The organism is Stenotrophomonas capsici (assembly GCF_034961085.1).
Taxonomy (GTDB): Bacteria; Pseudomonadota; Gammaproteobacteria; order Xanthomonadales; family Xanthomonadaceae; genus Stenotrophomonas; species Stenotrophomonas capsici.
In genome coordinates this window covers 167436-398121 of sequence record NZ_JAYFUH010000061.1, presented here as the reverse complement: position 1 = coordinate 398121, position 230686 = coordinate 167436, and the positions used below count along the sequence as shown (strand labels likewise).

The window sequence follows — 230686 nt, the reverse complement described above, 5'->3', positions numbered from 1 at the left end:
CTGGCTGGCTCGGCAAAACCCGCAGGCATTGCCGCAGCCGTCCGCGCATCGTGCGACAAATCCAATGGCAATGCCAACTGGCATATCATTCGGGGGTGATCGGCCGCCTACTCATCGCCGTACTGCGCTTGTACAAGCGCTTCATCAGCCCCCTGCTCGGGCCGCGCTGCCGTTTTGTCCCCAGTTGCTCTGAATACGGGATGGAAGCCATCCGCGTACACGGGCCATTGCGTGGCTGCTGGCTGACGCTGCTGCGGCTGGGCCGCTGCCAGCCCTTCCATCCCGGCGGTTTCGACCCGGTACCGGGGCGGCCCGATTCCCCCTCTTGCCGCTGTACAGGAAAACACTGACATGTCCTCCACGCTCATCACCAACGCCCGCATGGTCAACGAAGGCCGCACTTTCGATGGCGACCTGCGCATCGAGAACGGCCGCATCGCGCAGATCGGTACCGGACTGTCCCCGCGTGATGGCGAACAGGTGGTGGACGCCGCCGGACGCTGGCTGCTGCCGGGCATGATCGACGACCAGGTGCATTTCCGCGAACCGGGCCTGACCCACAAGGGTGACATCGCCACCGAATCGGCCGCGGCCGTGGCCGGTGGCCTGACCAGCTTCATGGACATGCCCAACACCAACCCGCCGACGCTGGATTCGACCATCCTCGAAGCCAAGTACGAACTGGCCAAGGGCCGCGCCTGGGCCAACTACGGCTTCTACCACGGCGCCAGCAACGACAACCTCGAGGCCATCCGCGTACTCGACCCGAAGAAGGCGCCGGGCGTGAAGGTATTCATGGGCGCGTCCACCGGCAACATGCTGGTCGACAACCCGGAAACCCTGGACGCGATCTTCCGCGAGTGCCCGACCCCGATCATCACGCACTGCGAAGACACGCCGATGATCGACGCCAACCTGAAGGCGTTCCAAGACAAATACGGCGACGCACTGACCCCGGAGATGCACCCGGATATCCGTTCGCGCGAGGCCTGCATCAAGTCGACCCGGCTGGCGATGTCGCTGGCACGCAAGCACGGCACCCGCCTGCACGTGCTGCACATCTCCACCGCCGATGAGCTGGCGTTGTTCGAGAAGGGCCCGTTGATCCGCGCCGATGGCAGCCGCAAGCAGATCACCGCCGAAACCTGCGTGCACTTCCTGCACTTCGCCCGCCCGGATTACGCCACCAAGGGCAACCTGATCAAGTGCAACCCGGCGATCAAGGACGTGGCCGACCGCGAGGCGATCACCGCCGCGCTGGCCGACGACGTGCTCGACGTGCTCGCCACCGACCACGCCCCGCATACCTGGGAAGAGAAGCAGAAGCCCTACGCCCAGGCGCCGTCCGGCCTGCCGCTGGTGCAGTACGCGCTGGTCGCCGCGCTGGAGCGCGTGCACGAAGGCAAGCTGACCCGCGAGCAGGTGGTGCAGAAGTTCGCCCATGCGCCGGCGCAGCTGTTCGACGTGGAGGAGCGCGGTTTCCTGCGCGAGGGCTACTTCGCCGACCTGGTGCTGGTGGAAGACGTGCCGTTCACCGTCAAGCGTGAGGACGTGCTGTCCAAGTGCGGCTGGTCGCCGTTCGAAGGCACCACCTTCCGCTCGCGCATCGCCTCCACCTGGGTCAATGGCCAACTGGTGTGGGACGGCAGCAAGCTGGTGGGCGCCCCGGCCGGCCAGCGCATGACCTACGACCGCTGATGCGTTCGTCCTTCCTGTTCGGGGCGCTGCTGCTGGCCGCGCCCCTGTTCCCCGCCCCGTCCGTGCAGGCACAGGACGGCATCGGCAAGCTGGTCGACAACCGCGTGGTGTTCCCGGCCAGTGCCTCGCAGGGCGCGATGGTGATTGGCAAGGTGCCTGCGGGCAGCAGCGTGCGCTATGCCGGCCGTGACCTGCGGGTCAGCAGCTACGGCAGCGTGGTGTTCGGCATCGGTCGCGACGAAAAGGGACCGCTGCAGGTGCAGGTGCGGCGCCCGGATGGCAGCAGCGAAACCGCCAGCATCGTGGTGACCCCGCGCGACTGGCCGACCGAACGGGTCAACGGCGTGCCGCCGAAAACAGTGAACCCGCCGCCAGCCATCGCCGAGCGCATTGCCCGCGAGCAGGCACTGGTGACCGAATCACGCCGGCGCGACGACAACCGCACCGACTTCACCCAGACCTTCGCGTGGCCGGTGCAGGGCCGCATCAGTGGCCGCTTCGGCAACGCCCGTGTCTACAACGGGCAACCGGGCAGCGGCCATTCCGGCATGGACATCGCGGTGCCGACCGGCACGCCGGTGAAGGCCCCGGCGGCCGGCATCGTCACCTTCGCCAACCCGGACCTGTACCTGACCGGCGGCACGCTGGTGCTCGACCATGGCTTCGGCATCAGTTCCAACTTCCTGCACCTCTCGCGCATCGACGTGAAGGTCGGCGACCGCATCGAGCAGGGCCAGACCATCGCCGCGGTCGGCGCCACCGGGCGCGCGACCGGGCCGCACCTGCATTGGGGCATGAACTGGTTCGACACCCGGATCGACCCGCTGCTGGTGCTGGAGCGCGCAAGGTAGGCGCCCCTTCAGGCGCGAAGCCGGCGACATCGGCAACCGGGCCTTGCGAATGGCGGAACATCTTCCAGCTTCGCGGCCAAGGCCGCTCCTGCGGTTTGCAGGAGCGCCTTCAGGTGCGAAGCGGGCGACGGCCTTACCCGCGTGCGGCCCACCAGCTGCGCCACAGCAACGCGGCTGGGCTGGGCTGGTACTGCCCGCCCTTCAGCACGGCCTGCAGGCGGGCGCGGGCCAACGACGCGTACAGACGACGCGGGCGCGGGCCGGCCACCCGCGACGGCCATGCGGCCAGCAACTGCCGCTGCCACTGCGCCTCGTCGCCGGCGGCGAGCGGCACCACCGCTGCACCCAGCTCCTGCACCCGGTGCGCCAGGGTCTGGGTCAGCACGGCCTCTCCGGCCGCCTTCGCCGGCGTCTGCTTGAACATCGCCGCCTCCACCGCGGCTACCGCAGCGGCATAGCCCGCCAATCCGGCGCGCGCCTGGGCCCCATCGGCAACGCGCTCGCGCGCGTCGACCAGGCCCGGCAGGGCATCGGCCAGCTGCGCCCACGGCGCACGCACCGGCTCCAGTACGCGACCCAACGGATGCCGCGAGCGCTGGCTGTCCCAACTGCGCAGTTCCTCACCCCACCATGCCAGCTTGGCATCCGATGGTGTGGGGTCACCACTGACGTTGAGCATGTCATCGAACTCCTGCAGCAGCGCGAACCACGCCACCGCGCGTTCGCGCATGCCCTCCTCGACGAAGCGCTCGACGAAGACCCATTCCGGCCACCGCTCACGCCACTTGTCCAGGAAGCTGTCCAGCGCACTGCTCACGTCATTACCTCGATGTTCGTTGGTTCAGGCCGAAGCCCGTCGGGTCAGCGGCCATGCGTCCGCCTGCCAGAGCTGCTGCGGCAGCTCGCAATACTGGTCGGCCAGCCAGGTGGCCGGATCGTCGTGGTCCAGCCGGTAGCCCCACAGCGCGGCCACCGACGGCATGCCCGCCGCGCGCGCGGCGACGATGTCGCGCTCGTCGTCGCCGACGTACACGCAGGCCGCCGCTGCCACCTGGATCTGCTGGGCAGCCACCTGCAGCGGCAACGGGTGCGGCTTGCGTTCGGCCAGCGTGTCGCCGCCGATGAGCACCGCGCAGCGCTGCTCCCAACCCAGCTGGGGCAGGATCTGCCGGGCCAGGTACTCCGGCTTGTTGGTGACGATGCCCCACACGCAACCGGCCTGCTCCAGCGTGCGCAGCAGCGATTCGACGCCGTCGAACACCTGCGCGTGCCGGCCGATCAGTGATTCGTACAGGTCAAGGAATTCCGGCACCAGCGCATGCCGCTCGCTCTCGGCCATGTGCGGGAAAGCCACCGCCAGCATCGCCCGCGACCCCTTGGAAACCACCGGCCGCAGCTGTTCCAGTGCGACCCCGTCCATGTTGCGCGCCTGGCGCATGGCATTGACGGTGGCGACGAAGTCCGGGGCGCTGTCCAGCAAGGTGCCGTCCAGGTCGAACAGCACCGCCGCCGGGAACCGGGGCGCGATCATGCCTGGTCCGGCTTGACCGCGTAGGCCAGGTAGTTGATGTCGGTGCGGCTGCTCAGGCGCGCGCGGTTGCGCCACGGCTCGTAGGCCATGCCGCTGACGTCCTGCAGTTGCAGGTCGGCCTGGCGCAACCAGGCGCCCAGCTCGGCCGGCTTGATGAATTCCTGGTAGTGATGCGTGCCCTTGGGCAGCAGGCGGGCGATGTACTCCGCGCCCACCACCGCCACCGCGAACGCGGCCGGGGTGCGGTTGATGGTGGACAGGAACAGCTTGCCGCCGGGACGCAGCAGGCGCTGGCAGGCGGCGATGATCGCCCCCGGGTCCGGCACGTGCTCCAGCATCTCCATGCAGGTCACCACGTCGAAGCCGCCCGGCTGCTCGGCGGCCAGGTCCTCGGCGGCCTGCACGCGGTAGTCCACCTGCACGCCCGACTCCAGGCCATGCAGGCGCGCCACCTTGACCAGCTCCGGCGCCAGGTCGATCGCGGTCACCTGTGCCCCTTCCTTGGCCAGGGCCTCGCTGAGCAGGCCGCCACCGCAGCCGATGTCCAGCACCTTGGCGCCGCGCAGCGTCGCGCGGTCGGCCACGTACTGCAGGCGCACCGGGTTCAGGGCGTGCAACGGCTTCTGCGGGCCGTCGGCGTCCCACCAGCGGTTGGCCAGCGCGGCGAACTTGTCCAGTTCGGCCTGATCGAAATTGGTGGAGGCGGTAGATGCACTCATTGCGGTGTCCTCATGGGGCCGCCTGCGCGGCCCGGTGGCGCCATCAGGCGCGGATGTTACGGATGCGGTCGCGCCACTGGCGGGCGTTGGCGTTGATCGCCTGCACGTCCATGCCGACCAGCTCGCGCTGGACCAGCTTGGGCTTGCCGGCGATCCACACGTCGCTGACCTGATGACGGCCAACGGCATAGACCAGCTGCGACAGCACGTGGTGCAGCGGCTGGGTTTCCAGCGCCGACAGGTCCACGCAGACCAGGTCGGCCTGCTTGCCGACTTCGATCGAGCCGATCTGCTCGCCGAAGCCCAGCGCGCGTGCGCCGCCCAGGGTGGCCGCACGCAGCGTGGTCGCCGCGTCCAGCGCGGTGGCGTCGTTGGCCACGGCCTTGGCCAGGATGGCCGCGGTGCGGTTCTCGCTGAACATGTCCAGGTCGTTGTTGCTGGCGCAGCCGTCGGTACCGATGGCCAGGTTGACCCCGGCCCGCACCAGCGCGCAGGCCGGGCAGAAACCGGAGGCCAGCTTCAGGTTCGATTCCGGGCAATGCACCACGCTCACGCCGCGCTCGGCACACAGGTGGATCTCGGCGTCGGTGAGCTGGGTCATGTGCACCGCGATCAGGCGCTCGTTGACCAGCCCCAGCCGGTCCAGGCGCGCCAGCGGGCGCTGGCCGTGCAGCTGGATCGAGTCGGTGATCTCCTGCGCGGTCTCGTGCGTGTGCAGGTGCACGCGCACGTCCAGCTGGTCGGACAGCATCCGCACCCGCTCGAAGTTGGCGTCACTGACCGTGTACGGCGCGTGCGGCGCGAAGGCGGTGCCGATCAGCGGGTCGTCGCGCCACTGGTCGTGCAGCTCGGTGGCACGGGCGAAGTACTCATCGTCGGTCCTGGCCCAGGCACTGGGGAAGTCGATGATCACCGAGCCCACCAGCGCGCGGAAGCCATGCTTCTTGTAGACCGCGGCCTGCACGTCGGCGAAGAAGTAGTTCTCGTTGGCGCAGGTGGTGCCGCCACGCAGCATCTCGGCGATCGCCAGGGTGGTGCCGTCGGCGACGAATTCCGGGCCGATCACCGCCGCTTCCACCGGCCAGATGTGCTCGCGCAGCCAGGTCATCAGTGGCAGGTCGTCGGCCACGCCTCGCAGCAGCGTCATCGGGTTGTGGGTGTGCGCGTTGACCAGGCCCGGGATCAGCACCGCGTCCGGACGCGAAACCACCTGCTTCGCGGCAAAACGGGCCCGTGCCTGCGCACGCGGCAGGATCGCCACGATCCGGCCGTCGCTCACCGCGACCGCGTGGTCTTCCAGCACCACCGCGTGCGGCTCGACCGGGACCACATGGCCGGCTTCGATCAGGAGGTCACATTGCTGGGGTTGGGCGTCACTCACGGGGGTCACCATCTGTTGCCATGACAAACCGGCACAGCGGCCGGATGCGAACAGGCGCCGCATCCCCGCCACCGGCAGCGCGAGGCTGTGCGGCAACGGGTGGCGGCGCCTGCATCGTGTTGCTTACTTGACGCGGGCCGAATATTCGCCGGAGCGGGTATCGACGCGGATCACTTCATCCTGGCTGACGAACAGCGGCACGCGGACCACGGCACCGGTTTCCAGGGTGGCCGGCTTGCCGCCGCCGCCGGAGGTGTCACCGCGCACGCCTGGGTCGGTCTCGGTGATCTTCAGCTCGACGAAGTTCGGCGGCTGCACCGCGATCGGCTCACCGTTCCACAGGGTGACCACGCAGGATTCCTCGCCCTTGAGCCACTTTTCGGCGCCGCCCATGCCGGCCTTGGTCGCCTGCACCTGCTCGAAGGTTTCCGGGTCCATGAAGTGCCAGAACTCGCCGTCGCTGTACATGTAGTTCATGTCGGTGTCCACGACGTCGGCCGCATCCAGCGAGTCGGTCGACTTCATGGTGATTTCCTGCGTGCGGCCGTCCTTGATCAGGCGGTACTTCACGCGGGTGAATGCCTGGCCCTTGCCCGGCTTGACGTACTCGGTGTCGATGATGACCGCCGGTTGGTTGTTGACCAGGATCTTCATCCCGTTCTTGACGTCATTCATGCCGTAAGCGGCCATGCAAAAACTCCTGAGGTAGCAAAACCGGCGCGTTCATTGGCCGGCCGGATTAGAATGGAAGGCCCGCCAGCAGGCGGGGTATCTGTTTTTCTGACCGCCAATGATAACCGCAGCCCCCGCCCGCACTCCAGAAAAAGCCGTCCTGCCCCTGCCCGCCGACCGGTGGCAGGCCCACTGGCGGCAGGCCATCCGCGACCCGGCGGAGCTGCTGGCCCTGCTCGGCCTGGGGGCCGAGGACCTGGGCGTTTCAGCGCAGGCGCTGGCGCAGTTCCCGTTGCGGGTGCCGCGCGGTTTCGTGGCCCGGATGCGCCCGGCCGACCCGGCCGACCCGCTGCTGCGGCAGGTGCTGCCCATCGATGCCGAAATGCAGGTGGTGCCCGGGTTCAGTTTCGACGCGGTGGGCGACGGCGATGCCCGCAAGGCCACCGGGGTGATCCAGAAGTACCGTGGCCGTGCCCTGCTGGTGGCCACCGGCAGCTGCGCGATCCACTGCCGTTACTGCTTCCGCCGCCATTTCGACTACGCCGGCGAGAACGCGGCGAAGGGCGGCTGGCAGGAGGCCATCGATGCCATCGCCGCCGATGCCGGCATCGACGAGGTCATCCTCAGCGGCGGTGACCCGCTGTCACTGGCCACCTCCAAGCTGGCCGAGCTGACCGACGCATTGGCCGCGATCCCGCACCTCAAGCGCCTGCGCATCCACAGCCGCCTGCCGGTGGTGCTGCCCGAACGCGTGGACGACAGCCTGGTGCAATGGCTGGCGGCCCTGCCCTGGCCGGTGGCCTTCGTCATCCATGCCAACCATGCCAACGAATTCGATGCCAGCGTGGACACCGCGCTGGCCCGCCTGCGCGGCACCGGCGCCCAGTTGCTGAACCAGGCCGTGCTGCTGCGTGGGATCAACGACGACCTGGACAGCCTGGCGGCGCTGAGCGAGCGCAGTTTCGCCGCCGGCGTGCTGCCCTATTACCTGCACCAGCTCGACCGCGTGCAGGGCGTGGCCCACTTCGAGGTCAGCGACGAACAGGCCCTGGCCCTGCATGCCGGGCTGATGGCGCGGCTGTCCGGGTACCTGGTGCCCAAGCTGGTGCGCGAGATCGCCGGCGACACCAGCAAGCGACCGCTCTGAGCCAGCCGCCGCCGGTCAGTCGGCGGCCAGCGCCTGCGGCCCCGGGCGCAGCATCCGCACCAGCTCGCCGGCTTCCACCGGCCGGCCCAGCCAGTACCCCTGGACCAGGTCGCAGCCGCGCTGGCTGAGCAGTTCGAACTGCGCCTCCTGCTCCACGCCCTCGGCCACCACGGTGATGCCCAGTGCATGCGCCATGGCGATGATCGCCGTGGTCAGCGCCAGGTCGTCCGGGTCGCGTTCCATCTCGGCGACGAAGCTGCGGTCGATCTTGACCCCGTCCACCGGCACCTGGCGCAGGTGGCTCAGGCCCGAGAAGCCGGTGCCGAAGTCGTCCAGCCAGACCTTGACCCCGGCCCGGTGCAGCTTCTCCAGCAGCGACACGGCCAGCATCTCGTCGCCGATCACCGCGGTTTCGGTCAGCTCCAGGTGCAGGCGCGAGGCAGACAGACCCGAGGCATGCAGGCTGTTCTCCACCTCCGACACCAGGTCGCCGTTGCGCAGCTGCCGCGGCGAGACGTTGACCGAGATGAACAACTCCTCGCCCAGGTGGTTGCGCGGCCACTGCGTGGCCTGCTCGCAGGCCAGGCGCAGCACCTTGGGGCCGAGCGCCTGGATCAGGCCGCTCTGTTCGGCCACATCGATGAACACCGACGGCGCGATCGCGCCCAGCGTCGGGTGGTCCCAACGCAGCAGCACCTCCACGCCCGCCAGCACCCGGTCGCGGGTACGGAAGATCGGCTGGTACACCAGCCGCAGCTCGTCCCGGCCCCAGGCGCCGCGCAGTTCCTGCTCCAGGTGCAGGCGCCGCTCGACCGCATGGTCCATCGCCCGGTTGTAGTAGCGGAAGCAGTTCTTGCCGGCCAGCTTGGCCTGGTACATGGCGATGTCGCCGTTCTTCAACAGCGCCGTGGCATCCACCGCATCCTCGGGGAACAGGGTGATGCCGATCGAGCTGCCCAGGAAGATCTCGCGGCGCTGCACCTGCAGCGGACGCCCCAGTTCCAGCACCAGCCGCTCGGCCAGCCGGGTGGCGGTCTCGGCCACGATGCGCTCGCCGCTGTCGATCAGGATGACGAACTCATCTCCACCGAACCGGGCCAACAGGGCATCCTCGCCGCCCTCCTGGTCCACCGCCGCGGCGATGCGCTGGGCGAACTGCAGCAGCGCGTCGTCGCCGGCCTCGTGGCCAAGCGTGTCGTTGACCCGCTTGAACTCGTCGATGTCGATGAACAGCAACGCCAGCCCATGGTTGGCCGACTTGGCCTTGGCCAGCCGGTGGTCCAGCGCCTCGCGGAACGCCAGGCGGTTGGTCAGCCCGGTCAACGCGTCGGTATAGGCCATCTGCCGGACTTCGCGATCATGCCGGGCGATGCTCTGGCTCATCCGGTCGAAGGTGCGCAGCAGCTCACCCACCTCGTCACGCCGCGCGGTGGCCTGCACGTTGATCCGGTAGTCACCACGCTCGATCCGCTGCGCGGCATCGCCCAGCCAGCGGATCGGCTGCACCAGCGTGCGCTGCACGTAGATCATCATCACCACGGCGAAACCGACCAGCAGCGCCATCAGCGCATAGATCCAGCCCATCTGCCGGCTGCGTGCGTCCTCCATGCGCGCGGCCAGCGCCTGCATCGCCATCGCCTCCTGCACGCGCACCGGCGCCAGTTCCATGCCGACCCGCACCCCACCCAGCCGCTGGTCGCCGATATGGATCGGCAAATCCACCTCCAGGATCGACGGCGAGCTTTGCACCAACATCCGGTCGGCCTGCACCGCAGCCTCCGCCAACGGGTCGGACATGGCCTGGCCGTAGCCGGCCACGTCGAACGAGCCGTCGTGGATCAACCGCCCCTCGTGGTCGTGCACCAGCACATAGCTGACCGACTTCTGGCCAGCGGTGTTGCGCACCAGCGTGCCGATCGCCGACAGGTCGGAGTAGTACAACGGGTTGACCAGGGCCTCGGCCAGCGCATTGGCCAGCGCGGTGCCGCGCTCGCGCACGCTCTGGTCGAACACCTGGCTGACCACCTCGCCACTGCTGCGCAGCACTTCCTTCTGCACCGCCGCCTGCCGGGTCAGCATCAGCACCACCAGCAGCAGCACGACCAGCAATGCACCGCCCGCAGCCAGCATGAAGCGCGCGCGCAGGCCAAAACGGGGAGTGTTCATTCGACTTCCATCCTGACCCGTGCCAGGCCGTTGCGCAGCCGGTCCAGGGCGCGCTGACTGTCCGCGTCCACCGGGTGGAACCCGGTGGTGCCGAAAAACTTGGCCAGCGCCGGACCGGCCAACGGGTCGCCACTGGCCTCGAGCAGGACCGCCCGCAGGCGTTCGCGGACTGCCGGCTCCAGGTCGCCCCGCACCATCTCCACCGCGCGCGGGATCGGCTCGCTGCGGTAGATCACCCGCAGGTCCTGGCGGAAGGCCACCGGCATGGCATGGTCGTCGGCCCAGTCAATGCTGCTGAACGCACCTGCATCGACCACCCGCTTGTGCACATAGGTGGAGATGTTCAGCTCCGACCGGGCGAACACGTAGCCCACCGCGTCGGCGGCGGGCGCGTCCTGCGGAGTGAGCAGGATTTCCGGTGGCACGCCGTGCTGCAGCAGCTCCATCGCCGGCACCAGGTAGGCGCTGGTTGAAAGCGTGCTCTGCAGTGCCAGGGTCCGGCCCTTGAGGTCGTCCAGCGTCTGGATGGGGCTGTCGCGGCGCACGAAGAAGACACAGTGGTAGGCGCTCACGCCGTTGCGCTCGGTCAACAGCAGTGGCTGCGCCTGGGCGCGCTGCTGCAGCGCCATGGCCGTCCCAGAGGTCTCGGTGACCCAGTCCACCCGCCCGCGACGCAGGTAGCTGCTCATCTGCTGCGCGTCCCGGGCCATCAGGATGCGTCCTTCGACGATCCCGACCTCGCGCATCCGTGGCACGACGTAGTCCAGCAACGGCTTGAGCTGGTCGTAGTGGGCCTTCGGATCATCACTGATCCGCCCCAGTACCAGCACCGAACGCTCCACCGCGCTTCCTTCCAGCGGCTGCAAGACAGCAGCCACCAGCACGGCTCCCCAAAGCCATCGAAACACACGCAAAACGGCAACTCCCCTGTTGATCCGTCAAGCGTACCGGAAATATTGCAACGTGATGTACTTCTCAGTTACGCCCTTCGGACGCCAAGCGCGCCATCCGCTGCGCGTCGGCCAGGATTCCCCGCAGCAGGCGTACCTCCTGCTCGGACAGATCGGCCTTCATGAACAGGCGGCGCAGCTTGCGCAGGGCCGATTCCGGCGCACGGCCCTTGTGGAAATCGATCGCATCGAGGGTTTCGCCGAACTGCCCGAACAGCCCTTCGAGCTGGGCATGGCTGGCCGGCGCCTCGCCGTAGCCGGGCTCCCTTTCCGGCTGCGCCTGACCTTCCAGCACGGCCATGCGCACCTCGTAGGCCAGCACCTGCACCGCGGCGGCCAGATTCAGCGAGCTGAACTCCGGATTGGAGGGGATGTGCACGGCCAGGTGGCACAGCTGCAGTTCCTCGTTGGTCAGGCCGGTCCGCTCGCGGCCGAACACAAAAGCCACCTCCCCGCCCTCCTCGCTGGCCTTGGCCACGGCGCGCTGCCCGGCCACTTCCGGCAGCAGCTCTTCCAGCTGGACCCGGCGCGAGCGCGCCGTGCAGCCCAGCACCAACCGGCAGTCGGCCACGGCCTCGGCCAGGGTCGCGAACACCGGGGCGTCACCGAGCAGGTCCTCGGCACCGGCCGAGCGGCGCAACGCCACCTCGTCCAATGGCTTTTCCGGGGCCACCAGCACCAGCCGGGCCAGCCCCATCGTCTTCATCGCGCGGGCGGCAGCACCGATGTTCCCAGGGTGCTGGGTACCAACAAGGACGAAACGGATACGGGTGGAAGCAGGCATGGTTTATAAAAAATCAGGAACGGGACAGCTGCGAATGGTAAACTGCGCGGCCGGCCAGTGCGCCGGACCTGCTCTTTTCCCCCGCCAATCCGATCTCTGCCTTCACGGGAGCCTTACGCCATGCAGAAACCCGCCGTCACCGTCATGGTCAAGGCCGCCCGCCTCGCCGGCAACGTCCTGCTCCGCAACATCAACAAGCTCGAAGCGCTCAACGTGGTGCAGAAGGGTCGGATGGATTACGCCAGCGAAGTCGATGGCGATGCGGAAAAGGTGATCATCAAGGAACTCAAGCGCGCCTACCCCAGCTACGGCATCCTCGGTGAAGAGGGCGGCGTGCAGGGCAGCGGCCGCCAGATGTGGGTGATCGACCCGCTCGACGGCACCAGCAACTACCTGCACGGCTTCCCGCATTACTGCGTTTCCATCGCGCTGGTGGAGAACGGCGAGCCGACCGACGCGGTCATCTTCGACCCGCTGCGCAACGAGCTGTTCACCGCCTCCAAGGGGGCCGGCGCCGTGCTCAACGACCGCCGCATCCGCGTCAGCGACCGCAAGGACCTGGGCGGCGCGATGGTCCACACCGGCTTTGCCCCGCGCGAGCGCGCCCGTGCCAGCGCCCAGCTCAAGACCGTCGACGCCCTGCTGGTACAGGCCGAAGACGTGCGTCGCGTGGGTTCGGCGGCACTGGACCTGGCCTACGTGGCCTGCGGCCGCGCCGATGCCTATTTCGAGGCCGGCGTGAAGGCCTGGGACATCGCCGCCGGCGTGCTGCTGGTCCGCGAAGCCGGCGGCAAGGTCTGCAACTACCGCGGCGCCACCCTGGCACGCATGGACGACAAGGGCCCGGAAACCCAGCAGGTGGTCGCCGGCAACATCAAGGTCTGCGAAGCCCTGCAGCAGGTGATCGTCAACACCGGCTATGCCGCCGAGTTCGATCCGAAGTTCTGATCGCCCTGGAGCTGCACACCGCAAACGGCACCCACAAGGGTGCCGTTTCTGTTTGCGCGGCCGGTAAAGCGCGCCAGAGCACTGCCGGGAACGTCGCGCCGAGCAGGGCCCTGCGCTCCCCCTTCCTGCCACGCAGCGTCGGGGTACCGGAACACGCGAGGTTCTGGCTACGATACCGACGTGCCGCCGTGAAACAGGCATCGTTCAAGATCAGGGAGGAGCCATGAAACGATCGTTCATCTGCATCATTGCCAGCCTGGCGGCGCTGAACAGCGCATGTGGGCAGGAACCGGCGGACCCGCCGGCACCCTTTCCCCCGCAGGCCATCCCCATGTGCAAGGAACAGATCGATTCGGCCCGGCGGACCGGCCTGCTCGATCTCCGGCACACCACCGCCCGTGGTGGCACCGTGCTGACCGTGGATACCTGGAACCAGCTCCCGCCCGAGTTCCAGCAACTGCTTGCTCACTGCACCGCCTATATCCTGACCGGCAGCACCGACGCCCCCTCCGGCAAGCTCCTGTTCGTCGATGAGGACACTGACGAGGTGCTCGCGGTGCTGGATGCGAACGGCCTGCGCAATGTGAGGCGCTCGCCCGCCGGGCCATGACCGGTGGCGATGCCGGGCCCGGCCTCGGCGCAACAAGACAGAACGCCCGGCGTTGGCCGGGCGTTCTGCTTCACAATGCTTGTTTCAAATACTCAGGCGACCGTGGATGCCTTCAGCGCGGCGATGCGCTCTTCCAGCGGCGGGTGGCTCATGAACAGCTTCCTGGCGGTGGCACCGGCGATGCCGAAGGCCGCGATCTGCGTCGGCAGCGTGCTCTGGCCATGGTTGAGCTTCAGGCGCTCCAGCGCGGCGATCATCTTCTGGCGGCCAGCCAGCGAGGCACCGCCATGGTCGGCACGGAACTCGCGGTGGCGCGAGAACCACATCGCGATGACCGTCGCGCCCAGGCCAAACACCATCTCCAGCACGAACACGATGATGTAGTAGGCAAAACCACGCCCACCGCCCTCGCGGTTGCCCGACAGCGCGCTGTCGATCACGCCGCCGACCACGCGGGCCAGCACGATCACGAAGGTGTTCAGCACGCCCTGCAGCAGGGCCATGGTGATCATGTCGCCGTTGGCCACGTGCGCGATCTCGTGGCCCAGCACGGCTTCGGCCTCGTCCTCGCTCATGTTGTGCAGCAGGCCGGTGGACACCGCCACCAGCGCGTTGTTGCGGTTGGCGCCGGTGGCGAAGGCGTTGATCTCCGGGGCGTCGTACACCGCCACTTCCGGCATGCCGATGCCCGCGGCCTTGGCCTGGCGGGCCACGGTGTCCAGCAGCCAGCGCTCGGTGGCGTTGCGCGGCTCGGTGATGACCACCGCGCCGGTGCCGCGCTTGGCCATGAACTTGGACAGCAGCAGCGAAATGATGGAACCACCAAAGCCGAAGATCGCGGCCATGACCAGCAGGCCGCTCATCTGCGCCGAGTTCACGCCCAGCAGCGACATCACGATGCTGGCCAGGATCAGCACCGCGAAGTTGGTCATCAGGAACAGCCCGATTCGGGTAAACATGGGAAACAATCCGTGAGGATGAAAAAGTGAGTTAAATCTGCGGGGGCCAACGCTTGAATTCAAGCGTGAATCTGACCGACGATTCAGCTTCGATGTCCTCCATTCCCTACCGCGGGCGCTTCGCCCCTTCCCCGACCGGCCCGCTCCATCTTGGCTCGCTGCTGGCTGCGTTCGGCAGTTGGCTGCTGGCCCGCCATGCGGGGGGTGAATGGCGGGTACGCATCGAGGACGTGGACCCGCCACGCGAGGTCGCCGGCGCCGCTGATGCCCAGCTGGCCACGCTCGCCGCATTCGGCCTGCACGCCGATGGCCCCATCCAGTACCAGAGCCGTCGCCATCGGCTGTACCAGGCCGCCCTCGACCGCCTGCTGGCCGAGGGCAAGGCCTTTGCCTGCCATTGCAGCCGTAGCGACCTGGCCGGCCAGCAGGGCATTCACCGGCATTGCGCGGCCCACCAGCTACGCCCCCACCCGGCCGTCCGGCTGCGGGTAGCCGACGGCAGCCGGGTGATGTTCCAGGATGGCCTGCAGGGGTCATTCACCCAGCAGGTGGACCGGGAGGTCGGTGACTTCGTCCTGCTGCGCGCCGACGGTTGCTGGGCCTACCAGCTGGCGGTGGTGGTGGACGATGCCGAGCAGGGCATCACCGACGTGGTGCGCGGCCTCGACCTGATCGATTCCACCCCGCGCCAGATCCTGCTGCAACGGGCGCTGGGTGTGGCGACCCCGCGCTACCTGCACCTGCCGCTGCTGCTCGATGCCAGTGGCCACAAGCTGTCCAAGTCGCTGGCCGCAAGGCCGGTCGATGCCGCCGACCCGCTGCCCACCCTGCGCTGGCTGTGGTCTGCACTGGGCCAGGCCGATGCTGCACTGGATGCTGCAGGCAGCGTCGGCGAGCTGCTGCAGCATGCCGCCGCCGGGTTCAACCCCGCGCTCCTGCAGAAAGCCTCGTTCATCGTCCCGGAATCGCCCCCGGGCTGACCGCAGTTTCATTAGAATCATCGGCTCCCCGCGCTTTCGCCCTGGAGCACTTGCCCATGACATCCCGCGTCGCACTGGTCACCGGTGGTACCGGCGGCATTGGTACCGCCATCTGCCAACGCCTGGCCGACCAGGGCCATCGAGTCGCCACCAATTTCCGCAACGCCGAGAAGGCGCAACAGTGGCAACGGCAGATGCGCGAGCGGGGCTACGACATCGCCCTGTTCGAGGGCGACGTGGCCGACCCCACCAGCGGCCGGACGCTGGTCGAAGCGGTGGAAGCCAGCCTCGGCCCGGTCGAGATCCTGGTCAACAACGCCGGCATCACCCGCGATACCACCTTCCACCGCATGAGTGCCGAGCAGTGGCACGAGGTGATCAACACCAACCTCAACTCGGTGTTCAACATCACCCGCCCGGTGATCGAGGGCATGCGCAAGCGTGGCTGGGGCCGGGTCATCCAGATCAGTTCGATCAATGGCCTGAAGGGCCAGTACGGGCAGGCCAACTACGCCGCGGCCAAGGCCGGCATGCACGGCTTCACCATTTCCCTGGCGCGCGAGAACGCCGGCTTCGGCATCACCGTCAACACCATTTCGCCCGGCTACGTGGCCACCGACATGGTGATGGCCGTGCCGGAGGAGGTGCGCGCCAAGATCGTGGCCGACATCCCGACCGGACGCCTCGGCAAGCCGGAGGAAATCGCCTATGCGGTGGCCTTCCTGGTCGCCGAGGAAGCGGCCTGGATCACCGGCTCCAACCTGGACGTCAACGGCGGCCACCACATGGGCTGGTAAGCGCGACCGCCATGTTGCGGGACGTGGCGGTTCATGTTGCGCAACAAGAAATCATCCTTCCGCGCCTTGCAACCTGTACTTTTGGCGGTTGCAAGCCCTGTTGCACTGCGCCATGCTGCGCACCTAACCGTGACGAGTGACTGCTTAATGGCTGCGACCCGCATCATCAAGAAGTATCCGAATCGCCGGCTCTACGACACCGAGATCTCCAGCTACATCACCATCGAGGACGTCCGCCAGCTGATCCTCGACGGCGAGGAGTTCGAAGTCCGCGACGCCAAGAGCGGTGAGGACCTGACCCGGTCGGTGCTGTTGCAGATCATTGCCGACAAGGAGCAGGACGGCGAGCCGATGCTGTCCACCCAGCTGCTGAGCCAGCTCATCCGTTTCTACGGCGACTCGCTGCAGGGCTTCATGGGCAACTACCTGGAGCGCAGCATGCAGGTGTTCCTGGACCAGCAGCAGCAGTTCCGCCAGCAGATGGGCAATCTGCTGGGGCAGACGCCGTGGGCGATGATGAACCAGCTCACCGAGCGCAATCTGGAGCTGTGGCAGGAGTTCCAGCGCAACATGGGTGCCGGTTTCGGCCGCCCCTCGGGTACCGGCACCAACAAGCCGGCCGACCCGCCGCCGAGCACCGGCGGCAAGACCCGCACCGGCCGCTGAGCCTTTGCCGGATAAGAAAGGCCGACGCAAGCGTCGGCCTTTTCTGTATCTGGCACACCCGCCGCGCTTACGGGCGGCCCTTGCAGGCCGAGCAGATCCGCTCGACATTGTAGCCCTTGGCACGCAGCTTCTCGACCACGCCGTCACTGCCGAGCAGGTGCAACGCGCCGACCACCACCAGCGTGGTGCCCTGCCCGTCCTGCAGGCGCTGCTGCAGCGGCGCCAGCCAGGCGTCATTGCGATCGACGTTGATGCGCTGGTACAGGCCCGGGTAGGTGCGCTTCATTTCCGACGCCATGTCCCGCCACAGGGTGACGTCGTCACCACGGCGCCACGCATCGTGCAGGCGACGGCTTTGCTGGTCGCCCTTCTCCACCTGCTCCAGCGCCTCGCGCAGCAGCTGGCGCTGCTCATCGGCATTCATGCCGTCGAGCATGCTGATCTGGGAGCTCGCGCTTTCCAGGCCCGCGGCCGGCTTGCCGGCCTTGGCCGCAAGGTTCATCAAATGGCGGTCCAGCCCGGCCTGCGGGTCCAGGCCCTGTCGCGCCATCTGGGTCAGGCTGATGGTCAGGCCGATGAACCACGGCTTGAGGCCTACCAGGCGCTCGACCGGCATGCTGTTGCCCGCGCCCCACGCCTGCAGCCGGCGCCAGGTCTCGGCGTCGAGCTCCTCCTTGAGCTGGCCACCATCACGACGGATCGCGGCCTGCATCATCTGCGTGGCCAGCGCCGGTGACGCCATCTCCTCTGGAGCCAGTTCGAACAACAGGCGGCTGGAGGCAGCGAAGGCCTGGTCCACGTCCGGCGACAAGGGATAGTCATCCGGCTTCAACAGATGGAACGAGCCCAGCAGGTACAGTTCGGCACCCTTGCCGCCACTGACCTTCCACAACAACGGCGTCGGCGGCACATAGGCCGGCGCGGCGGCAGGCGTGGCGGCCGGCCGGGCCGCGTAGGCGACACCGCAGAACAGGCTGAAACCCAGCAACGCGGAGGCCGCGCGCGTCATCCAGTGGCTCATGGTGCGGCCTCCGTCGCCGGCTTGGCGTACGCCTTCTCGCCCGCCTCGACCAGCAGGTCCAGCCGGTTCTCCGGTGGTGGCAGCGGACAGGTGGCGAATGGGGTGAATGCACACGGCGGGTTGTAGGCGCGGTTGAAGTCGACCACCACCTCGCCCTTGGCGTCGGGGGCCTCGGCATCAATGAAGCGGCCGGCCGAGTAACTGCCGCGGCCGTTGGTGCGGTCGGCGAAGATCAGCTGCAAAGGACGCCCCGGTTCACCCAGCGCTTCCAGCCGCCAGGTGCGACCATCGCGCTCGAACTCGACCGCGCCGGCGTTGGGCAGGTCGGTGGTCAGGCCGGTGATGTCGACGATGGGCAACGTCTTGTTGGCGTCATGCGGCACGAAGCGGGCGGTGACACGCCAGGACGGATCCGCCGGCCAGTAGGTCAGCTGACCGAAATGCCGGCGCGCCGGCGCATCGGCATGCTTCAGCCGCAGCGCGTAGCGCGGCCCGCGATGGATCAGGGTCAGCAGGCCCTTGTCGTCGTCGAAGGTGATCGCGGTGGGCTGCTCGGCATCGTCGCTGAGCAGCGGGATGCGTCCGGTGATCGGCGCGCCATTGGCCTTCAGCGAGACGCCCGGCTCGGGGGTGAACCAGAAGGTCTGGCCTTCGCGCTGGAGCAGCCCCATGCGTGGCGGCCCCATCGCCATGCGGATGCCGCTGGTGCTGCCGCTGCCGATGTAATGCGCCTTGAGTTCAAGCCAGTGCAGGCCGACCAGGCTGGTCCAGCCATCCGGGGCGAGCAGCTCGGTGAGGCGGCTTTCGCGCCACAGCTCGTTGTCATGGGCGAAGTTCGCATCCACCGCGACCGGCGGTTTGGCCGCCTCCTGCTTGCCGCACGCGGCCAGCACCATCGCGGCCAGCAGCACGGCACAGCCCCGTAATGTCTTCATCAACGCCCCCGCAGGAACCAGCGATCAATTTCAGCCAGAGAAAAGCGCGCCCAGGTCGGGCGGCCGTGGTTGCATTGCCCCGAGCGCTCGGTGATCTCCATGTCGCGCAGCAGGGCATTCATTTCCGGAATCGTGAGCCGCCGGTTGGCGCGCACCGCGCCGTGGCAGGCCATGGTGGACAGCAGCTCGTCGCGCGCGGTGGCGATGCGCCGGCTCTGCCCATGCTCGCGCAGGTCGCCCAGCACATCGCGCAGCAAGGCTTCCGGCTCGGCGTTGGCCAACAGTGCCGGAATGCTGCGCACGTGCAGCGAACCGGGACCGGAACGGGTGATCTCGAAGCCCAGCGCCGCCAGCGTCGCCGCTTCCTGCTCGGCGGTGTCGGCCTCGCGCTCGCCGACCGCCAGGGTGATCGGCACCAGCAGCGGCTGGGCGTGCAGGCCGATGCCATCGTGTGCGTTCTTCAAGCGTTCGTAGCCGATCCGTTCGTGCGCGGCATGCATGTCCACGACGATCAGGCCTTCGGCGTTCTCGGCCAGGATGTAGATGCCATGCAACTGGGCGATGGCATAACCCAACGGTGGCACGCCACTGTCGCTGGAGGTGGGCGGCAACGCGGGACCGGCGTCGACCGGCGCCTGCACCTGCCCAGCCGGCGGCGCCGAGTACAAGGCCGCGTAGGCGGCCGGCGCTTCGGCCACCGGCAGGCCCAGCGGCGACTGCCGCGCCTGCCAGTTGCCACTGCTGCCGACGCTGCCACCGGGGCGCGACAACACGTAGCCGCCGCCGTAACCGCCACCGCTACTGAGCGGTGCCGCTCCGGCCGGCGCTTCCTGCGCGGCGGTTTGTCCCATCGCCGACGGCTCCAGCCCGGCACGGGTTTCAGCCAACGCGTCCATCAGCGTGCGATAGACGAAGTCGTGGATCAGGCGTGCATCGCGGAAGCGGACTTCATGCTTGGCCGGGTGCACGTTGACGTCCACCCGGGTCGGGTCCAGCTCCAGGAACAACACGTAGGCCGGATGGCGGCCATGGAACAGCACGTCGCCGTACCCCATCTTCACCGCGTGGCTGATGCTGCGGTCGCGCACGGAGCGGCCGTTGACGTACAGGTACTGCTGGTCGGTGCTGGCGCGCGAATACTGCGGCTGCGCGATCCAGCCGTGCAGGCGCAGGCCGGCGGCGCTGTGGTCCACCCGCAGCGCCTGGCGCGCGAAATCCTCGCCCAGCGTTTCGCCCAGGCGTGCATCGGAGTACAGGTCACCGGGCTTGTATCGGCGTGAGGGCTTGCCGTTGTGCGAGACGCGCAACTCGACATCGGGACGGGCCAGCGCCAAGGAGCGCAGCCATTCCTCGATATGCCCCAGCTCGGTGCGCTCGGCCCGCAGGAACTTGCGCCGTGCCGGCACGTTGTAGAACAACTCGCGCACTTCCACCGTGGTGCCCGGCGCATGCGCGCGCGGGGCCACCTCGCCCAGCTTGCCACCTTCGATCTGCAGGGCAGCACCGTGCTCGTCATCGGGGCGGCGCGAGGCCAGCGTGAAGCGGCTGACCGAGGCGATCGACGGCAATGCTTCGCCGCGGAACCCCAGCGTGGCCACCGATTCCAGGTCATCCAGGCTGGCGATCTTGCTGGTGGCATGCCGCGACACCGCCAGCGGCAGCTGTTCGGCGGCGATGCCACCGCCGTTGTCGCGGATGCGGATCAGCCGTACACCGCCTTCTTCAAGGTCGATGTCGACGCGGGTGGCACCGGCGTCCAGTGCGTTCTCCACCAGTTCCTTGACCACCGATGCAGGCCGCTCCACCACCTCGCCCGCGGCGATCTGGTTGATCAGGATCTCGGGCAGCGGACGAATGCTGTTCATGCGGCACCTCCCATCGGTACCGGCAATGACCTACGCAGCGACAAGGAGAAGACGGAGGGAATCAGGAGGACATCATGCATGGGCACGATGATAGCCGAGCCCGGCCGCGTCGCCGTGTCCGGCGACGCCAGCGGCGCGACTTACTTGCTGCCGCCGGCCACGGTACCGGCAGCGGCTTCCATCTCGGCCTGGGCACGGGCCGCGAACAGCGTACCCGGCGGCGGCTGCCGGCTGAAGTAGGTGTGCACGCCGTCGAGCACGGCGCCGGCGATGCGGCGCTGGTAGGCCGGGTCGACCAGCCGGCGCTCTTCGTCCGGGTTGGAGATGAACGCCGTCTCCACCAGCATGGCCGGCATGTCCGAGGTGCGCAGCACCGCGAAGTTGGCCCGTTCCAGATTCGGCTTGTGGTTGTTGCCGATGCGCTTGAGGCCACCGAGCACGTGGCCGGCGGCATCCTCGGAGGCCTTCATGTTGCCGCTCTGGGCCAAGTCCAGCAGGACGTTGGCCAGGGTCCCTTCGGTGCGGCTCAGGCTGACGCCGCCGATCAGGTCGGCCGCGTTTTCCTTGTCCGCCAGCCAGCGGGCACGCTGCGAGGACGCGCCCTTGGTCGAGAGCACGTACACCGACGAGCCGGTCGCCGAACGGTTCTCGGCGGCATCGGCGTGGATCGAGATGAAGATGTCGGCCTTGGCCGCGCGCGCACGCTGGGCACGCATCGGCAGCGGGATGAACACGTCGGTGTCGCGGGTCAGGAACGCGCGCAGGCCCGGGGTGTTGTTGACCTGGCGGGCCAGCTCACGCGCCACGGCCAGCGTCACGTCCTTCTCGCGCTTGCCGGTCGGGCCGATCGCGCCCGGGTCCTGGCCGCCGTGGCCCGGATCGATGGCCACCACCAGATTGCGCATCCCCGGCTGCATGCGGATGCGCGCGGCATCGCTGGGCATGGACGGGCGCGGCGGTTCGGGGACGACGGCAGGCGTCGGTGCCGGCGTGACCGGCGTCGTCGCCTGGGCCACGTTCGGGCCCGTCGCCTGCGGTGCACGCGTCACCGGTGCCTGGGCATTGAGAATGGCCGCCGGTGAGGCCGTCGCCGTGGTCACCGGGGTCGGGGCGCTGGCGACCGGCGCAGGTGCCGGCGGTGGCGTCGCGGCCTGGCGGCTGACTGCTGCGGTCAACGCGGCGGTGGCACGGGCCGCCTCGGCACGTGCCTCGGCGCTGGAAGGCGCGGCCGCGGTAGGCGAAGGCGGAGTCGTCGGCGCGGCGGTTGCCGGTGCGCTCGCCGCAACCGTCACCGGTGCCTCACCCGGCCACTCGATCGACAACTTCGATTCGGCGCCCTGCCCCTGCATCAGCGGCTTGAACGCTGCCACCGATTCGGCCAGGTCGAACACCACGCGGAACGTGCCCGGGGTCGGGCTGCCCGTGCGTACAGCGGTCACCACGCCGGCAGCGGCCGGCAGCCGCAGTCCGCGCACCGCGGAGGAATCAGGGAAATCAATGACCAGCCGGTTCGGGCCAGCCAGGCTCAGGGTCTTGTAGCTGCCACCGCCAGCCAACTGGATCTCGGCGCGGGTGCCGGTGGCACCGGTATGCAGGCTGACCCCGCGGATTTCACCCGCCCACGCGGAGAAGCTCGCGGCCAGACACAGTCCAGCGGCGACGATAGACGATGCGAACAGGCGGTTTCCCGTAGTCATGGGCGGATTCAATCACCGGAATCCCCTAATTGCAACATGTTTTCCCTTAATAATCCGCAACCTGCCCGACTTTCCTATGGTCAGGGGGTAAAAAGGGGCTGCAAGTCGGGGCTTTCACGCAGTCGTAGAAGCCAGTCAGACCCGACATTACTGCGGGCTTGGAGCACCGCCCGACGGCCATTGCCGTCGATGGCCAGCCCGATCACCAGGTCCACCGGCGGCAACCCGCCAGCGCCCCGTTCGGGCCACTCGACCAGCCACAGATCGGCCGCCCCTTCGTCCAGCCCGAGGAAATCGAGTTCGCCGGCACTGCCGATCCGGTACAGATCCAGGTGCCAAGCTTCGCCGTTGGCCAGCGGGTAGCGTTCGATCAGCGTATAGGTGGGGCTGCGGATCGCGCCCTGCACGCCCAGCGCGCGCAGCAGGGCCCGCGCCAACGTGGACTTGCCCGCGCCCAGGTCACCCTGCAGATGGACCACCGCCTGCGACGGACGGGTGCGGGCCAGCTCACGGCCGAGCAGGTCGGTGCTGTCGGCTTCGGGAAGAAACAGTTCGTTCATGCCCGCCATTATGGATTGGCCAACGTCCGAAGATGCGGCAGCAGGTCGCGTGGCAACAGCCCCCGCTCACCCTCGGCCGCCGCTGCATCGCCGGCCAGCCCATGCAGCAGTGCACCGCTGCTGGCGGCATCGAACAGCGCCAGGCCCTGCGCGCACAATGCGGCGATCGCACCGGTCAGCAGGTCGCCCATGCCGCCGACGGCCATGCCGGGGTTGCCGGCGGCAATCACCCGCGGCACCTGCCCGGGCGCCGCCACCACGGTGCCCGCGCCTTTCAGTACGACCACCGCGCCGTAGCGTTCGACCAGGGCCTGTGCGGCGGCAAACCGGTCCCGTTGGATACCGGCCGTGTCGCAGCCCAGCAGGCGCGCGGCCTCGCCGGGGTGCGGGGTGAGGATGGCGTGCGGTACGACGCGCGGCGCGGCCGCCAGCAGGTTGAGCGCGTCGGCATCGATCACCAGCGGCTTGCCTGCATCCACTGCGACCGACCACAACGCCTGTGCCCAATCATCCTGGCCCAGCCCCGGCCCCAGGGCGACCACGCTTGCGCGCGCCAGCAGCGGCGCAAGCGCGGGCGCCGACGTCACGGCATGGACCATCACCTCGGGGCAGCGCGCCAGCAACGGCCCCACGTGCGCTGCCTGCGTGGCCACGCTGACCAGCCCTGCACCACTGCGCAGTGCAGCCTCGGCACTGAGCATCACCGCGCCCCCGCTGCCAAGGTTGCCGCCCACGCACAGCACGTGCCCGGACTCGCCCTTGTGGGTATTGATGCGCCGGCGCGGCAACTGCGAAGCCAGCACGCCACGCGCCCACCGCAGGGCGGCAGGCGGCACCCCTTCGAATGCCACCGCCGGCACGTCCAGATCGGCCAGCAGCCGCTGCCCGGCGCATTCCAGCGCCGCGCCGGTATGCAGGCCACGGTGCGCCACGATGAACTGCAGCACGCGCACCGCGCGCACCGCCGCGCCCGGCACGTCGCCGGACACGGCGTCCACGCCACTGGGAACATCCAGCGCGAACACCGGCACGGGCACTTCGTTGATGGCCTGGATCAGGGCCGCGTCCGCGGCCTGCGGCGCGCGCGGCAGGCCGATGCCGAACAATGCGTCGACGACCAGATCCGCCTGCTGCAGGCAATCGATCGACAGCTCCACCTGCCCGCCCACGGCCAGGTAATCGGTGCAGGCCCGCTGCGCCAGGGCCGTACGCGGCGCGGCGTCCTCCAGGTGCAGCACCCGGACATCGCGCCCCGACTGGCGGGCAAAGCGCGCCAACACGTAGCCGTCGCCGCCGTTGTTGCCCGGCCCGCACACCACCACGATGCGCCGCGCCTGTGGCCAATGCTGCAGCACGCAGTGCCAGCCGGCCTGCCCGGCGCGCTGCATCAGCACGTAGCCATCGCCGCCCAGGGCGGCGGTCGCCTGCGCGTCGATGCGACGGGCGGCGGCGGTATCAAACATCTGCACGGGCTCTGACATGCCACCGATTCTATACTTGCGCCATGTCCGAAGCCGTTTCCACCGCCACCCCGGCGCAGCTGTCGCTGCGCATCCGCCAACTGGCACGAGAAGCAGGCTTCCAGCGTTGCGGTGTCAGTGGCGTGGAGCTGCGTGACGATGAGGCGCACCTGGCCGACTGGCTGGGCAAGGGCCTGTACGGGACGATGGACTGGATGGCCCGCCACGGCACCCTGCGTGCGCGCCCACAGGAACTGCTGCCCGGCACGGTGCGGGTGATCTCGGTCGGGCTGGACTATGGCCACAAGGACGATGCGCAGGCCTGGGCCACCCTTGATGACGCCGACCGCGCCTACGTGGCGCGCTACGCCCTGGGCCGCGATTACCACAAGCTGATGCGCAACCGCCTGCAGAAGCTTGCCGAACGGGTCGCCGCCGAAATCGGCCCCTTCGGCTACCGCGTGTTCGTCGATTCCGCGCCGGTGCTGGAACGTGCCCTGGCGCGCAACGCCGGGCTGGGCTGGATCGGCAAGCACACCTGCCTGATCGACCGCAACGGCGGCTCGTGGTTCTTCATCGGAGAGATCTACGTCGACCTGCCATTGCCGGTGGATGTGCCGGCCACCGCGCACTGCGGCACCTGCACGCGCTGCATCGACGTCTGCCCGACCGCGGCGATCATCGCCCCGCACCGCCTGGATGCGCGGCGCTGCATTTCCTACCTGACCATCGAGCACGACGGCGCCATTCCACTGGAAATGCGCCCGTTGATGGGCAACCGCATCTACGGCTGCGACGACTGCCAACTGGTCTGCCCCTGGAACAAGTTCGCCCGGCGCACCGACGAGCCGGACTTCCGCGCACGCAACAACCTCGACACGGCCACGCTGCCGGAACTGTTCGCCTGGGAAGAGGATGAATTCCTGCGCCGTACCGAGGGCAGCCCGATCCGCCGCAGCGGCCACGAGCGCTGGCTGCGCAACATCGCCGTGGCATTGGGCAATGCCGCGCCCTCGCCCAGTGCGCGGCAGGCATTGGAAACGCGCAGCAACCACGCCTCCGAACTGGTCCGCGAGCACGTGCAGTGGGCGCTGCAGCGCCACCATGACGCCGACCCGCCGGCGGCGTGAGCCCGCCAGCATTCCATGCGACCATGGCCGCCCGCTCCACCGCCGCAACCGCTGAACCATGAACCGCAGTGCCGACGTCCTGACCCCCGCCCAGCTCAACACGCTGGCGCGTGACCTGCTGGAGAGCAGCTTCCCGCTGGTCTGGGTGGAAGGCGAACTGGGCAATGTCAGCCGCCCGTCCTCCGGGCACCTGTACTTCACCCTGAAGGACGCCCGCGCGCAGGTCCGCGCGGCGATGTTCAAGCCCAAGAGCCAGTGGCTCAAGTTCGTGCCACGCGAAGGCATGCGCGTGCTGGTGCGCGGCCGGCTCACCCTGTACGAGGCACGCGGCGACTACCAGTTGATCCTCGACCACATGGAGGAAGCCGGCGAAGGCGCGCTGCGCCGTGCCTACGAGGAGCTGAAGGCACGCCTGGAAGCCGAGGGCCTGTTCGATGCCGGGCGCAAGCGCCCGCTGCCGGCGCACGTGCGCCGCCTGGCGGTGATCACCTCGCCTTCCGGTGCCGCCGTGCGCGACGTGCTGAGCGTGCTTGGCCGGCGTTTCCCGCTGCTTGAAGTGGAACTGCTGCCTTCGCTGGTGCAGGGCGAAACCGCCGCCGCGCAGATCACCTCGCTGTTGCGCCAGGCCGATGCCAGCGGCCGCTACGACGTGATCCTTCTGACCCGCGGCGGCGGTTCACTGGAAGACCTGTGGGCCTTCAACGACGAACGGCTGGCCCGCGCCATCGCCGCCAGCACCACCCCGGTGGTTTCGGCGGTGGGCCATGAGACCGACTTCAGCCTGTCCGATTTCGCCGCCGACCTGCGCGCGCCCACGCCGTCGGTCGCCGCCGAGCTGTTGGTACCCGACCAGCGCGACCTGGCATTGCGTCTGCGCCGGCTCGCGCAGCGGCTGAACCAGTTGCAGGTGCACACCCTGAGCCAGGCCATGCAGCGCGCCGATCGCGCCGCGTTGCGCCTGCAGGCCCAGGGCCCGCAGGCACGGCTGGCGTTGCTGCGGCATCGGCAGGAGGCTGCCTTTGCGCGGCTGCAGTCGCATTGGCGACAGAAGCAGGAGCGTCGCCGGGCACAGTTGGCGCATGCGGCCGCCGTGCTGCGCGGCGCCCAGCCGCAGCGTCGGCTGGCGGCATTGAAGGAACGGCTGGCAGCCCTGGCGCCACGTGCGCAGACCGCCATCAACCGCCAGTTGCAAGCCGATGCACTGCGCCTGCGTGGCATCGCCCGTTCACTGGAGGCGGTGAGCCCATTGGCGACCGTCGCCCGTGGTTACTCGATCCTGACCCGCGCCGACGACGGCGCCCTGGTGCGTTCCAGCGCGCAGGCACAACCCGGTGATCGCCTGCAGGCCCGCCTGGCCGAAGGCACCCTGCAGGTCCGCGTGGAAACCTCCGAGCCGTAGGAGCGCCTTCAGGCGCGAAGCCGGGAATCCTTCCGCCAACGCCGGCTACTGCAATCCCAGAGGCCATCGGCTTCGCGGCCAAGCCCGCTCCTATCGCTGCGGGGCTGCGTCCCAGGCCTGCAGCACGATACTGGTCAACGCCACCGGGTCACGGTCGAAATGGTGCCCACCCGGCCGCTCCACCGTCTGGATGAAAGGCTTGCCGCGCAGGTCGCGGCACAGGCTGTCCTTCTCATCGGTGCCGTAGATGCACTGCAGCGGCATCGCGTGCAGTTGCTCCAGTGCGGGCAGCACGGGCGTCTCGCGCGAACGCCCCCACCCCAGCCAGCCACCTACCCGGACCTCGAACGCGGCCCCATGGGACAGGCCCAGCAACGACATGAAACGCACCGACTGCTGCTGATCGGCCGGTAGCTGCGGGTAAGCGAACGGCAATACATCGGCACCGAACGAGTAACCGATCAACGCGACGTCGTCTGCCCCCCAACGTTGCCGGTAGGTCTGCAGGGCCTGGCCCAGATCGGCACCCAGTTGCTGCTGGCTGCGCTCGGCCCAGAAGTACTTCAGGCTGTTCCAACCCAGCACGGAAATGCCGCGCTGGTTGAGCTCGCGGGCAATGCCCTTGTCCAGGTCACGCCAGCCCCCATCGCCGGAGAGCACCACTGCCAGACGACGGCTGCCGGCGACCGCCATCTCGATCAGGGGAAGCCGCTGCGTGCCGTCCGGGCGCGCCATCGTCTCCAGTGCGCGGGAAACCACCGCCTCGGCCGGCACCGACTCGACCGCGACGGCATCCCCACCGCCCGTGCAGGGCAGGGGTTCCGGAGCGCCCGGTGTCACCAGCACCCCGGCGAACTCGCCCGCCGCGGCACCGGCGGCGGTTGCGCGGGCCAACGCGGCCTCCCTGCCCTGCGCGACCAACAACGGCAGGAAGAACTGCTGCGCCCGTGCCTGCTTGAGCAGCTTCTGGGTCAACAACGCCGCATCGTCGGCCATGTTCCTGCAGGTCGATGGCGCGCCGCCCAGGCGCTGCCGGTACGCCGTCGAATCCACCACCGCCACCCATGCACCACCCTGCGCCAGCGAGGTGAGCAATGGCCGTTCCCGGGCGGACGATTGCGCGCCCTCGGCGAAGTAGATCACCACACCGCGTGGCTCGCCCTGCGGTGCCACCACTTGCACGTCACCGTACCGACCGGCGTTGACCGATGCACGGTGGTTGCTCCGGCTGCATGCACTGGCCATCACCACGCACAGCAGCGCCATCACGACGCGTACGACAAGGCCCTGCATCGGCCACCGCCATCAACCAAAGGGAAAAACACCCCGCATGTGCCGGCGACCCGGTCGCGGGGTGGACCGCCTACCTTGCCGCTTCGGTGCAGAACTGCTGCCGGTACTGCATTGCCTTGGGCATCAGCGCCTGCAGGTTCTGGATGCGGGTGCCGGGGTTGGGGTGCGTCGACGAGAACTCCGGCGGCGACTGGCCACCGCTGTTGGCGCTCATGCGCTCCCACAGCGGCACCGCTTCCTCGGGATTGAAGCAGGCCGCGGCGGCCAGCATCAGGCCCACTTCGTCGGCCTGGGTTTCATGCGAGCGCGCATACGGCAGCAGATAGCCGTAGCCCATGGCCGACATCATCATCTGCTGTTGCTGCGCATCCAGGCCGCCCGCCGCGCCGGCCATCTGCCCGATCTGGGTCAGCTTCTGCTGGGCCATGCGCTGCGCACCATGGCGCAGCAGCGCATGGGCGATTTCGTGACCCATCACGACCGCCACCGCGTCGGCATTCTGCGCCACCGGGATCAGCCCGGTGTACACCGCCATCTTGCCGCCGGGCAGGCAGAACGCATTGGCCTCGTCGGACTGGATGACGTTGACCTCCCAGTCGAAATCACGGGCGAAATGCTGCGGCTCCAGGCCATGCTCGCGGGCCAGCGCGGTCTCGACCACATCCACCTTGGCGATCAGGCGGCGCGCGATTTCCCGCACCTGCTGGGAGATCTGCGAATCGGGGGCCACCGGCCGCTCCTGGGACAGGATCTCCTGGTAGGCCTGCAGGCCCATGGCCTTCTCTTCCTCGGCGTTGAGCGAGCTGTCGATCAGCACCTTCTCGCCGGTGTAGGGATCAACCGAACGGTTGCCGAAGTAATAGCAGCCTCCATAGATGGCGAAACCCAGCAGGATCACCCAGCGCAGGTTGCCGAACAGCCCACCGCCACGACGGCCCTGGCCGCCCGCGCTCTGATTGCCGAAGGGATCTTGTCGCATGGTGGGGTTCCGTCTGGTCCGGGGTGGCCGGAGCCGATGTTAGCGCGCCGGCGTGCATGGGCAAGGTCAAATACCGCGCACCAGGCGGAAGCCGATCCGCGCCGAGGTCACGTCGGAGTCCTGCGACTGCCGCCACGCCGCCCGGGTCTGCTCCGGCGCGTTGGCCCAGTTGCCACCGCGGATCACCCGCTGCCGGCAACCGGGGTTGTACCAGGCCGCGCCGTCGGCCGGGGCGCGCCGGTAGCTGGCATGCCAGCAGTCGGCCACCCATTCGCTGAGGTTGCCGGCCATGTCGTGCAGCCCCCAGGCGTTGGCGTTGTACATGCCAACCGGCGCCGTGCCCCAGAAGCCGTCGCCATACCCGATGAAGGCATTGTTCCAGTGCCGCCCACTGGGCGAGACGTCCAGGCTGCCGGTGAAGTTGCCGGTGTTCGGCGGCGGGATTGCCGCCTTCCCCCACGGATAGCGCCCCTGGTTGCCGGCACGCAGGGCGTACTCGAATTCCGACTCGCTGGGCAGGCGGTAGTAGCGGCCGGTCTGCTCGCTCAGCCATGCCGCGTAGGCCTCGGCATCGCGCACGCTGACATGCATGACCGGACTGTTCGGCGCGGCCCTGACGCCGTTGTAATCCGATTGCCAATCCACGCCACTGCGGCGGATGAAGTTGCCGCTGCGCTCGTCGTAGACCACCGAATGGCCACGCCGGGTCGCACGCGGGCGCGCATGGGTGGCCTCGACGAAGCGACGGAAGTCGGCCACGGTCACTTCGGTGATCGACATGGCGAAGCCCCGCTCGAAGCGCACCTCATGCTGCGGCCGCTCGGCATCACGGCCACCGATCTCCTCCTGGGTCGCGCCCATCAGGAAGGTGCCATGCGGGACCACCACCATCTGCGGCCCGCGCCCACCATCCTGCAGGGCATCGCTGAACACCTGCCGCGGGCGGAAGCTGCCGTAGTGGGTGACCAGCTCGATGCGCGCGCGCAGCAGTTCCACGGTGGCATCGCCGGGCAAGGCGATGCGTTCGGCCTGGGCCAGCTTGTCGCGGGCGTCCTTCAGGCCTTTGGAGGAGGTGAGGTCACGCAGGCCGGCATTGCGCAGGGCATCCAGCTGGGCGGTGCGGATGGCTTCGATGCGGGCCCGCGCATCGATCAGGGTAGGGCCCTCCCCGCGCACGGTGCCAGCCTTGCCCAACCAGCGCTGGGCGGCGGCGAAATCCGAATCCAGCGCCGCCGCCCGCTCGGCACGGCGGATCAGCCCGCTCTCCACGGCCGCCAGTCCCTGCCGGGCGCGGCTGTTGTCCGGATCGGCGGCCAGCACTTCACGGAACGCCGCCTGCGCGCCCCCACCGTCCTCACCGAACTGCCCCTGGCGCAGCGCCTGTTCCCCGGCCCGGTTCAACGCCAGCAGGCGCCGGGCGGTGGCGATGCGTTCCTGCAAGGCCTGCTCGGCCTTGCCTTCCGGTGCCAGGGCGACCGCCACGCTGACCAGCATCGCCGCCTCGGCCAGGGCCAGGCGCTGTCCCTCGGTCTGCGCCATGCGTGCGTTGGCCAGTGCCCGCAGGCGCTGCCGGGCCTTGTCCAGCCCACGCTGCGCGGCACGGTCACCCGGCTTCTGGGCCAGGATGGCCAGGTACAGCGGAATCGCATCGCCGGCCTCACGGAACAGCCGGTCCTCCGCCAGGGCCTTGTCGGCGTCCTTGCGGGCCTGGGCCAATTGTTCCGGCGCCAGCACGACATCGGGCGCCTGCCAGCGCGGCAACGCGGTGTCCTCCACCTGCGGCACCGGGTCCGGCGTGGCGGCCTCGGCATCCCGCTGGCGGGCCGCCGCGCGGGCCTCCAGGCGCTCGACCACCCGCCCGGCCAGCGACTTGCCCTGCCCGTCGGCGGGCGTCGCCGGTGCAGCCGGGGGCGGATCGCCACAGCCGCTCACTGCCAGCGGCAGCAGCAACACCAGGGTCCAGATGTGGCCAAAACTACGCAAAGCGCCTCCAATAGCCTGCCTGCCCCGTCGGGGCCGGCCCGACGTTAGGCTATTCTCGCCTCCCTGAGCAAACCCTGCAGTTAGACGGAACCCACGTGGCTTATTGGATCAAACACCCATCGGAACTGGACGAGCGCCACCAGCGCCGCCCGACCCGGATTGGACTGGACACCGAGTTCATCCGCGAGCGCACCTATTGGCCGCAACTGGCCCTGGTACAGATGGCGGTCGGTGACGAAGTATTGCTGATCGACCCCCTGGTCCCCGGCATGTGCGAAGCACTCAAACCGTGGCTGACCGATACCTCGATCACCAAGATCATGCACAGCGCCAGCGAAGACCTGGTGGCCTTCAAGTGCGCCTGCGACGCCCTGCCGCGCCCGCTGTTCGACACCCAGATCGGTGCCGCGCTGGCCGGCATTGGTGGCGGCATGGGCTACCAGAAGCTGGTGGCCGAGATCACCGGTACCACCCTGCCCAAGGGCGAGACGCGCTCGGACTGGCTCAAGCGCCCGCTCAGCGACGCCCAGCTGGAGTACGCCGCCGACGACGTGGAATACCTGTTCGCCCTGCACGACGCCATCAGCGAGCGCCTGCAGGCCAAGGACCGCATGCAGTGGCTGCTGGATGATGGCGAACGCCTGTTGGCCAGCGTCGAGCGCGACGAAGGCGAGCACTGGCCGCACCTGTCGATGCGCTCCTCGCAGTTCCTCGAGGCCGATGCGCAACGGCGCCTGCTGCGCTTGCTGCGCTGGCGCGACCAGCAGGCACGCCACAGCGACAAGCCGCGCAGCTGGATCCTGGACAACGAGTTGGCCAACCTGCTCGCGCGCACGCCGCCGGCCGACTACGACGCCATGCTCAAGCTGTTCGGCCGCTTTCCCAAGGCACCGCGCAAGCTCGCGCAGCCGCTGTGGCAGGCACTGAGCACCCCGCTGGCCGACGAGGCCGATGCACCGCTCGCCCTGCCCGCCACCGACGGCAACAAGTCCGTGCTGAAGAAGCTGCAGGATGCAGTGAGCAAGCGCACCGCCGAGCTGGAGCTGCCCGAAGGCTTCCTCGCCTCGCGCAAGCATCTGGAAGCCCTGCTGGAGAGCGGCCACTGGCCCAGCGCATTGGCCGGCTGGCGACAGCAGGAACTGGAAGCCCCGCTGCGCGCCCTGTTGCCCGGCAACTGAGCGCGCCGCACGCCACCCGCGACAAGCCCGCCGCAAGGCGGGCTTTTTCTTGCGTGCTGCGTGCACGCCGCGCGATGCGCAGGAAGTGATCGAAGAACATGGACGCCACGTACCCGTGACACTCCAGGCACGACGCTTGCGGGCGCCCCGTGGGCGCACAACGCATGCTGGCAACGCCAGCGCTCGCCCACGTTGGAACGTGGTGCAGAAACGGTGCAGATTCCAGGAACAAAAAAAGGGCTCGCATTGCTGCGAGCCCTTGAAATTCTTGGTGGCCGAGGACGGAATCGAACCGCCGACACGGGGATTTTCAATCCCCTGCTCTACCAACTGAGCTACTCGGCCACTTTGTTCTCGTTGGCGTTGCCGCCGGCGAGGACGCGAATATTACGCATGTGTTTCGGATTCGGCAAGCGCTTTTCACAAAAATTTTCACATCCGCTGAAATCGCCGCGAAATGACCGATCCGGCAAGGTCCGCACGCTTCCTGCAGCCGTCCCATGACACCCGCATCGCCTCCACGCACGGCCCAAACGAAAAGAGCCGCATCTTCCGATGCGGCCCTTCGTAGAATCATTGGTGGAGCGGAGGAGGATCGAACTCCCGACCTTCGCATTGCGAACGCGACGCTCTCCCAGCTGAGCTACCGCCCCACGCGGTGCTCCGGATTCTACGCGCTGCCTGCGCGTTCGCCAAGGGGCCGTCAGCACAGCAGCAAAGCTTCGCCGGTACGCCTGTCGCCCTGCGGGCCACATCACTCCGAGCTCCCAGCAACCCCGTCAAGACCTCCCGTCCACGAAACCCGGTCTGGCAGGCACGGCACTCGGCCCTCCTTGATCCCGACACGAACGATCCGCATCCAATCGCCGCCCGCACCGGCGTCCTACCTTGCCGGTAAGCCAACTTACGGAAGCCGGTTCAATGCGTGTCCAGCTGACAAAGCGCCAAGTCGAGACCTATCAGCCCCGGGAGCGTCCCTATGAAATCCGGGACGCCCAGGTGCGGGGCCTGATCCTGCGCGTGCAGCCATCAGGCCACAAAGCGTGGATCGTCTCGTGGGCGCATGGGAAGCGGCGCACCATCGGGCCGACGACTGCGATCCCGCTTGATCTGGCCCGTGCCCAAGCTACCCACGCCATCGCTGAGTACCTGCAATCGGGTCTGCCACGAATCGGACAGAGCAAACCTCACGCCCCTACCCTGCAAGACTTCATCGATCAGCGGTATCGGGCTTGGGCGACGCTGGAACTCAAGCGTGGCCACATGTACGCCGACCGGCTGGAGCAGGTCTTCGCTGAACATCTGGACGACCCGCTGACCGGCTTCGACGCGGCCTGGGCCGACCAGTGGCTGCAACAGCGCTTGACGACCCCCACCGGCAAGACCCGGTCTCCGCCCACTCGTTCGACTGCGGCACGCGATCTGGCGTGCTTGCGGGCGGCGCTGTCCAAAGCTGTCAGCTGGGGGCTGATCGCTCGCAACCCCTTGCTGGGGATGCGCATAAAAGGCGGGCAGTCCCGCAAGGTCGTTCGATACTTGTCACTGGACGAAGAAACCCGTCTGCGAGCCGTGATGGCTGCTCGGGATCGCCACATGATTGCCGCCCGCGTATCAGGCAACCGTTGGCGCGCGCTGCGGCAAGAAGCCTTGTACCCCGATATCCCAGCCGATACCTATGGCGATCACCTGACGCCGGTCGTGCTGCTGGCGATGAACACCGGCATGCGACGGGGCGAACTGCTTTCGATGACATGGGGTGATGTCGATCTGGAAGCCAAGATGCTCACGATCCGGGCCGAGAACGCCAAATCAGGGCGTCAGCGCCATATCCCGCTAAACGTCGAAGCACTGGACGTGCTGCAACGCTGGTCGATCCGCACTGGCGGTGAACGCATCGGACGGGTGTTCAACGTCAACGACGTAAAAACCGGCTGGACGAAGCTGTTGGCTGATGCCCGCATCGAGCAATTCCGGTTCCACGACCTGCGCCATCACTTTGCGTCGCGACTGATTCGGGCGGGTGTGGACCTGAACACTGTGCGGGAACTGCTGGGCCATGCTGACATCACGATGACGCTGCGGTACGCCCATCTGGCACCCGACACGCTAGCAGCAGCCGTTGCGAAGTTGGCTGCGTGATGCTTGTCCGCAGTGATTACGAACCCTGCTGGCCCGCCAAACGCTCCAACTCCGCTCGCATACGAGCACGTTGCTCCGCAGGCAGCTTGGCAAACGCAAGAATCGCAGCAGCCAGATCGTCGTCCTCAGCGAACAAGAACGCCAACGGAACATCGAGTGCTTGTGCCAGCTCTGCCGCTTTGGTCATGTCCGCTTGGTTGACGCCGCGCTCGTACCGGTTGATGCGCACCGCCCCACGATTCTTGTCGCTGTCCTTATCCACGATACCTCCCAGCGCGCGCTGAGACAGCCCTCGTAGATCGCGAGCTTCTCTCAGACGCTTGGCAAAGATGGCAGGGATTGCTTCGGGCAAGGACACAAGCAGGCAACGGTGACTGAACCTCAAAGAGCATGACCCATATACCTCAGCAGTAGAATACATTACCGTGACGGTATATAGCCTTGCACGGTAAATAGCAGCCCGCAAGGGCCGGCCGTGCAACTGATCTCAACCGCTCCACACCAATCCATAGGGGGACGTATGAAACGCTTGATGTTGTTTTTTGCCATCGCAACGCTTTCGGGGTGTTCCACAAAGCCGGTCGCCTCTGTCGCGTCACAACCGGTACCCGCAGATCGGATCTTTGCCTACCAACCAGCCGGCAACGACCCGATGACCGGCACACTAATAGTCGCCCGGGATGCAGGGGCGATGATGGGCGCGTGTCCCTTCGCTTTCTCGGTCGATGGGAAAGTCACTGCTCATATCCGCAGAGGCGAAAGCGCCACATTAGCGATCCCAGCCGGCAACCGAATCATCAGCGCAGAACCAACCGGCAAGGGCGTGTGCTCGTGGGGGAATGAGGACAAGCAGCGCCGGGAAACGTCGGTAACGATCGAAACTGGCGTTCAAACCAAGGTTCGCGTAGGTGTAACCAACGACGGAATCATTCAGATCACGCCGACGGCCTTCTGATCTGCGCTACCCCTTCGCACCGCCGCTCAGACTGGGCCGGCGGCATCGCCAAAACAAAACACCACATAACAAGCGGGAATATCAATGACCGATACCACCAGCGGCGGAAATCCATATCAGTGCAGCGCATGCGGAGCCGCGATTCCGTCCAGTCGGCAGTCCACCAATTGCCCGAAGTGCTACGCCAAGCTGCCAAAGGAAGTCGTTGCCAAGCTGCAAGGTGAAGCAGCCTCGAATCCGAGCAGGGGCTCAGCCGAAGCATGCATCGGGCTGGGCGTGATTGCGCTATGCGCGGGGTTATACTTCCTGATCAACCCAAGTGCCAACGGCTACAGCAACGTCGCGAACATGCATGCACTTGCGTTGGGACAAACGTTCACCGTTGCGGGCGCCGTGTTGCTGGGCTTTGGTATTCGCCCGCGCTGATCGTTGAACCGTTACGTACAAGGGCGCGTTGGCAGCGATGTCAGCGCGCCTTTTGCGTTATTGGATGATGGGTTTTGATCGGCTGATCACAGCGGGATGCATCCCCAGCATCAGGATGCACACCAGGGCGCTCGTGACGCTCGTAGAGCGCTACCCAGCACCACGTAGATCCACCCCAACCCTGCACTGCACTGCACTGCGTCCCACATGCACGCGGGCGCGCGGGCGCGCTTCAATGCGATGTGTACTTTGCGTTGTTCGAATGCGGACGATCCAGCATTACGTGCGTGTTTTGATCGCGTCGATTGTTATCGCGCATACCCTCGCTTGTCAGTGCACACCAGACTGGCTACGGCGCTCATGGCGCGTCGCCTGACGCATTACAGCTAAGCATGTAGCTGCGCGTTACGTCGCACCCCAGGTGCGCACTGGTGAGCTCTGAGGCGATGCGTTCCCGCAGCGCGCGAACGCGGGTGATCCATGTCCGCGATGGAAGTCCTAGACGGGACACCGGGATCGCTATCCGTTGCAGGCGAAGTGGAGCATCGGGACGGGCAACTCCATACAGGCGTCAGGATTCGTCCAAGGCACGCCTCTGCGCCTGTGATATCTCCCGCTGTTTCTCAAGCGCGGCCTTTGCAGTCTCCTTATGTCGCTTGACGGCGTGGTACTCACCTCGAAAAGTTTTGGCGATCCGCTTTGCTGCAGCCTCCCTCTCGTCGTTCTCATTCACCAGATTTATCTTCGCCACTGCTTTGAGAAGTCGATCCTTCATCGCATCGCCAAGAACCGAACTGGTGACTTGGAAAGCCTTCTTCCAAATCATGGATGCCTCCTTCAGCACAGCCTTCCCTTTCAGCGTCAACGAAAGTTCGAAAGACTGATCATTCCGCGCACGCTCTGCCACCATGCCATTGCGAACTAATCGTGCGATCAGCACTGACATCGACGCTGGCGTGGTTCCAATAGAACGAGCCAGATCACTCCTAATCGGAGGACGCGACAACGGTCGTTGCTTCCGATTGATCGCCTGCAAAGCCAGGTAGCCGGTACTCGACAGCCCTACCTTCCGCAGTCGCGGCTCAAGACCTCTCAGCAGGCGATTGGTCATGATCAATAAAGCCTCGAACTCCGTGCCGTCGCTATTCATCAAATGCATGTCCTCGGCTTTGCCTTGTTGCAATTAAAACAATTCGGTGCAAATAGTCAATGGCAAAGTTCACCTCACCGGAGGCAATCACGCCGACGGGAAACGAGAGAACTAATATGACCATCAATAATGAACGTGCTATCGCACTCTTTGCAGCCGCTAGCAAAAGCACTGCTGAACTGATCACTGCTCAGACCAAGATTGCGACGGCCATCGTCGGTCAGGAGGTGATCGAGAAGGACGAAGAATGCCGCACCACTCGTTCGTTCGAGTACCGCGAATTGTCTGCCTTCGAGGCAACCGCAGAGCTTGGCAACGCCCTCGCTCGCCAGCTCAACGACAAGTCGAGCCGCTACGACTTGCGCGTGTGTGACGAATCGACGCTGCGCGCGCTTTGGGCGCTGCGCCAGATGATCGACAAGACCGGGATTCCTTACCCGATGTATGTCAGTGAAGCAGTCCAGTGGCTGGAGAAGAACGGCAAGAAGCGCATCCGCCCCGCCATGCTGATGACTTCCGAAGTGCTGCTGCATGTCATGGAGCACTACGACGATGAATCTCTGTCTTGGCGCCGTGCTAACGCGCAACTGGATACGGAAGCTGGCGGGGCTGGCAACGACGGATCCATCGAAGACTAAGCAACACCCGTAGTTGGCGTAACGCACGGATTGGGCGCCCTCCGTGTCAAACGCAGTAATACGTCGCAACATCCGACCGGCCACCAGCAGCCAAGCTGCCACGTAACAACAGCCGACACCATCCAATTCAATCGAGAGAATCAGAAACCATGAAAAACAGCATGGCGGGGCTTACTCGTGCCCGAAATTTGGCAGCAGCCAAAAACGCGGGGCCCGACGCTCTGCACATTGAGCAACTCGTACAAGCCCGCGAGCGTCTCACGACAAAGGACTTCAACGAAGATGTCGATCTGGACGATACCACGCTCCTTCGTTATCGCTACATGACGCCATACGAACGGACCGAGGTATTCTATGCCGCATATCGCGTGCACTACCGTCGCCGCTTTCAGAAACGTACTGGGCGGGAGCCGTATAGGAAAGCCGAAAGGATCAGCCAGCTGAGCGCTCGGGACTTCACCAGCATGTGGCGCGCACGCCAGCGCGCCGATGCCATCGGCATGCCGTATGACCAATTCGTCATTGCGCTCTTCGATCATGCTGATACCCATGGCACGGACCATCTGCCTGCGCCTAACCAGCTCTGCGACGACGACAAATTGCCAATGGTCATCAAGAAGTACGATGAACTGAAAGCAGCGGGACGCATTGATCCGTTCGAACACGGATTTGATCCACGCTTTTATGCCGTCAATTACGTCGGCGATTCCCAGCAACGCGCTGCCCTGGACATGATCGAAGCTGAGATCAACGCACTCGGTCCGGCATCGAAGGCCGGTCGGCTGGCCCGTTACATGAATCTGTATGAGGTCGTTTCCGAGGACGAAGCGGAACGCCGGTTTGGGCCTGACTTGGTTGCGATGGCGAAGGATAAGAATGTCGGCTGGACTGCAGCCACCCCGATTCGGCTCGATTCGCCGCAACCGACACCACCCGCATGCTTTGGACTGTACCGCGATGCGTACCCGACCTGCATGCAATGCCCTGCCAAAAGCGCATGTGTCGAACGCGCGGGCTTGGTTGATGCCGAAGTAATGGCTCGGTACGGTGTACTGGATGTTCCGGCGCAGCGCATCCGCGAAGGCAACCGTAAACGCAAGGAGCGCGAGCGTGATCGCAAGCGCACCGGCAAGACTATGACCGATCAAGAGCAAGCGCGGATCCTGCGGGAAGCGGGCGATCCGAAGGCCAAGTCGAAGCGGGAAAAAGCCAAAGAGCGCCGGGATGCCAAGAAGGCAGCGAAGAATTCCGGAGGCAAGAAGCCGTAGCGGCATGCCGGGATGTGGGATGCCCTGGCCCCCCGGGTAAGGGTGTCACGTTTTCCATTTACCTATTACCTATTAGCTTCTAAGAGAATTAAATAAAAAGATGGAAAACGTGACATCCCTCCCAATGCAGCAGGATTGACAGAGCCGACGTCACTTCGGGCCTTCGGCCCTCGTTCCTTGGCTCTGATGCGCGCCCCCTTCGGGGGACGCGCAAGGGTTTTACTCCGGAGGTGTTAGAAGGAAGACCCTCCGGAAACAACCCGCCTGCTAAAAACTCCCCTACGCAGTTCTGGCGCCACCCTGAACCATTCAGATGGAGATGTGGCTGCTTGCGCCTACGGCGCTCGCAGCGCGCTTCTGGTGAGCTTCTAGCGGTATGCAACACACCAACACACGCGGAATATCCCCGCACTTCCTGGATCTGCGTGATTGTTCGCCCAGGTATGAAGTGATCCTGCGGGAACACGTGATACATGCATACTGCCGCGTCCGACGCCATCAAGGTGTTTGCATGCGGCCGCAGCTGCGATTCAGCGATGATCCACCTTGCATGCAAATCCGGCCATCGATGCGGACGCAACCCTTCGCTGTGTTGGCAACTATTGCTTGCGGTGCTCGCGTATGTCTTGAAGGGATCATGCATGGACAGCCGTGGTGCTTCCCGAATGTGGCAATCGATGCATACAAACCACGACACCGGACGAATCCACGACATTGCCAGCCTCGGAATCAATCCCGGCAGGCGGTAGCAAGTCCGCTTTTGCCCATGCAACCCGCAATCCAATCGCATGCTCTGACACTGAAACACGCGATATGTGGGCGGCAGTGGTGTGGCCGATGCCTGCTGTGGCGTGGAATTCGAGCCAGGTATGAAGTGCTGGCATGGGTTTGGCTTTGTACCTGCGGTGAAATTTCCCGCTGTCCAACTCACTGGCGCGACAGCAGCCGTCCCGACTTCCACTGCCGCTACCTTCCGGCGATACTCCGAAGCCAAACGACACCTCGATCAGACTCATGGAAGACCGCATCAGCACCCGCTTCTGGTTTGAGCACTCATCCGGTATCCGCCTGTATCCATATAAGCTGCGCGACAACCGAACTGGCCATTTGGCGTTTCGGGTTGCTGAACCCCGCGCTGGCGCGAATCGCGTAGTCAACCAACTGCAGTTGGACGATGTGGAAGATGTGTACCGGCACGTGATGCAAATGGGCTGGTCGGTGCGAATTCGACCAATAGATCAGAAGTCCGAAATTGTCCGCACTTAAGACACCCCCATCTGCGACTTTATTTAAATGCAGTAGGCTACAACCCCACCTACTACATACCTATAAAATTCAGAGCCAGATCAACCGGATGAAATGATGGCAAATGCGAAGATAGTTCCCGAAAAAATAAACACTCCGATTCAATTAGTGGCCGCTTGGTTTGCAATACTATTTCTATTGGTATCAGCATTCCTTGTTACGGCCATCAATATCGATAAGCCCACTTGGGCACCTGCTTTTCTATTGATATCGTCAGCCATTACAACTCTCTTGGTTCTCGTCTTTGTAGGACTGATGCTGACAATTTTTCGCCCACACCTCCAGGAAGGAAAGGATTATGCGCGCTGGCTTCGAAATAAGAATGCCTACTCCCCCGGACTGATCAATCAATTGCCGACAGCGCCCGTCGCCACTCTGACGGAGGCCATCGCCCCCCATAAGACCGAAGGAGAAAAAACACACAATTTACTGATTAACATAAACGGACATGTCGATGGTTGGCTAGATATCTTTAGGTCTTTGGTTGAAGCAGGTTTTTTTGTGGAGAAGTACACCGATCCGAGTCCGCTGCAAAAAAACGGCATGGAAAAACCCGAGCACCAAGCATGCATCTGGGTCGGGGAGCGGGTAAGTGCGCCTGCCGCCATTAAGGCAATCAAAATTGCTATCAACCACTGGCCTCACCTTAAGTATCTCGAGCTTTCAAATGACGGAGCAGATCCGCCGGATGAAGTGCATGACGAGCTATTCATTGGCGGGGCTACATCAACAGCACTACAGCGCAATCTGCGCCCTTGGACGGTCGATGAGCTATCAAAACTGCCAGAAGATATTAGCCGGCAGCAATTCCATTCAATGATCAGGTCGAGGTACTCATAGTGAACGGAGCCCCCATCTACCAACCGATTCGCCAAATTAGCTTCAATGGTAGGCTTAGGAAAACTCGCTGGAGGTCAGCTTGACTACCTGTTTTGTAATCCAGCCCTTCGATGGTGGGAAGTTCGACAAGCGATTCAACGATTGCCTCAAGCCAGCCATTGTGGAAGCAGGACTCACCCCATATAGGGTGGATGGCGACCCATCTACCGAGGTTCTAATTTCCTCGATTGAAGATGGGATTAGAAATGCCGCCATATGCCTTGCGGAGATAACAGCAGACAACGCCAACGTATGGTACGAGCTTGGATTTGCTTTCGCATTGGGCAAGCCTGTCGTGATGATCTGCGCCAACGACAGACAGAAGTTCCCGTTCGACATCCAACATCGAAGCGTGATCGTGTATCGCACGGAATCAACCAGCGATTTCAACGAACTTCGCAATCGCATCACAGATACGCTGAAGGCGCGATTGTCAAAGACTGAAATGCTCAAGCAAGCAGCCGAAAATGAGTTGATCTCTGAGGTAAGCGGCGTATCGCACCCGGAGATGGTACTCATCGCTGCGATCGCCTCTGAAGCAAGCAAGCCTACGGATGCCACGAGTCTTTGGTCGGTTAAACAGTCAGTGGAACGCCAAGGCATCACTCCTTTGGGCTGCCAATTGGCATTGCGAAGACTCCTCAATCGAGGGTTCGCCGAGATATGCGTAATCGATGGCGAGTACGAGCAACACGATGGGATTCGACTGACCAATCAAGCTTGGGAATGGGTGGATTTTAATGACAGCTTGTTTGTAACCAGCAAGCCAAAGAATAAGCCCGACGCATCGACTGGTTCGCGGACAGCAAATCGCCCTGCATCCACTCCAGATGATTTTACGGACGACGACATTCCGTTCTAGGAAATACCTAAGCAGTAAAGGTTGAAATAAACCAAGGAGGAGCCCTATCTAAGGGGCTCCTCCTTTTTTTTGCACGCGCTCGGAACTAAAAGAAAAATGGGTATAGTCATGCATACGTGAAATCAGGCGAGCAAGGGATGATGACCAAGCTGTCTGTCCATGTACTGACGCCGCCAGCATCCAAAAAGGTCATTGTGCAGGCAGAGTCCAGAGTGCTCCCTAGATTCATATGACATGAAAGAGTACGCCATCATTGCTAAGGATTGCCCGCCGTAATGACTCAATTCGTCTTCTCACGTCGTGATTTGCAGATAAGAATCAAACGCCTGCAGGGCGTTCTCTCTAACGAGCAGATTTTCGGAATAATCAAGAAGCTCAATACACCCAACGAGCAGCGCCTCCCCACGATGTGGGAGCTCGTTGTCCTGGATGCGTTTGCGCAGGTAGCCTCGGTTCGTCATGAGGCTCCTCTTCCGTCGGGGAAGTGCCCTGATCTTCTCGTCGATTACCAGTCAGCAGCGGGGGGGAAGCTTGTGGTCGTCGGCGACGTCCTTGCCGTTTCCGACAGGGGCTTGGACGAAATGAACCCGGTCGACGTGCTTTTTGAGCAAACCCCCGTCATTGCGAGAAAGCATGGCGTCGATCCTGTGAAGCTTGCTTATAGGATCAATGGCGGGCCAACTGGCAAGCGAGGTCAGGTTAAGATCCAGCTTGCCCTTCCGAACAGAGGCCAGATGATTGCGCTATTGCATAGTGAAGTCGTCCCTTGGCTCAAAGCGATCAACTCGAAGCCGCACGAGCACGCCCTATTCAAGCCGTCCAACAAGAAGTGCGATTTCTCAATCACTTACGATCCTGTTCAAACGACAACTATGGGTAGCTATACAAGCTACGATGTCGCACCATCAAAGGAGGTAAATCCGCTCTACAAAGCGCTCAAAGCGAAGACAGGCCAGCTAGAAGGGGCTCATGAGGGCGCATTCAAACTCTTGGTGGCCTGCGATGGTGACTGCGGGCTGTTTCGCAGCAATGTTTCGATGGCATCGATGGGCGGCACCTTCACCGGCCGGCAGGTGGTCGACCATTTCTTGACCAAGCATTCAAGCATTGATGGCGTACTCCTCATTGGCGTTGAGGAGAAGCGCGAGGTCATGTCCATCCATACGACTAGAATGTTGCGCTATGACCTAATCGTGCGTGCCTCTATCGATCCCAGGCGCCTCACATCCCCCCATGCGGAGCTCGATGAACTGGTCAGGCGTGCCTTGATTCATTTTCCCGAGCCACGCCAAGCCCCATACAACGCAGCTCGTCGTTGCCTAGAACAAGAGAACAGCCAAAGAGCCCAAGGTAGATTTCGCTTAGTCAGCAGAGGAGCAGGAAGTATGAGCGTTAGCATTTCTTCTCGGGACCTAATGCAGCTGCTGTCTGGAAATTTGTCACAAGAAGACTTTTGCAGGGCGTATGGGTTCCATAACAAAGACGTCAATCCCTTTGCGCTTGCCCTCTCCCAGGGACGCTTGATCCAACGCGCCTCATTGAGCAAGTTGGATGAAGACGATGACCTGGTGACCTTCGAATTTGGCCAGACTGATCCAGCCATAGCGCCGTTCTTTACACCTATGGACTAGCCGCCTTTGACAATGTCCGCCTTGCAACACGGGTTGTGGCTGATTGGCGGGCGGCTGAGTGACAGGCTCGATGAGCGGAGCAGCTCTCCGGGCAATCTACAGTTTCAGTCCATTTCGTTGAAAAAAAGGCAGCCGGTTGCTCTATAAAGCCATGATTCAACGCGTTTTTTTCAGGCGAGCTTCGCACTTAAGCTCATAATGTGTACACAACCGTTCTAGGCTGCCACATCCCTCCCATCATTCGTCTACCGGCTTACAGGCCATTTATCGCCCCCTGAAAATCGGCTAATTCGTTGTTCCACAAGGCGATCCGCAGGCCATATCTCGCATCTCAGATGCGATGCTCTGAGGCTCAAGCGATCAACGAAACCAGCCCATGCGAATGAGGCTGGTTTCGTTGACATCCGCATTGAATTGCTTCGAACGGTTGAATCAAGATGACCAATTCTAGCCTCAACTATCAACCACCTACGCCTAAAAGCGGTCATGCGACAGGATGAAGCGATGGAACGTTGCGACCTCAGTCCAAACTATTGTCTCTCACCGTCTGTCACTGTGCGTGCTGCAAGATATCTCGTGCAGCAACAAGGACATAACCCGGCTTCGTCCTAAGCGTAGAACGATGCGTAGAGCCGAGGGAATGGACTAAGCCCAAGGTGCCAAGCAAACCGCCGAGTGCAGATCCCGGACCATCGGTGATGAGACACGCAGCACTGACTGCAAGACCTAGTATTCCCGCAGAACTTCGACCGAGGGAAGGTGATCGATTGGTAGCGATTGCCAGCTCAGATTGCACCAGCTCTGCCTGTTCCCGCAGCTCTGCGACGACTTCTCGCCAGCTGGATTCAGACTCATCCCCACTCGCCAGTCCGGACAGCCTACGCGCCATAAATTCACGGAGTTGGGGCAGCGCAGAGCTTGCCGCATCACGCAAATTCAATGTTTGCTCGATTGTGAGATTTGCCACCCAAGGTAGAGTCGCTGTTCTCTCTGCTGCAAAAGCCCTTAGCTCGGGCGAAGTGAAATAGGCGCCATCCGCTGAAAGTAAAGCTGATATTCCGGCTGGAGAATTTGAAAAAACGCTTCCCGATGTCCAAGCTGCACTGCGTGCATCCCAAACCGTCGATCTAACAGCCTCTTGGACGAATCTTGAGCGCATCTCATCATCACTTGCTTGATCTCCAAATTCGCGCGAAAAATGGATGAAGAGTGAGGGGTCATACAGCGCGGAAAGATCTATATGTCCTCCGTCCGCATTGCGCTCAATAATAAGCTGATCGCCAAGCCGAGATACCGCCTGCTCCCCTAGTTCATGAACTCTCCTATTGAACTCGGAGAAACAGGATGCGCAAGCAGGCATGAAGGGGGAGATGAATCGAAATACGCCTGCTTCAATGAGAGGCTGCAGCCGCTTCAATACCGCGACATCAGCGACCAATCCCATCAATTCGGCATTTGTCGGGCGCGATCTAAGGGCATGTATCCGCCCATAGAAGAAATCGTGAGCAGTAACCCTGTCAGACATCAAAGCAATCGTTCTGGCGATTTGATCTGCGTATCGAAGTCGGCACGTGAATGCCTGACACGCTCCCGTTGACGAGAATAGATCAAGACCTCCACTCAGCACCGCTCTGAATTCAGGCTTATTCCGGTCTACGGCCAGTAGCGATTCGAAGCCACCGACATCTGCTTGATCTTTAAGCTCACGAACCATCGCCCTTAGTCTTCGAGCGACCAGTCGAGGGTCCGAGAAATCGAAATCCTCGTTCAAAAGGAGCGCTATGTGGGACGGCAAGCCTGGACCCGGTTCGATCACGCCACTCATTCCTTGATATCCAGTGTGAGCTGAGTGTAGACAATCTAGTCCCACCAGCGCAGCTGTCCTAGCCGCAACTCTATCTCCCCAAGAACACGCATGCAGTTGCGGAAGCCGACAAGGCTGCATAGACGCTGGTTCAACTACCCGACCGCCTTACGCAAAACGCCCGCTGATGAGCGGGCGTTGGTCTAATCATTGATCGGTGAGGTTATTCTGGAGTACGCGCCTCGTCAGCGAACGCGACGCTCTCCCAGCTGAGCTACCGCCCCACGCGGTGCTCCGGATTCTACGCGCTGCCTGCGCGTTCGCCAAGGGGCGCGCCCATGACCACCGCCACCCAATCCGCCCCAAGCCCACCACGCTTGCCTGACGACGCACGCGTCTGTGCTTCAGGGCGCCGCCCGCACCATCGCTCAATGAACACCCAAAACGTGCGACACCACCAAGGCACCGCCATCGCGGTTCGATGAAAATCCGGGCGGCGGCCCGATGGAGGGATCGGGCCGCCGCCCATCGGAGTGACGGGCTACCCAGCAACATCACTCCGGCTGCAGCCTGCCAGCCCGGGAGTGAAGCACATGTCGGCGGCAGCTTACGGCGACAAGTCAGTCGCGCGTCGCGCGCCGGTAGTCCAGTGGCGGGGTGTCCCGCTCCAGCAACGGCAGGTACTGGAACCCGGTACCACGTCGCATATCGAATTCCTCGCGGGCCTTGCGCACGGTCTCCGGTGACTGCAGCAGTTGCACGGCCGCCAGCGCCATCACCTTGGCCGCATTCAATGCGCCCTTGTCACCAATGGACATGCCCGACGCGGCCACTGCCTGCCAGCTATGCGCCGGCGTGCCGGGCACCCAGGTCGCGGTGCTCAACCCGGCCGTGGGAACATTCCAGCTCACGTCACCGACGTCGGTGGAAGCACTGCCAGCCAAGTCGGCGCGGTAGGGCTGCAACTGCTGCGCGGTTTCCAGTGAAGGCTTCTTCTCCAGCGTCTGCTGCAGTTGCAGGGCGAACCGCTGTTCGGCCGCGTCGTAATGGACGCCCCCTACCTGCTGGAGCGCGGCCTGCATCACCTGCCCCAGCGTGTCGTTGGGCAGCAGCGAGAACACGCCGCCGGTCTGCTCGAAACTTACCGTGGTGCCGGTACCCATCGCCGCGCCCGCGGCGGCCTTGCGCAGGCGCGCGATCACATCGCGCACCACCGCCGGATCGGTGTGGCGCACGTAGTAATAGGCTTCGGCAGCGTCCGGCACCACGTTGGGAGCCGCGCCACCGTTGCTGATCACGTAGTGGATGCGCGTGCGGTCCGGCACGTGCTCGCGCATCAGGTTGGCCATGTAGTTGAACGCTTCCACGCCGTCCAGCGCGGAGCGACCACGCTCCGGCGCGATGGCGGCATGCGCGGCAATGCCACTGAAACGGAACTTGCCGCTGATGTTGGCCAAGGTGGTGCCCTGCGCGGCGGAGTTGTCGGCCGACGGGTGCCAATGCAGCACCACATCGACATCATCGAACAGGCCGGCCTTGGTCATGTAGACCTTGCCCGACCCGCCCTCCTCCGCCGGCGTGCCATACAGCCGCACTTCGCCGTCGCGCCCGGTGGCCTCCAGCCACTGCGCGATGGCGCGCGCCGCGCCCACCGACGCCGCACCGAACAGGTTGTGCCCGCAGGCCTGGCCCGCGTCCTGGTCGGCAATGGCGCTGCGCACCGGCTCGGCGGCCTGGGCCATGCCGGGCAAGGCATCCATTTCAGCCAACAGTGCAATCACCGGACCCTTGCCGCGCGTGCCGTAGGACGCCACGAACGCGGTGGGCATGCCGGCGACACCCGCCTTCACCTGGAAACCGGCCTCGCGCAGCTCCTGTTGCAACAATGCCGACGAGGCGGTCTCCAGATACCCCAGCTCCGGCTGCTGCCACAATGCATGCCCCACGTCGGCCTGGCGCTTGGCGTAGGCATCGAGCGTGGCTAGGACATCCGGCGTAACCGCCCACGCCGCAGGTGCGGGCAGCAGGCTGCACAACAGGGCGACACGCAACAGGGAACGCTTCATCGGCAGGCACCGGTGCATCAGTAGAAAGTCACGTTGTCGATCTCGAACCAGACCTTGCTGCCCGGCGCACCACCGGCGGAGAACACCAGTTGCTGCAGGTCGTCCCCTTTCCACTGCGCGATGGGTGCAGTGGCGCGATAGGGTGGCTGGCCCTGCAGGGCACTGAATGGCACCTCGACCGTGCGCCATTGCGATTGGGCCTGCAACGGCGCGATGAAGCGGCGGTTGCCCAGCGCGCGTACTTCCAGCCGCAGCTCCGGCGCCGAACCGCGCAGCTCGAAACGCACCCCCTGGTAGGCGCGCGCATCCACTGGCGCCACCGAACCACGGCTCAATGGCAGGATCGCCGCTGCGAATGCACTGTCCTTGCTAGACAGCTTGGCCTGCGTGGCCAGCGCATTGCCGCCGGTCTCGCGCGCCACCACTTCGGTGACCTGCACGGTGCGGTCGTTGCCGCCATCGGCCTCGTCCACGCGCAGGGTATCCAGCGCGGTACGGCCGTCGGCGCGCTCGAAGTCATCGACCAGTGCCGCCACCGGCTGCGCCGGCAATGCCAACGCCCGGTTGCCAGCCGGCAGAACGGTCCCCTTGCCGTGCACCTGGCGCCCGGCCACGTAGACCTGCTCGGTATTGCGGATGTCGCTGATGCGTTGCCACGGCTGGCCCTTGACCAGCAACAGGTCTGCGCGTTTGCCGACCTCGAGGGTGCCACGATCGGCCACGCCCAGTGCCCGGGCGCTCCGGGCGGTGCCGGCCAGCAGCGCCTCGGCCGGCGTCAGGCCGGCATCCACCAGCAACTCCAGTTCACGCAGCGTGGAGACACCATGTGGCGTGCCGGTCATGCCGGCATCGGTCCCCACCACCACCGGGATGCCGGCGTCATGCAAGGTCTTGACGTTGTGCAGGGCATTGGCGAAGTTCTGCTCGCGCTGGCGCAGCACGTCCGGCTTGGCACCGGTACGGCCGCTGCCATCCACCCGCTCCGGCAGGTACACCGCCAGCGACGGCGCATAGGCGGTGCCATGCGTGCGCATCAGTTCAATCAGTTCCTGGTCGACCGGGCCGTCCTGCACGCTGTGTGCGATCACATCCACGCCGGCGCGTGCGGCGCTCTTGCCGCGCTTGACCATCACCGTATGGGTGAACACCTTCAGGCCGTTCTTGTGCGCCTCGTCGACCAGCGCAGCGAGCGTTTCCTCGTCCATGCTGCTGTTGTCGGCGGCATTGGAGTAGCGCCAGCCATCGGTGAAGGCCTTGATGAAATCTGGCTTGTAAGCGGCCACCGCGCGGACACCGGCGCGCGCGGATTCGGGTGAATTGACCCAGCGCGTGGTGTTCTCGTCGCCCCAGTCGGCACCGTGTCCCAGTGGCGTGCTCATGCGCGCGGCGAACTTCACGTCCGGCGCGGCGATCGAGGACAGCCACTGCCGGCGCGGCGCATACGCCTCCGGCGGTTCGTGGAAATCACTGACCGTGGTCACGCCCGCGGCCATGTACAGGTTGGCCACCTGCGGCAGCTCCGACGGCACCGCGTTCGGCGTCCAGTGCGTATGCAGGTCGAACAGCCCCGGCAACAACGCCTGACCACGCGCATTGACCGTGCGCGCCCCCTTGGGCGCCTGCAGCGCGTCGCCGATGGCGGCAATCCGCCCGTCCTCGACCAGCACGCTGGCCGGATACGCAGCCCGGCCGGTGCCGTCGAACACCATCGCGTCGCGGATCAGCAACGCCTGCGTCTCACTGGCCATGGCCACCACGGTCGCCTGGCCACTGCCCAGCAGCAACGCGGTCGCCAGCGCCAGCAGGCGGGCGCGTCGTTTCTCGTTATGCATGCTCAACCCCATTTCATTGCATGGACCGCGCCATGTGCGGCGCGGCGTCCGGCGAACGCAGGCGGACCTCGTTGCCCTGTTGTTCCACCACCAATCCCAGGCTCAGCGCCACGCTGCGCGCGAAGCCCAGCGGGTCACTGGCCGAGTACAGGCCGACGATGCGGCGGCTGCCCACCAGCGGGTCGTCGATGACGATGCGGGTGTCGCTGTAGCGCAGGAACTGCGCCGCCGCCACCGACAGCGTGTCGCCGTTGAACGACAACATGCCCTCGCGCCAGGCCAGCTGCTGCTGCAGGTCGTCACTGGGCACCGGTTCGATGCGGATCCCATGGCTGCGGTTGGCCAGCGCGCGGTAGTTGGCCACCAGCCGCGTCGGCGCGACCACACCCTGCACGTCGGTGACATCGACGATGCCTTCGCGCACCAGCACCTCCACCCCGCCGCTGCGGCGTTCGGTAAGGCTGACCGCGAAGCTCGTCCCCACCGCGGTCACGTCGGTCTCCTCGGCACGCACCACGAACGGACGCCCGGGGTTCTTGGCCACGTCGAACAACGCTTCGCCCTGCAGCAGGCGGATGTCGCGGCGGGTATCGCTGTAGCTCACCCGCACCTGTGAATCCGAATCCAGCGTGATCGCCGAGCCGTCCTGCAGCGGCACCCGCAGGATTTCGCCCTTGCGCGTGGCGTAGTACTCGGCGCCGTCGTCCTGGCGTTGCACGCCGATGGCCAGCACGCTGACCACCGCGGCCAACCCCACCGCCCAGCGCAGCATCCGCCGCGCCGGCCTGGCCGGCACGTTCGCGGTGAAGGCGCGGTCCATCGCACCGGCCGACAATGCCCGCGCGCGGTCGGTGCGCGCCAGCACCGCCTGTGCCCGCGCATAGGCGCCGAAATGGCGCGCGTCGGCCTCCAGCCAGGCATCAAGGCTGGCCGTCTCCTCCGCCGTCAGCGGCGCGCGGTCTTCCCGCGCCACCCATGCTGCGGCGATGTCATCAATCCCGTTAACGTCTGCGCGCATGCCATGTTTCTCCTGCGGCGGGCTGGTCCGTGCCCGTCTCCGTCCTGTCGCCGTCGCGCTTCATTGCATCCATCAATAGCCGAATGCCTTTGCAGATGTGTTTCTCCACCGTGTTCTCGCTGATCTGCATCCGCTGGGCGATCTCGCGCTGCGAATAGCCTTCCACCCGGCGCAGTACGAACGCCTCGCGGCATTTGGCCGGCAGGCTGTCGATCAACGCGCCGATCCGCGCCAGCTCCTGCCGCGAGGAGGCGGTGCGCTCGGGGCTGGCTTCCTCGGGCAATACCGCCACCCGGTCAATCTCGGCCACCGCTTCGATCGACACCACCTGCGCACGCCGCAGCTGCTGCAGCACCACCGATTGCGCCACCGTGTAGACGTACGCGCGCGGCTGGCGCACGTGCGTCACATCGGCCATCGCCGCCAGGATCGCGTAGGTCTCCTGGATCACGTCGTCCACGTCCTGGCGCACCGACAACCGTCGCTGCAGCCAGTCACGCAGGCCGGGCTCGTGCGGCAGCACGTGCTCGGCCAACCACAAGGCACGCTGTCTTGCCTGCGTTGCGCTCATTGCTTCTCCAGCAGGTCGTCCGGCCACTGCCGGACGCCCGCACCTGCCACGACGGCCTTCATCAGAACGCCTTGCTGACGTTGACGTACCAGTAGCGCGGATACGCCTGGTACACCGCCGAGGAATAGCCGTAGGCATCATCGGACACCGGCGGGCGCTTGTTGGCCAGGTTGTTGGCACCGACCTTCACCGCCAACCCGTTGAGCCAGCCTTCGCGCTCGAACTCGTACTTGACGAAGGCATTGGCCAACGTCTGCGACTTCACCGTCCACGGGGTGCCGTCGGCCAGGGTCAGGCCATTCTCCACGTAGGAACTGGAGTAACGCGCGGTGGCACCCACCGACAGCTGCTGGTAACGCCAGGTCAGCGTGCCGGCCCACTTCCATTCCGGGTTGCCGCCGTTGCCGATCAGGTCGCCACCGCCGGTGATGCGGATCGACGGGTCGACCAGGCCGGTGGCCTTGGCGTCTTCCAGCGCCTGCAACGCCGGCGAACGCTGGCGGTAGAACTCGATCAGGTGGGTGCCGGTGACCGACAGGTCGAAACGACCGATGCGGGTTTCCGGTGAGTTCCAGCTGAAGTTGTAGTCCACGCCACGCAGGGTCTGCGGTTCCAGGTTGACGTACTGGTCGGTGACGTACAGCACCTTGCCCGCGGCAGCCAGGCCGGTACCGGCGAAGCGCGCGATGTCGTCGGCGGTCGGGTCGGCACGCACCACGGCGGCGTTGCTGCCGCCCTGCTGGCGCAGGATGTAGTCCAGGATCAGCGCGTTGCCTTCGCCGAACAGGCCGATGATGCCTTCCTGCTCGTACTTGTAGTAGTCCACCGCGAAGGTGAAGCGGCCGTAGTCCTCCGGGATGAAGCGCGGCTGGAACACGATGCCGGCACTGGTGTTGGTGGAGGTTTCCGGCTTGAGGTCCGGGTTGCCCGAGCGGCGTGCGGTGGTGGAATAGGTGTAGCCGCCGCAGCCGTTGATCGATGCCTGCGCACCGGTGCGCACGTCGGCCTCGCACTGGATGTAGTCGGTGCGGTTGTTCGAACGGCTCACCACCGTGGCATTGATCTGCTCCAGGTTCGGGGCGCGGAAGCCCTTGGCCCAGGAGCCGCGCAGGGTCAGCCCGTCGAACATCTGCCAGCCCAGCGCCAGCTTGGGCTTGGCGACGTTGCCAAAGTCGTTGTAACGCTCGGCGCGGCCGGCAACCTGCAGGTCCAGCGAACGCACCAGCGGCACGTTCATCTCCGGCGAGACCAGCGGCACCGACAGCTCGGCGAACAGGCCGGCCACGGTACGCGAGCCATAGGTGTCCGGGGTCGGGCTGACACCGTACATGTCGCTCGGGTAGGCAACGCCGGTGATCATGTCGGTGAAGGTCACCGAGCCATCGACGCGCGCGTCGCGGTCATCGCGCTGGGTTTCGTGACGGATCTCGAAACCGGCGGCCATGCCGACATCGCCGGCCCAGGTCTTGAACAGGTCCGGGCGCGAGACCTTGAAGTCCCACAGGAACAGCTCGGTCTGGCTCTGCCGCTTGGCCTTGTAGAAGAACTGGTCCAGCTTGTCCCAGTCGTTGCAGCCACCGCAGAACGGGTTGTAGGCCGAGGCGGTCGGGTTGGCCAGCGCCTGCTGGAACAGCGACATGCTCACCGCATCCTGGGTGTCCTTGACCTTGGCCTTGGAGTACAGCGCCGCGCTTTCCCAGTCAAAGCCGTAATGGAAGCCACGCAGGCCGGCCAGCGCGCGCACCTGGGTGTTATTGACCTCGATGCGGGTCGGTCGCTCGAAGCGGTAGCTGGTGATCGTCACCGGCACGCCATCCGGGCCGATGTTCAACCCCTGAAGGCGGTTCGGGTTGAGCGAGCCATCGGGCAGGTACATCGCCCCGAACGGGTTCCAGTAGTTGCTGGCGGCCACGGTCATCGGCAAGGCGGTGATGGTGTTCACGCCGCTCTGCAGGCTGTAGGCACGCGAGTCGTACAGGCCGGCTTCGCTGAAGAACGAAATGCCGTTCTCGAAATCATGCTTGCCGGTGACGAACAGATTCAGCCGGCGCACGTCCGGGGTGATCGACAGCGGGTACTGCGACTGCTGGTTGTCGCGCAGGTTGGCATCGGCGCCGGAGGTCGCCTTGCTGCCGGACTGCACGCACAGCCCGTCGCCGATGGTCGCCGCACAGCCGCTGTTGGCGGTCGGCTGCACGTGGAAGGCACCGGCCGCCGTGGTCAACCAGGTGCCATTGCGCGAGATGCGCGGGCCGCTGGCGGTGAAGTTGCCCCACGGACTGTTGGTGTTGCGGTTGTCCACCCCGGCCAGGCCTTCGAACGGCGTGCCGGCGAAGTCATCGGCCCGGTTGCCGTTCCTGGTCCAGCCCTGGTCCAGCGAGTTCAGGCCGGTGGTGTTGTAGTAGTTGAAGGCGATGGTGATGTTGGAACGCAGGTCCTCGGAGTTCTTGCCCCACATGCCGTTGACGCCGACATCGCTCAGGTTGGTGCCTTCGCCGAAGCCCTTCTGCACGCTGATGGTGCCGCCGTCCATATCGTCGCGCAGCACGTTGTTGACCACGCCGGCCACCGCGTCGGTGCCGTAGATGGCGGCCGCACCGTCCAGCAGCACTTCCACCCGGCGCAGGTTGGACACCGGCACCGCGTTGGCGTTGTAGGTCAGCACCGGCACCAGGTTGCCGTCGGCCTGGCTCATCGGGTGCACCACGGTGCGGCGGCCGTTGATCAGCAGCAGCGTGTTGCCCACGCCCAAGCCGCGCAGGTTGACCGAGGCGATGTCACCACGCGCGTAGTTGGAGCTGTTGCCGCCGTTGGTACCACTGAAGGAGACATCACCCATCTGCGGGATCGAGCGGTACAGGTCGTCACCGGAGACCGCGCCGGTGGCCTCGATCTGTTCGGTCTGCAGCGTGGCCACCGGCAGGATGGCAGCCGACTTGCTGCCCTTGATCTGGCTGCCGACCACGGTGATCTGGTCCAGCGTGTTCACGTTCGCATTGGATTGCGCCGGCTCGGCTTCGGCGGCGACCGGCTCGACCTGGCTCGACTGCGCCATCGACATCGCGCCCAAGCCCCCCAGCGACGCCAGCATCGGCGTGGCCGCGCGCAGGGTGATCGTGCGGCCATCATCGGAGGCCACGGTCAATCCCGTACCGTCGAGCAGGCGGTTCAAGGCCTGCCGGGTATCCATCTGCCCCTTCAGTTCCCCCACCGCGATGCGCCCCTGTTTGCCTGAATGGGCCGGGGCGATGATCTGGATGCCCGCCTGGCGGGCGAATTCGGGCAGTACGTCCTCGATGTTGCCGGCATCGATATCGAATTGCGGTGGCGCGGCGAACGCCGGGGAAGCGGCACACAGCACCGCCAGAGTCAGACCGCCGCGGATTGCGCTGGCCAGCGGCAACAACTTGAATGAACGCATGAATGAACCCCCAGAAAGTGACGCGGAAGACGGCAGCCGTCAGGCCCCTGCATGTGTTGATGCACCAGGAGCCGGGTTCCGCCATCCCCCCGCCGCGATTGTCGCCCGTGTTTGCCACCCCGTGCCCTGCGCACGCTGCCATACGCCGTAGTATCCTTCGGGACATCTTTAGGACTGGAGGACCGCGCGGCATGCGTTTTCGCCCTACATTCGCCCTGATCACCGTGGCCGCGCTGGCGCTTGCCGCCTGCAGCGGCGGCCCGGTCAAGCGCGTTTCCGAACCTGCCGCCAGCATCCAGCAGCTTACCGTCGGCAACGACGGCAACTGGGACGTCGAGCTGCGCCTGCGCAACTACAGCTCCATGCCGATGCGCTTTGACGCGGTGTCGCTGGCGATGAAGGTTGGTGATGAAGCCGCCGGCACGCTCAGCACGCAACCGGGCGTATCGATCGGCCCGGAGTCGGCCGACGTGGTCAAGGTGCGCCTGCAACCGTCTTCGGCGGCACGCATCGTCGTGGCCGATTCGCTGGCCGGCGGTCGCTCCCTGTTCTATGAACTGGAAGGCACCATCAGCGCCACCCCGGAAGAAAAGAAACAGCGCAGCTTCGACGTCAAATCGCGCAACAGCCTCAACCAGGCACCGGGTCTGCCCGGCGTCCTGCGTTGACCCCCACCCGCTTCCTGCATCGTTCGAGACCGTTCTGATGAGCAACTACAAAGCCCCTGTTACCGATCTTCGCTTCGCCCTGCACGACGTGCTCAAGGCCGAATCCCTGTTCGCCGCGATGGGCCTGGAAGACGCCAGCGCCGACGTCATCGACGCCGTGCTGGAGGAGGCCGGCCGCTTCAGCGCCAGCGTGCTGGCCCCGCTCAACGCGGTCGGCGACCAGACCGGCTGCAAGCTGGACAAGGCCACCGGCGAGGTCACCACCGCCCCCGGCTTCAAGGAGGCCTACGCACAGTTCGTCGAGGGCGGCTGGACCGGTCTGACCGCGGCAGCGGAGTTCGGCGGCCAGGGCATGCCGGAGACACTGGGCATGGCATTGAGCGAAATGGTGTCCTCGGCCAACCTGGCGTGGAGCCTGTTCCCGATGCTGTCGCACGGCGCGGTCGAAGCCCTCAAGCATTACGGCGAGGACTGGCAGAAGGAAGCCTTCCTCAAGCCGCTGGTGGCCGGCCACTGGACCGGCACCATGTGCCTGACCGAACCGCACGCCGGCACCGACCTGGGCCTGCTCAAGACCCGCGCCGAGCCCAATGCCGACGGCAGCTACTCGATCACGGGCACCAAGATCTTCATCACCGCCGGCGAGCACGACCTGAGCGAGAACATCGTCCATCTGGTGCTGGCCAAGCTGCCCGACGCCCCTCCGGGCCCGAAGGGTATCTCGCTGTTCGTCACCCCCAAGTACAAGGTCGACCGCGACGGCAACAAGGGCGAGCGCAACGCCCTGCGCTGCGGCGCGCTGGAGCACAAGATGGGCATCCACGGCTCGTCCACCTGCGTGATGAACTTCGACGGCGCCCAGGGCTACCTGGTCGGCCAGCCGCACAAGGGCCTGCAGGCGATGTTCGTGATGATGAACTCCGCCCGCCTCGGCGTCGGCGTGCAGGGCCTGGCGCAGTCCGAGCGCGCCTACCAGGGCGCGCTGGCCTATGCCCGTGAGCGCCTGCAGTCGCGTGCACCCAAGGGCCCGCTGCTGGCCGACAAGCCGGCCGACCCGATCATCGCCCAGCCCGACGTGCGCCGCATGCTGCTCACCACCAAGGCGCTGACTGAAGGTGGCCGCCTGCTCGCCGTGCACGCCTACACCCAGCTCGACGCCGCCCAGAACGGCAGCGACGAGAAGGCGCGTGCCGACGCCGACACGCTGGTCAGCTTCCTCACCCCGATCGTCAAGGCCTGCCTGACCGAGTGGAGCATCGAAGCCACCTACAACGGCCAGCAGGTATTCGGCGGCCACGGCTACATCGCCGAGCACGGCATGGAGCAGTACGCCCGCGACGCCCGCATCACCACGCTGTATGAAGGCACCACCGGCATCCAGGCGCTGGACCTGATCGGCCGCAAGACCGCCGTTTCGCAGGGCGCCGGCCTGAAGCTGTTCCTGGCCGAGGTCGAGCAGTTCATCGCCGACAACGCCAACAACCCGGCCGTGGCCGAATTCCTGCCGGTGCTGGGCGCCAAGGCCAAGGAATGGGGCAAGCTGACCGTCAACGTGCTGCAGCGCGCCGCGGCCAACCCGGAAGAACTGGGCGCGGCCAGCTGGGACTACCTGTTCTACAGCGGCTACGTGGCCCTGGCCTACTGGTGGGCCCGCGCCGTCGCCGCCGCCCAGGTGTCCGGCCATACCGACAGCTTCAAGCAGGCCAAGCTGGAAACCGCGCGTTTCTACTACGCCCGCGTCCTGCCGCGTACCCTGACCCATGCCGCCAGCATGGAAGCCGGCGCCGACCCGTTGATGGCGATGGATTCGGCACGCTTCGGCGACTAAACCCAACGCCCCGACAAACCAAAGCCCCTCTCCCGCAAGCGGGAGAGGGGTTGGGGCGAGGGCCGCTTCTATCGCAGGTTGAAGAAGCACACGCCCCGGAACCGCCCCGTCTTTACACAAACTGTCACGCTTCGTGTATAAGCTGTTTTCCCGATGGAGACAGACACTACACCGCGTAGTCTGATCGATACCGGAGCCGACCTTTCCGCTCCGACAGCCGGGTTTTCACTTCCCCCCTCCTTCCACCGCCTCGGTACCGTGCGATTGCTGTCGCTCGATGCGCACGGACGCGTGCTGGACTGGATCACCTGGCAGGACGCCGCCTGCCTCTACGCCCGCGACGCGGTGGCCTGGACGCTCGGCGACCCCTGCCTGCACGTGCACGGGGCGACCAACCGCGACAGTGGCCAGCGCAGCGGCCTGGACCTGCACCCGATCATCGCCTCGCGCGGCCATGCCCGCTCGCGCGCCATCGACCCGACGCCAAACCTGACCAACCCGGCGCTGTTCGCGCGCGACGCGCACCTGTGCCTGTACTGCGGCCAGCAGTTCAGCCGCCCGCAACTCACCCGCGACCACGTGCTGCCGGTCTCCAAGGGGGGGCTGGACACCTGGGAGAACGTCGTCACCGCCTGCTTCCACTGCAATTCGCGCAAGAGCAACCGCACCCCGCAGCAGGCGAACATGCCGTTGCTGGCCGTGCCCTACCGGCCCAGCTGGATCGAACACCTGATCCTGTCCAACCGCAACATCCTGGCCGACCAGATGGCCTTCCTGAAGGCGCAACTGCCCAAGAAGGCCCTGCAGCGCAGCGCCTGAACCACCCCGGACACCGCATTCGGTATCGACAGTCTGAACAGGTACTTCAGATTGCTGGCAAACCTCGTCATTTCACGCTCACAATTGTTGCGGTTTGCTTGCCCCACCCCCTTTTGGCGGCGAAAATACCGTTTCGATTGAAACGCCACGAAAATGATCGACTCTGCCTCCTATCCGCGCCTGTCGCGCATCCAGACTCCCGATGACCTGCGCAGGTTCGACGAAAGCGAACTGGTCGCGGTCGCCGAAGAACTGCGTGCCTACCTGATCGAGTCGGTAGGCAAGAGCGGGGGTCATTTCGCGGCCGGCCTGGGCGTGATCGAACTGACCGTCGCCCTGCATTACCTGTTCAACACGCCGGTGGACCAGCTGGTGTGGGACGTGGGCCACCAGACCTACCCGCACAAGATCCTCACCGGCCGCCGCGACACCATCCACACGGTCAAGCAGAAGGACGGCGTGGCGCCGTTCCCCAAGCGCGAGGAAAGCGAGTACGACACCTTCGGCGTCGGCCACTCCTCCACCTCCATCTCCGCCGCGCTGGGCATGGCCATCGCGCGCCAGCGCCAGGGCGATACCCGCAAGGCCGTGGCCGTGATCGGAGATGGCGCGATGACCGCCGGCATGGCCTTCGAGGCGCTGGCGCACGCCGGTGGCATGGATGACGAGCCGAACGTGCTGGTCATTCTCAACGACAACAACATGTCCATCTCCGAAGCGGTGGGTGGGCTGACCAAGATGCTCGGCCGCGCCACCGCCAGCCGCACGCTCAACGCGCTGCGCGAAGGGGGCAAGAAGATCCTCGGCGACAAGCGCAACAGCCCGCCGGCGCGCTTCGTCAAGCGCTGGGAGGAGCAGTGGAAGGGCATGTTCGTGCCATCCACCGCCTTCGAGCAGATGGGCTTCCACTACACCGGCCCGATCGACGGCCACGACCTGCCGCTGCTGCTGTCCACCCTGGCCCGCCTGAAGGACGCCAAGGGGCCGCAGCTGCTGCACATCATGACCACCAAGGGCAAGGGCTACGAGCCGGCCGAGGACGACCAGATCGGCTACCACGCCGTCGGCCCGTTCGACCCCAGCAAGGGCCTGCCTGCCAAGGGCGCGCCGAAGAAGCCGACCTACACCGACATCTTCAGCGACTGGCTGTGTGATGCCGCCGCCGCCGAACCGCTGTTGATGGGCATCACCCCGGCGATGCGCGAAGGCTCGGGCCTGGTGCGCTTCAGCAAGGAGTACCCGGAGCGCTACTTCGACGTGGCCATCGCCGAGCAACACGCGGTCACGCTGGCCGCCGGCATGGCGACCCAGGGCGCCAAGCCGGTCGTTGCCATCTACTCCACCTTCCTGCAGCGTGCCTACGACCAGCTGGTCCATGACGTTGCCATCCAGGACCTGGACGTGCTGTTCGCCATTGACCGTGCCGGCGTGGTCGGCCCCGACGGTGCCACGCATGCCGGCAACCTCGACCTGAGCTTCATGCGCTGCGTGCCGAACATGCTGATCATGGCCCCGGGCGACGAAGCCGAATGCCGGCAGATGCTCAGCACCGGCCTGCAGTACAAGGGCCCGGCCGCGGTGCGCTACCCGCGTGGCACCGGCCCCGGCGCCGCCATCGGCAACGACCTGTCGACGCTGGAGATCGGCAAGGCGCAGTTGCGCCACGCCGGCAGCCGCATCGCCCTGCTCGCCTTCGGCGCCACCGTGCCGGCCGCCGAACAGGTCGGCCGCGAGCTGGGCCTGTCCGTGGTCAACATGCGCTTCATCAAGCCGCTGGACAAGGCGATGCTGCTGGAACTGGCCCGCACCCACGACGGCTTCGTCACCATCGAGGACAACGTGGTCGCCGGCGGTGCCGGCTCGGGTGTCTCCGAGCTGCTCAATGCCGAAGCAGTGACGATGCCGATGCTGCACCTGGGCCTGCCCGACGGCTACCAGCACCACGCCAGCCGCGAAGACCTGCTGGCCGAAGCCGGCATTGATGCCAGCGGCATCCGCGCCGCCCTGCTCAAGCGCTGGCCCAAGCTGAAAGACACCGCGGCGCCACTCAGCGCGGCGAGCTGAAAAAAGCCCCGCATCGCGGGGCTTTTCGAGCGGCTTGCGCACGGGCAAACGCCCTTCAGCCGGAATCAGGTCAGCCGCGCCCTGCATTCCCACACCGGGATTTCATCCACGCCGACGAACCGGCTGCGCCGCAGGAAAAAAGCCAGCCGCCCCGCGCAGGCCCGGATGAATTCCCAGCACCCGGCACCGCGGCGCGCCGCCGTCCCACTCAGTCCTTGCCCGCCGGATTGTCCCGCCGGAACAGCTCCCACTCCTCGACCTGGGTGCCGTCCGGCAAATGGCAGATCCCGTACTCGCCGCCTTCGCTGTCCTTCCTGATCTCGACCTTGCCCCCCTTGTCGACGCAATGCACCGAGGCCGGATTGGCCATGCCCACGCGTGGCACCTCCGCCGTACCGCGTGTGCCCTCGCCTGCCGCGCAGGCCGACAGCGCCCCGGCGATGACCAGGATGGCAATGCAATGGATCCCTCGTTTCATGTCAACTCCCCAGAAGGCTGCAGGCCGGACTGCCCGCTCGGCGCAGGCTAGCAAAGCTGGTGTGCACAACGAAAAAAGGCCCGCACCACGTGCGAGCCCTTGATCTTGATTGCAGTAATTGGTCGGGACGGCCGGATTCGAACCGACGACCCTCTGCCCCCCAGGCAGATGCGCTACCAGGCTGCGCTACGCCCCGAACATCTACTGCTTCGCCGTGAGGCGAGCCGGTGATTATACCGGCTTTCACATCGAAAAGTTCAGCGCCGCAGCAATTGCAGCACTTCTTCCAGCTCCATCCGCACCTGCTTGATGATCTGGTTGCTCAGTGCCGATTCTTCCTTGGCACCCTCGCCTTCCAGACGCAGTCGCGCGCCGCCGATGGTGTAGCCCTGTTCGTACAGCAGGCCGCGGATCTGCCGCACCATCAGCACGTCATGGCGCTGGTAGTAACGACGGTTGCCACGGCGCTTGGCCGGCTCAAGGCTGGGGAACTCGGTCTCCCAGTAGCGCAGCACGTGCGGCTTGACGTCGCACAGCTCGCTGACCTCACCAATGGTGAAGTAGCGCTTGGCCGGAATCGGCGGAAGTTCGCGGTTACTGCCCGGATCCAGCATATGCCTCCACCCGCTCCTTGAGCTTCTGGCCCGGACGGAAGGTGACCACCGTACGGGCGGAAATCGGAATTTCCTCGCCGGTCTTGGGGTTGCGGCCCGGGCGCTGGTTCTTGCGCCGCAGGTCGAAGTTACCGAAACCGGACAGCTTTACCTGACGTCCCTGTTCCAACGCATCACGCAACACATCGAAGAACGCGTCGACAAATTCTTTGGCCTCACGCTTGTTCAGACCGACCTCGTCGAACAACCGGTCCGCCATCTCCGCCTTGGTCAATGCCATGCCTGCTCCCTGTATCCCGCCTCAGCCACGGATCTTTGCGCCGTGCCCGTGATCGATCGCCGCCACCACATCGGTGACCACGGCCTCCACGTCACGGTCCGTCAGGGTGCGCGATTTGTCTTGCAGAATCAAGCCCATAGCCAAGCTCTTGAAACCCGGTTCGACGCCCTGCCCGACATACCGGTCAAACAGCACGACATCCCGCAGCAGTTCGCCGCCGGCCTGGCGGATCGTCGCCGCCAAGTCAGTCCAGCTGACCTGTTCAGCCACCAGCACCGCCAGGTCGCGGCGCACCGCCGGGAAGCGCGACAACTCGCCCGAACGCGGCAGGTTGCGCGCGGCCAACGGCGCCAGGTCCAGCTCGAAGCCGATCACGTCGACGTCAATGTCCATCGCCTTGGCCAGGCGCGGGTGCACCTGACCGATCCAACCGATGCACTGGCCGTCGCGCCAGACGTCGGCCGAACGCGCCGGATGGGCGTACGGACGCTGCGAGGCGCGGAACTCCAGCACCGCCCCGGAGGCATGTGCCAGCGACTCCAGGTCGCCCTTCAGGTCATGGAAATCGACCTTGCGCGCCTTCTCGCCCCACTGCAGGGCGGCGGCATCGCCGCACACCGCAGCGGCCACGCGCACGGTTTCCAGCGGTGCGGGCTGGCCGTCGCCCGCCTGCCGGGCGAATACGCGGCCGATCTCGAACAGTCGTACACGCCCCACCTGGCGGGCCACGTTGCGGCCCAGCGTGGCCACCAGGCCCGGCAGCAGCAGCGGGCGCATCACCGCCAGCTCGGCCGACAGCGGGTTGGCCAGCGGCACCAGCCCTTCGTCCTGCCGCCACTGCGACAGCAGCTGCGCATCGACGAAGGCGAAGTTGATGGTTTCCAGCATCTCGCGCGCCACCAGCTGGCGACGCACGCTCAGCTCGTCCAGGCGGGTTTCGCTGGGCATGGCGATGCGCGCGGCGCCTCCGGGCAAGGTGGTCGGGATCGTCTCGTAGCCGTGGATGCGGGCCAGCTCCTCGATCAGGTCCTCCTCGATGGCGATATCGAAGCGGCTGCTCGGGCCGGTCACACGCCAGCCGTCCGCCGCGGCTTCGACCTGCATGCCCAGCGCACGCAGGATGCGCTCGACTTCTGCATCGGCGATCTGGATGCCCAGCACGCGCGGGATGCGCGCACGGCGCAGGCCGATCACGGCCGCCACCGGCAGGTCGGCTTCACGCACGGCCTCGGTGACCGGCGCCGGCGTGCCGCCGGCCAGGTCCAGCACCAGCCGGGTGGCGTATTCGATGGCGGTACGCGGCAACTGCGGGTCCACGCCACGCTCGAAGCGATGGCCGGCATCGGTATGCAGGCCCAGCTTGCGGCCACGGCCCATGATGGCGGCCGGCGCGAAGTGCGCGGCCTCCAGGAACACGTTGGTGGTGTCGTCGGTGACGCGGGTATCGAAGCCGCCCATCAGACCGGCCAGGCCAACCGGACGGTCGGCGTCGGTCACCACCAGGAAGCTGTCATCCAGCGCGGCGTCGCGGCCGTCCAGCAGCTTGATCGACTCACCGGCGCGCGAACGGCGCACGCCGATGCTGCCCTTGAGCGTGTCCAGGTCATAGGCGTGCATCGGCTGGCCCAGCTCCAGCATCACGTACTGGGTGATATCCACCAGCAGCGATACCGGGCGCACGCCACTGCGGCGCAGGCGCTCGGCCATCCACAACGGCGTGGTGGCGCGGGCGTTGACGCCTTCGATCACGCGACCGAGGTAGCGCGGCGCTTCGGCACCGGCGTCGAGTTGGATCGCCAGCTCGCGCGAACCCTGCGCGGCAACGGCATCGGCCGCGAACGGCTTCACTTCACTGCGGGTGGCCGCGGCCACGTCGAAGGCGATGCCGCGCACGCTGAAGCAGTCGGCGCGGTTCGGGGTGAGCTTGATCTCGATGCTGGCGTCCGGCAGGCCGAGGTAATCGACCAGCGACGTACCGACCGGCGCGTCGTCCGGCAACTCCAGCAAGCCGGAGGCGTCGTTATCCAGGCCCAGCTCCTTGGCCGAGCACAGCATGCCGTTGGACTCCACGCCACGCAGCTTGGCCTGCTTGATCTTCAGCTCGCCGATCTGTGCACCCACCATTGCCAGCGGCGCGACCAGGCCCGGGCGCGCGTTCGGCGCACCGCAGACGATCTGCAGCAGCTCGCCCTGCCCCGCATCGACCTTGCACACCTGCAGGCGGTCAGCCTCCGGGTGGCGCACGGCCTCGACGATGCGCGCGACGACCACGTTGTCCAAGCCATCACCCAGCGCCGTGACCTCCTCGACCTCCAGGCCGATGGCGGTCAACACCGCGCTCAGTTCGTCGCGCGAAGCGGTGGTCGGTACGTGGCTGCGCAGCCAGCTTTCGGAGAATTTCATGTTGTCACCCTGATGGGAGGCCGGGCCTCCCGTTGCGGTTTCTTTTGTGCCGGCGCCCAGCGCATTGCGCCCGGGGCGGACCGACGTTCAAGCGTTGCCGGGCATGGCCCGGCACGACGGCCCGTCGCTTACGCGAACTGCTTGAGGAAGCGCACGTCGTTCTCGAAGAACGCGCGCAGATCGTTCACCCCGTAACGCAGCATCGCGAAGCGCTCCACGCCCAGCCCGAAGGCGAAGCCGGTGTAACGCTCCGGATCGATGCCCACGCTGCGCAGCACGTTCGGGTGGACCATGCCGCAGCCCAGCACTTCCAGCCAGCGGGTGCTGCCATCGGGCTGCTGCCAGGCGATGTCCACTTCCGCGCCCGGCTCCACGAACGGGAAATAGCTCGGGCGGAAACGCATCTCGAAGTCGCGCTCGAAGAACGCACGCACGAACTCGGACAGCGTGCCCTTGAGGTCGGCGAAGGTGGAATGCTCGTCCACCAGCAACCCCTCGACCTGGTGGAACATCGGCGAGTGGGTCTGGTCGCTGTCACTGCGGTACACCTTGCCGGCGGCGATCATCCGCAACGGCGGCGCGTGGTCGCCCATGTAGCGCACCTGCACACCGGAGGTATGCGTGCGCAGCAGGCGGCCGTCGCCGAAATAGAAGGTGTCGTGCATAGCACGCGCCGGATGGTGCGGCGGGAAGTTCAGCGCCTCGAAGTTGTGCCAGTCGTCCTCGATCTCCGGGCCTTCGGACAGCTCGTAGCCCAGGCGACCGAAGATCTCGGTGATGCGCTCCAGCGTGCGCGTCACCGGGTGCAGGCCACCGCGCTCGCCATGGCGACCCGGCAGGGTGACGTCGATGTGCTCCGACGCCAGGCGCGCATCCAGGGCAGCATCTTCGAGCAGCACCTTGCGCTCGGCCAGCGCAGTGGACACCGCGTCGCGGGCGACATTGATCGCCTCGCCGGCGGCCTTGCGCGCGTCCGGCGGCAGGGTGCCCAGCTGCTTGAGCTGCGCGGTGATGCTGCCACTCTTGCCCAGCAACGAAACGCGCAGGTTTTCCAGCGTTTCCGGGCTCTGCGCGGCGGCCACGTCGGCCAGCGCCTGGGCGGTCAAGGATTGGATGTCACTCATGGAATCGACGGACCTCGGATCGGTTTGCCTTCAGCGGCCTCGCGCCGGGCCGACCCCGTCGCACCGCAGACCCTCCACCACCCCAACAGCACTGGAAGGCCACAAAAAAGAATGGGGAAGGACTCGCGCCCTTCCCCATGCATTGTCTCACTCAGGCCGCCGTGCGTGAACGCACGATGGCCATGGGAAGAACTTATGCCGCCAGTGCGCCCTTGGCCTTTTCTGCCAGAGCGGCAAAACCGGCTGCGTCGTGCACGGCGATATCGGCCAGGACCTTACGGTCCAGGGTGATGCCAGCCTTCAGCAGGCCGTTCATGAAACGGCTGTAGCTCAGGCCGTTGATGCGGGCAGCCGCATTGATGCGGGTGATCCACAGCGAACGGAAATTGCGCTTCTTCTGCTTACGGCCGATGTAGGCGTACTGCTGTGCCTTGATGACCGCCTGCTTGGCGACGCGGAAAACCTTGCGACGGGCGTTGTAATAGCCCTTGGCGAGATCCAATACTTTCTTGTGGCGGCGGCGCGCCTGCACACCACGCTTAACTCGTGCCATGGTTCAGTTCCTCAGAGGTAGGGCAGCATGCGGTCCAGACGGCCTGCGTCTTCTGCGCGGACGTGGTTCGTCTGACGCAGGTTACGCTTCCGCTTGGTCGCCTTCTTGGTGAGGATGTGGCTACGGTTGGCGTGGCCAGCCTTGTACTTGCCGGAAGCGGTCTTGCGGAAACGCTTGGCCGCCGCCCGGTTGGTCTTGATCTTGGGCATTGCTATGTCCTTGATGGTCTCTTTTCACTGGCTGGGCGGTGGCCGTGGCCACGCTTTCCGTCCTTGCCCTTGCCTGTCTAAAGCCCACACTCCCCAAAGGAGGCAGGCAGGTCCTGTTTTGACGCAAACAACAAACCCGGCGAACCGGGCCGCCCATTATGCCTTTCCTCCCAGCCACTTGCAATCACAGGCAAGCGGAAGCGGATCCTGGCTGAACAGGCACGCCAACGGGGAGATGGTCGAAACCCCTCCCCGTTCAGCAAAGCGAAGGCCCGAAGGCCGCCGGCTTACTTCTTCTTCGGCGCGATCATCATCACCATCTGCCGGCCTTCCAGGCGCGGACGCGATTCGATGACGATGTCTTCGCCCAGATCGGTCTCGATGCGGGTCGCCATCTCGCGACCCAGCTCCTGGTGGCTCATTTCGCGACCACGGAAGCGGATGTTGACCTTGACCTTGTCGCCCTCTTCGAGGAAGCGGCGCATGTTGCGCAGCTTGATCTGGTAGTCGCCCTCGTCCGTGACCGGACGGAACTTCACTTCCTTGATCTCGACCTGCTTGGTCTTCTTCTTGGCCTCATTGGCCTTCTTCTGCATCTCGAACTTGAACTTGCCGAAGTCCATGATCTTGCACACAGGCGGGTCGGCCTGCGGCTGGATTTCGACCAGGTCCAGGCCTTCTTCCTCGGCCATCGACAGCGCTTCGTCGCGCGACAACACGCCAATCATTTCACCGTCACTGCCGATCACGCGGACGCGCGGCACACGGATTTCATGATTACGACGGTTCTGTTTGTTGTCAGGGGTACTGATATTGCAATCTCCGAATGGAATCGAACCGGCCCCGGCGGACGTATCCGCGGGGCCGGGGCTCTTGCTTACTTCAATTCAGCCTGCAGCCGCTCGACGAAGGCTTCCACCGACATCGAACCGAGGTCCTCACCCGAGCGGGTGCGGACAGCCACGGCGCCGTTTTCCTTTTCGCGGTCACCCACGACCAACAGATAGGGCACCCGCTGCAGGGTATGCTCGCGAATCTTATAGCCGATCTTTTCGTTGCGCAAATCGGCGTCAACCCGGAAGCCTTGATTTGCAAGGGTTTTGCGAACCTGCTCGACGTATTCGGCCTGAGCGTCGGTGATATTGGCCACCACCACCTGTACCGGGGCCAGCCAGGTCGGGAAGGCGCCAGCGTGGTGCTCGATCAGGATGCCCAGGAAGCGCTCCATCGAGCCAACGATGGCGCGATGCAGCATGACCGGGTGCTTCTTCTGGCTGTTCTCGTCCACGTACTCGGCGCCGAGGCGGCCGGGCATCATGAAGTCGACCTGCATCGTGCCCAGCTGCCAGGTACGGCCGATGGCGTCCTTCAGGTGGTACTCGATCTTCGGGCCATAGAAGGCACCCTCGCCCGGCAGCTCCTGCCACTCCACGCCACAATGGGTCAGCGCCGAACGCAGCGCGCCTTCGGCCTTGTCCCAGGTCGCGTCATCGCCCAGGCGCGATTCCGGGCGCAGCGCGATCTTGATCTGGATGTCATCGAAGCCGAAGTGCTGGTACACCGCCAGCGCCTGCTGGTGGAACGCGGTCACCTCCGCCTCGATCTGGTTCTCGGTGCAGAAGATATGGCCATCGTCCTGGGTGAAGCCGCGCACGCGCAGGATGCCGTGCAGCGCGCCGGACGGCTCGTTGCGATGGCACGAACCGAACTCGCCGTAGCGGATCGGCAGGTCGCGGTAGCTGTGCAGGCCCTGGTTGAACACCTGCACGTGGCCCGGGCAGTTCATCGGCTTGACCGCGTAAGTGCGCTTCTCCGATTCGGTGAAGAACATGTTGTCCTGGTAGTTGTCCCAGTGGCCGGACTTCTTCCACAGGCTCACGTCCAGGATCTGCGGGCAACGCACTTCACCGTAACCGCTGTCACGGTAGACCTTGCGCATGTACTGCTCGACCACCTGCCAGATCGACCAGCCCTTCGGGTGCCAGAACACCAAGCCCGGGGCCTCTTCCTGCAGGTGGAACAGGTCCTGCTGCTTGCCGATGCGGCGGTGGTCGCGCATCTCGGCTTCCTCGATGCGCTTGATGTACGCCTCGAGCTGCTTCTTGTCGGCCCATGCCGTGCCGTAGATACGCTGCAGCTGCTCGTTCTTGGCATCGCCGCGCCAGTACGCGCCGGAGATGCGCATCAGCTTGAAGGACTTCAGGAAGCGCGTGTTCGGCACGTGCGGGCCACGGCACATGTCCACGTATTCCTGGTGGTAGTACATGCCCATCGCGGTGATGTCCTCGGACATATCCTCGATCAGGCGCAACTTGTAGTCCTCGCCGCGGGCCTTGAAGATCTCCACCACTTCCGCGCGCGGCGTCATCTTCTTGATGACGTCGTAGTCCTGCGCGATCAGCTCGGCCATGCGCTTCTCGATCGCCGCCATGTCGTCCGGCGTGAACGGGCGCTCGTTGTAGATGTCGTAGTAGAAGCCCTCGGCGATGACCGGGCCGATCACCATCTTGGCGTCCGGGTAGAGCTGCTTGACCGCATGACCGACCAGGTGGGCGCAGGAGTGGCGGATGATCTCCACACCCTCCTCGTCCTTGGCAGTGATGATGCGCAGCGAGGCATCGTGGTCGATCACGTCGCTGGCATCGACCTGCACGCCATCCACGGCACCGGCGATGGTGGCCTTGGCCAGGCCGGCACCAATGGATTGGGCCACGTCCATGACGCTGACCGGGTTTTCGAACTGACGGACGCTGCCGTCGGGAAGAGTAATGTTGATCATGGGATTCACCTGGAGTCACGACCCGGCGGACGGGCCTGGAAACAGCCCGACGGGCGGCTTCGATGGGGATTTGCGGGCAATAAAAAAGCGCCACGACGGCGCCTGGAATCAGGGCGGTGGCGGAAGATCAGCGATGGGCAGTGGTAGTGCTCATGTCACACTCTCGGCCGGCGCGTTGGCGCGGGCCACCTGTCAGCCGGGGGAACTGGCCTGATTCTAGCGCAAAACACGCCCGCTGGCCGCCCCTCCCAGCCTCGACAATCCCGAAGACCGGGAAACAAAAAGCCCCGCGTAGCGGGGCTTTTCTTCTACTGGAGCGGGAAACGAGACTCGAACTCGCGACCTCAACCTTGGCAAGGTTGCGCTCTACCAACTGAGCTATTCCCGCATGTTTTTCTACAACGCGTCTCGATTGCTCGGGACGTTGAATGGAGGCCTGGGTCGGAATCGAACCGGCGTACGCGGATTTGCAATCCGCTGCATAACCACTCTGCTACCAGGCCAAACTCTTTACAGGCTGACCAGAAGAACCTTCTGACCATTAAAAAACCCCACCAGGGGTTTTCGGAATTTTGGAGCGGGAAACGAGACTCGAACTCGCGACCTCAACCTTGGCAAGGTTGCGCTCTACCAACTGAGCTATTCCCGCTTGGGATGCCGTGCATTCTACAGACTTCGTAACAATTGCACCAGCTTTTTAACAAATTTCTTCACAGCGGCCGGAGGGCTATCGCACTCCGCAAGGACTCCGGACGGGCTTGCCAGCACCTCCGGAAAACCCCTCACGCACCCCGTCGAAAACAACGTTCTTCTCGACATTGGAGCGGGAAACGAGACTCGAACTCGCGACCTCAACCTTGGCAAGGTTGCGCTCTACCAACTGAGCTATTCCCGCTTGGGAGGCGAAATTCTACATGCATTCGCCTACCTGTCAACCACCTTTTTCCGGGTCTGTTCGCGTGCCACCCGCTCGTCTTCGCGCAGGCTGGGCCAGGCGGCATGCAGGTACTGCACGCCGGAAACCAGCGTCAGCAACGCGGCGATCGCCAGCATCCAATCCCCGATATGGAAAATGGGGGCCCCCATCCAGATCGCGGTGAATGGCGTGTTCGGCGACACCGAATACAGCAGGCACAACAAGGCAATCATCTGCGCGGTGGTCTTGACCTTGCCGATCATCGCCACCCGCACTTTGGCACGCTGGCCAATCTCGGCCATCCACTCGCGCAGCGCAGACACCGCGATCTCCCGGCCGACGATCACCGCCGCCCAGAACGCCATCCACGGCGTGGGATGTCCCTGCACGATCAGGAACAGCGCCACGGCCACCATCAGCTTGTCAGCAACCGGATCCAGGAAGGCGCCGAACGCGGAATGCTGTTCGTAGCGCCGGGCCCACCAGCCATCCAGCCAGTCGGTGATGGCCGCCAGGCCGAAGATCGCCGCCGAGGCGAAATTGGTCCAGGCGTACGGGAGATAGAACACCAGGACCAACACCGGGATCATCAGGATCCGCAGCAGCGTCAGCCAGGTGGGGATGGTCAATTTCATTGAAACGTTACTCCGCTGCCGGGTCAGGCACCGACAGACCATGAAGGTTAGCGTAGATACGCGCGGCCAGGGCGTCGTTGATGCCTTCCACTCGTGCGATCTCGGCCTCACCGGCGGCCTTGAGCCCGGCCATGCCGCCGAAATGCTTGAGCAGGTTGGCGCGACGGCGCGGACCGATGCCGGGGATATCCTCCAGCTTGCTGGTCATGCGCGCCTTTTGCCGCCGTCCGCGATGGCCGGTGATGGCGAAGCGGTGCGCTTCATCGCGCACCTGCTGAATGAACTGCAACGCCGGCGAGGCCGCACCCGGGCGGATCTCGCGCCCGTCCGGCAGCACCAATGCCTCGTGGCCGGCCCGGCGTTCCACGCCCTTCGCCACGCCCACCAGCATCACCCCATCCACGCCGAGGTCGGCCAGGGCGGCCTGCGCCTGCGCCAACTGGCCGGCACCACCATCGATCAGCAGCACGTCGGGCAGCACGCCGCCCTCCTCCACCGCGCGCCGGAAACGGCGATCGATGGCCTGGTGCATGGCGGCGTAGTCGTCACCGGGTTCGATGCCGGTGATGTTGTAGCGCCGGTACTGCGCGCGCACGGGGCCGGCCGCGTCGAACACCACGCACGAGGCCACCGTCGCTTCGCCCATCGTATGGCTGATGTCGAAACACTCCACGCGCTTGACCGGCTCGGCCAGCCCCAGCATGTCCCGCACCGCCTCGCTGCGTGCGTGCTGGGCGCCACGGCTGTCCATCTCCGCGACCAGGGTGATCTGCGCGTTGCGGCTGGCCAGCTCGACGTAGCCGGCACGCTCACCGCGCACATTCCATTTCAATGCCACCTTGCGCTCGGCCGAGGCACTGAGGGCGGCCTCGATCATCTGCGCATCGGGAATCTCACGGTCCAGCAGCACTTCCGGCGGCGGGCCGTGCTCGATGTAGTACTGCGAGACGAATGCCGCCAGCACCTCCTCGGCGCTGTCCTCGCCATTGGTGCGCGGAAAGAACGCGCGTGTCCCCAGGTTGCGGCCATCGCGGAAAGCCAGCAGCATCACGCAGGCACTGGCGCCCTGGGTCGCACAGGCCAGCACGTCCAGGTCCGCCGCACGCCCGTCCACGTACTGGCGGTTCTGCATGCTGCGCAGCGACGCCACCAGGTCACGCAGGCGCGCGGCACGCTCGAACTGCAAGGCATCACTGGCCTGCTGCATGGACTGCACCAGCTCGTCGGCCAACTGGTCGCTCTTGCCCTCCAGGAACATCGCGGCCTGGCGCACCGATTCGTCATAGTCCTGTTGTGGCACCAGTTCCACGCAGGGCGCGCTGCAGCGGCCGATCTGGTACTGCAGGCACGGCCGCGAACGGTTGCGGAACACGCTGTCCTCGCAACTGCGCAGCTTGAACAGCTTGTGCATGAGGTTCAGCGTCTCGCGGACCGCACCCACGCCCGGATAGGGGCCGTAGTAGCGCCCGGGAATCGCCCGTGGGCCACGGTGCAGGGCGATGCGTGGCCACTGCTCGCGCGTCAGCAGCACCTGCGGGTAGGTCTTGTCGTCGCGCAGGGACACGTTGTAGCGCGGCGTCAGCGACTTGATCAGCTGGTTTTCCAGCAGCAGCGCCTCGGCCTCGGTGCGGGTGACGGTGACGTCCATCCGCGCGACCTGCGAGAGCATCATCATGATGCGCGTGCTCTTGGGCGAGCCATTGAAGTAGCTGCCCACGCGCTTGCGCAGCGCGCCGGCCTTGCCGACGTACAGCAGGGTGTCGTCGGCGGCGTACATCCGATACACGCCGGGCGCGGTGCTCAGCGCCGCCGCAAAGGCCTTGCCATCGAACGCCGGGGGGCTTTCCTGCTTCATCCTTCGATCGGCACGTCGCTCAGCTCGCCGCTGAGCGGGTCGAAACGCAGCACCGAATGCGCATCGGTCTCGGCGATCCAGATCGCGCCGGCCGCCAGGCCCAGCGCGCATGGCCCATGCAGGCGCCGTGGCAGGTTGACCGTGGCCAGGTCGCCGCCGCCCAGGCGCAGGGTGCGCAAGGTACCGTTGCCGGAATCGGCGATCCACAGCATTGGCGAGTCCGGGCCCTTGGCGATCGCCATCGGGAACTGCAGGCGGGCGTTCAGGCGCGGGCCGTCGACGTTGCCCGATTCCCAGGGGCCCTGCCCGACCAGGGTCTGCACCAGGTCGTTGCGCAGTTGCACCGAGCGGATCGCCGAGCCCAGCGAATCACACACGTACAGGGTCTGCTGCACCGCCACCACGCTGGTCGGCTGCGCGAACGCGGCCAAGTGACCGCTGCCATCACGCACTTCGACCGGGCCTGCGCCCGAGCGCCAGCGCAGCTCGCGGGTGCCCAGGTCATAACTCCAGATATGGTTGTCGCCGGCCATGGCGATGTGGACCTGGTTGTCGGCAACGGCCACGTCGGCCGGGTGGTTGAGCGGGCTGTCCCATGGCTGCGCCAGCACCCCGGCGCGCGGGTCGCCCACGCGTCCGGTGCCGCACAGGGTGTCGACCTGGCCACTGCTCAGGTTGATCCGACGCAGGGCATGGTTGCCGGTGTCGGCCACGTACAGCACGTCACGCACCAGCGCCAGGCCCTGCGGCCGGTTGAAGGCCGCCTCACCCACGCCGCCGTTGATCAGATCGGCGCTGCCAAGGCCGAACTGGCGCAGCACGCGACCGGCGTGATTGCACTCCAGGATGCGATGGTTGCCGGTATCGGCCACGTACAGGCGCTCTTCGGCGACCGCCAGGCCGGCCGGGAAGCGCAGCGGCAGGCGCGGCTCCGGGTTGATCTCACGAGCGCCGTAGGCCTCGTCGTCCAACGGTTGCGCCACGCCATCACAGAGCGCGTTCAACACGCGTTCCGTGTCGCCGCCGGCACCACCGCCCACCAGACGCTCACGTTCCACGCCGTATGCATCAAGCAGCACCAGCGTCGGCCATGACTGCACGTCGAACGCACGCCAGGCATCCCATTGCGCATCCAGCACGATCGGGGCCGAGATGCCCTGGCGGCGCAGCAGCTTCAACGCCTGCTGTGGCTCACGTTCAAACTCGAAACGCGGCACCTGCACCACCACCAGCTGCAGCCGACCCGGATTGCGCGCCTGCCAGCCGGTCACCTCGGCCAGGCGTTGCATCGACCATATCGACGCGCCGTTGACGAAGGCGAGCGCCACAGGACCACCTCGCAGTTCCTGCAGGGTTGCGGGGGCGGCGTTGAGCCAGATGCCGGTCTTGGGCAGTTCCAGTAGGCGCTTTTCGTTCATGTCGGGATTATGCCGGAGTCGTCTCGCCGCAACAGGCGCTGGACGGTTGCCCGTGCGGCGGCATCGACCAGCGCCCAGCTCTGTTCAAAATCCTCCTGCCCACCGTAATACGGATCGGGCACCACCGTGGCCCCGGCAATACCGGCCCAGGGCAGCCACAGCACCGCGCGTTCACGCGCATGCTCGGGGGCCAGCGCCCGGGCCTCGGCCAGATTGTCATGATCGGCGCAGAGGATGTAGTCGAAATCGAAGAAATCCTCGCGGCGCAGCTGGCGACCACGCAAGCTCGAAATGTCCACGCCGTGACGCCGCGCACAGGCTACCGCGCGTCGATCCGGCGGCTCGCCGGCGTGCCAGCCGGAGGTTCCCGCCGAGTCCACGCTGATCCAGTCCAGTCGCTCCTGCGCGATGCGGGCGCGCAGGGCCCCTTCGCCCATCGGCGAACGGCAGATGTTGCCCAGGCAGACCACCAACAGCTTCAAGGCGCTCCTCGCATCAGGGCATCGGCACGGGCCAGGTCCTCGGCAGTATCGATGCCGGGCGGGAACGGTGCCGGTGACAGCGCTACTGCGATCCGGAAACCGGCCTCCAGCACCCGCAACTGCTCCAGAGATTCGACCTGTTCCAGCATGCCCGGCGGCATCGCCGCGAACTGCTGCAGGAAGCCGGCACGATAGCCATAGATGCCGATATGGCGCAGCCAGCTGCCGGCCGGCAGCTCGTCCCGCGAGCGCGCGAATGCATCCCGATGCCACGGAATCGGTGCCCGGCTGAAATACAACGCGTCGCCGCCGGCAGCCCGCACCAGCTTGACCACGTTCGGATCGAACAGGGTCGGCGCGTCCTCGACCGGGGTGGCCAGCGTCGACATCGGCGCGCCACTGTCGGCCAGCACGCTGGCGACGGCCTGGATACCCACCGCCGGGGCGAACGGCTCGTCGCCCTGCAGGTTGACCACGATCACGTCGTCCGCCCACCCGGCCTGCCGCGCACATTCGGCCAGACGATCAGTGCCGGAGGCGTGGCCGGGATCGGTCATCGCGACATGGATGCCGTCCAGCCCAGCGACGGCATCGGCGATGCGCGCATCGTCGGTTGCCACCCAGACCTCGCGAGCACCGGCATCCAGCGCCCGTCGCGCGACATGCAGCACCATCGGCTCGCCGTGGATCAGCGCCAGCGGCTTGCCGGGCAGACGGGTGGAGGCATAACGGGCCGGGATGGCCACGACGAACTCGGGAACCTGCTTCATTTGAACTCCTTGCATGCGGCGACCAACGCGCCTGCGCGTACACCGTCGGTGCCCTCGGGCACCTGCCCTTCACCCGCGTGCCAGCTTGCCCAGGCGGTCCAGCAACGCCACCCAGAACGCGGCCGGCAGCTCGGCCTGCAGCGGTACCGCATAGTGCCAGCGATTGGCGAAGCGCTGGCACTTCACCGCATCCTTCTCGGTCATCAGCACCGGCAACTCGCTGCCGAAGGACAGGTCACCGGCCTGGTAACGATGGTGGTCGGCGAAGGCATGCGGCACCACACCGATGCCACGCGCACGCAGCATCTGGAAGAACCGCTGCGGATTGGCAATACCGGCCACGGCATGCACGCGCTGGCCGGCGAAGGCCTGCAGCGGCTGGTCTCGTCCACCATTGAGCGGATGGGCGGTATCGATGCGCAGGCGCATGGCCCATTCACCGAAGCCGGAGGCCACCGCCGGCTCCGGCGCATCACTGGCCTGGCCCAGGTTGACCACGCGGAAGTCGCAATCGCGCGCGCGCGCGGCCGATTCGCGCAGGGGCCCGGCCGGCATCATGCGGCCGTTGCCATAGCGGCGCGCCGCGTCGACCACTTCGATCTCGATATCGCGCGCCAACCGGTAGTGCTGCAGGCCGTCATCACAGACAACCACGTCACAACCGGCCTCCAGCAAAGCCTTGGCCGCCGCGACCCGGTCACGGTCCACGCGCACCGGCACGCCGGTCTTCCAGGCAATCAGCACCGGCTCATCGCCACCCAATGCCGGCTCCATGTCCGGGGTGATCCAGCGCGCCGTGCCGGCGTCATCGCGGCCATAGCCGCGGCTGGCCACGCCAGGCTTCCAGCCGGCTTCGCGCAGGCGCGTGACCAGTTCGATGGTCAACGGCGTCTTGCCCGTACCGCCAGCGGTGATGTTGCCGACCACGATCACCGGCACCGGCACCTGCCGACGCCGCAACCAGCCGCGCTGGTACAGCCACCGACGCAGGCCGGAGACCGCGCCATACAAGGGAGCAACCACACGGGCCGCCAGCGGTACCGGAGCGTCGTCGTACCACCAGCCCGGGGTCTGCGGGCCTCGCTTCTCCATCAGTCCTGGCTCTCCCGGAACTGCATGCGGTACAGGTGCTCATACAGCCCACCCAGCGCCAGCAACTGCTGGTGGGTGCCACGCTCCACGATGCGCCCCTGGTCCATCACCAGCACCTGGTCGGCATGCTCGATGGTGGACAGCCGGTGCGCGATCACCAGCGTGGTGCGGTCGGGCATCAGCTTCTGCAAGGCGTCCTGGACCAGTCGCTCGGACTCGTTGTCCAGCGCCGCGGTGGCTTCGTCCAGGATCAGGATCGGGGCATCCTTGAGCATGGCGCGGGCAATGGCCAGACGTTGGCGCTGGCCGCCGGAGAGCTTGCCGCCCTTGGCGCCCACCTGCGCCTGCAGGCCGTCGGGCAACTGCTCGACGAACTCCAAGGCATTGGCACCGGCAACCGCCTCATCCACCTGTTCGGCACTGCGCTTGTGCAGTTCGCCGTAGGCCACGTTCTGCGCGATGCTGCCGTTGAACAGGGTGACCTGCTGGCCGACCAGGGCGATCTGCCGGCGCAGGTCAGCCAGCCGGTAATCCTGCAACGGATGACCATCCAACAGGATCTGGCCGGCCTCGATCTCGTAGAAGCGCGGGATCAGCTTGATCAGCGTGGACTTGCCGCTGCCGGACCGGCCGACGATGGCGGTCACGGTGCCGGGTTTGGCGATGAAACTGATGTCTTCCAGTGCGAGCCTGGCTTGTCCCTCATAACGGGCGCTGACGTGCCGGAACTCCAACTCCCCCTTGGCCCTGCCCAATGGCATCTGTCCGGAGTCCACTTCGTCGGCCGCATCGAGTACAAGGAACAGGCGCTGCGCCGAAGCGATGCCGCGCTGGGTCATGTTCTGCACGTTGGTCAGCTGCTTGAGCGCGGGGATGATGGTCAGCATCGCCATCATCAGCGACACGAAATCGCCAACACTCAAGCGCCCGGCCGAAGCCTCATGGCCGGCAATGAACAGCAGCGCAGCCAAACCGACCGCGCCAATCAGCTGCACCATCCCCGAAGAAATACTGCGCGTGGATTCGACCTTCATTGCCAGGCGCAGGTTGGTATTGGCCAGGCCCTCGTAGCGCTCCATTTCGGTAGGTTGCGCGCCATAGATCTTCACCTCTTGCTGGCTCGACAGCGCCTGGTCGGCGGCCTGCAGCAATTCGGCGCTGCTCTCCTGGATGCGATGGCTGATACGCCGGTAGCGCTTGGCCACCTTGTTCATGACCCAGGCCAACGGGGGAGCAAGCACGAAGATCGCCAGAGTTACCTGCCAGCTGTAGATGAACATCATCACCAGCGCGCCCAGCGCCTGCAGTGACTGCTGGAGCACCACTTTCATGGCGTCGATTGCAGCTTGCGCCACCTGGTCGCTATCGGACCCCAGCCGCACCAGCATGGACGGCACGGGCTCGGCGTCAAAGCGTTGGCCGGGCAACCGCATGTACTTGGACAACACGCGCACACGCAGGTCACGTGCGATGCTCCGCGCCGCCTTGCCCATGCCGATGTCGGTCAGGTAGCCCGCAGCCCCGCGCAACAGGAACAAACCAATGATGGCAAGGGGCATCCATGGATTGATGTTCTCCGGATTCACCAGGTTATTGGTGATCGGGCTCATCAGCCCCAGAAAACCCATGCCGGCAGCGGCTTCGATCAGCATGCCCAGCACGGCCATCAACAGCAGTGTGCGATATGGCTTGGCAAAGCCCAGCAATCGCCTGTAAGTCTTCCACGGGCTCACCAAGGCGCTCACTGCTTCACTTCCGGCGCGGTGGCGATGGCGATGCGGCGGAAGCCCAGCTGGCCCAGTGCGTCCTGCGCGGTCACCACGGCCTGGTACGGCGTGCGCGCGTCGGCGCGCAGCAGCACGGTCTGCTCGCGGTCATCGCCGCCGGCCTGGGCCAGCACCTGCTTGAGCGACTCCACGTCGGTGCGCAGCACTTCCTGGTCGTTGACGAAGTAACGGCCGTCGGCATTGACCAGCACGCTCAGCGAGCGCGGCGGCGCGCTGTTCTTCTGGTCGCTGGCGGTCGGCAGCTGCACCTGCAGCGTCGAACGCGCATCGAACGTGGTGGTGACCACGAAGAAGATGATCAACACCAGGATCACGTCGATCAGGGGAACCAGATCGATATGCGGTTCATCCGAGTGGCGGTTTTCGCGGATGCGCATCGGGGCTCAGGCCTTTGCGGTCGCGGCAGGCTTCTGTGCGGCCACGCCCTTGGCCGCCGCCATCACCGCCGGTCGGCCATCAAGCGAATCCAGCAAGGCGCTGGCTTCCTGCTCCATCTCGATCACGTAGCCGTCGATGCGGCCACGGAAGTAACGGTGGAACATCAATGCCGGGATCGCCACGATCATGCCGGTCGCGGTGCACACCAGCGCCTTGCCGATGCCGCCGGCGAGCTGGTTCACGTCACCCACGCCATGGTCGAGGATGCCCAGGAACATCTGGATCATGCCGACCACCGTGCCGAGCAGGCCCAGCAGCGGACCGGCCGAGGCAATGGTGCCCAGGGCATTGAGGAAGCGGCCCATCCGATGCACCAGGTGACGGCCGGTGTCCTCGATGCGCTCACGGATCTGTTCACGCGGTCGGTTGCGTGCTTCCAGCGCGGCCGCCAACAGGGCACCCAGCGGGGAATTGGCGCGCAGCGAGGCGATGTGCGAGGCGTCGAGCTTGCCGCGCGCGGCCCAGTTGCGGACCTCCTCGCCCAGGCCGGGCGGCAACACTTCGTTACGCCGCAGGCTCCAGAAACGCTCCAGGACTATCGCCAAAGCCAGCACACCCAACAGCAGCAGCGGCAGCATCGGCCAGCCGCCAGCCTTGACCAGTTCCCACACGTTTCAACCCTCCGGCTCGATGGCCGCCTGTTTGCTGGTCGATAGGATAGCAGCCGCCCGCGCCCGCTCCGCGGCATCCCAGCCACGTGAGCGCCAGATCCGCCTTTCACGAAGCTGGATACCCCCTTTCCCCAGCCACACCCGCACCGCGCCACTGCCCGCGGTTTCCAGCAGTTCCGCCCCGCTGCGTTGCCAGCGCTCGCGCACGTCCGCACGTGGATGACCGAACCGGTTGGCGTGCCCGGCCGATACCACGGCCAAGCGCGCGCCGGTGGCGGCAATGAACGCCTGCGTCGACGACCCGCCACTGCCGTGGTGCGGCACCAGCACCACATCGGCCCGCACCGCGCGCGGCGAGCGCCTGACCAGCCCCTGTTCGATCACCGCACCGATGTCGCCGGTCAGCAGGGCCACGCCGTACGGACCGCCAACCCGCAACACACAGCTGGATTCGTTGCGCAGGTAGGGGAAGCCGGCGGCAGGATGCAGGAACTCGAACTGCACCCCGTCCCACCGCCACTGCCGCCCTGCCTCGCAAGCTGCTGCTTCCGCCCCGGGCATGCCCGGCGGCCCCAGCAACGGCACTCCTGGCATCTCCGCCTGCACCGCCGCCGCCCCGCCGGCATGGTCATGATCACCATGGCTGAGCACCAACCGGTCCAGCCGACGCACACCCAATGCACGCAATGCTGGTACCACCACCCGCTCGCCGGCGTCGAAGCCATCGCGCACGGCCGGCCCGGCGTCGTACAGCAGGGCATGCGCACGGCTGCGCACCAGCACCGACAGCCCTTGGCCGACATCCAGCACCACGATCTCGAACTCACCGTCGCCGGGCAGCTCACGCCACGGCAGCAACAGGGGCGACCACAGCAGCAGTGCCAGTCCACGCCCCGGCACGCCGCGCGGCAACAGCATCCAGATTGCCCCCAACAACGCCAGCGGCAGTGCGAACCACGCCGGCTCAGGCAGCCACCACAGCGACAGGCGGCTATCGGCCAGGGTTTCGAACAACGGCCACGACAGATCAAAACACCACGCCGATGCCCGCCACGGCAGCGCGCCGGCCCCGGTCCAGAGCGCCTCGGCCGCCGTTCCCAGCAGTGCCAACGGCACCACGACCAGGCTCCACCACGGGATGGCGACCAGATTGGCCAATGGCCCCGCGGCCGAGGCCTGGCCGAACAGCAGGATGGTCAGCGGCAACAGCCCCAGCGTCGCTACCCATTGCGCCGACAAAAATCCCCGCAGCCAGTGCAGCCGCTCCGGCAGGCATGCGGCCAACAGCGCCACGCCGGCGAAGCTCAGCCAGAATCCGGCCACCAGTACCGACAAGGGATCCACCGACAGCACGGCCAACGCGGCCAGCCCCAGGCTTCCGGTCACACTGACCGGACGACGCCACAGCCGGGCCAGCACGATCACCCCCATCATCAGCACCGTACGTACCGTCGGCAACGCGAAGCCCGCTGCCGCTGCATAGACCAGTGCCACGAGGAAGGCCCCGATGGCCGCCGCCTGCAGCCGCGGCAACCAGCGTCCCAGGCCAGGCAGCAACCACCACAGCCCGGCGACCAGCCATGCGCCGCAGACCGCGACCATGCCGACGTGGAATCCGGAGATCGCGATCAGATGGGTCAGGCCGGTCGCGCGCAGGCGTTGCCAATCCACCTCGCCCAGGCCGCGTGTATCACCCAACGCCAGTGCCTGCACATAGCGCGCGGACCCGGCCCCTACGCTGCCGGCGATACGGTCACTGACCGCCTCACGCCATGCCTGCAACCCCGTGCCCGCGGCCAACCGCCGCGGCGCAGGCAGCACGCGTACCACACCGTTGGCCACCAGCCGCAAGGCCAGCGCATGCCGTTCGGCGTCGAACCCGCCAGGGTTGCTCAAGCCCCGCGGCGCACGCAGCCGGACCTGCAACTGCCACCTCTCCCCCGCCCGCAGCTCCAGCCGCCTCCCCGGCGAGGAAGCGCCGAACGGGTCGTACCACGCCAGCTGGAGACGCTGCCCACGCAGCACGGCCGGCTGGGCAACGTCGTCGTCCACGCGGAAATGGAACCGGGTGCGGCGCACCTCATGCCCGGGCAGGCTGACCACCTCACCACGCAGCAGGAACTCCCGTCCCTCCATGGTGGCGGGCAACTGTGCCTGCAGACCGCTGCCCATCTGCACCCCCATCCAGCCCACGCCGGCCAGCAATGCCCCCGGCCAACGGCGGCACCGCAGGCGCCACCAGCCCAGCAGCCCGACCAGCAGCGCCAGCCAGCCCAAGGGCGATGGCAACAGTGCCGGCGCCCAGGCCACCGCGCAGACCCCCAGCAGGAAGCCCACCGCCACGACCTTGCCCAGGACCGGCACGCTCTCGCGCCCGGACGCCTCTTCGGCCACGTTGTCCATGCCTTCGCCCCGCCACCATCCCAGAGCGCATGCTGTTCCGCGGCCCGATGCATCCCCATCGGTCAAACCGGGCCATCGCGGTCGGGCGAACCCGGGGGCCGCCGTACAGACCCGTCGTCCACTTTCCTGCAGGCAAAAGAAAAGCGGGCACAAGGCCCGCTTTCCTTCAGCGCAACACCGCGACCTTACTCGGCCGGGGTGCCCTCGCCTTCTTCCACGGCCTTCATCGACAGGCGGATACGGCCCTGCTTATCGACTTCCAGCACCTTGACCTTGACCACATCGCCTTCCTTCAGCTTGTCGCCGACCTTCTCGACGCGCTCGCTGGAGATCTGCGACACGTGGACCAGGCCGTCCTTGCCCGGCAGGATCGTGACGAACGCACCGAAGTCCATGATCTTGGCGACCTTGCCTTCGTAGATGCGGCCCGGCTCGACGTCCGAGGTGATCTGCTCGATGCGGGCCTTGGCGGCCTGGGCAGCGGCATTGTTCACCGAAGCGATGGTGATGGTGCCGTCGTCCTGGATGTCGATCTGGGTGCCGGTTTCCTTGGTGATGGCCTGGATGGTCGAGCCACCCTTGCCGATCACTTCGCGGATCTTGTCCGGGTGGATCTTGATGGTCAGCAGGCGCGGCGCGTAGTCCGACAGCTCGGCACGCGGGGCCGTCAGCGCATGGGCCATTTCGCCCAGGATGTGCAGGCGGCCGGCCTTGGCCTGTTCCAGCGCCTTCTTCATGATCTCTTCGGTGATGCCTTCGATCTTGATGTCCATCTGCAGCGCAGAGACACCTTCCGAAGTACCGGCCACCTTGAAGTCCATGTCGCCCAGGTGATCTTCGTCACCCAGGATGTCCGACAGCACGACGAAGTTGTCGCCTTCCTTCACCAGGCCCATGGCGATACCCGCCACCGGAGCCTTCACCGGCACGCCGGCGTCCATCAGGGCCAGCGACGAACCGCAGACCGAGGCCATCGACGAGGAACCGTTGGATTCGGTGATTTCCGACACCACGCGAATGGTGTACGGGAACTCTTCCAGGGTCGGCATCACGGCCAGCACGCCGCGCTTGGCCAAGCGGCCGTGGCCGATCTCGCGGCGCTTCGGCGCGCCGAAACGGCCGCACTCACCCACCGAGTAGGGCGGGAAGTTGTAATGGAACAGGAAGTTTTCCTTGTACTCACCGGCGACGGCGTCGATGACCTGGCCGTCACGGGCGGTGCCCAGCGTGGTGACCACGATGGCCTGGGTCTCGCCGCGGGTGAACAGCGCCGAGCCATGGGTGCGCGGCATCACGCCGGCCTTCACGGTGATCGGGCGCACGGTGTCCAGTGCACGGCCGTCGATGCGGACCTTGGTGGCCAGCACCGAGTCACGCATGGTGTGGTATTCCAGCTCGCCGAATTCCTTCGACAGCTCGGCCGGGTTCCAGCCTTCGGCGGCAACGCGGCCGGCCAGCGACTCGAGCACGTCCTTCTTGATCGCGGCGATGGCGTCGCGGCGCTGCAGCTTGTCGCGCACCTGGAAGGCTTCGCCCAGCTTGCCACCAACGGCTTCCTGCAGCGCGCTGATCAGCGCGGTGTTCTTGGCCGGGGCAACCCAGTCGCTCGGCTTGGTGCCGGCTTCGACGGTCAGCTCGTTGATCGCGTTGATGACCTTCTGCATTTCGCGGTGACCGAAGGTCACGGCGCCCAGCATCACTTCCTCGGACAGCAGCGCGGCTTCGGATTCGACCATCAGCACGGCATTGGCGGTACCCGCGACCACCAGCTCCAACTGCGATTCCTTCAGCTCCGACACGGTCGGGTTGAGGATGTACTGGCCGTCCTTGTAACCGACCTTGGCGGCGCCGATCGGACCCTTGAACGGGGTGCCGGCCAGCGACAGCGCGGCCGAGGCACCGATCAGGGCGGCGATGTCACCATCCACTTCCGGGTTCAGCGACATCACCGTGGCGATGATCTGGACTTCGTTCTTGTAGTCTTCCGGGAACAGCGGGCGGATCGGGCGGTCGATCAGGCGCGAGATCAGCGTTTCCTTCTCGGTCGCACGGCCTTCGCGCTTGAAGAAGCCACCCGGGATACGGCCACCGGCGTAGAACTTTTCCTGGTAGTCGACGGTCAGCGGAAAGAAGTCCTGGCCTTCGCGCGCGCTCTTGGCGGCGACGGCAGTGACCAGCAACACGGTGTCGTCCATCTTGACGATGACGGCGCCGCTTGCCTGACGGGCGATTTCGCCGGTCTCAAGCGTGACGGTGTGTTTGCCGTACTGGAAGGTTTTGGTGATTTTTGCCACGGGGAATCCTTGAAATGCTTCATCAGATGGACCGCTGACGACCCTTGCCGTCATCGGGTGGCCGGGCGGGTCCGGCCGATCTACTGCGATTTTGAAACTGCAAAAACAAAACCGCGGCGCATCGCTGCGCCGCGGCGGGAAGTCTATTAGCGGCGCAGGCCGAGCTTTTCAATCAGCGCCTTGTAGCGCTCGACGTCCTTCTTCTTCAGGTAGTCGAGCAGGCTGCGGCGGCGGTTGACCATCTGCAGCAGGCCACGGCGGCTGTGGTGGTCCTTCTTGTGTTCCTTGAAGTGGCCGGTCAGCAGTTCGATGCGGGCGGTCAGCAGGGCCACCTGGACTTCCGGCGAACCGGTGTCGTTGGTGCCGCGGGCGTTGGCTTCAATAACCTTCTGGGTGTCGATCGACATTTCGTGTTTTCTCTTGGATGCGTGGCCGGCAGGAACGTACTGGACGCACCGCGCAGCTCGCCGATTGATAGAACCCCGGCCGACGGCCGGAGGGTGCCCCTACAAGGGCCGCAAAATTGTAACGACCTCAACCATTTGCCACAAGGCGCGTCAGGGTTCGGCGCCTGTCCCATTCAGAGATTGAACCGGCGCTGCGGCGCCAGACGGCCGTCGGACTCCACCTGCCCCAGTCCTAGCGGAGCACCTTCCGCCCCGAAAACCGCCACCAGCCCGACCGGCCAGGCCGGATTGCGCAGACGCTGCCCCATGCAGAACCGGGCCGCCTGCCCCTCATCCAGATCAACCCGGCCAAAGTGGACCAGCCCGTCCTGGATCGGCAGCAACCATTGCAGCAGCGCCGCCTCGTCGCCGCTCTCGGCCACTTCCCGCAGCGCATCCAGCCCGATCATCCGCGGCGACAGGAACGGCTCCACCCACAGGCGGCGCAGCGCGGTGATGTGCGCCCCGCAGCCCAGCAGTTCGCCCAGATCCCTGGCGATGCTGCGGATATAGGTGCCCGAACCACAGGTCACGCGCAGCGACAGCTGCTCGCTCTCCTGCGCCAGCACCTCGATGGCCTGCACGTGGACCTCCCGCTCCGGGGCCTCGATGGCATCCCCGCGCCGGGCCTTCACATACAACGGCTCCCCGCCCTGCTTGAGCGCGGAATAGATCGGGGCGCGCTGGCGGATATGCCCGGTCAGGGTCGCCAGCGCCGCGTCCAATACCTGTCGGGGGATGGCCGGCACCGGACGCTCACGCAGCACGACGCCGTCGGCATCGTCGGTATCGGTGGTACGCCCCAGCGCGATCTGGGCGTCGTAGGCCTTGGCCGAGCCCAGCAGCAGCCCGGCAATCTTGGTCGCCTCGCCGAAGCACAACGGCAGCAGGCCAGTGGCCAGCGGGTCCAGGCTGCCGGTATGCCCCCCCTTCTCGGCACGGAACAGGCGACGAGCCACCTGCAGCGCGGTGTTGGAGCTCATGCCGGCGGGCTTGTCGAGCAGGACGATGCCATCCAGGCGACGGAATGAAATACGGGGACGCATGCAACACCCTACTCGGGCCGGCACGGCAATGCCGGACGGGAATCAGGAAATCATCGGCGCCGTGCGTGGCGCCGGCCAGATATGACAACAGCCCTTGCGGGCTGCTGCTTCACTCTTCGTCGGAGCTCGACGGCGGATGTTTGTCCGACAGGTCGCGCAGCAGGTTGTCGATGCGCTCGCCGCGGTCCACCGAGTCGTCGTAGTGGAAATGCAGCTCCGGCACGTGCCGCAGCTTCATTGCCCGGGCCAGCGCCATGCGCAGCTCCACCGACAGCTCACGCAGGCCCTTCACCGCCTCGGCCGAGCGTTCCGGCATCAGTGCGGTGACGAACACCTTGGCATGGGCCATGTCGCGGGTGACCTCCACGTCCGAGACGCTGACCGATGGCAGCCCGTGCTCACGCACGGCGGCATGCACCAGCGTGCCCAGATCACGGCGGATCTGTGCGGAAACTCGGTCGGTACGGTGGAAAGTCTTTGGCACGTTTTCTGGCTCGTTTGAATATTGCGTTGATGAAGCAGGACCGGCCCGCCATGGGGCGGACCGGTCCGTGGTGCGATTACAGCGTACGCGGCACTTCGATGCGCTCGAAGCATTCGATCTGGTCGCCGGCCTTCACGTCGTTGTAGGCCTTCACGCCGATACCGCATTCGGTACCGTTGCGAACCTCCTCGACGTTCTCCTTGAAGCGGCGCAGCGATTCCAGTTCGCCCTCGAACACCACCACGCTGTCGCGCAGCACGCGGATCGGCTTGTTCCGCTTGACCACGCCCTCGACCACCATGCAGCCGGCGATCGCGCCCAGCTTCGAGCTGCGGAACACGTCGCGGACCTCGGCGATACCGATGATCTCTTCGCGGATTTCCACGCCGAGCAGACCGGAGGCCACCTGCTTCACCTGGTCGATCACGTCATAGATGATCGAGAAGTAACGCAGGTCCACGCCATTGGATTCAATGATGCGACGGGCCGAAGCATCCGCACGCACGTTGAAGCCGATCACGGTGGCCTTGGAAGCGGCGGCCGAATTGGCGTCCGATTCGGTGATGCCGCCCACGCCGGAGTGGATCACGTTGATGCGGATGTCGTCGTTGGACAGGCCCACCAGCGACTGGCTCAGTGCCTGCACCGAACCCTGGACATCGGCCTTGATCAGCAGGTTCAGCACCTGCTGGCCTTCGCCCTTGCCCAGCTGCGCCATGATGTCTTCCATGCGGCTGCCCGCGGTGGCGACCAGACGCGATTCACGGCGCTTGGTCTCACGCTGCTGGGCGACATCCTTGGCCAGGCGCTCGTCTTCAACGACGACAAAATCATCGCCCGCTTCCGGCACGCCGGACAGACCCAGCACCTGCACCGGGATCGACGGGCCGGCTTCGGCCACCTGGCGACCGGTCTCGTCGAACAGCGCACGCACGCGGCCGTACTGGATGCCGCACACCAGGTAGTCACCCTTCTTGAGCTGACCCTGCTGCACCAGCACCGTCGCGACCGGGCCACGGCCCTTGTCCAGCGAGGACTCGATGACCACGCCCGCCGCGCGGCCTTCGGCCACGGCCTTCAGCTCAAGCAGTTCGGCCTGGATCGAAATCGCGTCCAGCAGGTCATCAATGCCCTGGCCGGTCTTGGCGGAGATTTCCACCATCTGCGTATCGCCACCGAAGTCTTCGGCCACGACCTGCTCGGCGAGCAGTTCGTTCTTGACCCGCATCGGGTCGGCCGAGGACTTGTCCATCTTGTTGATCGCCACCACGATCGGCGCGTTGGCGGCGCGGGCGTGCTGGATGGCTTCCTTGGTCTGCGGCATGACGCCGTCGTCGGCGGCCACGACCACCACCACCACGTCGGTCAGCTGCGCGCCACGGGCACGCATCGAGGTGAACGCGGCATGGCCCGGGGTATCCAGGAAGCTGATCACGCCCTTCGGCGTATCCACGTGGTAGGCGCCGATGTGCTGGGTGATGCCACCGGCTTCGCCATTGGCGACCTTGGTACGGCGGATGTAATCCAGCAGCGAGGTCTTGCCGTGGTCGACGTGGCCCATGATGGTGACCACCGGCGGACGCGGCACGGCGTCGCCCTGGTCGGCATCGGTGATGGCCAGCAGTGCGTCTTCGGCATCGTTGGTGTCCGCGCGCACGGCCTTGTGGCCGAGCTCTTCGGTCACCAGCACGGCGGTGTCGTGGTCGATGGACTGGGTGATGGTGGCCATCACGCCCATCTTGAACAACGCCTTGACCACTTCGCCGCCCTTCAGGGCCAGCTTCTGCGCCAGATCGGCAACGGTCACGGTCTCGCCGATGGCGATCTCGCGCACGACCGGTGCGGTCGGACGCTCGAAGCCATGGCTGCCACCGCCGCCACGCGACTGTTCATTGCCACGACGGCCCTGCGGCGCACGGCTGCCCGGGCGACCACGCGAATTATTGTTGTTGCTGTTGCCGCGACGCGCACGGTCCGATGCCGACAGGTGCAGCTGGCCACCGAAACGGTTGCCGCCATCGTTGTCCGCGCCCTGCGTGCCACGTGCCTTGCCCGGCTTGGCATGCGACGACGGCGCGCGATCCTCGCGGATCGGCGCACGCGGCGCAGCCGGTGCCGCGGCATGACGCGGCGCCTTGGCCACCGGCTCGCTTGCCGCTCCGGTCACCGCCGGCTTTGCAAGCTTGGCCTTGGCCGCTTCTTCGGCGGCGATGCGCTCGGCTTCGATACGCTGGCGCTCGGCGTCCTCGGCCGCCTTCTGGCGGGCGATTTCCTCGTCGCGGGCACGGTCCTTCTCGGCCAGCATGCGCTGCTCGTCGAGATTGCGCTGACGCGATTCCTCGAGCTTGCGCAGGATTTCGGCGCGCTCCTCGTCCGGCGTCATCGCAGGCTTGCCACCTTCCGGCTTGACGTAGGTACGCTTCTGGCGCACCTCGACGTTGACCGTGGTCTTGCTGCGACCGGCATTGACCGTCACTTCCTGGTGCTTGCGACGGGCCAGGGTGATCTTCTTCGGGGCGCCTTCGGCACCCTCGTCGGCGGGCGACTCATCCTTGCCGTGCGAACGGCGGAGGAATCCCAGAAGCTTCACTTTCTCGGTGCTGGTCACGACCTGGTCGGGACCGCTGAACTTCATGCCGGCCTGGGCCAGCTGCTCCAGCAGTTTCTCGACCGGCGTGTTGACCAGTTCGGCGAGCTTGCGGATGGTGGTTTGCTGCGACATTCGGATCCTATGATCTTGTTGGCGCCCCCTCGACACGAACGAAGGCAGCGCGGAGTCTACGCCCTGAGCGGCTCAGGGCACTGTTCATCGCTGGCTCATTCGCCGCGCTCCAGGCGGGCGATCTCCTCGGCGCGGGCGGCGAGGACCAGCGCTGCGGCGCGCTCAAGATCCATACCCTCGATACCGAACTCCAGGATCTCGTCGGCAGCCAGGTCCGACAGATCCTCACTCGTACGCACGCCATGACCGGCCAGTGCGTACGCGGTTGCTTCATCCATGCCCTTCAATGCCAGCAGGTCATCCGCCGGCACGCCGCCTTCGGCGCCCTCTTCCACGGCCAGCGCCTCGTTGAGCAGCGCGTCGCGTGCGCGGGCACGCAGTTCCTCGACGATGTCCTCGTCGAAGCCTTCCACGGCCAGCAGCTCGCCGACCGGCACGTACGCGATTTCTTCCACGGTGCCGAAACCTTCGGACACCAGGATGCCGGCGATTTCCTCGTCCACTTCCAGCTTGTCCATGAACAGCTGGCGGGCGACGGCCTGCTCGGCCTCGGACTTGGCGGTCACCTGGTCCTGGGTCATCACATTCAGCTGCCAACCGGTCAGACGGCTGGCCAGGCGCACGTTCTGGCCGCCCTTGCCGATCGCCTGGGCCAGGCGGTCTTCGGCCACGGCCAGGTCCATCGAGTGCTTCTCTTCATCGACGATGATCGACTGCACTTCGGCAGGCGCCATCGCATTGATGACGAAGTTGGCCGGGTTCTCGTTCCACAGCACGATGTCCACGCGCTCGCCATTGAGCTCGTTGGACACGGCCTGGACGCGCGAACCGCGCATGCCGATGCAGGCGCCGATCGGATCGGTGCGGCTGTCATGGGCCAGCACGGCGATCTTGGCACGGTCGCCCGGGTCGCGGGCACAGGCCTTGATCTCGACCAGGCCCTGGCCGACTTCCGGCACCTCGAGCTTGAACAGCTCGATCATGAATTCCGGGGCAGCGCGGCTGATGAACAGCTGCGGACCACGCGGCTCCGAGCGCACTTCGGCCAGGTAACCGCGCACGCGGTCGCCGGCGCGCAGCACGTCGCGCGGGATGCCCTTGTCCTTCGGGATGAAGGCCTCGGCGTTGCCGCCCAGGTCCACGTAGATGTTGCCACGCTCGGCACGCTTGACCACGCCGGTGACCAGCTCGCCGACGCGATCCTTCCATGCATCGACCACCTGCTGGCGCTCGGCCTCGCGCACGCGCTGCACGATGACCTGCTTGGCGGCCTGGGCGGCGATGCGGCCGAAATCCGGGTTCTCGATCTGCTCTTCGATGTAGTCACCGATCTCGACGCCGTCGGCTTCGTCGATTGCGTCCATCATGCGGATCTGGCGGTCCGGCGATTCCATCACCACGTCGTCGGCGACCACTTCCCAGCGACGGAAGGTCTCGTAGCTACCGTCCTTCTGGTTGATCGACACGCGCGCCAGCACGTCCTGGTCGATGTAACGCTTCTTCGCCGCGGAGGCGAGCGCTGCTTCGATCGCGTCGAAAATCACTTCGCGCGGCACGCCCTTCTCGTTGGCGACTGCGTCAACTACCAGCAAAAGTTCCTTGCTCATCGGCTCACTCCGCGCGCGGCTTTTTGGCCGCCGTTTCGTTATTGGATTTGTTCTTGGCCTTGTCGCCCTTCTTCGGGGCCGGGCCGGTGGGTTTGGTCGGCGCCAGGCCCAGTGCGGCCCAGTCCGGAATGATGCGTGCCTTGTCGATGTTGTCGAACGCGGCCACGAACGGCTTGCCGTCGACGATGAACGTCACGGTGCCCTGCGCGTGGTCCACCGCGGCGATCTCGCCCTGCAGGCGGCGGCGGCTCTCCTGCGGCAGCTTCAGGCCGACCTTGGCGGACTGGCCAAGCTGCTGCTCGAACTGTTCCAGCGTGAACAACGGACGGTCCACGCCCGGCGAGGAGACTTCCAGCGTGTAGTTGCCGCTGATCGGGTCTTCCACGTCCAGTTGCGCCGACACTTCGCGGCTGACCCGCTCGCAGTCGTCGACATTGACCATGCGCTCGGGCTGTTCGGCCAGCGGCACGTCGATGTACAGGCGCAGGGTTGCACCGCCGGGGGCCGGCAGATACTCGGCGCCCAACAAATCGAGCCCCAGCGCTTGCACGGTGGGGCCCAGCAGATTCGCGATTTCAGTAGCCTTGTCGCTCACAGCCTGCCTTGGTTCGGTAAATGGGGGCTGGTACCACCCAGCCGGGATTTTCCGTTGTCCGGAAACAACAAAGGACCCTATTGGGCCCTTTGTCCGGTTGAAATCCGGTGACTGGATTCCGGTTGCAAGAACGGAAGCAAACGTTCTTGCGAGCCCAGACTTTGGCTTCAATCGACATTGTCGCAGAAACCGAAGCTGGTAGCGGGGGCAGGATTTGAACCTGCGACCTTCGGGTTATGAGCCCGACGAGCTGCCAGACTGCTCCACCCCGCAGCAGAAGCGGAATTATGAAGTAACTTGGATCAGATTGCAACCCTTATTTACTTCACTTGTTTCTCCGATCTTCCGGAGAAACCCGAGGAATTGACTCCCCGGCGGAACCACCTTCCGGTGATTCCGGCAGCGCCGCGTCGCGTTGCTGCCGTCAAATCAGGACGTGAATATTACACGATTCACATCTTTGTGTAACTGTTTTTTGAAAATTATTACGACAAATGTGCAAATGCCGTGCGCATCCACTGCAGGATCGGCCCCAGGCCCAGCGGCAGGAACAGCAGCAGGACCGAATTCACGCCCAGCACGATGCCCAGGATGCGGTCGTTGTTGCGCGGCAGCGCCTCGCCCACCGGCTCATCGAAGTACATGACCTTGATGACACGCAGGTAGTAGAAGCAACCGATCACTGCGCAGATCACGCCGACCATGGCCAGCCACAGCAGGTCGCCGTTGATTGCAGCACCCAGCACCGCCAGCTTGGTCCAGAAGCCCAGGAACGGCGGGATACCGGCCAGCGACGCCATGATGCACAGGACCAGACCGGCCATCCACGGGCTACGGGCATTCAGCCCCTTGAAGTCCTCGATGTTCTCGGCCTCGAAGCCGGCACGCGACAGCGCGATGATCGCGCCGAACGAAGCCGTCGACATGATGGCGTAAGCCACCGCGTAGAACATCGCGGCCGAATAGCCCTGCTCGCCGCCACCGGCCACGCCCATCAGCAGGAAGCCGATGTGGGAGACCGTGGAGTAGGCCAGCATGCGCTTGAGGTTGGTCTGCGCGATGGCCATCAGGTTGCCCACGATCAGCGACAGCGCGGCCAGGCCGGCCAGCACATACTGCAGTTCGGTCGACAACGGGCCTACGCCCATTTCCAGCAAACGGTAAGCCATGCCGAACGCGGCCAGCTTCGGTGCCGAGCTGATGAACAGCGCGATCGGCGCCGGAGCACCCTGGTACACGTCCGGCAGCCACATGTGGAACGGCGCGGCGCCCAGCTTGAAGGCAATGCCGGCGACCATGAACACCGCGCCGGTCAGCAACAGCAGGCGCTCGTCGGAATGGGCGATGGCGCCGTGGATGACGTCCAGGTGCAGCGAGCCGGTGGCGCCATAGATCAGCGACATGCCGTACAACAGCAGGCCCGAGGCCAGCGAACCCAGCACGATGTACTTCATGCCGGCTTCGGCGGCGAGCTTGTTCTCGCGGTTGCTGGCAACCAGCGCGTACGAACACAGCGCCAGCAGCTCCAGGCCCAGGTAGACCATCAGCAGGCTACCGGCCGACACCAGGATCATCATGCCGGCGGTGGCGAACAGGATCAGCACCGGGATCTCGCCCTGGTACAGGTTGCGTTCGCGCAGGTAGCTCCAGCCGTAGATCAGGCTCAGGCCACTGACCAGCACCACCACCGTCTTCATGATGTCGGCGGCGTTGTCGCGGATGAACATGCCATGGAACACCTCACCCTGCCCGCCCACGCCACCCAGCAGCAGGCCGAAGGCGACGGCCAGCACGGCCACCGAGATGAAGTGGGTCCAGACCTTGTGCCGGTTGCTGATGAACAGATCGAGGATCAGCAGGGCGAAGGCGCCACCAATCACCACCAGTTCTGGCAGCAACGGCGGGAGGTCGGCGGTGGTCAACGGCAGAAGCGTCGGCGTTGTCATCATCAAATCCTGGAATCAATACTCTCGACGGGCCGCTTACAGCAGCTTGCTCGATGCGATCTGCATCGCCAGCTTGGCGATGGACGGCTCCATCAGGTCGGTCAGCGGCTTGGGATAGAAGCCCAGCACCAGCGTGCCGACGGCGAACACACCCAACACCAGCCATTCACGACCGTTGATGTCCTTCAGTTCGGCCACATGGGCATTGCCCACCTCGCCGAAGAACACGCGCTTGTACAGCCACAGCGAGTACGCGGCGCTGATGATCAGCGTAGTCGCCGCACCCAGTGCCACCAGCGGGTTCCACTGGAAGGACGCCAGCACGATCATGAATTCACCCACGAAGCCGCTGGTACCCGGCAGGCCCGAGTTGGCCATGAAGAACAGCAACGCGAAGGTGGCGAACCACGGCATCACGTTGACCACGCCGCCGTAATCGGCGATGCGGCGGCTATGCATGCGGTCGTACAGCACGCCCACGCAGGAGAACATCGCACCGGACACGAAGCCGTGCGAGATCATCTGCACCATGGCGCCCTGCAGGCCCAGGCGGGCGGCGTCGGCGTTGCCGGCCTCACGCACCAGCCACAGCGCGGTGAACGTGCCGAGGGTGACGAAGCCCATGTGTGCGACCGACGAATAGGCGATCAGCTTCTTCATGTCGTCCTGCACCATCGCGACCAGGCCGACGTAGATCACCGCCACCAGCGACAGCGCGATCACCAGCCAGGCCCACTCGGCGCTGGCGTCCGGCACGATCGGCAGGTTGAAGCGCAGGAAGCCGTAGCCACCGATCTTCAGCGCGATGGCAGCCAGGATCACCGAACCGGCGGTCGGCGCTTCCACGTGCGCATCCGGCAGCCAGGTGTGCACCGGGAACATCGGCACCTTGACCGCGAAGGCGATCAGGAAGGCGAAGAAGATCCACGTCTGTTCCTTGGCCGACAACTGCAGCTGGTACAGGTCGGCCAGCTGGAAGCTGCCGCCCTTCAGGTACAGGTAGATCAGCGCCACCAGCATCAGCACCGAGCCGAGGAAGGTGTACAGGAAGAACTTCATGGCCGCGTAGATGCGACGCGGGCCGCCCCAGACGCCGATGATCAGGAACATCGGGATCAGCATGGCTTCGAAGAACACGTAGAACAGCATCGCGTCGGTGGCGGCGAAGATGCCGACCGTGACGCCCTCCAGGATCAGGAAGGCGGCGACGTACTGGTTCACGCGCTTGTCGACCACGCCCCAGGCGCCGATCAGGGCCAGCACGCCGACCAGGGTGGTCAGCAGCACCAGCGCGATGGCGATGCCATCGACGGCGAGGTTGTAGCCGATACCGAAGGCCGGGATCCACGGATGCTGCTCGACGAACTGCATCACGTCGGCGGCGCCGCGGTCATAGCCGCTGAGCAGGCCGAGGCTCAACAGGAAGGTGAGCAATGCCACCGCCAGCGACGCCCAACGGGCGGTCTGGGCGTTGCGCACGGCGAGGATCAACGCACCGCCGATGATCGGCAGCCAGATGAGAACACTAAGTAGGGGCCAGTTCGACACGTCTTCTATTCCGTACAGGTCAACGCCAGAAATGCATCAGCAGGCCCAGCAGGGCAATCAGGCCGATGATCATCGCGAAGGCGTAGTGGTAGAGGAAACCGGATTGGGTGCGGCGCAGCAGGTTGGCAGCCAGGTCGACCAGACGGGCCGAACCATTCACCACCACACCGTCGACGACCGTGCTGTCCACGGCACGGGCGGCCTTGCCGAGCTGCACACCACCGCCGGCAAAGCCGTCGATCCAGAGCTTGTCGAAGCCGTACTTGTTTTCCAGCACCGAAACCAGCGGTGCCAGGTTCTTGCGCGCCTGACCGGCCAGTTCCGGCTTCCAGACGTAGAACACCCACGCCAGGATGAAGCCCGCAACCGTCAGCCAGAACGCCGGCATCATCATGCCGTGCAGCGCGTAGGCCACCGAGCCGTGCCAGAACTCCTTGCCCACGGCGGCGATGGTGTCGCGTGCCGGGTCGTAGAAATCAACGATGCCGGTGAAGAACGACATGGCCTGGCCCGGCACGCCACCCTCGGCGGCATGACCGTCCCAGCCGGTGCCGAACAGCATCGGGCCAATGGTGAAGAAGCCGATCAGGATGGACGGGATGGCCAGCAGGATCAGTGGCACCGTCACCACCAGCGGCGACTCGTGCGGTTCGTGGGCGCCGTGACCGTGGTGGTCATCGTGGCCATGGCCGTGATGGCCATGGTCATCGTGCGCGTCACGGAAGCGCTCCTTGCCGAAGAAGGTCAGGAACAGCAGGCGGAAGCTGTAGAAGCTGGTGACGATCACGCCACCGAGCACCGCCCAGTAGCCATACGTGGCCACCCAGCTGGACGAATGCTGCGCGTGGTGCGCGGCGGCTTCGATGATGGTGTCCTTGGAGTAGAAGCCCGCGAAGAACGGGGTGCCGACCAGGGCCAGCGTACCGATCCACATGGTGATGTGGGTGATCGGCATGTACTTGCGCAGGCCGCCCATCTTCAGCATGTTCTGCTCGTGGTGCATGCCGATGATCACCGAGCCGGCACCCAGGAACAGCAGCGCCTTGAAGAAGGCGTGGGTCATCAGATGGAACACGGCGCCCGAGTAGGCGGACACGCCCAAGGCAACGGTCATGTAGCCCAGCTGCGACAGCGTCGAGTAGGCAACCACGCGCTTGATGTCGCTCTGCACGATGCCGATCAGGCCGGTGAAGAAGGCCGTGGTCGCACCGATGAACAGGATGAAGTCCAGCGCGGTCTGCGACAGCTCGAACAGCGGCGACATGCGGGTGACCATGAAGATGCCAGCGGTCACCATCGTCGCGGCGTGGATCAGCGCCGAGATCGGGGTCGGGCCTTCCATCGAGTCCGGCAGCCACACATGCAGCGGCACCTGGGCCGACTTGCCCATCGCGCCGATGAACAGGCAGATGCAGATCACGGTGGCGATCGACCACTGGTGGTCACCGATCAGCTGCACCATGGCATGGCCGGTGGCATCGGTACCCAGCACGGTGCCGGCATTGGCGAACACGGTGGCGTAGTCCAGCGTACCGAACGCCCACAGGATGCCGCCGATGCCCAGCAGGAAGCCGAAGTCACCGACGCGATTGACCAGGAAGGCCTTCATGTTGGCGAAGATGGCGCTGGGCTTCTTGAAGTAGAAGCCGATCAGCAGGTACGACACCAGACCCACCGCTTCCCAGCCGAAGAACAGCTGTAGGAAGTTGTTGCTCATCACCAGCGTGAACATCGAGAAGGTGAACAGCGAGATGTAGCTGAAGAAGCGCTGGTAGCCGTCGTCCTCGGACATGTAGCCGATGGAGTAGATGTGCACCAGCAGCGATACGAAGCTCACCACCACCATCATCATGGCGGTCATGCGATCGATCATGAAGCCGACGTGGGCCGCGTACTGGCCGACCTCGAAGAAGGTGTAGATGTTCTGGTTGAACGGCTGCGCCCCACCCCACAGCAGCTGGTACAGCGTGTGTGCGGACAGCACGAAGCTGATCGCCACGCCGAGGATGGTGATGTACTGGGCGCCCTTGCGCCCGACCTGGCGTCCGAAGAGGCCGGCGATGATGCTGCCGAACAGTGGTGCGAGCACCACTGCGATCAACAGACTCTTGGAGAGAGTGATTTCCATCTCGGATCAGCCCTTCAGCGAATCAACTTCGCCCACGTTGATGGTGTGGCGAGTACGGAACAAGGTCACCAGGATCGCGAGGCCGATTGCAGCTTCGGCTGCGGCCACGGTCAGGATGAAGAACACGAACAGCTGGCCGGCGGTATCGCCCAGCTCACGCGAGAAGGCGATGAAGTTGATGTTGACCGACAGCAGCATCAGTTCGATCGACATCAGCAACACGATGATGTTCTTCCGGTTCAGGAAGATGCCGGCGACGGAGATGCAGAACATCACCGCGCCCAGCGCGAGCATATGGCCCAGGGAAATCATGGCTTGGCCTCCTCGCCACCTTCGTTGTTCGCTTGCACCTGCACCACCGGCTTCTCGGCGGCCATCTTGACGATGCGCAGGCGGTCTTTTGCCTTGACCATGGTCTGCTCGGTCGGGTTCTGCGTCTTCAGGCCCTGACGGCGGCGCAGGGTCAGCATCACGGCTGCCACCACGGCGACGGTCAGGATCACTGCGGCGAACTCGAACGGCAGCAGGTATTCGGTGAACAGGCTGCGCGCCAGCCAGGTGATGTTGGAGGTGTCCGCGGCGACCGCGGCGGCGTTGTCCACGGGGAACGGCGCCATGCGGGCCTTGATGCCGATCAGGGTCAGCATCTGCACCAGCATCACCACCGCGACCACCAGGCCCACCGGCAGGTAGCGCACCCAGCCTTCACGCAGGTTGGTGGTATCGATGTCCAGCATCATCACCACGAACAGGAACAACACCATCACCGCACCGACGTACACCAGCACCAGCGTGACGCCCAGGAACTCGGCCCCCACCAGCAGCCACACGCAGGCCACCGAGAAGAAGGTCAGGATCAGGCACAGCACGGCATACACCGGGTTGCGCACGCTGATCACCGACGCGGCCGAAATGCCCGCGATGATCGAGAAGAACCAGAAAGCGATATTTACCCAATCCATCTCGAGACCTCAGCGGAAAGCAGCGTCGGCGGCGCGGCGCTCGGCGATTTCGGTTTCAAGCCGATCGCCGATGGCCAGCAGCTGCGGCTTGGTGATGATGTTTTCGCCACGCTTCTCGAAGTGGTACTCGAGAATGTGGGTCTCGACGATCGAGTCCACCGGGCAGCTTTCCTCGCAGAAGCCGCAGAAGATGCACTTGAACAGATCGATCTCGTAACGCGTGGTGCGGCGGGTGCCGTCCTCGCGCTTGGCCGAGTCGATGGTGATGGCCAGCGCCGGGCACACCGCTTCGCACAGCTTGCAGGCGATGCAGCGCTCTTCACCGTTGGGATAACGGCGCAGGGCGTGCAGGCCGCGGAAGCGCGGCGACTGCGGGAACTTCTCCATCGGGTACAGCACGGTGTACTTGGGCTTGAACGTGTACTTCAACGTCAGCCACAGGCCTCCGAGCAGCTCCAGGAGCAGCAGGCTCTTGAAATAGTGGGTGATCTTATTCATGAATCAAACGCCCTTCTGGATCACGCCGTAGAACACCATCAGTGCCGTCACCGCGATCCAGAAAATGGTCAGCGGGATGAACACCTTCCAACCCAGACGCATGATCTGGTCGTAACGGAAACGCGGGAAGCTGGCACGGAACCAGATGTAGGCGCTGGCGAAGAACAGCACCTTGAGCAGCAGCCACGGCCAGCCACCGTCCCAGATCCAGTTGATCCACGGCGACACATCGCCGCTGACCCAACCCTGCAGCGGGCTCAGCCAGCCACCCAGGAAGAAGATCGAGATCAGGAAGCTGACCAGGATCATGTTGGCGTATTCGGCCAGGAAGAACAGCGCGAACGCACCGCCGGAGTACTCGACCATGTGGCCGGCGACGATTTCCGACTCGCCTTCCACCACGTCGAACGGCGCGCGGTTGGTCTCGGCGACGCCGGACACCCAGTACACGACGAACAGCGGCAGCAGCGGCAGCAGGAACCAGTCGAACAGGCCCGAATTACCCTTCTGCGCCAGCACGATGTCGGTCAGGTTCAGGCTGCCGGCGGCGATCATCACGCCGACCAGCGCGAAGCCCATCGCGATTTCGTAGCTGACCACCTGGGCGGCCGAACGCATCGCACCGAGGAAGGCGTACTTCGAGTTGGACGCCCAACCGGCCAGGATCACGCCGTACACGCCCAGCGAGGTCATCGCCAGCAGGTACAGCAGGCCGACGTTGGCGTTGGACAGCACCAGCTTGTAGTCGAAGGGCACCACCGCCCACGCCGCGAACGACGGCGCCAGCACGATCAGCGGCGCGATGACGTACATCGCCTTGTGCGCGCTGGCCGGAGCGATGATTTCCTTGAACAGCAGCTTGGTGACGTCGGCGAAGGCCTGCAGCAGGCCGCCGAGGCCCACGTACATGGGCCCGTGGCGGACGTGCATCCAGCCGATCAGCTTGCGCTCCCACAACACGTAGAACGCCACCGAGATGATCACCGGCATCGCGATGAGCAGGATCTTCAGCACCGTCCACAGGACGATGCCGATGTCGCCCAGGGCGAGGAACCACTGGTGCAGCGGGTCGACCGCGTTCAACAGCAACTCGTTCATGCAGCCACCACCGTTACACGTGCGGCACCCAGCGGCGCGGTCGCGCCGTGGCCCGATTCAATCCAAACCGTACCGGCGGCGACGCGCGCGTCGACCACCACCGGCAGCGTGGCACGACCGGCATCGTTGCCGACCTTTGCCATCTGGCCCTCGCCCAGCGACAGGCGCGCGGCATCGTCGGCATTGAGCACGATGCGCGGGTCGGTGTTGAGCGGATGCGCCTGCAGTGCCTGGGCACGGCGGACGACGGCATCGGTGCGGTAGATGGCCGGGGTCGAAGCGACCTCCAGGCCCTCGCCCGCCACCTGCGGCTGTGCCGAAGCGGCCACCTTGACCGACACCGGCGCGATGCTCGCGCGCAGGCCGGCCAGATCGGTGAAGCCAAAACCGGCCAATTGCATGTCACCGCCCAGCGCACGCAGCACGCGCCAGCCCTCGCGGGCCTCGCCCTGCAGCTTGCCACCGGCACGGGCGACCTGCTCGCGGCCGTCGAGGTTGGTCAGCGTGCCGTCGACCTCCGGCAGCGCGCCGATCGGCAGGATCAGGTCGGCGACGTCGCGGGTCGAGGCACAGGCATACTGGCTGAAGGACACCACCTTGGCACCGGCCAGCGCCTTGCGGGCGGCGTTGGTGTCGGCGAAGTCCAGGCCCGGCTCGATGCCGTACAGCACGTAGGCCTTGCGTGGCTGCGCCAGCATCGCGTTGACGTCCTTGCCGGCCGGCAGCACGCCGACGCGCGACAGGCCAACGGCATTGGCGCCCTGCGGGATGCGGCACAGCTTGGCGCCGGTGGCGGCGGCGAATGCACTGGCGGCCGAACGGATCGCGGCGGCCTGCGGGTGATTCTCGGCAATCGCACCGACGATGATGACGGTGTTGGCACCGCCCTTCACCGCATCGACCAGCTGTGCGTTGCCCAGCGCCTCGACGAAGCGCGACGGGGCGACGATCTGCTTGCCGGCCAGCTTGAAGGCGAAGTCGAACTCCACCGGGTTGACCGCGAAGATCTGCGCGCCACGCTGGGTCTGCGCCTTGCGCAGGCGGGCATGCAGCAGCGGCAGTTCGTGGCGGATGTTGCTACCCAGCACGACGATGCGGTCGGCGTTCTCGATGTCGGCCAGCGAGGCGCCGAACACTTCGGCTACCGGCGCATCGGAGAAGTCGCGGTTGTTGATGCGGTGGTCGAGGTTGTTCGAACCCAGGCCGGCGGCCAGACGAGCCAGCAGCGCGCCTTCCTCGTTGGAGGTCGACGGATGCACCAGCACGCCGAGGTCGTCGCCACGGTTGGCGTCAAGGATCTCGCGGGCAGCGGCCAGGCCTTCGGCCCAGCTCACTTCCTTCCATTCGCCGTTGACCTTCTGCAGCGGCTTGACCGCACGGTCAGCGGCATACAGGCCCTGGTGCGAGTAACGATCGCGGTCGGACAGCCAGCACTCGTTGACCAGCTCGTTGTCACGCGGCACCGCGCGCAGCACTTCGCCGCGGCGCACGTGCAGGAACAGGTTCGAGCCCATCGCGTCGTGGTAGCCCAGCGACTCGCGCGCGGTCAGCTCCCACGGGCGTGCCTTGAACTGGAACACCTTGTTGGTCAGCGCGCCAACCGGGCACACGTCGATGACGTTGCCGGACAGCTCGGTGGTCAGCGGCTTGCCGTCGTAGGTGCCGATCTGCAGGTTCTCGCCGCGCGACATGCCACCCAGCTCGTAGGTGCCCGCCACTTCGGCGGTGAAGCGCACGCAGCGGGTGCACTGGATGCAGCGGGTCATCTCGGTGGCGACCAGCGGACCCATGTCCTCGTCGGCCACCACGCGCTTGCGCTCGTTGAAGCGGCTGACCGAACGGCCGTAGCCCAGCGAGACGTCCTGCAGCTCGCACTCACCGCCCTGGTCGCAGATCGGGCAGTCCAGCGGGTGGTTGATGAGCAGGAACTCCATCACCGAACGCTGGTACTTGAGTGCCTTCTCGTTGCGGGTCTGGATCTTCATGCCATCCATGACCGGGGTCGCGCACGCCGGCGACGGCTTGGGCGACTTTTCAACGTCGACCAGGCACATGCGGCAGTTGGCGGCGATCGGCAGCTTCTCGTGGTAGCAGAAGCGCGGGATCGGGATGCCGGCCTTGTCGGCGGCCTGGATGATCATCGAACCCTTGGGCACGACCAGTGCCTGGCCATCGATCTCGATCGAGACGTGGTCCGGCGGCACGTTTGGATTTACCGGTTGCGCGCTCATGCGGCAGCAGCCTCCACCTTCTTGCCGTCAACCATCGAATGACCGTTGACGATGTAGTACTCGAATTCGTCCCAGAACTGGCGCAGGAAACCCTGGATCGGCCATGCCGCCGCTTCACCGAACGCGCAGATGGTGTGGCCTTCGATCTGGCCGGCCACCGTCTTGAGCTGGTGCAGGTCGTCCATCGTGGCCTGGCCGGCGACGATGCGCTCCAGCACGCGGTGCATCCAGCCGGTGCCTTCACGGCACGGGGTGCACTGGCCGCACGATTCCTTGTGGAAGAACTGGCTGATGCGGCAGGCGAACTTGACGCAGCACACGCTGTCGTCCAGCACCACGATCGCACCCGAACCCAGGCCGGAGCCCAGCGCACGGATGGTGTCGTAGTCCATCGGCAGGTCCTTGAGCTGCTCGGCGGTCAGCACCGGCATCGAGACACCACCCGGGATCGCCGCCTTCAGCTTGCGGCCCGGGCGCAGGCCACCGGCCATTTCCAGCAGCGTGTCGAACGTGGTGCCCAGCGGCACTTCGAAGTTGCCGCCCTTGGTGACGCAACCGGAGACCGAGAAGCACTTCGGGCCGCCGTTGTTGGTCAGGCTCAGGCCCTTGAACCACTCCGGACCGTTGCGGATGATCGCCGGCACCGAGCCGTAGGTCTCGGTGTTGTTGATCGTCGACGGCTTGCCGTACAGGCCGAAGTTGGCCGGGAACGGCGGCTTGTAGCGCGGCTGGCCCTTCTTGCCTTCCAGCGATTCCATCAGCGCGGTTTCTTCGCCGCAGATATAGGCGCCGGCGCCCAGCGCACCGTAGATGTCGATGTCCACGCCGCTGCCCAGCACGTTCTTGCCCAGCCAGCCATGCTTGTAGGCATCGGCCAGGGCCTGCTCGAAGTGCTCGAACGGCTCGTGGTGGAACTCACCACGCAGGTAGTTGTAGCCCACGGTGGAACCGGTGGCGTAGCAGGCGATGGCCATGCCCTCAACCACCGAGTGCGGGTTGTAGCGCAGGATGTCGCGGTCCTTGCAGGTGCCCGGCTCGGATTCGTCCGAGTTGCAGAGGATGTACTTCTGCACGTCGCCCTTGGGCATGAAGGACCACTTCAGGCCGGTCGGGAAGCCCGCGCCGCCGCGGCCACGCAGGCCGGACTGCTTGACCATCTCGATCACGTCGGCCGGCGGGATCTTCTCTTCGAGGATCTTGCGCAGCGCGGCGTAACCGCCGGTCTTGAGGTAGCTCTCGTACGACCACGGGGTGTCGTAGTGCAGCGTGGTGTAAACCACGTTGTGCGGAAGCGGCGCCGGTCCGACCGGGCCCTTGGATTCGTGGTGTGCCATGCCTTACTCCAGCCCGTCCAGCAGCGCGTCGACCTGGTCCAGCGTCAGGCGCTCATGGTAGTGACCGTTGATGACCATCATCGGCGCGCCCGCGCAGCCGGCCAGGCACTCTTCCTCGCGCTTGAGGTAGACGCGGCCGTCCGGGGTCGATTCACCGTGCTTGATGCCCAGCTTCTTCTCGCAATGGCGGACGATGTCGTCGGCGCCGTTGAGCCAGCAGCTGATGTTGGTGCAGATGGCGACGTTGTTGCGGCCCACCTTCTCGGTCTCGAACATCGAGTAGAAGGTGGCGACCTCGTAGGCCCACACGAACGGCAGGTCCAGGTACTTGGCCACGCCGGCGATCAGCTCGTCGGTCAGCCAGCCCTGGTTCTGCTCCTGCGCGGCGTGCAGGCCCTGCAGCACCGCCGAACGCTTGCGCTCCGGCGGGAACTTGGTCAACCAGTGGTCAATGTGGGCACGCGTCTTGTCACTCAACACGACCATCGGGTCGACGTCGCGTGCTGCCTCGTAATTACCTGTCGCCTTCATCGGCCGACCTCAACGAATACCAAATCCTGAAAAACCGATACCTGCAGCAGGCAAGCCGCGCAGGCACCGGGCGCTGTGTTGTTGCCCGGCATTACCGGTCGACCTCACCAAACACGAGGTCGTAGGTACCAATCATCGCCACCACGTCGGCCAGCATGTGGCCGCGCACGACCGAATCGATCGAGGACAGGTGGGCGAAGCCCGGCGCACGCAGGTGCACGCGGAACGGCTTGTTGGCGCCGTCGGACATCAGGTAGCAGCCAAACTCACCCTTCGGCGCCTCGACCGCGGCGTAGGTCTCGCCGGCCGGCACGCAGTAGCCTTCGCTGAACAGCTTGAAGTGGTGGATCAGCGCTTCCATGTCGTCCTTCATCTCGGCACGGGCCGGCGGGGCGATCTTGAAGTTCTTGACCATGACCGGGCCCGGGTTGGCCTTCAGCCACTGCACGCACTGTTTAATGATGCGGTTGGATTCGCGCATCTCGGCCACGCGGACCAGGTAACGGTCGTAGCAGTCGCCATTGGCGCCCAGCGGGATGTCGAAATCAACCGCGTCGTACTTGGCGTACGGCTGCTTCTTGCGCAGGTCCCAGGCAATGCCCGAACCGCGCAGCATCACACCGGTCATGCCCCATGCCAGCGCATGCTCCGGGCTGACCACGCCGATGCCGACCGTACGCTGCTTCCAGATGCGGTTGTCGGTGAGCAGGGTTTCGTACTCGTCTACGCGCTTGGGGAACTCGTTGGTGAAGTTCTCCAGGAAGTCCAGCAGCGAACCCTCGCGTGATGCGTTCAGGCGCTTGAGGGCGTTGCCCTTGTGCCAGCGCGACTCCTTGTACTTCGGCATCGTGTCCGGCAGGTCACGGTACACACCGCCCGGACGGTAGTAGGCCGCATGCATGCGCGCACCGGAGACCGCCTCGTAGCAGTCCATCAGCTCTTCGCGCTCACGGAAGGCGTACAGCATCACCGCCATCGCGCCCAGATCGAGCGCGTTGGAACCCAGCCACATCAGGTGGTTCAGGATGCGGGTGACTTCGTCGAACAGGGTGCGGATGTACTGCGCACGTTCCGGCGCCTCGATCCCCACCAGGGTCTCGATCGCGCGCACGTAGGCGTGCTCGTTGCACATCATCGAGCAGTAGTCCAGGCGGTCCATGTAGCCGACCGACTGGTTGAACGGCTTGGACTCGGCCAGCTTCTCGGTCGCGCGGTGCAGCAGGCCGATGTGCGGGTCGGCACGGACGATGGTTTCACCGTCCATTTCCAGGATCAGGCGCAGCACGCCATGCGCGGCCGGGTGCTGCGGGCCGAAGTTCATGGTGTAGTTGCGGATCTCCTGCCGGGCTTCGGCGGGATTGCTGGCGAAGGCCTGCGAGGCCTGATGGAACTCACTCACTTGCTTGCCTCCGTCAGCGCGCGCTCGCCTTCCGCGGTCTGGAAGCGGGCGTCATCGCGGATCACGCGCGGCACGCCGACGCGCGGCTCGACCGAAGTCACCGGCTCGTACACCACACGCTTCTTTTCTTCGTCGTAACGCACTTCGACGTTGCCGATCAGCGGGAAATCCTTGCGGAACGGATGGCCCACGAAACCGTAGTCGGTCAGGATGCGGCGCAGGTCCGGGTGACCTTCGAAGATCACGCCGTACAGGTCGAACGCCTCGCGCTCGAACCAGTTCAGGCCCGGCCAGATGTCGGTCAGCGAGGCCACCACCGGCAGTTCTTCACTGGGAGCGAAGCAGCGCAGGCGCAGCAGCTGGTTGTGCTGGTAGGAACGCAGCTGGACGACCACCGCGAAGCGCTGCTTCGGCAGTGCATCCGGGCGGGCGCCTTCGGCGGTTTCGTGGCTGGGGAACTCGCCCCACGCGAAACGGCCGGCGCCCTTGCCTTCCACGCCACGGCTGAAACCGTGCGAGGAGACGTCCGAGGTATCCCACTCGTCGCTGCCGTAGCCGAGGTAATCGACGCCGCACAGGTCGGTGGCATGCTCGAAGCCGAGCTCGTCACGCAGCACCTGGGCCGTTGCATGCCAGTCCGCGGCGGACACCTCCAGCGTCACTTCGCCGCGCGGTTCGACCACGCTGACCTGCGCACCGGCGAAACGTGCGGCAAGTCGGTCGATGATTGAAGGTGCTTGCTGGGCCATGGGGGCTGGCGTGCTCTTGATTTGAAAGGGGGATCGTCAGCGGGAGATGGTCTGGGTGCGCCAGATCTTCTTCTGCAGCTGCAAGATGCCGTAAACCAGCGCCTCGGCGGTCGGCGGGCAACCCGGGACGTACACGTCCACCGGCACCACGCGGTCACAGCCACGCACCACGGCATACGAATAGTGGTAATAGCCGCCGCCATTGGCGCAGCTACCCATCGAGATGACCCACTTCGGGTCGGGCATCTGGTCGTAGACCTTGCGCAGCGCCGGGGCCATCTTGTTGACCAGGGTGCCGGCCACGATCATCACGTCGGACTGGCGCGGCGACGGGCGGAACACCACGCCGTAACGGTCAAGGTCCAGGCGGGCGGCGCCGGCGTGCATCATCTCCACCGCGCAGCAGGCCAGACCGAAGGTCATCGGCCACATCGAGCCGGTACGCGCCCAGTTCAACAGCGCGTCGACGCTGGTGGTCACGTAGCCCTTCTCGAGCAGGGGGTTCTCGCCTTCAGGCCGCAGAATGTCATCAACCCGCCCTTCCGGGACGGGGTTGTTCATCAGGCCGTCGAGAGTCTGAATCACTCCCATTCCAGCGCTCCCTTCTTCCAAACGTAGATAAAGCCGAGGAACAACATGCCCACGAACAGGCCCATGGTCACGAGCGAGCGGGCGCCCAGCTCCATGAAGACCTGGGTCCAAGGCACGATGAAGATGATTTCCAGGTCAAAGACGATGAACTGGATGGCGATCAGGTAGTAACGCACGTCGAACTTCATGCGCGCGTTTTCGAACGCCTCGAAGCCACACTCGTAGGCCGAGAGTTTCTCGTTGTCCGGCGAACGGGGAGCGAGGAACCGACCGATCAACATCAGCGTGACGCCGATGCCGGTGGCGACGATCAGAAACAGCAGAGACGGCAAATATTCGGCCAGCACAGCGATTCTCTCTTGCCTCTGCCCGGGACACCCGAAGGGCGCCAAGGCATGGGGGATTGACGGGACTTGCCACGACGGGAGGCTGCTGCATCCCGTGTACCCGCTTACAAACTATGGTGCCCAAGAGGGGACTCGAACCCCTACGACTCTCGTCGCTACCACCTCAAGGTAGTGCGTCTACCAATTCCGCCACCTGGGCTTACGTCGGCCCTGCTGGTTCAGCAGAGCGCCGCGTATTGTAACCGTCTTCAGTCTTTCTGTGCGCCTTCGGCAGGCTTTTCTTCACTACTGGACGGAATATTTTCTGCCGGGGCTGCTGCCTGCGGCACTTCGCCGGCCGCCGGGGCCTGCGGGATGGACTGCAACTCACCGGCCGGCGCGGCCGGGGTAGCCGCCGGGGCCTCGATCTGGGTCGACATCAGGCCCAGGCCTTCACCGGAGGAGCGGGCGCCATGGCTGGCGTACCAGGCCATGAACAGGCTGATGCCGAAGAACACCACGGCCAGCCACTTGGTCGACTTGGACAGGAAGTTGGACGCGCCACGCGCACCGAACACCGTACCCGAAGCGCCGGCACCAAAACCCGAGCCCGCCGCGGCGCCAGAACCGCGCTGCATCAGGATCAGCGCGATCATCGCGATCGCCACCAGCACATAGACCACATTGAGGATCAACATCAGCATTTGAAATCCGTCCCGGACAATTCACCCGTTAGCGACCGGCTGCTGCCCTCGCGATGGCCAGGAAATCCGCCGCCACCAGCGATGCGCCGCCTACCAGCCCGCCATCAACGTCAGGCTGCGAAAACAGCTCTGCGGCATTGTCGGGCTTGACGCTGCCACCATAGAGCAGCGGCAGCGAATCAGCGATTCTAGCATCGCGCTTGGCCACTTCGCCACGGATGAACGCATGCACGGCCTGCGCCTGCTCCGGCGTGGCGGTCCGGCCGGTGCCGATCGCCCAGACCGGTTCATAGGCCACTACCGCCCTGGCGAAGGCCTCGACCCCGGCCAGATCCAGCACCGGCGCCAGCTGCGCGGCGATGACCTGCTCGGTCTGCGCCGCCTCCCGCTGCTCCAGCGTCTCACCCACGCACAAGACCGGCGTCAGACCCGCGTGGATGGCTGCCACGAACTTGCGTGCCACCAACTCGCTGCTCTCATGGTGGTACTGGCGGCGCTCCGAATGCCCCACCAAGCCATGACTGGCGCCGACATCAATCAGCATGCTGGCCGAAACTTCACCGGTATAGGCACCCTTTTCATTACAGCTGACGTCCTGCGCACCAAATTCCAGCGCCGCACCCTCGAAGTCCTCGACCAGGTCGCCCAGGTACGGCAACGGCGGCAAGATCACCACCTTCACTCCCTCCAGCGGCAGCCCGGCAGCCACCTGCCCCACCAACTCGGTGGCGAATTGACGGCTGCCATGCAGCTTCCAGTTACCGGCAACGATCTTCTGGCGCATTCAGGAGTGACTCCCAGTTCTAAAAAGGTGGGCGAAGGATAGCCGAAATGCAGACATCGGCAGGACAACTGCGGACAAAGCGGGACAACATGCACAAACGCCGCCGGGCCAGGGGCCGCGACGGCGCTTGCGGACGAACCGGAACCGGCAGAGCCGGCACCGGGCGTTACTTCAGCTTGATCTCGCGCAGGCGCTCTTCCAGGAAGCCATGGGCGGTGATCGCCTCCGGGTACCGGCTCGGATTCTCCGGGGTGATGCACGAGGGCAGCACATCGATCAGGAAGTCCGGGTTCGGGTGCAGGAAGAACGGCACCGAGTAGCGCGGCTGGCGGGCCAGGTCGCCCGGGGGGTTGACCACCCGGTGGATGGTCGACGGGTACACGTGGTTGGTCAGGCGCTGCAGCATGTCGCCGATGTTGACCACGATGGTGTCCGCGTCCGAGGTGAACGGCACCCACTCGCCCTCGTGCGACTGCACCTCCAGGCCGGCGGCACTGGCGCCCACCAGCAGGGTGATGAAGTTGATGTCGCCATGTGCACCGGCACGGACATTGGGGATGTCGTCGGTGGTGATCGGCGGGTAATGGATCGGGCGCAGGATCGAGTTGCCGTTGTTGGTCTTGTCGGCGAAGTAGTCCTGCGGCAGACCGATGTGCAACGCCAGCGCCGACAGCACGCGCGAACCCAGGTTGTCGAGCTTCTGGTACAGGCCATAGCCGTACTCACGGAAACCCGGCACCTCGCTCGGCCACAGGTTCGGCGGCATCACGTCGCGGTACCTGGAATCGTCCGGGATCTCGCGACCGACGTGCCAGAACTCCTTCAGGTCGAAGTGCTTGGAGCCCTTGGCCGTTTCCACGCCGAACGGGGTATAGCCGCGGGCACCGCCACCGCCGGCGATGTGGTACTGCTTCTTCACCGCTTCGGGCAGGGCGAAGAAGGCCTTGAACACGTCGTAGGCGGCATCGATCTCGGCCTGCGGGATGCCGTGGTTGCGGATACCCGCGAAGCCCCACTCGCGGTACGCCGCGCCCAGCTCGGCCACGAAGGCCTCACGGTCGGTGTCAAAGCGGGTGATGTCGAGGGTGGGAATACGGGAACTCATTTGAAACTCCAGAAAGGGAAACGGGGCGGCGGCCATTGGAACCGAGCGCCCCGGGACAACACCATGATCCAGCTCAAACCTGTGCGGCAGCCGAACGCACCGCATCGGCCAGGGCCTCCAGCGTGGCGCTCATCAGCCCGGCCTCGTCGGCCTCGACCGTGACACGCACCACCGGCTCGGTGCCGGAGGGACGCAGGAACGCCCTGCCCCGCCCGGCCACGGCCTGCTGCGCGGCAGCCAGTGCCTCTTGTACCGGCGCACTGTTCACCACCTCCCGTGCCCCGGACTCCAGGCGCACGTTGATGGTCTTCTGCGGCACCTGGGCCAGCCCCTGCAGCGCCTGGCGCAGGCTGACACCATCGCGTCCCAGCACTTCCAGCACCTGCAGCGCGCTGACGATGGCATCGCCGGTGGTGGCGCGGTCCAGGCACAGGATGTGGCCGGACGCCTCGCCACCGAGCACGCCATTGCCTTCGACCAGCGCCTGGTGCACGTACCGGTCACCGACATTGGCACGCACGAAGGCAATGCCCAGCTGCTCCAGCGCCTGTTCCAACCCGTAGTTGGTCATCAGCGTGCCGACCACCGGGCCGCGCAGGCGGCCGCTGGCCTGCCAGGCCTTGGCCAGCAGGTACAACAGGCCGTCGCCGTCGACCGCCGCGCCGGTGTCATCAACCATCAGCACGCGATCGCCGTCACCGTCGAAGGCGATGCCCAGGTCGGCACCGACCTCGACCACCTTGCGCGACAGGTTGTCGATGTGGGTGGAGCCGACACCGTCATTGATGTTCACACCGTTGGGCTCGGCACCGATCGCAACCACGTCGGCGCCCAGCTCGCGGAACAGCAGCGGAGCGACGTGGTAGGTGGCGCCGTGGGCGCAATCCAGCACGATCTTCAGGCCACGCAGGTAGAAGTCGCGCGGCACGCTGGCCTTGCAGAATTCGATGTAGCGGCCCACCGCGTCACGGGCGCGCATCGCCTTGCCCAGCTGCTCGGACTCGACCGTACTGAAGGGCTGGTCCATCGCTGCTTCCAGCGCCAGTTCAGTGGCGTCGTCGAGCTTCTCCCCTTCTCCGGAGAAAAACTTGATGCCGTTGTCGTAGTGCGGGTTGTGCGAGGCACTGATGACGATGCCGGCATCAGCGCCCAGCGTGTGCGCCAGGAAGGCCACCGCCGGGGTCGGCATCGGGCCGATCAACTGCACGTTGACGCCGGCCGCGACCAAACCGGCCTCCAGCGCCGATTCGAACATGTAACCGGAGATGCGGGTGTCCTTGCCGATCACCACGGTGGGCTGGCCACCGTTGCGCTCGACCAGCACCCGGCCCAGCGCATTGCCCACGCGCAGCACGAAATCGGCGGAAATGACCCCCTTGCCGACGCGGCCACGGATGCCGTCGGTACCGAAATACTTGCGTGCGCTCATCAGGCCGCTTCGTCCTGGTTCTGGGGCTGGCGCATCATCATGGCCAACAGGTCGGACAGGCGGTCGCGCATTTCACGACGGTCACAGATCTGGTCGATGGCGCCGTGTTCGAGCAGGAACTCGGAACGCTGGAAGCCTTCCGGCAGCTTTTCACGCACGGTCTGCTCGATCACGCGCGGGCCGGCAAAGCCGATCAGCGCCTGCGGCTCGGCGATGTTGATGTCGCCCAGCATCGCGAACGAGGCCGACACGCCACCGGTGGTGGGATGGGTCAGCACCGAGATGTACGGAAGGCCGGCCTCGCGCAGCTTGCCCAGCGCGGCCGAGGTCTTGGCCATCTGCATCAGCGAGAACAGGCCTTCCTGCATGCGCGCGCCGCCGCTGGCGGAGAAGCACACGTAAGGCGCGCCCATCTCCAGCGCGGTTTCAGCCGCCAGCGAGAAGCGCTCGCCGACCACCGAGCCCATCGAACCGCCCATGAAGGCGAAATCGAAGGACGAGGCCACCAGCGGCCGCCCCTTGAGCAGGCCACGCATGGCCACCAGCGCGTCGTACTCGCCGGTGTTCTTCTGGGTGGACTTGATGCGGTCGCTGTACTTCTTCTGGTCCTTGAACTTCAGCACGTCGGTCGGCCCGAGGCGGGCGGCGATCTCGGTGGTGCTGTCGGCGTCGAACAGCGCGGCCAGGCGCGCGCGGGCGCGGATGGCCATGTGATGCCCGCACTTGGGGCAGACCTCGAGATTCTCCTCCAGCTCGGGGCGGTACAGGGCCGCGCCGCAGCTGCTGCACTTTTCCCACAGGCCTTCGGGGACGCTGCGCTTCTTGGAGGGCGTGTTGTCGGTGCGGATGCCGGACGGCATCAACTTGCTGAGCCAACTCATGCGGAATGATGGTTCCATTCAGGGCGGCCCGCAGGCCGCGACAGGGGCGACAGTCTAGCTCACCCCTGCGACCACGGCGTAGCCCGAAACCCTACTGCTGCGTACGTTTGCAGCGCCGGCAAACCCGGCAGGAGCGGCCTCGGCCGCAAAGCCGATATCACCAACCGCCCCCCAGCGGGCCGGCGATTGCGTGTGTTCTGGCGGTATCGGTTTCGCGGCTGAAGCCGCTTCTACGGGCCGCTCAGTGACCCAGCGCGTCGCGCAGCGGGACCAGGAAACGGGTGGCGGCTTCGGCAGCAGCCTCCGGGGTCGACGTCTCAGCCAGTACGGAGACAAGCGCACTACCGACCACCACGCCATCAGCGTCCACCGCCATCGCCGCAGCGCTGGCCGCATCCTTGATGCCGAAGCCGGCGACCACCGGGGCATTGCTGCGTTGGCGCAACAGCCGCAGGCGTTCACTGGCCGCCTGGCTGTCCAGCCGCTCGGAGGCACCGGTGACACCGGCAAAGCTCACGTAGTACAGGTAGCCCTGCGCGGCTTCGCACAGCGTGGTGAGACGCTGCTCGCTACTGGTCGGCGAGGCCAGCAGGATCAGCGCCAGGCCGGCGGCCGTGAAGGCCGCCCGGGTTTCCTCGGCCTCCTCGGGCGGCAGGTCGACCAGCAGCACGCCGTCCACGCCGGCGCTCACCGCTTCCTCGGCAAACCGGGCCGGGCCGCGGATCTCGACCGGGTTGAGGTAGCCCATCAACACCACCGGGGTCTTGCTGTCCTGCTGGCGGAAGGCGGCGACGCTGTCGAACACGTAGCGCAGCGTGGCACCCCGCGCCAACGCGTGCTCGGAGCTGCGCTGGATGGTCGGGCCGTCGGCCATCGGGTCGGAGAACGGCACACCTAGTTCGATCACATCGGCACCGGCGGCCACCAGGGCATGCATCACCGGCACGGTCGCCTCCAGCGACGGATCGCCGGCGGTCACGAACGGGATCAGCGCCTTGCGCCCGGAAGCGCGCAGGCGTGCGAAACATTCATCAATTCGGGTCACGGACATCTCAGGCACATCCTTCAATCAGTTCAACCGCGTCCGGCTGGCCCCAATAGATCGCGGTGACCACGCCATTGAGGGTTTCCAGCCGAATGGCCAGCTTGCTGGCCTTGTCTGTCCAGGTCAGGTAATCGCCATCCGGGGAGTTGTAGGCATGCGGCGAGGTCACCACGCCGGCGGGCAGGCGCTTCTTGGCCTCGGCCACGCGCATGCCCGTCCACAGCCCGAACGGAAGAGCAGGCGCACCGGCCGGCGGCGCATCGAGCGCGACGCTGGGGTCCTGCTCCAGGTCCATCTCGAACCGGGCGATGCGGTCACCCAGCACCATCATCGACATGCTTTCCGGCAGGCTGCCCTGGTCGTAGTACTCGCAATCGCCTTCCATCAGCTCGCGCATGCCAGCCGAAACGAAGGCGCGGTCACCCGGCGCCTTGCCGAACGGCGCACCGATGCGCAGCTCACCAAACCGGGAGAGATCGGCGGGCGCGGCAGCTGCCGGGGTCGGGGTCGGGGTCGGGGCCGGGGTCGGGGTCGGGGCCTGCACTGTAGATGCAGGTGCCGCCGGGGCGGGCGGCACGACCTCCGGTTCGGCCGGCGTGCAGGCGGCCAGCCCGGCCACCACGCACATCAACGCTGCACGCAGCACCGGCACGCTCACAGCACCAGCCCTTCGCGGGCGGCGATGGTATGCACGTCCTTGTCGCCACGTCCGGACAGGTTGCACAGCACCAGCGCGTCCTTGGGCAGCTCGCGCGCCAGCTTGATCGCCTGCGCGACCGCATGGCTGGATTCCAGCGCCGGCAGGATGCCTTCGGTACGGGTCAGGCGATGGAAGGCGGCCAGCGCCTCCTCGTCGGTGATGCCCAGGTACTGTGCACGTCCGGTGTCGGCCAGGAAGGAATGCTCCGGCCCGACGCCCGGGTAATCCAGGCCAGCCGAGATGGAGTGGGTTTCGGTGATCTGGCCGTCGTCATCGCACAGCACATAGGTGCGGTTGCCGTGCAGCACGCCGGGGCGGCCGGCCGAGATCGAGGCGGCATGGCGGCCGGTGGAAATGCCGTCACCGGCGGCCTCGGCACCGTAGATCTTCACCTGTGGGTCATTGAGGAAGGCATGGAACAGGCCGATGGCGTTGGAACCGCCGCCGACGCAGGCGGTGATCGCATCCGGCAGCCGGCCGTAGTCCTCCAGCATCTGCGCGCGCGCCTCGCGGCCGACGATGGCATTGAAGTCGCGCACCATGCGTGGGTACGGGTCCGGGCCGGCGACGGTGCCGATGATGTAGAAGGTGTCACGCACATTGGTCACCCAGTCGCGCATGGCCTCGTTGAGCGCGTCCTTGAGCGTGGCCGAGCCGCTGCTGACCGGCACCACCGTCGCGCCGAGCAGCTTCATGCGGTAGACGTTGATCTTCTGACGCTCGATGTCGGTGGCGCCCATGTAGACCACGCACTCCAGGCCCAGCCGCGCGGCCACCGTGGCCGAGGCCACGCCGTGCTGGCCGGCGCCGGTCTCGGCGATGATGCGGGTCTTGCCCATGCGTGCGGCCAACAGGGCCTGGCCGATGGTGTTGTTGATCTTGTGCGCGCCGGTGTGGTTCAGGTCCTCGCGTTTGAGCAGGATCTGCGCCCCGCCCACGTCCTTGCTCAACCGCTCGGCGTGGTAGATCGGGCTGGGCCGGCCGACGTAATGCTTCAGGTCCTTGTCATAGGCGGCGATGAAGGACGGATCGACCCGCGCCTGGTCGTAAGCCTGCGCCAGCTCCTGCAACGGGCCGACCAGGGTCTCGGCGACAAAGCTGCCGCCATAGCGGCCGAAATGGCCCCGGGCATCGGGAAAAGCGTGGAAATCGTCGATCGGGGCAGCGGTCATGGCAATCAGGCAACGAGGAACAGGCCCGCACTCTAACGCAGCCCTTGTTACATAGAAATCGATTCTTTCTGGGCCATGTGTTAGAAAAACTCACATGAAGGACCCCGCCACCCTGCCCTCGCTCAACGCCCTGCGTGCCTTCGAGGCCGCCGCCCGCCTGCGCAGCGTCAGCCATGCCGCCGCCGAGCTGCACGTCACCCATGGCGCGGTCAGCCGCCAGCTGCGGGCCCTGGAGGAGGAGCTGGGCGTGACCCTGTTCGAGCGTGACGGCCGCGGCATCCGTCCAACCGCCGCCGGTCATCGCCTGCTCGAAGCAACCTCCGGCGCGTTCGCCCAGCTGCGCGATTGCGTGGCGGCCCTGCGCCGGCCGGCACGCAACGCCGCGTTCGTGCTGGGCTGCCCGGGCAGCCTGCTGGCGCGCTGGGTGATCCCGCGCCTGCAGGCACTGCAACGCGACCTGCCCGGGCTGACCCTGCACCTGGCCGCACAGGACGGCGATTTCCCTCCCCGCCTGGAAGGCATGGATGCAGCCCTGCTGCTGGGACAGGCACCGTGGCCGGCCGGCTGGCAGGTGCATCACCTGGCCACCGAACGGATCGGCCCGGTATTCAGCCCTTCACTGATCGGCGCACATGCGCTGGCAAGGCAACCGCTGGAAGCGCTGCTGTCGTACGAGCTGCTGCATACCCGTTCGCGCCCACAGGCCTGGCCGACCTGGGCGGCGCTGAATGCCCTTGACCCCGGGCAACTGCGCTACGGCACCGGATTCGAACACCTGTACTACCAGCTGGAAGCGGCGGTGGCCGGGATCGGCATTGCCATCGCACCCGAGCCGTTGGTGGCCGAGGACCTGGTCAATGGCCGGCTGATCGCCCCGTGGGGCTTCGTCGATACCGAAGGCAGCTGGGCGCTGTGCACGGCTGGCAACGGGGACGATCCGCGGGTGGATGCACTCTCGGCATGGCTGCAACGCCAACTGGCCTGACACCCGTCGCAGGCGCGGCCTTGGCCGCGAAACCGACACCCATCGACCGCTCGCCGGAGCCGCATCCCTAGCCTCCCGGCTGGCACTGGTTTTGCCGACACCCGGATCTGCATTTGCGTCGCGGCCAAGGCCGCTCCTGCCAGTGGGTCAGCCTTGGGTGGGCTGGGCCAGGCGCTGCTGCACGTCCTCGCGCAAACGTGCCAGCTCCACTTCGGCCTGCTGGCGCTGCTGCATGCCTTCGCGATGGATGTTGCGCACCTCCTCCACCGTGGCGATCAGCTGCTCGTGCACATGCCGCAGGGTGGCCACGTCGATCACGGCGCGCTGGTTGGCCTTGGCGGTGTCCACCGAGGTCTGCCGCATCAGGTCGGCATTGCGGCGCATCAGTTCGTTGGTGGCGTCGTCGATGGCATTGGACAGCTCCACCGCGTTCTTCTGTTCCCCCAGCGACAACTGGATCGCGAACTGGCGCTTCCACGACGGGATGGTGATGTCGCGCACGGTGTTGAATTTCTCGATCAGCTGGATCGCATTGGCCTGGATCAGCCGGATCATCGGCAGCGACTGGTCGGCCGCGTGCTGCATCACGGTCAGGTCGCCGACACGCTTGTCGAGCAGGCGCACCGCGTTGTCGATCTCGCCGCGGCGGATCCGCGACTGCGGGTCTTCCAGCCCGACCAGCGACTGCAGCTCCTGCTGCAGCTCGGACAGCCGCTGCTTGCCGGCGGCGATATGGATGCCCAGGCTCTGCCGCTCGTCGCGGACGATGGCATGCATGCGGTCGAACTCGCCGACGCGCTGGCCCATCTGTGCCTGCTGGGTACCGACGTCGCGCATCAACTGCTCGATCTGTTGGTTGGTGTCACTGAACTTCTGCACCAGCTCGCCCTTGGAGGCGCGCATGCGGTCGATCAATCCGCCAATGACCGGCACCTTCGAGCGCTCCTGAAGGCTGTCCAGCTTCAGCGAACGGGCGATGCGCACCACTTCGCCCAGCTTGTCGCCGGAGGCGTCCAGGTCGCGGTTGCGCACGTGGTCCAGCAGTTGGGTGGAGAACGCGGCGCTCTTGCCCGCCGCTTCGCGGCCGAACACGTGCAGGTTGCCCGGGCTGATGTCGTCCAGGGTCCGCACGACCTGCGCGATCTGCGGGCGGTCGGCGTCGCTCAGGCCCAGCGCGACCAGCATGCCGGCATCCACTTCGGTGGAGGGGCCGCTCGGCACCGGGATATTGTCCTGCGTCATCAGCAACTCTCCTTGGGTGTAGATGCGCGGGCCATGCCGCGCCAACCAACATCAGAAACCGGGATTCATTCAACGCAGTCTAGCCTGCATGGCCACCACCTCGTCGAGGATGCGCGCTTGGCTGTCGGCCGCCTGCTGCAGCCGCGCCGGCATCTGCGCGGCCCTGAACGCCAGCGCCTGCTGCCGCCATACCGGCAGCAGCACGTCGCGGATCCGCTGGTAGCGCTCGCTCAGCTCCAGGCCCTGCGCATGCAGCAGGTGCAACTGGTCGGCCTCGATCTGGCGCAACCGGGCCACACCGCGCAGGTGTTGCAGGCGCCGCTGCAGGGCCAATTGCACGGCTTCCTGCGTCGGCGCCGGCATGGCCTCGCCGGCGTCGGCCCACTGCTCGATGGCGGTCACCGCCACGTCCACCCGCGCCGCCTGCCGCTGCTGGGCGACCATGTCCCGCTGCAGGCCGCGCAGCTCGGCATCGGCGCGCAGCAGGCAGATGTCCAACTGCTCGGCCAACTGCTCGGCGCGCTCCTGTGCCTCGACATCGCGCCCCAGCAAACGGCCGATCAGGCCTGCCGAACGCCGCAATGCGGCCACGTCCGTGGCCTGCAATGCCAGTTGGATGTTGGCCATCTCATCGACCAGCCGCTGCGCGGCCGTTGCCCGTTGCGGCGGGCCGATCAGCCGCTCCGCCGCTGCCAGCACCTCGTTGCCGAAGCCGGCCGCCTCCAGCGGATCGTCCACCTGGCGGGACCGGTCCGGGGGCGGCGGCAGGGCGACGAGCGCGGACTCAGGCATCGTCGGGCGACGGCTTGGCCTGGCTGCCCTGCTGGCCCGGCACCACCACGCTGCCACCGTAGAAGTGCCGCATCAGTGCTTCGTCCAGCGCCTTTTCCTCGGGCGTGCGTGCGCGGCGCACGCGCGGGGTCGCCGCCTTGCCGGTACCCTCCTTCGCCAACCACTCCTGCAACTGCGCGGCCAGGCCGGCGAGCGCATCGCCCACCTGTCCCTGCCGCGCCTGCGTGGCCACCAGCGCCTGCAGCAGCGGGGTCAGGTCCGGTGGCTGCGCCGGCGTGACCGCAGGTGCCTCCACCACCGCCGGCGGACGCGCGGCCAGCGCCTGCAGCAGGTCGACGATCCGCGCCCACGGGGCTTCCTCGGCGGCCGCAACCGGGGCAACCACCTGCGGTTCCTCGACCCGCAGCCCCTGCAGGCCGGTGGCGATGTCGGCCAACTGCGCGACCACGCGGGCGCCGGTGTCGGCGTCGTCACCGCCCATCGCCTTGTCGCGCATGAAGTCGCGCTTGATCTGCTCCCAGCGCGCCTGCTGCGCGGCATCGAGCACGCCACGCAGTTCGGCCAGCTTGAGCAGGTTTTCTTCAGAACCACTGGTCAGCAGCTGCGACTCGCCCAGGTAGTGGTCGGACACCAACTGCTGCAGCTCGGCGGCATTCATCACCGGCGAGATCTTTTCGGTCAGCTTGTTCATGTTGCGGTAGCTGCCCTGCAGCTTGAACGGCGGCTCGACGCGGTACTTGTCCGCCTGCGCTGCGCTGGCGATGTATTGCTGGTTGACCCGGTAGACCACCTCGCGCACCTGCATCAGCCGCTCCAGCGTGGCGACGATCTCGTTGATCTCCGCACCGCTGTAGGCATGGCTCAATGCATTGGTGGACACCTCCTTGCCGCTGGCCTTGTCCACCAGCACGTACAGGTCGGCCAAGTCGCGCGTGGCCATCGGTGCCAGCACCTGGCTGGAGGTCAGGCTGTTCTCGATGTAGCTGAGCTTGAAGGCGTCTTCCATGCCACCCAGCACATCGCCGAGGTTGTAGATGTCGGCGCGGTTGGCCAGCATGTCCGGCACCTTGAACACCTCGCCGGACTCGGTGTACGGGTTGCCGGCCATCACCACGCAGAACTTCTTGCCGCGCAGGTCGTAGGTCTTGGTGCGGCCCTTCCACACGCCCTCGATGCGACGGGTGCCGTCGCACAGCGAGATGAACTTCTGCAGGAACTCCGGGTGGGTGTGCTGGATGTCGTCAACATACAGCATCGTGTTGTTGCCCATCTCCAGCGCCAGGTTGAGCTTGAGCAGCTCCTGCCGGGAGGTCGCATCCGGGGCCTGCTCCGGGTCCAGCGAGCGCACCTCGTGGCCCAGCGCCGGGCCATTGATCTTCATGAAGACCAGCCCCAGCCGGTTGGCCACGTATTCCATCAACGTGGTTTTGCCGTAACCCGGCGGGCTGATCATCATCAGCAGGCCCATCAGGTCGCTGCGCTTGTTCTCGCCGACCGTGCCCATCTGCTTGGCCAGGTTGTCGCCGATGATGGGCAGGTAGACGTCGTTGATCAGCTTGTTGCGGACGAACGAACTCAACGGCCGCGCCTGGAACTCGCTCAGGCGCAATGCATCGCGTTCACGCGCACTGATGCGCTGGCGCAGCGCCTGGTAGCGCTCGAAGCCAGGCTGGAACTGGCGCCGGTGCGCCTGCCAGCGCTGCAGGAAATCGTCCACCGACAGCTGCAGGTGCCCCTCGCGCACGCGTGGATGCTCGCCGAGCAGGCCGGCAACATCGGCGATCAGGGTCACCTCGCGGACCTGGCTGCGCAGCGCCCGCTCGCCCAGCAACATCGCCGCCGCTTCGGGCACATAGCCGGCCAGCGCCGCGAACTTCGGCTGGCTGCACATGGCGTTCAACCACTGCACCACCTGCGCCCACTGCAGCGAGAGGCGCTTGGAAAGCCGCTGCAGGCTGCGGTCGAAGGCATCGGCCTGCCCGGCCGCCTGCAGCTGCTCGCGCAAGCCGGCCTGCAACTGCCGTGCATAGCCACTGAAGCCGAAGGTCGGCTCGCCGCTGGCCAGTTCGGCCAGCAGGTAGTCGCCGGCCAAACCGGCGATGGCGGCATCGAACGGCAGCTGGTGTTCGGCCTGGAAAGCATCCAGCGCACTGCTGATTTCCTGACGCAGCGCATCCAGTCCTTCGCGCGCGTTGAACAGGCGGGCGATGGCGAACACGCCGGCGGCACGCTCGGCCCATTGGCTGACATCCTCGCGCTTGCCCTCGCGCGCCCAGAACAACACCGCCAGCGCACGCGGCCCGGCGGCGTGCACCAGCGTGCCGGCGTTCTGGTACAGCGGCAGCAGTGCCTGCAGGATCAGGGTGGCATCGTGGTCGTGGATGCCCTTCTCGTAGCCTTCGCGGTACCGCGGCGCGGCGAAGTCGCGCATACGCTTGCCCAGCGCCTCCGGCTGCGCGGCATCGCGCTGCAGCAGTTCCAGGCTCAGGCCATCGCTGCCGCGCAGGGCCGCATCCAGCACCAGCCCGGCCAGGTACTCGCCGCGGTACAGCGCGGGCGACTCCGAATCCAGCGCCACCGGCCAATAGTCGCGCAGCTCCTCCAGTTCCGGATCAACGATGGACTCGTAGTAATCGGTGCCGGTGAGGTGCACAGCCAGGCCGTCGCCACGCGGCAGGATGGTCAGGTCCAGCGGCTGGGTATTGACGCTGAAACGGTGGCGGCCGAGCCGGATCACGTTGCCGCCACCCTCGAACAGGTCGCTGCGGTCGCGCAATGCCCGCACTGCCTGGTCGCGCACGCCCTTCAGGCGGGCCTCGACATCGTCGGCCTTGACGCTGTCCTTGTACTCGCGCAGCCGGTCGGCCAGCTCGCGCAGCTTCAGGATCAGCGGATCACCGGCAAAGAACGCATTGAGCTCATCGACGCTGGCAAAGCGTTCGGTACGCTTGGCCAACCCATCGAGGATGCGGTTGGCGGCGTCCAGCACCGACTGCGCCTTGCGCTGGCGTGCGTCCAGCAGGGTCTGTTTGTGCGACTCGAAGGTGTCGAGCAGTTCCTCGCGCTTGCTCAGGATGTCGCCCAGGAACTGCTCGTGCTCGCCGAACTGGCTCTCCAGCTCCTCCAGCTGCACCATCAGGCGCGAGAGCTGCTCGTCGGCCCGTTCCGGGTCGGTGGCCAGGCCCAGCGCGCTGGTGATGGCCTGGCTGAACAGCGAGAACTGCGCGCCGAACTGCGCCACGGCTTCGGCCGAGCCCAGCGAACGGCGACGCTGGTCGGCACGCGCACGCGCCTGGTTGAGCTTGGCGTAGATGCCGGAAATCACCTCGACCACCTGGGTGCGCTGCGCGGCATCATCCACCTTCAGGCTGGCCATCAGCTCGGACAGCATGTCCAGCTCGCCGGACATCCCCTGCATCTGCTCGATCTGGTCGGCGAGCTGGCGCGCGGTCTGCGCCTGCTGCGCGGCGCCATCCAATGCCTGCAGGCGTTCGGCGAATGGCTGCAATGCCTTGTCGCTGCCCAGGAACTGGCCGGTCGCCGCGCCCACGCGGTCATGCGCTTCCTGCAACGAGGCATTCATCGCATCGATGGCCGGCACGTCCACGTAGCGGAAGTCGCGCACGGTCAGCAGCCGTCCGCGCAGCTTGCCGATTTCGCCCAGCGCCTCGACGAACTCGCCGATCTTCGACCAGTTCTGCGGCTGCAGCCGGCCGAGCAGCGCCTTGTGATGCCCGGTGACCTCGGCCATTGCCTGCGCCGATTGCTTGCGGATGCTCTCGACCTTCTCGTACTCGTCGAGCATCGACTCGCCGGTCGCGCTGATCTCGCGCAGCAAGGTAGCCGCGCCCTCGCAGTTGGCGTCATCCAGCCAGTGGTGTGCGTCGAACAGGCGCCGCGCGTTGTGGGTCAGCAGCTCATAGCGCGTCAGCGACACCTCGCGGCTGTCGATCTCGCGACCGAGATCGAGCAGGTTGGAGATGCCACGCACCAGCTCGGCGTTGCCGATGCGGGCCATGAAGCTGGTGCCGGCCGGGCGGTGCGCGGCGAACTCGTCGCTACTGAACGGCGTCTGCCAGACCTGCATCGGATGGATGCGGGTCGGCTCCTGGTTCTCGGCGTTGAACAGCACCATGCGGCCATCGCGCAGGAACGCGTAGCCCAGGCCGAACACGGGGTTCTGCAACGCGCGCTGGATGCTGTTGTAGACGAACAGCGCCGACTTGCCGGCCTCGCGTTCGTAGAAGATGTACAGCATGTCCTCGCCGTTGGGCGAGCGGATCGAACGCTTGTAGCGCATGCCCTGCATCGAGGCATCGAAGGCCTTGTGCTCGCCGTTCTGCAGGTAATAGCCGCCCGGGAAGATGATGCCGTGGTCATCGGGCAGCTGTACGCAGGCCTGCACGATGGCGTCGTTGCGCACCACCTTGCCGGTCAACGTGTTGTAGATCAGGCCACGCCAAGTGTCCTCGCGGTAGGGTTGCACCTTGAGCAGGATCAGCGAGCCGACCTGGGCGAAATCGACGGTGGCATCGTCCACCGATTGCGTGCTGTCCTCGACCGGCTCGCTGTACACGCCCTGCCCGGTCTCGGTGTTGTTTTCCACCTTGATGGTCAGGTCGCCACCGGTGGTCTCCACGAAGATGGTGTCCAGGATGTTCAGGTGCGGGAAGCGCCCGGTCACCAGCATGTCGCGACTGGCACGGGTCCACTCGAAGTCGAACGGCGGCGGCAGCGCGATGTCACGTTCGCCGCGCGCATCGATGTAGGTCAGCTCGCCCCCGGGCGCAACCGCCCAGCGGAACACGCGCACGTCGGTGCTGCGTTCGCCGATCTGGAACGCCGCCAGCAGCTTGCCGTCGCGCACGATCAGCTGCAGCAGCCGGGCGTGCTTGTAATAGGCATAGAGCTCGTTGAAATCGTGGACGAAGCCGGGCTGGGCCAGGAAGCTGCTCTTCAGGTCGACCGGGGTGACGTCATAGCCCTCGGCGCCTTCCACCAGCCGGTACAGGCCAAACACGTCCTCGACCCGGGTCTGCGTCTTCAAGCCGATGAATACGTTGTAGCCGAACAGCAGCAGGTCATCGCCGACCTGCACGATGTCGCGGCCGACGCAGTTGTTCTCGGTGCGGATGCGGAAGCGCCCGATCACCTCCATGCGGCTGTCGCCGAACTCCTGCAGGCGCCGCTGGTTCAGCACGTCCACGACCTGGCGCAAACGCGCGCCCTGGTCACTCAGGCGCTTGCGCAGCACCTCGTAGGCACCGCCCTGGGCGACTGCCTGGTCGGCGATGGAGCCGGCGTCGCTGACGGCGGCCTCCTGGTTTGTATCGGCCATCGATTGTTCCCTGCCATGGCAACCGCCCGGCCACCGCGTCGGCGGACCGTGCGCGCCATCATCCACGCAGGCCGCCCGCTGTTGGCGGACGGCCCCGGTTGCGCCCCCGCGCGGCCACGCCGCGCAGGGACGTACTCACTCAGCCGGCATCCGCTTCCGCGGCACCTTCATTGGCGATGCGCTTGGCTGGCTTGCCGCGTGCGCTCATGTCCACGCCAAGGTAACGCTGCATCAGGTCCTGCACGATCGGGCTCTTGTCGGTCAGCCCTTCGATCGACTTGCCCAGCGAGACCGCCTTGACCAGGTTCTCGAACATGCCGCCGTCGCCGCCGACCATGTCGATGTCGGCATTGCGCAGCGCGCTGGCGATGACCTCGGCGTTCTCCTTGGAGATTTCCTTGCCGGCGTCCAGCGTGGCCAGGGCCTGCTTCAGGCTGGTGTCCAGGGTCATGCGGAACTCTTCATGGCCGCGCGCGGTTTCGCCCAGCGAATCGATCGCCTGGAACTTGCGGGTCAGGCCCTCGGCCTCGGCGGTCAGCTTCTTCTCGATGACCGAGGCTTCGGCCAGGCCCAGCGTCTCGGCGGCGGTTGCCTTGGCACGGCCCATCTGCTCTTCGCCGCTCGCACGCGCGGCCAGCTGTTCGGCCAGCACCTTGGCCTCGGCGCTGCCCTGCTTGAAGTTGGCATCGGCCATCGCATCGACCACGCGGGCCTCGGCGATGCCCACCTTCTCGATCGCCAGCGCACCGGCTTCCTTGACCTGCGCATCGGCCAGACCCGGCGCCGCACGTTCGGCACGGATGCCTTCGGCCAAGGCCTTCTTGGCCTCGGCCTGCTTGCCGGCAGCGTCGAACTCGGCCTGCGCCAGCGTGGTGATCTCCACCGCGCGGTGCTTGGCCGCCGCTTCGGCGGCCTCGGCTTCCTTGACCTGCTTGAGCAGGGCTTCCTGCGCCTCTGCCTCGGCCTCGAGGATGGCGACCTGCTTCAGGCGGTCGGCCTCGGACACCTGGCGCACTTCCTTGATGCGTTCTTCTTCCTGCGCCACGGTCTTGTCGATGGAGATGCGTTCGCGGGTGATGTTGGCCACGTCCATCTTGCCCTGCTCGACCACCTTGTCACGCTCCACGCCCTGCAGCTGCACCTCGCGGTCGGTGGTGACCTGCTCCAGCTGGCGTGCACGGGCCACGCGCTCGACCTCGATGGCCACCGCGCGCTGGCGGTTCTGCTCGGCCACTTCCACCTCGCGCAGGCGGTTCTGCTCGCGGATGTCGATCAGCTGCTGCGCCTCGATGCGGGCATTCTCGGACAGCTGGCGCTGCTCCTCCTGCACCTTGAGGGTTTCGGCCTCTTCGCGGGCACGGATGGTATCCACCTCGCGCTTCTGGCGCGCCTCGGCCTCGGCCTGCTGGCGTTCCAGCGCCAAGGTCGCTTCCTTGGCCTCGACGTTCTTCTTGGTGATGGCCAGGCGCTCGTTCTGCGCCAGCTCGTTGGTGATCACGTTCTGCGCGGCGGTCAGCTCGGTGATCTTGCGGATGCCTTCGGCGTCGAGGATGTTGCTCGGGTCCAGCAGCGACTTCGGGGTCTGCTCCAGGTAGTCGATAGCCACGTCTTCCAGCGCATAGCCGTTGAGGTCATTGCCGATCACCGCGATGATCTCGTCGCGGAACTCCTGGCGCTTCTCGAACAGCTGGGTGAAGTCGAACTTCTTGCCCACCGTCTTCAGCGCTTCGGAGAACTTGGCGTTGAACAGCTCGTCCACCGCATGCTTGTCCGAGGCGCGGTCGGCACCGATGGCCTTGGCCACGCGCAGCACGTCGGCCTGGGTCTCGTTGACGCGCAGGTAGAACGCCACGGTGATGTCGGCGCGCATGTTGTCGCGGCAGATCAGGCCTTCCTTGCCGCGGCGGTCCACCTGCAGCGTGATCAGGCTGATGCGCATCAGCTCGGCGCGGTACAGCACCGGGATGATCAGCGCGCCGGTGAAATGCACCTTCGGCGTGGAACTCATGTCATTGACGATCAGGGCGGTGCCCTGGTCGACCTTCTTGTAGAACGCCTTGAACAACCCGGCCAGGCCAAGGAGGAATACCAGCAATATGCCCACGCCGATAATGAACGGGGCCAGCGCAGCTAAACTCATCAGTGCTTCTCCTTGTCGCCTGATACTTGGGGGATGAAAACGTCCAACGCTGGCAGGTCGGCTTCGCCAACCACCAGGTAATGATTGTGTTGCGGGAAATACTGGACCAGGCGCACGCGGTCACCGCGCACGAAACGGCTGCCCGGCTGCGCACGCACCTGCAGGATCAGGCCGGCACCGCCATCGTCGACGCTGGCGTAGCCCTGCTCGGCGGTGACTTCCGGCGAGGAGACCCGCCCGGCCTTGCCGAGGATGGACTCCTGCGGCACCGCGCGCAGCTTCATCAGGAAACGACGGATCGGGCGCAGCACCCATGCCGACACCACGGCGCCCGGGACCAAGGCAGCGATTGCCACTGCCGTGCCCACGCCCCAGCGCAGCAGCGCCGGCAACGGCTGCAGGAAGAACAACTGCACCAGATAGGTGATCGACCAGCCGAAGAATGCCAGCAGCAGGACCACCAGCATGGTCGGCGCCCCGCCAAGGCCCATGCGCGCGAACATGCCCGCAAGCCCGGTCGCGCCGGCGTCACCGGAGTGGAAATCCGCGCCATCGCCACTACCGATGCCCCCGTCGTCGACGATGCCGGTCGCAGCCAGCAGCCAATAGATGACGGCAAAACACAGTACGACGCTGTAAGGCAGCGTCGGATATGACAGCGCTACTTCCAAGAATTCCGCCATGCACCCTTTCCTTGTGGCACCCGGCCGCCGTGCGGACCGCCCTGCACTCCTTACCTGAAGTGATACGCGTGGTTCCCCATCCGCCGGCATCCGTGCTTTCGCCGATTTCCCGATGATAAGGGAATTGCCGTGACGACAACGACCAGGTCCACGGTTTTCATCGGGAATGTGCGTACCGTCGCCGGCATCTGCGGCCATTCAGCCAATTGCAATGACTCAGTCCTGCGCCGGCTGCGCGTCCGCGCGCCGCACTTCCTCGACGAACTGGCGCATCCGGTAGCCGTCCTTCAGGCCGGGCGCCGATTCGATGCCGCTGGACACGTCCACGCCCCACGGCTGGGTCGCGAGCACCGCGTCATGGACATTGTCAGGGGTGATCCCGCCGGCCAACAGGTAGGGACGATGCACGCCGGGCGGGATCCGCGACCAGTCGAAGGCCACCCCGCTGCCGCCGCTGCCGCCCTTGACGTGGCTGTCGAACAGGAAGCCGGCCGCATGCGGGTACAGCTGCTGCAACCCGCGCGCGGTGACCTCGGCATCGCCGCCCATGGCGATCGCCTTCAGGTAGGGCATGTTGAAGCTGCGGCAGAACGTGTCGTCTTCCTCGCCATGGAACTGCAGCAGGGTGGGCCGCACCGCGCGCAGCACCTCACGCACTTCCTCGCGGTTGTTGTTCTGGAACAAGGCGACCACGTCCACCATCGGCGCGATGGCCTGGCGCATCGCCCGCGCCTCGGAAGGCGCCACGCGGCGCGCGCTGGACCGGGCAAAGATGAAGCCGATCGCGTCCACGCCCAATTCGCTGGCCAGGCGGATGTCGCCGGCCCGGGTCATGCCGCAGAACTTGATGCGGGTACGGAACAAGGTACGGCTCACAGCGTCACCTCTGCCGGCAGATGCCAGTGTTCAGGATACAACGGCCCGACGAACACCAAGCCCTGCGCAGGCGCGGTCGGCCCGGCCTGGTTGCGGTCACGCCGCGCCAGCACCTCGCCGATCCAGCCCTCCGGCTTCTCGCCGGCCCCCACCATCAGCAGCGAGCCGACGATGTTGCGCACCATGTGGTGAAGGAACGCATTGGCCTGCACTTCCACCTCGACCACCTCGCCCAGGCGCCGCACCGAGATGGCCTGCAGTTCGCGCCGCGCATGCAGGGCCTCGCACTGGGCGCTGCGGAACGCGCTGAAGTCGTTCTCGCCCAGCAACGCCTGGCCGGCGCGGTGCATGGCATCGGCATCCAGCGCGCGGCGCTCCCAGCTCAGGGTCTGGCGGTACAGCGCCGGCCGCACCTGGCGGTTGAGGATGCGGTAGCGGTAACGGCGCGCCCTTGCCGAGAAGCGGGCATGGAACGCATCCACCACCGGCACGCACCAGCGCACGCAGACCGAGGGCGGCAGCCGCGTGGTCGTGCCCAGCACCCAGCCGCGCGGAGCACGGCTGACCTCGGTATCGAAGTGCACCACCTGGCATTCACCGTGCACGCCGGCATCGGTACGGCCAGCGCAGACCACGCTGATCGGCGCATCGGCCACCGAGGACAACGCGTCCTGCAAGGTGGCCTGCACGCTGGCGCAGCCGCTCTCGCCGAGCTGCTGCCAGCCCTTGAACTCGCTGCCGTCGTATTCCACGCCCAGCGCGTATCGCATGTTTGAACCTCTTGATTGCAGTCGCCGCGGCCGGGCGCGATGGATCAGTCGCTGTCGCGCTCGGACCAGATGGCCAGTTCGTTGCCGCCCGGCTCGATGAACTGGAAACGGCGCCCGCCCGGGAAGGTAAACACCGGCTTGACCACCTTGCCGCCGTGCGCTTCCACCGTGGCCTGCAGCGGCGCCAAGCGCTCGGCATACAGCACCACCAGGGCCGACCCCGCCTCGCTGGTCGACGGCGTGCCGCGGAAGAAGCCGCCCTGCAAGCCGCCGTCATCGAAGGCGGTGTAGTCCGGGCCGTAATCCTCGAACGTCCAGCCGAACACCTGTTCGAAGAAACGGCGGCTGGCGGCCGGGTCGCGCGAGGCGAACTCGACATAGTCGATGCGTTGCTCACGTTTCATGCGGTGTCCTCAGCCCAGTCGGTTCAGCAGTTCAAGTGCTTCAGCGCGCGCCTTGGGGTCGGTGCCGACCGCCACTTCGTTGAGCAGGGTGCGCGCGGTCTCGGCATCGCCCAGGTCCAGGTAGGCGATCGCCAGTTCCAGCCGCTCGCGGCCGGCCGGCGCGGGATTGAGCGGCGCCACCGCGGCCATGTCGCCGGCCAGCCAGCCAGCCTCGTCACGGGCGCTGGGTTCGGGGGCCGCCGGCGTCTCGAGCGCCGGCCGGTCGAACTGGCGCGACGCCTCGAACAGCAGCACCGGCTTGGGCTCGTTGCGCGGCTCCGGCACGACCTCCGCGGGCGCGACCACCGGCGCGGTCGGCTTCAACCAGGCCGGCATCGGCTCGTCATACGGCGAGGGCTCGGCGACCTGGGGGGCTTGGACAACGACCGGGGCCTCGGCAACGTCGTCCCGCCTCGCTTCCTCGAAGGACACCTCGGCCACATCTTCATCATCCAACGGGTCCGCCTCGGCTGGCTCGCCGGCCGCGGTTGCGGCGCCCGCCACCGGCAGCGTGGCCGCCAATGCCTCGACGTCGAACCCGCCGCGCGGGGCCGCCGGCAGCGGCGACGGCTTGCGGCGACGGGCCAACCACCAACCAAGGCCGGCGACCACCACCAGCGCCAGGCCCAACCACAGCCACATCGGCGAGCTGCCGCCCTCACGCTTGGAGGCCTCGGCCAGGCGCTGCTGGGCAGCGGCCAGGTCCGAGTCCTTCATCGCGATCAGCGACTGCTGCTGTGCCTTGAGCTTTTCCAGCTCACCGACGCGCTCACGCAGTTCCTGCAGTTCCGCATCACGGGTGGCAAGGTCTTCCTTGGCCTGACGCAACTGTTCATTTGCCAACATGTCACCCTCACCACCGGCATCGAGCCCGGTCGTCATTCCTGCTGTCTGTTGCCCACCGGCCACGGCAGGCGCGATTTCCAACCGTGCGCCACTGCTGGCCGCGGCGGCGGACGGATTGGCGGACGGTGATGCCGCCGGGGCCGCCGCATCGGCGATGGCCGGCTGCGGGATCGCCGCACGCGCCTGCCGCCATTGCGCGGTCTGTTCCTGGACGATAGCCCGCGCCTGGGCGGCATCGACCCGCGCCAGTTCCTCCTGCGCCGGGGTGCGCAGCACCGCGCCCTGCTTGAGCAGGTTGATGTTGCCGCGGATGAAGGCCTCCGGGTTGGCACGCAGCAGCGCCACCATGGTCTGGTTCATCGACACGCCGTTCTGCCGCGACAGCTCGCCGGCGATCTGCGACAGGGTCTGGCCGCGGCGCACCGGTGCCAGCCCGCCCTGCGCCGGCATCGCCGGAGCGGGCGCCGCTGGACGCGCCGCGACCGGCGCGGGTGCAGGCACGGGAGCGGGTGTCGGGGCCGGCGACGCGACAGGCGCCGGCACGGGGGCTGGGGCTTCCGGCAGCGGTTCGGGCTCACGCGCAATCAGGTTGGACGGCGCGGCGGCCGGGGCCTCGATCACCGGCTCGGAGAGCGCGGTGGCCGTTTCCGGCGCTGCGACCAGGGCCGAATACTCACGGACCAGGCGGCCCTGCCCCCAATCCACTTCGATCAGGAAGCCCACCGACGGCGCGTCCACCGGTGTGGCGCTGGTCACACGAATGACCGAACGGCCTTCACGGTCTTGCGCGAAGGTGAACTGCAGCTCGTTGACCAGCCCCTGTGGCGGCGGCAAGCCCACGCGCTCGAACGTGGCCGGCGACGCCAGCCCGACATGCGCGTTCTCGATCTCGCCCGGATCACTGGAAATGATCGGGATCTCGGCCACCAACGGCTGGCCCGGCTTGGAAAGCACGCGGATGTTGCCCAGTCCCAAGGCCATCGCGGCACTGCTGAACAGCGCCAGGATGAGAACCAGCACGCCTTGTAATGAGCGCATCACGCCCCTGCCCCAAAGTTTCATGGCGGCAAATATAACGGCTGCCCCGCCTTTCGAATACCGCAGCCGTGCACGGGAGTGGAAACGCCGGCCCTCGGGCCGGCGCTTTGGGAGGGGCTCAGCCGCCGTTGGCGACCAGCTCGGCCACCTGCACCGCGTTGAGCGCGGCGCCCTTGCGGATGTTGTCGGCCACAACCCACATGTTCAGGCCACGCGGGTGCGAGAGATCTTCGCGGATACGCCCGACGTAGACCGGGTCGGTGCCGGAGGCATGGGTGACCGGGGTCGGGTAGCCGCCGGCCTTGCGCTCGTCGACGACCTTCACGCCCGGGGCGCTGGCCAGCAGCGCGCGGGCCTGCTCGGTGCTGATCTTCTTCTTGGTCTCGATGTTGACCGCCTCGGAGTGGCCATAGAACACCGGCACGCGGACGGCGGTCGGGTTCACCTGGATGCTGTCGTCGCCGAGGATCTTGCGGGTCTCCCAGACCAGCTTCATTTCCTCCTTGGTGAAGCCGTTGTCCAGGAACTCGTCGATGTGCGGGATCAGGTTGAAGGCGATCTGCACCGGGAACTTGGTCGGCTCGATCTCCTGGAAGCCCAGCAACTGCGCGGTCTGCTTGCCCAGTTCCTCCATGCCGGTCTGGCCGGCACCGGAGACGGACTGGTAGGTGGCCACGTTGATGCGCTCGATGCCGTATTCGCGATGGATCGGCGCCAGCACCGGCATCAGCTGCATGGTCGAGCAGTTCGGGTTGGCGATGATGCCGCGCGGGCGGTTCTTCGCCGCTTCCGGGTTCACCTCGGAGACCACCAGCGGCACGTCGTCGTCGTAGCGGAACGAGGACGAGTTGTCGATGACGACCGCGCCGGCGGCGGCGAACTTCGGCGCATATTCCTTTGAAATGCCGCCACCTGCCGAGAACAGCGCGATCTCCACGCCGGCCGGGTCAAACGTGGCCAGGTCCTGGATGGTGATCTTCTGGCCTTCGAAATCGACCTGCTGGCCGGCCGAACGCTCGGAGGCGAGCAGGCTCAGCGTGCTGATCGGGAAATTGCGCTCGGCCAGGATCGACAACATGGTCTGGCCGACGGCGCCGGTGGCGCCAACAACGGCTACGTGGAAACGACGGGCTTCATTGCTCATGGGGTGCACTCGAAAAAAGGATGGGGGGACACACGTCGAGCCAGGTTCGGGGAACCTCCGGCAGACAGCCTCGGAGGCTCCCTATCGTTTTTTGGTGTCGATGATGCGGGCGTTTCCGCCGGCCAGCAGCTCACCATTGATGGCATTGGCCGGCTGTCCGGCCGCCGGGCCAAGACCCAGCCCGGCCAGCAGGTTGTCCACGGCCACCTGCACCATCGCCCGGCGCGTGGCCAGCGAGGCACTGCCGATATGCGGCGTCAGCACGATGTTGCGCAGCGCCAGCAACTCCGGGCGCACGTTGGGTTCGTTCTCGTAGACGTCCAGGCCGGCCGAGGCGAGCCGGCCGCTGGCCAGCGCGTTGGCCAGCGCCAGCTCATCGACGATGCCACCACGGGCGATGTTCACCAGCGTGGCGCTGGGCTTCATCTTCGCCAGTGCGGCAGCATCGATCAGGTGGTGGTTCTGCGCGGTGTACGGCAGCACCAGCACCAGGTGATCGGCCTGCGCCAGCAGCTCGTCGAAACCGACGTAGCTCGCCCCGACCGCCTGTTCCACGTCCTGCGGCAACCGCGAACGGTTGTGGTACAGCACCTTCATGCCGAAGCCATGATGGCCGCGGCGGGCGATGGCCTGGCCGATGCGGCCCATGCCCAGGATGCCCAGCGTGCTGCCATGCAGGTCGGCGCCGAGCATGGTGGTGAACGACCATTGCCCCCAGTTGCCCTCGCGCAGCCAGCGGTCCGACTCGACGATGCGCCGGGCCGCCGCCATCAGCAGCGAGAAGCCCAGGTCGGCGGTGGTTTCGGTGAGCACGTCCGGCGTGTTAGTGGCGATGATGCCCGCCGCACTCAACGCCGCGATGTCCAGGTTGTTGTAGCCGACACCGACGTTGGCGACGACCTTCAGGTCCGGCGCGTTGGCGATCTCGGCCGCACCGACGCGCTCGTTGAGCGTGATCAGCGCGCCGTCCATGCCGGCCAGGCGGGCACGGATCGACGCACTGTCATGCGCGGTGACCTCCGGCGTGGCGACCACCTCGCAGTACGCGGCCAACTGCGCGACGGTGTCGTCGAACAGCGGCTGCGATACCCAGACGCGGGGCCGTGGTTCAGCCATCGATGCTGCCCGGGATGCGCGGGCTCATCTGGCCGACATCACCGCATTGCGCGCGGTGGCGCAATGCCTGGTCAACCAGCACCAGCGCCAGCATCGCCTCGGCGATGGGGGTGGCGCGGATGCCGACGCAGGGGTCGTGGCGGCCGGTGGTGATCACATCGACCGCATTGCCGGCCGTGTCCACCGTGGCGCCGGGCAGACGCAGGCTGGAGGTGGGCTTGAGCACCATCGAGGCGACGACCTGCTGCCCGGTGGAAATGCCCCCGAGGATGCCGCCGGCATGGTTGGACTGGAAGCCCTCCGGGCTGATCAGGTCACGGTGTTCGGTGCCCTTCTGCGCGGCACTGGCAAAGCCGTCGCCGATCTCCACGCCCTTGACCGCGTTGATGCTCATCAACGCGGCGGCGATGTCACCGTCGAGCTTGCCGTAGATCGGTTCGCCCCAGCCCGGCGGCACGCCGTCGGCGACCACGTTCACGCGCGCACCGACCGAATCACCGGACTTGCGCAGCGCATCCATGTACGCCTCCAGCGCCGGCACCTGGGCGGCGTCAGGCCAGAAGAAGGGGTTTTCCTCGACCACGCTCCAGTCGAAACCGACCGGGGTGATCTCGCCCAGCTGCGACAGGTAGCCACGCACGGTCACCCCGTGGCGCTGCTGCAGCCATTTCTTGGCGATGACGCCGGCGGCCACGCGCATGGTGGTCTCGCGCGCGGAGGAACGGCCGCCACCGCGTGGGTCGCGGATCCCGTACTTCTGCCAGTAGCTGTAATCGGCATGGCCCGGACGGAACTGCTGGGCGATGTTGCTGTAGTCCTTGCTGCGCTGGTCGGTGTTGCGGATCAGCAGCGCGATCGGCGTGCCGGTGGTGCGGCCTTCGTAGACGCCGGACAGGATCTCGACCTCGTCGGCCTCGCGGCGCGCGGAGGTATGGCGGCTCTTGCCGGTGGCGCGGCGCTGCAGGTCGTGGGTGAACTCCTCCGGCGCGATCTCCAGCCCCGGGGGACAACCGTCGATCACGCAGCCAATGGCCGGCCCATGCGATTCGCCGAAGGTGGTGACACGAAAGAGTTGTCCGAAGGTATTCACGTTGCCGATTCTGTCCTGCGCTTGTGCCGTCAATCCCGCACCGGGGAAAACACGGCGAAGGCCCGGGCCCTCGCCGCCTGCGCCCTTACGGGCGCTGTGCCGCCAGTTCGGCGATCCGCGCATGGTGGGCGCGCAGCTCGGCCGCCTCCACCGCGAAGATGCCCATCTGGCCGACCTTGAACTCGATCCAGGAGAAATACACTTCCGGCAGCAGCTTGATCAGGTGCTGCTCGGAGTCGCCCACCTCGCAGATCAGCAGGCCTTCCTCGGTGAGATGGTCCGGCGCATCGCGCAGGATCTTCAGCACCAGGTCCAGGCCATCGTCGCCGGCGCGCAGGGCCAGGTCCGGCTCGTGCGAGTACTCCTGCGGCAACGCATCGGTCTCGTCGTTGGTGACGTACGGCGGGTTGGTGACGATCAGCTCGTATACCCGGCCCTGCAGGCCGTTGAACAGGTCGCTCTTGACCAGTTCGACGTTGTGCGCGAGCAGGCGCTCCTTGTTCTCGAACGCCAGCGACAGCGCGGCGTCGTTGACGTCGCTGCCGTCGACCTGCCAGTTCGGGTAGTAGTGGCCCATGGCGATGGCGATGCAGCCCGAGCCGGTGCACAGGTCCAGCGCGCGGGTGACATCACGGCCGGCCAGCCACGGCTCGAAGCCGTTGAGGATCAGCTCGGCGATCGGCGAGCGCGGCACCAGCGCACGCGCGTCGCTCTTGAAGCTCAGGCCCGCGAACCAGGCCTCGCCGGTCAGGTAGGCCGCCGGCTGGCGCTCGTTGATGCGGCGCTCGAACAGCGCCAGTACGCGCTCGCGCTCGTCCGGCAGCAGCCGCGCCGCGCCGTAGGCCGGGCCGAGGTCCGGTGGCAGGTGCAGGCTGTGCAGCACCAGCTGGGTCGCCTCGTCCAGGGCGTTGTCATAGCTGTGGCCGAAGGTCAGGCCTGCGGCATTGAAACGGCTGGCGCCGTAGCGGATCAGATCGATGATCGTATGGAGTTCGGCAGCCGCCTGGGCAGTCATGGCAATACGGAAATACTTGAAAGGTCTGCGATTATAGGCGCGTGCCCGGTATATTGAGTGCCCAGTTGCAGCCGAAACTTCGGCAATGGCCGCCAGCACCCGCCCGGCGGGGCCTTCCCGGCCCATGGGAACAGGCCTGCAATCCCCTACACTCCCGTGTCCCGCCCGTGGCCCACTCCCGCAGTGGCCACCTCCGAACGGAAGCAACGGCCCATGTTCAACCGCAATATCGGCATCATCCTCGCCATCGCCCTGGCGGCCGGCCTCGGCCTGGTACTGGCACAGAAGGTGTTCGGCCCGTCCAGCAAGGGCACCAACGGCACCAGCTCGATCATCTTCTACGGCACCCCGCGCACCCTGCCGGAATTCGACCTGGCCCAGTCCGACGGCACCCGGTTGATCCCCGGCGAACTGCATGGGCACTGGAGCCTGGTGTTCCTGGGCTTCACCGCCTGCCCGGATGTCTGTCCCACCACCCTGGCCGAGCTGGCCCAGGCCCAGAAGCAGTGGCAGGCCATTCCCGACAGCCTGCGCCCGCGCGTGGTGCTGGTGTCTGTAGACCCGGAACGCGACACCCCGTCCAAGCTGGGCGAATACGCCCATGCCTTCCACAAGGACACCCTGGCCGCGACCGCGGACATCCCGTCGCTGGAGCGTTTCGCCACCGCGCTGGGCATGGTGTTCCAGAAGGTGCCGGGCAAGCATTTCGAGCAAAACCCCAGCGACTACAGCATGGACCACTCCTCCAGCATCGCGGTGCTGGACCCGAAGGGCCGCCTGGCCGGCCTGATCCGCCCCCCGTTCAACCCGCAGGCCATTGCCAGCGACCTGACTAAGCTCACCGAGAACACCGCCCCATGAGTCTGGTAACAACGCTCACCTACGTCCTGCCCCATCGCCTGCTGTCCTCGATGGCGCGCTCGCTGGCCTATTCGCAGAACCCGCGGATCTCGCGCTGGCTGATCGACACGGTGACCGAAAAATTCAACGTCAACCTGGCCGAGGCGGCCAACCCGGACCCACGCAGCTACCCCAGCTTCAATGCGTTCTTCACCCGCGCCCTGAAGCCGGGCGCACGTGCGGCCGCCGCCGACCCGCGCACCCTGACCATGCCGGCCGATGGCCGCATCAGCCAGCTGGGCCCGATCCAGGACGGCCGCATCTTCCAAGCCAAGGGGCAGTCGTTCACCGCCGCCGAGCTGCTCGGCGATGCCGCCGACGCCGTCCCGTTCAACAACGGCCTGTTCGCCACCGTGTACCTATCCCCGCGTGATTACCACCGCGTGCACATGCCCTGGACCGGCACGCTGCGCGAAACCGTGCACGTGCCGGGCCGTCTGTTCAGCGTCGGCACCGACGCGGTGGCCCACGTGCCGCGCCTGTTCGCCCGCAACGAGCGCCTGGTCTGCCATTTCGACACCGATTTCGGCCCGATGGTGCAGGTGATGGTCGGTGCGCTGCTGGTCAGCGGCGTGGAGACGGTATGGAGCGGCGAGGAGATCCCCGCCTACGGCGACCGCATCACCCGCAAGGACTGGCGCGGCAAGGGCATCACCCTGGAACGCTTCGCCGAGATGGCGCGTTTCAACTATGGCTCCACGGTGATCGTGCTGCTGCCGCCGGGCGTGGCCGACTTCGAGCCGTCGTTGAGGGCCGAAAGCCCGGTGCAGCTGGGCCAGGCGCTGGCGACGTTGAAGTAGGCCAGGCGGAGCCTCCCCCTCCCCGACCCAAAAAAAGGGCGCCCTGCGGCGCCCTTGTTCATTGCAGGAACCGGCTCAGCGGTCGCAGCCTTCCAGCTTCAGCCGCTGCCCCGGCTTGATCGCATAGGCCGGCGCGCGCAGGCCATTGGCGCGTGCCAGGGCCGGCACCTCGCACTGGAAGCGGCTGGCGATGCGGCCCAGCGTGTCCCCCCGCGCCACCGTGTAGCTGCGTGCCTGGCGGCGTGCCGGAGTGGCCGGACGCGGTGCGGGGGCGGGCGTGGCGACCGGCGGCGGCACCTGCCCGCCCTGCATGGCCTGCACATCGCCCACCGCCACGCTGCCGGTGAAACTGGTCGCGGTCGGGCGCTTGATCGCCGCATTGACGTCGGCGGTGATCAGGGTGCGCGCCAGATCCGCGCGCGGGCCGCTCACGCAGTAGCGGTTGTACAGGCCGGCAATGCGGGTGGTCGCGTTGATCGTGGTGCCGGCCGGGATCCAGCCATCAGCCTCGTAGCGCGGGTTGAGGTTGCGCAGCGCACGCATGTAGCCATCGCGCGTGCCGGTGCTGCCCAGGCAGATGGTCAGCTCATAGATGGTGGTCGAACGGGCCAGCCGGATCGTCGCCGGCTGGCCGTTGATCTTCGGGAACTCCACGCCGTACTGCTGCGGGTGCAGGAAGATCCAGGCCGCAGCGATCACCATCGGCACGTAGTCCTTGGTTTCGCCCGGAAACTGGTTGTACGCCGAGTCCGTCCAGAAGCTCTGCCCGCCCATGTCGCGGTAGATGCGGGCCGCCCGGCCCTCGCCGCCGTTGTAGGCGGCCAACGCGTATTCGATGTTCCGGTTGAGTCCGCGCATGCGCTCGTTCATGTAGGCCGCGCTGGCCTCGGCGGCGCTGCGCGGGTCAAAGCGCGTGTCAAAGCCGGTGCCATCCGGGCCCAACCCGAAGCGGCGGCCGGTGGCCGGCATGAACTGCATCAGGCCGGCGGCGCCCACCCGCGAGGACGCATGCACACGGCCATTGGACTCCTTGGCCATGATGCCGAACAGCAACGCCTCCGGCAGACCGCCCTTCTCCCACTCCGGCCACATCACGCCGCGCAGGTTCATGTAGTTCTCGTAGCTGGTCAGCAGCGCCGGGCGCATGTCGGTCAACCAGCGGCGGATACCGGCCTGGATCGCCGGGTTGTACTCGACCATGTCGTCGAAGGCATGGCGGTGGTCGTTGAGCAGGGCCGCGGCACGGGCCGCTTCCGGGACATCGGCCCGCAGCGGCGCGACATGATCCGGATCCGCCTCGACCGGCATGCCGGCGTCGTCCTCCTCGTCGGCCGCCGCACCGTCCACCTTCTGCTTGAGCAGGCGCTTGTAGGTGGTCAGCAGGCCACTGACCGTGCAGCCCTTCTGCGCGATGCAGGCGGTGATCACGTCCTCCATGTCCTCCAGCGCCGCATCCGACTCGGCGGTGCCCTTGGGATCGGCGTTGTTCACCAGCACCAGCGCGTCGCTGTAGCGCTTCTCCGCCGCCGCCATGCGGGCCTCGATGGCCTCCACCCTGGCCTTGTCGCGGGCCGACAGCGCATGCGCCGCCGGCACCACCGTCAACAATGAAGCCGCAACCAGCAGCGACCAGGGACGAAGAGAGAACAGGGATACGGACATCAGCAACACTGCGCGCGAAAGGTCAGGCAGGGTAGCCGCCGGACTTGCCCGGGGGCAACAATGACACCGTCCCGATACAGTCGGCCGTTAGAATCCCCCTTCATTCATCTATGAGTGCTTCCATGGACCCGATCCTGCTCGGCAAAGGCGTCACCGACGACATCGCCGTCACCCTGCTCCCGCGTTTTGGCAACCGCCATGGCCTGATCGCAGGGGCGACCGGCACCGGCAAGACGGTGACCCTGATGACCCTGGCCGAGGGCTTCTCGCGCCTGGGCGTGCCGGTGTTCATGGCCGATGTGAAGGGCGACGTGGCCGGCCTGGCCGTCCCCGGGGAGGGCGGCGAGAAGCTGGCCCAGCGCGCCGCCGAGATCGGCGTGGACGGCTACGCCCCGGCGGCCAGCCCGGTGGTGTTCTGGGACCTGTACGGCCAGCAGGGCCACCCGGTCCGCACCACCGTCAGCGAGATGGGCCCCACCCTGCTGGCGCGCATCCTGGAGCTCAACGACACCCAGTCCGGGGTGCTGGACATCGTGTTCAAGCTGGCCGACGACCGCGGCCTGCTGCTGCTCGACCTGGACGACCTGCGTGCCCTGCTCAACCTGGTGGCCGAGGAGCGCAAGGACATCTCCACCGAGTACGGGCTGGTCAGCGCGCAGTCGGTGGCCGCCATCCAGCGCTCGCTGCTGCGGCTGTCGCAGGACGGCGGTGAAGCCATCTTCGGCGAGCCGGCGCTGGAACTGGCCGACATCATGCGCGTGAACCATGACGGCCGCGGGGTGGTCGGCATCCTCGCCGCCGCCCAGCTCATCCTCAAGCCGCGCCTGTACTCGACTTTCCTGCTGTGGCTGCTGTCCGAGCTGTTCGAGCAGCTGCCGGAAGTGGGCGACCTGGACAAGCCCAAACTGGTGTTCATCTTCGACGAGGCGCACCTGCTGTTCGACGACGCGCCGCCGGCGCTGGTGCAGCGCATCGAGCAGGTGGTGCGACTGATCCGCTCCAAGGGCGTGGGCGTGTACTTCTGCTCGCAGTTCCCGGATGACGTGCCGGCCAACATCCTCGGCCAGCTCGGCAACCGCGTGCAGCACGCCCTGCGCGCCTTCACCCCGCGCGACCAGAAAGCGGTCAAGACCGCGGCCGAGACCTTCGTCCCCAACCCCAAGCTCGACGTGGTCGCCACGCTGTCGCAGCTGGGCACCGGCGAAGCCCTGGTCTCCACGCTGCAGGACAAGGGCGTGCCCTCGCCGGTGCAGAAGACCCTGATCGCCCCACCCCGCTGCCGGATGGGCGCGATCACCGAGCCTGAGCGCGCCCAGGTGCGCGCCGGCAGCCCGGTCGGCACCCGCTACGACACGGCGGTCAACCGCGAGTCGGCGGCCGAGCTGCTGGCCAAACGTGCCGAGAAGGCGACCGAGCAGGCGCAGGCACCGAAGGCCCGCACGCGCCAGCAGGACGAGGAACAGGAAGGCGGTTTCGGCCAGAGCATCAAGGACGCCATCTTCGGCACCAAGCGCCGCCAAGGCATGATCGAGACGATGGCCAAGCAGACCACCCGCACCGTCGGCACCAAGCTCGGCAACCAGATCGTGCGCGGCATCCTCGGCAGCATCTTCGGCGGCAAGCGTTGAGTAACGCCGGGTGCCGGCCGTTGCCGGCCCCCGGCCCTGGCCCCCAGAATGTGCGCAGCACCACGGGGGATTCATGGAAGATCGTTCGCATCGCAATTTGTCACGCAGCACGCCCGAGCCGTTCTGGCAGCGGCTGCCGTCCATCACGTTCTACCCGGTGCGCGGCGCGGCGCTGTATGCACTGATCGCGCTGACCCTGTGCACCCTGCTCGGCCTGCTGCCGGGCATCGGCTGGATCCTGGCCATCGTGGTCTGGGTCGGCGTCTACCGTTACGCCTTCGAGATCCTGCGCGAGACCGCCAACGGGCGCCTGGCCGCGCCGGAGAACACGCTGTACTCCAGCGACGGCACCGTGATCCGCCTGCTGGCGATGATGATCCTGATGGGCATCTTCGTGGTCGTGGTGGCAGCCTTCCTGGGCCCCATCATCGGGTTGGCCGCACTGGCCGCGGTGGTGTTCCTGCAACCGGGCTGCGTGATCTCGCTGGCCATGGACGGCAGCCTGCGCGCCGCCCTGAACCCGGCCACGCCGATCACCTTGGCCGTGCGTATCGGCTGGCCCTACCTGGCGGTGTTCCTGCTGCTGTTCGTGATCCAGGCCAGCGCACTGACCGCCGGCAAGTGGCTGCATGCCGTCATGCCCCCGATCATCGGCGACCTGGTGCTGACCTTCTTCAGCATCTGGGGGTTGTTCGCCACCTTCCACCTGCTGGGCTACATGGTCTACCAGTACCACGATGTGCTCGGTTTCGAGCCGGAAGGCGCGCCGCAGCCCCTCTCCCGCAATGCCCCTGACCAGGCGCTGCTGGACGAGGCCGAGCACTTCGTCCGCGACGGCCACCCCGAAGCCGCCATGGATGCACTGCGCGCGGCCGCCCGCAGCCGCGCGGTCGGCTTGCCGGTCCATGAGCTCTACCATCGCCTGCTGCGCCGCAAGGGAGTCTCCGACGCCCTGCGCGAGCACGGCCGCCAGTACATCACCCGCCTGCTGGCCGAAAAGGAGGAGCGCCAGGCGATGCAGGTGCTGCGCGAGCTGCTCGAAACCGATCCGGACTTCGCCCCGGCCGATCCGGAGCAGGCCACCAGCCTGGCCGAGCGCGCCCGCCTGAGCGGCCAACTGCAGCTGCAGCTCGATGCCCAACTGGCCATGCTCAAGGCGTGGCCGCGCGCGCCGCTGGCACCGCAATGGGCGGTGCAGGCCGCACTGCTGCTGGCCGAACGCTACAGCCGCGATGACGAAGCGCGCGCCCTGCTGGAAGACGCGCTGGGCCGCTGCGAAGACCCCGAACAGCGCCGCAAGCTCGAAGCCGCACAACGGGCATTGAGCCCGCACCTGGCGTGAACCGATTCGGCCCCTGACAGGGGCGGGGAGTTCATCCCCGCCTATGGTCTGGCGACCGGGTCACGACGGGCCTCAGTTGTTCTCGAGCAGGAACCGCGCCTTCCCCGCCTGCTCCGAACCGGGGTAACGCCGCGCGATGCCATCGAGCAGGCGGCGCTGCTCCTCCGGCGCGTCCAGCTCACCGTGGCGCAGGGCCAGGCGCAACCACAACTGGGCCTGTTCGCCCTCCGGCAGCCCGGAGGCCTTCAGCAACAGGGCCTCGGCTTCCGCCAACCAGGCCTGCTTGAAGCAACGCGCCAGCACTGCCCGCAACGTCGACGCGGGCGGCATCACCGGCGAGGCCTGCAGCTTTTTGACCAGGTCATGCTGCGCGGCGCGCTCGGCGGGGTCCGTCGCCTCCAGCATCATCGCCTCGCCCAGCCGCGCCAGTGCGGCCGCACCGCGGCCATCGTTGTCGGCGACACGCAAGCGCGCCAACGCCACGTCCAGCCGGTGCGGCTGCTCGGCGGCCAGCGCGGCAAGCAGCCGTTCGGCGGCGGCATTCTCCATCCGCCCCATGTGCAGCAGCGCCTGCTCCCAGCGCGTGTCGGGGGCTGCCGGGGCCTCGTCCTCACGCATGAAGGATTCGCGGGTCTGGTGGGTGAGCACCAGCACGCCGCCCAGTAACGCGCCACAGACCAGGCCACCGGCATGCGCGTCGAAACCGATGCCCGCCCCCTGGTTGGTGAAAAGGTTGAACACCTCCCAGCCCAGCCAGACCGGCAGCAGCCAGATCGCCGGCGCGCGCACGTAATTGAAGAGGATCCCGAACCAGTAGAAGAACCGCACCGGGCGCAGCCCCCACACCACGCAGAATGCCCCCATCACCGCGGCGATCGCGCCCGAGGCCCCCAGCCCGCCGCCGGCCTCGCCCCAACGCCACAGCACGCTCACCGCACTGGAACCCAGCGCGCCCAGCAGGTAGACGGCCAGGAAGCGCCAGCTGCCGATCGCCCCTTCCAGCAGCAAGCCCAAGGCCACCAGCAACACCATGTTGCCGAACAGGTGCAGCGCGTCACCATGCAGGAAGGCCGAGGAGAACATCCGCGGCAGCGACCATTCCGAACTGCGCAGCAGATGGCGCAGGGTGAACACCTGGTCCAGCCGGGACTGGTATTGCTGGTGCAACGGTGCCCATTCGTTGCGCTCTTCTTCCGTCTCGAACAGTTCGCCGTGCTGCAGGGCCTGCTGGAATGCGACGTCAGTCTGCGTCGAGGCGGCCAGATAAACCGACTTGTCATGCGCGGGCAGCGCCTCGAACGCCTGCAACGCTTCGACCTGCCCGGTTTCGATCAGGTGCTTGCGGTAGGCCGGCACCTCGCGGGCGTCGAGGCCAGAGGCCAGGTACCAGGCCTGTGCAGCCTGGACCTTGTCCTCGTCCGGCACCTGCCAACCGAAGTAGATCAACACATTGACCAGCACCAGCAAGGCCGTCACGCAGGGAAACGTGGCCAGGCTCAGTGGCTTGTGCAACGGCAGGATCAACATCGACGGACATTCCCTTGTCTGGACGGCGCAGCTTCAGCGATCCGATAGCCCCGCGCAAGCGCCCGCGGCTACCATGGCGTCCTCCCGCAAAGCATGCATTCCCGCAATGAGCCGTTGGCGCCCACCTGCAGAAAAAAGCACCGCGCTGATCACGCCCCAAGGCCACGCGCGCCTGAAGGCCGAGCTGGACGAACTGTGGCGCCAGCGCCGCCCGGAGGTGGTCAAGGCGCTGGCTGCGGCGGCGGCCGAAGGTGACCGCTCGGAGAACGCCGAATACACCTACCGCAAGAAGCAGCTCGGTGAAATCGACCGGCGCGTGCGTTACCTGAGCAAGCGCCTGGAAGCCCTGCGCGTGGTGGACACCCGCCCCAGCGACCCGGAAGCGGTGTTCTTCGGCGCCACGGTCGAGTTGGAGAACGTCGATTCGGGCGACAGCCATGTCTACCGCATCGTCGGCCCCGACGAGACCGATGCGGCCACCGGCTGGATCAGCATCGATTCACCACTGGCCCGTGCCCTGCTGAAGAAGCGCATCGACGATGAGTTCAGTGTCGAGCTGCCCGGCGGCATCACCCGCTTCGTGCTGGTCGATGTCAGCTACGAGGGCTGACCCGGGCAAGACCCCCATCGCAGAAAGCGGCCAACACGCAACAACGTAGCGACCGTTGCGGGGATTGCATCCCCGCCTACGCGGGTTCGGCCAACGCGGGCGGATAGCGACGCCCCTCACGCAGCGGGCGGAAGTAGTCCGCCTGCGCCAGGAATGCCGCATCCTGGTGCGGATGCCACCCGGGGATACCGGCCAACGGCAACGGGCGCAATTCGGATGCAGCGGCCAAGACCTGCCCGGCGGTGATCGCCGCGGCGACCCGCGCCACGGCAGCGGCGTCCGCTGCACCGTGCACCACCACGCACTTGCCGACCAGCAAGCGTCCCGGCACCAGCATCTGTTCCATCAACGCGTGCCCGATCACGGCGGCCACGGCGATGTCACCCCGTTGCCAGCCCACTGGCGCGAACAGTGCCGGCCAGTCGTGCCGATCCCACGCCAGCAGCAGCGCCGGATCGCGCACGCGCACGATCACGCCGGATTCGTCGAACTGGGTCAGGGCCTGCTGCGCAGGGTTGCGTTCGCTCGCCCCCAGCCGCGCGATATGCAGGCACTGCCGCGCATTGAGCGCATGCTTGATCGCCGGATGGCGCATCCACACCAGCGCGTTGAACAGGTCATGCCAGTTCTCTTCGCGCGTGGCGATGCGCCCCTGCGCAATGCGGGTTTCGTAGTGCAGGCCGTCGGCCAGCAGTGCGGCGTCCTGTGCCACGAAACGGTGATCCGGCGACGCCAGCCGCGCATTGAGCGCTTCGATGGCGGGCCAATCCGCGCCGGTCAGCAGGTCCCGTTGGTCGGCATAACCGTCGAACACGGGATGCCGGAAACACTCGGCATCCACCTGCCCGCGCAACGGGGCAATGAACCGACGCCGGCCCTGGCCGGCGCCTACTTCATTCATCGTTGCGGTCACAGCACCTTGAGATCGAACGGCTTGGCCGCCTGCTCGACCAGTGCATCACCGAACAGGTCGTGCTCGTCGCTGTCGGTGATCTCCACGTTGACGAAGTCACCCACGCGCAGGCGTGCTTCCTCGCCGTTCTGGATATGCACCAAACCATCGATCTCCGGCGCATCGGCCTTGGAGCGCGCCACCGCGATGCCATCCTCGATCACATCGACCAGGCATTGCTGCACGCTGCCGATCTTCGCTTCCAGCTTGGCGGCGGAGATGGCGGCCTGCTTCTCCATGAAGCGGGCCAGGCGCTCCTGCTTTACTTCTTCCGGCACCGGGTCCGGCAGGTCGTTGGCGGTGGCACCGTCCACCGGCGAGTAGGCGAACGCGCCGACGCGGTCGAGCTGGGCCACGTCCAGGAAGTCGAGCAGCTGCTCGAACTCGGCGTCGGTCTCCCCCGGGAAACCGACGATGAAGGTCGAGCGCACGGTGATGTCCGGGCTGATCTCGCGCCAGCGCAGCACCCGCTCCAGGGTCTTGTCGACCGCACCCGGGCGCTTCATCAGCTTGAGGATGCGCGGGCTGGCGTGCTGGAACGGGATATCCAGGTACGGCAGGATCTTCCCTTCGGCCATCAGCGGCACCACGTCGTCCACGTGCGGGTACGGGTAGACGTAATGCAGGCGGGTCCAGGCATCGAGCTCGGACAGGCCTTCGCACAGCGCCTTCATGCGGGTGGCGTATTCCTTGCCGCGCCAGGTGCCCGGCGCGTACTTGCGGTCCACGCCGTAGGCAGAGGTGTCCTGCGACACCACCAACAGCTCGCGCACGCCGCCCTTCACCAGCCTCTCAGCCTCGCGCAGCACTTCATCGACCGGGCGCGACACCAGGTCGCCACGCATCGACGGGATGATGCAGAAGCTGCAACGGTGGTTGCAGCCTTCGGAAATCTTCAGGTAGGCGTAGTGGCGCGGGGTCAGCTTGATGCCGTAGTCCGGCACCAGGTCCACGAACGGATTGTGCTTGGGCGGCAGGGCCGCATGCACGGCGTCCATGACGCTGGTGTAGTCCTGCGGGCCGGATACCGACAGCACGTCCGGGTAATGCTCGCGGATCATCTCCGACTTCTTGCCCAGGCAGCCGGTGACGATGACCTTGCCGTTCTCGTTCATCGCCTCGCCGATGGCATCCAGCGACTCGGCCACGGCCGAATCGATGAAGCCGCAGGTGTTGACCACCACCACGTCGGCCGAATCGTAGGACGGCACGATGTCGTAGCCCTCCACCCGCAACTGGGTGAGGATGCGCTCGGAGTCGACGAGGGCCTTCGGGCAGCCAAGGCTGACGAAGCCGACTTTGGGGTTCAGCTGGGACATGTTCACGGAATTCTGGGGGCCGGGGCCGGAATGACCACAGGGCCGGAAAGCGGGCGATTATACCGGTCACCCACCGCCCTGCCCTGCAACTGGCTTAATGCGCCACGCACACACCAAGGAGCGACGCCAAAGCCCCTCTCCCGTCCGCCCCTTCGGGGCACCTTCTCCCGCTGGCGGGAGAAGGGAGCGCCGCCGCCTGTGCCGTGCATGCATGGCCCCGCTGTGCCGCGCAGCCACCGTCCAGTGCCGCAGAAAGCGAAAGCCCCTCTCCCGCACGCGGGAGAGGGGTTGGGGTGAGGGCCGCTCTCCAGCACCCGTTCCAGAAACCAAAGCCCCCCATCATCCGTCCCTCTGGGGCACCTTCTCCCGCCGGCGGGAGAAGGGAGCACCATCCCCGACTTCCCCCTCAATTGGAGCTTCCCCCATGTCCCAATGGATCACTCTCTCCACCGCCCACGGCCCGGTCCGCGCCTGGCAGGCGCTACCCGCGGGCACTCCGCGCGCCGGCCTGGTCGTCATCCAGGAGATCTTTGGCGCCAACGCGCACATTCGCCACGTCGCCGAACAGTACGCGGCCGAGGGCTACGCGGTGCTCGCCCCGGCCTTCTTCGACCTGCTGGAACCGGGCCTAGAGCTGGCCTATGACGCCGAGGGCGTGAACCGCGGCAAGGAACTGGTGACCGCGCTGGGCGTGGACCGCGCGGTCAGCGTGGTCCAGGCCGCCGCCCAGCAGCTGGAGCGCCACGGCAAGGTCGGCACGGTCGGCTACTGCTGGGGCGGCACCATTGCCATGCTGGCCGCGCAACGGCTGGGCCTGCCCTCGGCCAGTTACTACGGCGCGCGCAACGTGCCATTCCTGGACGGCCCGTTCAAAGCCCCGGCAATCTTCCACTTCGGCGCGCAGGATGCCTCGATCCCGCCGGCCGCCGTTGCAGCGCATCGTGAAAAGCAACCCACATTGCCGGTATATGTGTACCCGGCCGACCACGCCTTCAACCGTGAGGTCGGCATGCACTACCACGCCCCCAGCGCCGAACTGGCGCGCGAACGCACCTTGGCCTTCTTCAGTGAGAACCTGCGATGACCGAAGCTGTGACGTCCGATTTCGAACTTGATTCCCGCCTTGCCACCGACAGCGTGCTGATCGCCGATGGCCCCCTGTCCCAGATCCGGCTGATGAACGACGACCGCTTTCCCTGGGTCGTGCTGGTGCCCCGCGTTGCCGGGGCCAGTGAATGGATCGACCTGGACGGCGCCCAGCAGCGCCTGCTGCTGGCCGAGATCAACCAGATCTCCCAGCACCTGAAGCAGAAGCCCAACGTCAGCAAGATCAACATCGGGGCGCTGGGCAACATCGTGCGCCAGCTGCACGTGCACCTGGTAGGCCGCAACGAGAACGACCCGGCCTGGCCGGGCCCGGTCTGGGGCAGCGGCAAGGCCCAGCGTTTCGATCCGGACGTGCTGGCCGAGCGTGTCGAAATCTGGCGCCAGCGGCTACGATAGGCGCCTCACCACCAACGGACACTGCACTCCGATGCGCTCCAACCTGATCGCCGCCCTGATCCTGATCATCGTCGGCCTGTTCTTCCTGGCCAAGAACCTGGGCTGGATCAACGGCAACATCGGCTCCATGCTCGCCACCTGGTGGCCGGCCATCCTGGTCGCAGTGGGCATCGGCATGCTGTTCGGGCGGGGCAAGTAAGGTCGCCGCACCTGCCGCGGAACCGGCGGAAAACAAAAAGGGCGCGGAATCCGCGCCCTTTTTCGTTGCCGCATGCCGGGCTCAGGTGCGCGGCAAGGTCACGCCGGTCTGGCCTTGGTACTTGCCGCCGCGGTCCTTGTACGAGGTCTCGCAGACATCATCCTTGTCGGCCTGGAAGAACAGCATCTGTGCCACGCCTTCGTTGGCATAGATACGCGCCGGCAGCGGCGTGGTGTTGGAGAACTCCAGCGTCACGTGACCTTCCCACTCCGGCTCCAGCGGCGTGACGTTGACGATGATGCCGCAGCGCGCGTAGGTGCTCTTGCCCAGGCAGACCACCAGGGTGTCGCGCGGGATGCGGAAGTACTCCACCGTGCGTGCCAGCGCGAACGAATTCGGCGGGATGATGCACTCGTCGGCCTCGATGTCGACGAAGCTCTTCGGGTCGAAGTGCTTGGGGTCGACGATGGTGGAGTTGATGTTGGTGAACACCTTGAACTCGCGCGAGCAACGCACGTCGTAGCCATAGCTGGAGGTGCCGTAGCTGACGATGCGGCTGCCATTGACCTGCTTGACCTGCCCGGCTTCATACGGCTCGATCATGCCGTGCTGTTCGGACATGCGGCGGATCCAGCGGTCGCTCTTGATGCTCATTCAATGGTCCTGATTTCGTGGGATCGCGCAGCCTGGTGCGCCGGTCGGGGCACGATTCTAGCGCAGGGGCCTTGTATCGCCGAGCCCGAGCCGGGGCTGCCACGGCTCGGCGGGCAGCGGCCGGACGAGGCCGGCAGCCGGTCAGATCAACGAAGACACGATCGGGATGCTGGCGCGTGGGCGCTTGGCCAGTTCCTCGGCCATGCGCCGGGCCGCGGCCAGGTAGGCCTGGGCCGGTGCGGAATCCGGTGCAGCGGCCACCACCGGCGTACCGACGTCCCCCTGCTCGCGGATGCTGATGTCCAGCGGCAGCGCACCCAGCAGCGGCACGCCGTACTGCTCGGCCATGCGCTGGCCGCCGCCCTCGCCGAACAGATGTTCGGTGTGGCCGCAGTTGCTGCAGGTATGCACGGCCATGTTCTCGACGATGCCGAGCACCGGAACCTCGACCTTCTCGAACATTTTCAATGCCTTGCGCGCATCCAACGTGGCAATGTCCTGCGGCGTGGTGACGATCACCGCACCGGCCACCGGGATCTTCTGCGACAACGTCAGCTGGATGTCACCGGTACCCGGCGGCAGGTCGATCAGCAGGAAGTCCAGGTCGCCCCACAGCGTGTCGTTGAACAACTGGGTCAGCGCCGAGGTGGCCATCGGGCCACGCCAGATCATCGGCGAGTCGGGCTCGATCAGGAAACCGATGGACATCGCTTCCACGCCAAACGCCCGCAACGGCTCGATGGTCTTGTTGTCCGGGCTCTCCGGACGGCCGCTCAGGCCCAGCATCGCCGGCACGCTCGGCCCGTAGATGTCGGCATCGAGCACCCCGACCCGCGCCCCCAGCGCGTGCAGCGCCAAGGCCAGGTTCACCGCGGTCGTGGACTTGCCCACCCCGCCCTTGCCGGACCCGACCGCAATGACGTTGCGGATACGTGAATGGGGAGAGAGCCCCTTTTGAACCTTGTGGGATGAACCCAATGCGATCGAACCGCCCACCACAACCTCAGCCTTTCAGACAGGGCGCAACTATAGCGCCTCGCCCGCATGACATCCCCCACCCGCTTCCGATCAGCACCTGCCTTTCCGCACTACGCGCTGGGTGGCGGTTCTGCTACCTTTTCCGTGTTGTCGTTCCATTCAGCAAGCTTGTGACCCAAGCAATCAACGTGTCCAAAGGATGAGATATGCACGTGGTTTTCGGCCGTACCTTGCTCCTCACTGCTGTTTCACTCGCTGCAGCCAACAGCTACGCAGAGTCTTCCGGGCCGATTGCCATCGAGGACCTGGCGCGGCTGCCCGCACTGCAATCGGTGTCGATGAGTCCTGACGGGAAGCACCTCATCGCCCTGGTGCCTTCACCGAAGAATGCGGAAGAAACCGCATTGGCCACCTGGGACACCAGCGCGCTTTCGTCCGGCCCCAAGGTGGTGACGCCGTCGGGTGATCGCATGAAGTTCATTGCCGCCGGTGCCCTGAAGTCGGACAAGATTCTGGTGATCGGCCGCCAGGAGTGGACCGGGCAGTTGGGCGGTTGCGGTGAAGGCAACGCGTCCGGCGCGACCAAGACCTTTGTCGTGAAGACCTACCTTACCGGTGACGATCAGAAGGAGTTCAACGAGGCCTTCACCGACAACACCCGCAGGCTCGGCGTGAGCGAGCAGACCCAGCGCTGCCTGGAGCTCGCTGGCACGGCATCGCTGGTGAACATGCTGCCGCTGGACCCGGACCGGGTCGTCATCCAGCAGCTCAGCGAGCTGAGCCTGACCTCGAACTACTACCTGTACAACCTCAAGACCAAGGAAACCGAACTGCTCTTCCGCGGCGGTACGCGCGCCTCGCCGGCCCTGTTCGACTCGCGCACCGGCAAGGTGCTGGCGAAGTCCCAGATCGAAGCGGCAGGCAGCGACTATGAGCAGCAGGTACTGATCCTGGACCCGGCCTCGGGCCAGTTCGTCCTGCAGCGCCCGCTGACCACCAAGCTGTCCGACCGGCATACGGTTGAACTGGCGGGCGTGGATGACGCCACCGGCAAGTATTACGTCTTGACCGACCTGTTCTCGGACAAGGTGCAGGCGCATCTGTATGACCCGAAGCAGCAGAAGTTCGACGCCGAGCCGGTTGTGGCCAACCCGGAGTTTTCCATTGCCCGGTTGATCTTCAGCACCCAGGCCAGCAACTTCAACCAGGTGCTGGGCTTCGTGATCGACGGCCCGTCACCGCGGACCGTCTATGTCGACCCGACCCTGAAGGCGATCCAGGACAACCTCAAGCAGGCCTTCCCCAACAAGCAGATCGATATCGCGCGCTACACGGACGACTTCTCGCGCATCCTGTTCAAGACCAGCAGCAACGATGCCCCGTCCAGCCACCATATCCTGCTTGACAGGAAGAACGTGGTGAACCTGGGGAGCGAGCGTCCGTGGGTCGGCGAAGGCCGGACCGGCGAGGAGCGTTGGGTCACCTACACCGCGCGTGACGGCCGCCAGATCCCGGCCATCCTTGATCTTCCTGCAGGCTGGAAGCAGGGGGATCCGGCCGCACCGGCCATCGTCCACCCCCATGGCGGCCCGTGGGCACGGGATTACATGGGCTGGGACGTGTCCGGCTGGGTGCCGCTGCTGACCTCGCGCGGCTATGCCGTGTTGCGCCCGCAGTACCGTGGCTCGGCCGGCCTTGGCCGCGACCTGTGGATCGCGGGCGACCGCGAGTGGGGGCAGAAGATGTCCGATGACAACGATGATGCCGCAGCCTACCTGGTTTCACAGGGCATCGCTGGCAAGGACCGCATCGCCATCTTCGGCTACTCCTACGGTGGTTTTGCCGCCGCGGCCGCAACGGTCCGGCCGAACTCGCCGTTCCAGTGCGCGATCGCGGGCGCGCCGGTCACCGACCTGGGCCGTCTGGGTACGTCCTGGAGCGACAACCGTCTGCAGCGCATTCTGCAGGGCCAGACCGTGAAGGGCATGGACCCGCTGAAGAACGCCGCCAATGCCAACATCCCGGTCATGCTGTTTGTCGGTGACCGCGACGTGCGCACCCCGGCGTTCCACGCCCAAGGCTTCTACGATGCGGTGAAGAACAAGGTGCCGGCCCAGTTCCACCTGATCGCCGACCAGCAGCACAGCATGCCGTGGTACCCGCGGCAGCAGCGGGAAACCCTTGGGCTCATCGAGAACTACCTGAAGAGCGATTGCGGCCCCGGCGGGCTCTGATCCCCGGCTGTATAGAAGTACCCAACCGGGGAGCGAAGGCTCCCCGGTTTTTTTTGATTGCCAGGGACGGGGGATCCCTTGTGGCTGGCCATCGGGGCTGTTGTGGGTACCGCGGAGGAAACCGAGGGACAGCACCGCCGACCACGCCGGTCCTGTAGAGCCGCGACCACCGGGCACCTCATTGCTTCGAATTCATACACGTGAATGAGAGGAAGTGAGATCAGAAAACCGTTGCAAGCGCAACCCCTCCAACCTACATTCGCTTAACCAGCCCATAACGCTGGCGAAACATTTTGCTGAACATTTTTCATCAGGAGAGAGCCGCATGAAGATGTCCGTCCAACGCGGACTGCAACAGTTGCCTTTGGTAATTGCTGTCGTCGCAGCACTGCAAGTCGTTCCGGCCTTTGCCCAGGAGCAGTCCGAAAAGACCGAAACCACCAGCCAAAGCGCAACCTCAAGCGAAAAGGCCAAGGATCTCGATACGATCACCGTCACCGGCTCGCTGATCAAGCGCCCGGAGTATGAAACCACCTCGCCAGTGCAGGTGATCTCGATCGAGAAGGGCTTGGCCGCAGGCCAATTTGATACCGCCAGCTTCCTGCAGACCTCGGCTGCCGCCGCCGGCTCCACCCAGATCAACAACCAGTTCGGCGGCTTCGTCGTCGAAGGTGGTACCGGCGTGCAGACCGTCTCGCTGCGTGGCCTGGGCTCGAACCGCACGCTGGTGCTGCTCGACGGCCAGCGCCCCGGCCCCGCCGGTACGCGCGGCCAGGTCGGCTCGTTCGACCTCAACGTCATCCCGCAGGCCATCCTGCAGCGCATCGAGCTGGTGAAGGATGGTTCGTCCTCCATCTACGGCTCCGACGCGCTGGCCGGCGTGGTGAACCTGGTCACGCGCAAGACCATGGACCGTCCGGAAATGACGTACATGATGAGCGTGCCGCAGCATGGTGGCGGCGAGCAGTTCTCCGCCTCGATCGCCAACGGCTGGAACTTCGACAACGGCAGCATCGTCGCCGGCGTCCAGTGGGACAAGCTCAACGCGCTGACCAACGGCGACCGCGACTACTTCTCCTGCGCACAGGACCGCGTCTGGGGCACCGATGGCAAGCGCATTGACCGCGTGGACCACTCGATCCTGGAAGGCACCCCCCTGGCCGGCTGCAGCGCGGGCAACCTGTACGCCAACACCATCATCAAGCTGTTCGACTCGCGCGTGCGCTACGTGCCGACCAAGGACGGCAGCACCATTGGCCCGTTCCCGGGCTACAAGCCGCGCCCGTACCCGTCCAAGAGCTATGCCAACTCGCCTGAAGCTTCCTATGAGGACGTGCTGAACTACGACTTCCTCAAGAACGGCGAAGTCATCAACGAACGCGAGCGTGCCAGCTTCTACGCGGCAACCGACTTCAGCTTCGACAGCTTCAGCTGGAAGACGCAGTGGTTGTACAACCGCCGTGAGACCAACGCCCACAGCTACCGGCAGTTCTTCCCGATCGTCTACAACGAAAGCGACGACGACTACTACCAGCCGATCATGCCGTTCGTCGATGACCAGAAGGTCAAGGTCGACTACTTCTACGGCGCCACCAAGTTCGACGGCATGTTCAAGGGCACCGACAGCTGGGCCTGGGAAATCAACGGCACCTACAGCCGCTCCAAGGGCAAGTACGGCAACCTTGCAATCGACGCCGCGCGTACCGGCGACCTGGGTGACCCAATGGGCGGCGATACCACCCCGGTGAACTACTTCGACCCCGGCTTCCTCAACGGCGAGCGGATGGGCGAACTGGTCAATGCCATCGGCGTCTGGGCCAACGGCAGCACGATCTACGAACAGTCCACCGTCAACGCGGTGGTCACCGGTGATCTGTTCAGCCTGCCTGCCGGCAATGTCGCCGGTGCATTCGGTGCGGAGTTCCGCCACACCAAGATCGACGACCAGCCCTCCGACCTCTCCAAGCAGGGCCGGATGTGGGGCTACAGCTCGGCCAATGAAACCAAGGGCACCGACAACGTCAAGGAAGCCTTCGCCGAGTTCGACATCCCGCTGCTGAAGGGGCTGCCGGCCGTCGAATCGCTGTCGGTCAACCTGTCCGGCCGCGTGTTCAAGTACGACTCGGTTGCCGATTCGGACAACGTGTGGAAGGCTGGCCTGAACTGGCAGATCATCCCCTCGCTGCGTGTGCGCGGCACCATCGGCACCTCCTACCGTGCCCCGGGCCTGTACGAGCTGTACCTGGGCGACCAGACCGGCTACCAGACGCAGGCACTGATCGACCCCTGCATCCTGTGGGGTGACAGCAACAACCAGTACATCCGTGCCAACTGCGCGGCGGCCGGCATTCCGGACGACTATGCCGGTGGCTCCTCGAGCGCGACCGTGTACGAGAGCGGCGGCAAGGGCAAGCTGAAGCCGGAGACCTCCAAGGCCAAGACGCTGGGCCTGGTGTGGACCCCGACCTTCGCCGACCTGAACGTCGCACTGGACTACTTCGATTACGACGTCCGTGGCGAGATCACCCAGCTCGGCGCTCGCAACATCGTGTACAGCTGCTACGCCTCGCCGGTCTACCCGAACTCGTTCTGCGACCAGATGGAGCGTAATGCGCCGGATGACGCATCCGCCCCGAACTCGATCGTCAACATCTACAGCACCTACGTGAACATCAACCGCGAGCGCACCCGCGGTTACGACCTGCAGGTGAACTACGATCGCGACTTCTCGTTCGGCAAGCTGTCCGTTGACGCACAGGTCACCTACACCATCGAGGACTCGTTCCGTCTGTTCGACTCCGCCGCCAACAGCGGCATCTCGACCGACGAGCAGATCGGCTACATCGGTCGTCCGCAGACCGTGGGTATCGGCAACGTCAGCCTGAAGCGTGGTGACTGGACGTTCAGCTACCAGGGCCAGTACGTGAGCAGCACGTCCAGCAAGGACTACGACCGCACGTTCACCTACTTCGGCTACCAGAACGCGACCCGCGACATCAAGGCCGGCTGGCAGTTCCTGCACCACGCCTCCGTGGCGTATGAACAGGGCGACTGGGGCATCCTGTTCGGTGTCCGCAACCTGTTCGACAAGGCGCCGGACCTGGTCTCCTCGGGCCTGGGTTCCGATGCCGCGGTGTACGGCAACGTGCCGGTCTACGCCTCGCAGTACGACTGGTACGGCCGCACCTTCTTCGCGCGCGTGCAGTACAAGTTCTGATCCCTGCGTTGAAGTGGCAATACGAGGGAGGCGACGTCATGTCGCCTCCCTTTTTCGTTGGCGTGCGGTGCTTCTGCCCGGTCCGGCGGCCCCAGACGGGTCGCCTTCAGATCTCCGCCGCGATCACCTGCGCCGCATTGTGCCCAGGCGCCCCAGTCACGCCGCCGCCCGGGTGCGTGCCCGACCCACATAGGTACAGGCCGGGGATCGCGCCCCGGTAGTTGGCCTGGCCCAGCATCGGGCGGGCGCTGAACAGCTGGTTGAGGCTCAGCGCGCCGTGGAAGATGTCGCCCCCGACCAGGCCGAAGGTCCGCTCCAGGTCGAGCGGGCTCATGATCTGCCGGCCCAGCACCGCGTCGGCGAAGCCCGGCGCCTGCCGGTCGACCGTGGCGATCATCAGGTCGGCCACTTCGTCGCGGTGATCGTCCCAGCTGCGCCCGTCTGGCAGCTGCGGTGCCACATGCTGGCAGAACAGGCTGGCCACATGCTGCCCCGGCGGTGCCAACGAGTCGTCCAACGTGCTGGGAATCAGCATTTCCACCACCGGCTGGCGCGACCATCCATGCTGGCGTGCATCCAGGTAAGCACGGTCCATGTAGTCCAGGCTCGGGGCGATGATGATGCCCGCGGTGAGGTGATCGCCCTGCCCCGGCAACACCGTGAAATCGGGCAGCCGCGACAGCGCCACGTTCATCCGGAACGTGCCCGAGCCACAACGCCAGCCGCGCATGCGTTCGCGCGTGGCGGCCGGCACGTCGGCCGGTTCAAGCAACTGTTCGTAGAGCAGCTTCGGGTTGACGTTGGCCACCACCGCCCTGCCGCGCAGCATTTGCCCAGCGCTGGTCACCACGCCGCAGGCACGGCCCTGCTCGACCAGTACCTTCCGCACCCCGCAGTCGGTCCGGATCTGCACGCCGCCTTCCTGCGCCGCACGCGCCATCGCCTGGGTGATTGCGCCCATGCCGCCGATCGCGTGCCCCCAGGCACCCTTGACGCCATTGCTCTGGCCGAACACGTGGTGCAGCAGCACGTAGGCGCTGCCCGGCGAGTAGGGGCTGGCGTAGTTGCCGACAATGCCGTCGAAGCCGAACAGCGCCTTGATCGGCGCGCTCTCGAACCAGCGGTCTAGGTACTCCGCCGCCGAGATCGTGAACAGGTCCAGCAACTCCTGTTTCAGCCCCGCGTCCAGCCGCTGCAGCTGGCGGCCGAGCTTGCCGGCCTTCCACAGCGCCGGCAGCGCCTGCAGCCAGCCACCCTCGCCCACGTTTGGCGGCGCCTGCAGCGCCTGCGCCCGCAGCACGTCGGCAAACACTTCCAGCCGACGCTCGTAGTCGGGCAGGCGCTCGGCGTCGCGGGCCGAGAACTTCGCCACTTCGGCCTGGGTGCGACCGCCGCCGGCCAGCAGGTACTGGCCATCGGGCAGTGGCAGGAAGTTGTTGATGCGCCGGGGCACCACGCGCAGGCCGTGACGCTCCAGCGCCAGGTCGGCGATCACCTGCGGCTGCAGCAGCGACACCGTATAAGACGCCACCGAGTTGCGGAACCCGGGATGGAACTCCTCGGTCACCGCCGCCCCGCCGACGACTGCCCGCCGTTCCAGCACCAGCACCCGTTTGCCGGCCTTGGCGAGATAGGCTGCGCACACCAGCCCGTTGTGGCCGCCGCCGATCAGGATCGCATCCCACTGCTTGCTTGATGTCTGGCTCATCGCGCCTGTATAGCACCCACCAGCCTCCTGCGGCGCACCGGTGGCTGCGCCCGGCGGGCATGACCTTCGACACCCTTTCGGTGACAGTTTCAGGCGTATCTTCTGGTGTCGGCTCCGCCCCGGAGCCCATTTCGTGCTCTGAAATCGGCCTGGAGGCCTATCCCGTGATCGTTCGCAAACCCCAGATCCTGCTGCTGTCCCTGGCCGTCTCGGCCGCGCTGATCGGCTGCAAGAAAGAAGAGACCCCGGCCGCTCCGGCGGCCGCGCCGGCCGCGGCCGCCGCCACCGAACTGAAGCTGGACGAATCCAAGCTGCCGGCCTACAACGCCTTCACCGCCGCCGACCTGGACACCAGCAAGGACGCCTGCACCGACTTCGGTGGCTACGTGAATGACAAGTGGCTCACCGCCAATGCCATTCCGGGCGACCGCACCAGCTGGGGCGCCTTCACCATCCTGGACGAGCGCTCGGTCGCCGTGCAGCACCAGCTGGCCGAACAGGCCGCCGCGATCAAGGACGCCACCGGCATCGAGAAGATCGTCGGCGACTTCTGGGCCTCGGGCATGGACGAAGCCAAGATCAACGCGCTGGGCATCACCCCCCTGCAGGGTGACCTGACCGCCATCGACGGCCTGCAGGACGGCGCCGCCATCGCCAACTACCTGCGCGGCACCGCCGCCAAGGGCGAGAACTTCCTGTTCGGCTTCGGTCCGGAAGCGGACTTCAAGAACTCGACCATGAACATGGCCTACGCCAGCCAGGGTGGCCTGGGCCTGCCGGACACCACCTACTACACCGACGCCAGCAAGGCCGACAAGCTCAACGCCTACAAGGCCCACGTGGCCAAGGTGCTGGAGCTCAGCGGCGTTGCCGCCGCCGACGCCGCCAAGCAGGCCGAGGAAGTGATCAAGTTCGAGACCCGCCTGGCCCGGGCTTCCAAGTCCAGCGCCGAGCTCTCGCGCAACGTCGAGCTGTACTACAACCCGGTCACCGTGGCCGACGCCGACAAGCTGACCCCGAACTTCAGCTGGACCGAGTTCTTCAAGGCCCAGGGCATCACCGCGCCGGAGAAGTTCTCGCTGGCCATGCCGGCCTTCCACGAGGAAGTGAGCAAGATGCTGGGCGACACCGACCCGGCCGTGTGGCGCGCCTACCTGCGCTTCCACACCGTTGACGGCGCCTCCCCGTACCTGAGCGATGCCTTCGTGCAGGAAAACTACGCCTTCTACGGCCGCGACCTGAACGGCCAGAAGGAAATCAAGCCGCGCTGGAAGCGCGTGCTGGGCACCATCGAGAGCGATGCCGGCGAAGCCTTCGGCCAGATGTACGTCAAGGTCGCCTTCTCGCCGGAAGCCAAGGCCAAGATGGAAGACCTGGTCAAGAACCTGGCCGCGGCCCTGAAGGACCGCATCCAGAACCTGACCTGGATGAGCGACGAAACCAAGGCCAAGGCCATCGCCAAGTGGGAAACCTTCACCCCGAAGATCGGCTACCCGGACAAGTGGCGTGACTGGTCGGGCCTGAGCACCACCCACGACGACTACCTGGGCAACGTGCGCGCCGCCAATGCCTTCAACTACAAGTTCGCGCTGTCCAAGATCGGCCAGCCGGTGGACAAGACCGAGTGGGGCATGACCCCGCAGACCGTCAACGCCTACTACAACCCGCTGCAGAACGAGATCGTGTTCCCGGCCGCCATCCTGCAGCCGCCGTTCTTCGACCCGAACGCCGACGACGCACTGAACTACGGCGGCATCGGCGCGGTGATCGGCCACGAGATGACCCACGGCTACGACGACCAGGGCGCCAAGTTCGGCCCGACCGGCAACTTCGAGGACTGGTGGACCGAGGCCGACTCCAAGGCCTTCGGCGGGCTGACCAGCAAGCTGATCAACCAGTTCAACGAGTACAAGGTGGGCGACCAGAACGTCAACGGCTCGCTGACCCTGGGCGAGAACATCGCCGACCTCGGCGGCCTGGCCACCGCCTACGATGCGCTGCAGAAGGCGTCGGCCGGCAAGGAAGACCCGAAGGTCGATGGCTTCACCCGCGACCAGCGCTTCTTCTTCAACTGGGCCACCGTGTGGCGCACCAAGTACACCCCGGAGAACGCCAAGGTCCGCCTGGCCACCGACCCGCACGCACCGGCGCAGTTCCGCGCGATGGGCGCGCCGTCGAACCTGCCGACCTTCGCCGCCGCATTCCAGTGCAAGGCGGGTTCGCCGATGGTCCGCGCCGGCGACAAGCAGGTGGTGATCTGGTAATCACCGCCCTGCGGTGAGGCAACACCCGAAGGCCCGGCATCGCCGGGCCTTCTTCTTGCCAACGCGCAGGAGCGGCCTTGGCCGCTCCTGCCTCGCTGCTCCCGCCGGGCTGCCAACGTGACCGGCTTCGCGGCCAGGGCCGTTGCTCCGCCTGGATGCGCAACATTGCCCCGGCGGCTTGTTAAACTCCGCGCACTTTGTCCTTGCGTGGATATGCCCCAGATGCCAACCGTTCGCCCGCTTTCCCTCGCCCTGGCCCTGGGCCTGGTGACCGTCCTGTCCTCGACCGATGCCGAGGCCGCACGCAAGAGGTCTTCGGCCCGGGCACCGGCAGTCAGCGCAGCCTGTACCGACTTCTACGAAACCAGCAACGCCGACTGGCTCAAGGCCAACCCGGTGCCGCAGGTTGGCGCCACCACCACGCTGGGGCAGCTGGCCAACAACACCCGCAACCAGCAGCTGCAGCTGCTGGACCGTGCCATGAATGCCCCGCAGGGCAACGTGCAGAAGCTGCTGGGCGACTTCTGGGCCAGCGGCCTGGACGAAGCGGCGGTGGAAGCCGACGGCTCCAAGCCGATCGCGCCGCTGCTGACCCGCATCAATGCGATCCGCAAGGCCAAGGACATCCCGGCCTCGATCGCCGCCCTGCACCAGGTCGGCATCCCGGTGGCCTTCAACTTCGCCCCGGACGTGGACCTGAAGGCACTGGACCGCCACATCGGCTACTTCATGCAGGGCGGCATGGGCCTGCCCGACCCCGCCTTCTACACCCGCACCGACGCCGACACCGTGGCGCTGATGGGCCGCTACCGCGGCTACGTGAAGCAGGTACTGGCGCTGACCGGCACCCCGGCCAACAAGCTCGACGCCGAATCGGCGCTGGTCATCCAGCTGGAAACCGAGCTGGCGCGCAGCGCGCAGTCGGTGGCTGACATCAACAACCCGTTCAACAACTATGCGCCGGTTGCCACCCGCGACCTCAACAGCCGCTACCGCAACCTGCAGCTGGACGCCTTCCTGAAGGCCCAGGGCGTCAACGACGACCTGGTCTCGCTGGCCGATGCGGCGCTGTTCCAGCAGCTCAACGGCATGATCACCCGGCTGCCGGCCGAGCAGTGGAAGGCCTACCTGCGCTGGCGCGTGGGTGATGCGATGGCCCCGTACCTGTCCAAGGCCTACCGCGATGCCGAATTCGAGTTCCGTGGCCGCGTGCTGCGCGGCCTGACCATCGCCCCGGCCCGCAACGAAGCCGTGCTCGATGCCATCAACGTCGCTGCTGGCCCGATGCTCGGCCACGAGTACGCCAATACCTACATCAGCCGCGACGTCCGCCGCCAGGCCGGCGTGATGGTCGACCAGGTCCGCGAAGCGCAGATCGCCGCGGTCAAGCGCAGCACCTGGCTCAGCGCCGAAGCCAAGACCGAGGCCGAAGCCAAGCTGGCGGCGATGAAGATCGAGATCGGCACGCCGCTGCGCGACCTGGACTACACCGTGCAGCCGATGGGCCGTGGCAGCTTCGGCGGCAACATGCTGATCGCCTCGACCTGGCGCCACGCGCAGGAAATGAAGCGCATCGGCAAGGGCAACGCCGACCGTCGCTGGGACGTGCTGCCGCAGCAGCCGGCCATCGCCTATGACATCGCGCAGAACCGCCTGATCGTCACCGCCGCCGCGTTGCAGGGCCCGATCTTCGCCGAGGCTGCCACCCCGGCCGAGAAGTTCGGCGCCTTCGGTGGCCTGGTCGCGCATGAGGTCAGCCGTGCCATCGACGCCAAGGGCGCGATGATCGACGCCAGGGGCGAACTGCGCAGCTGGTGGACGCCGGCCGACAAGAGCGCCTGGACCCTGCTGGGCAACCGCGTCGCCGCCCAGTACGGCGGCTACGCCTTCCCGGGCGTGAAGGACGCCAAGGTCAACGGCGAGCTCACCCGTGACGAGAACCTGGCCGACATCTCCGGCGTGGAAATCGCCTGGGAAGCGTTCAGCACCTCGCCGCAGGGTACGGCGGCATCGGCTGCCGACAAGCAGGCATTCTTCAAGGGCTGGGCCGGCCTGTGGGCGCAGCAGCTGTCGCCGAACGAAGCCGTGCAGCGCCTGGCCTCGGACGTGCGTGCTCCGGGCCGCTGGCGTACCAACGCCCCGCTGTCCAACCTGCCGGCCTTTGGCGCGAGCTTCAGCTGCAAGCCGGGCCAGCCGATGCAGCGCACCGACGCCGAGCAGATCCGCATCTGGCGTTGATGCGGGGGTGAGGGGCACGAAAAAGGCGCGGATTCCGCGCCTTTTTCTTTGCCTGTACGGCGCAGCCATGCTCTGGCCTTGCCCTGCCGAGCATGGCTCGGCACTACCGGCTGCATCACCGGCGGGAGTGGCCCGGCACGGTCACTTCACGCTGCGCAGGTGCGGCCCACGCTTGTTCTTGTTGTTGAACGGCGGCTGCCCGCGCCAGTAGCGGATCAGCAGCCAACCGAACAGCATGCCGCCCAGGTGGGCGAAATGGGCCACGCCCGGCTGCCAGCCGGTGAAGCCCAGAAGCAGTTCAAGGGCACCAAACACGATCACGAAGGTACGCGCCTTCATCGGGATCGGCGGGAACAGCAGCACCACCCGTTGGTTCGGGAACAGCATGCCGAACGCCAACAGCAAACCAAACACGCCACCGGATGCGCCCAACACCGGGCTGAACTCACCGAACAAGGCGGCCACCACGATCTGGCAGATGCCCGCGCCCACCACGCAGACCAGGTAGTAGGTCAGGAAGCGTTTCTCACCCCAGGTCATTTCCAGCGGCGCGCCAAACATGAACAACGCCAGCATGTTGAAGAACACATGCCCGAAGCCGCCGTGCAGGAACCCATAGGTCAGCAACTGCCAGGGCTCGAAGCCCGGCGAATCCATGAACACTTCCTGCGATCCCAGCGGCCACAACATCAGCTGGTTGAAGATGCCGGCGGTCTGCGGCAGCTGCTGCAGCAGGAACAGGGCGACGTTGGCGATCAGCAGCGTCTGGGTGATCTTGGGCAAGCGCGGGAACATGGGGACATCCTGGGAAACTGCCGCCATGATAGCCGCAGCATCAGCCCGGTCCCCAGATCGCCTCGTCCATCGTGCGCGCGGGTTTGCTGCGCTTCACCCGGCCATTCTCGACCACCACGCCCTCGGCGCGCAGGCGCTGACTCTGCTCGCGCCAGCCGCGTGACCCCTCGGGCATGGCGATGCGCCCATCCGAGCGCAGCACGCGGTGCCAGGGCAGGTCCGGGTCGTCATTGCCGCCCAGCAAGCGTGCCACCAACCGGGCCCGGCCCGGCAGGCCGGCCTTGGCCGCGACCTCGCCATAGCCCAGCACCTGGCCGCGCGGGATGTCGCGGATGACCTGCAGGATGCGGCTGTGCCCCGCCGCCGGATCCGGCGGCGTGCTCAGCGCCTCTTCGCCGCGCCGCTGCCCACCAGCAACACGCCCAGCAGCACCAGCACGGTGCCGGCGCTCTGCCACAGGCCCATCGGTTCGTCGAGCAGCCATACACTCAGCACAATGGTGGAAACCGGGCCCAGCATACTCACCTGCGCCGCCAGCGACGAGCCGATCCGCTTGACCCCGATCATGATCGCCAGCACCGGCAACACCGTGCACACGGTGCCGTTGATCAACGACAGGCCGTACACCGGCCGGGCCTGGCTCCACAGGCCACTCCAGGGCTGCAACAACAGGTACTGGCCGATGCACAGCACGCACGCCACCATGCTGGCGTAGGCGGTCAGGCGCACCGCACCGATCCGCGCCACCGCCTGGCCACTACCGAACAGATACACCGCGTAGCTCAAGGCACTGGCAAACACCAGCGCCGAGCCGATCAGGGTGCGTTGGCCCTCCAACTGGATGTCATGCCCGAAGGCCAGCAGCACACCGAGGTAGCTGACCAGCAATGCCGCCACCTGGGTGCGGGTGGGCTTGTGCTTGAGTACCACCAGCGCGATCAACACCACCAGGGTCGGGCTCAGGTACAGGATCAGCCGTTCCAGCGTCGCGCTGATGTACTGCAGGCCAAGGAAGTCCAGGTAGCTGGACAGGTAATAGCCGCTGAAGCCCAACAGCACCACCCGTCCCCTGTCGCCCCAGGACAAGGGTTGCGCGCGCCGGGCCGCCCAGAGGCCCATGGCGATGAAGAACGGGAAGGCGATCAGCATGCGCAGCGCCAGCAGCGTGGTGGCATCGGCACCGTGGCGGTAGGCCAGCTTGACGATCACCGCCTTGCCCGAGGCGGCGATGGCACCCATGCCCGCAAGCAACAGGCCGCTGATCAGCAGGCGGCGGGAACGGGTGGGCAGCGCCGAGGCGCCGGTTGAAGCATTCATGGAGGAAGCGGGAACTGCGGGGGACGCCCATTATGCGGAGCCGGTGATGCAATGCGGGGAAGCTCCCCTCCCCAACCCTCCCCTTCGCTACGCGAAAGGGAGGGGGCAGAAGCAGAAGCAACGGCTACGGCAGGCTGCCGTCCGGCACTGTCCGTTCAACGCATCAACACCACTTCCTCGGCCGAGGTCGGGTGGATCGCCACCGTGTCTTCCATCTGCCGGCGGGTCACACCGGCCTTCAAGGCCACCGCGAAGCCCTGCAGGATCTCGTCGGCGCCTTCGCCGAGCAGGTGGATGCCGACCACCTTCTCGTCCTCGCCGGCGCAGACCATCTTGAACACCGTGCGCACCTCCCCGTCGCCCAGCGACTGCAGCATCGGGCGGAAGCGGCTGTGGTAGGTGGTCACCTTGTCGAAGCGACGGCGCGCCTCCTCCTCGCTCAGGCCCACGGTGCCGAACGGCGGATGCGCGAACACCACGCTGGGCACGTTCTCGTAGTCCAGTCGTGCCTGCGGCTGCCCGCCGTACAGGCGGTCCATCAACCGTCGTGCGGCGGCGATGGCCACCGGCGTCAGGGTCACCTTGCCGGTCACGTCGCCCACCGCCAGCACGCTGGGTACCGAGGTGTTCTGGAAGGCATCCACCACGATGGCGCCCTTGTCATCCAGCACCACGCCCGCCTGCTCCAGGCCCAGCCCCTGCGTATTCGGTGCGCGCCCGGTGGCGAACAGCACGGTGTCGAACAACGCGTGCTCCGGACCGTTCTTCAGTGTCGCGTGAATGCGCCCCTGCTGGCGCTGCAGGGCCTCGATCTGGCAACCGAAATGCAGGCCCACGCCCTGCAGGCGCAGGTTCTCGGCCAATTGGTCGGACAGCTCGGCGTCGAAGTGGCCCAGCAGACGCTGGCCACGCACCAGCAGCGCGACCTCGCTGCCCAGCGCGCGCAGCACGCCGGCCAGTTCCACCGCGATGTAGCCACCGCCGATGATCGCCACCCGGTCCGGTCGCGCATGCAAGGCGAAGAAATCATCCGACACGCCTCCCAGCTCGGCACCCGGCATCGATGGCTTGACCGGATGCGCGCCGGTGGCGATGACGATGTGCCGGGCATGCAGCAGGCTGCCGTCCTCGCATTCCACCGTGTGCGCATCGACTAGGCGACCACGCTGGCCGATACGCACCACGCCGGTCTCGTCCAGGCGTCGCTGGTAGCTGGCGTGGATGTTGGCGATGTAGCGCTGCCGCCGCGCGACCAGCGTTTCCCAGTCCAGCGCCGGCGTGGCCGGCACGTCGAAGCCCAGTTGCGCGGCCAGGGCGAAGCGGTCGGCCAGGTCCGCCGCCAGCCACATCGCCTTCTTGGGCACGCAGCCCACGTTCACGCAGGTGCCGCCCAGCGGCGCGGGTTCAAGCATCGCCACCCTGCCCCCATGGCCGGCGGCGCGGAACGACGCTGCCAGTCCCCCGGAACCACCGCCCAGTACCACCACATCGTATGACGCTGCACTCATTGGAAACGCTCCGTGCGACAAGGCGTGGGATCAATGGAGGGCGTTTGCCCGGTAATCAAGTAGGCCATCAATTGTCCACTTCGGCTGCTCATGCTGATGCCGAGCATGCCATGACCGGCGGCGCACCGATGGCCAGGACACCACCATGGCAGGCGCCCACCCGCCCATCCCCGCGTCAGCCCCGTGCATCACGGCGCATGGGTGGCACTTGCAGGTACGTGGCCGCACGCCACAGCCATTCCACCGGACCAAAGCGGAAGCGTTGCAGCCACCAGCCACTGACCACCACCTGCACCAGGAACAACACCAGCGCGAACAGCAACTGCCATGCCCGCCCCATCTGCTCGAACCTGCCCAGCCCATACCCGTAGAACACCAGCGTGCAGACCAGCGACTGCACGAGGTAGTTGCTCAAGGCCATCCGGCCCGCCGGTGCCAGCCACTGCAGGCGGGCACTCCAGCGCACGCCCCAGGCCAGGTAGCCCAGGCACATCAGCAGGCCGGCCAGCGCGGTCAACACGTAGGCGGTGGCGGTCTGCATGTCGAAGCGTCCCGGCGCGATGTTGGCCAGCAGCCGCACGCTGAGCAGCATCACCAGCAGACCGGCCGGCCATGCCACCCAACGCAGTCGCGCGAACAGGCGCCGGTACTGCTGCGGCTGCGCGATCGCGCCGCTGCGTGCGAACCAGGCGCCGATCAGGAACATGCCCAGCACCTGCGGGCCGACGATCAGCAGCGCACCCAGCGAACTGCGCAGATCCGCCAGCCGCTGCGCCACTGCCTGCAGGTAGGTGCCGTGCCCGTAGGCCTGCCGTTGCGCGGCGATGTCCACCAGCGCGGACGCCGCCTGCCCGGCCTGCGCATCGGCCGGCATCATCGCTATCAGCACGCCCAGCAACAGCATCAACGCCGCCGCGCCCAGGTAGGCCGCCGCACCCAGTGCCGGCAGCCAGTTGCGGGGCGCCTCGCGGAAAGCCAGCAGCACAAAGGACAGCAGCGCGTAGGTGGTCAGGATGTCGCCGGACCACAGCAGCACGGCGTGCAACAGGCCGATGCCCAGCAGGGCCAGGCTGCGGCGCAGGTAGAAGCGGGTGAAGTCGCGCCCGGCCACTTCGGCGCGCTGCGCCATCACCGCGAAGCCGGCACCGAACAGCAACGAGAACAGGGTGAAGAACTTGCCCTGCACGAAGATATAGACGAAGCCATCGGCCCAGCGGTCGACCCCCTGCCAGTGCGGGTCGATGCCGGTGAAGGACAGGTCCAGCGGCCCACTGAAAGCCTCCATGTTCATCAGCAGGATGCCCAGCAGCGCCAGGCCGCGCAGGACGTCCAGGGTGGCGATGCGCTCGCTGGCGGCGATGGGCTGGAAAACAGTGGTGGACAAGGCCCGGGTTCCTCTCGGCAAGGCGCGATTAGAACATGCGACACGACCGGCGCGGACGCCGGTTCCGGCAGCCCCGCGAACGAAAACGGCCCGCGCGGGGCGGGCCGTTGTCTGCAACATCGCCGGTGCGGCGGATCAGTGCTGGTGACCGCCGTCGCCGTGCACGTGGCCGTGCTGCACTTCTTCCTCGCTGGCCTCGCGGACTTCAACGATTTCCACGTCGAAGTGCAGGTCCTTGCCGGCCATCGGGTGGTTCAGGTCGACGTCGACCACGGTCATGCCGACCTTCTCGACGGTGACGGCGCGCGGGCCGAAGTTGGTCTGCAGGATCACCTGCGTGCCCGGCACCAGGCGGGTGTTGCCGAAATGCTTCTTCGGCACGCGCTGGGTCAGGCCCTCGCGGCGCTCGCCGTAGGCATCGGCCGACTTCACGTCCACGCCGAAGCTCTCGCCGGCTTCCTTGTCCATCATCGCCGCTTCCAGGCCCGGGATGATGTTGCCGTGGCCGATCAGGATGGCCAGCGGGTCACGGTCCTTGGAGCTTTCGATCGGCTCCTGGCCGACTTCGGAGACGGTGTAATGGAAACGGACGACGCGGTCTTTTTCGATCTTCATGCCTAACTCTGTCTATATGGCTGCCGGTGGCAGACGGTAGGACGGCTTGTCGGCCGCCGGGTGCGCCGCCATGATGACGGCTGTCCAAGGTGGCGCATTATCCGGGCTCCATGCATATCACGCCAGTTTTCCGCTCCCGTACGTGGCAATTGACCGCCGCGATCCTGGCCACGGCCCTGCTCGCTGCCTGCGGGCACAGCCCGAAGAAGCCGGCCCCGCCGCCGACCAGCAGCCACCACTACCCGCCGGTGACCCCTTCCGACCCGGTCGCGGCCGCCTCGGTGATGATGCGGGCCTTGGGGCTGGTCGGCACGCCCTACCGCTACGGCGGCAACACCCCCGAATCGGGTTTTGACTGCAGCGGGCTGGTCACCTATGTCTACCGGGACATGCTCGCCCTGAACCTGCCGCGCACCTCGCGGGAGCTGGCCGCCATCCAGGGGCCGAAGATCGCCCCGGACCGCCTGGCCTCCGGCGACCTGGTCTTTTTCGGCAACAAGGGCAACGTCTGGCACGTCGGCATCTATGTCGGCGAAGGCCGCTTCGTGCATGCGCCGAGCACCGGCGGCACCGTCCGTCTGGACCAGCTGGACGGCCCCTACTGGCGTGACCATTACACTGGCGCCAAGCGGGTATTGCGGTAAAGCGTGACATCCATCGGTATAAATAACGAATATTTAACGAAATTTGTACCTATCCTCACGCTTGGCAGGGCACTATCCCCCATCGAATTTTTCTGTGACTGCCGCGTGACGACTGAAAACACGTCCCAACCGGAACAGCCCAAGAGCATTCCCACCTCCTTCCGTCGCCTGCTTTGCGGTGCCGCACTGGCCTTGGCCAGCCTGCCGGCCTTCGCACAGAACGCCCCGGCCGACGCCGCCAAGCCGGCACCGGCCCGCGCCGAAGCCCAGCGCAGCAAGGCCGACGCCGCCGCTACCGCCACCCTGGCCGCCCTGCTGCCACACCTGGCCGCCAGCGACACGATTCCGCTGATGGACCGCTCGGCGATGTTCGCCGGTGATCTCAGCCGCCTGATTTCCGCCTACGACGCCTCCAAGGGTGTCGCCGCCGCCACTGACGCGGCGCTGGCCAATGATTCCGATGGCAAGGTGCAGTCGCTGCTGCGCCGTGCGATGACCCTGCTCGGCACCCCGTACCGTTGGGGCGGCACCTCGCCCGACGCCGGCTTCGACTGCAGCGGCCTGGTCGGCTACGTGTTCCGCACCGCGCTGGGCATCGAGCTGCCGCGCGTCTCCCGCGAGATGGCCAGCCAGGCCAACGCCGAACTGATCAACGACCGCGCTGCCCTGGTGGCCGGCGACCTGGTGTTCTTCGGCCGCCGCGGCCGCGTCGACCACGTCGGCATCTACGTCGGTGATGGCCGTTTCCTGCATGCACCGAGCACCGGCAAGGATGTCCGCACCGACACCCTGCTGAGCGGCTACTGGGGCGACAAGTTCATGCAGGCACGTCGCGTGGCGCTGTAAGCGCCCCCGGCCTTGTCCTGCGAAAGCCGCGGCCTCCGGGTCGCGGCTTTTTTCATGCCAGGCGCAGCCGATACCCGCCTGCCAAAACATGAATGGGGAAGCCCGCCAAGCGTGACCCAATTCACGATTGCACCCGTCTGAATCCCGGGTATAAGGTGGCGCCGAATGGAGAGGTGACCAGGCATGGCTGCAGCACCTGACACGGGCAAGCGTTGTGTTATCTGGTTCGGCAATCCGGGGGCGAGAGAAAAGGTGATGCTGGCTGCGGATGGCTGGCAGGTGCGCGCGGTACTCCCTCAACAGCCTGCCGAGATCGGCATGCGTGATGGCGACGTGGTGGTCGGCCTGATCGATTTCCGCACCAGTTCGGACAGCGAGCTGGAGCGCATCGGCAGGCTCACCGCCGAGCATCGTCACATGCCGCTGTTCGCCCTCACCCCGGCCGACGACGGTCACGTGCTGCATCCGCTGCTTTCCAGCTGCCAGCGCCAGTTCCCGCACCCCCCCGACCTGAAGGACCTGCTGCGCCAGCTGCAGCTGGTGGGCGCGGACTCACCTGCTCCGGTGGTCGATGACGTGATGGCCACGCTGCTCGGCGAGAGCGACGTGATGCTGGCCATGCGCGCCACCCTGCGCAAACTCGCGCCGGTCGACCTGCCGGTGCTGATCACCGGTGAAACCGGCACCGGCAAGGAAGTCGCGGCGCACGCGCTGCATCGTCTTTCACCGCGCGGCAGCCGGCCCTTCCAGGCGGTCAACTGCGGCGCGATCCCCTCCACGCTGCTGCAGTCGGAACTGTTCGGCCATGAACGCGGCGCCTTCACCGGCGCCACCAGCCGCCGCCAGGGCCTGTTCGAGACCGCGCATACCGGCACGGTGTTCCTCGATGAAATCGGCGACCTGCCGCTGGATGCGCAGACCAGCCTGCTGCGCGTGCTGCAGGAAGGCACCATCGAACGGGTCGGCAGCAACCAGCCCATCACCGTGGACGTGCGTATCCTGGCCGCCACCCACGTTGACCTGGAACGGGCGGTGGAAGAAGGCCGCTTCCGCCGCGACCTGTATTACCGCCTCAACGTGCTGCGGCTGTCGATGCCGCCGCTGCGCCACCGGCAGGGCGACATCGACCTGCTTTCGCGCCATTTCCTCAACAGTTTCCGCACCCGCCATCGGATCCGGGCGCGCGGTTACACCACCCAGGCGCGGCAGGCGATGGAGCGTTTCGATTGGCCGGGCAATGTGCGCGAGCTGCTCAACCGGGTGCAGCGCGCCGCGATCACCGCCGACGGCGAACTGATCACCAGCGCCGACCTGGAGCTGGCAGGTGACGGAACCCCCGATGCCGCGCGGCTTGGCAATGCACGCAGCCACGCCGAACGCGAGACCCTGCTGTCATGCCTGCAACAGAGCCGGTTCAACGTCAGCGCCTGCGCACGCTTGATGAAGGTCTCGCGGGTGACGGTGTACCGCCTGTGCCGCAAGCACCAGTTGACGCTGGAAACCCTGCGTTGAGCCCGGGCAGGGCGCAGCCGTGCCCCGCTGTCGCCCTGCCGCTGAAGCCCGTGCCGAGCGTGGCTCGGCACTATCGCAGGCCATGATCCCGCTCACAGCATGTACGGCAACTTGAACGACAGGCTGAAGTCCGGTGCGTCCGGCGTCAGGCCCACGCCGAGCATGCTGACGAAGGTCGCCTTGTTGGTCAGCGCGTAGGTCACGCCCAGGTTCAAGGTGCCGGCGTTGGCATCGCTGCCGATCACCTTCACCCATTGGCCGTTCTTGTAGCGGGTGGATGCGCGCGCACTGAGCTTGTCGCTGAAGGAGATGCTCAGGCTGGTGCGCTCGTTGAAGGCGAACGCCACGCCGGCACCGAAGTAGTACGAATCACCCAGCCGGACCTCGCCGGGATTGATCGTGTCCGGGTTGGAGTCCAGGTCGTCGAAGCTGCGCTTGAACGAACGGATGTAGCCGATGTTCGCGAACAGGATCGCCGGATCGGCCGTCTTCACCGCCGACAGGCCGATGTTGGCCTGCCACACGCCATTGCCGGTGGGCTGCCGGCTGGGCACCGCGAAGCGGATGAAATCATCGTCGTCGCGCTCGATGACCTTCCAGTCCAACCCATAGGGCTCGCGTCCGGTCGGGGCGGTCACGCCACCGGTCAACACCGTCTCCGGCCGCCAGCCACGCTCGCCGAACAGCTTGTAGTTGGCGGTGAAGCTGACATCGCCGATGCCGTTGCCGTTGGTTTCCTCCTGCGCGATGCCGGCCGCCGAACCACCCGCGCCGCCCTTCTGGTAGACGGTCTTGCGGGCCAGGTAGGGCACGTCCAGGTTGAGGGTCAGGCGCGGATTGACGCCCCAGCGCGCGGCGAAGTTGTAGGTCGCCGTATCCGATTCCACGTTCTCGATGGCGATGTTGCCCAGGAAGATCGCATCCAGCGCCAGGAACCCATTGAGGGTGAGCTGTTTGCGGTCATAGCGCGCGTAGCTGATGCTGTTTTCCAACGTCAGCCTGCGGTTGAACAACGCCGATTGCTGCTGCTTGACGTCATCCACGCTGCGCCGCGCGGCCTCCTTGGCCTGCTGGGCCTCGGCGGCGGTGCTGGCATAGCCCTCGCCGGTGGGCGCTGTTGCCGCCGCCGGGGGCGCCGGTTCGTCCTGGGCGGCCTGTGCCACGGCAGGCGGCGGTGTCGGCAGGGCCTGGGCGGTCTTGCCGCTCACCCGCGCCTGGATCGCCTGCACCTGCATGTCCAGTTCCCGCAACCTGCGTACTTCCTGCGCGTAGCTGGCCTTGAGTGATTCCAGCTGCGCCGCCAGGGCCCTCACGTCTTCTTCGTCATTGCCGGTACCTGTCTGCTGTGCCGCCACCTTGGGCGAAACCACGGCAAGACTCACCAGCGCCGCCATCGCCAGTCGATTCATTGTCCTGATCCTCGTTGTTGCCTGGAAGGATGCCCGTGCCATGCACGGACCTATTGGCCACCGATCCCGCCCACTCCCCGGTTGAGCGTGATGGCCTGTGCCACGTTCTGGGCCAGGGGCAGGTTGCCTGCCACCGATTGCCGGACCAGATCGATCTGCAGGCGATTGGCCGCCTGCTGCCCGTCGGCCATCAGCTGGATGCTCTGTCCGACACCTCCATTGCGTAGCCACTGCTGCACTGCCCCCTGACCGTCGATACTCAACCGCAACGTGGCCGCATTGCCGTCGAAGCTGGCCACGGCGCTGGCATCGCCCGAGCGCACGGTCGACGCCCCGCTCGCTGCGCCACCATCGCCGCCCGGCACCACGCCGTCGTTGCGTACGTTCAGGTGGATCGCGTTGCTGGCACGGTTGCCGTCCCCGGCCACCTGCACGCTCTGCACCAGCCCGCCGACATTGGCCAGGCCGCTGCCATCGATGCTGCGACCGGCCGAGGCCGGCAGCGGCGCATTGGCCGCGGTGATGTTCACGCTGGGCGTGAAGCTGACCTTCGGCGTGCGGCCCTTGCTGAAATCCATGCCCAGCGTCAGCGCGCCCTGCAGCGACTGCCCCCCGGCCGTCTGCCAGGTGGAGATCATGGTCACGCCGAACCACGCCACCTCGTTGCCGCCGACGGTGTACCGGCCGCGCATCAGGTTCAGCTCCGGATCGGGGATCTCGTGCAATCCCTTGCCGGTGGTGCCCCTGCCCTCTTCGGCCAGCGCCGGCAGCGCGAAACCCAGCGCCAGTGCCAGCAGACCGCATGCATGCATCTTCATCTGGATACTCCTTCAGAACAGGTCGGCATGGGTGAAGCCGAAGTCGACCAGCTCCGCATCGGTAATGGGGCCCCGTCCCTGTCGCGCGGCAAGCGCGCGGGCACTGGGCCGTTCACTGGGTTGCAGCAGCACCGTGTTGCGATCGAAGTCACTCCCGATCACCACGAACACGGCACGGGAGGGCCAGGCACGGACGAACTCGTCCAGCGGTATGGCCCGGTTGCCGAGGATCGGGTCGCCGATCTCGGCCACGTCATCGCGGACCTGCTTGAGCACGACGAAGTGGCGGAAGCCGCGCACGTCCATCAGTACCAGGCCGGGAACCCGCAGGCTCTTGAGCCGCTCCTCGTCGACGCGGTAGCCACGTCCACGCATGCCAAGCGACTCCACGTAACGCTTGATGTCCAGCAGCGAAAACCCACGCTGGCGGACAAGTTCGGGATCAGCCACGCCCATCATCCCTTCGATCACCGTCGCCTCGTCCGTGTTGAGGTGGTAGGCATGCTTGAGGATCGTGGCCAGCGCGGCCGCGCCGCAGCTGTAATCGGTGTGCTGGCGCACCAGGTTGCGGAAGCGCCGTTCGCGCATGCTCTCGACCTGCCCGGTGTACATCGCACCGTTGGGCAACACGCTGCTGAAGGCGACATCGCCTGCCCGCGCCACTCCCGGCACGGTCAGCCACACACACAGCAACACGAGCATCTTGCCGAACATGGGTGCGTGATCTCCTTGCACGTCCGCCAGGTGGGAGCCCCGGTTCCCCGGGGGAGAGAAACAGGGGCTCCCTGGAACACCCGGCCATTGGCGGATGGCCGGGCTTGTTGCTCAGGACAGGGCAATCACCTTTGCAGGCGACCTGTTCGATTACGGGCCTTCGCCACCACCGCCACCGCCGCCGGTGGAGGGCTGGGCAACGGCCAGTGCCAGGCTGTTGGCCTGCAGGTTGCCGGTGCCGGAAGACACGTTCACGCCGATGTTGCCGGAGGCATTGGAGAACGCGCCGCCGGACAGCGAGGCGGTGTTGGTTGCATCCACCGCGATCCAGTCGATGTCGATCACGTGGCCACTGAGGCTGGCGGTCAGGTCAGCCGTGCCCATCTCGGAGAACGACAGGTTGCCCTTCTCGTCGGTATCCCACGCCATGCCACCCACGCCCGGGCGGTTCGGATTGGCGACGGCACCCTGGGTCTGGTTGTCCCAGTCGGTATGGCCGGTCTGGTTGCCACCGGTGTGCGTGTTGCCACTCCAGTTGTCCGGGTAGAAGTTGGTCTTCTGGTAGGAGTTGCCGGTGCCACTGTAGGTACCCGATCCGGTGCCCTTGGTGGTGCCGGTGACCTTGCCGGACATGTTGATGGCGTAGCTGTTCACGACGTAATCGTAGTAGCCATCGTTGGTCACGTCGTTGCCCGAGGACACCTGGTTGGAGCTGATGCTCGAGGTGGCATAGGCACTGGTGGCGACCGAGGCGGCCAACGCGTTCTTCTGCTCGTTGTTGTTGCCCGAGGTGACGTTCACGCCGATGTTGCCGGCCGCACCGGAGAAGGCATTGCCACCGATGCCGGCGTTGTTGGTCACGCCGTAGTTCATCGTGGAGTTGTTCATGCCGCTCTGGTTGACGAAGACTTCGGCGTCGGCCATGCCGAAGCTGAAGGACGCGTCGGCCGCGGACAGCGCTGCGGCGTTGTCCTGGGCGTTGTTGTCGCCGGCGGCGACGTTGAAGCCCAGGTTGCCCGAGGCATTGGAACCGACGTCATCGCCAATGGCGGCATCGTTGGTCAACAGCCCGTTCTCGGCGGTGTTGCCCGAGATCGACTGGCGGTTGTCGATGATCGCGATCGCCGCCGAGTCCAGGTCGATGTTGCCGGTGATGGTCGGGTCGCCGGAGAAGTTCACGTCCGAGCTCAGGCGCATGTCCTTCTCGAGGTTCACGTCGACGCCGTGGTTGTTCTTTTCCTTGCGCTCGTCGGCGGTGATGTTCGAGGTCTTCTGCACCGTCTCGGTGACTTCCTTGTTGCTCACCGAGTTGCTGCGGGAGTCGCGGTAACGCAGCACGGCGGCGGCGTCGAGCTTCAGGTCCACGTCGGTGTCGACGTTGGTATTGATGTTGGTGTTGGTATTGGTGCGCGTCTCGTTCACGTTGTGCTGGTGATCGATGTTGGCGCTCTTGTTCTGGTTGTCCGCCGCATTGGCAGCCGCACTCATCGTGAATGCGGTTACCGCCATGGCGAGTACGGTCCATTTATTCGCTTTCATGGTGCCCCTCTTCAGGTTCTCTGATGCATCGGGTGGATGGAACGATTGCTCACGGGATGGCCTGCACGGAGATGCTCAGGCTGTTCGCCGTTGCATTGCCGGATCCCGCGATCTGATTGAGTTGCAGCACGCCGTCGAATCCGCGCATGGCGGATGCCTCCACGCCCACCCTGCGGGTGGCACGTGGATCGCTGGCGACAGGCTGCTCCCCCGCCGACGCGAGCGCTGCCGAGGACGCCATCGCGTCATCGCTTGCCTCGCGTATGCCCTGTGCGGCCAGCGTCGCGCTCACGGCGTTCAACGCCGTGTTGCCACCACCGCTGGCCTGGTTGATCGATGCGATGCCGCTGGCCCCGGCCAGCGCATTGCCACCGATGGAGGCCGAGGCCTGCAGCGGTGTATTGAAGACGTTGCCGTGCTGTTGCTGGCCGACGCGCATGCCGGCATCGGCGTGGCGGCCACTGGCCATGCTGTGCAGGTTGGCCTGCAGGTTGAGGTCGCCGGCGGCCTGGTTCACCTTGATCGAGCCGTTGCTGCCGGCCAGCGCGTTGCCGTCGATGCGGCTGTCGGCCGACAGGTACGACAACATGCCGTTGTAGCTGTCCGCCTGCGATTGCGCACCGGCCAGCGCTGGCGCTGCCACGCAGGCCAGGCCCAGCAATGCCACGACGGTCGGGTGCAGGCGCTTCATTTGCCACCTGCCGGCTGGCCGAGCGGGAACTGTGCCAACGCGCCGCGCACCTGGTCGCCGATGCCACGGGTTGCACCGCCCACCGCGCCCATCGGGCCGCCGATCGCACGGGACAACTGGCCACCGGAGAGCGGGCCACCGTCACCGGTCACGCGGCCCAACGTGCCGCCGACCACGCCGCCGGTCACGCGCTCCACCGTGGTGTGGCCATGGCCCGCCATCCCGGCATCGGCCAGGCCGGACTGCATGTCCGCGTAGTCGGCATCGCTGAGTTCGTCCATGCCCCCGGCGCCCAGCGCCGAGCCAAGCTCCTTGCGCGGTGACGGGTCGGCGATCAACGCCATGCCCGGCGGCTGCATGCGATACGCCGGCCGCGCCGAGACATCGCGCAGCAACACCATCTCGCCGGGTTGTGCCTTCACGCCCTGGCGTGCGCCCGATGCCTGTGCGACACCACTGGCTGCCAGCAGCAAGGCCATCGCACCCATCAGGGCGATACGTCGATTGGTGGTCGTGCTGTCCATTGCTTCCTCCCTGCCGGGTTTCACGGGAGGAGTGAGCAGCAACCATGCCAACAGGATTTTTACTTCAAATACATGCAGTTACGATGAAAGCGTAACAACGCCTGCTGTATCGCTGTCACACCGGCAGGCCGGGAGCCCGGCCGTAAGAGCCCTCCATTCAGTGGGGCCCGGGCCAGCCAATACGTGCCTTCCGCGGGGTGTATCGGCGGTGTTACAGCCCGCTGTTACAGCCTGCTACACCCCGAACGCGCAAGGCCGGGTTGCCCCGGCCTTGGATGCGGACGAATGCGGTGTCGCGCCCTCAGCTGCGGGGGTCGCCCCCCGCCGTGATGGCGGTCCTCGACCCGTCGTAGACCTGCTGGTCGAGCAGCCCGGTTTCCTTGGCCACGATCACCGGCACCACCATCTGCCCGGTGACGTTGGTCATCGTGCGCATCATGTCCAGGATGCGGTCGATGGCATACAGGTAACCGATGGCCTCCAGCGGCAGGTTGGCCGCGCTCAGCACCACCGTGGCCATGATCACCGCCGTGCCCGGCACGCCGGCGGTGCCGAAGCTGCCCAGCACCGAGGCGATCAGCACGATCAGGTACTGCTCCGGGGTCATCGGCACGCCGGTGTACTGGGTGATGAACACCGCGCACAGCGCCGGGTAGATCGCGCCGCAGCCGTCCATCTTGATGCTGGCGCCCAGCGGCACCGCGAACGAGGCGTAGTCCTTGTTGACGCCCAGGTTGTCGGTGATCGAACGCATCGCCACCGGCATCGCCGCGAAGCTCGAGGAGGCCACGAACGCCACCTGCATGCCCGGCGCGGCACCACGGAAGAACTTCCACGGGTTCAGGCCATGGACCAGCAGCAGGCTGCTGTACACCACCACGATCTGCAGCGCGCAAGCCACGTACAGCGCCAGCACGAAGTTGCCCAGCGGCAGCAGCTTGTCGAACCCGTAGCTGCCGACCAGGCCGGCGATCAGGCCGAAGGTACCCAGCGGGGTCATCTCCAGCACGAAGCGGGTGACCTGGATCATGATCTCGCTCATCTGGCCGACCAGCTTGCGCGCCTCGCTGACCTTCTCGCCCAGCTTGACCATCGCAAAGCCGAGCAGCCCGGCGAAGAAGATCACCGGCAGGATCGAGCCGCGCCCGGCCGCCAGCACGGTCTCACCGGCGGCATTGACCTTGGTGCCGATGCCGGCCAGTGCGTAGAACACGTTGGACGGCACCACGTCCATCAGCACCTTGGTCACCGACGGCACGTCGCGCGGCGTGTAGGTGCCGTCCATGGCCAGCTTCAGGCCGCCGATGCCCGGCTGCATCACCGTACCCACCAGCAGGCCGATGCCCACCGCCAGCGCCGCGGTGATCACGAACCACAGGAAGGTCCGCCCGCTGAGCGCGGCCAGCGATTTCTGCCCGTGCAGCGAGCCGATCGCATTGACCACCGCGAAGAACACCAGCGGCACCGCGATCATCTTGATCAGGGTGACGTACAGCTCGCCCAGCGGACCGAAGAAGGTCTCGGCCGCCGGCCCCATCGCCCACCCCGCCAGCGCGCCGAGCACGAAGCCGCCGACCACGCGTAGCCAGAAGGGGATCCGCAGCCAGGCAGACACCACGTTCATAGAAGGAATCCATCAGAAAATCCAAGCTGGGCACGATAGCGCAAGCCTTGCCACAGCACGATCCCGGCAGGGAAAAGCTGCGTGTCATATGCATGCCTTCCGTGCTTGACCATAATGAACGCCTGACAACATGCCAGCGACACCTTTCCCGATGCACAAAGCCACATTCCTTTCCGCCGCCCTGACCTCCCTGCTGCTGGGCGCCTGCGCCAGCACCGCCCCGCAGTCCAGCACCGCCGCCGCGGTCAGCGTGGACGTGCCGACGGTGGCCCATCCGGCCGGTGAAACCCCGCAATGGTGGTACCGCGATGGCGCGGCCCGCGCCGCCGGCAATGGCGCCATGGCGGGCAAGGCCAAGAATGTGATCCTGTTCCTGGGCGACGGCATGAGCCTGACTACCGTGGCCGCCGCGCGCATCCTGGAAGGCCAGCGCCACGGCAGCTCGGGCGAGGAGAACCTGCTGTCCTGGGAGCGCTTCCCGGCCACGGCGTTCAGCAAGACCTACAACACCGACTCGCAGACGCCCGACTCGGCCGGCACCATGACCGCCATCACCACCGGCGTGAAGACCCACATGGGCGCCATCGGCGTCAGCGCCGGTACCCGCAGCGATTGCAGCGACAGCCTGTCCAAGGGCCTGCTGACCTGGCTGCAGCTTGCCGACAGCGCCGGCCTGGCCACCGGCATCGTCTCCACCGCCCGCCTCACCCATGCCACCCCGGCCGCCACCTACGCGCATTCGCCGGAACGCAACTGGGAGAACGACACCGACCTACCGGAAGCAGCCAAGGCCGCCGGCTGCGTGGACATCGCCCAGCAGCTGCTGTCGACCTCGCGCTACGGCAAGGGCCCGCTGGTCGCGCTGGGCGGCGGCCGCGGCCAGTTCACCACCGTCAACGAGGAAGACCCGGAGTACGCGGACAAGGTCGGCCTGCGCCTGGACGGCCGCAACCTGGTCGCCGAATGGCAGGCCGCCCACCCGCAGGGCGCCTACGTCTGGAATGCCGACCAGCTCAAGGCCGCGGCCAACGCCCCGGCACTGCTGGGCCTGTTCGAGCCGGACCACATGCAGTACGAGCAGGACCGCCCGAAGGACCGCGGCGGTGAGCCCTCGCTGGCCGAGCTGACCCGCGCCGCCATCGCCAACCTGTCCAAGCATCAGGACGGTTATGTGCTGATGGTCGAGGGCGCCCGCATCGACCACGCCAACCACAGCGGCAATGCCGCCCGTGCACTGGGCGACACCATCGCCATGTCCGACGCGGTCAAGGCCGCCGTGGAGGCCACCTCGGCCGACGACACGCTCATCATCGTCACCGCCGACCACTCGCACACGCTGAACTTCGTCGGCTACCCGGCACGCGGCAACCCGATCCTGGGCAAGGTCAAGGACAAGGGCGGCGAAGACGGCGCCGGCAAGCTGGACCTGGCCCGCGACGGCCTGGGCCTGCCCTACACCACGCTCAGCTACGCCAATGGACCGGGCTACACCGGCGCCAGCAACCAGCAGCCGGCCGGCCCGAAGAAGTTCCCGCACGGTCCGAGCAGCTTCGAGCCCGCCGTGGGCCGCCCGGACCTGACCCATGTCGACACCGAGCACCCGGACTACATGCAGGAAGCCCTGGTCCCGGCCAAGGCCGAATCGCACGGTGGCGAGGACGTGGGCATCTGGGCACGTGGCCCGGGCAGCAAGGCGGTGCGCGGCACGATGGAACAGAACACCATCTACCACCTGATCGTGCAGGCCACCCCGCGCCTGCGTGCGCGCCTGTGCGAGCTGGGCACCTGCGATGCGCAGGGCGTGCCGGTGGAACTGCCGCAGCCCAGGCAGTTCGAACGCAAGGCGCCGTGAGCCGCGCGCGACGGTATCGGTTCGGCGCGGTGGCAGCCCTGCTGCCACTGCTCGCGCTGTCCTGCCTGGCGCATGCCGGGGAGGCCTGTTACCGCCGCGACACCGGACATCCCGACGTGCTGCCCGGTTGCAAACAGACCGCACCGGGCACGCTCGTCATCAGCAAGGCCGCACTGGCCGCGCTGCAGTTCGACGAGAACGGGCTGGCCGCCCTGCAGGCCGGCCACCAGTACTACTACGTGCGCCGCAATGGCCGGCACCTGCCGGTCATCACCTACGACAATGGCCCGGACTATTTCCAGGAAGGCCTGACCCGCGCCCGCGTGGACGGCCGCATCGGCTACTACGACACCCAACTGCAGCCGGCCTTCGCCGAACGTTTCGACTGGGGCTTCCCGTTCGAGAACGGCAGCGCCGAGGTCTGCAATGGCTGCCACGAAGGCCCGCCGGACGCCGGCGGCCATACCGGCATCGTCGGTGGCACGCATTTCCGCATCGACCGGCAGGGCGCGCATCTGTCCACCGCGCGTTGAAGCATCGGCGCCCTGCCCCGCATTGCGGCCGCCGCAACCGGCGCCGATACTCGGCACCGCCATGAACCTGCTTTCCCCTGCCCTGCTCGACGCGGCGTCCGTCCATCCGGTGATGGTCGGCTTCAGCGGCGGGCTGGATTCGACTGTGCTGCTGCACCTGCTTGCGCAGGCGCCGGGCCGCGCCGCCGGCAGCGTGCGCGCCGTGCATGTGCACCACGGACTGCAGGCGCAGGCCGACGCCTGGGCCGAACACTGCCACCAGGTATGCGCGGGCTGGGGCATCACCCTGCAGGTCATCCACGTGGCCGTGCGCCGCGATGAAGGCGACGGACTGGAAGCGGCGGCGCGCACCGCGCGCCATGCCGCCTTCCAGGCCTGCCTGCAGGCAGGCGAATGGCTGGCGCTGGCCCACCACCAGGACGACCAGGCCGAAACCTTCCTGCTGCGCGCCCTGCGCGGTTCCGGCGTGGACGGACTGGCCGCGATGCGTCCATTGCGCGCCTTCGGCCATGGCCAGCTATGGCGACCACTGCTGGATGTACCGCGTGCAGCGCTGGAAGCCCATGCGCGGCACCATCGGCTGCACTGGATCGAAGACCCCAGCAACCAGCACGATGAGGTCGACCGCAATTTCCTGCGCCTGCAGCTGATGCCCCTGCTGCGCCAACGCTGGCCGCACGCCGCCAGCGCGCTGGCGCGCAGCGCCGGCCTTGCCGCGCAGGCCAGCGACCTGCTGGCCACGCAGGACGACGCCGCGCTGCAGTCCTGCGCGGGCACCTCCGGCGCGCTGCGGATCGACGCCCTCGGCGCCCTGCCCGACACCGCGCAGGCACGCGTGCTGCGGCGCTGGGTACAGCAGCAGGGGTTGCCGCCATTGCCCGGCAACGGCGTGCGCATCATCCAGCAGCAGCTGCTGTCCGCCGGGCATGACCAGCCCGCGGAATTCCGCTGGCAGCATGCCCGCATCCGGCGCTGGCGCGGGCAGTTGCATGTCGTGCCCGCGCTGTCGCCCTGGCCCGCCGGTTGGCAGCAGCCCTGGCAGGGCGATGTCCCTGCCCTGCTGCCGGACGGCGGCGTGCTGACGCTGCAGGGCGCGGACCGGCTGGACCGTCCACTGTTGCTGCGCCAGCGCAGGGGCGGGGAACGCATCCACCTGCCGCAGCGCACGCACCGCCACGCGCTCAAGCAGTGCCTGCAGCAATCCGAGGTTCCCCCCTGGCTGCGACCGCACCTGCCCCTGCTTTGCGACGGGGACGATGTCCTGGCGGCCGGCGACCGGATTGTTTCCGGCACGCTGCAGCACTGGCTGCAGGCACATGGCGCGCGCCTGCACTGGCAGCCGCCGCACCCGTCGAATTGACCCTTTCCCGCTGGCCGCTACACTGGCGCCATGCCCAAGAAGTCCCCCAATGAAGCCTCCCCGGTCGCCCACTTCGAGCAGTCGCTCGAGGAGCTGGAGCAATTGGTCGAGAAGATGGAAGCCGGCGACCTGAGCCTGGAGCAGTCGCTGACCGCCTATGAGCGCGGCGTGGGCCTGTATCGCCAGTGCCAGCAGGCGCTGGAACAGGCCGAACTGCGCGTGCGTCTGCTCACCGATCCGGCCCAGCCCGAGAAATCCGAGCCTTTCAGCAGCACCGGCAATGACGACTGACGCCCTGTTCGCCGCTTGGCTGCAACGCACCGAACAGCACCTGCAGCACGTCCTTCCCGATCCCGAACGCGCCCCGCAGGGTCTGCACCAGGCCATGCGCTACGCCGGGCTGGGCGGCGGCAAGCGCATGCGTCCGCTGCTGGTGCATGCCGCCGGCCACCTGTTCGATGCCGCACCGGCGCGGCTGGATGCCGCCGCCGTCGCGGTCGAGCTGATCCACGCCTATTCGCTGGTGCATGACGACCTGCCGGCGATGGATGACGACGACCTGCGTCGTGGTCGCCCGACCACCCACATCGCCTTCGACGAAGCCACTGCCATCCTGGCCGGTGACGCCCTGCAGACCCGTGCCTTCGAAGTGCTGGCCGAGGCCGAGATGCCCGCCGAGCTGGCATTGGCCTGCCTGCGTACCCTGGCCACGGCCTCCGGTGCCGCCGGCATGTGCGGCGGCCAGGCGCTGGACATCGATGCCACCGGCAAGCAGCAGTCGCTGGCCGACCTCAAGCGCATGCATGCGCTCAAGACCGGCGCGCTGATCCGCGCGGCGGTCCGCATGGGGGCACTGTGCGGCAATGCCGGCAGTGACGACCTGGCACGGCTGGATGCATTCGCCGACACACTGGGGCTGGCGTTCCAGGTGCGCGATGACATCCTCGATGTCGAAGCCAGTTCCGAACAGTTGGGCAAGACCGCTGGCAAGGACCAGGCACAGGACAAGTCCACCTTCCCCTCGCTGCTGGGCATGGACGGTGCGAAGGCCACGCTCGAGGAGCTGGCCAAGGCCATGCAGGATGCATTGGCCCCGTTCGGCGCACGTGCCGGAGCACTGGCCGCGCTGGCCGAACTGACCGTCCGCCGCAAGCACTGAGGCAGGAGCGGCCTCGGCGGTGAAGAAGCCGGGACAGCTGGAACAACGGCATCTCCGACGCCGGCGGCAGGCATCACCCGCCTCACGGCCAAGGCCACACCCACCGCTCCCCCTTCGCATCAGGAACAAAAAAGCCCGGGAAATCCCGGGCTTTTTCCTGCGACCAGCGCGCTGATTACTTGATCAGGCGGATGGTCATCGGATAGCGGTAGGTCTGGCCCTTGTTGGCAGCCAGGCCAGCGATGATGCTGAACACGATGCAGGCAATCCATGCAGCGAAGTTGATCAGCGCGCCGATCAGGATGATCGTCAGGATCGTGCCGATGATGTAGACGCCGATCAGCGTGATCTGGAAGTTGAGCGCCTCCTTGGCGTTGTCGGACAGGAACTTCTTGTCCTGGTTGTCCTTGTTCACCAGCCAGATGATCAGCGGCACGATGAAGCTCAGGATGATGCCCGACAGGTGCACCAGCATGGCGATGGTGTTGTCATCCGAGCTCGAGTTTCCTGCCGGTGCCGGCGGAGGCGTGGTGTTCTGATAGTCGCTCATTGCTTCCCCTAGATCCTTGTTATGGGTTGAAAGATACGCCGACAGTGCCGGTGTAAGGATGGCTCCATGGCCATTATGAGAATAGTCCGACCTTTGACAAGGATCCGTCAATCATTACCCGCAATTGTCATCTTTCCGACCAAAATTGACCCCACCGACACGTGCGAACGCACGTCCACGTCGCTGCCGACCGCTTCAATGCCGGCAAACATCTGTTTGAGATTGCCCGCGATGGTGATGCCATCGACCGGGTAGGCGATCTGCCCGTTCTCCACCCAGAAGCCTGCCGCACCGCGCGAATAGTCACCGGTCACGCCGTTCACGCCCTGCCCCATCAGCTCGGTGACCAGCAGGCCGGTCCCCATACTTGACAGCATGGACGCACGGTCGCCGGCATTGGCCGCCACGCGCAGATTGTGCACGCCGCCGGCATTGGCGGTGGTCTTCAGCCCCAGCCGCCGCGCCGAATAGCTGCCGAGGATGTACCGCTGCAACACGCCCGCCGACACCAGGGCCGAATCGCGCGTGGCCACGCCCTCGCCGTCGAACGCATTGGAACGCAGGCCGCGCCGCAGCAACGGCAGCTCGTCGATGCCGAACCAATCCGGGAACAGCTGCGTCCCGGCACTGTCGAGGAGGAAGCTGGCACGCCGGTACAGCGCGCCGCCGGACACGGCCCCCAGCAGGTGGCCGATCAGCGAGCGCGCGGTTTCGGCGGCGAACAGCACCGGCACCTGCCCGGTCGGCAGAGAGCGCGGCTGCAGGCGCGCGACGGTGCGTTCGGCCGCGCGCAGGCCCACCGCCGCCGGGTCATCCAGGTCTTCGCGGGCGATGGCGCTGGTGTACCAGCCATCGCGCTGCATGCCATCGCCGCTGCCGGCGATCAGCGCACAACCAATGGAATGGTGGCTGCTGCGCTCACGGCCGATGAAGCCGTGCGAGTTGGCATACACCGACAGGCTCTGCGCGGTGGCCGCCGAGGCCCCGTCGGAGTTGCTGATCCGGCCATCGGCGCCGCGACCGGCGGCCTCGCAGGCCAGCGCCAGGTCCACCGCCTGCTCGGCGCCCAGCGCCCACGGGTGCCAGCCGTCCAGGTCGGGGAAATGGGTGGCCATCAGTTCGGCATCGGCCAGGCCCGCGGCCGGGTCGTCCTCGGTATGGCGGGCGATGGCGCAGGCCTGGGCGACGGTGGCCTCCAGGCTGCCCTCCTGCAGGTCGGCGGTGCTGGCACTGCCCTTGCGCTGGCCGAAATACACGGTCACGGCGATGCCACGGTCATGCGTGGACTCCACCGTTTCCACCTCCCCCAGGCGCACATTCACGTCCAGCCCGCGCTCTTCGCTGCAGCTGACCTCGGCCTGGGTGGCCCCCATCGCGCGTGCTTTTTCCAGCAACCGCTGGGAGATGTCGGCCAGCGTTTCCAGGCGTTGCAGGCTGTCGTCGTGGGTGGGGGTATCGGTGGTGATGACGTTCAATGCTTTATCCTTGTAGGGAGATTCCCTTCACATGTGCCCGGCCATCCTTGCCCGGGTGCTGGGTTGCGGGTGCCTCGCGACGCGGCTGTCCGGCCTATGCCGGACCTCCTCCGCGACGGACGGCCCGCCAAACCCCGGCCTCGATCGGCCGGCCTTTCAATGCTTGAAGTTTAGTGGGTAGCAGTGCGATGCGTGGACGTGACGAAGACACCGGTGAGTTTTTCAGTGAAAGCCGCAGCCAGAACCGGCGCGAGGCGCTGGAAGTGCTGGCCCTGGGTGAAAAGCTGGTGGACCTGACCCCGGCCCAGCTGGCACGCCTGCCGATCCCCGAAGGCCTGCTGGAACACATCGAGTACACCAAGCGCATCACCTCGCACGGCGCGCGCAAGCGTCAGCTGGCCTTCCTGGCCAAGCAGATGCGGCGCGAGGAAGATGAAACCCTGGAAGCGATCCGCGACGCGATGGACGCCAACAGCGAAACCTCGCGCCGTGAAGTGGCCATCATGCACCGCATGGAGCGCTGGCGTGAGCGCCTGATGGCCGAGGGTGATGCCGCGCTGGCCGAACTGCTGGACGAGCACCCGGACGCCGACCGCCAGCAGCTGCGCACCCTGGTACGCAATGCGTTGGCGGAAAAGGCCAGGAACAAGCCGCCGCGCGCCTACCGCGAGATCTACCAGGTGCTGCGTGGGCTGATGTTGACGCCGCAGGCAACCGCAGGGCTGGATGTCGAAGCGGACGACGAAGACGAAGCGCTGGACGACGACCAGGCTTAAGGGGCTTCGGCTCCTTGGTGGATTGGTGTTCTCGGCGGTTCGTACGGTAAAGCAGGAGCATTGCCCTCATCCACCCCTTCGGGGCACCTTCTCCCGCCTGCGGGAGAAGGTGCCCCGAAGGGGCGGATGAGGGCGCTGTCCGCCGCCAACCTCAGGCCTGCGTACCGCCCACCGTCAGGCCATCGATCAACAGCGACGGCTGGCCCACGCCGACCGGCACGCTCTGGCCATCCTTGCCGCAGATGCCCACGCCTTCGTCCAGCGCCAGGTCGTTGCCGATCATGCGCACCTTCTGCATGGTCTCCGGCCCGTTGCCGATCAATGTCGCGCCCTTCACCGGCGCGGTGACCTTGCCATCCTCGATCAGGTAGGCCTCGGTGGCCGAGAACACGTACTTGCCGCTGGTGATGTCGACCTGGCCGCCGCCGAAGTTGACCGCGTACAGGCCCTTCTTCACCGAACGGATCATTTCCTGCGGATCGTGGTTGCCGGCACGCATGTAGGTGTTGGTCATGCGCGGCATGGTCATGTGCGCGAACGATTCACGACGGCCGTTGCCGGTCGGTGCCACGCCCATCAGGCGCGCGTTGAGCGTGTCCTGCATGTAGCCGACCAGGATGCCGTCCTCGATCAGCGTGGTGCACTGGGTCGGGGTGCCTTCGTCGTCGATGTTGAGCGAGCCGCGACGGCCATCGAGCGTGCCGTCGTCGACGATGGTCACGCCCGGCGAGGCCACGCGCTCGCCGATGCGGCCGGCGTAGACGCTGGTGCCCTTGCGGTTGAAGTCGCCTTCCAGGCCGTGGCCCACCGCCTCGTGCAGCAGCACGCCCGGCCAGCCCGGGCCAAGCACCACCGGCATCACCCCGGCCGGGGCCGGGATCGCCTCCAGGTTCACCAGCGCCTGGCGCAGGGCCTCGCGGGCGAAACCTTCCGGGCGGTCGCCGGCGAACAGTTCCTCGTAGCTGTAACGTCCACCGCCACCGGCATAGCCGGACTCACGACGCCCGTTCTGCTCGACGATCACCTGCACGTTCAGCCGCACCAGCGGGCGTACGTCGGCGGCGAGCACGCCATCACTGCGCGCGATCAGCACGGTATCCACGCCGCCGGACAGGCTCACCATCACCTGCTGCACGCGCGGGTCGGCCGCGCGCAGGTAACAGTCCAGCCGCTTGAGCACCTCGACCTTGACCTCGTTGCCCAGACTGTCCACCGGGTCCAGCGCCGGGTACAGCGCGCGGCCACTGCCACGCACCAGCGACCGCACGTTCTGTGCCCCGCCTTCGCGGGAGATGGCGCGCGCCGACTGCGCGGCCGCCAGCAACGCCGCCGGCTGGATGTCGTCGGAATAGGCGAAGCCGGTCTTCTCGCCGGCGATGGCGCGCACGCCCACGCCCTGCTCGATGGAATGGGCGCCGTCCTTGACGATGCCGTCCTCCACACTCCAGCTCTCGCGCCGCGAATGCTGGAAATACAGGTCGCCGAAGTCCACCCCCGGCCCCAGCAGGGTGCCGAAGGTGCGTTCGAGGCGGTTGGCGTCCAGGCCGGCCGGCAGCAGCAGGCGGGTCTCGGCAAGCGTGAGGGCGTTATCGGTCATGACTATCCAGATGGGGGCGGGCCCGCGCGAGGCAAGCCGGCGGTGAATCAGGGGGTGCGGGCGGCGTCAGTGGCGGCAGGCGGCGGCGCGGCGCGGGTTTCGTCGCGGTCGATCACCTCCACCTTGGGATCCTTCCACGGGCCGGTCACCTTGTAGGTCTTGGCGCCAATGCTACCCAGCGGCTTGCCGAGCACGGCATTGGCCGCCGCGCCCACCGCCGCCCCGACCGGGCCGCCGGCCACGGCACCGACCACGGCCAGCAGGTTGCCCGAGCGCGGGTTGACGTCGATGGTCTGGTCGAACTGCTGGCTGCGCAGGTCAGCCTGGCCACGGATGGTGATGTCGGCGGCCGGTGACTCGATGCCGATCCGCTCGGTACTGGCCAGGCCACCGTTGAAGCGCACATGCCCTTCGACGTGGTTGAAGGCCAGGCCCTTGGAAAACAGGTCGCGGAAATCGAACAGCAGCCGGCGCGGCAGCTGGGCCACGCTGAGCAGGCCCAGCACGCGTCCGGCGCCGGGTTCCACTTCCAGCAGCTGGCCATTGCGCACGCTCATGTCCAACCCGCCTTCCAGGCTGGCGGCGCTGAAGGCCATCGGTGAACCGTTCCAGCCGGCCTGCAGCTGCATGCGTCCCTCGCCGCCGCGCACCTGGCCGCCGTAGCCCAGCCGCTGCAGCAGGTCGCCCAGGTCTTCGGTCTGCACGTTGGCGCTCATCTGCGTGGCCGCACGTGCACCGACGCCGCGCCACGTGCCCTGCAGGTCGATGACCTGCCTGGGCGCGCGCACCTGCAGCTCCTGCACCTGCAGGCCGTCGGGCAAGGGCCGGGTCCGCAGGCGGGTCTGGCCCAGCTTGAGCGCACCGAACTCCAGGTCGCCGATGTCCAGCGCCAGCGGCGGGATGTTGGCCGGGTTCATCGGTGCGAGGGGGGTGTCCGAGGACTCCACCGTCGCCGCCTGGGCGGCCTGCCAATGCACCCGGTCCAACTGGCCGCTGACGGTTCCACCATCGGCGGTGGGAATGTGCAGGCTGCCGGCCAGGGCCGGGCCATTGAGCTGCACCGCGACCGCATCGGCCCCGGGGCGCAGCTGCAGACGGGTCTGTTCGAAGCGCCCGCCGATCAACAACAACTGGTCGGCCAGCACGTCCACCTGCTTCAGCGCCAACCCGCCCGGGTCGCTGGAATCGCCGCCCTTGGCCAGGCTGATCCACTCCAGCGCATCCAGCGACGGGGTGCGGCCATTGACCATCAGGCCATCGGCCGGCGGCTCGTGGTCGACCCGGTCGCTGCCCATCGTCACCTGCACGCCGGTCTTGCCATTCTGGCTGCGCGCGGCCAAGGCCATCAGCTTGCCGAAGGCGACGTCGATGCGGCCGGCGCCCATCGGCAGCGCCGCCTGCACGTGCGTGGGCAGTGCGTCGGCCGCGGGTTTGTTGAGCGGCGCCGGCAATTGCAGGCGGGTGCCCTGCAGGTTCGAATCCAGGGTCAGCAGGGTCGGTGCCGCGGTGCGTGCACCCGCTGCGGTCGCCGGCAGGGTGACGCCCACGGTCCAGTCCGAGGTGCCATGGATGTACGGTTTCAACCAGCCCAGTTCCGGCGCGCGATCGAGCAGCTTGCCCGCGTCCAGGGCAGCGGTCAGCTCGGCCTCGAAGGCATGCGAGGCATCCTTCACCGGCGTGCCGGCGCGCAGGGCCAGCACGCCGTCCCGCTCCTGGTGGCGCACCTGCAGCGCCGGTGCCTCGAAGCCACCGCCGCTGTAGTTGATCTTGCCGCGCACGTTGTCGAACTGCAGGTCCCAGCGCTTGTCGGCCATCTGCACGCCGCGCAGGTCCACGTCGCCCTGCAGCACGCCGGGGCCCTCATCGCGGTGCAGCGGCAGCATCAGGTCGAAGTTGACTGCCGCCGGGCCGCGCAGGGCCAGGTTGTCCAGCGTGTCGCCGTAGCTGGCCTGCAGCGGGCTCTGCCGCAGCATCGCCAGCAGGCGGTTGCTGTCCTCGGCGGTGGTCGCCTTGACCTGCAACCGCGACTGCCCCCAGTCGGCGATGCCGGCCTGGATCTGGTCGACCTTCACGCCGGCCAGTTCGCCCTTGCCGTGCACGTCGAAGCCGGCGCCGATGAAGGTGATGTCCGCATCCATCCGGCGCATCACCGGCCAGTCCTGGTGGAAACGGATGCTGCCATCGACGATGTGCCCACCGGCCTCGAACCGCCCGTTGTTGCCCTTGAACGGCCAATCATCCAGGTCGCCCACCGCCAGGCCGGTGGCGCCGCGCAGGGTGCCATCGACCAGCGCCGCGTCCAACCAGTCCACCGCGGCCTTGCTCATGCTCGAACGTACCCAGAACCCCTTCGCGGCGGTCAGCGGCACGTCGTCGATCTTGGCCGCCAGGTTGATCCACGGCCGCGTGCCGTCGCCCTGGAACCACAGGCCACCGCGCACGTCGGCGGCGTAATCCTTGCCCTGCACGCGCAGGGCCGGCGTCCCCACCTGCCAGCCGGCGCCTTCGCGCCAGCCGATCACCTGCCCGGACAACTGCAGCTCATGCAGCACGCCGAAACCGGTGGGCCAATCGAAGCGCACGACGTGGTCGGGGCGCAGGTCCAGCGACACCGCCTGCCCGTCGCCTTCGAAATGTCCGCGCAGGCCACTGATGCCCGGGCTGTTGCCGACGGTGCGGAAACTGGCATCGAGGAGTTCACCCTCGGCACGCACCGGGCCATCCGCGCTGCCGACGATACGCACGTCACCGAAACGCATGCTCGGCCGCGACTGGTACAGCCAGCGGCGCAGGCCAGGCTCGACCCGGTCGCTCAATGCCGCCACCTGCAGCAGCGGCGCCACGTCCAACTGTTGTCCCTGCAGCGCAAAATGCCTGCCGCCGGCCAGCAGCAGGCCGTCGAGCACCTGCGACCCCGCGCTGGTACCGTCGTTGATGCGCAGGCGCGGTGCGTCCACCCGCCAACCGCCATCCAGCGCGGTCCAGCGCGCGCGCAGCTGCAGGTTGCGGAAGCTCACGCCCGGCGCCGCGGTTGCGCTCTGCAGCGGCGCGCCGGACAGCTGCACCTGCTCCAGTTCGCCTTCGGCGGTCACCGCGACCACGCGGTGGTCCTGCAACTGCACCCAGGCATTCAACTCGCCGCTGCCCTGGCGTACCTGCACGCCGGCCACCTGCAGCAACGGCGACCACGCGGCCAGGTCGGCCGGCTCGGCGGCGAACCAGGCCTGGCCATCGCCCTGCCTGCGCTGGAAATCCAGCACCGCCGTCAGTGGCGGCGCCTGGGTGTTGATCCAGCCCCGCGCGCCGACGCGCAGGCGCTGGCCATCCACGCGCAGGCGTACGTCCACGCGTGGAATCCGGGTCTGGATGCCGATCGACGGTGCCATCACCTGCAGTTGCCCGCCGATGACCTGCAGTTCGCCCAGGCGGCGCAGGGCCTCCAGCGGGTCGCCGCCGCTTTCGCTGCTGGGCAAGCCACGCACCGACCAGCGCCCGTCATCGGCGCGCTCTAGGGTCAGCGCCAACCCGCGCAGGCGCAGTTCGGTCAGCGGCTCGCCCGGCAGCAGGCCCGAGTACATCGCCACCAGCACCTCGGCCTGCCCCACCCGCACGCCATTGCCCTGGCCGATGCGCAATCCGTCGAGCTGCAGCAGCGGGCCACGCCGGGTCCAGCGCGTGTCCAGCCGGTCGAACGCCACCGGCAGGCCGGCGCGTTCACTCAACCACGCGGCGACCTTGTCCGGGTGCGACTCCACCATCGGCAGCAGTTGGCTGATCGTCCCGACCAGCAACGCCACGGCCACGAGCACGACCGCCAGTGCGATGAGCACATGACGGCGGAGGTGACGCAGCCGATAGCGCAACAGCGTGGTCATCGGACCACGCCGTCCTCCCTGACGGGGGTATGGCTGCGGTCAGAGCAGCACGACATCGAACTGTTCCTGCAGGTACTGGTCATCGGCCTGGAAGCGGATGCTCTTGCCGAGGAATTCCTCCAGCTCGGCCACCGCCGCGGACTCCTCGTCGGTGATCCGCGCCACCACCTTGGTCGAGGCGATCACCAGCAGGCGCGCGGCGTCGAACTGGCGCACCGCGCGGGTGATCTCGCGGAAGATCTCGTAGGTCACCGTCTCGGCGGTCTTGATGCTGCCGCGGCCGCTGCACTGCGGGCAGGTCTCGGACAACTGCCGCTCCAGGCTCTCCACGGTGCGCTTGCGGGTCATCTCCACCAGGCCCAGCGGCGAGAAGTCGTAGACGGTGGTCTTGGCATGGTCGCGGGTGAGCGCCTTCTCCAGCGTGCGCAGCACCTGGCGGCGGTGCTCCGGATCATCCATGTCGATGAAGTCGATGATGATGATCCCGCCCAGGTTGCGCAGCCGCAGCTGCCGGGCCACCGTCTGCGCCGCCTCCAGGTTGGTGCGGAATACGGTTTCCTCCAGGTTGCGCTGGCCAACGAAGGAACCGGTGTTGACGTCGATGGTGGTCATCGCCTCGGTCTGGTCGATGACCAGGTAGCCGCCGGACTTGAGCGGCACCTGCTTGTTCAACGCGCGGACGATCTCGTCCTCCACGCCGAACATGTCGAAGATCGGGCGGTCGCCGGTGTACAGCTCCAGCTTCTCGTCCAGCACCGGCATGTACTTGGCGACGAAGGCCTTGAGCTGGTTGAAGGTTTCCTTGGAGTCCACCTTGACCTTGTCCACGTCCTTGCGGATCAGGTCGCGCACCGAGCGCAGCGGCAGGCTCAGGTCCTCGTAGATGATGCTGGCCGGCGGCGCCTCGCGGCCACGCCGCTCGACCACGTTCCAGACCCGCGACAGGTAGGAGATGTCCTCGGCCAACGCCTCGGCCGGCTGGCCCTCGGCATTGGTGCGCACGATGTAGCCGTAGCCACCGTGCTGTGCGGAGATCTCGGTGACCAGCGCCTTGAGCCGGGCCCGCTCGGCCTCGTCCTCGATCCGCGCCGACACACCGACCATCTTGGACTGTGGCAGCAGCACCAGGTAGCGAGAGGGAATGCTGATCTGCGTGGTCAGGCGCGCGCCCTTGGTCCCGATCGGGTCCTTGACCACCTGCACCACCACGTCCTGGCCGTCGCGCAGCAGCTCCACGATCGGCACCGAGGAGGGCAGCGGCAGGCTGGGCGCGGTTTCCTCGGTGTCGGCCGCCACCGGTGCCGGGCGCACCACGTCGTTGGCGTGCAGGAACGCCGCGCGCTCCAGGCCGACCTCGACGAAGGCGGCCTGCATGCCCGGCATGACCCGCTGCACCTTGCCCTTGTAGATGTTGCCGACCACGCCACGGCGCCAGCCGCGCTCGATGTGCAGCTCCTGCAGCATGCCGTTCTCGATCACCGCCACGCGGGTTTCGCGCGGGGTGACATTCACCAGGATCTCTTCGGACACGTCCCTTACTCCCCCTTGTCCATGGAATCGTCTGCCGCCACGGCACCGAAGGCCGCCAGCAGCGTGGCCGTCTGTTGCAGCGGCAGGCCCATCACCCCCGAATAGCTGCCCGACAGATGGCGGATATGGCGTTCGGCCCCGCCCTGGATGGCATAGGCGCCGGCCTTGCCCATCGGCTCGCCGGTGGCCACGTAGGCGGCAATCTGCGCCGCGCTCATCGGCGCGAAGCTGACCTCGGAGGTGACCACCTCCAGCGCGTGCCGCCCAGCCGCGGCCAGGGCCACCGCCGTGATCACCTGGTGGGTACGCCCGGCCAGCGAGGCCAGCATGGCCGCCGCATCGGCCGCATCGACGGGCTTGCCGTAGACACGGTCCCCGAGCACGACCTCGGTGTCCGAGCCCAGCACCACCGCCTGCGGGTCGTCGGCCACCCGCGCCAGCCCGGCCAACGCCTTGTCCAGCGCCACCCGTCGCACGTACGCTTCGGCCGACTCCGCGGCCCCACGTACTTCGGGGACTTCCAGGTCCAGGGCGCGGAACGGCACGCCAAGGCGCGTCAGCAGTTCATTTCGGCGGGGCGAGCGGGAGGCGAGATAAAGCATCGCGGAAGGATAACCTGAGGGAACTGCCTGAATGATTGGCAAAGATGCCAAAGTGGTGACAACCCCGGGCCGGCTCACCACCCGTTCATCGCCCTGACTTCACTTTCACGATCCATCCAAGGAGGACCACCATGCGCCATCTCACCCTCGCCCCGCTGCTGCTGTCCCTGTCACTCGTCCTGGGAGCCCCGATGACCGCCCATGCCCAAACCGTCCCCACCGCCGTGGCCAGTGACGCCACCCTGCTGAACATCTCCGCCCAGGCCGAAGCCAAGCGGGTGCCGGACGTGGCGACCCTGTCAGCCGGCGTGGTCACCCAGGCCGTGGACGGCAACACCGCCATGCGCGAGAACGCGGTGCAGATGGACAAGGTGATGGCCGCGATCAAGGCCGCCAGCATCGCCGAGCGCGACATCCAGACCAGCGGCATCAACCTCAACCCGCAGTACCGCTACGCCGAGAACGAAGCGCCGAAGATCACCGGCTACCAGGCCACCAACACGGTCAGCCTGAAGGTGCGTGACATCACCAAGCTCGGCCGGGTGCTGGACAGCCTGGCCGCGCAGGGCGCCAACCAGATCAATGGCCCCAGCTTCGAGATCGACCAGCCCGAGCCGGTCTACGACGAAGCCCGCCTGGCCGCGCTGAAGAAGGCCCAGGCCCGTGCGGAGACCTATGCCAAGTCGCTGGGCCTGCGCGTGCGCCGCATCGTCAGCATCTCCGAAGGCAGCCAGGGCGGCTTCCGCCCGATGCCGATGATGGCCATGGCCCGTTCGGCCAAGGCCGAGATGGACACCTCGGTGTCGCCGGGCGAAAGCAGCGTCTCGGTCAACCTGGACGTGGTGTTCGAACTGGGTCGCTGAGCCCAGATCATGCTCGAGGACAACGGCGCCCCTGGGCGCCGTTGTCGTTTCAAGGCTCCAGGCACCCACGCCGCTGCCACACCTGGGCCTCCCGATCGTGCCCGGCCTGCCACCGCCGGGCATGGACCGGGCTGGGCCCCGCCGCGCTCCATTGCTGTCTGGCAGATAACCGGAAACCGGGCCCCTGCTTGTCGGCACGCGCGATTGCAGGCGCTATGGCCTTACGCGGGCCGGAACCTGCAACCCCGTCCTGTGTCACCGCGCGTTGTTCCTTGTACACGCCCACGCATGGAGGTGGTTTATGGTCCGCACGCAGCATCGTGTCCCCTCGCTCCACGTCGAACCGTCCCGCATCTTCGCCTACAGCACGGCGCTGGCCCTGCATGTACTGGCCGCCGGACTGCTGTTGATCCCGTTGTCCCAGGTCCCGGTGCGCAGCGATGCGGTGCGTGAACCCCGTTGGCAGGTTCCGGACACCAAACCCATCGAACCACCGCCGCCGATTCCCCCGACCATCCCGGTCAGCAAGACCCCGGCGCCACCGAAGCAACCGGCGCTGCCGGCGCCGGTGGAAACCGCCCCGATGCCGGTGTTCCCCACCGAAGCGGTGATCACCGCGCCGGTCGACGTGGCCCCGGTCGCCGACCCCGCCCCTGCCATCGACTCCATCGCACCGGCCACGCCGCTGCAGGGCGTGCAACTGCGCTATGAGCGGGCCCCGGCCCCCACCTACCCGATCGATGCGCTGCGCGCCGGCATCGAAGGCACGGTGCTGCTGCGGGTGCTGGTCGGCCAGGACGGCAAGCCATTGGAAGTCAGCATCGAACGCAGCAGCGGCAACCGCAGCCTGGACAACGCCGCACGCACCCAGGTACTGCGTCGCTGGAAGTTCCAGCCGGCCACCGACGGCGGACACGCCGTGCAGGCCTACGGGATCATCCCGATCGACTTCAAGGTCGGCTGAGTTGCTGAATGGCCCGCAAGGGGGGGCTTGCTGAACCCTTCCTTGCGGGCAAGCTGAAAACCGCCCCTGTTAATCGATTTTTCACCCCTCCGTCATCTCCAGCGAACCTAGATTCGCGGCCGTCGATGTTCTTCGGCCGCGCCTTCTGGCGGCCATTTCCGCAGTTCCACTGGAGAGATGACTGTGAAACATCCGACTCGCCGGCATTCCGCCTGCCGCCCCACCCGACTTTGCAGTTCCCTTTCACGCTTGCTGCTGGTGCCCACCGCCCTGCTCGCCACCGCCCCCCTGGCCATGGCCCAGGATGAAAAGGCCACCACTCTGGACCGGATAACCGTCACCGGTTCCAACATTCCCCGCGCCACCACCGAAACCGCGTCGCCGGTGCAGATCATCACCCGCCAGGAGATCGACCGCACCGGCAAGGCCACCATCGCCGAGTACCTGCAGACCCTGACCAGCGACGGCGCCGGCTCCATCCCCAAGAGCTTCGGCACCGGTTTTGCCGGCGGCGGCTCTGGCATCTCGCTGCGCGGCCTGGGTGCCGCGTCGACCCTGGTACTGCTCAATGGCCGGCGCATGGCCCCGTACGGCCTGGCCGACGACGGGCAGAAGGTATTCACCGACCTGAGCGTCATCCCGATGGATGCGGTCGAACGGGTCGAAGTGCTCAAGGACGGCGCCTCGGCCATCTACGGCTCGGACGCCATCGCCGGCGTGGTCAACATCATCCTGCGCCGCGACTTCACCGGCGCCATGCTCAAGGCGTCGTACGGCACGTCCGGCGACAGCGACGGCGATGCGCGCAAGGCATCGCTGACCGCCGGCGTCGGCAACCTCGATGAGGACGGCTTCAACGCCTTCGTCAGCATCGACGTCAGCAAGACCGACGGCATCCGCATCTCCGACCGCCGCGACCGCAAGTGGATCGGCAACGGCGACCTGAGCCGCTACGGCTTTGATCGGGTCGCCGGCGGCCAGTTCTTCCCGCTCAACGGCGCGATCACCGCCGGCGGCACGGTGGCCGGCAACTCGCCGGTGGGCAGCATCCGCGACCCCGCCACCGGCCTGTACCAATCGCTGCCCGGGTGCGCGCAGTTCTCCCGCATCACGCCGGTGGACCCCGGTGGCGGCTGCCTGTGGGAAACGCAGGACTTCCGCAGCCTCACCCCCAGCGAGGAGTTCGGCAACCTGTTCGCGCGCGGCACCTTCGCGCTTTCGGACAACTTCGAGATGTACGGCGAGTTCGGCTACTCGAAGAAGAAGACCGAGTTCTACAACACGCCCAACGGCGTGTCCGGCTCGTGGGGCTACCCGGGAGGCCCGGTGAACGCCAGCAGCGGCAGCGGCGCCACCGTGCTGGGCGCCGCCCATCCGGACAACCCGCTCGGCGTGGACGCGCGCCTGCGCTACGCCGCGTTCGACGTGGGCCCGCGCGTGACCATCAATACCAACGAGTTCACCCGCTTCCTGGTCGGGGTGAAGGGCACCGCGGGCGCCTGGGACATCGACACCGCCTACCTGCACTCGGCCACGCAGCTGGTCAACGAGCGTCGGGGGTTCCTGCGCTACAGCCATGTACGTACGGCATTGACCGACCCCAACAGCCCGGTCGGCTGGTGGCGCATCGGTGCCAGCGCCGGTCAGAACACGCAGGCGCTGTATGACTACATCTCGCCGACCATCCACGCCGACGCATCGACCACGCTGGACATGATCGACTTCAAGGCCAGCCGCAGCATCGCCGACCTTGCCGGCGGCCCGCTCGGCCTGGCCTTCGGTGCGGAGTACCGGCGGCAGAAAGCCAACCTCGACCCGCAGAGCTACACCGACCTGGGCGACATCATCGGCCTGGGCTATTCGGCCTACAAGGGCACCCAGGAAGTAGCGGTGGCATACGCGGAAATGGTGGCCCCGGTGCTTGAGTCACTGGAGCTCTCCGGCGCCCTGCGCGTGGACAAGTACAAGGGCGGCGATACCGCCACCACGCCGAAGGTCGGCATCAAGTGGACGCCGGCCGACTGGATCGCGGTGCGCGCCACCTATGCCGAGGGCTTCCGCGCGCCAGGGCCGGCCGAAGCCGGTGACGGTGGCCTGGCGGCCTTCAGCACCGCCCGCGACCCGGTCCGTTGCCCCGGCGGCACGCCTGCACCGGGCGCCACCGCGGCCGATTGCGCGGTCAACCTCGCCATCATCACCTCGGCCAATCCCAACCTGAAGCCGGAGGAATCCAAGAGCTACACCGTCGGCCTGGTGCTGGACCCGACGCCCACCACCACGCTGACCTTGGACGCTTGGCAGATCAAGCGCACCAACGAGATCAACCAGGGCGACACCGACCTGGCATTGGCCGCCGGGCGCGGCATCCGCAGCGACAACGACCTGCCGGGCGTTCCCAACAGCGGCAGCCTGCTGGCGGTCAGCGTGGACTACATCAACTCCGCTTCCACCACCATCCGCGGCTTCGACTTCGACATCCGCCAGCGCGTGGAAATGGGCGCCTACGGCAAGCTGCTGATGGACCTGCAGTGGACCCGGATCAACTCCTTCGAGCGCGACGATGGCACCGGCACCAAGTTCCAGTACGCCGGCACGCATGGCAACTGCGACGTCACCAACTGCATCGGCACGCCGAAGGACCGCTTCAACCTGGGCGTAACCTGGGACATGGACCGTTTCAGCGTGAGCGCGATCGGCAACTACATCGGCAGCATGGACAACGTCGCCTTCGAAGGTGACAGCTGCGCCAACCACTACGCCGATGGCAGTGATGCGCCGCGTGGCTGCGAACTGCGTTCGTTCTACACCATCGACCTGTCCGGCCGCTGGCGTGCGACCGACGCGCTGGAGATCTTCGGTTCGGTCCAGAACGTCACCGACCGCATCGCGCCGCTGGATCCGTTGACCTATGGCGCGGTCAACTACAACCCGCTGCATTTCAGTGGTGCGGTGGGCCGCTACTTCACGCTCGGTGCCAAGTACACCTTCAACTGAGCCAGACGGCTGCCGCGGCCCGACGGCCGCGGCAGCACGCGACGCACACAAAGAAAAAGCCGCGATTGCTCGCGGCTTTTTCGAATCTGGCGCCCGAAGTTGGACTCGAACCAACGACCCCCTGATTAACAGTCAAGTGCTCTAACCGGCTGAGCTATTCGGGCGGGGAGGCGCATTCTATACGCTAATCACGCGCGATGGTAGGGGTGGTTGGCCAACATCGCCGCCGCGCGATACAACTGCTCGGCCACCACCAGCCGCACCAGCATGTGCGGCAAGGTCAACGGACCGATCGACCACTTTTCATCGGCCACCGCCGATACCTCGGCCGCATGTCCTTCCGGGCCGCCGATCAGGAATGCCAGGTCGCGCCCCTGCGAACGCCAATGCTCCAGGCGTTGCGCCAGCTGCTCGGAACTGAGCTGCCGGCCCGGTACGTCCAGCGCGACCACATAGGGATTCTTCGGCAACGCCGCCAACACGCGCTTGCCCTCGTCCTCGATCGCGCGCTTCGGGTCCCTGCCCTTGCCACGCAGGCCCGGCTCGATCTCGACCAGCTCCAGCGGCAACCAGTGCGACAGGCGCTTCTGGTATTCGGCGAAGCCCTGCGCGACCCAGGACGGCGCACGTTCGCCGGTGGCAATCAACTTGGCTTTCATCGACACGCTCCGGCGCGGCGGGGTCAAATGGAAACGGCGCCCTGCGGCGCCGTCATGGCTGCTACGGCGGGGCGATCAGCCCTGCTGCGCGTCCTCGTCGTCCGACGGCGGCTGGTCACCCACCGTCCACAGGCGCTCCAGTGCATAGAACTCGCGCACGCGCGGCAGCATCACGTGGACGATGACGTCGCCCAGGTCCACCAGCACCCATTCCGCTTCGCGCTCGCCTTCCACGCCCAGCGGCATCACGCCCAGTTCCTTGGCAAAACGCACCACTTCGTCACCGATGGACTTGACGTGGCGGGTCGAGGTGCCCGAAGCGATCACCAGGTAATCGGCGACGCTGGACTTGCCGCGCACGTCGATCTCCACCGCATCCTTGGCCTTGATCTCTTCCAGTGCGGCGTGAACGGACGCCAGCAGGGCCGGGACGGACGGCGGCGGGCTGGGCAGTTGGGTCTTGATGACTTGGGCTTCGGTGCTCAAAGCGGCATAACTCGATGAATAAGGGGACGATTATAGAGAACCCGGCCGCTGCCGGCATTCACTGCGTGGAGGTGCAGCCATACAGGCCCCGTGCCTGGATGTAGGCGGCCACCGCTGCGGGCACCAGGGGCCGCCAGTTCCCGCCGCTGGCGATCAGCGCGCGCACGGCGGTGGCGGACTCGCCCTGCAGCGGTTGGCGCAGCCGCCAGACCCGCCCGGCAGGCAAGGCGGCCAGTACCTCCGGGCCGCTGGCCCAGGCCTGGCGCAGGTGGCTGGCCAGCGGCTCGGGCAGTCCATCCTCCAGTGCGCTGCCCGGACGGTCGGCCACCACGATGTGGGCCAGTGGCAGCAGGGATTCCCATTCATGCCAGGTGGGCAGGCCCAGCAGGCTGTCCGCGCCCATCAGCAGCGCCAGCGGCCGTTGCGGTCCCTGTTCGGCCCGCAGTTCGCGCAGCGTATCCACCGTCCACGACGGCACGCCGGGCAGGCGCCGGGCCCGCTCCAGCTCACGCCGGTCCACGCGCAACGCCGGATCATCGGCGACCGCCCGCTCCAGCATCGCCGTACGGGTCTGCGCATCGGCGCCCGGCGGCGCGCGGTGCGGCGGATCGGCCGCCGGCATCAGCCGCACCGGCACCTGCAGCTCCTGCGCGGCGCACCGGGCGATGGCCAGGTGGCCGTTGTGGATCGGGTCGAACGTGCCGCCGTAGAACACCAGCAGCCCGCCTTCACGGCCGGCTTGCCGCATGTCAGCGCACCCGTGCCAGCAGGCGCACCGCGCGTGCTTCGGACACGGCCACCAGCAGGCGCTCCAGCGCCAGCCACGGATCACCTTCGGCGCGCCCCTTGGCCATGCGGTCAACCAGCGAGGCCTCGGCGACGAAGCGCTCCCAGCGCTTGGGGTCCGGGTGGCGCTGCAGGGCCCTCTTGAACGGTGCCTGGCGCGACTCCCAGATGCCCTTGGCCTTCATCTCGCCGGCCAGGTTGCCGCCGCTGGCCTGTACTCGGGCAAGGCCTGCGGTGAGCAGCAGTTCACGGATCAGGATCGGCATCAGCGCGGCCACGGCCTCGCCTTCGCCACGCAGGCCGGCGAGCATGCGCAGCACGGCCTGCGGCTGCCCGGCGAAGGTAGCCTCGCTGAGCCTGAACACGTCGTAGCGGGCGGCATCGGCCACCAGCGATTCCATCTTCGCCACGTCCAGCGCCTGCCCTTCGGCGAGCAGCGCCAGCTTGTCGATTTCCTGCGCGGCAGCCAGCAGGTTGCCTTCCACCCGCTCGCTCAACCGCTGCACGGCGGCCGGATCGGCGCGCAGGCCCTTGGCCCGCAAGCGGCGCTCAATCCAGTCCCCCAGTTCATGTGGCTTGATCGCCCAGGCCACCGAGAGCACACCAATGCGGCTGACCGCTTCGGTCCATTTACCCTGGTGCGCCTTGCTCCACTCGCCGGCGGTGATCAGCAGCACCACATCCGGCGGCGGCTGTGCGCAGAAATCACTGATGACCTCGGCGCCCTCCTTGCCCGGCTTGCCGCTGGGCAGGCGCAGTTCGACCAGGCGGCGCGCACTGAACAGGCTGGGCGCGTTGAAGCTGGAAGACAACTGTCCCCAGTCGAAATCGCGGCCGTCGGCATCGAACACCTCGCGTTCGCCGATGCCCTCGGCGCGGGCGCGCGCGCGCACCGCGTCGGCGGCTTCAATCACGCGCAGCAGCTCGGGGCCGGCGATCAGGTAGACCGGTGCCAGCGGTTGACCACCGATCTGCCCGGCAAGCTGTTCAGGACGCAGTTCCACGGCTCAGCCCCGCCACGCCCGCAGCGCAGTCATTCCGGGGCGCTCAATGGGCATCGCCCTTGCCGTCCGCCGGGGGACCCGGGGGAGCTGCCTTTAGTTTCTCGGCATCGGCGCGGACGACGCTGTCGATGCGGCGCAGGATCGAGGCCGACATCTCGCGGCGGAGCTCGTCGGCCAGGATTTCACGCTCGGTGGTGGTACCGGTGACATCGGTCGGCTGGGACACGTAGTCGCGCGAAAGCTCGATCACCTGCTCCGGCACGATGGTCGAGCCATCCGGGCGGTAGAAGCCGAACACCACCGCATAACGCAGGCTGTACTCCTGCGAGCGCCCCTGCGCGTCGATGGCGATCGGCAGGTCGCCCCAGCGCTCGGAACGCACCTGCAGGCGGGCGAACTGGTCGCTCTTGCGCGGCGGCGAACCGTCGCTCTGGATCACGGTGGCACCGGATGCATGCAGGCCCCGGTTGAGCAGCTTCACCAGCTCGCTGTAGCGCACGCTCGAATCGACGCGGACCGCAGGCGTGTCCGCCGGCAGGGTCAGCGTGTTGCGCAGATGGAAACCACAGCCGGTCAGGCCGGTGGCGAGGATCAGGGCAATCAGGGTTCGGGTCATGGGCACAGTCTGGCGGAGCCGGCCGGGAGCGGCAATAGAAAGCGGCCCGCATCATCGCGCATCACGCGTGAGCGCCAATGAAACCACGCCCGCTGCCGGCCAGGGCTGCCGGGGTGAAGCCTTCCCCCTGCCCCGTCCACGGGAACACCGGTACCCGCGGCATCACCGCGGGTAACGGGTCATCACGGCCGCTCAGGCCGCGACGATGTTGACGATCTTGCCCGGAACGATGATCACCTTGCGGATGGCCAGGCCTTCCAGGAACTTGGCCGTGTTCGGCTCTTCCTTGGCCACGGCCTCGATCAGCTCGCGCGGGGCATCGGCGGCCACTTCGATCGTGCCACGCAGCTTGCCATTGACCTGCACGGCCAGGGTCAGCGCGTCCTTGACCAATGCCGCGGCGTCGGCCTGCGGGAACGGCTGGTCTTCCAGCAGGGTCTGCGCGTTGCCCAGCAGCTGCCACATCGCGTGGCAGGCATGCGGGGTGATCGGGTTCAGCAGCAGCACGGTGGCCTGCAGGGCCTCCTGGCGCACCGCGCGGCCCTGCGCGCTGGCATCGTCGAACTTGGCCAGCGCGTTGAGCAGTTCCATCACCGCGGCGATGGCGGTGTTGAAGGCGTGGCGGCGACCATAGTCGTCACCGACCTTGCCGATCGTCTCGTGGGTCTTGCGGCGGATCGCCTTCTGCTCGGCGCTCAGCGCCGCAACGTCCAGCGCCGGCGCGCTGCCGTCGGCGGCATGCTTCTGCACCATCGTCCACAGGCGGCGCAGGAAGCGGGACATGCCGTCCACACCGGCCTCGTTCCACTCCAGCGATTGCTCCGGCGGCGCGGCGAACATCGAGAACAGGCGCACGGTGTCGGCACCGTACTTGGCCACCATCGCCTGCGGGTCGACGCCGTTGTTCTTGGACTTGGACATCTTCTCGGTGCCGCCGATCACCACCGGCTGGCCATCGCCACGCAGGGTGGCACCGGTGATGCGGCCGCGCTCGTCGCGCACCACGTCCACGTCGGCCGGGTTGAACCAGTCCTTGGAACCGTCGCTGTTCTGGCGGTAGAAGGTTTCGGCGATGACCATGCCCTGGCACAACAGGTTCTGCGCCGGCTCGTTGCTCTCCACCATGCGTGCATCGCGCAGCAGCTTGTGGAAGAAGCGGAAATACATCAGGTGCAGGATGGCGTGCTCGATGCCACCGATGTACTGGTCCACCGGCAGCCAGTAGTTGCCACGCTTGTCCACGGCCTCGCGTGCACCCGGCGAGGTGTAGCGGGCGTAGTACCAGCTCGACTCCATGAAGGTGTCGAAGGTATCGGTCTCGCGCTCGGCCGCGCCGCCACATTCCGGGCAGGTGGTCTTGCGCCATTCCAGGTCGGCCTTGAGCGGCGAACCGGTGCCGTTGAGGGTGACGTCTTCCGGCAGCAGCACCGGCAGCTGGTCTTCCGGTACCGGCACCGCGCCACAGCTGTCGCAGTAGATCACCGGGATCGGGCAGCCCCAATAGCGCTGGCGGCTCACGCCCCAGTCGCGCAGGCGGTAGTTGACGCGGCGCTGGCCCTGGGCCTTGCGCTCGAAGCGCTCGGCCAGCGCCTCGAAGGCGCCCTGGAAATCCAGCCCGTCGAATTCGGCGGAATTGACCAGTTCGGTTTCGCGGGTCTTGTCGGTGTACCAGTCCTGCCAACGGTTGGCGTCGTAGCTGCGCTCGTCGTCGTTCTTCGGATGCTTCAGCGCGATGACCTGCTTCTTGGGCAGGTTGTACTTGGTGGCGAACTCGAAATCGCGCTGGTCGTGGCCCGGCACCGCCATCACCGCGCCGGTGCCGTAGCCCATCAGCACGAAGTTGGCGACCCAGATCGGCACCTGTTCGCCGCTGACCGGATGGATGGCCTTCAGGCCGGTGTCCATGCCGCGCTTTTCCTGGGTTTCCAGTTCAGCCTCGGACACGCCGCCCTGCTTCAGCTCGGCCAGCATCGCGGCCAGCGCCGGGTTGCTCTTGGCCGCGTGCAGGGCCAGCGGGTGCTCGCCGGCGATGGAGACGAAGCTCACGCCCATCACCGTGTCCGGGCGGGTGGTGAACACGCGCAGCGGGTCCAGTGCGGCGCCATCCACGTCACGCACGTCGAACTGGATTTCCAGGCCTTCGGAGCGGCCGATCCAGTTGCGCTGCATGGTCTTGACCGAATCCGGCCAGCCCGGCAGCTCATCCAGGCCGTCCAGCAGTTCCTGGGCGTAGTCGGTGATGCGCAGGAACCACTGCGGGATCTCGCGCTTCTCGACCAAGGCGCCGGAGCGCCAGCCACGGCCGTCGATGACCTGCTCGTTGGCCAGCACGGTGTTGTCGACCGGGTCCCAGTTCACCACCGAGTTGCGGCGGTAGGCCAGGCCCTTGCGCATCAGGCGGGTGAACATGCGCTGCTCGTGGACGTAGTAGTCCGGCGTGCAGGTGGCGAACTCGCGCGACCAGTCGATCGCATAACCCATCGCCTTGAATTGGCCACGCATGTGGTCGATGTTGGCGTAGGTCCACTTGGCCGGCGCGGTCTTGTTCTTGATCGCGGCATTCTCGGCCGGCAGGCCGAACGCGTCCCAGCCCATCGGCTGCAGCACGTTGTGGCCGGTCATGCGCTTGTAGCGGCTGATGACGTCGCCGATGGTGTAGTTGCGCACGTGGCCCATGTGCAGCGCACCGGACGGGTACGGGAGCATCGACAGGCAGTAGTACTTGGGCTTGTCCGAGGTCTCGCTGACCTCGAAGGCGCGCGTGTCCTCCCAGAATTTCTGGGCGGCGGATTCAACCTGCTGGGGATCGTACATAGTGGGTTCGACGCTGGACATGGCAACGCTGGGCAACGGCAAAGCCGCAAAGGGTACCGCAGTGCATCATGGCACTCCAATCCAGTCCCCTCCGCTGTCCGCGGGACAAACGCAGGTCATTGATATCGCAATGGTTTCAACAAGCCTGCGATGTACGCCCCACGGCCTGTTGGCCGGTTTCCGCGTCAGCCGGGCTCAACCACGCGCTGGCGCCAGGCGTGCCGCGCCCAGCAGCCAGACCAGCCAGCCCAGGAAGGCCAGGCGCTGGGCCATGGCGACCGGCAGGACGATCTCGAACAGGAACGCGCTGCACAGGCTCCACAGCGCACACCCCACCGCGAGGTTGGCCAGCGGCCGCCAGGCCGCGTCCCGGGCACTGCCAAGGCGCAATGCGAGCGCACCGGCACTGAAGCCCACCAACCACAGCAGCCAGGCGCTGGCGTGGTACTGGCTGGCGCGGTTCTCGATGTCTTCCACGTCCAGCGGCAACAGGCCCATCGCGGCGAACGCCACCGCGGCCAGCAGCAGCATCTGCCCTCCCACCCGCAATGCGCGCGGGGCGGTCACCGGCATGCGCAGCGCCAGATCAAGCGCAGCCGCGGCGGCAAGGATGCCGGGCAGCACGAAACCCAGCATGCTGAAGGCGGTGCCGCCAGGGACGCCATGCGCGCCCAGCAGCGACACCGGATGCCGCAGCTGGTCGTACCCCTCCAGGCGCATGCCGAAGCCGAACACGGCCAGCAGCCACACCACCGCCGCGACCGGACCGGCCCAGCCCCACATCTGTTTCCTGCTCGACGCCACCACGCACCCTGTCTGACCCGGGTCGCCCGCGGAACGCGGCGACCATCGGCGTCATTGTGAAGGCAGCGGCCGGCAATCGCACGGATTGCCGGCCGTTCCTTCCCCCCGTTCCAGCCCTGCCCCGTCAGTTGCCGATGCCGGCGATCTCCACGCGGCGGTTCGGTGCCAGGCAGGCCACCAACGCCGCCCGGCCGCCATCGTTGCACTGGACCAACGGCTCGGCGCTGCCGCGTCCTTCGGCACGGATCGACCCGGCCAGGATGCCCTGTTCGACCAGGTATCCGCGCACCGCCGCGGCGCGGCGCTGTGACAGGTCCATGTTGTAGGCATCGCTGCCGATGCGATCGGTGTAGCCGATCACGGTCAGGTCCATGCCCGCGCCCTGCCCGCGCACGGTGCTGGCCACCTCGGCCAGCCGTGCCTTGCCGGCATCCGAAAGCTTGGCGCTGTCGAAGGCGAACAGGGCATCGGCGGCGATCCGCAGCGGCGCCGGCGCAACCGGTGGCGGCGGTGGTGCGGGTGGGGGTGGTGCGGGAGCGGGTTCGAGCAGGGCGGCGCAGCTTTCAGGCTGCCACGCGTGGCCCACCGCCACGCCGTCGTGGTCGAACTTAACCTGGAACTGGCATTGCACCGGCGTGGCCCCTACCGCCCGCCGGAAGTTGAACAGGTAGTTCCACTCCCGCACCCCCCATAGGCCTTCGTTGAAATGCGGCGTGCCCAGCAGCGTCTGCACCTGGTGCTTGTTCATGCCCGTCGCGTATTGGCGCAGGTTGTCCAGGTTCACGTAGGTGCCGCCGGCCGGGTACGCGCGTGCGGGATCCGGGAACCCCCGCTCGCGCACCTCACCCTTGCTACTGCAGGCCGCCAGTGCCACCACCAGCGCCAGTACCGACCATTTGCTGTTCATGACTTCCCCCGCGCCCAGGCGCTGTTGTCCGGAAGCCGGTGCCAGGCACCGGCAGCTTGCATGCCATCACCACTGGAAGCCGGCGCCGACGGTCACGCCGCCGTCGCCGCGGGTATTGGCCGAGCCGCTGAGCTTGTAGATCCAGCGCCCGCCATCGGAGACCCCGGACACGCCCACCGCCATGCTGGATTCGCCATGGAAGGTGCTGGCCGCGAACGAAGCCATGCGTTTGCCGGCCTCCGAAGGCTGCGGCAGGCCGGCCATCGCCATCGCCGAGGCGATGCCGGCCGAGGCGCGGTCATCCACGCGCTTGATGTCGCGCGAGATGCTGTTGAAGCGCTGATCGGTGTAGTTCCTGGACCAGTCCATCACGTCCCCCATGCCCTTGTTGAGTTGTGCGACGTTCACCGCATCGGTGGGTGCCACGCCGGTGGCCACGTTGTGGATCACCGTGGAGGTGCCGGCCTTGCCCATGGTCACGCTGGCGTAGTTGGTGCTGCCGTCGGTGTTCTTGTCGTAGCGCACCGTGCCTTCCTGCGATGCCTGCAGCTGGCGCAGGTTGACCGCATCGGTGGCCTGGCTACCGTCGGCGACATGGGTGACCTGGCGTTCGGCGCCGGTCGCACCCACCGAGACGGTGTTGGCACGGTCGGCCACCGAGCCTGCGCCCAGCGCCACACTGTTGGCTGCCGACGCGTTGGCGCCGTTGCCGATCGCCACCGCCTGGGTACCGCTGGCGGTAGCCTGCGGGCCGGCGGCAACGGCATCCTGGCCGGTGGCCGAAGCCGCCGCCTTGGTCGAGTTCACCGAGAAGTAGGCATTGCCCGCGCCACCGTTCTGGATGTTGTCGATGCGCTTGTTGACGTTGACGATGGAGCCGTCCATCACCGCCAGTGCATCGGTCACGTTGTCCAGCACCTGCTGGTTGGTCCCGCCACTGGCATTGATCGAATTGACGGTGAAGCTCGCCGAGGACCATTGGCCGGTGGTGCTGTTGTACTGCAGGGTGCCGCCAATGGCCGAGGCGAGCGCCTCGTTGGTGGTGGCCAGCTGGCCGCCGTTGATCGCATCGCGGCTGCCGGCCACGACGCTGCCCTCGGCCACGTTGCGCACCGCCACCGCCGCACCGCTGCCATCCCCCTTCAGCGCGACCACGTTGGTCGGGTTGCCGGCGCCATCGGGGGTGTATTCCACCGCCAGCGGATTGCTGCCGGGGTTGGGGTTGGTCCCGGTGGCCAGGTTGGCCAGCGACTGGCTGATCGAACTGAACGCTGCGCCGATGTTGCCGAAGGTGGCCGAGGTCAGCTGCCAGTTCGCGCCGATTTCATTCAGCACGTAGGACGGCGCGGACAGCACCCCCGCCACGCTGAAGGTGGAGCCGCCGCCCAGGTAGCTCGCCATCGACTGGCCGATGCCGAACAGCTGTGCACCGTTCACCGCCTCGGTGCTGGTGGCGCTGAGCTGGCCCGCGGCCAGGTTCGAGACCACCGTGCCGTTCGGCGCATTGCCACCGCCCAGGGTCACATGGCCGTAGTCGGCCACGTCATTGGCATCGGTGTCGTACAGCACCGCGTTCTGCTCGATCGTGTTGATCAGCGACAGCGCGCCCTGCAGCTGGGCGAGGTTGACCGCGTCGGTGGCTTGGCTGCCGGCCGCGACGTGGGTGATCTGCCGCTCGCGGCCGGCCGAGCCGACCGCCACTTCGCCGATCGAGGTCTGCGCCGCGGTGAGGCCGAATGCGCTGTAGTTGTCCAGTCCACCGCGGTCGGCATTGGACTTGTAGCCCATCGCCACGCTGTTGGCCTTGTTGGACGTTGCACCGGCACCGAGCAGGGTCTGTGCGTTGGCCGTACCCAGCGCACTGTCACCGATCACCACCGACTGGCCCTGGCGCGCGTCGTAATCGGCGGTGGGCACGCCGGTCATCACGCCATTGGCGTCGACGAAGACCTGGCTGGCGTTCTGCTGCGCCAGCTCGTGCCGCGCATTGGTGCCGATCACCACCTCCTTGGAGCCGTTGGCGTAGGCACCGTCGCCGATCAGCACCTGGTAGTCCTGCGCGGCCGGCACGGCCCAGCACTTGTCCTTGATGATCCCCACCAGGTTCAGGCAGTCCGACGCCCAGTCCGGCGCGCTGTCGGGAAGCAGCAGGCCCAGCAGGCCACCGGCCGCGCCGTTGTTGATGTTGGTGATGTAGCTGTCGGAGGTCACGCCACCGATCAGGGTCAGGTGCGAATTGCCGCCGGTGATGGCGCTGCCCGCGCCATCGAGCAGTTCGCCCACCGGGCTGAGATTGACCACCGGCAGCCCTGCGACCTCGAGCGTCGAATAGGCCTGCGCGAAGTTGACGTTGTTGATCGTCAGGCTGCCGTTCTGGGTGTAGCCACTGCCGCCGAACAGCGAGGTGGCGGTCGGCCCGATCAGCTGCCCGACCGTTCCCACCAGGCCGCCGTTGCCGACCACCAGGCCGCTCGGGCCCGCCGGTGGCGGCGCATTCGAGGTGGGCGCCGGATTGCCGGTGAGCTGGCCGACGACATTGGACAACCCACCGGTCACGCCGCCGGTCACGCCCGTCAGCAGATTGGTCAGGCCATTGACCCCGGATGCCGAACCGGTGATCCCGCCCAGCGTGCTTCCGACCGCACCCAGCAGGGTGCCGGCCGTGGTGTTGACGGTTCCCAACGCGCTCTGCACGGTCCCGGTCAGGTCGCCCTGGGCGAGCGCGCCGGTCGTGTTCTGCAGGCCACCGGTCAGTGCGCCGACCGTGCCGCTGACGCCGTTGCCCAATGAGGTTGACCCGGTGAGACCGCCGACCAGCCCTCCCACTGCCGCGCCCGCCCCGTTGACCACCGGTGCGGCCCCATCCACCACGCCGTCCACCACACCCCCCACGCCGGTCTGCGCCACCAAGCCACCGGTGAGATCGACCACGCCGCCAATCCCGTCGGTCACCGCCTGGCCCGGTGAAGTGGGCGTCGTGCCGCCACTACCACCGCCCAGTTGGCCCAGCAGACCCGTCACCGCGCCGGTCAGTCCACCGACGACGTTGCCCAGACCGCCAAGCCCCGCCCCGGCGCCACCATTCCCGTTGCCGCCGGCCGCACCACCCACTGCACCCAGCAGGGTCGAGACGGTACCGCCCACCGTCCCCACCAGTTGCTGCACGGTTTCCTGCACGTCACCTTGTGCCAATGCACCGGTGGTGTTCTGTAGCCCGCCGGTCAGCGTACCGACCGTGGCGCTCACGCCGGTTCCCAACCCGGCCGAACCAGTCACGCCGCCCACGACATGGCCCAGCGCGCTGCCTGCGCCATTGAGCACCGGCGCGACGCCATCGACCACGCCATCCACCGGCGTGCCGACTGCCGCGATCAGGCCATGGCCTGCACCGCCGGTCAGGCCACCGATCACGCCGGTCAACCCACCCAGGCCGCCACCGCTGCCGCCAGCATCGCCGACCGCGCCCACCAGCGTGGAGACCGTGCCCTGTACCGTGCCGGCCAGGTGCTGCACCGTGCCCTGCACATTGCCTTGTGCCAATGCACCGGTGGTGTTCTGCAGTCCGCCGGTCAGCGTACCGACCGTAGCGGTCACGCCGGTTCCCAACCCGGTCGAACCGGTCACGCCCCCCACGACATGGCCCAGCGCGCCGCCCGCGCCATTGAGCACCGGCGCGACGCCATCGACCACGCCATCCAGCGGCGTGCCGACCGCCGCGATCAGGCCATGGCCTGCACCGCCGCCCAGGCCGCCGGTCAGGCCACCGACCACACCGGTCAACCCGCCCAAGCCTGCGCCTTCGCCTGCACCACCACCCGTCAAACCACCGATCACACCGGTCAACCCACCCAGACCGCCACCGCTGCCGCCGGCATCGCCGACCGCGCCCACCAGCGTGGAGACCGTGCCCTGTACCGTGCCGGCCAAGTGCTGCACCGTGCCCTGCACATTGCCTTGTGCCAGTGCAGCGGTGGTGTTCTGCAGGCCGCCGGTCAGCGTACCCACCGTGGCGGTCACGCCGGTTCCCAACCCGGCCGAACCGGTCACGCCGCCCACGACATGGCCCAGCGCGCCACCCGCGCCATTGAGCACCGGCGCGACGCCATCGACCACGCCATCCACCGGCGTGCCGACTGCCGCGATCAGGCCATGGCCTGCGCCGCCGCCCAGGCCGCCGGTCAGGCCACCGATCACGCCGGTCAACCCGCCCAAGCCCGCGCCCTCGCCTGCACCACCGCTGGTCAAGCCCCCCGTCAAACCACCGATCACACCGGTCAGCCCGCCAAGACCGGCGGAGCCGCCACCCGACGTGCCATTCCCCAGGCTGCTGACCACATGCGACACGCCACCGATCACCCCGTGGGTGACGTGGCCGGCCGCGCCGGTGAGCCCGGCGACGCCGGATGCCGACCCGGTGATGCCGCCCAGCGCGCTGCCAGTACCGTGCAAGGCCGCGGCGATGGTGCCGTCAACCGTCGCCAGTGCATGGTTGACGGTGCCGGCCACATGGCCCTGCGCCAGCGCGCCACTGGTGTTCTCAAGGCCGCTGGTGAGTGCGCCGACGGTGTGATCCACGCCCGCCCCCAGCGCACCGGAGCCCGTCACCCCGGCCAGCACGCCTGCCGCCGTATGGCCGGTGCTGTTCGCCACCGGCGTCGCGCCGTTGACCACGCCGTCCACCAGCGCACCGATGCCGGCCCCCTGCAACAGGCCGCCGGTCAGTTCCTCGACCGCACTGACCGTGGCGCCGGTCACCGCGCGTACCGGGTTGCCACCTTCCTCCTTGCCCGGCAACAACACGTTGCCCAGCCCCAGCAGTCCGCCATGGCCCGGTGCCCCGGACGTCGGCGACGACACCTGCAGCAGGGCCGTGCCGCCCACACCGGCCTTGATCGCGCCGGCCGCCGACGCCACCGTGGCCAGCGCCGCGGTTGTCGCCGATACCGATGGGGCGGCATGGCCATGCGTGGCGCGCGCGCCGACCGACAGTCCCGCGCCAATGCGGGTCGGTGCAACCTGCAACCGCGCCTGCACCGGCACCTTCACCTGCACGGCCACCGGCGCCGGCAGCTGCACCGCCACCGTCGCGTTGACGCGCGCCTGCATGCCGCCGACCGGCAGGGCGCTGGCGACGATGCTGTGCGCGTCGGTCTGGCTGTACTTGGCGACCAGCGACTGCAGGTCATCCAGCCGCGCGTCGGTGGCGTGTGCCGCGCCGGCGAGCCCCAGGGCCAGCAAGCCACCGGCGCCCACCATGGCCACCGACCAGGGGGGCAACAGGCAGTTCGCGCCGCTGCGCTTGCCATGCGCCGCGGTCAGCTCCGAGCCGACCACGTAGGCGTTGAGGGTGCGGTTCCAAATCAATCGATAGATGCGATTCATGGCAGGGGCCTCTGGTAGGAACCGTCCCGGGCTTGGACGATCCGTTTGCGTGAGGCCAGTACAGCGCTGAAACACAACGTCCCTTACCCGCATCCGGCACATCCATGCCGGCAATTGGCAAAGCGTTGCGCGTTACCGGCAGTGCAATGCACCTATTCGGCAACGTCCCGCCAAGTTTGATGGACCGCACATTCCGAACGAACGTGCGCTCAGCTGTTCGAATAAGTGCCGCGCATGAGTGTTTCGCTGGGCAGTTCGCCGAACACGCGGCGGTAGTTGTCGGCGAAGCGCGACAGGTCCCACAGGCCGCAGCTGAGCGCGATCGACTTGACCGACTTTCGCCCCGCGTCGGCATTGGACAGGCTGCGGCAGGCTTCGCACAGGCGCAGCATGGACAGGTAGCGCACCGGCGAGATGCCGACCAGCTCCTCGAAGGCATAGCGCAGCGCCCGCTCGCTCACGCCGGCCGCGTCGCACAGCTCCTGCATGTAGATGTGCCGGCGCAGGTTGGCGTACATCATGTCCTCGGCACGGCGGAAGATCAGGTAGCGCGCGCGCCGGCTGCGGCTGCACGAGACCCGTTCGGGCGAACCGTTGGCGACGATCTCGCGCACGTGCGCCTCGAGCATCGCGTCGATCTCGTCGCCGGAGATCTCGCCTTCGCAGATGCGTTCGTGCAGCCCTTCGTAGTACGCCTGCAGCGGCACGTGCGTGCGCCCGCTGACCAACGGCACGTTGCCGCCTTCACCCAACCCGCCCAGGCGCGCGGCGTTGGCACGCTCCTCGAAGCGCTTGAGCGGCACCAGCACGAAGGTGACCTTGCTGCCCGCCCCCAGCGCGAACTCGGTGACGCCTTCGGGCATGACCGAGATGATGTTGCCGGAGGTCAACGGCACCCCATGGCACCAACTGGCCTCGGCGTCGACGCTCTGCAGGCAGCCGAGCAGGCACCAGTCCAGCGGCAGCACGAAGCGGCCGCGCGCGCGCGCGCCGATCTGGAAGGTGCACAGCAAGGCCTGGTCGTGCACGAACGAGGTCACCGCGGCCGTGGGGGGCTGGTCGTCCAGCAGCACCAACTCCACGTGACAGACGCGCAGGGTGCTGCCCAACGCCGCCAGGTCGAACGATTTCAATCCGTTCCCGTCCGCAATCGCATCCATGTCCACGCCTTTGCGGGATCCCTCTGGGATCCGCTCCAGAAGTCCGATTCCCCGTCTGCGGCCTGGCACCTCCGGCCGCAACCCCGTCACGCACGATCTGAAACCAGCAACAAAGCGTAATTCGCGTTTCCAGAGCATCCGCGTTGCGCGGCGCTTGAAGCGGATACTGACAAAAAAAAACGGCACGCTCCGTAAGAGCTTTATGTGAAATGGCGATTTACGTCACACATATGGAAAACATTTTGTTCTTGCCGAATATGCGCATGCATCGCGACTTGCGATTGCAATGATGCTCCCGGGCATGCCATGCGTGCCGACAGGGGAAAACAGCGGAAATAGGGGCTCATAGGAGTTTTCCTTACACCCCCACGACCATCGACACTCCCGTCGGTGTCAGGCAGATCCCAATGACCTTCATCGGGCAGCGATGCCCATCTTTGCCCGGCTGCAGTCGGTGCAACACCGACACCGGGTCATCAGGGAGAACGCTATGAACGCTATCCGCAAGTTCCTCAAGCAGGAAGACGGTGTCACCGCCCTGGAATATGGCCTGCTGGCCGCCGTCATCGCCGGCATCATCATCTTCTTCGCGCGCGACGGCCTGACCGCGATCTTCACCACCGTGTTGGCGCGACTGGAAGACGTGGTGGCAGGCACCTGAGCCGGGAGGGCATCGCACCATGACCGCCGTCGGGCTGCTGGCACTGCTGCTGGGGTTGCAGGTCACGATCAGTGACCTGGCCGCCCGGCGCGTCTCCAACGGCGTGCTGGCCGTCACGTTGGCCCTGGTGTTGTTCCTCCAGCTCAGCCACAACGCCGCACCGGTGGGGCTGGCAAGCTGCTTGGCCGGCGGCGTGCTGGGCCTGCTCGTGCTGCTGCCCTTCCATGTCATCGGCTGGATGGGCGCCGGCGACGTGAAACTCTTCGCCACCATCGGCTTCCTGCTCGGCACCAAGGCACTGCTTCCCATCTGGGTGATCGCCAGCCTCGCCGCCGGTGTCCACGCGCTCCTCGTCGTCGCGTGGCCCCTGCTGTCCAGCTCGGCACCCGGCATGCAGCGCAGGGTCGCCGGCTGGGGCAACACCGGCTGGATCCGGGATTGGCGGATGGACCTGCGTTCGACACGGCAAGGACGCCGTGGCATCCCGTACGCGGCCTACCTTGGCCTGGCGATGATCGGCTACGTACTGCAAGGAGCCAGCCATGGCTGATCGAGGACGACTGAAGCACCGCGGGCAGCGCGGCGTGGTGACGCTCGAGTTCGCCTTCATGCTGATGTTCGGCGTGCTGCCGCTGCTGCTGGTGACCTTCACCGGGGTGATGGTGTTCGCCGCCAAGCAATCACTGACGCTGGCCGCCGGCGAAGGCGCACGTGCCGCCCTGCGATACGGCGATACCGCACAACGTCGCAGCAATGCATGCCAAGCCGCCGCGCATTCGATGCAGTGGCTGCTGAACTTTTCCCGCGCCAGCGCTTCATGCAGCAATCCCAGCGCGGCGCCCATCAACGTGTCGCAACCGTTCGCCTGCACCTCCGATGCCACCGTGAAGTGCATTCGGGTCACCGCGTCCTACGACTACGACAGCCATCCGTTCATGCCCGGCACCGGCCCGCTGTTGGGCTGGACCCTGGGCCAGACCCTGCGCAGCACCGCAACCGTACAACTGGACCTCGGCGGCAACTGACCCACGCTCAACCGGAGCTTCAACGATGCCAAAGGCAATCCGCATTGCGGCCATCCTCCTGCTGGTGCTCGCCGGCATCCTGGCTGTACTGGCTTTTGGCCTTGGGCGACGCCCGCCGGCCGAGGCAGGCACGCAAGCCAGCAGCGCGCCGGGCATCCCGCGCCGGGCGGTGGTGGTCGCCACCCGTGCCCTGCCCGCCGGCCAGGCCATCAGCGCCGCCGACCTGTCCACCACCGAGTTGCCGGTGCCCGCCGGCGAAGGCTTCGCCAACGTCGGTGACGTCACCGGGCGGATCCCCGCCGTGGCCATCGCCGCAGGCGCCATGCTGGTGCCCGGGCAACTGCTGCAGGGCATCGCCGCCGGCATCAAGCCCGGCGAGCGGGCGGTATCGGTGCCGGTCGACGAACTGGCCGGCGTCAGCAACCGCATCACCCCGGGCGACTACGTGGATGTTTTCATGAGCCTGCAGGCACCGTCCGAGGCCGGCGCCGGCCGCAACGACAACCCGCAGGCGCGCTTGCTGCTGTCGCGGCTGCGGGTGCTGGGCTACGGCGATGACGACGTCGGCAAGCCGCACCCGGCCACGGCGGCCAGCAGCGGCGACGGCGCCGCACCCGAGCCCGGCAGCCGCGCCGAGACCATCGCCTCGCGCTCCGGCAGTTCCTCCTCCAGCGGCAGCAACGCCACCCAGGCACGCAGCGCGATCCTGGCCGTACCGGTGGAAGACGCCGGCCGCCTGCTGCTGGCCGCGCACAGCGGCAAGTTGTTCCTGGCCCTGCGCAACCCCGGCGATACCGCCTTGGCCGATGCCTCGATCTTCGTCGCACCGGCGCCGGTACTGGCCCTGCGCCGCGATCTCGACGCCGCGACGGCCAGCGCCGCCGAGCGTCCGGAGAACCAGGCCTACGCCGGCATCGACCTGCAGGCGCTGGCCGGCGACAGCCCGGCCAGGCCCGCGGTCACCGCCAACGCCACCCGCGCACCGGCGCGCAGCCGTGCACCGCGTGCCGCGGCCCGGCCGGGCATCGAAATCATCCGCGGGACAACACCGTCCAACCGCCTGTCTTCGCCTTGATCGGGGGATCCGCCTTGCTCCAGCGTCCGTACAACACCGCATCACTCATCGCTGTCCTGGCCCTGTCCAGCGTCGCATCGCTGGCGCTGGCGCCCCTTCAGCCGGCGCATGCCCAGCAGCTGCCGGCCGCCTCCAGCGTGTTGCTGGAGCTCAACGAGCAACGCCCCTGGAACCTGCCGGCCGGCGTGGAGCGCATCGCCATCGCCGACCCCTCCATCGCCGACATCACCCGGCTGGGACGCCACAACGACGCCCTGCTGGTCGGCAAGTCGCCCGGCAGCACCACGCTGCTGCTGTGGATGCGCAACCAGCCGGTGCCCTCGCGGATCCGCGTGGAAGTGCGCAATGCCATCCAGGGAGGCCTGCTCGGCGAGGGCGGCACCCAGGTCACCGTGCAGGGCGGCCAGGCGCTGCTGTCCGGCAGTTCCCCGTCGCTGCTCGAACACGAGGCCAGCCGCAAGGCGGCGGCCTCGGCGGTCGGTGAAAAGGGCGCTATCAACGATGCCGCCACCATCGCCAGCACCGGCGTGGTGCAGGTCGAGGTGAAGGTGGTCGAGTTCAACAAGACCGTGCTGCGCCAGGTCGGCATCAGCTTCAAGAACACCAACGGTGGCTTCACCTACGGCATCAGCTCGCCCACCGGCAGCGGTGGCAGCAGCGCGTTGTCCTCGGCCTTCAACCTGGTGGCCAGTTCCATCCCCGGCGCGTGGAACGCCAACATCGACCTGCTGCAGAGCAACGGCATGGCGCGCGTGCTGGCCGAACCCACGCTGGTCGCCCTGTCCGGCCAGAGCGCCAGCTTCCTGGCCGGTGGCGAGCTGCCGATCCTCGAACCGCAGGGCCTGGGCACCACCACGGTCACTTTCAAGCCGTTCGGCATCGGCCTGACCGTTACCCCGACCGTGCTGTCTGCCGATCGCATCGCGCTGAAGGTCGCGCCCGAAGCCAGCGACCTGGACTACAGCCGCGGCATCAGCCTGGACGGCACCCAGATCCCGGCCATCTCCACCCGCCGTGCCGACACCACCATCGAGCTGGGTGACGGCGAGAGCTTCGTGATCGGTGGGCTGGTCAGCAGCCAGCTGTCCTCGATGGTGGACAAGGTGCCGTTCCTGGGCGACCTGCCGATCATCGGTTCGTTCTTCCGCAACCTCAATTACAAACGCGAAGACAAGGAACTGGTGATCGTGGTGACGCCGCGCCTGGTGCGCCCGCTGGCGCGCGGCACCCAGTTCGCCCTGCCCGGCGAACGCGAAGCCCAACCCAACCTGCCGGTCTGGGGCTCCTGGCTGCTGCACCCGGCCAGCCCTGACCAGCTCCCCGGATTCTCACGCTGAAGCACTCCTCATGTCCTCGGTGATGCCGTTGCCGCAAAATCAGAGCAATACCGAACGCAAGCTGCTGCTGTATGCGCCGGACAACCGGCACATGGCCCGGCTGGGTGCCGTGCTGTCCGGCCACGTGGAACTGCGCTGGGTCGACAGCCGAGACGTCAGCCCGCGTGAGCTGCTCGATACCGCACCGCCCTCGGCGGTGGTGCTGCTGGACTACTGCGGCGGCAACGCCTCCTATTCCACCGACATCGCCCGCCAGCTGAGCCACCTGGCCTCGTTGCCGGTGCTGATCGGCATCGGCACCACCGGCCCGGAACAGGCCACGCACCTGCTGGCGGCAATGCGCGCCGGGGTGCGCGACTTCATCGACGTCGACAACACCAGCGCGCAGATGCTGGAAGTATTCGACCACGCCTGCGCCACCCAGGCACCGGCCCGCACCAGCGCCGCCGCGCCGCCGGAACCGCAGCCCACCGGGCGCCTGATCGTGCTGCTGGGCGTGCGCGCCGGCGTCGGCACCAGCACCCTGACGACCCACCTGGGCGTCACCCTGGCCGAGCAGAACCCGCCCGCGCTGGACAATGGCCAGCCGCAGGGATGGCTGCTGTTGCTGGACCTGGGCCAGCCCTCGGCCGACGCAGCCCTCTACCTCGGCACCGAGAGCCACTTCAGCTACGAGGAAGCCCTGCGCAACGTCGAACGCATGGACCCGACCTTCGCGGCCAGCGCCTTCGCCCACCACCCCAGCGGCCTGGCCCTGCTCGGCACCACCAGCGGCACGCTGCTGAAGAAGCACGAACCCACCGCGCTGCTGGACCGGCTGCGCAGCGTGTTCCCGCTGACCCTGTGCGATACCGGCGGACTGCCGATCCAGCTGATGCCCACCTCGCTGCTGAAGAACGCCAGCGAGATCTGGCTGGTCACCGACCAGGCGATCGGCTCGCTGGTATCGCTGGACCAGACCATGCGCGAGCTGGAGCAACGCGGCGTGCGCGATGCCCGCCTGCAGTTGGTAGTCAACCGCTACGACCCCAATGGCGGCCTGGCCGACACCCAGATCGCGCAGCGCTTCAACCTGCCCCTGCTGGCGACACTGCCCGACCGCTCGCGCGTGCTGCGCTCCTGTGCCGGGCTCGGGCGCCTGCTCACCGATGCGGCCCCTCGCGACCCGTACCTCAAGGCGCTGCTTCCCCTGCTGCAACGCATCGACCGCCGACGCGCGGGGCCCGCCGCCCCGACGTCCACTTCCCCGCTGGCGCGCCTGGCCAGCCTGCTCGGTAAATAAGCATGGAAGACAAAGTCACCCCGCTCTCCCCGCGCATCGCGGCAACGGCCCTGGCCGCCGAACCCGCCGCGCAGGTGCCGTTCGAGCAGACCGAGCAGTTCCAGAGCGTGCTGTCGGCCGCGCACGAGTACCTGCTCAACCACGTCGAGGACCAGCGCGTGGACATCGACGCATGGTCGCCGGAGACGGTCGGCAAGTACGTGCAGGTGCAGACCGCTGCCTTCGTCAAGGAATGGAAGATCCCGGTCAACGCGCAGGAGATGGAAGCCGTCGCCAATGCCCTGCAGAAGGAGCTGACCGGCTTCGGCCCGCTCGATGACCTGCTGCACGACCCGGAGATCGAGGACATCCTGATCAATGGCTACAAGGACGTGCATGTCTCCAGCGGTGGCCAGCTCAAGCGCTCCACCCAGCGTTTCAGCGACGACCGCCACCTGTTGCGCATCCTGCGCCGCATCATCGCCCCGCTCGGCCGCCGCCTGGACGACTCCAACCCGATGGTCGATGCACGCCTGCCCAACGGCGGCCGCCTCAACGCGATCATCTCCCCGCTCGCGGTGGATGGGCCGATGGTGTCCATCCGCAAGTTCCGCAAGGACCCGTTCACGCCGGACGAACTGCTCGGTCGCGGCGCGTTCGACAAGCCCATGTACGCCCTGCTCAACGCCATGGTGCGCGGCCGCTGCAACATCCTGATCTCCGGTGGCACCAGCTCCGGCAAGACCTCGCTGCTCAATGCGCTGGCCACGTTCATCCCGCACAACGAGCGCGTCATCACGGTCGAGGACACCGCCGAGCTGGCCCTGAACCACCCGCACGTAGTGCGCCTGGAAAGCCGCATGGGCGGCTTCGACGGCGCCGGCGCGGTCAGCATCCGCGACCTGGTGCGCAACAGCCTGCGCATGCGCCCGGACCGCATCGTGGTCGGCGAGGTGCGTGGCGCCGAAGTGCTGGAGATGCTGCAGGCGATGAACACCGGCCATGACGGCTCGATGGCCACCATCCACGCCAACTCCCCGCGCGACTGCCTGTACCGGCTGGAGATGCTGGCCGGCTTTGCCGGCTTCCAGGGCAGCGAGGAAAGCCTGCGCCGGCAGATCGCCAGCGCCATCGACTTCATCGTGCAGATCTCGCGGCTGGGCAGTGGCCGTCGCGTGATCCTCTCCATCACCGAGATCACCGGCGTCAGCGACACCGTCATCACCAGCCAGGAGCTGTTCAAGCACGAGGCCTGGTTCGACCAGGACAACCGCGAACGCGACCGTTGGCACGGGCTGGGCTTCCACCCGCATTGCTACAAGCTCGAACCGTTCCGGCAGGAACTGCGCGAGGCCAACTTCGGGAGCCAGTCATGACCGCGGCGCTGCTGCTGGCCAGCACCGCGCTGCTGCTGGTGGCCGCGGCGATGGGCCTGTGGTGGGGCCTGGCCACGCGCGTGCAGCAGCGTGCCGCGGCCGAACATGCCGAAAGCCGCCTCTCGCATCCGGAGGCAGCGCGCAGCCACGAGGCGCCACGCGCGCCGCGCCCGCCCACCCGTCGCTGGGCCGACCTGCTGCGCCGCGCCGGCCTGAGCGAATCACCGCGGACGCTGGCGCTGCTGCTCGTGCCCGGCGTGGTGCTGGCCTTCGGCGCGGGCATGCGCCTGGGCGCGGCGGTGTTCGGCGTGTTCGTGTTCGCGCTGTACCTGCTGGCACTGGGGCTGTGGCTGTTCCGGCGAATGGAGAAGATGCAGCAACGGCTGGTCGCGCAGATGCCGGACTTCCTGGAGAACATGGTGCGCATCGCCGGCATCGGCAACAGCCTGTCGATGGCGTTCCAGAACGCCACCCAGAACGTCGAGCCCCCATTGCGCCCCATCCTCGACAGTGCGCTGGCCTACACCCGCGCGGGCATGGACCTGGACCGTGCCCTGCAGCAGGCCGCGCAGGCCTACCGCCTGCGGCCGCTGGAAATGCTGGCGGTCATCCTGGGCACCAGCATCCGCATCGGCGGCCGCAGCGACCAGATCCTGCAGCGCATGAGCGACTTCATGCGTGATCTGGAGGAAGTGCAGCGCGAACTGCAGGCCACCACCTCCGAAACGCGCATGTCGGCCTGGGTGCTGGGCCTGCTGCCGATCGGCGCGGCGGTGTTCATGGCCCTGCTGAGCCCGGACTTCTTCCAGCCCATGTTCCATGACCCGCTGGGCAAGAAGATCCTCGTGGCCGCGCTGCTGCTGGAGCTCGGTGGCGGCTTCCTGCTCTACCGCCTGGCCAAGTCGCTATGAGTGCCCCCCTCGCTCCCCACCCGCATCGGAGCCGGCCATGAACACCCTGTTGTTCTTCGCCATGATCCTGGTCGTGCTGGCCCTGCTGCTGGCCGCGGGCGGCCTGCTGTACCACGGCCACCGCAGCCAGCGCGCCACCGCCGCATTGCAGACCGCGCTGGACCACAACCACCACGTCGCCGACGAGGCGGCACCGAAACAGGGCTGGTGGCGACAGCGCCTGGCCGACCTGTCGGCCATCGGCCAGCAGTTCGAGGGCAGCCGCATCCAGAAGGCGCTGCTGGCGCCGGAGGACAAGCTGCTGCTCGAGCAGGTCGGCTGGAACCACACCACCGGCACGGCCAGCTTCCTGGCGCTGCGCCTGCTGCTGGCGCTGCTGCTGCCGGTACTGGGCCTGCTGCTGGTGCGGCCACAGGGTTCGCAGGCCTTCATCGTGCTGCTGGTCGGCTTCGCGCTGGGCATCCTGCTGCCCAAGCTGGTCCTGCGCAGCTGGGCCGGACGCCTGCGCCGCAAGGTCGATGAGGAGTTGCCGCTATTGATCGACCTGCTGCGCCTGCTGCAGGGCGTGGGCTTCAGCATCGACCAGAGCCTGCAGATGATCGGCGACAAGCTGCACATCGCCGTGCCGGTACTGGGCAAGGAACTGCAGGCCGCCAACCTCAGCTACACGCGTGGCCGCAGCCGCGCGCAGTCGCTGCGCCGCCTGTCCGAATCGTTCGACAACGACGACCTGCGCAGCCTGATGCAGATGGTGCTGCAGGTGCACCAGCATGGCGGCGCCGTGCAGGAACCCCTCAAGCAGTTCGGCATGCGCCTGCGCGAGCAGCGAAGGATGAAGATGAAGGAAAAGGTGGGCAAGCTCTCAGTCAAGATGACCGTCGTGATGATGGCGACCCTGCTGCCGGCGCTGATGCTGGTGCTGGCCGGGCCGGCCATCATTTCCCTGGCCAGCGCGATGCGGGGACTGTGATGCACGGTCCCCGCCCCTTGCTCGCGTTGCTGGTCCCCCTGCTGCTCGTCGGCTGTGGCGGGAAGCAGGCCGCCTACAGGCAGCCGCCGGTGGAACCGGCACTGGTGGAGTCACCGCAGGACGATCGCGGCATGTACCTGGACCTGATCCGCAAGATGCAGGCACAGGGCGCCCACTTCGCTTCGCTCGCGCACATCGACGCCTTCCGCGCCAGCTTCGGCGACAGCCCGGAACTGCGTATCCTGCAAGCCGACGCCCTGCGCGAAACCGGCGACGCCGCCGCGGCCGAACCGATCTACCGCAGCCTGACCAAGGGACCACAGGCCGCCCCGGCATGGCACGGCCTCGGGCTGATCGCGGCCAACCAGCATGACGCCGGCAACGCCAACCTGGCGTTCGCCAACGCCGTGCGCACGGATCCCTTGAACGCGACCTACCTGGGCGACCAGGGCTTTGCGTTGCTGCAGTCCGGCGATTTCGCCCAGGCACGTGCCCCCTTGGCCAAGGCCGCCGAGCTGGCCCCGGGCAATCTGCGCGCCATCTCCAACCTGGCGCTGTGGGCGCTGCTGTCCGGCCAGCCCGGCACCGCGCAGGACATGATGCAGCGCGCGAACCTGCCCGAAGCCACGCGCCTGGAGATCTACCGCCTGTCGCAATCACTGCGCCGCGCACCGGTGGCCGATGCCACCCCGCCGATGCGCCCGGAACCCGCCAGCGAGGCGCCTGCCCCGCGCGGCACCGCCACCGCGCTGGTCGCACAACCGCAACCGGCCGGCACCGTGCTGCGGCCGCAACCGCCCGGTTCGATGCTGGACCGCTTCAGCCCGACCACCGCCAAGCCGCAGGAGATCACGCAATGAGCCGGTTCCTCGTCACCTCCGCGTTGCTGGCCGCCGTGCTGGGCGCGCCGCTGCCGGTCCAAGCGCAACACGCCCCGCTGATCGAACGCATGGCCGACAGCCCTGCCGCGCCGGCGAGCGCGCCACCGGCCGGCGAGGCCAGCCCGCCCATCGCCACGGCCGCACCCTACGACAACGCGCCGCCCCCGCGCGCGCAGATCGGCGATGCCACCCGTGCACTGCTGCGCCTGCAGGCCGATGGCGGCAGCGCCGGCAAGCCGCTGCCGATGCTCGGGGAAGCCGCCAGCCGCAGCTACCAGCGCTATCTCACCAGCTTCGATCACCCGATCCCGGAATACTTCGAAACCACCGTGCCGAATTCCTCCAATGGCGGTAACAGCCGCTGAGGTGTTCCATGAAACGCCTGCCCGCGCCCCCCCGCCGGTCCCGGACCGGCACCCCGCCCTCGCCACCACGCGGCGGTGCCGCCGTGATGATGATGCTGCTGTTGCTGGGGCTGGTCGTCATCCTCGGCCTGGTCGAGGTCGGCTATCTGTACTGGGTCAAGCGTGACGTGCAGAAAACCGCCGACCTGGCCGCGCTGGCCGGCGCGCAGCGCCTTGAGCAATGCACCACCGACTACACCGACAACCTCGCCGCGCGCCGCAACGCCGTGACCGACAACGGCTTCGGCGGCACGCTCGACGTGCGCTGCGGCTATTGGGGCGCCGAACTGCCGGCCGATGCGCGCTTCGTGGTGGTCACGCCGGAACGCCCGCTCAACGCCGTGCGGGTGACCGCGTCGCGGCAGGCGATCCCGTTCTTCCACCAGCTGGCGTCCATGCCGCAGATCAACGCCACCGCCGTGGCCTGGCATACCCCGCCGCAAGCGGCGTTCACCGTGGGGTCGCGCCTGCTCAACGTCAACAGCAATGCACCGCTGCAGGGCCTGCTGCGGCTGGTCGGCATCGACCTCAACCAGACCCAGATCGCCAGCTACCAGGGGCTGGCCAACGTCAAGATCACCCCGCGCGGATTGCTGCAGGCGTTGGGCGTGGACGTGGCCGCGGACATCAATGCCGGCGAACTGGAAAGCCTGCTGGCCGCCAACAAGGTCAGCGTCGGCCAACTGCTCGACATCATGGCCAACCTCGCCAACCAACAGGGCGTGCTGGGCGTCAGCGTCAATGCGCTGAAGCAGGAACTGGCACGCGTCGGCCTGCGCGACGTGCTGGTGCAACTCGGCTCCGACGCCGCCAGCAACGGCCTGTTCGCGCGCATCACCGGCGGCAGCGCCGCCAGCAGCAGCGCGCTGGACGTGGACCTGAGCGCGCTGGACCTGATCGGCACCAGTATCTCCATCGCCAACGCCAACCATGCCGTCGCGATCCCGCAGTTGAACCTGCTGGGCCTGGTCGAGGCCAAGGCCAGCATCGTCGAGCCTGCCTCGATCGGCATCGGCCCGGTCGGCACCACCGCCTACAACAGCCAGGTGCGCCTGTTCCTGGACATCGACTCGCAGCGCATCCCGGCGCTGGGCGCGGTGCTGGGCTGGCTGGGCACGCGCATCAAGCTGCCCACCTACATCGACGTGATCGACGGCTTCGGCCGGCTCAGCGCGATCGACTGCAACGCACAACCGGCCACCGCCACCGTCGACGTCACCAGCGCGGTGGCCAATGTCTGCGTCGGCAAGGCGACCACGCCGTGGGACTCCACGCGCGAACTGTGCCGCACCGGCCTGGGCAACGAGGACATGGTCAGCCTGTTCGGCAAGACCGTGCTCAATCACCGCATCACGCTCGAAGCGCTGTCCGCGCGGCAGTCCCTGACCCTCAGCGCCGGGCAGACCGGCACCGTGGCACCCAATCCCCTGGCCGTGGGCGACCTGGTCTCGCGGCTGGTCGATGCGCTGCTCGGCACCGTGCAGGCCTTGTTCAGTCCCTCCGGCACCAGCTCGGACGCCGCGCAGGACATCGCCCGCCAGTACCTGGAAGCCTCCAAGAAGGATGGTTTCTACCAGCCCGAGGCCGTCGTCGCGCTGCTGCGCGACGGCAATGCCAACCTGCCCGCGCTGGGCAACTGGAACACCCAGATCCCGACCTGCGACTACTGGCTGCTCGGCTGCACGCCGAAGAAGGTCGAGGGCAACGTCTGGACGGGGTTCCTCTACGAAACCAACGTCAGCGACCCGAGCATCATCGGCGGCCTGCTCGACGTGCTCGGCATCACCTCGTGCAAGGGCCTGCTGGCCGGATTGCTGGCCTACAACAGCTGCGTGCAGAACGCGCTGGCCAAGTACCTGCAGACCAAGCCCGGCGGCCTCAGCGGGACCGGCAGCTACAACCCGGCCACCGGCAATGGCAGCTGCAGCAGCGTGCTGTGCCTCCTGCTCAAGCCGGTCGTCGATGGCGTGCTGCGTCCGTTGTTGAACGCGGTCGGCCAGCTGTTGTCAGCGGTGCTGTCCGATGTGCTCGGCCTGCAGCTGGGCCGCACCGACGTGCACATGCAATCCATCCAGTGCGGTCGCACCCAACTGGTGGAATGAGCGCTTGCACCACGCCACGGCAGCCGTTGCAGGACGTGCGTTCCGGCGCATTTGGCCGTGCTATGCTCGCCGCCATCCCGTGCGCATTCACAAATGCGACGGCCATCGCAGTTCGGGGGAATTACGAGGAATTATGACAAGCATCGAGACACTGCCTGCCCGGTTGTGCTGGGCGTTGCTGATTGCCAGCTGCCTCGTAGCGGCCCCCCAGGCCATGGCCGGGCGCTGGCAGCGCGGCGAAGCCGAGCCGCCGGCCGCGCCCGCCAACAGCGAAGACACCACCGTGGGCAACACCGTCAGCGAGCTGCAGCGGCTCATGGCCAACCACGAGTTGACCGAACTGCGCACCACCTACAACGGCAACTACGGCGCCAGCCTGCTGTTCCATGCCGACTCGTTGAACTACTACGTCGCCCTGTTCCATGAAAAGGAATTCTGGCGCGTGATCCGCACCGAGGCCTCCGACAACGCCGAGTCGCTGTACGTCACCTTCGCCGACCAGACCCGGCAGCTGGCGCAGGTCTACCTGGACACCATCCGCCTGCAGGCCGGCAAGGCCTACAGCGAGAAGCTGGTGACCCTGAACGAACGTCGCCTGCGTGGCCTGCAGCAGGAAGCCGAGCAGCAGCGCCAGCAGTCGCTGCAGGTCAGCAACGCCCTGCAGGAGCGCAAGCAGCAGGCCGTGGCGCTGAGCTCGGACCTGCGCGCCACCAACTCCCAGCTCGAAGCGCTGGACAAGCAGATCAAGGCGCTGCAGGCGCAGCAGGTCAACCCCGAGTTGAGCCTGCCGGCCACGCCCAACGTCGCCCCGGCGCAGGCCCAGCAGGCACCGGCACAGGCGCAGGAACTACCGACGCAGCACTGAGCCCCTCACGGCTCGTGGTCTTCCGACAGCCCGCCCCCGGCGGGCTGTCGTGCATCCGGCGGTTGAGAAGCGCCGCCACCGCCACCATGAAGGGGGTTCCTGTCCGCAATGAAACCAGCCATGAGCGATCTTCCCCACGTATTCGAAGCCACCACCGAGACCTTCGAAGCCGACGTCCTGCAGAAGTCGTTGCAGACGCCGGTACTGGTCGATTTCTGGGCGACCTGGTGCGGCCCGTGCAAGTCGCTCGGCCCGATCCTGGAAAAGCTCGCCGGGGAGTACAACGGCGCCTTCGAGCTGGCCAAGGTCGACGTGGACAAGGAACAGCAGATTGCCGCGGCCTTCCAGATCCGCTCGGTGCCGACCGTGTTCCTGATCAAGGACGGCCAGATCGTCGACGGCTTCCCCGGTGCCATGCCGGAGGGCCAGCTGCGTGAGTTCCTGACCCAGCATGGCGTGCTGCCGGCCGAGGCCAGCACCGACGCCGAGCCGGAAGCGCTGCCACTGGATCCGCAGGCCGAAGTGGCCGCACTGCGCCAGGCCATCGTCGCCGAGCCGGACAAGGCCGAGCTCAAGCTCGACCTGGCCCTGGCGCTGCTCAAGACCGGTGCCGCCGAGGAAGCCGGCCAGCTGCTCGACGCCCTGCCCGCCAACCTGTCCACCGACGACCGTGCCGTGCGTGCCCGCGCCCGTCTGGATTTCGGCAACGCGCTCAAGGATGCGCCCGCCGCGGCCACGCTGGCCCAGCGCGTGCAGGCCGACGGCAATGACCTGGAAGCCCGCTACCAGCTCGGCGTGCATCACCTGCTCGGCGGCGAGGATGAAGCCGCGCTGGAGCAGTTCATCGAAATGCTGCGCATCGATCGCGGCTTCCGCGACAGCCTGCCGAAGAAGACCCTGATCGACGCCTTCCGCGTGATCGAGGACGAGGATCTGGTGGGCCGTTATCGCCGCAGGATGTCCTCGCTGCTGTTCTGAAGCCAGCCAAGGTTCAGGATCGTGAAATGGAAACTGGTGGACAATGTGATGGCGATCAAGTCCTGATCGCCTCGCGGCACTCACCGCGATAACAGGGGGAGAGGGGGAGCACGGCATCATTACCGGGCACCGCTTCCCCTTTGCCCAGGATTCCAGCGTCCGTGACACGTGTTCAACAGCGTCTGTCGTGCCTCCGCTTCATGCTGCCCCGGCTTGCCCTGGCCATGACCCTGTTCCTGCCCTGTCTGGCCGCAGCGGCACAGGACTGGACCTACCGCGTGCGCCCCGGCGATACGCTGTGGGACCTGGGCGGGCGCTACCTCAAGCCCAGCATCAGCTGGCACCAGTTGCAGGCACACAACACGGTCGGTGACCCGTACCAGCTGCCACCGGGCCGTGTCCTCAAGTTCCCGATTGCCTGGCTGCGCGTGGAGCCGGCGCCGGCACGCGTCCTGGCGGTGCGGGGTGAAGTCCAGGTCAGTGGCCCGTCCAGCACCAGTCGCACGGTGAGCACGGGCATGCAACTGCCGATCGGCAGCCAGATCAGCACCGGTGCCGATGCCAGCGTGACGCTGGCCTTTGCCGATGATTCGCACCTGTTGCTGCGCGAGAACTCGCAGCTGCTGCTGGACCAGCTCAGCACCTACGGGGCCACCGGCATGGTGGATACCCGCCTGCGCCTGCAGCGTGGCCGCAGCAGCAACCGCGTGACCCCGGCGCGCGGGCCGGCCTCGCGCTACATCATCACCGCCCCCACCGCGACCAGCAGCGTGCGCGGCACGGTGTTCCGGGTCAGTGCCGGTGGCGGGCAGTCCGTGGCCAGCACCGAGGTGGTCGAAGGCCGCGTGCAGGTGGACAACCGCGGTGGCCGGCAGATGGTCGACCCGGGCCGCGCCACCCTGAGCCGCAGCGCGGAACTCGCCCCCAGCCCGAGCCAGGCGCTGCTGCCGGCGCCGGCCTTCGACGAAGCACGTACCCGGATCGCGGCGCTGCCGCTGCTCGCCGGCTGGCAGCCGGTGGCTGGCGCGGCGGGCTATCGCGTGGAAGTGGTGCGCGCCGATGCCCCTGACGTGCTGCTGTTCGCCCGTGACCTGGCCGACACCCGGGTGGTGATCGACGCCCTGCCGGCGGGCGCATTGCGCCTGCTGGTCCGGGCCGTCGATGCCGATGGCGTCGAGGGCCTGGACGGCAACCGCGACTTCCTGCTCCCCGATGGCCCCGAGCCGCCGCTGACACTGTCGCCGCAGCACGGGCAGACACTGCACCAGCTGCGCCCGCGGTTCGAGTGGGCGCAGGTGGCGCAGGCCGATGGCAGCGTGGTCCAGGTCGCCAGCGAGCCCCTGTTCCTGCAACCATTGGTGGAACAGACGACCCGGAGCACCCATCTGCGCACCGCCGATTCCCTGCCCGCCGGTGACTATTTCTGGCGCGTCGCCTCCGTCGATGCCCAGGGCACGCGTGGCCGCTTCGGCCAGGCGCTGCCGCTGTCGCTCAGTGACGCGCCGGTCGATCCGCAACTGCAGCCGGCGCCGGAAGGTCGCCAGCTCACCCTGCGCTGGCAGGCCGCCGCCGAAGCCAGCCGCTACCGCGTGCAGGTGAGTCGCAACGCCGACTTCGAACGCCTGCTGCTCGATGCCGAGGTGGACGCACCCGAAGCCTCGCTCAAGCGACCGCTGCGCGGCGGCACCCTGTACGTCCGCGTGCAGACCATCGCCGGGGACGGCTATGCCGGTCCGTTCTCCGCCCCCCAGCAGGTCAAGCTGCCCTGCCCGCTCTGCTATGGCGCCGGCGCCGGCGCCCTGCTGTTGCTGCTGGCTTTATGAGGCCATTGCGGCTGCCGTGGCACCAACGCCTGCTGCTCGCCGTCACGCTCGGCGCGCTGACCGGCTTTTCCTGCCACTTCCGCCTGTTCTGGCAGCCGGACGAAAGCATCTACGACAACCTCGTCGGCCAATGGGACTACCCCGCCGACCCGCGCCTGGCCATCGTCGCCATCGATGACCGCAGCCTGCAGCAGCTCGGCCAATGGCCGTGGCCGCGCAGCACCCATGCACAGCTGATCGACCGCCTGCAGGACGCAGGCGTCCGGCGCATTGCACTGGACCTGATGTTCCCCGAACCCGACCGCAAGGACAGCCGCCAGGATGCGCAGCTGGCCGCGGCGATCGCGCGCAGCGGCAACGTGATCCTGCCGGTGCTGGCCTCGGCCGGCAGCGACGAGGCGGTGCCGGAGGAACTGCTGCCGGTGCCGCAGATCGCCAGCGTTGCCGCCGCGCTGGCGCATACCGACATCGAGATCGACGGCGACGGCGTGGCCCGCGGCATCTACCTCAAGGCCGGCATGGACTCCCCGCACTGGCCGGCGCTCGGCGTCGCGCTGGCCGGGAGCCCACCGCCGTTGCCGGGCCTACGTGGCCCGGCGAACGGGGAGGCCAGCCCGTACCAATGGCGGCGCGACAACTACGTCCGCGTGCACTACGCCGGCCCGCCGGGCAGCTTCCCGCAGGTGTCCTACATCGACGTGCTCGAAGGACGCGTCCCCGCCAGCCTGCTGCATGACCGCCTGGTCATCGTCGGCATGACCGCCAGCGGCATGGCGCCGCGCCTGCTCACCCCGACCTCGCGCGAGGCATGGATGAGCGGCAGCGAGTACCAGGCCAACGTTGCCTCCATGCTGCTCACCGACCGGGCGATCGTGCCGCTGTCACCGCTGCAGCAGATGCTGGCCAGCGTGGCATTGGTGCTGCTCACGACCCTGGCCGTCACCGCGCCCACCTCACGGCGCTGGCTGATCGCCTGCCTGCTGCTGCCGCTGCCGCTGCTGTCCAGCCTCGTGCTGCTGCGCGGCTTCCACGTCTGGTACGCGCCGGTCTGCGCGCTCAGCGCCGGGCTGGTCCTGCTGCTGGCCTGGGGGCTGTGGCAGGCACGCTACTGGCGCCGCCAGGCCAACCACGACCCGCTCACCGGCCTGGCCAACCGCATGCGCTTCGAGGGCATCCTGCGCCTGGAGACCGATGCCGCGCGCCGCAGTGGCAAGCCGCTGACGCTGATGCTGATCGACGTGGACCACTTCAAGGCCTACAACGACACCCACGGCCACCACCTGGGCGACCAGATGCTGCGCCAGGTTGCCCAGGCCATCGGCGATATCGCCCGGCGTCCTCGCGACGTCGCCGCCCGTTTCGGTGGCGACGAGTTCGCCCTGATCCTCCCCGACACCCCGCAGGAAGGCGCGCTCGCGCTGGTGCAGCAACTGATCACCACGGTGCGGCACATGTCGCTGCCGATCGGCAAGGGCAGGACCGCCCACACCAGCGTCACGGTCGGCATTTACAGCGTGGTGCCCGGCATCCACGACACCGCCTCGGCGCTGTACCAGGCTGCCGACGCCGCCCTGTACACGGCCAAGGAAGCCGGTCGCGACGGCTACCACGCCGCCATGCCGTGACCACGGCGCCGACACCATACGCCGGCGAATGCTAGACTCCAGGCCCCTGCCCGCCGCTGTTCCGCGATGAAAGCCAGCCTGTTCCGCCATGGCATCAACCTGTGGCCGCCGTTCCTGTTCGCCGGCATCCACGTCACCGCCATCAGCGCCGACTACCGCCATGTGCGGGTCGAGCTGCGCCAGCGGCCGTGGAACGTCAACTACGTGCGCACCCATTTCGGTGGCAGCCTATTCGCCATGACCGACCCGTTCTGGATGCTGTGCCTGCTGCAGAACCTGGGCGGCCGTTACTTCGTGTGGGACAAGAGCGGCAGCATCGACTTCATCAAGCCGGGCCGCGGCGTGGTCTGGACCGAGTTCCGCCTGGACGATGCCACCCTGGACGAGGTGCGCGCGGCCACCGCGGACGGCGGCAAGTACCTGCACTGGTTCGAGAACGACCTCCTTGATGAACAGGGCGAGGTGGTCGCGCGCGTACGCAAGCAGGTCTACGTGCGGCTCAAGCCCGAGGCACGCGCCACGGCGTGAACCGCCGGCACCTGCCTGCCTCAACACAGCGTTCCCCGGCTGCGGTGGTTTCGCCGGACACCAACGGCATCGGTACCCCGTGCGTACCGCTACAATTCGCCGATGTCGCCCGAAGTCCCCGCCCCCGCCTCCCGTCCCTCCCTGCAACGTCTGTTCCTGACCGGCCTGCTCACGCTGTTGCCTATCTGGTTGACCTGGGTGGTCGTCAAGTTCGTTTTCGTCCTGCTTTCGGGCATCAGCAGCCCGCTGGTCATCCCGCTGTCCGAGCGCATCGCCGCCTCGTTCCCGCACTACCTTGGCTGGGTCAAGGCGGTCTGGATGCAGGACATCATCGCCCTGCTGGCGACGATGCTGGTGATCCTGGCGGTGGGCCTGCTCAGCCGGCGCGTCGTCGGCCAACAGCTGCTGCGCTGGTTCGGTGCGGTGATCCGCCGCATTCCGTTGGCCAGCGTCATCTACGACAGCGCCAAGAAGCTGCTGGACATCCTGCAGACCCAGCCGGGCAGCACCCAGCGCGTGGTGTTGATCGACTTCCCGCACCGTGACATGAAGTCGGTGGGCCTGGTGACGCGCGTGATCCGCGAGCACGGCACCGGCCGCGAGCTGGCGGCCGTCTACGTGCCAACCACGCCCAACCCGACCTCCGGCTACCTGGAAATCGTGCCGGTGGAATTGCTGACCCCTACCGACTGGACCGTCGACCAGGCGATGAGCTTCATCATCTCCGGTGGCGCGGTGGCGCCGGAGACCGTTCCGTTCACCCGCGCCGGCGAACGTTGAGCGCGGCACAGCCACGTCTCCTCACCGGCGTGGCAATCACTCCAGCACGACGCTGGCGTCGCGGTGCCTGCCCGGATGATCCCCGCAGCGCCCTGCACTGCCGCATCGGCCGCATTTAACGGCTTCATAACCGGCTGCATCACGACCTCCCGCATTCAAGCGCCGCGCGGCTGGTCGTGGCCGTCGTTATCGGGCAATCTCCCGGACTTGTGTGTTTTTCGGAATACCCGATGTCCTCCAGCCCGCTGCGCCTCCTGGCGCTTGCCATTGCCTCGATCATGACCCTGTCCGCTGCGGCACCGGCCGAAGCGGCCAGGAAAAGGAGCCAGCGTCCCGCTGCCACGCAGAGCCGTGGCGCGACCAAGGCCAAGCCGCGTACGGCCCCCGCCCGTCCCGCACCGCGTCGTGCCACGCCCGCACCGCTGCCGATCCGCCAGGACAAGGCCACCCAGCTCAACCGCATCTACGATGAATACTGGGATGCCTCGATGCGGCTCAATCCGCTGCAGGCCACGTTCCAGGGCGATGCGCGCTTCAACGACCAACTGCCCAACTTCCTGTCGGCCGCCTCGCGCCAGCAATCCCACGAGTTCATGGTCGAATGGCTGGGCAAGGTCGAGAAGCTCGGCGCCGAAGGCCTGCAGGGCCAGGACCTGCTCAGCTACGAAATCTTCGTGCGCGATGCGCAGGTGTCGCTGGCCGGTGAGCAGTACCCGACCTGGATGCTGCCGATCAACCAGTACTACAACCTCTCCAGCATCATCGCCGTGCTCGGCTCCGGTGCCGGCGCGCAGCCGTTCAACACGGTCAAGGACTACGAGAACTGGTCCAAGCGCTCGCTGGGCATCCAGCCGTTGTTCGACCAGGCCATCGTCAACATGCGCGAGGGCAAGGCCGCCGGCGTGGTGCAGCCCCGCGCGTTGATGGAGAAGGTGCTGCCGCAGCTGGACGCGGTGATCAAGCCCACCGCCGAGGAAAGCATCTTCTGGGGGCCGATCCGCAACATGCCCGACAGCTTCCCGGCCGAGGACAAGGCGCGCCTGAGCGCCGAATACAAGCGCATGATCGAGTACCGCATCATGCCGGCCTACCGCGCATTGCGCGGCTTCATCGCCACCGAGTACATGCCGGCCACGCGCACCACCGACGGCATGGGCGGCCTGCCCAACGGCCAGGCCTGGTACGCATACAACGTCTCCAGCTCCACCACGCCGGCGCGCACGCCGGCCGAGATTCATTCGCTGGGGCTGAAGGAAGTGCAGGACCTGCAGGCGCGCATCGCCACCCAGATGAAGGAGGCCAGGATCCGCGGCTCGGTGCAGAAGGTCTTCAACAACATGCGCAGCGACCGGCAGTTCATGTTCCGCGACCCGGATGCGCTGCTGGCGCGTTACCGCGAGGTCGGCCAACGCGTGGATGCCGCATTGCCGGCGCTGTTCAACCAGCGCCCCAAGGCCGCGCTGGAGATCAAGCCGGTGGAGGCCGAACGCGCGCTCACCGCCAGCGCCGCCAGCTACCAGCCGGGCAGCGGCGACGGCCAGCAACCGGGCGTGCTCTACGTCAACACCAACGATCTGCCCTCGCGCAAACGCTGGTCGGTGACCATGCAGTACCTGCACGAAGGCATGCCGGGCCACCACTTCCAGCTGGGCGCCCAGCAGGAGCTGGCCGGCCTGCCGCGCTTCCGCCGGCACGGCGGCGACGTGGCCTTCGTCGAAGGCTGGGGCCTGTACGCCGAGTCGCTGGGCGAGGAGATGGGCCTTTACAACGACCCCTACGATCACCTCGGTTACCTGCAGACCACCTTGCTGCGCACCGTGCGCCTGGTCGCCGACACCGGCCTGAACGCCGCCGGCTGGACCCGCCAGCAGGCCGTCACCTACATGGTCGACAACGCCGACATCTCCGCGGCCGATGCCGCCGCGGAAGTGGAGCGTTTCATGGCCCTGCCGGGGCAGACGCTGGCCTACCGGGTCGGCGAGATCAAGATCCGGCTGCTGCGCGAGAAGGCGCAGTCCGAGCTCGGGCAGCGTTTCGACCCGCGCGAGTTCCACCAGGAGATCCTCAAGGACGGCTCGATGCCACTGGATATCCTCGAAGCCAAGATCGATCGCTGGATCGCCAGCAAGAAAGCCTGATTCCCACCAAGGAGCCGCCATGACCCGCTGGATGTACCGACTCGCCCCGCTGTGCCTGTCCGCGTTGTCCAGCCTGGCCATGGCCGCCCCGCCGGTGACGCCGCCGGACCCGGGCATCGACGCGCTGCTGCAACGCTACGACGGGCAGGTTCCCGGAGCCGCGGTGCTGCTGCTGAAGGACGGGCAGCCGGTGTTCCGGCGCGGCTACGGCCTGGCGGTGGTCGAGGACGGCACGCCGGTTTCGCCGACCAGCAACTTCCGCCTGGCCTCGGTCAGCAAGCAGTTCACCGCCGCGGCGATCCTGCTGCTGGCCGAGGACGGCACGCTCACCCTGGACGACCCGGTGAAGAAGTGGCTGCCGAGCCTGCCGGCGGTCGCCGACACGATCACCCTGCGCCACCTGCTCATCCACGCCAGCGGGCTGATCGACTACGAAGACCTGATGGACCCGGCCGACACCCGCCAGGTGCATGACATCGACGTGCTGCACCTGCTGGAAAAGGAAAACCGCACCTACTTCGCGCCCGGCAACGGCTACCGCTACAGCAACGGCGGCTACGCGCTGCTGGCGCTGGTGGTGGGCAAGGCCTCGGGCAGCGACTTCGCCAGCTTCCTGCGCCAACGCATCTTCCTGCCGCTGGGCATGACCCACACCCTTGCCCACCAGGACGGCGTCGACGACGTGCCCAACCGTGCCTACGGCTACAGCGAGATCGACGGCCGCTGGGAACGTACCGACCAGAGCACCACCAGCGCGGTGCTCGGCGACGGCGGCATCTATTCGTCCATCGACGACCTGGCCAAGTGGGATGCCGCGCTCTACGACGAGCGCCTGTTGCGCCGCAGCTCGCTGCAGCAGGCCTTCAGCCCGGCCAACAGGACCGACGAACCGGACGTGCCGTACTACGGCTTCGGCTGGCGCATCAACGGCCAGGCGCTGTGGCACAGCGGCGAGAGCATCGGCTTTCGCAACGTCATCGTGCGCTACCCCGCGCAGAAGCTGACGGTGATCATGCTCACCAACCGCAACGCACCGGAGCCCTACGCCATGGCCATCGACATCGCCCGCCGCTGGCTGGACGCCGCGCAATGACGCTGCT

Annotated in this window: 194 protein-coding genes, 10 tRNA genes and 2 pseudogenes (1 of these 206 running past the window's edge); 71 read left to right on the top strand and 135 right to left on the bottom strand. The window is 66.8% G+C overall.

Annotated features, from left to right (window positions below; all coding sequences use genetic code 11):
* The first annotated feature begins 77 nt into the window (after positions 1-77).
* The 3 genes from yidD to VA603_RS03680 are packed head-to-tail and all read left to right on the top strand — an operon-like array spanning position 78 to position 2549.
* Positions 78-350: a membrane protein insertion efficiency factor YidD gene (yidD, locus tag VA603_RS03690; protein ID WP_132866063.1), complete on the top strand. Its 273-nt coding sequence runs from the start codon at positions 78-80 to the stop codon at positions 348-350.
* A 1-nt stretch (position 351) separates the two neighbouring features.
* Entirely contained in the window at positions 352-1698 is a 1347-nt protein-coding gene (locus VA603_RS03685) for a dihydroorotase (protein ID WP_323437951.1), read from the top strand.
* Positions 1698-2549: a M23 family metallopeptidase gene (locus VA603_RS03680; protein ID WP_323437950.1), complete on the top strand. Its 852-nt coding sequence runs from the start codon at positions 1698-1700 to the stop codon at positions 2547-2549. The genes VA603_RS03685 and VA603_RS03680 overlap by 1 nt, the downstream gene beginning before the upstream one ends.
* A gap of 133 nt (positions 2550-2682) precedes the next feature.
* Here the strand turns inward: VA603_RS03680 and VA603_RS03675 are convergent, their stop codons facing one another.
* The 5 genes from VA603_RS03675 to efp form a co-directional block, all read right to left on the bottom strand.
* Complete coding sequence (locus tag VA603_RS03675; RefSeq protein WP_323437949.1) at positions 2683-3366, bottom strand: squalene/phytoene synthase family protein; 684 nt, start codon at positions 3364-3366, stop codon at positions 2683-2685.
* A gap of 24 nt (positions 3367-3390) precedes the next feature.
* On the bottom strand, positions 3391-4080 hold the full coding sequence (locus tag VA603_RS03670) for a phosphoglycolate phosphatase (protein ID WP_323437948.1): 690 nt from the start codon (positions 4078-4080) through the stop codon (positions 3391-3393).
* Complete coding sequence (ubiG, locus tag VA603_RS03665) at positions 4077-4799, bottom strand: bifunctional 2-polyprenyl-6-hydroxyphenol methylase/3-demethylubiquinol 3-O-methyltransferase UbiG (RefSeq protein WP_132862988.1); 723 nt, start codon at positions 4797-4799, stop codon at positions 4077-4079. Before ubiG ends, VA603_RS03670 begins: the two co-directional genes overlap by 4 nt.
* Positions 4800-4842: 43 nt before the next feature.
* A complete protein-coding gene (locus VA603_RS03660; RefSeq protein WP_425603651.1) occupies positions 4843-6180 on the bottom strand; it encodes a TRZ/ATZ family hydrolase in 1338 nt (445 codons plus the stop codon).
* Between the two features lie 123 nt (positions 6181-6303).
* A complete protein-coding gene (gene efp / locus VA603_RS03655; RefSeq protein WP_132862986.1) occupies positions 6304-6870 on the bottom strand; it encodes an elongation factor P in 567 nt (188 codons plus the stop codon).
* Between the two features lie 100 nt (positions 6871-6970).
* Between efp and epmB the strand changes: the two genes are divergently transcribed.
* Entirely contained in the window at positions 6971-7999 is a 1029-nt protein-coding gene (gene epmB / locus VA603_RS03650; RefSeq protein WP_192286086.1) for an EF-P beta-lysylation protein EpmB, read from the top strand.
* Positions 8000-8014: 15 nt separating this feature from the next.
* Here epmB and VA603_RS03645 read toward each other — a convergent pair whose 3' ends face one another.
* The 3 genes from VA603_RS03645 to VA603_RS03635 form a co-directional block, all read right to left on the bottom strand.
* Complete coding sequence (locus VA603_RS03645) at positions 8015-10165, bottom strand: putative bifunctional diguanylate cyclase/phosphodiesterase (protein ID WP_323437946.1); 2151 nt, start codon at positions 10163-10165, stop codon at positions 8015-8017.
* The gene (locus VA603_RS03640; RefSeq protein WP_207911772.1) at positions 10162-11079 is read right to left on the bottom strand and encodes a phosphate/phosphite/phosphonate ABC transporter substrate-binding protein; all 918 of its coding nucleotides are present in this window, start codon (positions 11077-11079) and stop codon (positions 10162-10164) included. Before VA603_RS03640 ends, VA603_RS03645 begins: the two co-directional genes overlap by 4 nt.
* Positions 11080-11140: 61 nt before the next feature.
* A complete protein-coding gene (locus tag VA603_RS03635) occupies positions 11141-11899 on the bottom strand; it encodes an RNA methyltransferase (RefSeq protein WP_132862982.1) in 759 nt (252 codons plus the stop codon).
* Positions 11900-12019: 120 nt separating this feature from the next.
* Between VA603_RS03635 and VA603_RS03630 the strand changes: the two genes are divergently transcribed.
* Together VA603_RS03630 and VA603_RS03625 are read left to right on the top strand one after the other, a co-directional pair.
* Positions 12020-12847 carry an inositol monophosphatase family protein gene (locus VA603_RS03630; RefSeq protein ID WP_323437945.1) on the top strand — a complete coding sequence of 276 codons (828 nt, stop codon included), beginning with the start codon at positions 12020-12022 and terminating at the stop codon, positions 12845-12847.
* A 223-nt stretch (positions 12848-13070) separates the two neighbouring features.
* Positions 13071-13457: a hypothetical protein gene (locus tag VA603_RS03625; RefSeq protein WP_132862980.1), complete on the top strand. Its 387-nt coding sequence runs from the start codon at positions 13071-13073 to the stop codon at positions 13455-13457.
* Positions 13458-13549: 92 nt separating this feature from the next.
* Here VA603_RS03625 and htpX read toward each other — a convergent pair whose 3' ends face one another.
* On the bottom strand, positions 13550-14416 hold the full coding sequence (gene htpX, locus VA603_RS03620; protein WP_132862979.1) for a protease HtpX: 867 nt from the start codon (positions 14414-14416) through the stop codon (positions 13550-13552).
* Between the two features lie 92 nt (positions 14417-14508).
* Here htpX and gluQRS point away from each other — a divergent pair, with 92 nt between their 5' ends.
* The 3 genes from gluQRS to phaR all read left to right on the top strand — a co-directional run bounded on the left by gluQRS (position 14509) and on the right by phaR (position 16859).
* The gene (gene gluQRS, locus VA603_RS03615; protein ID WP_323437944.1) at positions 14509-15396 is read left to right on the top strand and encodes a tRNA glutamyl-Q(34) synthetase GluQRS; all 888 of its coding nucleotides are present in this window, start codon (positions 14509-14511) and stop codon (positions 15394-15396) included.
* Positions 15397-15452: 56 nt separating this feature from the next.
* Positions 15453-16193 carry a beta-ketoacyl-ACP reductase gene (gene phbB / locus VA603_RS03610; protein ID WP_132862978.1) on the top strand — a complete coding sequence of 247 codons (741 nt, stop codon included), beginning with the start codon at positions 15453-15455 and terminating at the stop codon, positions 16191-16193.
* 81 nt (positions 16194-16274) lie between these two features.
* Complete coding sequence (gene phaR / locus VA603_RS03605; RefSeq protein WP_165931117.1) at positions 16275-16859, top strand: polyhydroxyalkanoate synthesis repressor PhaR; 585 nt, start codon at positions 16275-16277, stop codon at positions 16857-16859.
* Between the two features lie 67 nt (positions 16860-16926).
* Here the strand turns inward: phaR and VA603_RS03600 are convergent, their stop codons facing one another.
* The 6 genes from VA603_RS03600 to VA603_RS03575 form a co-directional block, all read right to left on the bottom strand.
* Entirely contained in the window at positions 16927-17880 is a 954-nt protein-coding gene (locus VA603_RS03600; RefSeq protein ID WP_425603650.1) for a TraB/GumN family protein, read from the bottom strand.
* Entirely contained in the window at positions 17877-18815 is a 939-nt protein-coding gene (locus VA603_RS03595; protein WP_323437943.1) for a DUF1684 domain-containing protein, read from the bottom strand. The genes VA603_RS03600 and VA603_RS03595 overlap by 4 nt, the downstream gene beginning before the upstream one ends.
* On the bottom strand, positions 18815-20680 hold the full coding sequence (gene mutL, locus VA603_RS03590) for a DNA mismatch repair endonuclease MutL (RefSeq protein ID WP_323437942.1): 1866 nt from the start codon (positions 20678-20680) through the stop codon (positions 18815-18817). Before mutL ends, VA603_RS03595 begins: the two co-directional genes overlap by 1 nt.
* Before the next feature lie 140 nt (positions 20681-20820).
* Positions 20821-22377, bottom strand: coding sequence for an N-acetylmuramoyl-L-alanine amidase (locus VA603_RS03585; RefSeq protein ID WP_323437941.1), 1557 nt, complete (start codon positions 22375-22377; stop codon positions 20821-20823).
* A gap of 80 nt (positions 22378-22457) precedes the next feature.
* The gene (gene tsaE / locus VA603_RS03580) at positions 22458-22937 is read right to left on the bottom strand and encodes a tRNA (adenosine(37)-N6)-threonylcarbamoyltransferase complex ATPase subunit type 1 TsaE (protein ID WP_323437940.1); all 480 of its coding nucleotides are present in this window, start codon (positions 22935-22937) and stop codon (positions 22458-22460) included.
* An 8-nt stretch (positions 22938-22945) separates the two neighbouring features.
* Positions 22946-24418, bottom strand: a complete 1473-nt coding sequence (locus VA603_RS03575) for an NAD(P)H-hydrate dehydratase (protein ID WP_323437939.1) — start codon at positions 24416-24418, stop codon at positions 22946-22948.
* A 23-nt stretch (positions 24419-24441) separates the two neighbouring features.
* Between VA603_RS03575 and queG the strand changes: the two genes are divergently transcribed.
* Positions 24442-25527, top strand: a complete 1086-nt coding sequence (gene queG / locus VA603_RS03570; RefSeq protein WP_323437938.1) for a tRNA epoxyqueuosine(34) reductase QueG — start codon at positions 24442-24444, stop codon at positions 25525-25527.
* 58 nt (positions 25528-25585) lie between these two features.
* A complete protein-coding gene (xseA, locus tag VA603_RS03565; RefSeq protein ID WP_313254623.1) occupies positions 25586-26926 on the top strand; it encodes an exodeoxyribonuclease VII large subunit in 1341 nt (446 codons plus the stop codon).
* Between the two features lie 90 nt (positions 26927-27016).
* Here xseA and VA603_RS03560 read toward each other — a convergent pair whose 3' ends face one another.
* From VA603_RS03560 to VA603_RS03550, 3 genes are all read right to left on the bottom strand, one after another.
* Entirely contained in the window at positions 27017-28219 is a 1203-nt protein-coding gene (locus tag VA603_RS03560) for a virulence factor family protein (protein ID WP_323437937.1), read from the bottom strand.
* 70 nt (positions 28220-28289) lie between these two features.
* Positions 28290-29198 carry a M48 family metallopeptidase gene (locus tag VA603_RS03555; RefSeq protein ID WP_192286098.1) on the bottom strand — a complete coding sequence of 303 codons (909 nt, stop codon included), beginning with the start codon at positions 29196-29198 and terminating at the stop codon, positions 28290-28292.
* 66 nt (positions 29199-29264) lie between these two features.
* Positions 29265-31052, bottom strand: a complete 1788-nt coding sequence (locus tag VA603_RS03550) for an SUMF1/EgtB/PvdO family nonheme iron enzyme (protein ID WP_486679288.1) — start codon at positions 31050-31052, stop codon at positions 29265-29267.
* A gap of 224 nt (positions 31053-31276) precedes the next feature.
* On the opposite strand from VA603_RS03550, the gene rnd reads away from it, so the two are divergent.
* On the top strand, positions 31277-32359 hold the full coding sequence (rnd, locus tag VA603_RS03545) for a ribonuclease D (protein WP_323437936.1): 1083 nt from the start codon (positions 31277-31279) through the stop codon (positions 32357-32359).
* A 269-nt stretch (positions 32360-32628) separates the two neighbouring features.
* Here the strand turns inward: rnd and VA603_RS03540 are convergent.
* Positions 32629-32704, bottom strand: a tRNA-Phe gene (locus VA603_RS03540).
* Between the two features lie 232 nt (positions 32705-32936).
* A tRNA-Ala gene (locus VA603_RS03535) sits at positions 32937-33012 on the bottom strand.
* Positions 33013-33280: 268 nt separating this feature from the next.
* On the opposite strand from VA603_RS03535, the gene VA603_RS03530 reads away from it, so the two are divergent.
* Positions 33281-34498: a site-specific integrase gene (locus VA603_RS03530; protein WP_323437935.1), complete on the top strand. Its 1218-nt coding sequence runs from the start codon at positions 33281-33283 to the stop codon at positions 34496-34498.
* Positions 34499-34514: 16 nt separating this feature from the next.
* On the opposite strand, the gene VA603_RS03525 is transcribed toward VA603_RS03530, so the two are convergent.
* Positions 34515-34760, bottom strand: coding sequence for an XRE family transcriptional regulator (locus VA603_RS03525; protein ID WP_323437934.1), 246 nt, complete (start codon positions 34758-34760; stop codon positions 34515-34517).
* Positions 34761-35030: 270 nt separating this feature from the next.
* Here VA603_RS03525 and VA603_RS03520 point away from each other — a divergent pair, with 270 nt between their 5' ends.
* Together VA603_RS03520 and VA603_RS03515 are read left to right on the top strand one after the other, a co-directional pair.
* Positions 35031-35453 carry a hypothetical protein gene (locus VA603_RS03520; RefSeq protein WP_323437933.1) on the top strand — a complete coding sequence of 141 codons (423 nt, stop codon included), beginning with the start codon at positions 35031-35033 and terminating at the stop codon, positions 35451-35453.
* Positions 35454-35537: 84 nt separating this feature from the next.
* Entirely contained in the window at positions 35538-35879 is a 342-nt protein-coding gene (locus tag VA603_RS03515; RefSeq protein WP_323437932.1) for a hypothetical protein, read from the top strand.
* Positions 35880-36450: 571 nt separating this feature from the next.
* On the opposite strand, the gene VA603_RS03510 is transcribed toward VA603_RS03515, so the two are convergent.
* Positions 36451-37029, bottom strand: coding sequence for a MarR family winged helix-turn-helix transcriptional regulator (locus VA603_RS03510; RefSeq protein ID WP_323437931.1), 579 nt, complete (start codon positions 37027-37029; stop codon positions 36451-36453).
* A gap of 116 nt (positions 37030-37145) precedes the next feature.
* Between VA603_RS03510 and VA603_RS03505 the strand changes: the two genes are divergently transcribed.
* Both VA603_RS03505 and VA603_RS03500 read left to right on the top strand, forming a co-directional pair.
* The gene (locus VA603_RS03505; RefSeq protein WP_323437930.1) at positions 37146-37667 is read left to right on the top strand and encodes a hypothetical protein; all 522 of its coding nucleotides are present in this window, start codon (positions 37146-37148) and stop codon (positions 37665-37667) included.
* 149 nt (positions 37668-37816) lie between these two features.
* Positions 37817-38935 carry a hypothetical protein gene (locus tag VA603_RS03500; RefSeq protein ID WP_323437929.1) on the top strand — a complete coding sequence of 373 codons (1119 nt, stop codon included), beginning with the start codon at positions 37817-37819 and terminating at the stop codon, positions 38933-38935.
* Positions 38936-39570: 635 nt separating this feature from the next.
* Here the strand turns inward: VA603_RS03500 and VA603_RS03495 are convergent.
* The gene (locus VA603_RS03495; protein WP_323437928.1) at positions 39571-39951 is read right to left on the bottom strand and encodes a hypothetical protein; all 381 of its coding nucleotides are present in this window, start codon (positions 39949-39951) and stop codon (positions 39571-39573) included.
* On the opposite strand from VA603_RS03495, the gene VA603_RS03490 reads away from it, so the two are divergent.
* From VA603_RS03490 to VA603_RS03475, 4 genes are all read left to right on the top strand, one after another.
* Positions 39950-40201 (top strand): hypothetical protein, encoded by a 252-nt coding sequence (locus tag VA603_RS03490; RefSeq protein ID WP_323437927.1) that lies wholly within the window; start codon positions 39950-39952, stop codon positions 40199-40201. The two genes, VA603_RS03495 and VA603_RS03490, sit on opposite strands and share 2 nt — an antisense overlap.
* A gap of 96 nt (positions 40202-40297) precedes the next feature.
* Entirely contained in the window at positions 40298-41080 is a 783-nt protein-coding gene (locus tag VA603_RS03485; RefSeq protein WP_323437926.1) for a hypothetical protein, read from the top strand.
* Between the two features lie 79 nt (positions 41081-41159).
* Positions 41160-41981 (top strand): hypothetical protein, encoded by an 822-nt coding sequence (locus VA603_RS03480; protein ID WP_323437925.1) that lies wholly within the window; start codon positions 41160-41162, stop codon positions 41979-41981.
* 275 nt (positions 41982-42256) lie between these two features.
* Positions 42257-43612, top strand: coding sequence for a hypothetical protein (locus VA603_RS03475; RefSeq protein WP_323437924.1), 1356 nt, complete (start codon positions 42257-42259; stop codon positions 43610-43612).
* A 550-nt stretch (positions 43613-44162) separates the two neighbouring features.
* On the opposite strand, the gene VA603_RS03470 is transcribed toward VA603_RS03475, so the two are convergent.
* The 6 genes from VA603_RS03470 to VA603_RS03445 all read right to left on the bottom strand — a co-directional run bounded on the left by VA603_RS03470 (position 44163) and on the right by VA603_RS03445 (position 54324).
* Positions 44163-45437, bottom strand: a complete 1275-nt coding sequence (locus VA603_RS03470) for a hypothetical protein (protein ID WP_323437923.1) — start codon at positions 45435-45437, stop codon at positions 44163-44165.
* A gap of 599 nt (positions 45438-46036) precedes the next feature.
* Complete coding sequence (locus tag VA603_RS03465; protein ID WP_323437922.1) at positions 46037-47482, bottom strand: amidohydrolase; 1446 nt, start codon at positions 47480-47482, stop codon at positions 46037-46039.
* A gap of 17 nt (positions 47483-47499) precedes the next feature.
* A complete protein-coding gene (locus tag VA603_RS03460; RefSeq protein ID WP_323438075.1) occupies positions 47500-49314 on the bottom strand; it encodes an amidohydrolase family protein in 1815 nt (604 codons plus the stop codon).
* A 13-nt stretch (positions 49315-49327) separates the two neighbouring features.
* Positions 49328-50332, bottom strand: a complete 1005-nt coding sequence (locus tag VA603_RS03455; RefSeq protein WP_323437921.1) for a FecR family protein — start codon at positions 50330-50332, stop codon at positions 49328-49330.
* A complete protein-coding gene (locus tag VA603_RS03450; RefSeq protein ID WP_132862960.1) occupies positions 50316-50903 on the bottom strand; it encodes an RNA polymerase sigma factor in 588 nt (195 codons plus the stop codon). Before VA603_RS03450 ends, VA603_RS03455 begins: the two co-directional genes overlap by 17 nt.
* Before the next feature lie 61 nt (positions 50904-50964).
* Positions 50965-54324: a TonB-dependent receptor gene (locus tag VA603_RS03445; protein WP_132862959.1), complete on the bottom strand. Its 3360-nt coding sequence runs from the start codon at positions 54322-54324 to the stop codon at positions 50965-50967.
* A 191-nt stretch (positions 54325-54515) separates the two neighbouring features.
* Between VA603_RS03445 and VA603_RS03440 the strand changes: the two genes are divergently transcribed.
* The 4 genes from VA603_RS03440 (at position 54516) to dxs (ending at position 59703) form a co-directional block, all read left to right on the top strand.
* The gene (locus VA603_RS03440; RefSeq protein WP_132862958.1) at positions 54516-54992 is read left to right on the top strand and encodes an LEA/WHy family protein; all 477 of its coding nucleotides are present in this window, start codon (positions 54516-54518) and stop codon (positions 54990-54992) included.
* Between the two features lie 37 nt (positions 54993-55029).
* A complete protein-coding gene (locus tag VA603_RS03435; protein WP_323437920.1) occupies positions 55030-56820 on the top strand; it encodes an acyl-CoA dehydrogenase C-terminal domain-containing protein in 1791 nt (596 codons plus the stop codon).
* Between the two features lie 153 nt (positions 56821-56973).
* Positions 56974-57639, top strand: coding sequence for an HNH endonuclease (locus tag VA603_RS03430; protein ID WP_132862956.1), 666 nt, complete (start codon positions 56974-56976; stop codon positions 57637-57639).
* Positions 57640-57792: 153 nt separating this feature from the next.
* The gene (dxs, locus tag VA603_RS03425; RefSeq protein ID WP_132862955.1) at positions 57793-59703 is read left to right on the top strand and encodes a 1-deoxy-D-xylulose-5-phosphate synthase; all 1911 of its coding nucleotides are present in this window, start codon (positions 57793-57795) and stop codon (positions 59701-59703) included.
* A 208-nt stretch (positions 59704-59911) separates the two neighbouring features.
* Here dxs and VA603_RS03420 read toward each other — a convergent pair whose 3' ends face one another.
* The 55 genes and pseudogenes from VA603_RS03420 to trpB form a co-directional block, all read right to left on the bottom strand.
* On the bottom strand, positions 59912-60181 hold the full coding sequence (locus tag VA603_RS03420) for a putative hemolysin (protein WP_323437919.1): 270 nt from the start codon (positions 60179-60181) through the stop codon (positions 59912-59914).
* A 119-nt stretch (positions 60182-60300) separates the two neighbouring features.
* Positions 60301-60377: transfer RNA gene (locus VA603_RS03415), tRNA-Pro, on the bottom strand.
* 61 nt (positions 60378-60438) lie between these two features.
* The gene (locus VA603_RS03410; RefSeq protein WP_132862880.1) at positions 60439-60795 is read right to left on the bottom strand and encodes a MerR family transcriptional regulator; all 357 of its coding nucleotides are present in this window, start codon (positions 60793-60795) and stop codon (positions 60439-60441) included.
* Complete coding sequence (locus tag VA603_RS03405; RefSeq protein WP_054657702.1) at positions 60776-61075, bottom strand: integration host factor subunit alpha; 300 nt, start codon at positions 61073-61075, stop codon at positions 60776-60778. Before VA603_RS03405 ends, VA603_RS03410 begins: the two co-directional genes overlap by 20 nt.
* A 21-nt stretch (positions 61076-61096) precedes the next feature.
* Entirely contained in the window at positions 61097-63478 is a 2382-nt protein-coding gene (gene pheT, locus VA603_RS03400) for a phenylalanine--tRNA ligase subunit beta (RefSeq protein WP_323437918.1), read from the bottom strand.
* Between the two features lie 128 nt (positions 63479-63606).
* Positions 63607-64602, bottom strand: coding sequence for a phenylalanine--tRNA ligase subunit alpha (pheS, locus tag VA603_RS03395; RefSeq protein ID WP_323437917.1), 996 nt, complete (start codon positions 64600-64602; stop codon positions 63607-63609).
* A 193-nt stretch (positions 64603-64795) separates the two neighbouring features.
* On the bottom strand, positions 64796-65155 hold the full coding sequence (rplT, locus tag VA603_RS03390; RefSeq protein WP_054657697.1) for a 50S ribosomal protein L20: 360 nt from the start codon (positions 65153-65155) through the stop codon (positions 64796-64798).
* Positions 65156-65166: 11 nt separating this feature from the next.
* Positions 65167-65364 (bottom strand): 50S ribosomal protein L35, encoded by a 198-nt coding sequence (gene rpmI / locus VA603_RS03385; protein ID WP_010342861.1) that lies wholly within the window; start codon positions 65362-65364, stop codon positions 65167-65169.
* Between the two features lie 287 nt (positions 65365-65651).
* Positions 65652-66176, bottom strand: coding sequence for a translation initiation factor IF-3 (gene infC, locus VA603_RS03380; protein WP_243694071.1), 525 nt, complete (start codon positions 66174-66176; stop codon positions 65652-65654).
* A gap of 65 nt (positions 66177-66241) precedes the next feature.
* Complete coding sequence (thrS, locus tag VA603_RS03375) at positions 66242-68143, bottom strand: threonine--tRNA ligase (RefSeq protein WP_132862876.1); 1902 nt, start codon at positions 68141-68143, stop codon at positions 66242-66244.
* Between the two features lie 312 nt (positions 68144-68455).
* Positions 68456-68531: transfer RNA gene (locus VA603_RS03370), tRNA-Gly, on the bottom strand.
* 41 nt (positions 68532-68572) lie between these two features.
* Positions 68573-68646: transfer RNA gene (locus VA603_RS03365), tRNA-Cys, on the bottom strand.
* A 70-nt stretch (positions 68647-68716) separates the two neighbouring features.
* Positions 68717-68792 (bottom strand) — tRNA-Gly (locus tag VA603_RS03360).
* Between the two features lie 170 nt (positions 68793-68962).
* Positions 68963-69038 (bottom strand) — tRNA-Gly (locus VA603_RS03355).
* A gap of 29 nt (positions 69039-69067) precedes the next feature.
* Positions 69068-69694, bottom strand: coding sequence for a CDP-diacylglycerol--glycerol-3-phosphate 3-phosphatidyltransferase (gene pgsA / locus VA603_RS03350; RefSeq protein WP_132864322.1), 627 nt, complete (start codon positions 69692-69694; stop codon positions 69068-69070).
* A gap of 7 nt (positions 69695-69701) precedes the next feature.
* Entirely contained in the window at positions 69702-71549 is a 1848-nt protein-coding gene (uvrC, locus tag VA603_RS03345) for an excinuclease ABC subunit UvrC (RefSeq protein WP_323437916.1), read from the bottom strand.
* Positions 71546-72967 (bottom strand): hypothetical protein, encoded by a 1422-nt coding sequence (locus tag VA603_RS03340; protein ID WP_323437915.1) that lies wholly within the window; start codon positions 72965-72967, stop codon positions 71546-71548. The genes uvrC and VA603_RS03340 overlap by 4 nt, the downstream gene beginning before the upstream one ends.
* A complete protein-coding gene (locus tag VA603_RS03335; protein ID WP_323437914.1) occupies positions 72964-73449 on the bottom strand; it encodes a low molecular weight protein-tyrosine-phosphatase in 486 nt (161 codons plus the stop codon). Before VA603_RS03335 ends, VA603_RS03340 begins: the two co-directional genes overlap by 4 nt.
* The gene (gene kdsB / locus VA603_RS03330) at positions 73446-74219 is read right to left on the bottom strand and encodes a 3-deoxy-manno-octulosonate cytidylyltransferase (protein WP_323437913.1); all 774 of its coding nucleotides are present in this window, start codon (positions 74217-74219) and stop codon (positions 73446-73448) included. Before kdsB ends, VA603_RS03335 begins: the two co-directional genes overlap by 4 nt.
* A gap of 69 nt (positions 74220-74288) precedes the next feature.
* Positions 74289-75311, bottom strand: coding sequence for a tetraacyldisaccharide 4'-kinase (gene lpxK, locus VA603_RS03325; protein ID WP_293705973.1), 1023 nt, complete (start codon positions 75309-75311; stop codon positions 74289-74291).
* The gene (gene msbA / locus VA603_RS03320) at positions 75311-77056 is read right to left on the bottom strand and encodes a lipid A export permease/ATP-binding protein MsbA (protein ID WP_323437912.1); all 1746 of its coding nucleotides are present in this window, start codon (positions 77054-77056) and stop codon (positions 75311-75313) included. Before msbA ends, lpxK begins: the two co-directional genes overlap by 1 nt.
* On the bottom strand, positions 77053-77475 hold the full coding sequence (locus VA603_RS03315; protein ID WP_132864328.1) for an ExbD/TolR family protein: 423 nt from the start codon (positions 77473-77475) through the stop codon (positions 77053-77055). Before VA603_RS03315 ends, msbA begins: the two co-directional genes overlap by 4 nt.
* Positions 77476-77481: 6 nt before the next feature.
* Entirely contained in the window at positions 77482-78147 is a 666-nt protein-coding gene (locus VA603_RS03310) for a MotA/TolQ/ExbB proton channel family protein (protein WP_192286179.1), read from the bottom strand.
* Positions 78041-80550, bottom strand: a pseudogene (locus tag VA603_RS03305) (DNA internalization-related competence protein ComEC/Rec2). The gene VA603_RS03310 and the pseudogene VA603_RS03305 overlap by 107 nt, the downstream one beginning before the upstream one ends.
* Before the next feature lie 185 nt (positions 80551-80735).
* On the bottom strand, positions 80736-82844 hold the full coding sequence (gene pnp / locus VA603_RS03300; protein ID WP_132864331.1) for a polyribonucleotide nucleotidyltransferase: 2109 nt from the start codon (positions 82842-82844) through the stop codon (positions 80736-80738).
* A gap of 146 nt (positions 82845-82990) precedes the next feature.
* A complete protein-coding gene (rpsO, locus tag VA603_RS03295; RefSeq protein ID WP_132864332.1) occupies positions 82991-83251 on the bottom strand; it encodes a 30S ribosomal protein S15 in 261 nt (86 codons plus the stop codon).
* Positions 83252-83424: 173 nt separating this feature from the next.
* Positions 83425-84336 carry a tRNA pseudouridine(55) synthase TruB gene (gene truB, locus VA603_RS03290; RefSeq protein WP_323437911.1) on the bottom strand — a complete coding sequence of 304 codons (912 nt, stop codon included), beginning with the start codon at positions 84334-84336 and terminating at the stop codon, positions 83425-83427.
* 109 nt (positions 84337-84445) lie between these two features.
* On the bottom strand, positions 84446-84820 hold the full coding sequence (gene rbfA, locus VA603_RS03285) for a 30S ribosome-binding factor RbfA (protein ID WP_132864334.1): 375 nt from the start codon (positions 84818-84820) through the stop codon (positions 84446-84448).
* Positions 84821-84896: 76 nt separating this feature from the next.
* Positions 84897-87542, bottom strand: coding sequence for a translation initiation factor IF-2 (gene infB / locus VA603_RS03280; protein ID WP_323437910.1), 2646 nt, complete (start codon positions 87540-87542; stop codon positions 84897-84899).
* A 95-nt stretch (positions 87543-87637) separates the two neighbouring features.
* Complete coding sequence (nusA, locus tag VA603_RS03275; RefSeq protein ID WP_132864336.1) at positions 87638-89149, bottom strand: transcription termination factor NusA; 1512 nt, start codon at positions 89147-89149, stop codon at positions 87638-87640.
* 4 nt (positions 89150-89153) lie between these two features.
* The gene (rimP, locus tag VA603_RS03270; protein ID WP_192286184.1) at positions 89154-89744 is read right to left on the bottom strand and encodes a ribosome maturation factor RimP; all 591 of its coding nucleotides are present in this window, start codon (positions 89742-89744) and stop codon (positions 89154-89156) included.
* Between the two features lie 196 nt (positions 89745-89940).
* Positions 89941-90017: transfer RNA gene (locus tag VA603_RS03265), tRNA-Met, on the bottom strand.
* Positions 90018-90229: 212 nt separating this feature from the next.
* Positions 90230-91690, bottom strand: a complete 1461-nt coding sequence (nuoN, locus tag VA603_RS03260; RefSeq protein WP_323437909.1) for an NADH-quinone oxidoreductase subunit NuoN — start codon at positions 91688-91690, stop codon at positions 90230-90232.
* A 36-nt stretch (positions 91691-91726) separates the two neighbouring features.
* Positions 91727-93238 carry an NADH-quinone oxidoreductase subunit M gene (locus VA603_RS03255; RefSeq protein ID WP_313254691.1) on the bottom strand — a complete coding sequence of 504 codons (1512 nt, stop codon included), beginning with the start codon at positions 93236-93238 and terminating at the stop codon, positions 91727-91729.
* Between the two features lie 19 nt (positions 93239-93257).
* Positions 93258-95366 (bottom strand): NADH-quinone oxidoreductase subunit L, encoded by a 2109-nt coding sequence (nuoL, locus tag VA603_RS03250; protein WP_192286186.1) that lies wholly within the window; start codon positions 95364-95366, stop codon positions 93258-93260.
* Positions 95367-95372: 6 nt separating this feature from the next.
* Positions 95373-95678, bottom strand: coding sequence for an NADH-quinone oxidoreductase subunit NuoK (nuoK, locus tag VA603_RS03245; protein ID WP_054656949.1), 306 nt, complete (start codon positions 95676-95678; stop codon positions 95373-95375).
* The gene (locus VA603_RS03240) at positions 95675-96328 is read right to left on the bottom strand and encodes an NADH-quinone oxidoreductase subunit J (RefSeq protein WP_192286187.1); all 654 of its coding nucleotides are present in this window, start codon (positions 96326-96328) and stop codon (positions 95675-95677) included. The genes nuoK and VA603_RS03240 overlap by 4 nt, the downstream gene beginning before the upstream one ends.
* Positions 96329-96337: 9 nt before the next feature.
* Positions 96338-96826 carry an NADH-quinone oxidoreductase subunit NuoI gene (gene nuoI / locus VA603_RS03235; protein ID WP_132864343.1) on the bottom strand — a complete coding sequence of 163 codons (489 nt, stop codon included), beginning with the start codon at positions 96824-96826 and terminating at the stop codon, positions 96338-96340.
* Positions 96827-96829: 3 nt separating this feature from the next.
* On the bottom strand, positions 96830-97924 hold the full coding sequence (gene nuoH / locus VA603_RS03230) for an NADH-quinone oxidoreductase subunit NuoH (RefSeq protein ID WP_323437908.1): 1095 nt from the start codon (positions 97922-97924) through the stop codon (positions 96830-96832).
* The gene (gene nuoG / locus VA603_RS03225) at positions 97921-100155 is read right to left on the bottom strand and encodes an NADH-quinone oxidoreductase subunit NuoG (protein WP_323437907.1); all 2235 of its coding nucleotides are present in this window, start codon (positions 100153-100155) and stop codon (positions 97921-97923) included. The genes nuoH and nuoG overlap by 4 nt, the downstream gene beginning before the upstream one ends.
* On the bottom strand, positions 100152-101489 hold the full coding sequence (gene nuoF / locus VA603_RS03220) for an NADH-quinone oxidoreductase subunit NuoF (RefSeq protein WP_132864346.1): 1338 nt from the start codon (positions 101487-101489) through the stop codon (positions 100152-100154). Before nuoF ends, nuoG begins: the two co-directional genes overlap by 4 nt.
* A gap of 3 nt (positions 101490-101492) precedes the next feature.
* Positions 101493-102020 (bottom strand): NADH-quinone oxidoreductase subunit NuoE, encoded by a 528-nt coding sequence (gene nuoE / locus VA603_RS03215; RefSeq protein WP_192286190.1) that lies wholly within the window; start codon positions 102018-102020, stop codon positions 101493-101495.
* A gap of 91 nt (positions 102021-102111) precedes the next feature.
* Positions 102112-103419 carry an NADH-quinone oxidoreductase subunit D gene (locus VA603_RS03210; RefSeq protein ID WP_323437906.1) on the bottom strand — a complete coding sequence of 436 codons (1308 nt, stop codon included), beginning with the start codon at positions 103417-103419 and terminating at the stop codon, positions 102112-102114.
* The gene (locus VA603_RS03205) at positions 103416-104168 is read right to left on the bottom strand and encodes an NADH-quinone oxidoreductase subunit C (RefSeq protein ID WP_323437905.1); all 753 of its coding nucleotides are present in this window, start codon (positions 104166-104168) and stop codon (positions 103416-103418) included. The genes VA603_RS03210 and VA603_RS03205 overlap by 4 nt, the downstream gene beginning before the upstream one ends.
* Before the next feature lie 36 nt (positions 104169-104204).
* The gene (locus VA603_RS03200) at positions 104205-104759 is read right to left on the bottom strand and encodes a NuoB/complex I 20 kDa subunit family protein (RefSeq protein WP_132864350.1); all 555 of its coding nucleotides are present in this window, start codon (positions 104757-104759) and stop codon (positions 104205-104207) included.
* On the bottom strand, positions 104750-105106 hold the full coding sequence (locus tag VA603_RS03195) for an NADH-quinone oxidoreductase subunit A (RefSeq protein ID WP_057633772.1): 357 nt from the start codon (positions 105104-105106) through the stop codon (positions 104750-104752). Before VA603_RS03195 ends, VA603_RS03200 begins: the two co-directional genes overlap by 10 nt.
* A gap of 114 nt (positions 105107-105220) precedes the next feature.
* A tRNA-Leu gene (locus VA603_RS03190) sits at positions 105221-105305 on the bottom strand.
* Between the two features lie 49 nt (positions 105306-105354).
* Positions 105355-105789 (bottom strand): preprotein translocase subunit SecG, encoded by a 435-nt coding sequence (secG, locus tag VA603_RS03185; RefSeq protein WP_192286192.1) that lies wholly within the window; start codon positions 105787-105789, stop codon positions 105355-105357.
* A gap of 28 nt (positions 105790-105817) precedes the next feature.
* Positions 105818-106573: a triose-phosphate isomerase gene (tpiA, locus tag VA603_RS03180; RefSeq protein ID WP_323437904.1), complete on the bottom strand. Its 756-nt coding sequence runs from the start codon at positions 106571-106573 to the stop codon at positions 105818-105820.
* A 166-nt stretch (positions 106574-106739) separates the two neighbouring features.
* Positions 106740-107678 (bottom strand): isopenicillin N synthase family dioxygenase, encoded by a 939-nt coding sequence (locus VA603_RS03175; protein WP_192286194.1) that lies wholly within the window; start codon positions 107676-107678, stop codon positions 106740-106742.
* A 73-nt stretch (positions 107679-107751) separates the two neighbouring features.
* Positions 107752-109107, bottom strand: a complete 1356-nt coding sequence (glmM, locus tag VA603_RS03170; protein ID WP_132864354.1) for a phosphoglucosamine mutase — start codon at positions 109105-109107, stop codon at positions 107752-107754.
* A complete protein-coding gene (accD, locus tag VA603_RS03165) occupies positions 109107-109988 on the bottom strand; it encodes an acetyl-CoA carboxylase, carboxyltransferase subunit beta (RefSeq protein WP_192286196.1) in 882 nt (293 codons plus the stop codon). The genes glmM and accD overlap by 1 nt, the downstream gene beginning before the upstream one ends.
* A gap of 241 nt (positions 109989-110229) precedes the next feature.
* Positions 110230-111033: a tryptophan synthase subunit alpha gene (trpA, locus tag VA603_RS03160; RefSeq protein WP_323438074.1), complete on the bottom strand. Its 804-nt coding sequence runs from the start codon at positions 111031-111033 to the stop codon at positions 110230-110232.
* A 7-nt stretch (positions 111034-111040) separates the two neighbouring features.
* Positions 111041-111691 (bottom strand): hypothetical protein, encoded by a 651-nt coding sequence (locus VA603_RS03155; protein ID WP_323437903.1) that lies wholly within the window; start codon positions 111689-111691, stop codon positions 111041-111043.
* The gene (gene trpB, locus VA603_RS03150; RefSeq protein WP_132864357.1) at positions 111688-112905 is read right to left on the bottom strand and encodes a tryptophan synthase subunit beta; all 1218 of its coding nucleotides are present in this window, start codon (positions 112903-112905) and stop codon (positions 111688-111690) included. The genes VA603_RS03155 and trpB overlap by 4 nt, the downstream gene beginning before the upstream one ends.
* A 94-nt stretch (positions 112906-112999) precedes the next feature.
* Here trpB and VA603_RS03145 point away from each other — a divergent pair, with 94 nt between their 5' ends.
* Positions 113000-113890 (top strand): LysR family transcriptional regulator, encoded by an 891-nt coding sequence (locus VA603_RS03145; protein ID WP_323437902.1) that lies wholly within the window; start codon positions 113000-113002, stop codon positions 113888-113890.
* Between the two features lie 147 nt (positions 113891-114037).
* Here the strand turns inward: VA603_RS03145 and VA603_RS03140 are convergent, their stop codons facing one another.
* From VA603_RS03140 to prmB, 13 genes are all read right to left on the bottom strand, one after another.
* The gene (locus VA603_RS03140) at positions 114038-115132 is read right to left on the bottom strand and encodes a toxic anion resistance protein (protein ID WP_132864359.1); all 1095 of its coding nucleotides are present in this window, start codon (positions 115130-115132) and stop codon (positions 114038-114040) included.
* A gap of 69 nt (positions 115133-115201) precedes the next feature.
* Positions 115202-115924, bottom strand: a complete 723-nt coding sequence (locus tag VA603_RS03135; RefSeq protein WP_323437901.1) for a hypothetical protein — start codon at positions 115922-115924, stop codon at positions 115202-115204.
* Positions 115917-121262, bottom strand: coding sequence for a DNA repair ATPase (locus VA603_RS03130; protein ID WP_323437900.1), 5346 nt, complete (start codon positions 121260-121262; stop codon positions 115917-115919). Before VA603_RS03130 ends, VA603_RS03135 begins: the two co-directional genes overlap by 8 nt.
* Positions 121263-121401: 139 nt before the next feature.
* A complete protein-coding gene (locus tag VA603_RS03125; RefSeq protein WP_323437899.1) occupies positions 121402-123402 on the bottom strand; it encodes a flotillin family protein in 2001 nt (666 codons plus the stop codon).
* Positions 123402-124085, bottom strand: a complete 684-nt coding sequence (locus VA603_RS03120; protein ID WP_132864363.1) for a hypothetical protein — start codon at positions 124083-124085, stop codon at positions 123402-123404. Before VA603_RS03120 ends, VA603_RS03125 begins: the two co-directional genes overlap by 1 nt.
* A 216-nt stretch (positions 124086-124301) precedes the next feature.
* The gene (locus tag VA603_RS03115) at positions 124302-124961 is read right to left on the bottom strand and encodes a phosphoribosylanthranilate isomerase (RefSeq protein WP_132864364.1); all 660 of its coding nucleotides are present in this window, start codon (positions 124959-124961) and stop codon (positions 124302-124304) included.
* Positions 124958-125731, bottom strand: coding sequence for a tRNA pseudouridine(38-40) synthase TruA (gene truA / locus VA603_RS03110; RefSeq protein ID WP_132864365.1), 774 nt, complete (start codon positions 125729-125731; stop codon positions 124958-124960). The genes VA603_RS03115 and truA overlap by 4 nt, the downstream gene beginning before the upstream one ends.
* Before the next feature lie 44 nt (positions 125732-125775).
* Positions 125776-126135: a VOC family protein gene (locus VA603_RS03105; protein ID WP_132864366.1), complete on the bottom strand. Its 360-nt coding sequence runs from the start codon at positions 126133-126135 to the stop codon at positions 125776-125778.
* Positions 126136-126144: 9 nt separating this feature from the next.
* Positions 126145-128058: a FimV/HubP family polar landmark protein gene (locus VA603_RS03100; RefSeq protein WP_425603649.1), complete on the bottom strand. Its 1914-nt coding sequence runs from the start codon at positions 128056-128058 to the stop codon at positions 126145-126147.
* 118 nt (positions 128059-128176) lie between these two features.
* A complete protein-coding gene (locus VA603_RS03095; RefSeq protein WP_323437897.1) occupies positions 128177-129202 on the bottom strand; it encodes an aspartate-semialdehyde dehydrogenase in 1026 nt (341 codons plus the stop codon).
* Between the two features lie 81 nt (positions 129203-129283).
* A complete protein-coding gene (locus tag VA603_RS03090) occupies positions 129284-130318 on the bottom strand; it encodes a 2-hydroxyacid dehydrogenase (RefSeq protein WP_323437896.1) in 1035 nt (344 codons plus the stop codon).
* Positions 130311-131417 (bottom strand): chorismate synthase, encoded by a 1107-nt coding sequence (aroC, locus tag VA603_RS03085; protein ID WP_192287250.1) that lies wholly within the window; start codon positions 131415-131417, stop codon positions 130311-130313. Before aroC ends, VA603_RS03090 begins: the two co-directional genes overlap by 8 nt.
* Positions 131418-131493: 76 nt before the next feature.
* Positions 131494-132423: a 50S ribosomal protein L3 N(5)-glutamine methyltransferase gene (gene prmB / locus VA603_RS03080; protein WP_132864370.1), complete on the bottom strand. Its 930-nt coding sequence runs from the start codon at positions 132421-132423 to the stop codon at positions 131494-131496.
* 213 nt (positions 132424-132636) lie between these two features.
* Here prmB and VA603_RS03075 point away from each other — a divergent pair, with 213 nt between their 5' ends.
* Complete coding sequence (locus VA603_RS03075) at positions 132637-133284, top strand: SCO family protein (protein ID WP_323437895.1); 648 nt, start codon at positions 132637-132639, stop codon at positions 133282-133284.
* Positions 133281-134123 (top strand): archaetidylserine decarboxylase, encoded by an 843-nt coding sequence (gene asd / locus VA603_RS03070; RefSeq protein WP_323437894.1) that lies wholly within the window; start codon positions 133281-133283, stop codon positions 134121-134123. Before VA603_RS03075 ends, asd begins: the two co-directional genes overlap by 4 nt.
* A gap of 75 nt (positions 134124-134198) precedes the next feature.
* Here the strand turns inward: asd and VA603_RS03065 are convergent, their stop codons facing one another.
* Entirely contained in the window at positions 134199-135785 is a 1587-nt protein-coding gene (locus tag VA603_RS03065; protein ID WP_313254758.1) for a transglycosylase SLT domain-containing protein, read from the bottom strand.
* 122 nt (positions 135786-135907) lie between these two features.
* On the opposite strand from VA603_RS03065, the gene VA603_RS03060 reads away from it, so the two are divergent.
* Positions 135908-137413 carry a helicase HerA-like domain-containing protein gene (locus VA603_RS03060; RefSeq protein WP_323438073.1) on the top strand — a complete coding sequence of 502 codons (1506 nt, stop codon included), beginning with the start codon at positions 135908-135910 and terminating at the stop codon, positions 137411-137413.
* Between the two features lie 73 nt (positions 137414-137486).
* The gene (locus VA603_RS03055) at positions 137487-138755 is read left to right on the top strand and encodes a DUF4013 domain-containing protein (protein ID WP_323437893.1); all 1269 of its coding nucleotides are present in this window, start codon (positions 137487-137489) and stop codon (positions 138753-138755) included.
* A 72-nt stretch (positions 138756-138827) separates the two neighbouring features.
* On the opposite strand, the gene VA603_RS03050 is transcribed toward VA603_RS03055, so the two are convergent.
* Positions 138828-140282 carry a rhomboid family intramembrane serine protease gene (locus VA603_RS03050; RefSeq protein WP_323437892.1) on the bottom strand — a complete coding sequence of 485 codons (1455 nt, stop codon included), beginning with the start codon at positions 140280-140282 and terminating at the stop codon, positions 138828-138830.
* A gap of 106 nt (positions 140283-140388) precedes the next feature.
* On the opposite strand from VA603_RS03050, the gene greB reads away from it, so the two are divergent.
* Positions 140389-140892 carry a transcription elongation factor GreB gene (gene greB / locus VA603_RS03045; protein WP_132864377.1) on the top strand — a complete coding sequence of 168 codons (504 nt, stop codon included), beginning with the start codon at positions 140389-140391 and terminating at the stop codon, positions 140890-140892.
* A 76-nt stretch (positions 140893-140968) separates the two neighbouring features.
* Here the strand turns inward: greB and VA603_RS03040 are convergent, their stop codons facing one another.
* Both VA603_RS03040 and rimO read right to left on the bottom strand, forming a co-directional pair.
* Positions 140969-141805, bottom strand: a complete 837-nt coding sequence (locus VA603_RS03040; RefSeq protein WP_425603648.1) for a DUF3025 domain-containing protein — start codon at positions 141803-141805, stop codon at positions 140969-140971.
* A complete protein-coding gene (gene rimO, locus VA603_RS03035; RefSeq protein WP_313256221.1) occupies positions 141802-143163 on the bottom strand; it encodes a 30S ribosomal protein S12 methylthiotransferase RimO in 1362 nt (453 codons plus the stop codon). The genes VA603_RS03040 and rimO overlap by 4 nt, the downstream gene beginning before the upstream one ends.
* Before the next feature lie 424 nt (positions 143164-143587).
* Here rimO and VA603_RS03030 point away from each other — a divergent pair, with 424 nt between their 5' ends.
* The 3 genes from VA603_RS03030 to VA603_RS03020 are packed head-to-tail and all read left to right on the top strand — an operon-like array spanning position 143588 to position 144865.
* Entirely contained in the window at positions 143588-144247 is a 660-nt protein-coding gene (locus VA603_RS03030) for a dienelactone hydrolase family protein (protein WP_323437890.1), read from the top strand.
* Complete coding sequence (locus VA603_RS03025) at positions 144244-144666, top strand: HIT domain-containing protein (protein WP_192286217.1); 423 nt, start codon at positions 144244-144246, stop codon at positions 144664-144666. The genes VA603_RS03030 and VA603_RS03025 overlap by 4 nt, the downstream gene beginning before the upstream one ends.
* 31 nt (positions 144667-144697) lie before the next feature.
* Complete coding sequence (locus VA603_RS03020) at positions 144698-144865, top strand: LiaI-LiaF-like domain-containing protein (protein ID WP_089153126.1); 168 nt, start codon at positions 144698-144700, stop codon at positions 144863-144865.
* 81 nt (positions 144866-144946) lie between these two features.
* On the opposite strand, the gene dcd is transcribed toward VA603_RS03020, so the two are convergent.
* Together dcd and apbC are read right to left on the bottom strand one after the other, a co-directional pair.
* On the bottom strand, positions 144947-145519 hold the full coding sequence (gene dcd / locus VA603_RS03015; protein WP_323437889.1) for a dCTP deaminase: 573 nt from the start codon (positions 145517-145519) through the stop codon (positions 144947-144949).
* 141 nt (positions 145520-145660) lie between these two features.
* A complete protein-coding gene (gene apbC / locus VA603_RS03010) occupies positions 145661-146503 on the bottom strand; it encodes an iron-sulfur cluster carrier protein ApbC (RefSeq protein WP_425603658.1) in 843 nt (280 codons plus the stop codon).
* Positions 146504-146703: 200 nt separating this feature from the next.
* On the opposite strand from apbC, the gene VA603_RS03005 reads away from it, so the two are divergent.
* Positions 146704-148731 carry an alpha/beta hydrolase family protein gene (locus VA603_RS03005; RefSeq protein ID WP_323437887.1) on the top strand — a complete coding sequence of 676 codons (2028 nt, stop codon included), beginning with the start codon at positions 146704-146706 and terminating at the stop codon, positions 148729-148731.
* A gap of 325 nt (positions 148732-149056) precedes the next feature.
* The gene (locus VA603_RS03000) at positions 149057-151948 is read left to right on the top strand and encodes a TonB-dependent receptor domain-containing protein (protein ID WP_323437886.1); all 2892 of its coding nucleotides are present in this window, start codon (positions 149057-149059) and stop codon (positions 151946-151948) included.
* Between the two features lie 106 nt (positions 151949-152054).
* On the opposite strand, the gene VA603_RS02995 is transcribed toward VA603_RS03000, so the two are convergent.
* Positions 152055-153656 (bottom strand): phytoene desaturase family protein, encoded by a 1602-nt coding sequence (locus VA603_RS02995; protein WP_323437885.1) that lies wholly within the window; start codon positions 153654-153656, stop codon positions 152055-152057.
* A gap of 167 nt (positions 153657-153823) precedes the next feature.
* Between VA603_RS02995 and VA603_RS02990 the strand changes: the two genes are divergently transcribed.
* The gene (locus VA603_RS02990; protein WP_243694088.1) at positions 153824-155920 is read left to right on the top strand and encodes a M13 family metallopeptidase; all 2097 of its coding nucleotides are present in this window, start codon (positions 153824-153826) and stop codon (positions 155918-155920) included.
* A 222-nt stretch (positions 155921-156142) separates the two neighbouring features.
* A complete protein-coding gene (locus VA603_RS02985; RefSeq protein ID WP_323437884.1) occupies positions 156143-158158 on the top strand; it encodes a M13 family metallopeptidase in 2016 nt (671 codons plus the stop codon).
* A gap of 141 nt (positions 158159-158299) precedes the next feature.
* Here the strand turns inward: VA603_RS02985 and VA603_RS02980 are convergent, their stop codons facing one another.
* The 7 genes and pseudogenes from VA603_RS02980 to VA603_RS02950 all read right to left on the bottom strand — a co-directional run bounded on the left by VA603_RS02980 (position 158300) and on the right by VA603_RS02950 (position 163777).
* On the bottom strand, positions 158300-158953 hold the full coding sequence (locus VA603_RS02980; protein WP_323437883.1) for a rhomboid family intramembrane serine protease: 654 nt from the start codon (positions 158951-158953) through the stop codon (positions 158300-158302).
* A gap of 40 nt (positions 158954-158993) precedes the next feature.
* Positions 158994-159410 (bottom strand): MGMT family protein, encoded by a 417-nt coding sequence (locus tag VA603_RS02975; protein ID WP_425603647.1) that lies wholly within the window; start codon positions 159408-159410, stop codon positions 158994-158996.
* The gene (locus VA603_RS02970; protein ID WP_132864390.1) at positions 159335-160270 is read right to left on the bottom strand and encodes a DMT family transporter; all 936 of its coding nucleotides are present in this window, start codon (positions 160268-160270) and stop codon (positions 159335-159337) included. The genes VA603_RS02975 and VA603_RS02970 overlap by 76 nt, the downstream gene beginning before the upstream one ends.
* A 155-nt stretch (positions 160271-160425) precedes the next feature.
* Positions 160426-161778, bottom strand: coding sequence for a glutathione-disulfide reductase (gene gorA / locus VA603_RS02965; protein WP_323437882.1), 1353 nt, complete (start codon positions 161776-161778; stop codon positions 160426-160428).
* A pseudogene (locus VA603_RS02960) lies at positions 161775-161945 on the bottom strand (amino acid dehydrogenase); the annotation flags it as partial. The pseudogene VA603_RS02960 and the gene gorA, both read right to left, overlap by 4 nt.
* Before the next feature lie 8 nt (positions 161946-161953).
* Positions 161954-163162, bottom strand: a complete 1209-nt coding sequence (locus VA603_RS02955; protein WP_323437881.1) for a DUF418 domain-containing protein — start codon at positions 163160-163162, stop codon at positions 161954-161956.
* Positions 163163-163297: 135 nt separating this feature from the next.
* Positions 163298-163777: an FKBP-type peptidyl-prolyl cis-trans isomerase gene (locus VA603_RS02950; RefSeq protein ID WP_132864393.1), complete on the bottom strand. Its 480-nt coding sequence runs from the start codon at positions 163775-163777 to the stop codon at positions 163298-163300.
* 110 nt (positions 163778-163887) lie between these two features.
* On the opposite strand from VA603_RS02950, the gene VA603_RS02945 reads away from it, so the two are divergent.
* From VA603_RS02945 to VA603_RS02935, 3 genes are all read left to right on the top strand, one after another.
* Complete coding sequence (locus tag VA603_RS02945; protein WP_132864394.1) at positions 163888-164421, top strand: C40 family peptidase; 534 nt, start codon at positions 163888-163890, stop codon at positions 164419-164421.
* 105 nt (positions 164422-164526) lie between these two features.
* Positions 164527-165267: a C40 family peptidase gene (locus tag VA603_RS02940; RefSeq protein ID WP_132864395.1), complete on the top strand. Its 741-nt coding sequence runs from the start codon at positions 164527-164529 to the stop codon at positions 165265-165267.
* Positions 165268-165450: 183 nt separating this feature from the next.
* Positions 165451-166779, top strand: coding sequence for a sigma-54 interaction domain-containing protein (locus VA603_RS02935; RefSeq protein ID WP_313256198.1), 1329 nt, complete (start codon positions 165451-165453; stop codon positions 166777-166779).
* 92 nt (positions 166780-166871) lie between these two features.
* Here the strand turns inward: VA603_RS02935 and VA603_RS02930 are convergent, their stop codons facing one another.
* The 7 genes from VA603_RS02930 to VA603_RS02900 form a co-directional block, all read right to left on the bottom strand.
* On the bottom strand, positions 166872-168188 hold the full coding sequence (locus VA603_RS02930) for a transporter family protein (RefSeq protein WP_192286232.1): 1317 nt from the start codon (positions 168186-168188) through the stop codon (positions 166872-166874).
* Positions 168189-168238: 50 nt separating this feature from the next.
* The gene (locus VA603_RS02925) at positions 168239-169006 is read right to left on the bottom strand and encodes a hypothetical protein (protein ID WP_192286233.1); all 768 of its coding nucleotides are present in this window, start codon (positions 169004-169006) and stop codon (positions 168239-168241) included.
* Between the two features lie 12 nt (positions 169007-169018).
* The gene (locus VA603_RS02920; RefSeq protein WP_132864400.1) at positions 169019-169720 is read right to left on the bottom strand and encodes a C39 family peptidase; all 702 of its coding nucleotides are present in this window, start codon (positions 169718-169720) and stop codon (positions 169019-169021) included.
* Positions 169721-169870: 150 nt separating this feature from the next.
* Entirely contained in the window at positions 169871-171259 is a 1389-nt protein-coding gene (locus VA603_RS02915) for an adhesin (RefSeq protein ID WP_192286235.1), read from the bottom strand.
* Positions 171260-171308: 49 nt separating this feature from the next.
* Positions 171309-171950: a hypothetical protein gene (locus VA603_RS02910; protein ID WP_323437880.1), complete on the bottom strand. Its 642-nt coding sequence runs from the start codon at positions 171948-171950 to the stop codon at positions 171309-171311.
* Positions 171947-172474, bottom strand: coding sequence for a hypothetical protein (locus tag VA603_RS02905; protein ID WP_132864404.1), 528 nt, complete (start codon positions 172472-172474; stop codon positions 171947-171949). Before VA603_RS02905 ends, VA603_RS02910 begins: the two co-directional genes overlap by 4 nt.
* A 301-nt stretch (positions 172475-172775) precedes the next feature.
* On the bottom strand, positions 172776-174098 hold the full coding sequence (locus VA603_RS02900; RefSeq protein ID WP_192286237.1) for a dicarboxylate/amino acid:cation symporter: 1323 nt from the start codon (positions 174096-174098) through the stop codon (positions 172776-172778).
* A 151-nt stretch (positions 174099-174249) separates the two neighbouring features.
* Here VA603_RS02900 and VA603_RS02895 point away from each other — a divergent pair, with 151 nt between their 5' ends.
* The 5 genes from VA603_RS02895 to VA603_RS02875 all read left to right on the top strand — a co-directional run bounded on the left by VA603_RS02895 (position 174250) and on the right by VA603_RS02875 (position 179002).
* Positions 174250-175950, top strand: coding sequence for an alkaline phosphatase (locus VA603_RS02895; RefSeq protein ID WP_192286238.1), 1701 nt, complete (start codon positions 174250-174252; stop codon positions 175948-175950).
* Positions 175947-176483 carry a WG repeat-containing protein gene (locus VA603_RS02890; protein WP_323437879.1) on the top strand — a complete coding sequence of 179 codons (537 nt, stop codon included), beginning with the start codon at positions 175947-175949 and terminating at the stop codon, positions 176481-176483. Before VA603_RS02895 ends, VA603_RS02890 begins: the two co-directional genes overlap by 4 nt.
* A gap of 61 nt (positions 176484-176544) precedes the next feature.
* Positions 176545-177843: a tRNA lysidine(34) synthetase TilS gene (gene tilS, locus VA603_RS02885; RefSeq protein WP_323437878.1), complete on the top strand. Its 1299-nt coding sequence runs from the start codon at positions 176545-176547 to the stop codon at positions 177841-177843.
* 30 nt (positions 177844-177873) lie between these two features.
* Positions 177874-178134, top strand: coding sequence for an exodeoxyribonuclease VII small subunit (locus tag VA603_RS02880; RefSeq protein ID WP_132864408.1), 261 nt, complete (start codon positions 177874-177876; stop codon positions 178132-178134).
* Complete coding sequence (locus tag VA603_RS02875) at positions 178124-179002, top strand: polyprenyl synthetase family protein (protein ID WP_132864409.1); 879 nt, start codon at positions 178124-178126, stop codon at positions 179000-179002. The genes VA603_RS02880 and VA603_RS02875 overlap by 11 nt, the downstream gene beginning before the upstream one ends.
* 175 nt (positions 179003-179177) lie before the next feature.
* Here VA603_RS02875 and VA603_RS02870 read toward each other — a convergent pair whose 3' ends face one another.
* Both VA603_RS02870 and pmbA read right to left on the bottom strand, forming a co-directional pair.
* Positions 179178-179552, bottom strand: coding sequence for a DUF4870 domain-containing protein (locus VA603_RS02870; RefSeq protein ID WP_132864410.1), 375 nt, complete (start codon positions 179550-179552; stop codon positions 179178-179180).
* A 107-nt stretch (positions 179553-179659) separates the two neighbouring features.
* Positions 179660-181027 (bottom strand): metalloprotease PmbA, encoded by a 1368-nt coding sequence (gene pmbA, locus VA603_RS02865; protein WP_323437877.1) that lies wholly within the window; start codon positions 181025-181027, stop codon positions 179660-179662.
* Positions 181028-181215: 188 nt separating this feature from the next.
* On the opposite strand from pmbA, the gene yjgA reads away from it, so the two are divergent.
* A complete protein-coding gene (gene yjgA / locus VA603_RS02860) occupies positions 181216-181803 on the top strand; it encodes a ribosome biogenesis factor YjgA (protein WP_132864412.1) in 588 nt (195 codons plus the stop codon).
* 151 nt (positions 181804-181954) lie between these two features.
* Here the strand turns inward: yjgA and tldD are convergent, their stop codons facing one another.
* Genes tldD through VA603_RS02840 form a run of 4 tightly spaced genes read right to left on the bottom strand, consistent with a single transcriptional unit; the run spans position 181955 to position 189407 of the window.
* Complete coding sequence (tldD, locus tag VA603_RS02855) at positions 181955-183400, bottom strand: metalloprotease TldD (RefSeq protein WP_323437876.1); 1446 nt, start codon at positions 183398-183400, stop codon at positions 181955-181957.
* A gap of 47 nt (positions 183401-183447) precedes the next feature.
* Entirely contained in the window at positions 183448-187275 is a 3828-nt protein-coding gene (locus VA603_RS02850) for a YhdP family protein (protein ID WP_323437875.1), read from the bottom strand.
* A 39-nt stretch (positions 187276-187314) separates the two neighbouring features.
* On the bottom strand, positions 187315-188805 hold the full coding sequence (gene rng / locus VA603_RS02845) for a ribonuclease G (RefSeq protein ID WP_132864416.1): 1491 nt from the start codon (positions 188803-188805) through the stop codon (positions 187315-187317).
* A gap of 5 nt (positions 188806-188810) precedes the next feature.
* A complete protein-coding gene (locus VA603_RS02840) occupies positions 188811-189407 on the bottom strand; it encodes a Maf family nucleotide pyrophosphatase (RefSeq protein ID WP_323437874.1) in 597 nt (198 codons plus the stop codon).
* Between the two features lie 131 nt (positions 189408-189538).
* On the opposite strand from VA603_RS02840, the gene VA603_RS02835 reads away from it, so the two are divergent.
* From VA603_RS02835 to VA603_RS02825, 3 genes are all read left to right on the top strand, one after another.
* Positions 189539-190270 carry an SIMPL domain-containing protein gene (locus VA603_RS02835; RefSeq protein WP_323437873.1) on the top strand — a complete coding sequence of 244 codons (732 nt, stop codon included), beginning with the start codon at positions 189539-189541 and terminating at the stop codon, positions 190268-190270.
* Between the two features lie 301 nt (positions 190271-190571).
* The gene (locus VA603_RS02830) at positions 190572-191234 is read left to right on the top strand and encodes an energy transducer TonB (protein WP_132864420.1); all 663 of its coding nucleotides are present in this window, start codon (positions 190572-190574) and stop codon (positions 191232-191234) included.
* 183 nt (positions 191235-191417) lie between these two features.
* On the top strand, positions 191418-194228 hold the full coding sequence (locus VA603_RS02825) for a TonB-dependent receptor (RefSeq protein WP_323437872.1): 2811 nt from the start codon (positions 191418-191420) through the stop codon (positions 194226-194228).
* An 87-nt stretch (positions 194229-194315) separates the two neighbouring features.
* Here VA603_RS02825 and VA603_RS02820 read toward each other — a convergent pair.
* The 11 genes from VA603_RS02820 to VA603_RS02770 form a co-directional block, all read right to left on the bottom strand.
* Positions 194316-194392: transfer RNA gene (locus VA603_RS02820), tRNA-Asn, on the bottom strand.
* 24 nt (positions 194393-194416) lie between these two features.
* On the bottom strand, positions 194417-194887 hold the full coding sequence (gene rlmH / locus VA603_RS02815; protein WP_132864423.1) for a 23S rRNA (pseudouridine(1915)-N(3))-methyltransferase RlmH: 471 nt from the start codon (positions 194885-194887) through the stop codon (positions 194417-194419).
* A gap of 75 nt (positions 194888-194962) precedes the next feature.
* Positions 194963-195373, bottom strand: coding sequence for a ribosome silencing factor (rsfS, locus tag VA603_RS02810; RefSeq protein WP_132864424.1), 411 nt, complete (start codon positions 195371-195373; stop codon positions 194963-194965).
* A 58-nt stretch (positions 195374-195431) separates the two neighbouring features.
* The gene (nadD, locus tag VA603_RS02805) at positions 195432-196121 is read right to left on the bottom strand and encodes a nicotinate-nucleotide adenylyltransferase (protein WP_323437871.1); all 690 of its coding nucleotides are present in this window, start codon (positions 196119-196121) and stop codon (positions 195432-195434) included.
* A 1-nt stretch (position 196122) separates the two neighbouring features.
* Entirely contained in the window at positions 196123-197163 is a 1041-nt protein-coding gene (gene holA / locus VA603_RS02800; protein ID WP_323437870.1) for a DNA polymerase III subunit delta, read from the bottom strand.
* Between the two features lie 43 nt (positions 197164-197206).
* Positions 197207-197779: an LPS-assembly lipoprotein LptE gene (locus VA603_RS02795; protein ID WP_323437869.1), complete on the bottom strand. Its 573-nt coding sequence runs from the start codon at positions 197777-197779 to the stop codon at positions 197207-197209.
* 192 nt (positions 197780-197971) lie between these two features.
* Positions 197972-200614 (bottom strand): leucine--tRNA ligase, encoded by a 2643-nt coding sequence (gene leuS, locus VA603_RS02790; RefSeq protein ID WP_323437868.1) that lies wholly within the window; start codon positions 200612-200614, stop codon positions 197972-197974.
* A 174-nt stretch (positions 200615-200788) separates the two neighbouring features.
* Complete coding sequence (locus VA603_RS02785; RefSeq protein ID WP_323437867.1) at positions 200789-201376, bottom strand: DUF998 domain-containing protein; 588 nt, start codon at positions 201374-201376, stop codon at positions 200789-200791.
* A gap of 145 nt (positions 201377-201521) precedes the next feature.
* Positions 201522-202304, bottom strand: a complete 783-nt coding sequence (locus VA603_RS02780) for an OmpA family protein (RefSeq protein WP_323437866.1) — start codon at positions 202302-202304, stop codon at positions 201522-201524.
* A 66-nt stretch (positions 202305-202370) separates the two neighbouring features.
* Entirely contained in the window at positions 202371-207686 is a 5316-nt protein-coding gene (locus VA603_RS02775) for an ESPR-type extended signal peptide-containing protein (protein WP_323437865.1), read from the bottom strand.
* 209 nt (positions 207687-207895) lie between these two features.
* Positions 207896-208819, bottom strand: coding sequence for an AraC family transcriptional regulator (locus tag VA603_RS02770; protein WP_313256156.1), 924 nt, complete (start codon positions 208817-208819; stop codon positions 207896-207898).
* Between the two features lie 517 nt (positions 208820-209336).
* On the opposite strand from VA603_RS02770, the gene VA603_RS02765 reads away from it, so the two are divergent.
* From VA603_RS02765 to gloA2, 21 genes are all read left to right on the top strand, one after another.
* A complete protein-coding gene (locus VA603_RS02765; protein ID WP_132864433.1) occupies positions 209337-209507 on the top strand; it encodes a Flp family type IVb pilin in 171 nt (56 codons plus the stop codon).
* 19 nt (positions 209508-209526) lie between these two features.
* Positions 209527-210057, top strand: coding sequence for an A24 family peptidase (locus tag VA603_RS02760; RefSeq protein ID WP_323437864.1), 531 nt, complete (start codon positions 209527-209529; stop codon positions 210055-210057).
* Positions 210050-210532: a TadE/TadG family type IV pilus assembly protein gene (locus tag VA603_RS02755; RefSeq protein WP_192286256.1), complete on the top strand. Its 483-nt coding sequence runs from the start codon at positions 210050-210052 to the stop codon at positions 210530-210532. Before VA603_RS02760 ends, VA603_RS02755 begins: the two co-directional genes overlap by 8 nt.
* 25 nt (positions 210533-210557) lie before the next feature.
* Entirely contained in the window at positions 210558-211607 is a 1050-nt protein-coding gene (cpaB, locus tag VA603_RS02750) for a Flp pilus assembly protein CpaB (RefSeq protein ID WP_323437863.1), read from the top strand.
* 47 nt (positions 211608-211654) lie between these two features.
* The gene (locus tag VA603_RS02745; protein WP_425603657.1) at positions 211655-212944 is read left to right on the top strand and encodes a type II and III secretion system protein family protein; all 1290 of its coding nucleotides are present in this window, start codon (positions 211655-211657) and stop codon (positions 212942-212944) included.
* Between the two features lie 10 nt (positions 212945-212954).
* Positions 212955-214226 (top strand): CpaE/TadZ family protein, encoded by a 1272-nt coding sequence (locus VA603_RS02740; RefSeq protein WP_323437862.1) that lies wholly within the window; start codon positions 212955-212957, stop codon positions 214224-214226.
* A gap of 2 nt (positions 214227-214228) precedes the next feature.
* Entirely contained in the window at positions 214229-215581 is a 1353-nt protein-coding gene (locus tag VA603_RS02735) for a TadA family conjugal transfer-associated ATPase (protein ID WP_323437861.1), read from the top strand.
* The gene (locus tag VA603_RS02730) at positions 215578-216492 is read left to right on the top strand and encodes a type II secretion system F family protein (protein WP_132864439.1); all 915 of its coding nucleotides are present in this window, start codon (positions 215578-215580) and stop codon (positions 216490-216492) included. Before VA603_RS02735 ends, VA603_RS02730 begins: the two co-directional genes overlap by 4 nt.
* Before the next feature lie 37 nt (positions 216493-216529).
* Positions 216530-217462, top strand: a complete 933-nt coding sequence (locus VA603_RS02725) for a type II secretion system F family protein (protein WP_313256146.1) — start codon at positions 216530-216532, stop codon at positions 217460-217462.
* A complete protein-coding gene (locus VA603_RS02720) occupies positions 217462-218322 on the top strand; it encodes a tetratricopeptide repeat protein (protein ID WP_323437860.1) in 861 nt (286 codons plus the stop codon). The genes VA603_RS02725 and VA603_RS02720 overlap by 1 nt, the downstream gene beginning before the upstream one ends.
* Positions 218319-218708: a DUF3613 domain-containing protein gene (locus tag VA603_RS02715; RefSeq protein WP_323437859.1), complete on the top strand. Its 390-nt coding sequence runs from the start codon at positions 218319-218321 to the stop codon at positions 218706-218708. Before VA603_RS02720 ends, VA603_RS02715 begins: the two co-directional genes overlap by 4 nt.
* 8 nt (positions 218709-218716) lie before the next feature.
* A complete protein-coding gene (locus VA603_RS02710) occupies positions 218717-220849 on the top strand; it encodes a TadG family pilus assembly protein (protein WP_323437858.1) in 2133 nt (710 codons plus the stop codon).
* Positions 220850-220982: 133 nt separating this feature from the next.
* Positions 220983-221714 (top strand): DUF2968 domain-containing protein, encoded by a 732-nt coding sequence (locus VA603_RS02705; protein ID WP_132864444.1) that lies wholly within the window; start codon positions 220983-220985, stop codon positions 221712-221714.
* 120 nt (positions 221715-221834) lie between these two features.
* Positions 221835-222692 (top strand): thioredoxin, encoded by an 858-nt coding sequence (trxA, locus tag VA603_RS02700; RefSeq protein WP_323437857.1) that lies wholly within the window; start codon positions 221835-221837, stop codon positions 222690-222692.
* Positions 222693-222916: 224 nt separating this feature from the next.
* Positions 222917-224515, top strand: a complete 1599-nt coding sequence (locus VA603_RS02695; RefSeq protein ID WP_323437856.1) for a FecR domain-containing protein — start codon at positions 222917-222919, stop codon at positions 224513-224515.
* Positions 224512-226140 (top strand): CHASE2 domain-containing protein, encoded by a 1629-nt coding sequence (locus VA603_RS02690; RefSeq protein ID WP_323437855.1) that lies wholly within the window; start codon positions 224512-224514, stop codon positions 226138-226140. The genes VA603_RS02695 and VA603_RS02690 overlap by 4 nt, the downstream gene beginning before the upstream one ends.
* A gap of 66 nt (positions 226141-226206) precedes the next feature.
* The gene (locus tag VA603_RS02685; protein WP_132864447.1) at positions 226207-226668 is read left to right on the top strand and encodes a DUF4442 domain-containing protein; all 462 of its coding nucleotides are present in this window, start codon (positions 226207-226209) and stop codon (positions 226666-226668) included.
* Between the two features lie 102 nt (positions 226669-226770).
* Positions 226771-227448, top strand: a complete 678-nt coding sequence (locus tag VA603_RS02680) for a DUF502 domain-containing protein (protein WP_132864448.1) — start codon at positions 226771-226773, stop codon at positions 227446-227448.
* A 230-nt stretch (positions 227449-227678) separates the two neighbouring features.
* Complete coding sequence (locus VA603_RS02675) at positions 227679-229586, top strand: DUF885 domain-containing protein (RefSeq protein ID WP_192286265.1); 1908 nt, start codon at positions 227679-227681, stop codon at positions 229584-229586.
* A gap of 19 nt (positions 229587-229605) precedes the next feature.
* Positions 229606-230679, top strand: coding sequence for a serine hydrolase domain-containing protein (locus VA603_RS02670; RefSeq protein WP_425603646.1), 1074 nt, complete (start codon positions 229606-229608; stop codon positions 230677-230679).
* Positions 230676-230686, top strand: the start of a protein-coding gene (gene gloA2 / locus VA603_RS02665) for an SMU1112c/YaeR family gloxylase I-like metalloprotein (protein ID WP_323437854.1). Its footprint extends 382 nt past the window's final position; 11 of the gene's 393 nt are visible here — the first part of the coding sequence; the start codon lies at positions 230676-230678; its stop codon lies beyond the right edge, outside the window. The genes VA603_RS02670 and gloA2 overlap by 4 nt, the downstream gene beginning before the upstream one ends.

What these genes read in the sequence shown, in the direction of transcription:
- greB (WP_132864377.1), top strand. Translation starts at nt 140,389, where the DNA reads ATGAGCCGTTGGCGCCCACCTGCAGAAAAAAGCACCGCGCTGATCACG.
- VA603_RS03630 (WP_323437945.1), top strand. Translation starts at nt 12,020, where the DNA reads ATGCAGAAACCCGCCGTCACCGTCATGGTCAAGGCCGCCCGCCTCGCC.
- ubiG (WP_132862988.1), bottom strand. Translation starts at nt 4,799, where the DNA reads ATGAGTGCATCTACCGCCTCCACCAATTTCGATCAGGCCGAACTGGAC.
- VA603_RS03530 (WP_323437935.1), top strand. Translation starts at nt 33,281, where the DNA reads ATGCGTGTCCAGCTGACAAAGCGCCAAGTCGAGACCTATCAGCCCCGG.
- VA603_RS03340 (WP_323437915.1), bottom strand. Translation starts at nt 72,967, where the DNA reads ATGAACGAAAAGCGCCTACTGGAACTGCCCAAGACCGGCATCTGGCTC.
- VA603_RS03095 (WP_323437897.1), bottom strand. Translation starts at nt 129,202, where the DNA reads ATGAGCAATGAAGCCCGTCGTTTCCACGTAGCCGTTGTTGGCGCCACC.
- VA603_RS02915 (WP_192286235.1), bottom strand. Translation starts at nt 171,259, where the DNA reads ATGAAAGCGAATAAATGGACCGTACTCGCCATGGCGGTAACCGCATTC.
- VA603_RS03435 (WP_323437920.1), top strand. Translation starts at nt 55,030, where the DNA reads ATGAGCAACTACAAAGCCCCTGTTACCGATCTTCGCTTCGCCCTGCAC.
- VA603_RS03490 (WP_323437927.1), top strand. Translation starts at nt 39,950, where the DNA reads ATGGAAGACCGCATCAGCACCCGCTTCTGGTTTGAGCACTCATCCGGT.
- VA603_RS03405 (WP_054657702.1), bottom strand. Translation starts at nt 61,075, where the DNA reads ATGGCATTGACCAAGGCGGAGATGGCGGACCGGTTGTTCGACGAGGTC.
- gorA (WP_323437882.1), bottom strand. Translation starts at nt 161,778, where the DNA reads ATGAGTGCAGCGTCATACGATGTGGTGGTACTGGGCGGTGGTTCCGGG.
- htpX (WP_132862979.1), bottom strand. Translation starts at nt 14,416, where the DNA reads ATGTTTACCCGAATCGGGCTGTTCCTGATGACCAACTTCGCGGTGCTG.
- kdsB (WP_323437913.1), bottom strand. Translation starts at nt 74,219, where the DNA reads ATGAAGCAGGTTCCCGAGTTCGTCGTGGCCATCCCGGCCCGTTATGCC.
- nusA (WP_132864336.1), bottom strand. Translation starts at nt 89,149, where the DNA reads ATGAGCAAGGAACTTTTGCTGGTAGTTGACGCAGTCGCCAACGAGAAG.
- gluQRS (WP_323437944.1), top strand. Translation starts at nt 14,509, where the DNA reads ATGTCCTCCATTCCCTACCGCGGGCGCTTCGCCCCTTCCCCGACCGGC.
- leuS (WP_323437868.1), bottom strand. Translation starts at nt 200,614, where the DNA reads ATGTCCAGCGTCGAACCCACTATGTACGATCCCCAGCAGGTTGAATCC.
- nuoF (WP_132864346.1), bottom strand. Translation starts at nt 101,489, where the DNA reads ATGGCACACCACGAATCCAAGGGCCCGGTCGGACCGGCGCCGCTTCCG.
- mutL (WP_323437942.1), bottom strand. Translation starts at nt 20,680, where the DNA reads ATGAACAGCATTCGTCCGCTGCCCGAGATCCTGATCAACCAGATCGCC.
- VA603_RS03130 (WP_323437900.1), bottom strand. Translation starts at nt 121,262, where the DNA reads ATGGCCGATACAAACCAGGAGGCCGCCGTCAGCGACGCCGGCTCCATC.
- VA603_RS02850 (WP_323437875.1), bottom strand. Translation starts at nt 187,275, where the DNA reads ATGACCACGCTGTTGCGCTATCGGCTGCGTCACCTCCGCCGTCATGTG.
- rimO (WP_313256221.1), bottom strand. Translation starts at nt 143,163, where the DNA reads ATGTCCCAGCTGAACCCCAAAGTCGGCTTCGTCAGCCTTGGCTGCCCG.
- VA603_RS03505 (WP_323437930.1), top strand. Translation starts at nt 37,146, where the DNA reads ATGACCATCAATAATGAACGTGCTATCGCACTCTTTGCAGCCGCTAGC.
- VA603_RS03515 (WP_323437932.1), top strand. Translation starts at nt 35,538, where the DNA reads ATGACCGATACCACCAGCGGCGGAAATCCATATCAGTGCAGCGCATGC.
- VA603_RS03135 (WP_323437901.1), bottom strand. Translation starts at nt 115,924, where the DNA reads ATGCCTGAGTCCGCGCTCGTCGCCCTGCCGCCGCCCCCGGACCGGTCC.
- dcd (WP_323437889.1), bottom strand. Translation starts at nt 145,519, where the DNA reads ATGAGCATCAAGAGCGACCGCTGGATCCGCCGCATGTCCGAACAGCAC.
- pheS (WP_323437917.1), bottom strand. Translation starts at nt 64,602, where the DNA reads ATGAGTGACATCCAATCCTTGACCGCCCAGGCGCTGGCCGACGTGGCC.
- xseA (WP_313254623.1), top strand. Translation starts at nt 25,586, where the DNA reads ATGAACCGCAGTGCCGACGTCCTGACCCCCGCCCAGCTCAACACGCTG.
- VA603_RS02795 (WP_323437869.1), bottom strand. Translation starts at nt 197,779, where the DNA reads ATGACCCGAACCCTGATTGCCCTGATCCTCGCCACCGGCCTGACCGGC.
- truA (WP_132864365.1), bottom strand. Translation starts at nt 125,731, where the DNA reads ATGCGATACGCGCTGGGCGTGGAATACGACGGCAGCGAGTTCAAGGGC.
- VA603_RS03200 (WP_132864350.1), bottom strand. Translation starts at nt 104,759, where the DNA reads ATGGGAGTGATTCAGACTCTCGACGGCCTGATGAACAACCCCGTCCCG.
- VA603_RS03585 (WP_323437941.1), bottom strand. Translation starts at nt 22,377, where the DNA reads ATGACTACGGGAAACCGCCTGTTCGCATCGTCTATCGTCGCCGCTGGA.
- VA603_RS02695 (WP_323437856.1), top strand. Translation starts at nt 222,917, where the DNA reads ATGACCCTGTTCCTGCCCTGTCTGGCCGCAGCGGCACAGGACTGGACC.
- VA603_RS03495 (WP_323437928.1), bottom strand. Translation starts at nt 39,951, where the DNA reads ATGAGTCTGATCGAGGTGTCGTTTGGCTTCGGAGTATCGCCGGAAGGT.
- VA603_RS02755 (WP_192286256.1), top strand. Translation starts at nt 210,050, where the DNA reads ATGGCTGATCGAGGACGACTGAAGCACCGCGGGCAGCGCGGCGTGGTG.
- trxA (WP_323437857.1), top strand. Translation starts at nt 221,835, where the DNA reads ATGAGCGATCTTCCCCACGTATTCGAAGCCACCACCGAGACCTTCGAA.
- VA603_RS03315 (WP_132864328.1), bottom strand. Translation starts at nt 77,475, where the DNA reads ATGCGCATCCGCGAAAACCGCCACTCGGATGAACCGCATATCGATCTG.
- VA603_RS02725 (WP_313256146.1), top strand. Translation starts at nt 216,530, where the DNA reads ATGAACACCCTGTTGTTCTTCGCCATGATCCTGGTCGTGCTGGCCCTG.
- VA603_RS02775 (WP_323437865.1), bottom strand. Translation starts at nt 207,686, where the DNA reads ATGAATCGCATCTATCGATTGATTTGGAACCGCACCCTCAACGCCTAC.
- secG (WP_192286192.1), bottom strand. Translation starts at nt 105,789, where the DNA reads ATGCTGATGTTGATCCTCAATGTGGTCTATGTGCTGGTGGCGATCGCG.
- VA603_RS03600 (WP_425603650.1), bottom strand. Translation starts at nt 17,880, where the DNA reads ATGAGCCACTGGATGACGCGCGCGGCCTCCGCGTTGCTGGGTTTCAGC.
- VA603_RS03055 (WP_323437893.1), top strand. Translation starts at nt 137,487, where the DNA reads ATGGAAGATCGTTCGCATCGCAATTTGTCACGCAGCACGCCCGAGCCG.
- VA603_RS03140 (WP_132864359.1), bottom strand. Translation starts at nt 115,132, where the DNA reads ATGACGCAGGACAATATCCCGGTGCCGAGCGGCCCCTCCACCGAAGTG.
- VA603_RS02705 (WP_132864444.1), top strand. Translation starts at nt 220,983, where the DNA reads ATGACAAGCATCGAGACACTGCCTGCCCGGTTGTGCTGGGCGTTGCTG.
- VA603_RS02930 (WP_192286232.1), bottom strand. Translation starts at nt 168,188, where the DNA reads ATGAATCGACTGGCGATGGCGGCGCTGGTGAGTCTTGCCGTGGTTTCG.
- VA603_RS03020 (WP_089153126.1), top strand. Translation starts at nt 144,698, where the DNA reads ATGCGCTCCAACCTGATCGCCGCCCTGATCCTGATCATCGTCGGCCTG.
- nuoI (WP_132864343.1), bottom strand. Translation starts at nt 96,826, where the DNA reads ATGAATAAGATCACCCACTATTTCAAGAGCCTGCTGCTCCTGGAGCTG.
- glmM (WP_132864354.1), bottom strand. Translation starts at nt 109,107, where the DNA reads ATGAGCGCACGCAAGTATTTCGGTACCGACGGCATCCGTGGCCGCGTC.
- VA603_RS02690 (WP_323437855.1), top strand. Translation starts at nt 224,512, where the DNA reads ATGAGGCCATTGCGGCTGCCGTGGCACCAACGCCTGCTGCTCGCCGTC.
- VA603_RS02935 (WP_313256198.1), top strand. Translation starts at nt 165,451, where the DNA reads ATGGCTGCAGCACCTGACACGGGCAAGCGTTGTGTTATCTGGTTCGGC.
- VA603_RS02995 (WP_323437885.1), bottom strand. Translation starts at nt 153,656, where the DNA reads ATGAGCCAGACATCAAGCAAGCAGTGGGATGCGATCCTGATCGGCGGC.
- VA603_RS02945 (WP_132864394.1), top strand. Translation starts at nt 163,888, where the DNA reads ATGCATATCACGCCAGTTTTCCGCTCCCGTACGTGGCAATTGACCGCC.
- VA603_RS03105 (WP_132864366.1), bottom strand. Translation starts at nt 126,135, where the DNA reads ATGAAACGTGAGCAACGCATCGACTATGTCGAGTTCGCCTCGCGCGAC.
- VA603_RS03175 (WP_192286194.1), bottom strand. Translation starts at nt 107,678, where the DNA reads ATGAGTTCCCGTATTCCCACCCTCGACATCACCCGCTTTGACACCGAC.
- VA603_RS02925 (WP_192286233.1), bottom strand. Translation starts at nt 169,006, where the DNA reads ATGAAGATGCATGCATGCGGTCTGCTGGCACTGGCGCTGGGTTTCGCG.
- asd (WP_323437894.1), top strand. Translation starts at nt 133,281, where the DNA reads ATGAGTCTGGTAACAACGCTCACCTACGTCCTGCCCCATCGCCTGCTG.
- VA603_RS02980 (WP_323437883.1), bottom strand. Translation starts at nt 158,953, where the DNA reads ATGTTCCCGCGCTTGCCCAAGATCACCCAGACGCTGCTGATCGCCAAC.
- VA603_RS02830 (WP_132864420.1), top strand. Translation starts at nt 190,572, where the DNA reads ATGGTCCGCACGCAGCATCGTGTCCCCTCGCTCCACGTCGAACCGTCC.
- VA603_RS03145 (WP_323437902.1), top strand. Translation starts at nt 113,000, where the DNA reads ATGAAGGACCCCGCCACCCTGCCCTCGCTCAACGCCCTGCGTGCCTTC.
- VA603_RS03595 (WP_323437943.1), bottom strand. Translation starts at nt 18,815, where the DNA reads ATGAAGACATTACGGGGCTGTGCCGTGCTGCTGGCCGCGATGGTGCTG.
- nuoK (WP_054656949.1), bottom strand. Translation starts at nt 95,678, where the DNA reads ATGATTTCCCTGGGCCATATGCTCGCGCTGGGCGCGGTGATGTTCTGC.
- VA603_RS02895 (WP_192286238.1), top strand. Translation starts at nt 174,250, where the DNA reads ATGCACAAAGCCACATTCCTTTCCGCCGCCCTGACCTCCCTGCTGCTG.
- VA603_RS02840 (WP_323437874.1), bottom strand. Translation starts at nt 189,407, where the DNA reads ATGCTTTATCTCGCCTCCCGCTCGCCCCGCCGAAATGAACTGCTGACG.
- pgsA (WP_132864322.1), bottom strand. Translation starts at nt 69,694, where the DNA reads ATGAAATTGACCATCCCCACCTGGCTGACGCTGCTGCGGATCCTGATG.
- VA603_RS03000 (WP_323437886.1), top strand. Translation starts at nt 149,057, where the DNA reads ATGAAGATGTCCGTCCAACGCGGACTGCAACAGTTGCCTTTGGTAATT.
- VA603_RS02760 (WP_323437864.1), top strand. Translation starts at nt 209,527, where the DNA reads ATGACCGCCGTCGGGCTGCTGGCACTGCTGCTGGGGTTGCAGGTCACG.
- VA603_RS03465 (WP_323437922.1), bottom strand. Translation starts at nt 47,482, where the DNA reads ATGAAGCGTTCCCTGTTGCGTGTCGCCCTGTTGTGCAGCCTGCTGCCC.
- VA603_RS02880 (WP_132864408.1), top strand. Translation starts at nt 177,874, where the DNA reads ATGCCCAAGAAGTCCCCCAATGAAGCCTCCCCGGTCGCCCACTTCGAG.
- VA603_RS02710 (WP_323437858.1), top strand. Translation starts at nt 218,717, where the DNA reads ATGAAACGCCTGCCCGCGCCCCCCCGCCGGTCCCGGACCGGCACCCCG.
- VA603_RS03635 (WP_132862982.1), bottom strand. Translation starts at nt 11,899, where the DNA reads ATGCCTGCTTCCACCCGTATCCGTTTCGTCCTTGTTGGTACCCAGCAC.
- nuoL (WP_192286186.1), bottom strand. Translation starts at nt 95,366, where the DNA reads ATGGAAATCACTCTCTCCAAGAGTCTGTTGATCGCAGTGGTGCTCGCA.
- tilS (WP_323437878.1), top strand. Translation starts at nt 176,545, where the DNA reads ATGAACCTGCTTTCCCCTGCCCTGCTCGACGCGGCGTCCGTCCATCCG.
- VA603_RS02900 (WP_192286237.1), bottom strand. Translation starts at nt 174,098, where the DNA reads ATGAACGTGGTGTCTGCCTGGCTGCGGATCCCCTTCTGGCTACGCGTG.
- uvrC (WP_323437916.1), bottom strand. Translation starts at nt 71,549, where the DNA reads ATGAAGCAGGAAAGCCCCCCGGCGTTCGATGGCAAGGCCTTTGCGGCG.
- VA603_RS03025 (WP_192286217.1), top strand. Translation starts at nt 144,244, where the DNA reads ATGACCGAAGCTGTGACGTCCGATTTCGAACTTGATTCCCGCCTTGCC.
- VA603_RS02920 (WP_132864400.1), bottom strand. Translation starts at nt 169,720, where the DNA reads ATGTTCGGCAAGATGCTCGTGTTGCTGTGTGTGTGGCTGACCGTGCCG.
- rlmH (WP_132864423.1), bottom strand. Translation starts at nt 194,887, where the DNA reads ATGAAAGCCAAGTTGATTGCCACCGGCGAACGTGCGCCGTCCTGGGTC.
- VA603_RS03500 (WP_323437929.1), top strand. Translation starts at nt 37,817, where the DNA reads ATGAAAAACAGCATGGCGGGGCTTACTCGTGCCCGAAATTTGGCAGCA.
- phbB (WP_132862978.1), top strand. Translation starts at nt 15,453, where the DNA reads ATGACATCCCGCGTCGCACTGGTCACCGGTGGTACCGGCGGCATTGGT.
- nadD (WP_323437871.1), bottom strand. Translation starts at nt 196,121, where the DNA reads ATGCGGCAAGCCGGCCGTGAAGGCGGGCTGCTGGTGTTCTACGGCGGC.
- VA603_RS03005 (WP_323437887.1), top strand. Translation starts at nt 146,704, where the DNA reads ATGCACGTGGTTTTCGGCCGTACCTTGCTCCTCACTGCTGTTTCACTC.
- VA603_RS03645 (WP_323437946.1), bottom strand. Translation starts at nt 10,165, where the DNA reads ATGAACACTCCCCGTTTTGGCCTGCGCGCGCGCTTCATGCTGGCTGCG.
- VA603_RS03240 (WP_192286187.1), bottom strand. Translation starts at nt 96,328, where the DNA reads ATGGATTGGGTAAATATCGCTTTCTGGTTCTTCTCGATCATCGCGGGC.
- VA603_RS03090 (WP_323437896.1), bottom strand. Translation starts at nt 130,318, where the DNA reads ATGGCTGAACCACGGCCCCGCGTCTGGGTATCGCAGCCGCTGTTCGAC.
- tpiA (WP_323437904.1), bottom strand. Translation starts at nt 106,573, where the DNA reads ATGCGCCAGAAGATCGTTGCCGGTAACTGGAAGCTGCATGGCAGCCGT.
- queG (WP_323437938.1), top strand. Translation starts at nt 24,442, where the DNA reads ATGTCCGAAGCCGTTTCCACCGCCACCCCGGCGCAGCTGTCGCTGCGC.
- accD (WP_192286196.1), bottom strand. Translation starts at nt 109,988, where the DNA reads ATGAGTTGGCTCAGCAAGTTGATGCCGTCCGGCATCCGCACCGACAAC.
- VA603_RS03125 (WP_323437899.1), bottom strand. Translation starts at nt 123,402, where the DNA reads ATGAGTTTAGCTGCGCTGGCCCCGTTCATTATCGGCGTGGGCATATTG.
- VA603_RS02835 (WP_323437873.1), top strand. Translation starts at nt 189,539, where the DNA reads ATGCGCCATCTCACCCTCGCCCCGCTGCTGCTGTCCCTGTCACTCGTC.
- VA603_RS03685 (WP_323437951.1), top strand. Translation starts at nt 352, where the DNA reads ATGTCCTCCACGCTCATCACCAACGCCCGCATGGTCAACGAAGGCCGC.
- VA603_RS02735 (WP_323437861.1), top strand. Translation starts at nt 214,229, where the DNA reads ATGGAAGACAAAGTCACCCCGCTCTCCCCGCGCATCGCGGCAACGGCC.
- nuoG (WP_323437907.1), bottom strand. Translation starts at nt 100,155, where the DNA reads ATGAGCGCGCAACCGGTAAATCCAAACGTGCCGCCGGACCACGTCTCG.
- VA603_RS03440 (WP_132862958.1), top strand. Translation starts at nt 54,516, where the DNA reads ATGCGTTTTCGCCCTACATTCGCCCTGATCACCGTGGCCGCGCTGGCG.
- VA603_RS03670 (WP_323437948.1), bottom strand. Translation starts at nt 4,080, where the DNA reads ATGATCGCGCCCCGGTTCCCGGCGGCGGTGCTGTTCGACCTGGACGGC.
- pheT (WP_323437918.1), bottom strand. Translation starts at nt 63,478, where the DNA reads ATGAAATTCTCCGAAAGCTGGCTGCGCAGCCACGTACCGACCACCGCT.
- tsaE (WP_323437940.1), bottom strand. Translation starts at nt 22,937, where the DNA reads ATGAACGAACTGTTTCTTCCCGAAGCCGACAGCACCGACCTGCTCGGC.
- VA603_RS03100 (WP_425603649.1), bottom strand. Translation starts at nt 128,058, where the DNA reads ATGCGCTCATTACAAGGCGTGCTGGTTCTCATCCTGGCGCTGTTCAGC.
- nuoH (WP_323437908.1), bottom strand. Translation starts at nt 97,924, where the DNA reads ATGAACGAGTTGCTGTTGAACGCGGTCGACCCGCTGCACCAGTGGTTC.
- rpmI (WP_010342861.1), bottom strand. Translation starts at nt 65,364, where the DNA reads ATGCCCAAGATCAAGACCAACCGGGCGGCGGCCAAGCGTTTCCGCAAG.
- VA603_RS02985 (WP_323437884.1), top strand. Translation starts at nt 156,143, where the DNA reads ATGCCAACCGTTCGCCCGCTTTCCCTCGCCCTGGCCCTGGGCCTGGTG.
- VA603_RS02740 (WP_323437862.1), top strand. Translation starts at nt 212,955, where the DNA reads ATGTCCTCGGTGATGCCGTTGCCGCAAAATCAGAGCAATACCGAACGC.
- VA603_RS02970 (WP_132864390.1), bottom strand. Translation starts at nt 160,270, where the DNA reads ATGAATGCTTCAACCGGCGCCTCGGCGCTGCCCACCCGTTCCCGCCGC.
- VA603_RS03575 (WP_323437939.1), bottom strand. Translation starts at nt 24,418, where the DNA reads ATGTCAGAGCCCGTGCAGATGTTTGATACCGCCGCCGCCCGTCGCATC.
- thrS (WP_132862876.1), bottom strand. Translation starts at nt 68,143, where the DNA reads ATGATCAACATTACTCTTCCCGACGGCAGCGTCCGTCAGTTCGAAAAC.
- VA603_RS02950 (WP_132864393.1), bottom strand. Translation starts at nt 163,777, where the DNA reads ATGAAGATCGAAAAAGACCGCGTCGTCCGTTTCCATTACACCGTCTCC.
- VA603_RS02730 (WP_132864439.1), top strand. Translation starts at nt 215,578, where the DNA reads ATGACCGCGGCGCTGCTGCTGGCCAGCACCGCGCTGCTGCTGGTGGCC.
- VA603_RS03075 (WP_323437895.1), top strand. Translation starts at nt 132,637, where the DNA reads ATGTTCAACCGCAATATCGGCATCATCCTCGCCATCGCCCTGGCGGCC.
- VA603_RS02680 (WP_132864448.1), top strand. Translation starts at nt 226,771, where the DNA reads ATGTCGCCCGAAGTCCCCGCCCCCGCCTCCCGTCCCTCCCTGCAACGT.
- VA603_RS02905 (WP_132864404.1), bottom strand. Translation starts at nt 172,474, where the DNA reads ATGGACAGCACGACCACCAATCGACGTATCGCCCTGATGGGTGCGATG.
- VA603_RS03050 (WP_323437892.1), bottom strand. Translation starts at nt 140,282, where the DNA reads ATGTTGATCCTGCCGTTGCACAAGCCACTGAGCCTGGCCACGTTTCCC.
- dxs (WP_132862955.1), top strand. Translation starts at nt 57,793, where the DNA reads ATGATCGACTCTGCCTCCTATCCGCGCCTGTCGCGCATCCAGACTCCC.
- VA603_RS03510 (WP_323437931.1), bottom strand. Translation starts at nt 37,029, where the DNA reads ATGAATAGCGACGGCACGGAGTTCGAGGCTTTATTGATCATGACCAAT.
- nuoN (WP_323437909.1), bottom strand. Translation starts at nt 91,690, where the DNA reads ATGACAACGCCGACGCTTCTGCCGTTGACCACCGCCGACCTCCCGCCG.
- VA603_RS03460 (WP_323438075.1), bottom strand. Translation starts at nt 49,314, where the DNA reads ATGCATAACGAGAAACGACGCGCCCGCCTGCTGGCGCTGGCGACCGCG.
- VA603_RS03030 (WP_323437890.1), top strand. Translation starts at nt 143,588, where the DNA reads ATGTCCCAATGGATCACTCTCTCCACCGCCCACGGCCCGGTCCGCGCC.
- lpxK (WP_293705973.1), bottom strand. Translation starts at nt 75,311, where the DNA reads ATGGAGAAGCGAGGCCCGCAGACCCCGGGCTGGTGGTACGACGACGCT.
- VA603_RS02685 (WP_132864447.1), top strand. Translation starts at nt 226,207, where the DNA reads ATGAAAGCCAGCCTGTTCCGCCATGGCATCAACCTGTGGCCGCCGTTC.
- VA603_RS02785 (WP_323437867.1), bottom strand. Translation starts at nt 201,376, where the DNA reads ATGTGGGGCTGGGCCGGTCCGGTCGCGGCGGTGGTGTGGCTGCTGGCC.
- VA603_RS02715 (WP_323437859.1), top strand. Translation starts at nt 218,319, where the DNA reads ATGAGCCGGTTCCTCGTCACCTCCGCGTTGCTGGCCGCCGTGCTGGGC.
- rpsO (WP_132864332.1), bottom strand. Translation starts at nt 83,251, where the DNA reads ATGTCGATCGACACCCAGAAGGTTATTGAAGCCAACGCCCGCGGCACC.
- trpB (WP_132864357.1), bottom strand. Translation starts at nt 112,905, where the DNA reads ATGACCGCTGCCCCGATCGACGATTTCCACGCTTTTCCCGATGCCCGG.
- VA603_RS02670 (WP_425603646.1), top strand. Translation starts at nt 229,606, where the DNA reads ATGACCCGCTGGATGTACCGACTCGCCCCGCTGTGCCTGTCCGCGTTG.
- rplT (WP_054657697.1), bottom strand. Translation starts at nt 65,155, where the DNA reads ATGGCACGAGTTAAGCGTGGTGTGCAGGCGCGCCGCCGCCACAAGAAA.
- VA603_RS03475 (WP_323437924.1), top strand. Translation starts at nt 42,257, where the DNA reads ATGACTCAATTCGTCTTCTCACGTCGTGATTTGCAGATAAGAATCAAA.
- VA603_RS03470 (WP_323437923.1), bottom strand. Translation starts at nt 45,437, where the DNA reads ATGAGTGGCGTGATCGAACCGGGTCCAGGCTTGCCGTCCCACATAGCG.
- VA603_RS03625 (WP_132862980.1), top strand. Translation starts at nt 13,071, where the DNA reads ATGAAACGATCGTTCATCTGCATCATTGCCAGCCTGGCGGCGCTGAAC.
- infB (WP_323437910.1), bottom strand. Translation starts at nt 87,542, where the DNA reads ATGTCGCAGCAAACCACCATCCGCAAGCTCGCCGAACTGGTCAACACG.
- VA603_RS03485 (WP_323437926.1), top strand. Translation starts at nt 40,298, where the DNA reads ATGGCAAATGCGAAGATAGTTCCCGAAAAAATAAACACTCCGATTCAA.
- VA603_RS03520 (WP_323437933.1), top strand. Translation starts at nt 35,031, where the DNA reads ATGTTGTTTTTTGCCATCGCAACGCTTTCGGGGTGTTCCACAAAGCCG.
- truB (WP_323437911.1), bottom strand. Translation starts at nt 84,336, where the DNA reads ATGCGTCCCCGTATTTCATTCCGTCGCCTGGATGGCATCGTCCTGCTC.
- VA603_RS03680 (WP_323437950.1), top strand. Translation starts at nt 1,698, where the DNA reads ATGCGTTCGTCCTTCCTGTTCGGGGCGCTGCTGCTGGCCGCGCCCCTG.
- VA603_RS03410 (WP_132862880.1), bottom strand. Translation starts at nt 60,795, where the DNA reads ATGCTGGATCCGGGCAGTAACCGCGAACTTCCGCCGATTCCGGCCAAG.
- VA603_RS02870 (WP_132864410.1), bottom strand. Translation starts at nt 179,552, where the DNA reads ATGAGCGACTATCAGAACACCACGCCTCCGCCGGCACCGGCAGGAAAC.
- VA603_RS02675 (WP_192286265.1), top strand. Translation starts at nt 227,679, where the DNA reads ATGTCCTCCAGCCCGCTGCGCCTCCTGGCGCTTGCCATTGCCTCGATC.
- VA603_RS03450 (WP_132862960.1), bottom strand. Translation starts at nt 50,903, where the DNA reads ATGAGCGCAACGCAGGCAAGACAGCGTGCCTTGTGGTTGGCCGAGCAC.
- VA603_RS03060 (WP_323438073.1), top strand. Translation starts at nt 135,908, where the DNA reads ATGGACCCGATCCTGCTCGGCAAAGGCGTCACCGACGACATCGCCGTC.
- prmB (WP_132864370.1), bottom strand. Translation starts at nt 132,423, where the DNA reads ATGACTGCCCAGGCGGCTGCCGAACTCCATACGATCATCGATCTGATC.
- VA603_RS02720 (WP_323437860.1), top strand. Translation starts at nt 217,462, where the DNA reads ATGCACGGTCCCCGCCCCTTGCTCGCGTTGCTGGTCCCCCTGCTGCTC.
- VA603_RS03455 (WP_323437921.1), bottom strand. Translation starts at nt 50,332, where the DNA reads ATGCGCGCAGACGTTAACGGGATTGATGACATCGCCGCAGCATGGGTG.
- nuoE (WP_192286190.1), bottom strand. Translation starts at nt 102,020, where the DNA reads ATGAAGGCGACAGGTAATTACGAGGCAGCACGCGACGTCGACCCGATG.
- epmB (WP_192286086.1), top strand. Translation starts at nt 6,971, where the DNA reads ATGATAACCGCAGCCCCCGCCCGCACTCCAGAAAAAGCCGTCCTGCCC.
- VA603_RS03205 (WP_323437905.1), bottom strand. Translation starts at nt 104,168, where the DNA reads ATGGCCCAGCAAGCACCTTCAATCATCGACCGACTTGCCGCACGTTTC.
- VA603_RS02910 (WP_323437880.1), bottom strand. Translation starts at nt 171,950, where the DNA reads ATGAAGCGCCTGCACCCGACCGTCGTGGCATTGCTGGGCCTGGCCTGC.
- VA603_RS03120 (WP_132864363.1), bottom strand. Translation starts at nt 124,085, where the DNA reads ATGGCGGAATTCTTGGAAGTAGCGCTGTCATATCCGACGCTGCCTTAC.
- yjgA (WP_132864412.1), top strand. Translation starts at nt 181,216, where the DNA reads ATGCGTGGACGTGACGAAGACACCGGTGAGTTTTTCAGTGAAAGCCGC.
- VA603_RS03430 (WP_132862956.1), top strand. Translation starts at nt 56,974, where the DNA reads ATGGAGACAGACACTACACCGCGTAGTCTGATCGATACCGGAGCCGAC.
- cpaB (WP_323437863.1), top strand. Translation starts at nt 210,558, where the DNA reads ATGCCAAAGGCAATCCGCATTGCGGCCATCCTCCTGCTGGTGCTCGCC.
- VA603_RS03560 (WP_323437937.1), bottom strand. Translation starts at nt 28,219, where the DNA reads ATGCAGGGCCTTGTCGTACGCGTCGTGATGGCGCTGCTGTGCGTGGTG.
- tldD (WP_323437876.1), bottom strand. Translation starts at nt 183,400, where the DNA reads ATGACCGATAACGCCCTCACGCTTGCCGAGACCCGCCTGCTGCTGCCG.
- VA603_RS03420 (WP_323437919.1), bottom strand. Translation starts at nt 60,181, where the DNA reads ATGAAACGAGGGATCCATTGCATTGCCATCCTGGTCATCGCCGGGGCG.
- VA603_RS02875 (WP_132864409.1), top strand. Translation starts at nt 178,124, where the DNA reads ATGACGACTGACGCCCTGTTCGCCGCTTGGCTGCAACGCACCGAACAG.
- VA603_RS03065 (WP_313254758.1), bottom strand. Translation starts at nt 135,785, where the DNA reads ATGTCCGTATCCCTGTTCTCTCTTCGTCCCTGGTCGCTGCTGGTTGCG.
- efp (WP_132862986.1), bottom strand. Translation starts at nt 6,870, where the DNA reads ATGGCCGCTTACGGCATGAATGACGTCAAGAACGGGATGAAGATCCTG.
- VA603_RS03555 (WP_192286098.1), bottom strand. Translation starts at nt 29,198, where the DNA reads ATGCGACAAGATCCCTTCGGCAATCAGAGCGCGGGCGGCCAGGGCCGT.
- VA603_RS02765 (WP_132864433.1), top strand. Translation starts at nt 209,337, where the DNA reads ATGAACGCTATCCGCAAGTTCCTCAAGCAGGAAGACGGTGTCACCGCC.
- VA603_RS02780 (WP_323437866.1), bottom strand. Translation starts at nt 202,304, where the DNA reads ATGAACAGCAAATGGTCGGTACTGGCGCTGGTGGTGGCACTGGCGGCC.
- VA603_RS03445 (WP_132862959.1), bottom strand. Translation starts at nt 54,324, where the DNA reads ATGCGTTCATTCAAGTTGTTGCCGCTGGCCAGCGCAATCCGCGGCGGT.